The sequence below is a fragment of the Burkholderia pyrrocinia genome (genome assembly GCF_003330765.1).
Lineage (GTDB): Bacteria > Pseudomonadota > Gammaproteobacteria > Burkholderiales > Burkholderiaceae > Burkholderia > Burkholderia pyrrocinia_B.
Window position 1 is genome coordinate 747,537 of record NZ_CP024904.1, and the last position, 230,686, is coordinate 978,222.

Sequence of the window (230,686 nt, forward strand, 5' to 3'; positions counted from 1 at the left end):
GCGAAGCGCGCTAATTTTGGATGGCGATGGATTCTAAATATCAAAACAATAATTGATGCCATCGCGGCAATGAATCTGAGCCACATTGTACCCGCACCATCTCGGCCAACGTGGTGACCATCAACGAATGCCCTATAATAGAAAAATATTAAAATTACTGCAATCAGAGCCAAATCAATTAAGTCGCCGATAAATTTCTTCTTATTCATTTTCAATAAACCCCTTGCAAGCCGTTTTCCTGCAATTAAAATTAGATCTCGCGACGCGCCGATTTTGCGCCGACGATCGTTTTTCACCAGTGTTTAATTAATGCTCGCGACGGCATGAATTTTCGCGAACTTCTTCCGGATGGCCGTGGTATGAAAACGGATTGCCAGCGAAGAATGGTATGGCCGGGTAAAAATAGGTTTTCTATTCGACGGGTGATTTGTCGAAATTTATGGACAAGAGACCGAAAGATCGATCTTATATAAGAGTCGTCGCCCATTGCACTGCTTCCCCGAATTTCCGCTATTTTCTATAATATTCAGCACTTTCGTCAGTTAATGCAATGGGTGGTGACTTTTCAAGAAATCGTTAACCCCAGTTTAAATATAACCAATACAGATTGAAAGGTGGTAGTCAGATTTATATGGCTGCCCGGTCGGTCATACCTGCGTCTGACGAGAGGCCGCACCACGGGTGGGATAAAGGTTTGGGGAGTCGTGAAAAAAATATCTGACGCAAACGTTTTTGGGGGATTTAATTTTTTCGATGCCTATTCGGGTGTTCAGTCCCACCGGAGCGGCCGGGAAGTTATGTATGGCTGAATTAATTGCCGATTTAAATTGCGGAGAACTACCGCGGGCTGGAGTGGGGCTCAACCCGTGAGGTAGCGACGCCCGAGCACGTCAAGCCAGTTTACTTCAGGCCCCAAAAGGGGCTCGACGAGGAATCGGCACTCGACCATCAGGCTATCTGGCCATCTCCGGAACAGCTGGTCGGCTCACATCAGCAACCGGTAATCGAAACGCGTCGCCAAGTACAGCCTACCCCACGTCACGAACACTAAAAAGTAACGACTCGCAGAGGATTTCGACGGATGTCCGCGGACCACCATTTCCCCCAAAAACCCTTATCCGACGGGGCTTAGCCGGATTCCAACGCACCTCGCCGCACCACCCCGACAACCATCACAATTCATTTAACTTTCCGTGAGGACTTCGACACCGGCCGCTGCCTACGATAGGCGCATGTTTTCAGGACCTGCTTCCAGGAGCCCATCATGCCCACCCGCAGACATCTGCTGTTCGCCGGCGCCACCGGCCTCGCCGCGCTCGCGGCACTGTCGTCCGCCGGCCGCCGCGCGCTGGTCGGCCGCGCATTCGCCGCGCCGCCTGCCGGTCGTTTTGAAGTCACGTACAGCGACACCGAATGGCATCGCCGGCTCACGCCCGCCCAGTACACGGTCCTGCGCGAAGCCGGCACCGAGCGGCCGTACAGCAGCCCGCTGAACGACGAGCACCGGCACGGCACGTTCGCGTGCGTCGGCTGCGACCTCGCGCTGTTCTCGTCGGCCACCAAGTTCGACAGCCATACGGGCTGGCCGAGCTTCTGGAAGCCGCTCGACCACGCGGTCGGCACCGACGCCGACGCATCGTTCGGGATGGTCCGCACCGAAGTGCACTGCCGCCGCTGCGGCGGCCATCTCGGCCACGTGTTCGACGACGGCCCGCAACCGACCGGCCTGCGCTACTGCATGAACGGCCTCGCACTCGCCTTCCACCCGGGCACCGCCTGATCCGGCCCCACTCCCGACCGACTGGAGAACGCACCATGCTGCTCATCGTCCTTGCCTATCTCGGCGGCGTGCTCACGATCCTGAGCCCGTGCATCCTGCCCGTGCTGCCGTTCGTGTTCGCGCGCGCCGACCAGCCGTTCGTGCGCAGCGGCCTGCCGCTGCTCGCCGGCATGGCGCTCACGTTCGCCGTGGTCGCGACGCTCGCCGCCGTCGGCGGCGGCTGGGTCGCGCAGGCCAACCAGGCCGGTCGCTGGATCGCCATCGTGCTGCTCGCGGTGTTCGGCCTGACGCTGCTGATGCCGCGCTTCGCGGAACACCTGACGCGCCCGCTCGTCGCCGCCGGCAACCGGCTCACCGGGTTCGCGCAGCGCGACGGCCGCCCGGCCGGCCCCGCGTCGTCGCTGCTGCTCGGCGTCGCGACGGGCCTGCTGTGGGCGCCGTGCGCGGGCCCGATCCTCGGGCTCGTGCTGACCGGCGCCGCGCTGCGCGGTGCGAGCGTCGGCACGACGCTGCTGCTCGTCGCGTATGCGGCCGGCGCGGCGACGTCGCTCGGCGTCGCGCTCGTGATCGGCGGCAAGGTGTTCGCCGCGATGAAGCGCTCGCTCGGCGCCGGCGAATGGATCAAGCGCGGGATCGGCGCGGCGCTGCTGGCCGGCGTCGGCGCAATCGCGCTCGGCCTCGATACGGGTGCGCTCGCACAACTGTCGACCGTCACGACGGGCGGGCTCGAGACGAAGCTCGTCGACCGGCTCGGCGGGCGTTCGAACGGCGCACCTGCAGCGACGGCCTCTACGGGCAACGCGGCGGGCAACGCAACCGGCGGCGCGATGATGGCCGCGACTGCCGACGTCGGTGCACCGGCCGGCAGCGCGATGATGCGCGCGGCCGACGCGACACCGGCCGCGCTGCCCGTCGAAGGCACGCTGCCGTCGCTCGACGGCGCCGTGCAGTGGCTGAACTCGCCGCCGCTGACGGCAGCCGGCCTGCGCGGCAAGGTCGTGCTGGTCGATTTCTGGACGTATTCGTGCATCAACTGCCTGCGCACGCTGCCGTACACGAACGCGTGGGCGCGCAAGTACGCGCCGTACGGGCTCGTCGTGATCGGTGTGCACGCACCGGAGTTCGCGTTCGAGCGCGACATCGGCAACGTGAAGAAGGCCGTGCACGACCTCGGCATCGACTACCCGGTCGCGATCGACAACGGCTATTCGATCTGGCGCGCGTTCGGCAATGAATACTGGCCCGCGCACTACTTCATCGACGCGCAAGGACGCATCCGTCATCACCACTTCGGCGAAGGCGAATACGCGCAGTCGGAGCGCGCGATTCAGTCGCTGCTCGCCGAAGCCGGCCATCCGGAAGCGCTGAAGGTGCCGCTCGGGCTCGCCGGTGCGCCCGCGAAGGGCGCGCTCGCGGCGGCCGACAGCGCGGACGTCCACTCGCCCGAAACCTACGTCGGCTATGCACGCGCGGAGGACTTCACGTCGCCGGGCGGCGTCGTGCGCGATGCGGCGCACCGCTACGACGCGCCGGCACATCCCGATCTCAACGACTGGGGCCTCGCCGGCACGTGGCAGGTCGGCGCCGAGCGCGCGTCGCTCGCCGCACCGGCCGGCCGGATCGTCTACCGCTTCCACGCGCGCGACCTGCACCTCGTGCTCGGCCCGGGCGCGAACGGCCAGCCCGTGCGCTTTCGCGTGACGCTCGACGGCGCGGCGCCCGGTGCCGCGCACGGCGCCGACGTCGACGCGCAGGGCTACGGCACCGTCACCGGGCAGCGCCTGTACCAGCTTGTCCGGCAGCCCGGCGCGATCGCCGACCGCACGTTCGCGATCGAGTTTCTCGATCCTGGCGTCGATGCGTACGCATTCACTTTCGGTTGAGCGCGGGTGCCGCCGCAACCCGACCGCCGCCGTCCCCAACGCATTCCGAAGGAGCAAAACGATGAACCCGACACCCAACCACGATTCCGCACCGCGCCGGCGCGCAGCGATGCTGCGCCGCATCGGCGCCATCGCCGTCGCGGCCGCCGCCGTGTTCGGCTACCAGCGCATCGTCAATTCCGCCGAGCCGATGCGCACCGTGCCCGCACCGACGCTCGACGAAACGCCCGGCGCGGCGCACGACGAGACGGCCGTGCTCGCCGGCGGCTGCTTCTGGGGCGTGCAGGGCGTGTTCGAGCACGTGAAGGGCGTGAAGCAGGTCACGGCCGGCTATGCGGGCGGCGCGTCCGAAACCGCGCACTACGCGCTCGTCGGCTCGGGGCTGACGGGGCACGCGGAATCGGTCCGCATCGTCTACGACCCGACGCAGATCACGTACGGCCGGCTGCTGCAGGTGTTCTTCTCGGTCGCGCACGACCCGACCGAGCTCAACCGGCAGGGCCCCGACGAAGGGACGCAGTACCGGTCCGCGATCTTCCCGACCACCGCGCAGCAACGCGCGGTCGCGACCGCGTACATCGCGCAGCTCGGCACTGCGCACGTGTTTCCGGCGCCCGTCGTCACGCGCGTCGAGGCATACAAGGGGTTCTACCCGGCCGAGGCCTATCACCAGAACTACCTCGAACTGCATCCCGACGCGCCGTACATCGCGTTCAACGACCTGCCGAAGGTCGCCGGGCTGAAGCAGCACTTCCCGGCGCTGTACCGCATGGACGCCGTGCTGTGGCGCGATGCCGGCTCGTGACCGGTAACCGTCAACCGGCCGCATGACGGGGTGCCGCCCGCCGCGCGGCCGGTTGCCGCCGCACACCGCCTTCGGCCCGTTTTGCGCTGCATCAACGAAACCCCGGCCGCCGTGCCGAGGCAAACCCGCATCGCGTCCGCCGCACCGGGCAACTTCGCGTAGACTTCTCCAGATTCCCGCCGCATTTGCGGCGCCCGGACCACCCGCCCAGCCAGGAGGCGTCACGGATGCGCGCAGTGCCCATGCCTGACAGCAACACCCTCGAAGAACCGTCCACCGGCGCGGTCGTGCGCGACCTGCGCCGCGTACCTATTCATCCCGATCACTGGTACCCGCTCGCGTGGTCGCGCGAGCTGAAGCGCGGCAAGACGCTCGGCGTGCGCTTCGCCGGCGATCCGATCGTGCTCGTGCGCACCGAATCCGGCGCCGTGTATGCGCTCGAAGATCGTTGCGCGCACCGCCAGGTGCCGCTGCACGCGGGCGTCGTGAGCGGCGAAACCTTGCGCTGCTGCTATCACGGCTGGACCTACGCGTGCGACAGCGGCCGCTGCGTCGACGTGCCCTACCTCGGTCGCGAACGCTTGCCGAACGGCGTGCGCGCGTATCCGTGCCGCGAAGCGCACGGGCTGATCTTCGTGTTCCCGGGCGACGCGACGCTCGCCGACGAACGGCCGTTCCCGGCGCTCGAATCGGCGGACGACCGTGCGTACAAGACCCGCCGCTTCGGCCGCGAGGTCAAGTGCCACTACTCGTTCATGCACGAGAACCTGATGGACATGAATCATCAGTTCCTGCATCGCAAGCAGATGGGGCAGATGCGCGCGCGCTCGGTGGGCCGGCGTCGCGGCGACGACTGGGTCGAGGTCGACTACACGTTCGCGCGCATGGAAGGCAAGCAGCCGGTCGGCGAGGCGCTGGTGTTCGGCGCGAGCAAGAAGCCGGCCGACCAGGCCGACAAGAGCGTGATGACGGTGCGCACCGGCTACCCGTATCAGACGCTGCAGATCCGTTCGAGCGAAGGCACGCTCGTGATGGACCTGTGGATCGTCTACGTGCCGCTCGACGCGGAGCAGCGCACCAACCGCACGTTCGGACTGCTGTCGATCCACAAGCCCGGCATACCGTTCGCGCTCGATCTCGCGTGGCCGCTGCTGGTCTGGTTCACCGAACGCATCTTCCGCGAGGATCGCTGGATCGTCGAGCGCGAGCAGGAAGCACACGATCGCCAGGGCGCCGACTGGAACCACGAGGTGTTTCCGGTCATCAACGAACTGCGCGACCTGCTGCGCCAGTGCGGCGCGCGCACCGTGATCCCGATCCGCGAAGCGAACGAGCGCGGGTAACGCGGCGGCCGTCGACGTTGACGCGGCATTGTCCCGACACGATCACGACAATCGCTCAGCCTCGACTTCCGGGTCGAACATTGCAGCGTCCCCGTGCGTCTGGCGTTCGAAACGCCGCGCGAGCCGATCGAACGCCAGATAGACGACCGGCGTCGTGAACAGCGTGAGCAATTGCGACAGGATCAGCCCGCCGACGATCGCGATCCCGAGCGGCACCCGCAACTCGGCGCCCGCGCCGTGTCCGATCGCGAGCGGCAGTGCGCCGAACAGTGCGGCGAGCGTCGTCATCATGATCGGCCTGAAGCGCAGCACGCAGGCCTGGCGAATCGCCGCGACCGGCGCGAGACCCTGCTCCCGCTCGGCCACCAGCGCGAAGTCGATCATCATGATCGCGTTCTTCTTGACGATGCCGATCAGCAGGATGATGCCGATCATGCCCATGATCGACAGGTCCTGCCTGCAGAGCAGCAGCGCAAGCAACGCACCCACCCCCGCCGACGGCAGCGTCGAGATGATCGTGAGCGGATGGATCGGGTTCTCGTAGAGCATCCCGAGCACAAGGTATACGACGACGAGCGCAGCTAGAATCAGGTACGGCTCGCTCGCGAGCGATGCCTGGAATGCCTGTGCCGTGCCCTGGAAGGTGCCCGTGAGCGTGTCCGGCTTGGCCGCAGCCGCCTCGGCCGCGCGAATCGCCGTCACGGCATTGCCGAGCGATTGCCCCGGCGCGAGGTTGAACGAGATCGTGACCGACGGGAACAGCCCCTGGTGGTTCACCGAGATCGGCGACACGTTGTTCTCGATGCTGACCAGCACGTTCATCGGCACCAGCTCGCCGGTCAGCGGGGAACGCACGTACAGGTGCGCGAGCGCGTCGGTCGTCAGTTGAAATGCCGGATCGACCTCCTCCACCACGTGGTACTGGTTCAGCGACGTGAAGAGCGTCGCGATCTGGCGCTGGCCGAAGGCGTCATAGAGCGTGTCGTCGATCGCCTGCGCGGTGATGCCGAAGCGCGACGCGGTGTTGCGGTCGATCACGAGCGTCGCGCTCGTCGCCGACGCCTGCTGGTCGGACGTCACGTCGGTCAGCTGCGGCAGCGTCGCGAAGCGCTTCGTCAGCCGCTGCGCCCACAGGTTCAGTTCCTGGACGTCCGCGTCCTGCAACGTGTACTGGTATTGCGCGGCGCTGATCCGCCCGCCAACCTGGATGTCCTGCCGCACCTGCATCGACAGCGTGATGCCCATCACCTTCGCGACCTGCGGCCGCAATCGCGCGAGCACCTGCGCCGCGCTCGCCGTGCGCTGGCCGAACGGTTTCAGGTTGATCATCATGCGGCCCTGGCTCACGGTCGGGTTCGGGCCGATCCAGTAATACGCGTTGGCGACGGCGGGATCGGCCTCGACGAGGCGGCCGAGCTGCTGCATCTTCTGCGCCATCGCCGGCGGCGAGATGTCGGGCGCCGCCTGCGCGACGCCCATGATCAACCCCGAATCTGCCTGCGGGAAAAAGCCTTTCGGCATGTAGACGAACAGCGCGGCCGTGAGCGCAACGGTCCCAACGGTCACGGCGAGCATCGTCTTGCGATGCGCGAGCGCCCAGTCGAGGCCGCGCTCGTAACGGCTTTCGACCGCGACGAACGCGACTTCGAGCCAGCGTTCGAGCGTGCGCAGCCTGCCGCCGTCCGAGCCCGGCGGGCGGATCAGCCAGCCGCACAGCATCGGCGTCACGGTCAGCGACACCAGCGCCGACATCACGATCGCGACGCTGACCGTCACCGCGAACTCGCGGAACAGCCGGCCGACGATGCCGCCCATCATCAGGATCGGAATAAACACGGCGATCAGCGAGACCGTCATCGAGACGATCGTGAAGCGCACCTCGCGCGCGCCGAGCAGCGCGGCGCGCAGCTTCGGCACGCCTTCCTCGATGTGGCGCATCACGTTCTCGATCACGACGATCGCATCGTCGACGACGAAGCCGACCGCGATCGTGAGCCCCATCAGCGACAGGTTGTCGAGGCTGTAATCGAGCAGGTACATCACGCCGAACGTCGCGACCAGCGACAACGGGATGGTGAAGCTCGGTATCACCGTGGCCCAGACGTTGCGCAAGAACGCGAAGATCACCATCACGACGAGCGCGATGGTCAGCATCAGCGTGAATTGCACGTCGTGCACCGACGCGTCGATCGTCTGAGTCCGATCGCCGACGACGCGCACGTGCGCAGCCGCGGGCAGCGATGCTTCGAGCTGCGGCAGGCGCGAGGTGATGTTGCGGATCGTCGCGACGACGTTATAGCCGGGTTGCTTGTGCACGTCGATGATGATCGCGCGCTCGTGCTGCAGCCATGCCGCCTGCTGCGTGTCCTCCGCCGCCTCGATCACCGTGCCGAGATCGTCCAGCCTGACCGGTGCGCCGTTCTTGTAGGCGACGACGAGATTCCGGTAGCCCGCCGCCGACGTGAGCTGGTCAGTTGCATTGAGCACGACCGAGCGGTCCGGCCCGTTGAGGTTGCCCTTCGGCGCGTTGACGGTCTGCACGCCGACGATCGAGCGGACGTCCTCGAGCGTGAGCCCGCGCGCCGCGAGCTTGTCCGGGTCGATGCGAATCCGCACCGACGGCCGCTGCTGCCCATGGAAATCGACGAGACCGACGCCCGGCATCTGCGAGATCTGCTGCGCCAGGAAATTCTCCGCATAGCTGTCGAGCTGTGTGAGCGTCAGCGACGGCGAAGTCAGCGCGAGCGACAGCATCGTGAAGTCTGCCGGATTGACCTTTTCATAGGTCGGCGGATTCGGCAGGTTCTTCGGCAGCGTGCCGCCCGCCGCGTTGATCGCGGTCTGGACGTCCTGCGCCGCGCTGTTGATGTCGCGAGACAGGTCGAACTGGATCGCGATCGACGTCGTGCCGAGCGAGCTCGACGACGTCATCTGCGTGATGCCGGATATATTCGACAGCTGTCGTTCGAGCGGCGTCGCCACCGAGGTCGCCATCGTGTCCGCGCTCGCGCCCGGCAGCTTCGCGACGACCTGGATGGTCGGAAAATCGACCTGCGGCAGCGGCGCGACGGGCAGCATGAAGTACGCGACGAGCCCGACGAGCAGCACGGCGATCGCGAGGAACGACGTCGCGACGCGACGCCGGATGAACAGTTCGAGCAGGCTCATGACGATGCGTCCAGCGTCGCGGCCGGCGCGGGCGCAGCGGCCTCTTCGCGCGCGCCGACGAGCTTCGCCGCAACCGCCGTGCCTGGATTGAGGCGGCTCTGGCCTTCGAACACGATGAGGTCGCCGACGGCGACGCCGCCCCGGATCTCCGTCATCCCGTCGACCGCGACACCCGTTTGCACCGCGCGCAACCGCGCCTTGCCGGACGCGTCGATCGCATAGAGCTGCGGGCCGGCCTGCGTGTTGACGATCGCGCGGCTCGGCACCGCGACGCGCTGGCGGTCGGTGCGCAGCAGTACCCGCGCGTTCACGAGTTCGCCCGGCCACAACTTGCGGTCGGCATTGGCGAACGCGCCCTTCAGCTTGATCTGGCCGGTGGTCCGGTCCACCTGGCTGTCGATGAAGCTCAACGTGCCCTGCGCGAGCGGCTCGCCGCCCGCGCGTGCGGTGACGGTGACGGGCAACGGCGCCAGGCCCTGACCGGCCAGCAGGTCGGACAACACGTCCTGCGGCACCGAGAACTGCACGTCGATCGGCTCCATCTGCGTGACGGTCACGATGCCCGTCGCGTCGCCCGGATGGACGATCGCGCCGATGTCGGCCTCGCGCGCGCCGGCCCGCCCGGCGAACGGCGCGGCCAGCGTCGTGAAGCCGAGCTGCAGGCGATCGTTCTGCACGATCGCGGCATCGGCGGCGACCGTCGCCGTCAGCGCCTTGACCTGCGTGCGCGCCGTATCGACGCTTTGCGTCGTGGCCGCACCGATGCCGACCAGCTTCGAATAGCGCTCGAAATCGAGCTTCGCATTCTCGAGGCTGGCCTGGTCCTTGTTCTGCGTCGCCTCCGCCTGGCGCAGCTGCGCGGTGAGCGGCCCCTGGTCGAGTTGCGCGAGCACCTGCCCGGCCTTGACATCCTGCCCTTCGGCAAACAGCACACGCTGCAGCTGGCCGTCGACGCGCACCTTCACGTCGACGGTATTGCGCGCCTGCACGGTGCCGACCGCGACGGCCCGGATCGGGAAATCGGCCAGCACCGGATGCCCGGCGGTGACGGGCACGGCCGGCGTGGCGGCCGGCGCGACGTGCTTCGGCCATTGCCACCATGCGACCAGCGCGAGCGCAGCGGCGACGCCGACGACGAGCCGCGACGAGAAGCGGCGGCCGTGCTGCGGCGGCTGTCGCGGGGGAAGATCGGCGATGTGATTCATGGCGCGAGGGAAGACGATGGAGTGATGGGCGACGCGGCGGGAACGGCCGCGCTCGCCAGGGCGGGCGGGGCTTGCGTCGTGCCGAAACCGCCGCCGAACGCGCGGAACAGCCCGACGGACGCCTGCAACCGGGCCAGACGCGTCTGCACGAGCGCGTCTTCAGACTGATAGCGCGTGCGCTGCGTATCGAGCACCGTGAGGAAATCGACCGTGCCGCTGCGGAATTGCGCGTCGGCCAGCTGCGCGGCCTTGCGGGCCGCGTCGGCGGCCTCCTGATCGGCGGCCTCGACCTGCTGCTGCTGCGACGCAACCGTCAGCATGTCCTCGACATCCTGGAGTGCGGTGACGATCGTCTGGCGGTAATCGGCGACGCTCTTCGCGGACGCCGCCTGACTCGCATGCAACTGGCCACGCAACGCGCCGCCGTCGAAGATCGGCGCGGTCAGCGCGGCGGCCACGCTTGCGAACGGACTCGACAGGAAGTGAGACAGCGCGCTGCTGCTCAGCCCGCCGTCCGCCGTCAGCACGAGGTTCGGAAAGAAAGCGGCGCGCGCCGCACCGACGTCATAGTTGGCCGCCTGAAGCCGCGCTTCCGATGCGCGGATGTCGGGGCGCGTATCGAGCAGGCTGGCCGGCAGGTTCGGGTGCGGCTGCGGCACCGGGATGCCGGCCAGCGGCGCCGCCGTCACGTCGAAACCCTCCGGCGCCGAGCCGACGAGCGTCGCGAGCAAATGCAGGTTCTGATCGAGCTGCTGGCGCAGCGCCGGGATCGTCGCCTGAAAGGTCGCGAGCGCGTTGCGCTGCTGCTGCACCTGGAGCTCGGTCGCGACACCCGCCGCCTGCTGGGCCTGCAGCAGCGCGAGGATCCGCGCGGCGTTGGCCGAGATCGACTGCGCGAGCGCCACGCGTTGCCGCAAGCTCTGCACCTGGAAATACGTGTCGACGATCGACGCGGTCAGCGTCAGCGCGACGGTGTCGCGATCGAAGCCGGCGGCCTGCGCCAGTGTGTCCGCCGCGTTCGCGTTGGCGGCGTTGCGGCCCCAGAAATCGATCTCGTAGCTCGCCTCGGCGAACAGGCTCTGGCTGCGGCTCGAGCTGCCCGAGCTCGACGAGCCGCTGCTGCCGCTACGGTGATGGCTGCGATCGAACGTGCCGTTCAGGGTCAGTGACGGAAAGAGCGGCGCGCCGGCTTTCTCCGCATTGGCGCGCGCCTCGTCGACACTGGCGAGCGCCGACGCGAGCGAATAGTTGTGCTGCAGCCCGCGCTCGACGAGCGCGTCGAGCGCGGCGTCGCCATAGGCGCGCCACCAGCCGCTCGCGACCGGCACCGTGCCGGCGAGCGACGACTGCGCGGTGTCGTTCCATGCAACGGGCGCAGGCGGCGCCGGACGCTGGTAGGTCGGCACGAACGAACAGCCTGCCAACGAAGCCGCCAGCAACGTAACGGCAACCAGACCTTGAAATGGCACCTGCCATGGGGTGCGCCGGGGTGGCGGACCGTCCAACCGAAGCATCGATCGATTCCCTCGCAACTATTACGCGACGAGAATAGCGATGCGTACCTGTCCGGCCTTTCGCTCGAAGATTAAATAAATTTAATGGCTGGCGGCATGCGGCGTGAGCACGCTCAGGCATCACCTTGCAGCATGTAGCCAGCGCCGACGACGGTATGGATCAGCGGCTGCGCGAAATCGCGGTCGACCTTCCCGCGAAGCCGATGCACATGCATGTCGATCACGTTGCCGCGCGGCTCGAACTGGTAGTCCCAGGCCGCCTCGAGCAGCATGCTGCGCGTCACGATCTGCCCGGCGTGCCGCATCAGGCATTCGAGCAGCAGGTATTCGCGATGTTGCAGCTGCAGGTCGCGGCCGCCCCGGCTCGCCCGGCGCGTACGCCGGTCAAGCGACAGGTCGGCCACGCGCAGCGCGTCCTGCAGCCGCGTGCGGTCGGTGCGCCGTGCGAGCGCTTCGACACGCGCCAGCAACTCCGAGAACGCGTAGGGCTTGGCGAGGTAGTCGTCGCAGCCGGCGCGAATCCCGTCGACGCGGTCGCCCAGTCCCGCGATCGCGGACAGCATCAGCACCGGCGTCGCCCGATCCTGCTCGCGCAGGCACCGCACAAGCTCGACACCGTCGAGCCCGGGCAGCTTGCGATCGGTCACGATCACGTCGTAGATGCCTTCGCGCGCGAGCGCGAGCCCGAGCGCGCCATCGCCCGCGGTGTCCACGACGTGGCCGCTCTCCGTCAGGCCGCGCGCGATGAACTGCGCGCCGCGCGCGTCGTCTTCGACGATCAGGATCCGCATGCTGGAACGAATTAGGTTAAATTAATTTCATGTTGGCGCGAACCGGGTGTTGGACAAGCCGGCGCATACTGCCATCGCGTAGTGTACGCTTCGCGTCCGGCCGGCAGACCTTCGGCGGCCGGGCACACTTCCCTGGCGGATTCCTCATGTCAAACGTTCTGGTCGTCGAGGACGATCATCAGACCCTCGACGAAATCGTCTGCGCGCTCACCGATTACGGCTGGGTGGTCGAATCTGCCCGGACGGGGCGCGACGGCCTCATGCTCGCCGTCGCGAAACAGTACGACGCGATCGTGCTGGACCGGATGCTCGCCGGCGGACTCGAAGGTCTCGGCATGCTGGCGGCCATCCGGAGCGCCGGCGTGACGACGCCGGTGCTGATCCTGAGCGCGCTGTCCGCCGTCGACGAACGAGTGCGCGGCCTGCGCGCCGGCGGCGACGACTACCTGACCAAGCCGTTCGAGTTCATCGAACTGACGGCCCGCCTCGACGCGCTGATGCGCCGCCGCGACGGTCCCGTGAGCGCGGTGCAGGAATATCAGGTCGGGCCGCTCTCGCTCAACCTCCTGACCCGCGAAGTCGCGTGCGCCGGGCGGCCCGTCGCGCTGCTGCCGCGCGAATACCTGCTGCTCGAATTCCTGATGCGGCACGCCGACCAGACCGTGAGCCGCACGATGCTGTTCGAGGCCGTCTGGGGCTATCGCCTCGATGAGCGGACCAACGTGATCGACGTGCATGTGAGCCGCTTGCGCAAGAAGCTCGATCCGACCGGCAGGCTGTCGCTGATCCAGACCGTGCGCGGCTCGGGATATACGCTCCGTGCAGCTGACTGACCTCCACCGCACCACCAGCTTCCGGCTCGCGACGCTGTTCCTCGCGATGTTCGGCGTCGTCTCGGTCCTGCTGTTCGCCTACCTGTACATCGAGATCACCGGTTTCGAGACGGAGCGCGTCGACGACTGGCTGATCCGTGAACACGCCGCCACCGTACGCGACGACCACGCCGACCTGGCCGCGCGCTTCGCGCACCAGAGCCAGTTCGATCCCCGCCAGCAGCGGCCGTTCGGCCTGTTCGATGTGCAGGGCAAGCACCTCGCGGGCGGCTACGTGGGCGACCGGCCGCCGATCCCGGTATTCGACCAGCCGTTTCCGATGCGGCTGACCCTGGGCGGCGACCGCCACGCGCCGGGCCGCTGCATCGCCACGCAGTTGCCGGACGGCCGCACCGCGCTGCAATGCCAGAACACGCGCGACCTCGATCACTTCGACGAGGAGCTGCTGCACGTGCTGGTGACAGCCGGCCTGCTGATGCTGCTGACGGGGCTCGTCGGCGCCGCGATCGTCGGCGTCGGCGCGGTGCGGCGGCTCGACGCCGTCACGCACTCGATCGAGGAGATCGTGTCCGGCAACCTGAGCCGGCGCCTGCCCGTGCACACGAAACACGACGACGTCGGACGGCTCGTGCACGTCGTCAACGGCATGCTCGACGAGATCGAGCGGCTGATGCACGAGGTCAAGGGCGTATGCGACGCGATCGCGCACGACTTGCGCACGCCGCTCACTCGCCTGCTCGCGGGGCTCGAGCGCGCCCAGCGGCGCGCACGGTCCGAGGCCGACTATCGTGCGGCGATCGACGACACGATCGCCGAGACGGGCAGCATCCTGCACACCTTCAATGCGCTGCTGCGCATTTCCGAGATCGAGTCCCACGCGCGCCAGCAGAGTTTCGCCCGGGTGGATCTCGCCACGGTCACCAACGACGTCGTCGAATACTACGAACCCACCGCCGAAGACAAGCGCGTCACGCTCGACTACCGCCGGGTGCAGGACGGTCCGCTCGAACTGCAGGGCGACCGCAACCTCCTGTTCGAAGCGCTGGCCAATCTCGTCGACAACGCGATCAAGTTTGCCCCGGAAGGCGGGCATGTGTCGATCCAGCCGTTTCGCGACGCGACGGGCATCGGCATCACGATCGCCGACGACGGCCCCGGCATCCCGCCCGAGGAACGGCAGACGGTGCTACGGCGGTTCTATCGCGCGGAGGCGAGCCGCCATACCCCCGGCAGCGGTCTCGGGCTCAGCCTCGCCGCCGCCGTCGCGACGATGCATGGGATGGCGCTGCGCTTCAACGACGTCGCGGCCGGCTGCAGCGTCACGCTGCTGGTGCCGCGCGGGCGGAACGCAGTCTCTCGCCGGCCGGCGCCGCGCGAATGATGCGGTTCGCGTCGAAGGCGGCGTCGATCGACGCCTGTCGGACCTGAAACTTCCGGCATGACGTCATGGCTTCTGCCAACGCCGACATCGGGCGGCCGTGACGCGACGGAGACGATGCATCACCGGCCGCGGCCGCTCAGTGCAGCGTACGCAGCGCCTCGTCGACGAACGCATTGGTATAGGTCCGATCGACCTTCACCGACGCATAGGCCGGATTCGCCGCAGCGAGTACCTGCCACTCCTTCGTCGCGCCGTCGTCCGGCATGCGTCCATCGTTCGCGAACATCGGGATCTCCTCCTTCAGCACCTTCAGATACGCAGCACGGTCCTTGCCGCTGATCTCCGGCGGAATGACGGCCATGATCTGCTCGGGAGAATGCGAATTGATGTACTGCAGCGTGCGCACGAACGCGCCGGCCAGATGCCGCGCAATCTCCGGATGCGCCCGCACCCGTGCGCTCGACATATAGACCGTGCTCGACGGAAACAGCGAGCCCAGACTGCGGCGCGTGCCGTCGACCGACGTCAGGTCCGCGAACACCGTCGCCACGCCTTTCGATTCGTAGACATCCCCGTCGGGCGTCGGCGCGACGACGAAGTCGGCCGTGCCGTTACGCAGCGCGTCGACGTTCTTGTCCTTGCCGTCCGTCCCGAGCCGCGTGTAGTCGCCGATGCCGTGACCGCCCGCCAGCACGAGCGCATTCGCGACCGTGCTCTTCGACGAACCGGCGCCGCCCGCGATGAAGCGCGCGCCCTTGAGATCGGTCACGCCCGGGTATTTCTCCTTCGCCTGATTCGCGACGAGCACCTTCGCGCCCGGCGTCACGCCGAGCGTGACGACCGCCTCCGTATCGATGCCGTGCGCCTGGTTGACGACGTTGTGATGGTAATAGGCGACCACCGCGTCGACCCGACCGTCCTTCAGCATGTCGGCAGTCGATACGTCGTCGCGGATGTTCATCACGGTCACGGTCGCGTTGCCGTCGTTCAGGTAGCCGAGGCGCTCCGCGAGCACGACCGGGAAATTGCGGATGGCCTTGATCTCGTCGACGAGCAGGACAATGCGCTGCGGCGACGCATCGGTTGCGGGCGCGGCCGGTTCGGCGGCGCCTGCCTGCGCGCCGAGCAGGCAGGCGCAAACCACGGCGAGTGCGAGTTTTTTCATCGGATGCTCCTGTGAGCGGACGGGTTATTGATTCACGGCGACGGGATCGGCGATCACCACCTGTTCTTCGGCGCGGACATTCTTCTTGCTGTCGCTGATCGACTTCCATTCGGGGTTGTGCTTCAGGCGTTCGCGAACCTTGTCCACCACGGCCTCGCGCGCGCTGAGCGCCGCCTCGTCCTTGTACTGCAGGATCACCATCGCGCTCCACGGGCGGCCGGCCGGGAACTGGCTCGTGTAGAGCGCATAGCCCGACAGCACGCCCTCGTCCATCCATCCGTTGAACTGCGGAATCACGTAGGCGTCCGCGTACTTCTCGTAGTCGCCGGCCGAAACGAGCGTCTTGTACGGGATGACCACGTACACGGGATTCGGCGATTTCGCATCAAGCGCCGCCGCACGTTTGGTATCGACCGGCGTCGTACGAATCGAAGTCGTCACCGCGAGCGCCTTCCCGGACAGCGCAGCAGGCCGCGCCTGCTCGACCGTACGCCAGCGGTACAGGTCGTCCGGGGTCGCGAACGTCAGCAATGCCATCGCGTCCCAGTTGTCCGAATCGGCATAGCGGTTGAACAGCAGGCTGTATTGCCTGATCCGCCCGTCGTGCTTCCAGCGCGCGAGTTCAGGTGCGGTCGACTGCTCCAGTTCGTGGCGTAGCGCGGGCCGATTCGCAGGCGCGGTCTGGTAGGTGATGATCAACGACAGCGCGCCGTTGTCCGACGGTTGCGCCGCCCATGCGGCGCCAGCATGCGGCATGGCGGCCTGCACGACGACGACGATGGCGATGGCGAAGAGACGGCCGATGGCCCGAATCGAGAGGGGTTTCATGATGGCTCCGTCAAGGATGAGCAGGGTATGGCTTGTGCGTGGCGTCAGAAATCGATCTTCGCGACCGCCTTCACGCTGCGGTCCATCCCGGTGCCGAGCGTGCCCGTCTGCACGGAGTTCCAGTAGCGCTTGTTGAACAGGTTGTCGACGGCCAGCCTGAAATCGACGTGCTTGCCGGCGATCCGGGTCGTGTAGCTGGCGCCGAGCGAGTAGATGGTGTAGCCGGGGATGTATCCCTGGTTCTGCGGATTGACCGGGCGCTTGGTGATGAACGATGCCCGCACGGACAGCGACAGGCCGGGCAGCCAGAGCGGGCGGTGCGTCAGCGCAACGTTGCCGACCCACTTCGGCGTGTTTTCCGGCACGAGCCCCTTGATCGACATGTCGCTCACCGGGTTCTGCACCGCGTGCATGTACTGGATCGCCTCCGACAACGACCACTGGCGCGAAATCTCCTGCGTGAGCACCGCTTCCGCGCCCCGGTATTCGATCGTGCCGTCGTTGCTGAAGATCTGCGTGACCGAATTGGTCACCGCATTGGCGCGCTTGATGTCGAACACGGACGCGCTGAATTGCAGCCACCGGAAGTAGTGATCGCGCACGCCGATTTCGTACTGCGTCGACACGGCCGGCGCGAGGACCTGGTAAGCGTTCTTCGCGTTCGCGGGTGCGACGCCGCCATCCTCGAGGCCTTTCATGTAGCTGGCGAACAGCGTGGTGGTCGGCAGCACGTCGTAGAGGATCCCGAATGCCGGCGACGCGACCCAGGTCGACGACGACACGAAGCCGTCGTTCGCGGAAGACCGGCTCTCGCGAAACCCGATCAGGAACTTCCACTTCGGGCCGACGCCGACGACGTCGTAGGTATAGAGACCGGTATCCGCGTTGACTTGCTTCGGCAGCGACGTATTGGGCCGGGTCGGCACCGGCGCGGGCAACGGAACGGGATCGAAGATATTGACCCGGACCGGCAACACGATCGTGTTTTGTGCGGGCGTCTCCGCGATCCGCTCGCTGCGCGACACGCCGAACGTGATGTCGTGCGTGAGCGGGCCCGTGGAGAACTGACCGAGCAGTTCCACCCGCTTGTACTTGTTGAAGTAGACCTGCGTCACCTCGCTGACGGTCGGGATGCCGCCCGCCCCGGTGAACACGTTGTAGCCGCCGATCCGCGTCGTCAGGCGCGAGCGATCCGAATCCGACTGGCCGATTTCGGCGAGCACCTTCCAGCCCGGCGCGATGTCGTAGTCGACGCGCCCCTGGACGTTTGTCGTCTTCGCGGAGAATACCGCCCATGGGCCCGAGATCAGGTTCCTCGGATCCGGCACGCGCGGCAACGTAATGTGTCCTTTGACTGCTGTCGGCAGGCTGATGCTGCCCTGCTCGACGACCTCCTTCCGGTATGTCTCGACATCGAACTGGAAGTGCAGGCGGTTGGTGACCTGCCAGTCGGCGCCCACGCTGCCGAACCAGCCGCGTCCTTGCGCGCCATGCACGCCGTTCTCGAGATGCGTGTCCGACGCGTTCACGCGGATACCGAACTGTTTTTCGCTGCCGAACCGATGGCTCACGTCGGCCGCGACACCGATCTGCCCGAACGAGTTGCCAAGCAGCGCGAGCGATGCGACGTCCTTGTCCATCGGCGCGCGCTTCGTCACCATGTTGAGAATGCCCGCAGGGCTTGCGACGCCGAACATCAGCGCGTTCGCGCCCTTCAGCGTCTCCACGCGCTGCTTGTCCTCTGCCGGCACCGACATCACGTTCGCGGTCGGCAGTCCGCCGTTGAGCCGGTAGTTCGCGAACAGGTTGACCTTGATGCCACGAATGCTGGCTGCGTCGGCGGGGCTGCCCGACGAGTTGGTCGGCGCGACACCGGCCTGGTTCTTGACTGCGTCGGTCACCCCTTCCTGCGCGGTCTGCAGCGCGCCGGCGCCCGTCACCTCCTTGGTCATCGGCAGCGATTCCTTGTTGCCGAGCGCCTGCGCGTCGAGTCCCGCCGCAACGACCGACGTCGCCGGCTCGAGCTGCCTCGGTTCATAGAGCGCCGCCGCGTCGCGGATCCGTTCACGCAATTCGTCGCGGATCTTCTCGGCCTTCTTCACGAGCGACGCCTGATCATCGCCGGCGCGGTACGGCATCACGACGCCAAGCGCGCCGATCGTCCGGCCGCCGGCATCCAGCAACGGCAACTCCACTTCGAGACGATCGCCGTCGTGGCCGACCTCGAGATGAGGTTTGCCGGTCTCGATCACGCGCCGATCGTCCGCGTCGGCCGGTTTGCCGATTCGCCCGATGTTCGACGCGACGATCGGATAGTCGCCATCGCCGCCCGGACGCGCGGCGTGCAGCGCGAGCACCATCACGTCGCGGCGTTTGCGGACCACGTCGTCGACGAGCGTCTGCGCGTAGGGATTCGACGGAATGCCCGGGTGCGCGAGCACCGGATCGAACAGCTCGCTGCCGTAGCGGATCTGCCGGCCCAGCTCGTCGCGGATCAGCGCGCCCGCGCGGATCAGCGCTTCCTTGTCGAGCCCCGATCCGGGCGGATACGGGAACGTCACTTCGACCTCGCCGATCACCTTGCGCGTGACGTCAAGCAGCGGCAGATGCACCTCGACGTTCTGGTCGGCCAGCTTGTTCACCTCCACGAACGGCGTGCCGGTTCTGATCACGTCGAGATCGTCGGGATCCGATTTCATGCCGACCCGGTTCGCCGATTTCGCCGCGACGATCACGTTTTCCGTCCCGCCGGGAGGACGCATGTGAAGATCCAGCTCGACGAGTTCCGGGTGCAGCGCGACCGTGCGATCCACCAGCTGCTGGGCATAATCCTTCGCGGGGCCCTGCCCGGGCACCTGCGCATTCTCGCGCGGGCCGCTGTCGACCTGCGCGTACAGCGCCGGGGAAAACAATGCCAACACGGCCATTGCCACCATCGTTCTTCTGATCACGGTCTCCTCCAGGTTGCTTGCATTATCCGTCTTCGTTCCGGTCCGGCGGCGACGTCCTCGCCTGCCGTCCGGTCAGATATCCAGCACCAGCAGATCCCCCTTCGCGCGCGAACAGCAGGGCGTGAAATGCCCGTGCCGCTCCCGCTGCACAGCCGTCAGCACGCAGTCGAGATGTTCGACTTCGCCGGCAATCACCCGCGTGACGCAGGTGCCGCAGACACCCTGCTCGCACGACGTCGGGATCCTGACGCCGTGTTCGGCCAGTGACGCGGAAACGGACCGATGCTCAGGAATCCGGTACACCTTGCCCGTGCTGGCGAGCTGTACGTCGAACGCACGTGTCGTCGCAGGCTTTCGGGCATTCGACGCGAAGCGCTCGCAGTGCAGTTGCCGTTCGGGCCAGCCGCGGTTGCGCGCGGCGCACAACACCGCATCGATGAAGCCGGCCGGCCCGCACACGTACAGATGCGTGAGAGGCAACTGGCTGTCGAGCACGCGTTCGATATCGAAACGTTGCTCCGCGCGTCCGTCGCTGAAGTGGAACCTGGTCCGGCCAGCGAACGGCGCGCGTGCCAGCCGCTGCACGAATGCGGCACGCGACTGCGAGCGTGCGCAGTAGTGCAGCTCGAAATGGGCATGGCGCCGCGCGAGCCGCTCCGCCATGCCGAGGATCGGCGTGATGCCGATGCCGCCCGCGAGCAGGAGCGAACGCTTCGCGGTCTCGTCCAACGCAAAGCGATTGACCGGCGCCCCGATCTCGAGCAGATCGCCTTCGCGAACCCGCTCATGCATGGCCGTCGATCCGCCGCGCGAATGCTCGACGCGCAGCACGGCAATCAGGTAGCGGCGCCGTTCGCGCGGATCGCCGCAAAGCGAATACTGGCGCACGAGGCCATCGTCGAGATGCACGTCGATATGCGCGCCGGCCGTGAACGGCGGCAGCTTGCGCCCTGCCGGATCCGTCAGTTCGAACGCACACACGCCGTCGGCTTCGATGGTCTTCTTCGCGACGCGCACGGTCAGGCGCACATCGCTCGCGGCCGGACGCCGCATGCGTCGCAGAGCGTTCCGGATGCCCGTGTACGCGAGCACCGGTACCGCCAGCGCGCCGAACAGCAGGAGCAACTGCCCGAACATGCCGCCGATCGCGCCGGTGTGCCACGACAATGCCCAGAAATACAGCTTGTGTCCGACGCTGCTCCGCGCATACGGAACGAAGCGCAGCACCTTGCCCGTGTAGGCATCGATGAACAGCATCGTTCGCGCATTCGGATGCGGCGCGTCGCGATCGATCAGATACATCTCGACCGGGTCGCGCGGTTTCGCGGGGATATGCAGCAATGCATCCTGCGGATCGGGCGAAAGCGACTGCGCGGTGCGCCAGAAGCTTTCGAGCGCTTGCCGCTTCGCGCCGTGCGCGGGCACCTCCGACTTCGGCGGCCTGGCGGGCCGCGGTGATCCGACGACCCCGTAGATGCCCTGCGCGTACCAGTCGAACGCCCATGGCAATCCGGTCAGCACCATCGACAGCAGGATCGCGCCCGCATAGGCACCGGCCGTCCGATGCAGCCGATACGCAAACGCCTGTCCACGCGCACCGGCCCCGAACGCGAACGCGGCCCGCCAGCCGTGACGCGAGCGCGGCCACCAGAGCATGACGCCACCGCCGATCATCAGTATCCCGAACAGGATCGCGCTCGTGCCGGTAATCAGGCTTCCGTGCTTCATGAAACGAAACCGATGGATCTGCTCGATGGTGCCGAGCAGGCCGCCGTACCGCGCACGTTCGCCCAACACTGCGCCGGTGCAGGGATCGAGGTAGACGAAATGCTGGTCGGTGAAGCGAACCATCGCGGACGGCATGCGCGCTGCTCCGCGCTTGCCCGCGACGAGCCGGATGTAATCGAGCATCGCCGCAGGCCGTGACGCGGCGGCATTCGCGGCCAGCGTATCGAGCGGCACGCGCGCGGTGCAGGCCGGCACCGTCAGCAGATTGCGATCGAGCACCGGCTCGAGGTCGGGGCGGAATACGATCGATGCACCCGTGATCGCCATCACGAGAATCACGACGCCTACGGTCAGACCGCACCAGCGATGGACCTGCATGACGAGAGGACGGAAAGCGGGTTTCATGGCGTTGCCCGAGCGACGGCTGTTCATGTCCATCATCTTTGTAGGCCAACCTGAACGAAAGCTGAATTCAGGAAAATGTCGGGGTAAATCCCGACGCGAGCGTGCGTCACGTCGATGCGGAATTTCCTCGACACGCGCTTGCGCGCCGCCAACCTGAACCGGACATGAACGCTTCCTGAATTTTCGTTCAGGAAGATCAGGAAAACCCCCGCCAAGGCCACGCCTGGCTTGTCACGGCCATCCGCCTGCGCTAGCCTGAAACTACCCCCGGACAGGCAGTTCCATCATGAAGATCCTTATCGTTGAAGACCAGCGCAAGCTCGGCCTGTTTCTCAAGCAGGCGCTGAGCGAACGCACGTACACGGTGACGTGGGTCGAGAGTTGCGCCCAGGCGCGCGAAGCGCTGTGCGAGTCGAGCTACGACGTCATCGTGCTCGACCTCGGCTTGCCCGACGGCGACGGGCTCGACCTGCTGCGTGAATGGCGCAGCGCCGGCTTCAACGAGCCGGTGCTGATCCTGAGTGCGCGCGACGCCGTCGAGGATCGCGTCAAGGGGCTCGACGTGGGTGCCGACGACTACCTGCCCAAACCCTTCAGCCTGGAAGAACTGCTCGCGCGCATGCGCTCGCTGCTCCGCCGCCAGTCCTCGGTCAAGGAAACCGTCCTGCAGCACCAGGGCATCAAGCTCGACCTGCTGAGCCGCACGGTCCATCTGAACGGCAAGCCGATCGACCTGACGAGCCGCGAATTCGCGCTGCTGGAAATCTTCCTGCAGAATCCCGGTCGCATCCTGACGCGAACCCTCATCGCGGAGAAGATCTGGGAGTCCCATTACGACGTCGACACCAACCTGCTCGACGTCTACATGAGCCGGCTGCGCGGCAAATTCGAAGCGCCGCTAGGCAAGCCGCTGTTCAAGACGGTGCGCGGCGTCGGCTATCAACTTCTATGAAATCCATCGGCGCACGCCTCGCGATTTGCTACGTTCTCGCGTCGACGGTCACGTTCGCGTCGCTGTTCCTGGCCGGACGGTATTTCATCGAACATCACGCGATCCACGCGCTGGATCTGCTCAATCAATCGGAGTTCGAACAGATCCGCGCCGCAGGCGCCCCGCTCGGCGCGAAGCCGTCGGAGGCGGAGTTGCGCCAGCGCGTACAGGCGATGATGTCCGACAACCTGGAGCTGTTCTTTACCGAGATCTACGGGCCAGGCAGCACGGTCGTGTTTCGCTCGCCGGATCTTCGCGGCCGCGATATCGCGCCGTCGCCTCAGCGGCAGGCGTTCAATGCGAATGTCGAAGGGCTCGGCGAACTGCGCGCGGGCAAGTTCGCGCTCGGGCCGTATACGGTAGTGGTGGCGACGACAAAGGAGCACGTGCGCGTGGTGATGAGCGCGTACGAGCATACGTTCTACGGGCTGCTGCTCGTCATGATCGCGATCAGCAGCGTGATCGGCTACGGTTTCAGCCGCATGGCGCTGCGGCCGCTGCGGCTGATCCAGGATACGGCCGACCGCATCCGCTCGGACAACCTGAGCGAGCGCATTCCGGTATCCGGCGCGCGCGACGAAATATCGGACCTCGCACGCCTGCTCAACCAGATGTTCGATCGCCTCGAAGCGTCGTTCGACCAGATCCGGCGGTTTACCGCGGAGGCCTCCCACGAGCTCAAGACCCCGCTGACGCTGGTGCGTCTGCAGGCCGAGAAGCTGGTGGTCGACGGTCAGTTGACGTCGGCGCAGGAACACGCGGTGCAGATCCAGATCAGGGAAGTGGCCCAGCTCAACCGCATCATCGAGGACCTGCTGTTCCTGTCGCGCGCCGACGCGCGCGCGATTACGCTCGATCTGCGGCCGCAGGACCCGGAACCGTTCCTGCACAGCTTTGCGGAAGACGCACACGTGCTCGCCGAACACCGGGAGCAGCGCTTCTTCCTGACCCATCACGGCGGCGGGCGGGTCGCGATCGAGCCGAAGTGGATCCGGCAGGTGCTCCTGAACCTGCTCAGCAACGCGCTCGCCGCGTCGCCGCCGGGAAGCCGCGTCACGTTGCGCTCCACCCTGATGAACCAGTGCTGGCAAGTCCGCCTGGAGGACGAAGGCCCCGGCGTGGCGCCGGAGCAGCGCGAACGCATCTTCGAACGGTTCGTGCGCTTCCATCGTCCGGGCAGCGAGGACAAGGGCAGCGGCCTGGGGCTCGCCATCTGCCGCAGTCTCGTGGAACTGCACGGCGGCCGCATCTTCGCCGAGGCCGGGTCGGGCGGCCGCGGGTTGTCGATGGTGTTCGAGATTCCCGCCACCACGCCGGCCGACGGCGCCGGCGATGCGCCGCTCAACGCCCCGTTCCATTCGACCGATGCCGCGTGAGCGCACCGGGCGCGCCCGTCACAGGTCGCGCTGATAGCCCACGTAATAGGAAAAACGGTTGGTGTCGCTCACGTTCGTCAGCCCCCGCCCGACGGAAAACAGGATCCGGTCGTGCTCCGTCAGCCCGTAGATGCCGCCGAGGTTGAAACCGGTCGCGGACGGATCGTCCCGGCTCGCCGCCCCGGTGTAGAAGACTTCGCCGCCTAGCTCGAGCTTTTCGCCGAACTTGCGCAAGACGGCCCAGCCGGCCGTCCAGTAGCCGTTCTGCCCCGCGTGACGGTTGACGACGTATCCGCCGCCGCCGAACGTCGTCCAGTCGCCGATCGTCTTCTGCATCCACAGCGGCAGCAGCACGCGAGCGTGCCCGTCGCCGAGGCCAAGGCGGTCGTTGCCGGTCGGCAGCGTAACGCCGGGTGCGAACGCAACCTGCGGCCGCCAGCCGGCGTCGTCCTCGGTGACGAAGCGGTACTTCGCACCGAGTTCGGTGTCGCCGAAGCCGTAATGGGTGCGATCCCCGGTTTCGTGCAGGAATGCCATGCCGACCGTCGCGCTGACCTGCAGGTTATTCAATAGTCCGTAGTTGATCTCGAGGCCCGGCAGCATGCCGCGGTGACTGCCGGCACGCAGCGTGCCCGACGCGGCGGCATCGATTTCGACATGTCCTCGTTCGACGGGCTCCGGATCGTCAGTCACGAACGGCGGGCCGGCAAGCGCGCCATGGCAAGCCAGGCAGGCGCCGACGGTGAGCACCGCGTTGACGAATCGGGCATGACGCCGCGCGCAGCGCCCGGCCGCCGCCGGATGACGGGTGAATGACATGAATCGGATTCTCCTGGTCGAGTGTCGGCCGGCGCTGCGTGCGAGCGCCCGACGCGAGTCACAAACGGGATAGGTGCGATGAACGACGAACGGGGCGGGAAGATGCGCGGCCGCGCGGGAAGCCACGCGAACCGCGGCTGCCGCGCCGGTGCGTCAGATGCGCGAACCGGCGCGGCGCGCGGGGGTCAGTGGCCCGCGTCGGAGAACTGCGGCGGGCGCCATTTCAGGAGCGTGTTCTCGAGCTGCGTGAGCACGAATTCCGCCCCCAGGGCGACGACGGCGAGCACGATCATCGCCGCGAACACGCCGGCCGCGTTGAACGCGCCTTGCGCGGTCGAGATCAACAGCCCGATGCCTTGCTTCGAGCCGAGAAACTCACCGACCACGGCACCGACGAGCGCGAATCCGAAGCTCACGTGCAGGCTTGCAAGAATCCAGCTCATCGCCGCCGGCAGCACGACCGTCAGTGTCACGTCGCGTTTCGACGCGCCGAGGATATGCGCGTTGGCGATCAGGTTGCGATCCGCTTCGCGCACCCCCTGGAATGCGTTCGCGAACACCACGAAGAACACCATCACGACCGCCAATGCCACCTTCGACGCCATGCCGAGACCCAGCGCGATGATGAACACGGATCCGAGCACCACGCGCGGGATCGAATTCGCGATCTTGATGTAAATGCTGAACACATCCGCGAGCAGCTTGTTGCGGCCCAACGCGATCCCGGCCAGTACCCCGCCCACGCCGCCGATCAGGAAACCGAGCCCGGTTTCCTCCAGCGTCACGAGCACCTGCACCCACAGAGGGCCTTGCGACGTCCCTTCGGTCAGCCACTGCCAGATCTGCGCGACGATCAGCGACGGCGTCGAGAAGAAAAACGGATCGATCCAGCCCACGCGTCCGGCGAGCTCCCATCCGCCCAGTGTCACGACCAGCACCGCGAGCCGCAATACATGCACGAGCGTCCGTCGCCGGCGCATGGTTGCGTGGGCCCGCGCTTCCACCTGCCGCAACTCGACCTCGTTCGCGGCGGCTCCTGCCATCGGGGTATTCATGCTTTTCCTCAATGCGCCCGGGGCGCTCAGATGTGGACCTCGTCGCGCAAATCGTTCCAGATCTGGCGCGACAGTTCGATAAAGCGCGGGGAATAGCGCGATTCCGCCACGTCGCGCGGGCGCGGCAGGTCGATTTCGTATGACGTCTTGACGGTCGCGGGACCCGAAGTCAGCACGAACACCTTGTCCGCAAGCGCGATGGCCTCCTCGATGTCATGCGTGACGAACACCACCGACGCGCCGTTCCCGCTCCACAGATGCAGCAGTTCGTCCTGCATCAGCGTGCGCGTCTGCACGTCGAGCGCCGAGAACGGCTCGTCCATCAGCAGGATCTCGGGTTCGTTGATGAAGGTCTGGGCCAGCGCCACGCGCTTGCGCATGCCGCCGGAGAGCTGGTGCGGATAGTGGCCCTCGAAGCGCGCCAGACCGACGCGGCGAATCCATTCCATCGCGCGCTCGTAGGCTTGCGCCTTGTTCTCGCCGCGGTACAGCGGGCCGGCCGCGACGTTGTCGAGCACGTTCTTCCAAGGGAACACCGCGTCGGACTGGAACACGAAACCGATGCGGCGGTCGATGCCGGTGACCGGGTTGCCGCAGATCCTGACCGTGCCGGCGCTCGGCGTCGCAAGGCCCGTGATCAGGCTGAGCGTGGTGGATTTGCCGCAGCCCGTCGGGCCGACGACGGCACAGAACTCGCCCTTGGCGACGCTCATGGTGAAATTCTGCAGCGCCATGATCGCCTTGCCTTCCGGACTGACGAAACGGCGGCTGACGCGGTCGAGCTCGATCGCCGGAACGTCATTCGATGCGACGGCGGGATGCTGCGCGATTGCCAGGGGAGCTGTCATTGGGTTGCCACCTATGGGACCAGGTTGAAATCAACAATGCGCCCGCGACGGCCCGCTGCCGGGCCATCGCGGCAGGCGCGACTACTTGATCTGCACCGCGCTGACGAATTCGGTGGTGTACGTCTTCGACAGGTCGATCTTGTGGCCCATCACGGCCCTGTCGAACGACCCGAGCACCTTGAGCACGGTCGGCGGGCCCGATTCCGGCATGCGGCCGTCGGGAATGAACGAGACCTTGCCGTTGGCGAGCGCCTTCACGTACATCGTGCGATCCCCCGCGTAGTAATCGGCGGGCATCTGCGCGGTGATCTCCTCCGCGCTATGCGTGTTGATGTAGCGCAGCGTCTTGACGAACGCGTTCGCGAGCTTCTGCACCGTCGACTTGTGCGACTGCACCCAGTCGTTCTGCATGTACAGGCTCGCGGCCGGATACATGCCGCCGAGCCACTTCTGCGTGCTCTCGGGCGAGCGCAGGTCGACCAGGACCTTCGCGACGCCGGTGTTGACGAGACGCGAGACCGTCGGTTCGGTCGTCATGCCGCCGTCGATCTTGCCCTGCGTGATCGCGGCGATGAACGTGTTGCCGGCACCGACGGGCAGCGACGTCATCTCCGACGTCTTCACGCCGTGCGACACGCCGAGGTACTGGGTGAGAAAGTTGGTCGACGAGCCGAGCCCGGTGACGCCCAGCGTCAGGCCGCGGAAGTCCGCGGGCGACTTGACCTTGTCGGCCAGCTTCGACGAGATCAGCTCGACTTCGCCGGGCGTGTGGCTGAACTGCACGACGGACTCGATGTACTTGCCTTTCGCCTGCAGGTCGATCGTGTGGTCGTAGAAGCCGACGACCCCTTGCACCGTGCCGGCGACCAGCTCGTTCTCGGCATCGACGCCCGCCGCCTCGTTGATGAGCTCGACGTCGAGGCCCTGCTCCTTGTAATAACCAAGCCGCTCGGCGAGCTTGGCCGGCAGGTAGATCTGCTTTTCCATGCCGCCGACCATGAGCGTGATCTTTTCGCCGGCATGCGCGGCCGGAACCAGGGTGCCGAACGCCAGCGCTCCAAGGGCGATGCAAAGGGCAGTGTGTTTCATGGGATGTTCTCCTCCTGTTGCGATATGTGTGGCGTGCCGCGAACCGCGTGGCGCTCGCACCGTGTTCCTGATCGGGACGCCCGGGTTCACGGAACGGTTTCAGTTATAAGCGGCGACCTTAAAATCAGGCTGAACGCAAAATGAATGTCTGTTCAGGGAGGTCCGGCAGCGCACGCGGCACGCGCCGGAACGCGGCCGCTCGACGCTATCGGAGCTTTGCCAGCTCCTCGCGCGCTTCCGCCGCGCTCAGCGGAAAGTACGCCGAATAACGCACCGGCTCCTGGCCGTCGCGGCTCAGGATGTAGCGCAGGAACGCCTTCACGGGCGCCGTCAGCGGACGGTTCAGGCGGATGTACATGTAGCGTGTGAGCGGGTATCTACCGCTCGCCGCATTCTCGGCGTCGAGCGTATAGAACGGCTCGCCGGCCCGTCGCGCCACGGTCAGTGTCTTCAACCCGGGGCCGCCCTCCTCGAGTCCGCCGAAGCCGATCGCGCCGGGATCGCGGGCAATCGCGCGCGCGGTGTCGTCGATCGATCCCTCGTGCACGGCGGGATTCCACGCGCCGCCCCCCAGCACCATGATCTGCATCGACATCGCGTTCGGCGCGACGTGCGGCGGCATGTAGATCCTGACAGGACGGTCGGCCCACTCGCCGGTCAGGCCGAGCTGGCCCCACCGCGTGACGCCCGGGTTTTGCCGGAGGATCGACGCGAGCTGCGGCAGCGTGATGCCGTTGAGCGGATTGTCTGGATGCACGAAGATCGCCTGCGCGGTGGTTCGCTGCGGCGTGTTGAAACCGCCGCGCGCGACGCGGATCTCGAGCGGCGACGCTTCGTGACGGATCTGCGCGTAGGCCGCCCGCTCGTCCGGCCACAGCTCGCGGCCCATCGGCGCCATGGCGGTGTCGCCGGCAAGCAGCGCATGAAACCCGTTCAACGTGCCGAGATGCTCCCACCGGTCGCCCTTGCGCGCGCCGGCCTGCGCGTGCGTGAAGCCGTCGATCCACGTGTCCATCAGCGATTTCATCCCGTCGCTGCCGACGCTGTCGATCGCGCCGTGCAGGCCCGCCACGGGACGATAAACGGCAAGCTGTGCATCGAGCGGAGGCAGGAAGCCATCGAGCGTCGCGCGTTGCTGCACGGCGTCCGCGGCGGCGAGCGGCGTAAAGCGCTGCTGCGCGGCGACGATCGCCTGGCCGTCGTCGCTCAGCGCAAACGTCAGGAAGGCCTTGACCTTGGGCGGCAGCGGCGCGCCGGGTCGCCGGTTCACGGCGAGATAGGCCGCGTGCCCGTCGAGATTCGCGACTCGCACGAGCAACGGCGACTTCATCATGTCGCCGGCGAACTGGTGCGCGTACGGTTGCAGCTCCGTCGGCAACGGCTCACGCGCGAGCGGGGCAATATCGGCATCGCCGAACATGAGCGCGCCGAATGCGGCCGCACTGCCGACGTGCCGCCAGTGCGGCCCGCGGCGGATGCCTGGCTGGCGTCGTTCGAACGCGACCAGCCAGGCGTCGAGCAGCGGCCCCATCGCGTCGTCCCCGACGCTGCTGAGCGTGCCGCTCAGGTTCGGGAGCGATCGGTAGGCCGGCAGGCCTGCGACGGCATCGGCCGCCCGGGCGCCGCATGGCGCCATGAGCGCGATGCAGGCGCAGGCGGCAAGGATGAGGCCGGCTCCCGCACGGCGCGCGCGCGGCAATGGCGAGCATGCCCCCTGCGAGCGCGAAGAATGGGGCGGATGCGACAGGCGCCGCATCGACGACGCTGCACGCCGCAATCGAAAATCGAAAACAGGCACGGTGGCCTCCTGCCGGATGGGGGGAATGGCGCGCAACGGCCCGGCTTCCGGTCGGGAACGCGGCCCCGCCGTCGCGCACGGAGAAGCTGGTCCAACGGTACGGGCGCACGCTGAAGCCAACCTGAACCGATGCTGAAAATTCGTTCATGCTCGGCAGCACGTTCCATGAACGGATTTTCAGGCTGCCTTCAGACTGCGTTCATCCGGCGACCCTATCGTTGGAAGCATGGCAAGGGCGCCGCGCCGCTCGCCGGCCGGCACGGTCACGGCGCGTCATCTTTTCGCGCCGACTGCCTCACAATGGCGCAGCAGCGGAATCACGCGCGCTTTGAATAAAGGAGGAGACATCTCGTGAACCGAAACGAACCCTGTGACGGGGCAAACCGACGCATGCCGCGTCGCCGCTTCCCTCGTCTGATCGTTGCCGCGACCGCCGCTTCGGCATGGGCAGCGGGCGCCGCGGGCGCCGACGCCCCGTCGATGCCGATGGTCGAGTGGGTGGTCCCCGCGCTCAAGACGGTGACGCCGCAAACCAAGGAGCAAGCCGACGAAGGGATGAAGGTCGGACGCGCGCTGGCCGAGCCGGAAATCCTGCAGCCGCGACTCGACGCTGCGCTGCCCGACTATCGGCCCCGCACCGGCCTCAAGCTCGCCGGCACGTTCAGGGGCGCGGCTTCCGACGTGCTGCCGTCGCTCGTCAACCGCTGGATCGAAGGTTTCAAGCGGTATTACCCGAACGTCGACATCCGCATTTCCCCGCCGTACGCAGGCAGCCTCGGCGCGAAGGAGCTGGTCAAGGAAAAGCTCGACTTCGTGTTCGTCTCGCGTGAGCTCAAGCCGGACGACGTCACCGACTTCAAGGCCAAGTTCGGCTACGGCCCGCTCAGCGTACCGATTTCCGGCGGCTCGTATCGGCATTTCGGCTTCCTGGACGCGATCGGCTTCTTCGTCAACAAGGACAACCCACTGGAAAAGCTGAGCTACGACCAGATCGACGCACTCTACTCGCGCACGCACCTGCGCGGCGGCAAGCCCGTCAAGACGTGGGGAGATCTCGGTCTCACCGGGGAATGGGCGGACAAGCCGGTGCACGTGTACGCGATCAAGCCGTGGAACGGGTTCGAGGAGTTCATCCGGCAACGCGTGCTGAGCGCCAACGGTCAACGCGGCGAATGGCGCGACGACATCCATTACGACAAGCTCGTGTTCCCGCTCGCGAAAGACGTCGCCGACGATCGCTACGGCATCGGATTCTCGGGTATCGCCTATATCGATGCGCCCGTGAAGATGCTGCCGCTTGCCGAATCGGACAACGGTCCGTACGTCGCGCCGACGTACGAGAACGTTGCGCTGGCGACCTATCCGCTGAGCCGGCTGATCTACTTCGACACCAACAAGGCACCCGGCAAGCCGCTCGATCCGGCCATCGCCGAGTTCCTTCGCTACGTGCTGAGCAAGCAGGGCCAGCAAGCGGTCATCGATCACGCGATGTACGTGCCGCTGCGCGCGCGGCAAGCGGACAGCTCGCGCGCGCTGCTGGCCAACTGACCGCCCGCCGCCCTCTCGCACAACCGGCGCCGCCTGCCCGTCCCTCGCGATTCCCCGGGCGGCGCCGACTCCAGGAGCACTCCACATGTACCGACCCATCCGGGCCGCCGGGGCGGCGCTTGCGCTCGCGTCGGCCGCGGCGGCATTCGCCGCCACGCTCGCCGCACCCTACGCGCAACAACTCGTCGACATCACGCTGGCCGCGCATCCCGAACTGACGATCCTCGCGCTGCACGTCACCCCGCCGACGGAACGCGACAACGTCATCATCGCGTCGAACATCGGCCGTATCGGCAAGCGGGCCGACGCCGACGATCTGGCCGTGCTCGACAGCGGCCGGCCCCGCGTCGAGGTGACGAAAACCGGGGATCTGTCGGTCGAGTTGCCGATGCACGACGCCCGTGGCAAGACGATCGGCGTCATCGGCTCGACGTTCCGCTACGCGCCGGGCACTGATCGCAACGTGATCGTGCGCCAGGCCGAGCAGGTACGCGACGAGCTGGCCGGACGCACGCCATCGCTGGCGGCGCTGTTTCAACCGACGCGCTGATTCGCATCGCCCGCCTGAAAATTCGTTAAGGAAACCTTCAGGTCGGGTTCAGCTTCATGGCCCAACATCGTGGCAAGGCCGACGCACCCCGATACGCAGCACGCGACGAATCGCCCCACCGAGGGCGAACCCACGAGTACATGTTCAAACAGGAGACACACATGAAACGGACACGGAAGATTGGCGGGTTGCGCAGGTCTGCGGCGGCATCGGCCGCGGCAATGATCGGCATGGCGGCACTGGGCGCGCTGACGGCGCCGCCGGCGTTCGCACTGAAGTACGCGGCCGTCGAGCATCACCTCAAGGTGGATCCGTCGATACCGAGCTGGCATCCGGGCGAAGTCGGGTCGGTACCGGAAGAAGACCTGCGTCTCGTCGGCGCCGACGTGATGGATGAAATCACGCTCGGATGGATCAAGCTCTACCGCAAGGCCTATCCGCGGCTGAGCGTGACGATGGAGGCGAAGGCATCGGGTGCCGGCGGGCCGGCGCTGACCAACGGCACCGGGGATCTGGCGCCGGTCGGGCGCGAACTGCTGCCGGCTGAGGAAAAAGCCTTCGTCGACAAGTTCGGCTACAAGCCGCTCGCGATTCGCGTCGCGACCGGCAGTGTCGGCTCGCTCGGCAAGACGGCGACGTCGGTCGTGCTGGTCGACAAGGACAACCCGATCAAGGGGCTGACGATGGCCCAGCTCGACGCGATCTACTCGAAAACGCGCAATCGCGGGCACGCCGACATCAGCACGTGGGGCGACCTCGGGCTCGGCGGCGAATGGGCCGACCGGCCGATCCATCTGTACGGCCTGAAACCGGTCAACGGCATCGAATACTTTCTCAAGCTGAACCTGCTGGAAGGCGGCGAATACAAGGACAACATCCAGTTCGTGAAGGGCAAGGGCTTCACGCATGCGTTCACGGTGGCCGCCGAGGACATGGCGACGCACCCGGGCGGCCTCACGTACGCACTGCTTGCCAACGTCACACCCAACGTGAAGGTCGTGCCGCTGGCGGCCAGCGAAGGCGGGCCGTACCTCGCGCCGACACTGCAGAACGTGTACACGCACAAGTATCCGCTCTCGCGCTACGTGTACATCTTCGTCAACAAGAAACCGGGCGAGCCGCTGCAGCCGAAGATCAAGGAGTTCCTGAAACTGGTGTTGAGCCGCCAAGGACAGGACGTGGTCGCGAAGGAAGGCGTCTATATCCCGTTGACCCCGGCCGTCGTCAAGGAAGAGCTGGCCAAGCTCGATCAGGCGGATTGACCATGCGACGCGCGGGCACACGGCTTCGGCATTCCGCTCGCGCGGCCGATCCCCATCGGCGACATGCAGGCGGCGCCGATTCACGGCATTCCGCCGGCCTCGATACGCACGGCATTTCGTTTTCATCCTTCGTCGGCGAGATGCCGATGAAGCGATCCGGGACAACCGGTCACCCCGACTGGGTCGGCCTCGGTCTGTGCGCGGCCGGCGTGCTGTCGTTGCTGATGGCGCTTTACTCCGCCTGTGCCGGCATTCGCTCAGACACGCAGCCGACACCGGTTGCCGTGCCGGCAGCAGTCGTTGCGCCGGCCTCATTCCAGGCTGAATTTGCTTTCAGATCGTGTTAACGCTCATTCAAGGTGCCGAGCCTACACTCGACTCGCACCTGCTTCCATGACGCCCATCGGGCAAAGAGAGGAGAGACATGAAGACCCTGACCAAGACCCTGCTCGTCGCGACGCTCGGCATCCTGTCGGCTACCGCGCTGCATGCGGCCGACGCCGCCACTGCCGCGCCCGAGCCGCACGCCAGGAACTGGACCCCGCCGAGCACGAAGATTTATGCACAGAAACTGTCCGAGCAGATCATGAAGCAGCATCCGGAGTTGCTCAGCGTGACCTTGCACGGCATTCCGCCAGGTATGCAGGATGCCTACACGATGTTCGCCGGATCGTACCTCGACCGCATCGGCAACGCCGACGATCCGGACGACATCGACATCTCGAAGAAAGGCATCACGATCGTTGATCCGCGCTGGCATCGCCCCAACGATACCGTCAAGAAGTTCGTGATGATGCTGCCGCTTCGCGACGCGAGCGGCCAGAACGTCGGCGAAATCGTGCTCGCTTACAAGAACGACGGCGGCAACGCAAAGGGCGAGACTGCCTTCTTCCTCGCGTCGACGCGCCTGCGTGACGCGCTGCAGAAGCAGATTCCGAGCTACGCGGCGTTGTTCGAGCCGGCGAAGTAACCGTCCGTACGGGCCGCCGCGTTCTTGCAACGCGTCTTCCCCGGGCGCCCGGGGAAGCCCCTTCTTCATCGAGCCATCCACATCCAGGAGTCTGAACATGCGTTTGCGAATTTCCGCGGCCGTCACGCTGACGACGTTCGCGATCGCGGCCCTGTGCGCGACGCTGCCGCACGCCGCCCGCGCGGCGACGCCCGTGGCCGATTCCGCTGGCTCCGCAGCCGCGCCGTTGCGGTTGATCGGCAGCACGGCATTGCCGGACTACAAAGGCGATTTCGACCACTTCGCCGCAGACATCGCCGGCGGTCGACTGTTCCTCGCCGGTGAAGACGGGGCCACGCTCGAAGTATTCGATCTCGGCAGCGGCAAGCATCTGCGCACGATCAAGGGCTTCGACCAGCCACACTCGATTCTGTATTTGCCCGACGTGAACCGTCTGATCGTCACTGACAGCGGCGCCGGCATGACGCGCATCGTCGACGGCGCGAGCTATCGCATCATCGGCTCGATTCCGCTCACCGTCGGCGCGGACTCGATGCGCTACGATCCGTCACGCCGACATATGTACATCGTCACGGGCGGCAAGAATGCCGTACCGAAAATGACGCAAACGATCGTTTCGGAAGTCGATCCGCGCACCGGCAGCCATATCGGCGACGTGAAATTCGATACCGACTTTACCGAGTCGATGGCGGCCGAACAGCATGGCCGTCGCCTCTTCGTCAACGTGACGGGCAAGAGCACGCTCGCCGTCGTCGACAAGGCAACACGCAGCGTCATTGCGAGCTGGCCGATCCATGGCGCAGCGCTGAATGCGCCGATGGCGTTCGACGAGCGGAATCAGCGTCTGTTCGTCGGCACGCGCAAGCCGTTCAAGCTGCTGGTGCTCGATGCCGCAAACGGCAACACGATCGCGTCGTTCGACGCGCCGCAGCGCACCAACGAAGTGATCTTCGATGAGGAGAACCAGCGCATTTACATGGCTGGCGACGACTATCTGGGCGTGATCCAGCAGAAGGATCGCGACCATTACGAAGAAATGGCGCGCGTGCCGACGGCCAAGGGCGCCAAGACGGCCATTCTGGTGCCTGCCCGCAAATGTCTTTATGTCGCGGTCTCGCCTGGCGATGCCGGAACCGGCGGCCGGCTGATGCGCTTCGACGTCCTGCCGATGACAGGCGCGAAGGCGTTGGCCAGCAGGTAACGGGCTGCGGCATCGCGCGCCACGGCGCGTTGTGAATCGGCCATCGACAGGCGCGACGAGCACGCAAGAAACGAAGGGGATGCGGCTGCCCGTGATCCTCTTCTGCGAGCCCGGAATACGCCCGCGGACCTGCGATCCGATCAGGTCCGCGAACTCGGGCAACAGCAGGCGAAGAACGCACGGTTGAAGAAGCCGCCCCCGGCGTTCAATCAGGTCGCGTCGAATCGCCCGGACAGGCGCTCACCCTTTGCGCTCGACAGGATGCGGCTCCTTGAGCCGGTTCGCGACGCGCACGGCCTCGTAGTAGGCTGAATTCGGCGGCCGCTTCAGATACCGCCCCGCGCCACGCACCGCGCGCAGCTCGTCGTCGGCCCACGCGAGCGCGCCGCGCGTGAGCGTGTGCGTCGCGACGCCCTGCACCGTCATCCCTTCGAACACGTTGAAGTCGACCTGCTGGTGATGGGTCTTCACCGAGATCGTCTTCGTCGCGGCCGGATCCCACACGACGAGGTCGGCATCGGCGCCCACCTGCACGGCGCCCTTGCGCGGATACAGGTTGAAGATCTGCGCGGCGTTCGTCGACGTGATCCGCACGAACTCGTTTGGCGTGATGCGGCCGTGATTCACACCGTGATGCCACAGCACCGACATGCGATCCTCGACACCGCCGCAGCCATTCGGAATCTTCGTGAAATCGTCGCGGCCCATCGCCTTCTGCGACGCGCAGAACACGCAGTGGTCGGTCGCCGTCGTCTGCAGCTGCCCCGACTGCAGCCCGCGCCACAGCGCCTCGCGATGCTCGGCCGAGCGGAACGGCGGGCTCATCACGTGCGCGGCCGCGCGCGTCCAGTCCGGGTCGCGATAGACGGCCTCGTCGATCACCAGGTGGCCCGGCAGCACTTCACCGAAGACGCGCAGCCCTTCGCTGCGCGCGCGCGTGATCGCATCGACCGCGTCCTTCGACGACACGTGCACGATATACACGGGCACGCCGAGCACCTGCGCGATGCGAATCGCGCGGTTCGCGGCCTCGCCTTCGACCTCCGGCGGCCGCGACAGCGGATGCGCCTCCGGCCCCGTCATCCCGCGCGCGAGCAGCGCCTGCTGCAGCCGGAACACGAGTTCGCCGTTTTCCGCATGCACGGTCGGCAACGCGCCGAGTTCGAGCGAACGCGAGAAGCTGTTCACGAGAATCTCGTCGTCGGCCATGATTGCATTCTTGTACGCCATGAAGTGCTTGAAGCTCGACACGCCGTGCTCGCGCACGAGCGTGCCCATGTCGCGATGCACCGATTCATCCCACCACGTGACGGCCACGTGAAAACCGTAATCGGCCGCCGACTTCTCGGCCCAGCCGCGCCATTCTCGGAATGCGTCCATCAGCGGCTGCTTCGGGCTCGGGATCACGAAGTCGATGATGCTCGTCGTGCCGCCCGACAGCCCGGCGGCCGTGCCCGAGTAGAAATCGTCGCTCGCCGTCGTGCCCATGAACGGCAGTTCCATGTGTGTGTGCGGATCGATGCCGCCCGGCATCACGTACTGGTCGTGCGCGTCGACGACGCTCGCGCCGGCCGGCGCATCGATCTTCTCGGCGATCTGCAGGATCGTGCCGCCGTCCTGCGGGTCTGCGCACAGGACGTCCGCGCGATAGGAGCGGTCCGCATCGACCACGGTGCCGCCGCGAATCAGGATTGCCATTGGGTTGCCTCCTCGTTGACTGTCGGGTGCCGCATGCGGCGCGTCATGCGCTCATGCGCTCGCGATCTGCGCGCGCTGTCCGGCGCGCCACTTCATCCAGGTGCCGTACACGCACGACGCCAGCACGAGGCCGACGAACCACGCGTACGTGTAAAGCGTGTTGAAGAACGCCGGCACGTTCGGGAACGACGCCGGAAATGCCGTGTGCAGGAAGCCGGGCAGGTTCGGCAGCACGCCGATCGCGAGCGCGGCCAGCGCGGCCGGGTTCCAGCCGCGCGCGTAGCTGAAGCCGCCGCGCTCGTCGAACAGCGCGCGCGTATCGAGCTGCGTGCCGCGAATCAGAAAGTAGTCGACCATCAGGATGCCCGCGACGGGCCCGAGCAGCGCCGAATAACCGACGAGCCAGGTGAAGATATAGCCGTCCGTCGTCGCGAGGATCTTCCACGGCATCATCAGGATCGCGATCGTCGCGGTGATCATCCCGCCCGCCTTGTACGAGATGCCCTTCGGCCACAGGCTCGAGAAATCGTAGGCCGGCCCGACGAGATTGGCGGCGAGGTTGCAGCACATCGTGTCGAGCGTGAGGATCACGAGCGCGACGCCCACGCCGATGCCCGTCATCCGGCTCGTCAGGTCGATCGGATCCCAGATCGCGTTGCCGTAGATCACGACGGTCGCGGACGTCACGACGACCGACACCACCGACAGCAGCGCCATCGGCAGCGGCAGCCCGATCGACTGCCCGATCATCTGGTCGCGCTGCGAATGCGCGAAGCGCGTGAAATCGGGAATGTTCAGCGCGAGCGTCGCCCAGAAGCCGACCATCGCGGTCAGGCCCGGCCAGAAGGTCGCCCAGAACAGTCCGGCCTTCTTGCCGCCCGCCGCGAACTGCGACGGCGCCGACAGCATCGAGCCGAAGCCGCCCGCCTTCGACGTCGCCCACCACACGAGCGCCACGCACATCACGACCTTGATCGGCGCGGACCAGCTCTCGAGCCAGCGGATCGAATCGGTGCCGTGCAGGATGAAGTACAGCTGCAGCGCCCAGAACACGAGAAAGCACGCGAGCTGCCCGACCGAGATACCGACGAGCGGCAGCGCCGCGCCGTGCAGTGCGTTGCCGGTCAGGATGTTCAGCAGCGTATAGATCGCACTGCCGCCGAGCCAGGTCTGGATGCCGTACCAGCCGCATGCGACGATCGCGCGCAACAGCGCCGGCAGCTTCGCGCCCTGCGTGCCGAACGACGCGCGCACCAGCACCGCGTACGGAATCCCGTGCTTCGCGCCCGCATGGCCGATCAGCAGCATCGGCACGAGCACGATCAGGTTGCCGAGCAGCACCGTCAGCACCGCCTGCCACGGCGACATGCCTTCCTGGATCAGCCCGGCCGCGAGCATGTACGACGCGATGTTCATCACCATCCCGACCCACAGCGCCGCGAAGTGATACCACTTCCACGTGCGCTGCGCCGGCGTCGTCGGCGCGAGGTCGTCGTTGTACAGGCTGCCGCCCGGCGCCGCGGCGCTGTCGGAATCGGCGGGATTCGCTGCGGGTTTCATCGATCGGACTCCACGTAAACGTCAGCGCCGGCATCGCGCGATGCCGGCCCAGGGGAACGAAAAACGGCGGTGCTGGAAATCCCGTACCGCCGGACGCCGGTCAGGCAGCCTTCGCGTGCTTCCCGGATTCCGCCGCCGGGCCCGCACTCGCATCCGCACTCGCCGGATTGTTCGGATGCGTGGTCCAGTTCGCGTAGTCGCCCGAATCGACGCGCTCCATCGTGATGCACTGCTCGACCGGACACACGTGCATGCAAAGATTGCACCCGACGCACTCGGAATCGATCACTTCGAAGTGCCGCACACCGTCCTTTTCGCGCGTGATCGCCTGATGCGACGTGTCCTCGCACGCAATATGGCACAGCCCGCACTGGATGCAGCGGTCCTGGTCGATGCGCGCCTTGATGTCGTACTTCAGGTTCAGGTATTTCCAGTCGGTCACGTTCGGCACCGCGCGGCCGCGCACGTCGTCGAGCGTCGCGTAGCCCTTCTCGTCCATCCAGTTCGACAGCCCGTCGGCCAGGTCCGACACGATCCGGAAGCCGTAATGCATCGCCGCGGTGCACACCTGCACGCTGCCGGCGCCGAGCACCATGAATTCGGCCGCGTCACGCCAGGTCGAGATGCCGCCGATGCCCGAGATCGGCAGGTTCGGCGTTTCCGGATCGCGCGCGATCTCGGCGACCATGTTCAACGCGATCGGCTTGACCGCCGGGCCGCAATAGCCGCCGTGCGTGCCCTTGCCGTCGACGGTCGGCATCGGCGCCATGTGGTCGAGATCGACCGCGACGATCGAATTGATCGTGTTGATCAGCGACACGCCGTCCGCGCCGCCCTTGTACGCGGCGCGCGACCCCGTCCGGATGTCGCTGATGTTCGGCGTGAGCTTCACGAGGCACGGCAGCTTCGTGCCTTCCTTGACCCAGCGCGTGACCATCTCGACGTATTCCGGCACTTGTCCGACGGCCGCGCCCATCCCGCGCTCGCTCATCCCGTGCGGGCAGCCGAAGTTGAGTTCGACCGCGTCGGCGCCCGTATCTTCGACGAGCGGCAAAATCCATTTCCAGTCGCGCTCGTTGCACGGCACCATCAGCGACACGATCAGCGCGCGGTCCGGCCAGTCGCGCTTCACCTGTGCGATCTCCCGCAGGTTCACGTCGAGCGGACGATCGGTGATCAGCTCGATGTTGTTCAACCCCGCGATCCGCTGGCCGTTCCACTGCACCGCGCCGTAGCGCGAACTGACGTTGACGACGTGCGGATCGAGCCCGAGCGTCTTCCATACGACACCGCCCCAGCCCGCCTCGAACGCGCGGTTGACGTTGTAGGCCTTGTCGGTCGGCGGCGCGGACGCGAGCCAGAAGGGATTCGGCGAAGTGATGCCCGCGATGGTGCAGCGAAGGTCGGCCATGTTCGGCTCCGTGAGAATGGGGTCGTTATCGTTGTGCTCGGGGTGCGTTGCGTGCGCCGTGCGCCGTGCGTTCAGGCAGCCTTCGCGTCGCGCTGCGCGAGCGCGGCGTCGATCGACGCAGCCGCGCGCTTGCCGTCCTGCACGGCCTGCACCGTCAGGTCGATGCCGTCGGTCGCCGCGCAGTCGCCGCCCGCCCACACGTCGGGCAACGCGGTGCGCCCGTCCGCGTCGACCGCGATGCGCGCGCCGTCCGTCGTCAGCAACGCCGCCGCGACGCCGTCCGGCACCAGCGTCTGGCCGATCGCCTTCAGCACCATGTCCGCGTCGACGGTGAAACGCTCGCCCGATGCGCCTTCGAATTCGACGCCCGTCACCTGTGTGCCATCGCCCGCCATGCGCACCGGCTTCGCGTGCGTGACGAGCGTAACGCCGCACTTCTGCGCGAACTCGCGCTCGGCCCACGTCGCACTCATCGCATCCACGCCGCGCCGGTAGACCATCGTCACGCGCTCGGCGCCGAGCTTGCGGCTCTGCACGGCCGCATCGATGGCCGTATTGCCGCCGCCGATCACGACCACGCGCCGCCCGACCGGCACGTTCTTCAGCGCGTCGGCCTGCCGCACCTGCTCGATGAAATCGACCGCGTTCATCACGCCGGCCAGTTGCTCGCCGTCGATCGCGAGCGCGCGCACGCCGCCGAAGCCCATCGCGAGAAACACCGCGTCGTGCTGCTCGCGCAGTTCGTCGAGCGTCATGTCGCGTCCGAGCGCGACGCCCGTTTTCACCGTGATGCCGCCGACCGACAGCAGCCACTCGACTTCGCGCTGCGCGAAATCGTCGACGGTCTTGTACGCGGCGATCCCGTATTCGTTGAGGCCGCCGGCCTTCGGGCGTGCGTCGAACAGCGTGACGCGGTGCCCGGCGAGCGCGAGCCGGTGGGCGCACGCGAGCCCGGCCGGCCCCGCACCGACCACCGCGACATGGCGGCCCGTATCGGGCGCGCGCGTGAAGCGCACCGCGCCGGTTTCCATCGCCCAGTCGGTCGCGTGCCGCTGCAGCGCGCCGATCGCGACGGGCTGCGCATCCTGGTGATTGCGCACGCATGCGCCTTCGCACAGGATCTCGGTCGGGCACACGCGCGCACACATCCCGCCGAGCGGATTCGCGGACAGGATGTCGGTCGCGGCGCCTTTCAGGTTACCGTTGCCGATCTTGCGGATGAAGCTCGGGATGTCAATCTGCGTCGGGCAGGCCTGCACGCACGGCGCGTCGTAGCAGTAGTGGCAGCGGCTCGCGGCGGCCGCAGCTGCAGTCGGATCGAGCAGCGGCGCGATATCGGCGAATTCGCACGAGAGTTGCGTGGACGACAGGCGATGCGCGGCGATATCGCCGGTTGGCTTGGTGGTCATACGCGTTCCTTCGACTGGGTGGAGACAAAGCCGTCCCCGCCGGCTGCGCGAGCGGAGCCGGAGAGCGGTTGTTCTTAGGAATGCCATCGACAGGCGGCCGTCCGCCTGCCTTGCTGCGTTATGGTCGATTCGTCATGAAGCCGGCTCGCAGGCGCGCGACAGCATCGCATGCAGCAGCACGTTCGCGCCGGCCTCGATCCACGCAGGCGTCGCGTCCTCGATCTCGTTGTGACTGATGCCATCGACGCACGGCACGAACACCATCGATGTCGGCGCGACTTGTGCGAGATAACACGCGTCGTGCCCCGCGCCCGACACGATGTCGCGATGCGAGTAGCCGAAACGCTCGGCCGCGCCACGCACGGCTGCCACGCACGCCGGATCGAACGCGACGGGCTTGTAGTAGAAAATCTGCTCGAGCTCCGTTTCGAGCCCGATGTCGGCCGCGATGCGCGCGACGCCGTCGCGCAGCGCGGCATCCATCTTCGCGAGCACGGCGTCGTCCGGATGACGGAAATCGACCGTGAAGAACACGCGGCCGGGAATCACGTTGCGCGAGTTCGGGTAGACCTGCATCATGCCGACGGTCGCGCAGCCGAACGGCGCATGATCGAGGCCGATCCGGTTGACGAGATCGACCACGCGCGACGCGCCGAGCAGCGCGTCACGGCGGCGCGGCATCGGCGTCGGCCCCGCGTGCGCTTCCTGCCCTGTGAACGTGATCTCGTACCAGCGCTGCCCCTGCGCGTCGGTCACGACGCCGATCGTCTTGCACTCCGCCTCGAGAATCGGCCCCTGCTCGATATGCAGTTCGAATGCCGCGTGCAGCTTGCGCCCGCCGCACGGCACGTCGCCCGCGTAACCGATGCGCGCCAGTTCCTCGCCGATCGTCTTGCCGTCGACGTCCTTGCGCGACAGCCCGTATTCGAGCGGGAACACGCCCGCGAACACGCCGGACGCGACCATCGCGGGCGCAAAGCGCGAGCCCTCCTCGTTGGTCCAGATCACGACCTCGACCGGATGCTCGGTCTCGATGCCGCGATCGTTGAGACTGCGAATGACTTCGAGGCCGCCGAGCACGCCGTAGATGCCGTCGAAGCGGCCGCCCGTCGGCTGCGAATCGGCGTGCGAGCCCGTGACGACCGGCGCCGCATCGGCCACGCGGCCCGCGCGTCGCATGAACACGTTGCCCATCGTATCGACCGTCACCGTGCAGCCGGCGGCCTTCGCCCAGCCGACGATCAGGTCGCGGCCGGCCTTGTCGAGATCGGTCAGCGCGAGGCGGCACACGCCGCCTTTCGGCGTTGCGCCGATCTTCGCGACCTCCATCAGGCTGTCCCACAACCGCTTGCCGTCGATCTTGATCGACGGGTCGAAGACTGGCCGCTTCACTGCTTCCGATACCGCGCTCATTCGTATCGCTCCTGTGGGGTCGGTGATGTCGTCAACCCGGTCTGTGCCGGTGCGTTCGATGCCTGTTTCGGGGTAAACCACGCCCATGCGCGGTGCATGTCCCTGTCGTTCGCGAAGTTCGTCCGACGAATCGGCGAGCGGGTTTACGTTGCCTTTCGCCGCTCGCCGAATCCTGTCCGATTGGACAGGTTTTAGACGATCAAAATGGCCAAGGCAATGTCTTTCTTGCGTGAATCGTTAGAGCGAGAAACGTGCCATCGCAACGCAGCATCGCTACTGACGAACGATGTCCACAGGTGTCCGCGCGCGTGCGTTCGACGCGAATGAGCAGCTAGAATGAAGCCCAACGCGGCATGCCTGCCGCGCGAGGGCAACGATGAGACATGACGAGCCGGCAGCCGACGCGACCGACAGCGACGAAACGCCTGCGCCTTTGCGGCGACGCAAGGCGCACATCCGCGAGTCCAACGAAGCGCATCTGCTCGCCTGTGCGGAGGCCGTGTTCGCGGAGCGCGGGCTCGACGGCGCGAGCACCGCGATGATCGCGGAACGCGCCGGCCTGCCGAAGGCGAACCTGCATTACTACTTCCCGACGAAGCTCGCGCTGTACCGCCGCGTGCTCGACGACCTGTTCGAGGACTGGCATCGCGCGGCCGGCTCGTTCGAGGCCAGCGACGATCCGGTGGAAGCGATCGGCGGCTACGTGCGCGCGAAGATGGCGCTGTCGCGGCGGCGCCCGCTCGGCTCGAAGGTCTGGGCCAACGAGATCATCCACGGCGCGGAGCACATGCAGGACATCCTGTCGCAACGCGTGAAGCCGTGGTTCGACACGCGCGTGAAGGTAATCGATGGCTGGATCGCGCGCGGCCTGCTCGCGCCGATCGACGCGCATGCGCTGATGTACCTGATCTGGGCGACCACGCAGCACTATGCGGATTTCGATGCGCAGATCCGCGCGCTGAGCGGCAAGCGCGCGTTCACGCAAAAAGCGTTCGGCGAGCAGACCGAACAGGTCGTGCAGCTCGTGATTCGCGCATGCGGCGCGGTGTCGCCGCACGCGAAGCCGTAGCGCGACAGCACGATCCGCCGAAAAATAACGGGCGACGGTCATCTCGCAGGGACTTCCTGCGCGATACCCGTCGCCCGTGTCGCAGCGTGCGTGCTATGCGTTACGCGATGCGCTCGATCGCAATCGCCGTCGCCTCGCCGCCGCCGATGCACAGCGATGCGACGCCGCGCTTCAGGCCATACGTTTCGAGCGCGGCCAGCAGCGTCACCATCACGCGCGCACCGGATGCGCCGATCGGATGCCCGAGTGCACACGCGCCGCCATGCACGTTGACCTTCTCGTGCGGCAGGTCGAGATCGCGCATCGCGGCCATTGGCACCACCGCGAACGCTTCGTTGATCTCGAACAGGTCGACGTCGCGCAGGTTCCAGCCGGTTTTGTCCGACAGCTTGCGCAGCGCGCCGACCGGTGCGGTCGCGAACAGGCCCGGCTTGTCCGCGTAGGTCGAATGCCCGACGATCACGGCCTTCGGCGTGAGGCCCAGGCGCTCGGCTTCCGAGCGGCGCATCATCACGAGCGCGGCCGCGCCGTCAGAAATCGACGACGCATTGGCCGCCGTCACCGTGCCGCCGTCGCGAAACGCCGCCTTCAGCGTCGGGATCTTGTCGAGTCGGGCCTTGCCCGGCTGTTCGTCGATCGACACGACCGCTTCGGTCTTGCCGGCCTTCACGGTCACGGGCGCGATCTCCGACACGAAGTGTCCTTCCGCGATCGCGCGTTGTGCGCGCGTCAGCGACGCGATCGCGAACGCATCCTGTGCCTCGCGCGTGAACTGATAGGCCTGCGCGCAATCCTCCGCGAACGTGCCCATCAGGCGGCCCTTGTCGTAAGCGTCCTCGAGCCCGTCGAGGAACATGTGGTCGAGCACCTGGCCGTGGCCCATCCGCATCCCCGCGCGCGCTTTCGGCAGCAGGTACGGCGCATTCGTCATGCTCTCCATCCCGCCCGCGACGGCCACGCCCGCCGAACCCGCAAGCAGCAGGTCGTGTGCGAACATCGCGGCCTTCATCCCGGAACCGCACATCTTGTTGACCGTGGTCGCACCCGCCGAGAGCGGCAGCCCGGCCTTCAGCGCGGCCTGCCGCGCCGGCGCCTGGCCCTGCCCGGCCGGCAGCACGCAGCCGAACACGATTTCGTCGATGCGCTCGGCCGGCACGTTCGCGCGCTCGAGCGCCGCGCGAATGGCGACCGCGCCGAGCTCGCTCGCGCTGGCCGCAGCCAGGTCACCCTGAAAACCACCCATCGGCGTACGCGCCGTGCCAACGATTACGATCGGATCCTGAGTCGTCATGATTCGCTTCCTCCAGTGTCAGCGCGGTGCCATGCGCAACGCGCCATCGAGACGGATGACTTCGCCGTTCAACATCGTGTTCTCGGCGATGTGGCGCACCAGCGCCGCAAATTCTTCCGGGCGGCCGAGCCGCGGCGGGAACGGCACGCTCTTGCCGAGCGCGTCCTGCACGTCCTGCGGCATGCCGGCCATCATCGGCGTCGCGAAAATGCCGGGCGCGATCGTCACGACACGAATGCCGAACCGCGCGAGTTCGCGCGCGATCGGCAGCGTCATGCCCACCACGCCGCTCTTCGACGCCGCATACGCGGCCTGCCCGATCTGCCCGTCGAACGCCGCGACCGACGCGGTGTTGACGATCACGCCGCGCTCGCCTTCCGCGTCGGCGTCCTGCTTCGACATCGCTTCGGCGGCCAGTCGAATCATGTTGAACGTGCCGACGAGATTGATCGACACTGCGCGCGCGAAGCGGTCGAGCGAGTGCGGACCGTCGCGGCCGACGACCTTCTCGCCCGGTGCGACGCCCGCGCAGTTGATAAGCGCGTCGATGCGGCCGAACGCGTCGCGCGCGGCGGCGACGGCTGCCTGCCCGTCGGCTTCGCTCGTCACGTCGGTCTTCACGAAGCGCGCGGCCGCGCCGAGTTCGTGCGCGAGGCTCGCACCGGCATCGTCATTGACGTCCAGCAGCACGGCCTTGCCGCCTTCCGCGACCACCATGCGCGCTACCGCGGCGCCAAGGCCCGAACCGGCGCCCGTAATCAGAAAAACGCGATCCTTGATATTCATTCGCAGTCCGTATTCAGGGTTGAGCGGCCTTCTCGGCTTCCATCTTGCGCAACACGAAGCGCTGGATCTTGCCGCTCGGGGTTTTCGGCAGCGCTTCGACGAAGTCGATCGCGCGAGGATAAGCATGAGCGGACAGCCGCCGCTTCACGTGCTGGCTCAGTTCCTCGGCCAGCGCGGGCGTGCCGTCAACGCCCTTCGACAGCACGACGAACGCCTTCACGATCTCCGTGCGCTCCGGATCGGGCACGCCGATGACGGCGGCCTCGCTGACGGCCGGATGCTCGATCAGCGCGCTTTCCACGTCGAACGGGCCGATCCGGTAGCCGGACGACGTGATCACGTCATCCGCGCGGCCGATGAAGCTCACGGTGCCGTCCGGCTCCAGTTCGACGTTGTCGCCGGTCCGGTAATAGCCGCCTGCGATCGCCGGCGTGTCCTGCTGCCAGTAGCCGTGGAACCACAGCAGCGGCGAGCGCGCGATGTCGATCGCGAGATTGCCGGGCTCGCCGGGGCCGAGCTCGCGGCCCGCGTCGTCGAGCACCGCGACGCGGTAGCCGGGCATCGCGAAGCCGGCCGAACCGGAGTGGACGACGTGCGCGAGGCCGTGATGGTTGTTCACGACCATCCCGAGTTCGGTCTGGCCGTAGTGATCGTAGATCGGTGCGCCGAGCGCCGCGTGGAACCAGCGCACGACTTCGGGATTCAGCGGTTCGCCGGCACTGCTGACCACGCGCAGCTGTCCTTTCAGCCGCGCAGCCGCTTCCTTGCCGGCCGCCATCAGCATCCGGTACGCGGTCGGCGAGCCGGCGAGGCTCGTGATGCCGAGTCGTTCAATCACGTCGTAGGTGCTGTCGACCGTGAAGCCGCCCTCGTACAGTGTCGTGGCATGACCGAGGAGCAGCGGGCCGGTGATCGCGTAATAGAGCCCGTACGCCCAGCCCGGATCGGCGATGTTCCAGAACCGGTCGCCGGCGCGCAGGTCGACAGCTTCGCGCATATACGCGCCGAACGCGAGCAACGCGTACAGCGGCACCGGCACGCCCTTCGGCAAACCCGTCGTGCCCGACGTCGACATCATCATGAACAGATCAGACCCCTTGCGCAGCACCGGCTCGAATGTATCGGACTGCGCGTCGAGCGCCGCGCGGAAATCGATGTCGCGTTCCGGCAGCGTATCGCCCGGTTCGCGCACCGTCGCGACCGGCGGGCAATCGGCGATCTCGTCGAGCTTGGCGCGATTCGCGACGTTGGTCACGACCAGGCGCGCATCGCTCATCCGCAGCCGGTGCTCGATCGCCTTCGGGCCGAACGCGGTGAACAGCGGCTGGTAGACGGCGCCCGCGCGCCACGTGCCGAGGATCGTCGCGACGAGTTCGGGCGTGCGCGGCAACAGGCCGGCCACCACGTCGCCCGGCTTCACGCCCTGCGCGACGAGCAGGTTCGCGACACGTGCCGACAACGCCTGCATCTGCGCAAACGTGAAGCGGCGGTGCTGCCCGCCAGCATCGATCCAGTCGAGCGCGATCGCGTCCGCCGATGCGTGCCGGTCGCAGCATTCGACACACGCGTTCAGGCCGCGCTCCAGGTCGCCGTGCAGCTGCGCCGCGGCGGTCTCGATACTGAACCGGGCCACAGCGTCGGCGTAGGCCGGCGCCGCCCGGGCGGTTGCTCCATCAGGCATGCGTGTCTCCTGTGCGTTATGACCGCCGGCGAGCCAGCGGCACGACGGGGATACATCGATGGTAGACAGCCGGCACATTGCAATCAATGACAAACAGAATCTAGAATCGTGATCGCTTTTGCCATGTCGGGAGGATTCAGAAAAATGGGGCCGCAGATGATTTCGCCGGATTTCGTCGACGACGCGCTCGCGAGCCTGCGTCGGCAGCGCATCCCGACCGCGCCCGTGCTGCGCGCCGCCGGCCTGCCGGCCGCCGTGCACGAGCCTGTCACGCCGCAGCAGTACGGCCGGCTGTGGCTCGCGATCGCCGGCACGATCGACGACGAATTCTTCGGGCTCGCCGCGCGCCCGATGCGGCAAGGCAGCTTTACGCTGCTGTGCCACGCGGTGCTGCACGCCGGCACGCTCGAGAAGGCGTTGCGGCGGGCGCTGCAATTCCTGCGCGTGGTGCTGGACGAGCCGCACGGCGAGCTCGTCGTGGCCGACGGGCAGGCGCAGATTGTGCTGACGCAGTCGGGTGCGCCGTACCCGGCATTTGCGTACCGGACCTTCTGGCTGATCCTGCTCGGCGTCGCGTGCTGGCTGATCGGCAGGCGCATCCCGCTGCAGCGCATCGATTTCGCGTGCCCGAGCCCCGACCAGCGCAGCGACTATCACCAGTTCTTCGGCGTGCCCGTGCATTTCGACCGGCCCGACAGCCGGCTCGCGTTCAATGCTGCGTACCTCGCGCTGCCGACGATCCGTTCCGGGCAGGCGCTGAAGACCTTCCTGCGCGGCGCGCCCGGCAACCTGCTCGTCCGCTACCGGCACGACACGGGCTGGGTCGCGAAGGCGCGCGCGCACCTGAAGTCGCTGCCGGCCGCCGAGTGGCCCGACTTCGACACGCTGGCCGTCCGCCTCGGCACGACGCCCGCGACGCTGCGGCGGCGTTTGCGCAGCGAAGGGCAAAGCTTCGCGGCGATCAAGGACGAGCTGCGCGGCGCGCTGGCCCAGTCGCTGCTGCGCGGGCACGCGCTGAGCGTCGCGGCGATCGCGGCCGAGCTCGGCTTCACCGAGCCGAGCGCGTTTCATCGCGCGTTCCGGAAATGGACGGGCACGAGCCCCGGCGCGTTCCGCAACGACGTGCATGCGGCGAAGCCGGAGCCTTGAATCGCGAGTGGACGATGCGGCCGGCAGTCATCGAGGCGAGTGCGCGGCGACACCCTGCAGCGGTCGCGAGTGTCGATCTGTCGCGGCCGCGTACGAAATCAGTCGATCGACGAACGCGTCGTGTATCGAGCACTGAACCCGTTCGCGACGCGCTTGCCCATGTCGAGCGAGTCGAGCAGCGCGAGCTCCGCGCCATGCGATGCGACGAGTTCGCCGAGCCGGCAAAGCACGCGCTTGCGTTCGACCGCATCGGCTTTCCGGTGCGATGCGACATGAAACCCGCTGCGACGCGTGGCCGGCACGACGTTGCGCCCCGGCCCGTCCGACCACATACTGGTCGGCCTGTACGAACGAGGTTGCGTCGATGGTGAGTGTCGATCAGGGTGCCGCTTCGATCTTTGGCGTGATCGGAACTGCCGTGTCTTTGCTGGCAGCGATTCCGTACGCGCTCGCGATCTACCGGCGCACCGTTCGGCCGCATCTGTTCACGTGGCTCGTGTGGTCGGTCGTCACGGCGATCGCGGCCGCCGGCCAGTTCGTTGCGGGTGCGGGGCCGTCCGCGTGGTGCACGGCGGCGATTGCCGTCACGTGCTTTCTGACGCTGGTGGCCAGCATTTTTCGCGGCGAACGCGGCTGGACAGGCATCGACTGGTTATTTCTGTGTGCAGCTCTTTCTACCATTCCGCTCTGGATGCTGACCGACGATCCGACGGTCTCGATCTGTCTGGTCACGCTGATCGAGCTTGCCGGCCTCGGCCCGACCGTCCGCAAGACGGTCCGCGATCCGTGGAGCGAGAGCCTCGCCTATTTCGCGCTGTGCGTGCTCAAGTACGCGCTGGCGTTGCTGGCACTGAGCACGTGGAGTATCGCGGTCGCGTTCTACCCGGCCGTCAACATCGTCGCGTCGATCGGTATCTGCCTGGTGATGCTGGTCCGGCGTCAATCGCTGTCGAACGCGCGGTAGGCTTTGTCAGTCGGCGCTGTGTCCGGAACCACAAACCTTCAGAGATGATGCGAGGCCCCGAAATGGATGCAATCCGTACAGCCATCGAACCTTACGAAGCCGCGCTGCGGGCTGCGATGCTGGTCAACGATGTCGAAGCGCTCGATGCGTTGCTGGACGACGATCTGGTGTTCACCGTCCCGACCGGCCAGGTCATCTCGAAGGCGGACGATCTCGCCGCGCATCGCGCGAAGCTTCTGCGTCTCGACAGACTCGATGTCCACGAAACGCACGCATGCGCGATCGACGACATGATCCTGACCACGACGAAAGCGAGGCTCGCCGGCCATTTCGATGGCGCAGCGTTCGACGGCACGTTTGCCTATACGCGCCTGTGGCGTCGATCGGGTGCCGGCTGGCATGTCGTCGCCGGGCATGCATCGCAGGTCATGTAGCCTGCGCCCGATTCCACTCGCCGCCGAAGGATCTGCTGCAGCGTCGGCATCCCGAGAACGTTTTGCGAAAGTGCCCCGGGGCGTGATCGTCGCGTATGCGGCGATCGATCGCATCGAGCACGATCGGCTCGGACGCAACGCAATGCGCCGCCTGCCCGCGCGGTGGGTAGACGTACCCAGCGTCGCCCCTCCTCAGGCGGGCTGCAACTTCAATGCACGGCGGTCCTCCAGCTTGAACTCGCCGACCGTCTGCGCGAGCTTGGCGGCCTGCTCGCGCAGCAACGTCGCGGCAGCCGCTGACTGCTCGACGAGCGCCGCGTTCTGCTGCGTCGCATTATCGAGATGCGACACCGCCTGATTCACCTGCTCGAGCCCCGTGCTCTGCTCCTTGGCGGCGACGGTAATTTCGGCAATCACGCTCGTGATACTGCGCACGCCCTCGACGATTTCGTCCATCGTCGCGCCGGCCGTCTGTACGAGCCCGGAGCCACCCTCGATCTTCTCGACCGACGAGTGAATCAACTGCTTGATCTCCTTGGCGGCCTGCGCGCTACGCTGCGCGAGCGCACGCACCTCGCCAGCGACGACCGCAAAGCCGCGGCCGTGCTCGTTCGCACGTGCAGCCTCGACGGCGGCGTTCAACGCGAGAATGTTGGTCTGGAACGCGATGCCGTCTATCACGCCGACGATGTTGGCGATCTCGCCCGACGCTTGCGTGATGTCGTTCATCGTCGAGACGACCTCGCTAACGACCGTGCCGCCGCGCACCGCGACGTCCGAGGCCGATTCCGCCAGACGGCTCACCTGGCTCGCAGCATCGGCCGAGTTGCGGGCCGTGCCGGCGATTTCCTCGAGCGCTGCGGCAGTTTCCTGCAAGCTCGATGCCGCATGTTCGGTCCGGCTGGACAGATCCTGGTTGCCCTGCGCGATCTCTGCGCTCGCGATGTTGACGGATTCGCTGAACTCGCGGATCTGCAGCAGGATCGTACTGATCTTTTGGGCGAACAGGTTGAACGCATGCGCGATCTGCGCGGCTTCGTCGACTCCGTCGGCAGGCAGCCGTTTCGTCAGGTCGCCGCTGCCGCTCGCGACATCCGTGAGCGCGTCGCGAACCAGCAAAATGCGCTTGAAGGCCGCGTTCGTCATCGCGCCGACGAGCGCGGCCGCGATAACGGCAACGACCAGGATCGCCGCCAGGGTCGTCATCGCGACCGCGCGCATGCCGGCCGTCACGTCTGCCTTGTCGAGCGCGAGCACAAGGGACCAATCGGTGCCGGCAATCGGCTGTGCACGCACCAGCTTGGTTGCCCCGTCGATGTCGACAGCGACGGGCGCGGACGTCGCCTGCAGCGCGCCGAGGTGGTCGGGGTCAAGCGCAGGCGAGAGACCGGTCGCCGGCTTCATGATCAGGTCGGTCTTTGCCGACGCGATCACGCGCCCGCTCTTGTCCACCAAAAACGCGAAGCTCGCTGGTGTCGGGTGGACCGCAGTCACGATAGAGCTCACGCTCTCCATGAACAGGCTGGCGGCCAGCACGCCCTTCACCGTGCCGTCGCGCACCACTGGCACCGCGAACGCAACAGCCGGCTTGCCGGTCGACGCATCACGGTAGAGTGCCGTCACGACCAGGCGGCCGGCGCTGACTGCCTGCTTGTACCACGGGCGTGCGGTTGGGTCGTAGCCAGGCGCGAGCGGGACGTTCGAGAACGCCGTCTTGTCCGGCAGGCCAAGCGTCAGCACCTCGAAGCCGCCCGACTTGCCGAGCAACTTCAGCGCCGGCAGAGGGTCGCCCTCGCCGATCGCGATCGTGTCTGCGAGCGCCTGGGTTTCCCGGCCTCTGCTGGCAACCCATTCGTTGATCGCGAGCGCGTGCCCTGCGAGGATCGACTTGTGATTCTGGTCGATTGCCTCGTCGTTGTGGTCCTTGACGACGTAATAGACCAGGCCGCCCGTAACGGCCAGCGCCGTGACCACAATGGCGACGCAGGTCGCGAGTATTCGAGCGCGAATCGAGGACAGCATGATGACTTCGATCTCCGTTACCGCGTTATATGAATTGGGTTGTCGAAAACAGGCAACGTCCTGTTTAACGACATCGGTTGCGGAAACTTAAGGCCTGACTGGCCAGACCAGGATGGGTGGCAAGTCGGCGGGAACTACGGAGTTGGGTGAGGACGGACTAATTCGGGGAAATCAGACTGTCGTGCTCAATGAAGCCGGCGGTTTTTCGCCGGAACGCGCCATTTATCGATCATTGTCGATGAACGTCGCTCATCATCATCCATCACAACGTCATCTTTGGACGCATCGACATTTGCCGGGCGCTGACGGGGCGGATTGATGTGGTGTGTAGAGGAAGGTGACTGAAGATTTCAGTGCTGCAGAACTGCGGATCGCTCGCGAACGGCAGGTGCCTGAATCGACGTCTTCAGCGCCCCGGATCCCGCCGCGCAGCCTCTCCACGCCCGGCTATCATTTCGACCGCTGAAATGCAAAAACCCCCGCCTTTCGGGCGGGGGTTTCTGGCTTAGGGAGCCTGACGATTACCTACTTTCACACGGGAACCCGCACTATCATCGGCGTAGAGTCGTTTCACGGTCCTGTTCGGGATGGGAAGGGGTGGGGCCGACTCGCTATGGTCATCAGGCAAAGAGGGTTGTCGCGTTGCTTCGCAGCGCGACCAATCTTGGAAGAAGCAGTAATTTTGGGTTGTGAGGTTGTATCTCACACGTACGCGGTACTTCAACCGTCGTACGTCGAGTGCCTTGCACTCGACGCTCGATATCCGTAAGCGCTGAAGCGCTAACGGCTATCGAGACAGACTTGTTATAGGATCAAGCCTTACGGGCAATTAGTATCAGTTAGCTGAACGCATTACTGCGCTTACACACCTGACCTATCAACGTCCTGGTCTCGAACGACCCTTCAAGGGGATCTAGTCCCCAGGGATATCTCATCTTAAGGCGAGTTTCCCGCTTAGATGCTTTCAGCGGTTATCTCTTCCGAACATAGCTACCCGGCGATGCCACTGGCGTGACAACCGGTACACCAGAGGTTCGTCCACTCCGGTCCTCTCGTACTAGGAGCAGCCCCCTTCAAATATCCAACGCCCACGGCAGATAGGGACCAAACTGTCTCACGACGTTTTAAACCCAGCTCACGTACCTCTTTAAATGGCGAACAGCCATACCCTTGGGACCGGCTACAGCCCCAGGATGAGATGAGCCGACATCGAGGTGCCAAACACCGCCGTCGATATGAACTCTTGGGCGGTATCAGCCTGTTATCCCCAGAGTACCTTTTATCCGTTGAGCGATGGCCCTTCCATACAGAACCACCGGATCACTATGACCTGCTTTCGCACCTGCTCGACTTGTCGGTCTCGCAGTTAAGCACGCTTATGCCATTGCACTATCAGCACGATTTCCGACCGTACCTAGCGTACCTTCGTACTCCTCCGTTACGCTTTGGGAGGAGACCGCCCCAGTCAAACTGCCTACCATGCACTGTCCCCGACCCGGATCACGGGCCAAGGTTAGAACCTCAAACAAACCAGGGTGGTATTTCAAGGACGGCTCCACCGAAACTAGCGTTCCGGTTTCATAGCCTCCCACCTATCCTACACAGATCGGTTCAAAGTCCAATGCAAAGCTACAGTAAAGGTTCATGGGGTCTTTCCGTCTAGCCGCGGGTAGATTGCATCATCACAAACACTTCAACTTCGCTGAGTCTCGGGAGGAGACAGTGTGGCCATCGTTACGCCATTCGTGCAGGTCGGAACTTACCCGACAAGGAATTTCGCTACCTTAGGACCGTTATAGTTACGGCCGCCGTTTACCGGGACTTCAATCAAGAGCTTGCACCCCATCATTTAATCTTCCGGCACCGGGCAGGCGTCACACCCTATACGTCCACTTTCGTGTTTGCAGAGTGCTGTGTTTTTATTAAACAGTCGCAGCCACCAGTTTATTGCAACCCCTTCACCCTCTGCCCGCAGGGGCATCAAGCTACAAGGGCGTACCTTATCCCGAAGTTACGGTACCAATTTGCCGAGTTCCTTCTCCCGAGTTCTCTCAAGCGCCTTAGAATACTCATCTCGCCCACCTGTGTCGGTTTGCGGTACGGTCATCGTTAGACTGAAGCTTAGAGGCTTTTCTTGGAACCACTTCCAATTGCTTCGCTCCCGAAGGAGCTCGCGCCACACCCTTGAATCCCGCGCCCGGATTTGCCTAAGCGCCTTCTCCAATGCAGCGACCGGGACTTCCAACACCCGGACAACCTTCCGCGATCCGTCCCCCCATCGCATCTAACAATGGTGCAGGAATATTGACCTGCTTCCCATCAGCTACGCATTTCTGCCTCGCCTTAGGGGCCGACTCACCCTACGCCGATGAACGTTGCGTAGGAAACCTTGGGCTTACGGCGAGGGGGCCTTTCACCCCCTTTATCGCTACTCATGTCAGCATTCGCACTTCCGATACCTCCAGCACGCTTTTCAACGCACCTTCGCAGGCTTACGGAACGCTCTCCTACCATGCGAGCATAGCTCGCATCCGCAGCTTCGGTATATAGCTTAGCCCCGTTACATCTTCCGCGCAGGACGACTCGATCAGTGAGCTATTACGCTTTCTTTAAAGGGTGGCTGCTTCTAAGCCAACCTCCTGACTGTTTTAGCCTTCCCACTTCGTTTCCCACTTAGCTATATTTGGGGACCTTAGCTGGCGGTCTGGGTTGTTTCCCTCTTGACACCGGACGTTAGCACCCGATGTCTGTCTCCCGTGATTGCACTCTTCGGTATTCGGAGTTTGCTATGGCGGGGTAATCCGCAATGGACCCCCCAACCATGACAGTGCTCTACCCCCGAAGGTGAGACACGAGGCACTACCTAAATAGTTTTCGGAGAGAACCAGCTATTTCCAAGTTTGTTTAGCCTTTCACCCCTATCCACAGCTCATCCCCTAACTTTTCAACGTTAGTGGGTTCGGACCTCCAGTACGTGTTACCGCACCTTCATCCTGGCCATGGATAGATCACTTGGTTTCGGGTCTACGCCCAGCAACTGAACGCCCTATTCGGACTCGCTTTCGCTACGCCTGCCCTATACGGTTAAGCTTGCTACTGAACGTAAGTCGCTGACCCATTATACAAAAGGTACGCCGTCACCCCTTGCGAGGCTCCGACTGTTTGTATGCATGCGGTTTCAGGATCTATTTCACTCCCCTCCCGGGGTTCTTTTCACCTTTCCCTCACGGTACTGGTTCACTATCGGTCGATCACGAGTATTTAGCCTTGGAGGATGGTCCCCCCATCTTCAGACAGGATTTCACGTGTCCCGCCCTACTTGTCGTACACTTAGTTCTTTCATACTGTTTTCGCCTACGGGGCTATCACCCGCTATGGCCGCACTTTCCAGAGCGTTCGGCTAACAATACAAATAAAGAGTACAAGGCTCATCCCATTTCGCTCGCCACTACTTTGGGAATCTCGGTTGATTTCTTTTCCTGCGGTTACTTAGATGTTTCAGTTCACCGCGTTCGCTTCACTAGACCTATGTATTCAGTCTAGGATGACCCAAAAGGGCCGGGTTTCCCCATTCGGACATCTACGGATCAAAGCTCGTTTGCCAGCTCCCCGTAGCTTTTCGCAGGCTACCGCGTCCTTCATCGCCTGTGATCGCCAAGGCATCCACCACATGCACTTGTTCGCTTGACCCTATAACGAGTCTGTCTCGTTACAGGTTGAGTTCTCGCATTTGTGCCGTATTCCAATTGAGCCGAACATGAAGTTCGAATCATCTTGAGATACATCGATACAATCACAACCCGGATAACTTCCACGTCCATCTCATAGACGCTTCCGCTATCCAAATTACTTACTTCTTCCAGATTGTTAAAGAACGACAGCCGATATGGTTTTCACTCATATCACTCTGACTGGCTCAATCGCCAATGCAAAATTCTCGGTTCAGTGTCTGAACCAAGCACTTAGCGTTGGTGATTGGTGGAGGCAGACGGGATCGAACCGACGACCCCCTGCTTGCAAAGCAGGTGCTCTCCCAGCTGAGCTATGCCCCCATATATACAGAGACCTCAGGTTTCTTACGCCAGACAACTTGGTGGGTCTGGTTGGATTCGAACCAACGACCCCCGCCTTATCAAGACGGTGCTCTAACCAACTGAGCTACAGACCCCTGAGTCTGTCCTAATTTACAGCCGATAAGCGTGAGCGCTCAACTTCGCGAGATAGCTCTAGAAAGGAGGTGATCCAGCCGCACCTTCCGATACGGCTACCTTGTTACGACTTCACCCCAGTCATGAATCCTACCGTGGTGACCGTCCTCCTTGCGGTTAGACTAGCCACTTCTGGTAAAACCCACTCCCATGGTGTGACGGGCGGTGTGTACAAGACCCGGGAACGTATTCACCGCGGCATGCTGATCCGCGATTACTAGCGATTCCAGCTTCACGCACTCGAGTTGCAGAGTGCGATCCGGACTACGATCGGTTTTCTGGGATTAGCTCCCCCTCGCGGGTTGGCAACCCTCTGTTCCGACCATTGTATGACGTGTGAAGCCCTACCCATAAGGGCCATGAGGACTTGACGTCATCCCCACCTTCCTCCGGTTTGTCACCGGCAGTCTCCTTAGAGTGCTCTTGCGTAGCAACTAAGGACAAGGGTTGCGCTCGTTGCGGGACTTAACCCAACATCTCACGACACGAGCTGACGACAGCCATGCAGCACCTGTGTATCGGTTCTCTTTCGAGCACTCCCACCTCTCAGCAGGATTCCGACCATGTCAAGGGTAGGTAAGGTTTTTCGCGTTGCATCGAATTAATCCACATCATCCACCGCTTGTGCGGGTCCCCGTCAATTCCTTTGAGTTTTAATCTTGCGACCGTACTCCCCAGGCGGTCAACTTCACGCGTTAGCTACGTTACTAAGGAAATGAATCCCCAACAACTAGTTGACATCGTTTAGGGCGTGGACTACCAGGGTATCTAATCCTGTTTGCTCCCCACGCTTTCGTGCATGAGCGTCAGTATTGGCCCAGGGGGCTGCCTTCGCCATCGGTATTCCTCCACATCTCTACGCATTTCACTGCTACACGTGGAATTCTACCCCCCTCTGCCATACTCTAGCTTGCCAGTCACCAATGCAGTTCCCAGGTTGAGCCCGGGGATTTCACATCGGTCTTAACAAACCGCCTGCGCACGCTTTACGCCCAGTAATTCCGATTAACGCTCGCACCCTACGTATTACCGCGGCTGCTGGCACGTAGTTAGCCGGTGCTTATTCTTCCGGTACCGTCATCCCCCCGCCGTATTAGGGCAGAGGTTTTCTTTCCGGACAAAAGTGCTTTACAACCCGAAGGCCTTCTTCACACACGCGGCATTGCTGGATCAGGCTTTCGCCCATTGTCCAAAATTCCCCACTGCTGCCTCCCGTAGGAGTCTGGGCCGTGTCTCAGTCCCAGTGTGGCTGGTCGTCCTCTCAGACCAGCTACTGATCGTCGCCTTGGTAGGCCTTTACCCCACCAACTAGCTAATCAGCCATCGGCCAACCCTATAGCGCGAGGCCCGAAGGTCCCCCGCTTTCATCCGTAGATCGTATGCGGTATTAATCCGGCTTTCGCCGGGCTATCCCCCACTACAGGACATGTTCCGATGTATTACTCACCCGTTCGCCACTCGCCACCAGGTGCAAGCACCCGTGCTGCCGTTCGACTTGCATGTGTAAGGCATGCCGCCAGCGTTCAATCTGAGCCAGGATCAAACTCTTCAGTTTAAACCTGTTACTGTTTTCGGTTCCGTTAAGAACCGGTCGCTCACTCAAAGCTGACAGGAACATGAATTGCTTCATGAACCTGACTTACTTTAGTGTGAGACTCTTGATACTTTCGCTATCTGATCCGAAGATCAGCTCGCTTCCATCAAGCGCCCACACTTATCGGCTGTTAATTTTTAAAGAGCATGTCTGCGAGAACCGTTTCGTTTCTCAGCAGCGCTGCGTTTTCAGCAGCAGAGAAGCGAGATTATGAACCGTGTTTCGCAGATCGTCAACAACTTTTTAACCACTTCGTTGCGACTGCGGGGTCCATCTTCCTGCGCCAGCCGCGTGCCTCAACCGCTGCACACCACCGACTTCGCTTTCCCTCTTCCGCGCCGCGTTTCCGTTAGCGCGAAAGAGGCGTGATTCTATGCAGCACGTGACATTCGCGCAAGCCCCTTTGTGAAATTAATTTGAAAAAGCCTCCGTGCGCTGACGCGCCCGGAGGCTTTGGGCGTGACGGGCTGCGCATCGCAACGCGAGCCGCCCGCTATAGATATGAGGGATACGAGGCGAACCTTTCTTTCCTCCTATATATAGGAGGTCGGCAGCGTCGTGTGCTCAACCGTGTCCCGGGTTCGCATCCCCCGCCAATCATCGGGCCGCCGAACGTGATGTCGAGCCTCCCAACTTCGACGGCGCGCGTTCGCGCCTGCAAGGGTCTCGCAACCTCAATCTGCGGAACGGACAAGGGGCCTCGCGCTGTCGAGTATCATGCCGCGACCGAACCACGCACTCACATCGACGATGGACAGCACCACTCAACCCGGCGACGCCGATCTTCGCGACGAATATGCAGCGCTGCGCGAGCGCGCCATCATGCTGGAAGAACAGGCCCCGCCGCTTCTGCAACACATCTCGGATGTATTGCCGCGGATCAGCGGCGAGTCCGAACTGGCGGACGAGCACCGCGAGCGGCTCGTCGGCGCGCGCAACGCGGCGATGGTCTCGATCGAAAACTATCAGCAGGCGATTCCATTCCTGCAGACGGCCGACTCGATCATCGAGCAGATGGACAAGACACCCGAGCGCGACGAAGACGCCGAGTGGCGTGAAGCGCTGCTGCAACGGCTCGACGAACTGATCGACGTCGCGGTCGTGATGATCGACGATGCAGAAGGCTACCTCGAGCAAGCACAAGCCTGCGATCTGTCCAGCGTGCCGAAATCCATCCTCGAGGATTGAGCAGCACCGCTCGGGATCACGCGGCGCGCCGACTTCATGTCGCGTGCGCCTGCAATCCCGATGCGTGCCGGCCGACCGTCGCTGCCTGACACCTTCGTCGTCAGGACGACCGCACAGCTCCCGCAAAAGCTCACCTTGTCGTAACGACCAGGCCGCGCGACGCAACTACAATGAGTCGAGGACGATCGTCCCGCTCACGATCGGCACACGGATATATCCGCCCTCCGTATCGCCATACGCATGCGCGTTCCCGTCGATGACGTATTGCGCCGTCAGCGCGCAAAGGGTCGCGTCTCGCGCATCGACGGAGCGCAGCATCGCCACGTCGATCCCCAGTCGCTCCAGCAGTTGCCGGCGCTGGTTGCGCTTCTGCTTCGCCGACGCAACCTCCTTGCCCAGCATCGCGCAGGTAATCGCGTAAGGATAGGTTTCGAAGCTCGTGCGACCGCCCGCATATCGCGCGGCGGTCAGCAACGGATAGGCGTCCGCGAGCGCGCGGTAGACGCGCTCCCCCATGAACATCCAGTCGAAGAAGCCCGACGTGCTCGCGACCGCCTGCTCCCGCGACGGCGTCGGAAAGCACGAGATCCGTTCGCGCGCGAGCGCCTGTTCGGCTGCCCGGCGCCCGCCGCCCGTCCACCACAGGCTCGGTGCGTCGATGCCGACGGCCACGACGTCATGGGCGAGACACAGCGCAGGCAACGCCTCGGGTGCGATCCGCTCTTCGCGACAGACGACCGTCGACCCGCGCAGGATCACGAGATCGCATTGCTTCCTTTCGCCGCCCACGTCGACACCCGCCACGGCGGGCGATTGCCGCGCGGCTGATGCGACGGGTCGGGCCGATCGCATGCGGGCGCCTCAGTCCGCCGGACGTGCAGCGTATGCAGTGTCGAAAATCGCCTCGAGACCGGGATGCACGCCGCGCATCGGGTCGACAACCGACTTCGCCCAGTCGAAGTACGCCTGCTTGCGATCGAGCGGCCAGTCCGCAGGCGGATGCCGCGCGATGTCGCGCAGGTTGCAGATCTTGTCGGCCAGCTTCACGAGCTTCGCGCGCCGGCTGATGGTCGCCGCATGTTCGACCTGCAGGCGCTTGCGCTCGTCCTTCGGCAACGACTTGTCGTCGGTGACCTCCATCACGATGTCCGCCACGTCCTTGCCGAACAGCCGCAGCAGTTCCTGCTCGGTCGTCTCCGTATCCTCGACCGTGTCGTGCAGCACGGCCGCGACGATCACGCGCTCGTCCTCGACGCCGGCCTCGTTGGCCAGCACGTCGGCGAGCGCGATCGGATGATTGATGTACGGCGACGCTTCTTCGTCCTTGCGCCGCTGATTGCGATGCTTGTCCGCCGCGAACGCGATGGCGGCTACCAGCTTTTTCATGTTCCCCCCTCGTGTGGCCAGTCCCGCGACCGGTGAACCGGCCGCGTGCTTTTCGGAACCGCACATACTACCTTGTACGCGATGACCTTTCCCGTGCGCCGGCATCCCTGCGCGCCCCGCATCACGCGCCGGCCGGCCCGCGCTGCAGTTCGACCACGTTGACCCGCGCGCCGAATACGTCCTTCACGAGCGGCAGCAGGTGATCGTGGTGTGTCAGGAACAGCACCTGGGTTCGCGTCGACAGATCGCGCAGCGCGTCGAGCCCGGCCTTCGCGCGCGTGTCGTCGAAGTTGATGAACAGGTCGTCGGCAACGAACGGCAGCGCGGTCCTGCTGCCGAGCTGCAACTCCAGCGCCGCGATCCGCAGCGCGAGGAACAACTGGTCGCGCGTCCCTTCGCTCAACCCGGCGACCTCGACCGACGTTCCCTTCGTGCGCCGTGCAGACAGCGCGGGCGGCGTCCGTTCGGTGTCGACGGTCAGCCTCGCGAATTCGCCCAGCGTGAGTCCGGCGAAGATCTCGCCCGCCCGCCTGAGCATCGGCCCCTGCTTCTGGTCGCGATAGCGATCCGTCGCCCACTTCAGCAACCGGCTCGCCGTGGCCGCCTCCAGATACTGCTCGGCTGCATCGCCCATCGCCGCCAGCGCTTCCTGCCGCTTCGACTCGGCAACGGCCGCGTTCGCCTGGCCGTCGATCGCGCCGAACGCCTGGTCGGCCACGACCTGCTGCTGCGCGAGCTCGTTCAGCCGCTTGCCGACATCGCCCAGCGACTGCTTCACCGCTTCGAGGCGCGCCGGCACGTCGACCATGTCCTGTTCCGCGACTTCAGCCTCGACGGCGGACCGGGAAAGACCGTCGCCATCGCGCACCAGCGCCTCTTGCGCGGCATCGACCGCCTGCCGAAGCTGGCGCTGGCGATCCGAGCGCTCGGCCAGCGGCAGCGCCGCGTCGATCGACGCCACGCCGGCCAGTTGAAGCAGCGGCTGGATGCGCGCATCGGCACCGGCCACCGCGGCGGCCGCATCCGCGACCTTGCCGTCGGCCTGCCGCATGGCCTCGTCGGCACGCTCGATCGCGCGCGCGATTTCCCTGGCGGCCGCGAGGCGCATCGTCAGCCGGCGCGCAACGTCCGGCCAGTCGCCGCTCGCCAGCCATTCCGGGGCAAGCGCTTCGGCAAGCCGCCGCGCGCCGGCCTCGAGCGCAGCCAGCTCCGCGCGGATCGCGGCGATCCGGTTGCGCGGCGCGTCGGCATCGGCCAGTTCGGCCGTCACCGCGTTCGCGAGCCCGAGCGCGCCTTCCGCCGCGGCCAGCGTCACCGCGCTCGCGGAAAGTTTCGCGTCGGCCAGCGCGTCGCGCCATTGTGCGTGCCACGCATCGTAGGCCGTCTGCGCGTGGCCAGCCCGCGACCGCGCCGTCGCGCATCCGCGTTCGGCTTCCCGCTCGCGATCTTCGAGGCTGTCCTTCTGCGCGATCGCTTTCTCGGCCGACTGCACGAAGGTCTCGGCAATCGCGACGAGCGCCGCCAGTCCGTCCGACTCGCCGCCTCGCGACACGTTATGCAGCGCCGAACGCAGCGCGGCTTCGGCACCGGCCCGCGCGGCGCGAATCGTGTCGAATTCGCGGCGCTGGCGGTCGAGATCGGCCTGCGCGGCGAACACCGTGTCGCGCTTCGCGAGCCAGTCGCCCATCGCCGCCAGCGACATGCCGGGCACCGCCGCCGTCGTCGCAAGCTCGGCCCATGCGTCGCGCTGCGCGGCCAGCTCGCGCTCGCGCTCGTCCGACGCAGCCTGCCTGCGTACCACGCCGGCACGCGCGGATTCGACCTGCTGACGCAGCGATTGCAGCGTCGCCGCCGCTTGTGTGGCACCGAGCTGCGCATCGACGAGTTCGTCGGCCAGGCGAATCGCATCGTCGACCGCCGGCGCGCCCGTGGCCAGATCGACGGCGCCGCTGCGGATGTCGCCCCATGCGCCGTCGCGCCGCGCGCGCGCCGCCAGCACGTCGGCGGTCGTGACGACCTTGTGGTTCTCCGCGAAATGCCTTTCCTGCAGTTCGAGCCGCTCGAGCTCTTCGAGCGCACCGTCCCTCGCGTCGCGCGCGGCAGCAGCCGCGCTCGCGCGTTCGCTGTCCTCCTTGAGCAGCGCGCCGAGCCGCGCCGCCGACGGCACGTCGAGCGCGCGCAGCGTGTCGACCGGCATGCGCCACTGGCCAAGTGCATCGAGCGCGCCGGACAGCGTGCGTTCGGCGGCAGCGATTTCATGCGCCAACGCCTGTTCGCGCTGGCCGCTGTTGCGAAAGCCTTGCGCATCGGCCAGCGCCGCGCGCAGCGCTTCCGGCACGTCGACGGTCGACAGGCGCGCCTGTTGCTCCTGCGCCTGCGCAAGCTCGCGCGTGCGTTCGTCGAGCGATTCGCGCGCGCCGGCGAGCGCCTGATGCAGTGCACCGTGTTCGCGCAACAGGTTCGCGACGGTCTTCAGCGACAGCGCCGTCGGCAGCGACGCGCGCAGCGACGCTTCGTCCGTCGGCCAGTCGAGTTGGGCGGCCGCCGAAAACGCGGCGGACAGGTGCCGCTCGACGTCCGCGCCGAGCAGCAGCAGATCCTGCGCGTGATTCATGCAGGCGCCGCGCAGCCGGTCGAGCGCTTCGATATCGGCTTCGAGCGCCAGCGTGTCGGCGTCGGCGTCGATCGCATCGCGCGCCTGCCGTTTCGCGAGCAGGTCGGCACGCCGTTCTTCGAGCACTTTCTGCTCGGCCGCGAGATCGCCCTGCGCCTTCAGCAGGTCCGCATACGCGGTCGGCGGCAACTCGACGACCGCGCCCAGTTCGGCCAGCGCCGCGTCCTTGACCGTCAGCTCCTTCAGATACGGCGCCAGCCGCCGCACGCGTTCGAGCTTCGAGCGCAGCGATTCGAGCTGGCGCTGTTCCGCGCGCGCCTGCTCGATCTGCTGTTCGACCGCTTCGCGCGCATCCTTGCGATCGACCCAGTCGCGCGTGCGCACCTGGACCGTCTTCAGTTCGGCCACGGCTTCGTTGAACGACGTTTCGGCCAGCGCAAACGCACTGCCGCTACGACGCGGCGCCCACAGCTCGACCGAACGCGCGTCGAGTTCCTCGCGCACCGGCCCGAGACTGCCGACACCGGCGGCCGATTCGAACAGCACCTGGCCGAGCTTGTCGGATGCGTCGAGAATGCTCCGGCCGCCGTCGACCAGCCGCCCGTGATCGAGCCCGAACATCTGCTCGAAGAATTCGCGTGTCGCGCCGTCGAGGATGGCAGCCAGATAGTCGTCGGGCAGTTTGTCGTCGGCAGGCGTGCGCAACGGACTGCGCCCGCGCGCGCGGTGGAACGCGAATTCGCCGGTGCCGTTCTCCAGCACACCGCCGATCCGCAGTTCGGGCGTGCTGTGCAGGAAATCGAGCGGCGTCTGCAGCTTCATCCCGAACAGCAGCTCCGACACGGCCGTGCGGATCGTCGACTTGCCGGCCTCGTTCGGCCCCACGATCACATGAAAATCCTCGCCGGCCGTCGGGAAGCGCAGCGTCTCGTCGGTGAACTTGCCGTACTTGATCAGATCGAGCTGGTTGATGCGCATTGCTTACTCCCCCCTTGCCAGCCGCGCGAGCAACGCGGGCCCAACCTGCTCGACCAGTGCCGTGAGTTCGCCCGCACGCGCCATCGTCAACAATGGCACTTCCTCCTTCACGTCGCTGCGCACCTTGCCGACGAACGGCTTCAGGTCGCGTTCGAGCAGCGCGAGGAAATCCGGATCTTGCGCGGCGTCGGCCAGGATCTGCTTCAGGTCCTCCAACGCTTCGAGTGGCTCGCTCTCGCCCTGTTGCTGATCGGCGGCGGACGTTGCGAGCCGGACCTTCTCGAGCCACAGCCGCTCGTTGCCGATGATGCCGATCTGGTTCAGCACCTCCGCGCGCAGTTGCGGCGCGCGGCCGAAAAAGAGGCCGTGCGCGGGCGTGCGCCCCGTGACCGTCACGCGCACCGCGCGCGGCACGTGGCCGTCGACAGTGAGCAGCGCCTCCAGCGACTGGCCGATCTTTCTCGACAGATCGGCGACCGTGAAGCAATCGGTCGCATCGACCGACACGGCTTCCCAGCGCAGCACGTCGAGATACAGGCGCTCGACCTGCGTGCGGCCTTGCTCGACCGTCACGAGCACCGCGCCGCGGCGGCCCGTCTCGCGGATATGGCGCCCCTGCAGGTTGCCGGGAAACACGACGGTGGACGGCCCCGACCATTGCTGGAATTCGTGCACGTGGCCGAGCGCCCAGTAGTCATAGCCTTTTGCGTGAAGCTCCGCCAGCGTGCACGGCGCATAGTTCGCATGCGCCGCATAGCCTTCGAGCGCCGTGTGCAGCACGCCGATGTTGTAGTACCCGGGCACCGGGTCCGGATAGCCGATGGCGAGATTGTCGACGACGGCCTTGTCCTTGAAGCTCTGCCCGTGCAGCGCGACATCGAATTCCGGCAGCGTGTGGGTTTCCGGCTTGCGGTGGCCGAACACGGTGACGTTGTCGGGCAGCGTCAGCTTCTTCGTCATCTCGCTTTCGGCATCGTGGTTGCCGCCGAGGACGAACGCGCGAATGCCGGCCTTGCGCAGGCGCCCCATCTGCTGGCCGAAGAAGATGCCGGTGTTGTGATCCTTCCAGTCGCCGTCGTACAGGTCGCCGGCGATGACGAGGAACGCGACCTCCTCTTCGATCGCGCGATCCACGAGTTGCCGCAGCGCCTCGCGCGACGCGTTGCGCAACTGCGCGGCCGGCGCGTCGGGATACGCGCTCAGGCCGTGCAACGGGCTGTCAAGGTGAATGTCTGCCGCGTGGATGAACTTCACGAAGATTCCTCTGTTTCATGACGATGGTGCGGGCTGGCGACCGCCGCGCGACGCCGCCAGCGCGACCATCAATCGCAATCCTGGTAGCCGCCGGTTTCGCCGCAATGGATGCAGCGAAACACGTACGCGGTCGGCGAGCCGTCCTTGTCGAGCGCGGCAAAAAAACGCTCCCACTCGGCGCCCTCGTCGAACCCGGTCGACGCGCGGATCGACGCGATGGCCTGCGGGCCGTGCGCCTTCAGTTCGTCGGCGCCCGCGCGGCCGATGAACTGCGCGCCATCACCGCAATGCGTCCACCACCGTTCCTGCTGCCAGCCCTGAAAGCCCGGCGTGCGATAGGCAATCTCGTCGACGACCGCTTCGGGCACCTCGTCCCATTCGCCGCCGCCGATGCCGTACGTGTCGGTAAAGCTTGCATCGAGCCGCACATGCGCGGAGCCGTCGGCGATGCACCACGGGCAGATGCACTGCTCATACTCGTCGACCGCATACACGGGGCCGGCGTAGACGTAGCCGCGCGCATCGCCGCAGCACACGCAGCGCGCGTCCGACCGGATCACGCTACCTGTTGCCAGCGGGTCGGGATGGTACCTGAAAGCGGGTAACGACATGGTGTTCTCCGTCGGTCCGGATGGTGGGGAAGCACGCGACGCGAATTCGAACGGCCATTGTGCCGTGGCGCGACCGTGTTACTGCGGAACCTCGACTTCGGCGAACGTGCCGTTCACGAAACGACAGACGCGATGCGTTGCGCCACGCGATCGCCAGATATGACGATCGCGTTCCGGCATCGGTTTCGAGCGAAACGGCGTCGAGACAGCGTTGAACGGGCCGCGAGAAACGCGGCGTCGCGCCAGCGCCGCAGCCTTCAACGCAACCGAAATCGTCGGTCTGTTCCGTGTCCGCATGGATCGCACAGGATTGTCGTGGGGTTCGTCGTATGCATGCGGCATGCCGTCCGGGCAGTACCGTTTCAGGATCGCACCGCGTGCGCCGCGCGTCGCGACGAACGCGGCCGATCCGCTACGTGCCGTCATTCACCGCGCGGCACGGGCGGCGGGGCAAAGCCGTTGTCGTTGCCGGGGAACGGATTCGCGTTGCGGCGCAACGCTTCCTCTTCGTTCTCCTTCTGCGCGAACAGCGCGACGCCGATCACGCCGACGTTCGCGGAATCGCCGTACTTCGAGTTCGCGACATAGCTGTCGGGCACCGCAGCGAAGCGGAACGCAGCGACTTCGTCGCGGCTCTTGCGGAAGCCCTCGATCGTCAGCGTGCGGCCCGGATACAGCACATAACCGCCGTTCGTATAGCTGCCCGGCCGCCCCGACAGCACATCGAGCCCGTCGACCGTCGACACGACTTCGAACGTGCGGCGCCCCTGGTTGCGCAGCACGATCACGTAGCGCGCCCCCTCGACGCCCGCCATGTGCCAACGGCCGTTGCTGCGCGCGAGACGCAGCGGCAAACCCTTTTCGTCCGTGAACGACAGCGCGATGTCGCCGTTCGCGAGCGCGACGCGGGTCGGCAACCGGCGAACCTGGGATGCGGGCGGATGTCCGGGCAGCGCGTCGTTGTAGTAGACCGACGCGAGATCCGTCGGCTTGGCCGGATCCGCGCGTTCGAATTCGACATTGCGGGTTTCGGATCGCACCGACTCGCCCCACGCGGTGCCGAGCCCGCTGCGTTCGCTGGCGTCCGGTGCGGCGGCTGACGCATTGGCACTGGCGGACGGCGGGGGCGGCGCTGCACAGGCGGCCAGCCAGAGCGCGCAGGCGAGCGCGAGAAGGCGGAACAGGATGGTCATGACGTGATGCCTCGGAATGTTATCGAACCGCGCCGGGCAGGCCGGAACGGCGTTTTGGTGTCGTCTGTCGTCACGATGTCGATCGGACATGCTTGCCCGTGTCGGCCGGCGCCGCCATCGCGGCGGCCCGGCAACCGGGGGCCCCGCTATTTAAGCATGGCGGGCGGGCAATGGGCAGGGGCCACGCGCGCCGCCCGTGGCGGGCCCGCACCCGGGGCATCCGGCTACGCGCCCATGCGCGTCGCACTGTCGGATTGACGGCACACGCAGACACATCACTGTGGAGATGAGCGACGAACGGCGCGCCGCGCGCGCCAAAAAGAAAACGGCCCGGCCCGCATCGAAGCGGGCCGGGCCGGGCCGTGACGGGGTGCGTGATGCTTACAGCGCGCCGCCTTGCGCCGACGCCGAACCCTTCAAGCCGACCGATGCGCCGCCCTGCACCGGGTTCGTCGCGCCTTCGAGCGCTTCGCCGGCCTTCGCCTTCGCGCCGCCCGCGACGTCGCCTGCCGTCGACATCGCACCTTGCGCGTGGCTCTTCGCCGTGCCTGCGACGTGCTTCACGTGCGACTTCGTCGCGTGCACGGCCGAGGCCGCGGCATTCTTCGCCGAGCCCGCTGCCGAACCCACCGCTTGCGTCGCGCCGCCGACCGCATTGCCGGCTGCCGAGCCGACGCCGCCGACCGTCTTGCCGACACCGTTCAGCGCGCCGCCGACGAGGTTGCCCGCGCCCGAACCCGAGCCTGCCGCGTTCGCGCCAGCGCCAGCCTGCACGCCCACGCCGCCGCCGAGCAGCGGCGTCTGAACCTGTGCGCCGACGCCTGCGGAACCCTCGGCGCCGGTCTGGGCCGTCTGGGCGAAAGCAGCCGAAGTCGTCATCGCCGTCAGTGCGGCACCCAGCAGAATCGTACGAATCTTGTTCATGGTCATTCTCCCCAAAAGACGTTGTTGCTGCGGGCCGCCTTCGTGCGGCTTGTCGCATGCCTTGCCGCGAAGTGCGGCAGGTGGAGCTAATGTAGCGGCGCCGACGTGCAAAACGATTGAATTGCGGGGACTGTTACTTCCGTTGCAAATGCTGACGATTGACTCACACTGTTTGACAATCGGGGCTTGCGGCGCGGGTCGCCCCGCGATGGCGATTCGCCCGATCGTCACGCATCGGGGAATCCGGCAGGTGAAACGGCCGGCAGGGAAACCGGCCATTTTTATAAGCATCCCGAAGGATTCGTGTTCGGCATCGCGACACCTTCACGATGCGCGGCCCCGACCGCCGATCGACAGATCGGGGCCGCGCGTTCCGCCCGATTACGGCCGGAACGTATCGCCCAGCACCACGCCTTCGCGACGCGGATCGGTGCCGCCCTGCAACGCGGGCGACTGGCCGACCGTCACGCGCATCACCGTGTTGACGCCGCTCGCCTGCGCGGACGTCGACACCTTGTGCCCGAGCGCGAGCAGCCCCGTGATCAGCGGATCGTTCGCACCGTTGTTCGCCGTATTGACGTTCGGATGTTCGCCGCCGATCGTGGTCGTCGGGCTATTGCTCGCGCCGAAATCGACAAGCCCCGCGGACTGCTGCGCATCGAGCCCCCAGTCAAGCGCACCGACCAGCGTCTTGACCACGTATTGCGGAATCGTGCCGCCACCCGGCGAGCCGGTCGCCATCACGAAATCGCCGCGCGAGCCGTCCGCGGCCTGCCCGAACACGATCGTCGGCGCCATCGAGCTGCGTGGCCGCTTGCCCGGCTGCAGGCGGTTGGCCACCGGATTGCCGGCGCTGTCGAGCGGATTCGCTGAGAAGTCGGTCAGCTGGTTGTTCAGCAGGAAGCCGTTGGTCATGTGGAACGAGCCCATGCTCGACTCGACCGTCGTGGTCGCGCTCAGCACGTTGCCGTCGCCGTCGACGATCGTGAACTGGTTCGTGCCGTGCTCGATCAGCGTCGTGTCGACGCCGAGCGGCACCGCGCCGAGATTGCCGGGCTGCGCGGTGCCCATGCTCCTGGTCGTATCGATCAGCGCCGCGCGCGATTTCAGGTACGGCTTGTTCAGCAACGTGTCCCACGTGCCGCCCGGCAGCGGCACGAAATCCGTATCGGCCACGTACTTGTCGCGGTCGGCATACGCGAGCCGCTCGGCCTCGGTGACGAGGTGCACGCCCGCGACGGTCGGCTTGCCGCCTTCGAGATCGATCGCCGTCGGCTTCAGCGATTTCAGGTCGAAATTCTCGAGAATGCCAAGCGCCGATGCGACCGCGATGCCGCCCGACGACGGCGGCGGCATCCCGCATACCCAGTAGCTGCGATAGGTCGTGCACACGGGTTCGCGGCGCTTCGCCTGATACGCGGCGAGATCCGCGACGGTCGTCTTGCCCGGCGTGAGCGTCGAACCGTCCGCGCCCTTCGTCGTGGCGATCTTCGCGACGATGTCCTGCGCGATCTGCCCCGTGTACAGCGCATTCGCGCCCGACTGCGCCATCAGCGTCAGCGTATGGGCGTAGGCGGGGTTCTTCAGTACGGTGCCGAGCGTCTTCGGCGACCCGTCGGCGTTCAGGAAATACGCGGCGGCCTCGGGGTCGCGCTTCAGGTTCGCGGCGTTCGATGCGATCGCGTCGGCGAGCCGGCCGCCGATCGGGAAGCCGTTGGTCGCGAGCGTGATCGCATCGCCGAACAGGTTCTGCCACGGCAACCGGCCGTGATCCTGCTGCAGCGCCTCGATGAGCCTCGGTACGCCGATCGTGCCGATCGAGCGGCCGCTGGCGCGCGCGTTCGGTTGCGGCGCCGACTGGTTGGTCGCATCGTCGACGTAGCGCAGATAGTTCTCCGTCGCCGCGGCCGGCGCGGTTTCCCGGCCGTCGTACGCCTGCAGCATCTTGCCGCGCGCGTCGTAGTAGAGCAGCACGCCGCCCGACCCGAGGCCCGTCGCCTCGGGCACCGTCAGGCCGAGCACGGCCTGCACCGCGACCGCCGCGTCGGCGGCCGTGCCGCCTTTCTTCAGCACCGCGCAGCCGGCCGCGCTCGCGTAGGCGTTCGACGTGGCCACCAGATAGGTCTTCGCATAGACGGGCTTCATCCCGGTGCGATAGCCCGACGACGCTTCCGGCAGCGACGGATCGCCCGGCTGGTTCGAGCCCACCACGACCGTCGCGCCGCTATTGTCGACCGCGAGGCAGCTCGCGTCGGTGGAAGGTGTCGGCGTGCGGCCTGCTTCGTTCTCGACGTCGCCGCCGCATGCCGTCAACAGGGCGGCCGCGAGCAACGCGGACGCATACGGAAAAATCGCTGTTCTATTCATTTGTCGATGTTCTTGTAGGTGGTTGCGATGGACGTCACGCTGCCTGCGACCCCCTCGGTGCGCGGGCAACGCGTACGATAGTCCCACGAACAAAATTTTTTCCGCAATAAGGCCGGCGCGATCCTGATCGTCATCGCACTGTTCGCGCCGCTCGCGCGGCTCGCGTATGCGATTCCGGCCGCCGTGGTCGGCGGTACCGCGCTGGTCGTGTTCGCGCCGGCCGCCCGGACATCGGAACGATTGCCGGCGCCATCGCGTTCCGGCTATAAATCGTGCATGGATACGAATCGCTGGATTCACGACCCCGTCGGCGCCTTTCGCGCATGGCAGGAAACGGCTGCGACCGGCGCCGGCCGCCGGCCGTTCGCGCCGCGTTCGGTCGTGCAGCACGTCGCGATGTTCGAACGGTTCCTGCGTCACCTGATCGCACACCGCGTGTCGCTGGCCACGTTCGGGCCCGACCATGTCGCGGCTTTTTTGACGGAACTCGAACGCACCTGTGCGCCCGGCACGTCGACGCGCGTGCGCTACGCGAAGCTGATCGACCGGCTGGGCCGGCATCTGGTCGAAGCCGGCGTGCGGACGATCCATCCGGCCGGCCGGACGACGCGCCATCTCGCCTGGCCGGACGGCGAGCCTGAGCCGTGCTACCTGCCGCCCGACGCCGACGCGGCGCTGCAGCGCCATGTACAGCCTCGACCGGACGACACGCCGGCCGACGGCCGGAATCGCGCGATCGTCGCGCTGCTGCTCGCGAGCGGCATCACGTCGGCCGAGATTCGCGCGACGGCGTATGACGCACCCGATCTCGACGCGCGGCCGCCGGTGCTGTCCGTGCCGCGCGATCGCGCGCGGCCGGCGCGCCGGATCGAACTCGCCGAGTTCGCGCTGGCACCGCTCGCCGCATGGCGCGCACGCTCGACCGACACACCGCCATCGGCACTGCTGTTTCCCGCGCCGCGCGGCGGTGGCGCGATGAACGACATGTTCCTGCTGCTCGTGGTGCGCGACGCGCTGACCTCGATCGGCTTCCACGCGGCGGACATGAGCCCGCGCGTGCTGCGCAACACGTATGCGCGCCGCCAGTTGCTTGCCGGCCACGCACATGCCGACGTCAGTGCCATGCTCGGTCTCGTCAGCACGCGAACGGTTACGCGCATCCGGCAGACCCTGCCGCCGGACGCGGCCGCGGATCGCGCCGCGCACGAGCGCTGATCCGGCTCCCGGCGCGGGCGCTGTGCCTTCTTGTGCCCGCTCTTGTTCCCTATTCGCCCGGCTTCGACTCGATCAGCCGCAGAATCCGAGTGTCGTACGGCGATTGCATGACTTCCGCGATACGGACCTCGGACGCGGCCGGATGCAGCGGATTCAGCAGGAAGTTGTGCGCGTGCGGCACGACGACGCTCGGTACGCGCAGCAGCGCGCTCGGCTGCGTGTGCAGCCACTCGGTGCCGGCGCTGCGGGTCCAGTCGACGTCCGTTTGCCAGTCATCCGGCGCGTCGCCTTCCGCGATTTCGGCAACGTCCACCGAATCGGTCACCTCGATGCGAAGCAACTGGTATCCGCTCGGCAATTGCGCGACGGTGGCAATTTCGAAATGAACGAGCGTCTCGAGCAGCGCGAGCGCCGGATGCTCGGCGAGATATACGACGGGCTGCCCGGCAAAATGCCAGCGCCCGCCGGCACGCAACCCGCCGATACCTTTCAGGTCGGCGTAATTGCTGATCCGCCACAGCGTCGTCAAGCGAAGTACCCCTCGTCGATCTGCGTAAGGACCTCTTCGACGAGCCGCGCGCCGTGCTCGGTACTCGCCATGTCGAGCGACGTGCGGCCGCCGAAGCGCTGGAGCCCGTTGCGCAGCCACGCCATCGCCTTGTCCTGGTCGCCGAACGTGGCCGTCGCCTGCGCGACGATGCGCGCGAGGCGGATCGCCTTGTCGGACTCCTCCGCCGACAGGCGTTCGTGCGCCTGGCGACGATGGCTGAGCGTGCGGCGCGGAATGATGAAGGCCAGTTCGTCCGATTTCAGCCCGCGCTCCGACAGCCGGTCGATCACCGAGACGTCGACGCGTGCGCTCGCCAGCTCGGCAAGATCGGCCCCCGATCGGACGCGGACCGCCAGCAGTTGCTCGAGAATCGTGAATTCGGCCTGACGCGGATGCGCGACGCCCGAAGGATGGAAAGCGATGGTGCTCATGAGCCCTCTCCGGCAATTTGCCCAATCATTATAGGCGTTTTGCCGGAAACTGCGTGGTGCGGGATTAGGCGAACGCCGGTGGACCGCCCGTCAAGGCGTCGGCAAGGGAGGCAGCGGATATGACCCACTTGTCTGGCGGCGGGTTGTAGCAGCCGCGAATCGAAGATTCGCCAAGACGAGACGGGGTAATTATTCAGTATATAAAGTCTGGAAAAACATCTTGCGATTGTCACGTAACAACTTTTTTACTGATTTAAGTCGCGCCTGCCTGCCACACCCTTCCTTCTCGAGGCGGCCGGGGAAGAACCGGACGCCGATTCAGATGCGACCCCGCAGGAAGTCGCTTCAGCCTGAGACGGTGCTCGCCATTCGTTCTCCGGCACACTTCGCAGACAAGGACGCGTCAGAACTTCTGCTGCAACCCGATCACGACCCCCAGCTGATTTGCGCCTGTTGCAACCGTTCCACCCGCCGCCACGGCGCTCGCGGCCTGCGTGCTGTTGAACATATAGCCCACCGATGCATAGACCATCGAGCGCTTCGAAAAAAGATAGTTTGCGCGCCCTATCAGCAACGTCGAACTGGCGTCCTTCGCCCCCTGTGTTCCGCGCTGAAGGAAACGCACACCTTGCGCGTCGAAGAAGATTGCCGGCGTGAGGAAGTAGGTTGCCCCGGCGAAAAAGATGTCGGTCTGCAAATGGGTGGCGGCCGCAAGGTTGTTTCTGATCCACCCCAGGCCGATCTTCGTCGCGCCGACACTCACATAGCCGTCGACGATGTTGTGCGTATCCGTGTAAGCACTGCTGTTGAGCGGAGCCGACGCGCCGGAACCGCCGCGCAGCACGTCATAAGACACCGCCACACCGAAGCTCGCCGAATCGTAAGCAAGCAGCGCCGTATATTGCCGGCACGCAAGCAGGTTCCCCGGTACCTGCCCTGGGCAGTTAGTCGCCGACGGACCGGCCGGGCCGGCGGCATCGCGACCCAGGCTGTACGTGCCGCCCGCCGTGAAGCCTGCGAATTTGCCGAGATATCCGACGGCATTGTCGCTGCGTGCGTTGGGCAGATACGAGTCGAAGACGCTCAGCGAGTGAACCGACGGGCCTATCACGTCCGCGTTCATCAGCGCATACATCGTCATGCCGAATTGCCTGCCCAACGTGAACGAGCCGTAGTCGCTGCTGATCCCGACGTTCGCCTGGATACCGAAAAGGCGCCCCCCGTAGTTCAATGAGCCGTTCCCGGGCTGAAACCCGTCCTCCAGTACGAAGAACGTCTTGAAACCTCCGCCGAGTTCCTCGATTCCCCTTACGCCCCAACGAGAGGGCAGCCGCCCTGTCAGCGAAGCCATGCCGATCGACGTCCCGCCGTTAGCCGTCGCATGGTTGTAGTACGACACGCCCGTGTCGACAATTCCGTAAAGGGTGACGCCGCTCTGACCGTGCGCAAGCCCCGTCGCCGCAATCAGCAGCGCAACACTCCACTTCATTTTCATGACGGTCCTATCTCCGGTGTTGAGGCGAAACTTCTTGTTATGAAAATCCGATGCAGGTTGCATCCATTTCTATTTCAATATGGATTACTGATTATTTTTAGGCCGCTTTCCGTCACATCACCCCTTTACTCAGCCCGCCAGCCGGAGAAGCCTGTCGAGCGAAAGCGGCTGCCGGATCACCGACGCATCAATTCCAGTGCATCAACCCGCCGCCGTCATCGGAGAACGCATTCCACCGCGGCAATTCCGCGCCGTTCGGATTTCCGGACTCCACGAAATTGAGGAAGTACGCCTGAATCCGTTTCGACAATTCCCGGCTGCGCTTCTCGTCGATTCCGTCGAGCATCGGCGCATCGATCCAGTTGCCGAAATTGTTGAAGAAGAACGGTAATTCGAAGCAATGGCAGGCCCCTACGTTGGGCTGCGGCGACGGGAAATCGAAACGATAGGCAAAAACGTTGCTCCCCGCCTCGGTCATTCCCTGCGCGAATCGACGCCCCGGACTCTCGAACAGCTTTTCGGAACTCAACGCCACCAGCGCGGCATAGGGCTTCCGGTCGAACCGATCATCGGCGACGCTTTCGTAGCGTGCTTCGCCCGCATCGCCGAACTCGAGGCGGAATTTGTTCAGGGCCTGTTCGTCGGTTGCCGTCAGTGCCTGCGGATTGCCGGCAAAGAAGCTGCCGGTCTCGTCGCGCGTCCATCCGATGAGCACCGGTTTTCCGCGAAAGTGCTGTTGGGCTGCCGCGCCGGGATCGGCCGGCACGCCGCCGGTTGCGACCGGCATGAAGGCAATCGGAATCTCGGCAAATTCCGCGGAAGCCATGACGGTTTCGAATTGCATCTGCAGAATCCGCTCGACGGGCAGCGTGGCCAACGCTTCGCCGGTGTGCACGAGACCCGCGCTTTCGCACATGCGCACGGCCAGCGCATGGGCTTTCGCCGGCTTCATCGGCTGGATGCCGGGATAGCTGAGCATGGCAATGCCGTTCAACAACGGATGCGTTGTCGGCATGGCCGCCAGCAACTGCGAATACCACGCGCCAGCGGACTGGCCTGCCGCCACGATCGACTCGGGATCCCCGCCGAACCTGGCGATGTTCGTCCTGACCCACCGCAATGCCAGTTCGAGATCCGAAACGCAGAGATTGCCCGGGGACACACCTTCCATGCAGAGATTACCCAACACGCCCAGGCGATAGTTCATCGTCACGACAACGGCGCGGCCGGTACGTGCAATCGATTCGCCGGAATAGCAACCCAGCGCCCCGCCGGTCATGAAGCCTCCGCCGTGAATCCAGAATATGACCGGGAGATTGCCCTCGAGGCCGGGCGTGTAAATGTTCAGCCTGAATGCATCCTCGGATTGCTCGACGCCTCGACTGGTCGGCCCCATCACGAAATCCAGCCGACTCGGCATCTGGGGAAAGACGACACCCGGACGCGTGCAGTCGCGCACGCCCGTCCAGCTCACGGATGCGCCAGCGGGCCTGAAGCGGCCGCTATCCGACGCGTAGGGAATATCGTAGAACGTGTGAACACGGTCAACGGTCACGCCTTCGAGTGATCCCTGATCACATTGGGCTAGTATGGTGCCCGTCATGCCAACCTCCTTCGGTTCGTGCAACCGCACACGGCGGTTGCTCGTGTTTCTGCGGGAAGAAAATGGAAATATCAGTCGAAAGAGACAGTCCGACGCGTGCCTCGTTCGGACGCACCCTTCATCCTTCGACCGGGACCAGATTACGGATCGCTGGCGGAAAGAAAATGGAAATATTCACCGCCCCCTCATGACAGAAACTCAACCCGGGCCGAATCATGAACGGACTGCATCAACGCCTGAAGCTTCGACACATCTCGGTCGTCGTGGAGATTGCCCGGCTGGGTAGCCTGCAGAAGGCAGCCGAATCGCAAAACGTCAGCCAGTCGGCCATCTCGAAGACACTGGCGGAGATCGAAACCATCGTCGGCGCCCAATTGTTCGAGCGTACGCCGAGTGGCATGCGCCCGACTGTTTATGGCGAAGCCCTGGTACGCCACGGCTACCTGATCGCCAGCGACGTACAGCGCGCCGAAGCCGAACTCGATGCATTGCTGAGCGGCGATGCCGGCAATCTGTCGATAGGCATCTTCGCGCCCCTTGCGTGGTGGGGCGCGCTGGCCGATTGCGTGAACGCTTTCCAGACCAAGTGGCCGCGAATGCGACTCGCGCTCCGCGAGGGGCCCATGGAAGGCTTGCTCGAATGGCTCGACCAGGACATCGTCGACGTCGCGATCGGTCGTACGGCGAGCGGATTCGGCAGCGAGTTGTACAAGCTGGACGTCCTGCGTCAGGACATGCCGGTCTTTCTCGCACGGCAAGCGCATCCGGCAACCCAAGCGCCCATGACACTTCAGGATCTGCTGGCGTTCCCGTGGGTACTGCCTCCCCAGCCGAATATCGTCAGGCAGCAACTCGAGTTCGCGGCACGCGACATGGGGCTGCGACTCCCGACGGAGATAGTGTCGTCACAAGTGTCGCCACTGGTCTTTCACATGGCGAGCCAGAGCGACACGCTCGTCCTGTCCTCCCAATGCATCGCGGAAGAACTCCGGGAGCGGTACGGCCTGCAGCCTGTGCAATGCGCGTTGCCGCTCCACCTCGGTCCGCTGGTCGCGATTACGCGTAATGACAAACCCCTGACTCAAGCCTCATCGGCGTTTCTGGGGGCGTTGAAACGTGTTCTCGATGGACAGCCGGTGGACAGCGCAGTCGGAGTTTGATCGATCGGGTTCGAAGTCGGGAGAGGCTCGTCAAGAGCCTCCATCCGTCAACCGCCCCCCTGCTTGGCGATTCACCGTCCGTCATGACGGAAACGCATCGCCGTGCCCTCACGCCGGATGCGTTCCCATATCGCGCGTTTCTCGTCGTCGTTCATGAACACCCAGTGCGAAACCTCGTCGGCCGTTCGGCCACATCCCTTGCAGACATCGTCGAACAGCGTCGAGCACACGCCGACACAGGGACTGTCGGGCACGTCGTGAAGCGTGGAAGCCATTGGAACACTCGTTTCGGTTGAAAATCCCGCATCGCGACGACCCGCCTCCCATGCGCGGGTACCTTGCCGCCGGGCGATGCGGCCGGTACCGCATCGCCCGGCCCGACCCGCCTACTTCGATGACGCCGCCAGCCGCGCCAGTGCCACCATGATGCCTGCCCCGTAAGCCGGATCGGCCTTCATGCAGTTGTCGATGTGCCGCTGCCGAATGTCCTTCGACACTCCGGCAATCTGTCGCGCGGTGTTGTCGAACAGCGTCTGCCGCTGACCGGCGTTCATCTTCCGGAACAGGTCGCCCGGCTGTTGATAGTGATCGTCGTCTACACGGTGATCCCAACGCGCGGCAGCGCCGTCGAGTTCGAGCGGCGGTTCGTTCAACTGCGGCTGATCCGTCCACACACCCTTGCTGTTGGGCCAGTACGACGGCGTGCCGCCGAGATTGCCGTCGGTACGCATCGTGCCGTCACGGTGATAGCTGTGGAACGGACACTTCGGCGCGTTCACCGGAATGTGATTGAAATTGACGCCGAGACGGTAGCGCTGCGCGTCGCCGTAGGAAAACAGGCGCGCCTGCAGCATCTTGTCCGGCGAGTAGCCGATCCCCGGCACGGCGCTCGCGGGCATGAACGCCGCCTGCTCGGTCTCGGCGAAGAAGTTGTCCGGATTGCGGTTGAGCTCGAAGTAGCCGACCTCGATCAACGGAAACTCGGCCTTCGGCCACACCTTGGTCAGGTCGAACGGATTGAAGCGAAACGCTTTCGCCTGTGCGTCCGTCATCGGCTGGATGAACAGCGTCCAGCGCGGAAAATCGCCGCGCTCGATGCGGTCGAAGAGATCGCGCCGATGCGTCTCGCGATCCTTCGCGATCCGTGCCTCGGCCTGCGCGTCGGTCAGGTTCTCGATCCCCTGCTGCGTGCGAAAGTGGAATTTCACCCAGGTTCGCTCGTTCTCCGCATTGAGCAGGCTGTACGTATGGCTGCCGAAACCGTGTATATGACGGAACGAGCGTGGAATGCCGCGTTCGCTTATCACGAGCGTCACCTGATGCAACGCCTCGGGCAGCAGCGACCAGAAATCCCAGTTGCTTTCGGCGCTGCGCATCCCCGTGCGCGGGTCACGATTGATCGCGTGGTTCAGATCGGGACAGCGCAGCGGATACATGATCGTTCTCCTGAATACTGCAGGAATCGTGATTCGCGTTGCGCGCACGATCCCGATCAGCGCCGGGGATCGCGCGCAATATCGATGACAATCAGCCGGCCCACGCGGACGACCGGATCACGCTGCAGAAATTGCCGGCGTGGAAATGCGGATCCTTGTCGGCGAGCACGTCGGCCTTCACGTTGCCGAACGTCGTGTCCGGCTTGTGCTTGATCCCGTCGTAGAACGCCTGGATGATGTCTTCCTTGAAGTGCGGCGTACGCGGATGCGCATGGACAATGGCCTCGCGCTCGACGTCGCTGTACTCCGGATACGTCAGGCCCAGCACGTCCATCTCGACGCCCGCGGTGACGAGCGCGATCACCGGATGCATGTGCTGCGGAATCCCCGGCGTGGTATGCAGCGCGATCGAGGTCCACACGACATCGATCTCCTGCTGCGAGATGCCCTTGCTCTTCAGGAAATCGCGGGCGGCGTTGGCACCGTCCACTTCGAAGCGCTCGCACGCGCTGCTGTGCTCGTGCGTGAGCCCCATGTCGTGAAACATGCAGCCGCAGTAGAGCAGCTCGGGATCGTATTTGAGCCCGCGCCGCTGGCCCGCCAGCGCCGCGAAATAGTAGACGCGGCTGGAATGATGGAACAGTAACGGAGACGCGGTATCGCGAACGAGTTCGGTGATCTCGCGCGTCAGTTGGCTATCGGGAATGGTGATGCCTGCAACGTTCTCAGTCATGATTGACCTCCATTGAAAACACCCTTGATTCTCCTGAGTCCGATAGCTGTCTTCAATAGACGTATTACGTCAAATTCTGCCATTTCGCGCGACGAACGGACACGGTGCCTGCGCGATGGAAAGATCGCCGGAAACACGCTTCGCCGCACCGCCCGATGCGCCACCGGCACCTCTATACTGCTACGCGTCACGTTCGATACAACACGCAACCGATCATGCCGAAGGTCGTGGGTATTTTCGCCGTTCCAGGCGTTCAACTGCTCGATGTCTCCGCACCGCTCGACGTCTTCGCGCAAGCGAACGCCGAATGCGGGAAGCCGTTCTATACGTTGCGGATCATCGCGAGCGAGTCCGGTCCGATCCGCAGTTCATCCGGTGCACAATTGCTGCCCGACTGGATCGTTCCCGACATCCCGGAGCGCATCGACACGCTGCTGGTCGCCGGTGCGCCGAGCGCCGGCCGGATCGCGCTGCGCACCGACGTCCTCGCGTGGCTGCGATCGGCGGCCGTACAAAGCAAGCGCTATGGCTCGATCTGCACCGGCGCGTTCCTCCTCGCGGCCACCGGCCTGCTGAAAGGGCGTCACCTGACCACGCACTGGGCCGCCGCCGACGCGCTTGCCGAAGCCTATCCGTCGCTCGCCGTCGATGCGGACGCGCTGTACGTGCGCGACGGCAAGCTGCGCACCGGCGCCGGCGTCACGGCCGGGCTCGATCTCGCGCTCGCGCTGGTCGAGGAAGATCTCGGCCGCGAGATCGCGCGGCGCGTCGCCGCGCAACTGGTCATGTTCTTCAAGCGCCCGGGCGGGCAACTCCAGTTCAGCCGCAAGGGCGAGGCGCGCCCGGCCGGGCGCTCGGTGCTGCAGGAGGTCCAGCGCTGGATCGCCGCGCATCCGGAACTCGGGCATTCGGTGGCGGAGCTGGCGAAGCATGCGGGCATGAGCCCGCGCCACTTCGCGCGGTTGTTCCGCGCGGAAGTCGGCATGACGCCGGCCGCGTGGGTCGAGGCGACCCGCATCTCGGCGGCCCGCCACTTGCTCGAGAACGGCCACGACACGCCGAAACAGGTCGCCGCGAAATGCGGCTTCGCGAATGTAGATACGCTCAGGCGAACGTTCACCCGGCACGTCGGAATCACGCCCGCCGAATACCGGAAGCGGCAGGCGGTCCTGGCCGAATGACGCGGCAGTGCGCCAGCGGTGCGGCGTGAGCCATGCCGCCGACCTTGTTCAAACACTTCGGTATCCGATTCAATCGATCGTCACGCGGCCGCCGGCCGGGCGACGACATCGAGACCGCGCATGACGGCGCCCGACGCCCCCATGCGGCGCGAGCCGACAGCTCGCCAATAATCAGACAAAACCGCCCGTCCATGTGGATCGTTTACCCAGTCGCAATAATGATTCGCTGGAACGCCTATTTCCGACCGGTAACGCGATCGCTACGATGCAATCAACCGCTGAACGCAACAAGCGAAGCGCGAAATCAACGAAACCGGAGGTCATCATGAAGTCGTTCATCTACGCTGTCGTCGCCGCAACCGCCCTGTCCGCCTCGTACGGCGCATTCGCTCAGTCGAACCCGTCGGGCCAGCTGACGCGTGCCCAGGTGCGCGCGGAACTCGTCCAGCTCGAACAGGCCGGCTACAAGCCCGAAGTCTCCGATCAGTATTACCCGCGCGCGCTGCAGACGGCACAGGCTCGCGTGACGAACGCCGATGAAACCGGTTACGGCGCGCAAGCCGCCGCCGGCGTGCGCGCCGGCCGCGTGATCGCAGTCAAGCAGAACGGCCGCGACTCCGTGTATTTCGGCCAGTAAGCCGGACGCACACGCGCGGCGCACATCCCGCTCCGCGCGCGGCAAACGAAACACCCCGCTCCCGTTCATCGGGGCGGGGTGTTTGTTTTTCGGTCATCCGCTCCGGGAACGGAAGGCGACCTTCGATCGACCTGATAGCGCGGATCGCGTGCCGCGCGGCGCCGTTCACGCAGGCAGCCGGTGTTTGCGCATAGAATGGCCGCGTGGTCGGCGTCGGCCGAAACGAACGCGAGCGGCACCACGACGGCCGGCATGCCCGATCGTCGCCGCGCCCGCTGGCCGGCCCGATGCCGCACTCATCGCATTTTTCGACAAGGAGCGGTTTCATGTCTCAAACATCCGGTTCCATGATCACGTTTCGCCGCCCGGACGGCCAGGAACTGCAGGGCTATCTCGCCACGCCGGCACGGACCGAAGGCGCGCCCGCGGTCGTCGTCATCCAGGAATGGTGGGGGCTGAACGACCAGATCCGCGGCGTCGCGGATCGCCTCGCGCGCTGCGGCTACTTCGCGCTCGTGCCCGACCTGTATCGCGGCAAGTCGACGGTCGAGGAGGAAGAAGCACACCACCTGATGACCGGGCTCGATTTCGGCGACGCCGCCTCGCAGGACATTCCCGGCGCCGTGACCTATCTGAAGACGCTGGCTTCGCGTGTCGCGGTGACGGGTTTCTGCATGGGCGGCGCACTCACGCTGCTGTCGCTGCAGTTCGCCGATGCGGACGCGGGCGTCACGTGGTACGGCCTCCCGCCGCTCGACTACATCGATCCGGCAAAGCTCAAGGTGCCGCTGATGGGCCACTGGGGCACGCAGGATGCATTCTTTGCGATCGACCAGGTCGACGCGCTCGAGAAGAAGCTGACCGATGCGAAGGTCGGTTTGGAGTTCCATCGCTATCTCGCGCATCATGCGTTCGCGAACGAAACGGCCGTCGGCCCCGGCCGCATCGCCGGCACGCAGTTCGATCCGGTGTGGTCTGAAATCGCATGGGATCGTACGCTCACGTTCTTCGGCCGCACGCTTTGGGCAAAGCAGGGGTAACGTAGTAGCGCTTCCGACGTCGGCGGCTGCCCCCAAAAAACGCCACGGACTTTCGTCCGTGGCGTTTTCGTTTCCGCGTATAGCCGGTTCGGCGAACAGGAGCGGTTGCCCGCCCCTGCCCTGCTTCGCGCTTACCCGTTCGGCGCCGCTGCCGACGCAGGCGCCGGGGCCGCCGCCTTGTCGCAGTCGACCGGCTCGTCCGGCACGCGCGACGTCTGCTCGGCATCACGTCCGGGCGACGCGTCAGCCGGTCCGACGACAACCCTGCGCCGTCGCATGGATTCGCGACCACTACCTCGATCCTATGACGGCGATGACGGTCGACTCGCGCGCGCGACAGGTGGACATGAGCCCGTCGACCTTCCATCACCACTTCCGTGCGGTTACGTCGATGAACCCGTTACAGTGCCAGAAGATGCTGCGGGTGCAGGAGGCGCGCCGCCTGATGTGCCTGTCGGCGATGGACGCGCGGCAGGCGTGCCGCAGCGTCGGCTATATGAGCGCGTCGCAGTTCAGCCGCGAATACGCGAGGCTGCGCGCCATAGGCCGCCCGCCTCACGCGCGCCGCGCACGCGAGCGTGCGCCGCCCTTCGTCCGGCCGGCATTCGCACGTTCTGCCTGCACGGCTTCGTCAATGCAGCGCACGAAGTATTCGGCCGACGACGTGTGTACCGCACTGTCGCGGAACAGCAGATACAGGTTGCGCGCGGGCGGCTGCCCGACGAGATCGAGCGTCTTCAGCGTATCGGATGCATCCCCGCGCAGCGCAAGCTGCGTCCAGGCCGTCACCACGTCGCTGTTGACGGCCAGCGCGTAGAACAGCGTCTGCGATGCGCAGCGCGTCACGCGGCGCGGCACCGGCAAACCGGCCTGCCCGAACAGCTCCGCGAGATACGCGCGAAACTCGGCGGACGGCCCCGTATGCAGCCACTCCGCGTCCTGCAGGTCGGCAAGCGACGTCGCGCCCGCGAGCTTGCCCTTGCTGCTCACCGCGAACCACATCGGAAACGTGTCGAGATGCTCGCAGCGCACAGACGTGAAGTCCTGCGCATCCGCGCCCGAGCCCAGTGCGAAATCGAGCGCGCCGTTCTTCAACTGCTCGACGAGCTGAGACGGGCTGCCCTCGACGAATTCAAGCTGCACGTCGGGCATCGCGCGGCGAAAGCGGTTGTACGCGGCCGGCAGCACCGTGATGCCCGCAAGCGGCGTCATCCCGATCGCGAGCCGGCCCTGCCGGTTCTCGCGCAACTGCGCCATCTCCTCCTCGGTGCGCGCGACCTCGTTGACGACCAGTTCGGCCCGCCGCAGCATCGCGCGCCCTGCATCGGTCAGCGTCACGCCCGATGAACTGCGCGCGACCAGCATCAGCCCGAGCTCGTCCTCGAGATCGCGCAGCGAGCGCGTGACGGCCGGCTGCGTCAGGTGCAGGGTGCGTGCGGCTTCATGGATGCTGCCCGAGCGGGCGACGGCCACGAGCGCGCGGAGCTGGTGAAGTTTCATGCGACGAATGGAAGGGAGCAACCGCTGTGCATCGAGGGATAAACGGATGTTATCAGGATAAAAATTTGCGCGTATCGCGATGTTTTACCCGGTCTTAACATGCGTCCAGCTCTCGCAGGATGCCTGACGATCCATGCGGCGCTCACGATACCGATACCCATGGAGACACTCCCGATGCAAGACGCCGCCACGCCGCTCGTCGACGCGCCGCCTGCCCCGCGCCGACGCTCGGCGCAGACCCGGACGATCATCGCCACCTCGGCCGGCAACGCGCTCGAGATGTTCGACTTCACCGTGTTCAGCTACTTCGCCGCGCTGATCGGCAAGACCTTCTTTCCGGTCGATTCGGGCGCCGGCCCGCTGCTGCTCGCGATGGCGACGTTCGGCGTCGGCTTCGTGATGCGCCCGCTCGGCGGCGTGCTGATCGGCAACTACGCCGATCGCGCGGGCCGGCGCGCGGCGCTGACACTGACGATCCAGCTGATGATCGCAGGCACCGCGCTGATCGCGCTGACCCCATCCTATGCGCGCATCGGCGTCGTCGCGCCCGTGCTGGTCGTGATCGGCCGGTTGCTGCAGGGCCTGTCGGCCGGTGGCGAAATCGGTGCGTCGACAACCTTCCTGATGGAATCGGGCCCGCTGTCCGGCCGCGGCTTCATGGTGAGCTGGCAAATGATCAGCCAGGGCGTCGCGGCGCTGCTCGGCGCCCTCAGCGGCGCGCTGCTGTCGGCCGTGCTGTCGGCCGACGCGCTCGAAAGCTGGGGCTGGCGCGTGCCGTTCCTGCTCGGCCTGCTGCTCGGCCCGGTCGGCTTCTACATCCGCCGGCATCTCGACGAAACGCATGTGCCGACGCACGACGCAGGCGGCAGCGCGGTTCGCGAAGTCTTCGCACGCTACCTCGGCCGCGTCGTGCTCGGCACGCTGATGATCATCGGCGGTACGTCGACGCTGTACATCTTCGTGTTCTACATGCCCGCCTATGCGGTGCGCACGCTCCACCTGCCGATGGCGACGTCGCTGCTCGCCGGCTGCGCGTCGGGGCTCGCGATGATCGTCGCCGCGCTCGTATCGGGGCTGTGGATCATCGATCGCCTGCCGCGCCGCAAGCCGATGATCGCCGTCACGTGGCTGTTGTCGCTCGCGTGCGTGTATCCGGCGTTCCGGCTGTTGATCGCCGCGCCGTCGGTCGGGCTGATGGTCGCGATCGTCACCGTCGTGATGGCCTTCGCCACCGCGGGCAGTTCCGCGTTCCTGCTGCTGATCATGGAGGCATTCCCGCCGCGCGTGCGCGCCACCGCGCTCGCGACGATCTACAGCTTCGGCGTGACGATCTTCGGCGGCTTCGCGCAGTTCAACGTCACGTGGCTGCTGCATCGCACCGGCGACCCGATGTCGCCCGCGTGGTACGTGCTCGCTTGCGGCGCCGTCAGCATGATCGCGCTGTGGCGCTTCCGCGAACGCCCGGCCGACACGCACGACGACGGCGGCTGAACGGCGCGCCGCTTCATTCCCGGCGACGCCCGGCCCGCCTGTCCGGCACCGGCCCCGCCACTCCATATCCGACAAGGCCTGCTCCGGCAGGCCGGCAGATTCCGCGACGTCGACGCGTGCGCGGGCGGGCCATTGCACGCCTGCGATTCGCGCGCCGACGATCGCGACACCACGAGACAAACGTGCGCAATTCAACCCTGATGGCCGCGTGCTGCGCGGCAACCTGCATGTGGGCCGCACCGGCCCGCGCCAACCTACAGATCTACGGCGCGCTCGACAGCTTCCTGCAATACGCGCGCATCGGCAGCCAGACGAGCGTCGGCCTGATGAGCGGCGGCGCATCGACGTCGCGTTTCGGCTTCATCGGCAGCGAGGATCTCGGCGGCGGCCTGCGCGCGAGTTTCCGCCTCGAAAGCGGCTTCGACCTGATGTCGGGCCGCCCGCAAAGCGCCGCGTCGTTCTACAACCGCGAAGCCAACGTCGCGATCGGCTCGGCGGACTGGGGGACGATCAAGCTCGGCAAGCAGTATCCGGCAATCGTGCCCGAAGCGGCCGATCCGTTCTACCTCGTCGGTCAGTTGTCGCCGTTCGCGAGCACCGCACTGATCGGCAGCGACCTCGGGCGTGGCGCCGCGTCGCTGCCCGGGCGCATCGAGAACGCGATCAGCTACAAGACGCCGACCTACGGCGGGCTCGACGTCACCGTGCTCTATGCGTTCCGCAACGCGGCGGGCGCGAGCCCGATCGCGAGCAACGCAGGCGCCGTCGCCAATTTCGCGCGCGGCCCGGTGATGCTGAGCGGCGCGTACAACGCGATCTGGGCCGCCACGTCGTCGATACCGGGCGGCGCCCCCAACGGCCCGCGCACCGATTCGGTGATGGCCAGCGCGTCGTATGCGTTCGGCCCGACGCTCGCATCCTTCGCGTACACGCTGATGCGCCCCACCGCGCCCGGCACGCTCGTCGCACAGGTCTATTCGCTGGGCGCGATCTGGCAGCGCGGCCCGCACGCGATCCGCGCCGATCTCGCGTACCGCACGATCGCCGGCCAGGCAAGCCACGCGCTCGGCGCGCTGCTCGGCTACGACTACCAGTTCTCGAAGCTCACCGGCGTGTACGTGCGGATCGGCGGCTTCAAGAACACCGGGCAGTCGGCGCTGTCGTTCGGCTCCGCGCCGATGTCCGCGCCCGGCATGAGCAGCACCGTCTTCGCCCTTGGCCTCCGGCAGAAATTCTGACCGTGCCAGCCTCTTCACAGGAGCAATTCATGACTTCACTCGCCCTCGATTTCATCGACAGCCAGCGTACGCAATTCGCCGAACTGTCCGACCGGATCTGGAATCTCGCCGAACTGCGCTACGAGGAATTCGCGTCGACCGACCTGCATATCCGGATGCTGGAACAAGCCGGCTTTCGCGTGACGCGCGGTGTGGCCGACATCCCGACCGCATTCGTCGCCGAGGCCGGCCACGGCGGCCCCGTGATCGGCATCCTCGGCGAATACGATGCACTGTCGGGACTCAGCCAGGAAGCGGGCGCACTCGCGTGCCAGCCGTCGGGCGAGATCTCGAACGGCAACGGCCACGGCTGCGGCCACCACCTGCTCGGCACGGCCGCGCATCTCGCCGCGGCAGCGGTGAAGGCGCATCTCGAACGCACGGGCCAGCCCGGCACCGTGCGCTTCTACGGTTGCCCGGCCGAGGAAGGCGGCTCCGGCAAGACCTTCATGGCGCGCGCGGGCGTGTTCGACGATCTCGACGCCGCACTGTCGTGGCACCCGCACGTGTACACGGGCATCTTTCCGGCCGGCTCGCTCGCCAACATCCAGGCGTACTTCCGCTTCACGGGCAAGGCATCGCACGCCGCCGCGTCGCCCCATCTCGGCCGCAGCGCGCTGGATGCCGTCGAGCTGATGAACGTGGGCGTCAACTACCTGCGCGAGCACATGCTGCCCGAAGCGCGCGTGCACTACGCGGTGACGAACACGGGCGGCCTGTCGCCGAACGTCGTGCAGGCGAACGCGGAAGTGCTGTACCTCGTGCGCGCGGCACGCAACGATCAGGCTGCCGAACTGTTCGAGCGCGTGAAGAACGTCGCGCGCGGCGCGGCGCTGATGACCGATTGCCGGCTCGAGATCGTATTCGACAAGGCGTGCTCGAACCTGCTGGAAAACGCCGTGCTGAACCAGGTCATGTACCGCCATCTGCAGGCGATCGGCACCGGCTGCTTCGACGCGGACGACGCGGCGCTCGCCGACACGTACCAGCGCCAGACGCTGACCGCTCAGGATATCGAAACGTCGTCGCGCTCGTTGAACCAGGCGTGGCGCGATCCGAAGGCGCTGTTCGACGGGATCGATCCGTACGAGCCGGGCAAGGGCCGCCCGATCTGCGGCTCGACTGACGTCGGCGACGTGAGCTGGGTCACGCCGACCGCACAATGTCACACGAGCTGCTACGCGTTCGGTACGCCGCCGCACTCGTGGCAATGGGTCGCGCAAGGCAAGACGCCGCTCGCGCACAAGGGGATGCTGCTCGCGGCGAAGACGATGGCTGCGACCGCGATCGACCTGCTCGGCGCGCCCGACACGCTCGCGCAAGCGAAGGCGGAACTGCTCGAGCGGCGCGGCGGCCGGCCTTACGTGTGCCCGATTCCGGACGACGTCGCGCTGCCGTTCCGCCGTTGAGCGCGTGCCGGGCCGGCGACGCCGTCACGCGAGTGCGGGCGGTGCGGCCTGGCTGACGTCGACGCGTTTCGGCAGGATGCCGGCCTGGTAGAACACGTCCGCGATGCGCTGCTGATACGCGAGCGTGTCGCGCGTGACGGGCTCGACGCCGAAGCGCGCGCGGCGAAACGCGAGCGCCACGGCCGGCTCCGGGATCCCCCAGAGCTTCGAGAACTCGGCCGCGCCCTGCGCGCGGTTTGCGTCGAGCCAGCGCTGAACCGCCGCCAATTCCGCCACGGTCGCGTCCAGCACGTCGGCATTGTGCTGCGCATACGTGCGCGACGCGAAGTAGTAGCTGCGATTCTCGACGAGCCCCGTGCCGTCCGCGACGATGCGCGCGCCGAACGCCTGCTGGACCACCGCGAGAAACGGATCCCAGATGATCCACGCATCGACCGAGCGGTTTTCGAACGCGGCACGCGCATCGGATGGTGACAGCCAGACCGGCGTGACGTCCGCATAGTCGAGCTTCGCGGCCTGCAGCAGCCGAACCAGCAGGAAATGCGTGTTCGATCCCTTCACCAGCGCGATGCGCTTGCCGCGCAGGTCCGCAAAGGTCCTGACCGGCGAATCCTTCGCGACGACCACGGCCTCGGTCGCGGGGCCAGCCGGCGTCTGTGCGTAGTAGACGAGCGGCGCGCCGGCCGCGAGCGCGAAGATCGGCGGTGCCTCGCCGACATCGCCGAAGTCGATCGATCCCGCGTTCAGCGCCTCGAGCTGCGGCGGCCCCGACGGAAACTCGGTCCACGTGACGTTCGCGCCGAGCGTCGCGAGCTTGCGTTGCAGCGTGCCGCGTGCCTTCAGCAAACTGAGCGGTCCTTTCTGATAGCCGATGCGCAACGTACGCGTGCCGGCCGCGCTCGCCAGCGCGAAGCCCGGTTGCGCGACGGCGCCCGCCGCGATCGCCAGGCCGGCTTGAAGAAGCCGGCGGCGGGTTCTGGATAGTCGGTCTGCCATGTCGTTTCGGGTTCGATGAAGAGGGCGCGGATTTGCGCACGCCTGCGGTGAAGCAGGTCGAACCGATTCTAGGAGGTTGGCGCCGCGCCTCGAACCAACGATGTTCGATATCGAAAGCAAGCGTTTTCATAAGGGCGCGCCGGTTGCACGCGCATCGTTGCCCGGCCCGGTCGCGAACCCATCGTCGACGCGCGCTTTAAACGAAGGACTACCGATTATTTTATTTTCCGGGCAAAGCGCCGCACTCATATAGCAGCAGCTGACTCAGGAATTGCAGGACGCGTTCAGCGCGGCCTCGTCGGCGGCCAGTATTTCGGGCACGCATTCGCGCAGGAAATCGACGAACGTGCGGATCTTCGCATCGAGATACTGGCGCGACGCGTACAGCGTGTAGACCGTCAGCTTCTGCAACCGGTAGTCGGGCAGCACGCGCACCAGCGCGCCGCTCGCCAGCGCGGGCAGTGCGGACGACATCGGCAGCGCGCCGATCCCGAGGCCGGCGCGCAGTGCGGCACCCAGCGCATCGGCGATGTTCACCTGGAAATCCGGCAACGGCAGGTCGAACGTTTCGCGGCCGTCGGGGCCGTCGAGATGCCAGCGATCGCGCGGGAACACCGGTGTGACGATCTGCAGGCACGCATGACCGTCGAGCTCACGCACCGTGCGCGGCGTGCCGCGCTCCTTCAGATACGCGGGCGACGCGCACAGCACGCTGTGCACCTCGCCGAGCCGCTGCGACACCAGACCCGAATCAGGCAGCTCCGTCGTGCTCAACTGCAGCGACACGTCGTAGCCTTCGTCGATGATGTCGGGCACGTGCTGCGACAGCGTCAGCTCGACAGCGACCGACGGATAGCGCTGCCGGTAGCGCACGACCGCGGGCACCACGTAAGCCTGGCCGAAACTCGTCGTCGCGTGAACGTGCAGCCGCCCCGACGGCTTCACCTGTGCGTCCGCCGCCTCGGCTTCCGCTTCGTCGATATAGCCGAGGATGCGCTGGCAGCGGTCGAGATAGCGCTGCCCGGCATCGGTCAGCGCGATGCGGCGCGTGCTGCGGTTGAGCAGGCGCGTGCGCAGATGCGTTTCGAGCTGCGCGACCGAACGCGATGCGTATGCCGTCGTGATGTCCAGGCGCTGGGCCGCGCTCGTGAAGCTGCCCTCCTCCGCGACCCGGACGAAAATGCGCATCATCTGTAACGTGTCCATCGACCTGTCCCCGCGATTGAGATCACGTCGCGCCACCGTGCGGCCATGGTGCCGGCGGCTCCGGCGCAGGCCGGTCTGGCGCGAATTGTGCGGAACAGTACAGCAGCGCTGCAGGCGTGTCCAGTTTGCCGTACGCGGCGTGATCCGGACGCCGAATCGTGTCGCGGAGCAGCCCTGCGCGCAGCGTCCGGGCCGGTCGCGTACGCGACCGAACCCGCCGGCACGCCAACAGCATCGGATCGGCAAAAACTACCCGGCGACCACGATGCCGACCCGCGATTTATGGCATGTATGACACGTTACGCGGCGGCGGCCACATCGAACGGGTTGCGCAACACGATCGTGTCGTCGCGCTCCGCGCCGGTCGTGATCATCGATACCGGCGCGCCCGCAACCGCTTCGATGCGCGCGATGAAATCCTGCGCGGCGCGCGGCAGCGCCGCACGCTCGCGCACGCCCTTCACGGTGCCGCGCCAGCCGTCGAATCGCTCGTACACGGGTTGCGCGCGCGACTGTGCATCGAGACTCGCGGGCAGATGGTCGACCCGCGCGCCATCGAGTTCGTAGCCGACGCACAGCTCGATCGACTCGAAGCCGTCGAGCACGTCGAGCTTGGTGAGCGCCAGCGAATCGATGCCCGAGATCCTGACGGCCTGGCGCAACTGCGCGGCATCGAGCCATCCGCAGCGTCGCGGCCGGCCGGTGTTGACGCCGAATTCCTGCCCGCGCGCGCGCAGCGTTTCGCCGGTTGCGTCGGTCAGCTCGGTGAGGAACGGGCCACCGCCAACACGCGTCGCATACGCCTTGGTCACGCCCAGCACGTGGCCGAGCTTCGACGCGCCGAGGCCCGTGCCGGCCGCCGCCGCCGATGCAACGGTGCCCGACGACGTCACGAACGGGTACGTGCCCCAGTCGATGTCCAGCATCACGGCCTGGGAACCCTCGAACAGGATGCGCTCGCCGCGATCGATCGCGTCGTTGAGGTCGGCCCAGACGGGGCGCACGAACGGCAGGATCTTCGGTGCGAGCTCGACCAGCGTCGCCAGCATCGCGTCGCGGGAATACTCGTCGAGCCCCAGGCCACGGAACCACGCGTTGTGATGGTCGACGAGCACGTCGAGCTTGCCGGCGAGCCGGCCGGGTTCCGCGAGATCGCCGACGCGTAGCCCGCGACGCCCGACCTTGTCCTCGTAGGCCGGCCCGATCCCGCGCAGCGTGGTGCCGATGGGCTCGCGGCGCAGACGCTCCTGCGCCTGATCGATCGCACGGTGAATCGGCAGCACCAGCGTCGCGTTCTCGGCGATCGACAGATTGTCCGGCGTCACCGACAGCCCGAGCTCGGCCATCCGCCCGATTTCCGCGAGCAGCGCTTCCGGATCGAGCGCCACGCCGTTGCCGATCACGCCGCGCTTGCCGCGCACGACGCCGCTCGGCAGCAGCGCGAGCTTGTACGTCTTGCCGCCGACGACCAGCGTATGGCCCGCGTTGTGGCCGCCGTTGTAGCGCGCGACGAGATCGGCCTGCGCCGCCAGCCAGTCCACGACGCGCCCCTTGCCTTCGTCGCCCCATTGGGCGCCCACTACCACCACGTTCGGCATGCTCCGCACTCCATGTGAGAAATTCAGACACTCGTTCGGCCGAGCCGGCCGTTTGTGTGCCATATTGGCGGAGCTGTATCAACCGATCAAACGATTAAACCTGAGGTGTCGCGTGAGAAAATTTCACGCGAATCAATGCAATGACCCGACGACTCCCTCCGTTGAATTCGCTACGCGCGTTCGAAGCAGCCGCGCGGCGCGGCAGCTTCACGCTTGCCGCCGACGAGCTGTGCGTGACGCACGGCGCGATCAGCCGGCACGTGCAGCAACTGGAGGCGTGGCTCGGGCGGCCGCTGTTCGAACGCCACAACCGGCGGGTCGAACTAACCGACGCCGGCCGCGCGTATCTCGCCGAGGTCGGCGCATCGTTCGACCGAATCGCGCTCGCCACCGCGCAGCACTTCGGCCACGCGCAGCAGCGCGTGCTGCGCGTCAGCGCACCCGCGACGTTTTCGTTGCGCTGGCTCGTGCCGAAGCTGTCGTCGTTCCAGGTTGCCCACCCGACCATCGAGGTGCGGCTGTCGACATCGAACGACCCGATCGAGAAGCTGCGCGACAAGGTCGACCTGATCGTTCGCGGCGGCCCGCAGGCCATCGACGGTTACGTCGCGGAGGAATTCCTGTCCGAAGTCCGGCTGCCGGTGTGTGCGCCGAAGCTGCTGGAGGGCCGGCCGCTGGATACGCCCGCCGATCTCGCCGGCTTCACGCTGCTGCACGCGGCAACCTATCCCGGCATGTGGCCCGAATGGCTCTCTGCGGCCGGGCATGCGAATCTCGTGCCGCGACACTCGCTCACGCTCGAGCATTTCTACCTGACGCTGCAAGGCGCACTCGACGGGCTCGGCGTCGCGATGGGACCGATCGCGCTCGTCGCGGACGACATCGCCGAAGGCCGGCTCGTGCAGCCGTTCAGCGAACCGGCGCTGCCGCCGTGGCGCTACTTCACGTACGTGGCATCCGCGCGCGCGAACGACGATGCCGTGTGCGCGTTCAAGGACTGGCTGAAGGTGACGGGGAATGCAGCCGCGTCGGGCGGGCGACACTGACCGTATGGAGCGACTGGTCATGCCCGTCATTAAATGCAGGATTCCGAATCAAATGATGAAAACGTGTGGAACGGCTTTGCGATCGTTCATGCGGGGAATTCTGCTTGTCGCGTGCATCGCGTGACCGCGACAAGCCGCGGATCGAACCGTGGCTTGCCGCGTGAAGGACGCTTACTGGCTTGCGCCGGCGCCGGCCTTTTTCTCTGCGTTCTGCAGGTTCTGCGGATAGTTCGGGTCATTGGCCGCCGGCTTGTAACCGGCGTCTTCGAGTTTCTTCAGCTCGGCGGTGTTCTTCGCACGGGCAGCCTTGTGCTCTGCTTTGCGTTGGGCCCTGGCCGCCTTGCGTGCCTGGCTCTTCGCTGCCTTGGCGTCCTGTGCAGCGGGCGCGCTGGCGTCGGTCTGGGCAAACGCCGGAACTGCCGAGCCGAACAGGAACGCTGCTGCGGTAGCAGCCAGCGTGAGTTTTCTGATCTGGATTCGCATCGTTGAACTCTCTTTTCTGATTTATCACGGATTGAAAGACCATCGAGATACCGCCCCTGCCCGACCGGTCGTCATGTCGCGATCGGGACCTGTGCATCATAACCGCGTCGCAAAAAATGTGGCGCCAACGTGATGACGGAATTGGGATACACGTATGGGAGAAAACGTGGACTTCGCCCTAGTGTCGTCTGGCAGAGTCAGGAACGGTGTATCGCGTTTCGGCGCACGTGCAGATCGTGCTGTTGCGGCAAGCGGAAACATCCGATGTACGGAACGCTTTGGTGAAGAGAATGAGTCACGCAGCGCGATGCGAGCGACCCATGACTGTTTCATGGGTGGTGTTGCCAACACGCGCATGCTCGACGTGATCGCCATCGCACGCAGCACGATCACCGCAGCAGCAGTCGACCTGTGTGTCACGTTGTCGTTCGACGCGGCTCGAGCGACGGTTCCTCCCATAAACGACCACGATTCGGTTCGTCCGGCGATCAACGCGATCGCATTGCCTCACCGCGGGATGCGCTCACCAATCGGGCAACGATCGCTGCACTGTGATGGAGATGGTTACCTGGGTCAGTGAAACTTGTCGCCGTCTGGCCCGTATGACGAAAAAAGTAGACGCCAGCCATGAGGGAGGTGAGGACGTTGATCGGAATCGTCTCACGAGTGTGCCGAGAGTAGCGCGCGAACGAGTGGTGCTCGCCTGGCGAACATTGCTTGGCGTTGAAGTCGCGACAAGACTTGTCGGTTCGCGCGGTTGCGCTTGCTGACACATCAGGCACCGCACATGCGTCCCACAGGTTTTTCATTTGAGTGCTTCGGCGGTCCGGCATCCATACGACGCCCCAGACTGGACAGCTTGCAGAGACCCGCAGCTCCGCCGTATCGGTGAGCTTTTACGGGATTCAGAAGCTTATGAGGGTGAGAATGTTCGGGATCCTTGCCCGGATTCGAATGCGGTGAGCTTTGTCGTCGACGGTATCTTCACGTTGGCTCGCAGCGATCTCGAGATCGGCCCAGGAGCCGGCCGCGTGTGCAGATGGCACCAGGGGGGACACGACATGCGCTCCCGGGCAGCGTGCAGACCTCTCCTCGCGAACCAAGGGCACAGCGTTGTTCTTCGGTTGATCCAAAGGTAGAAAGTTGGAAGACCACGGGGTGGCGAAGCGAACCGCGCCGATTTCCTCTGCGTACAGTCCACAGGCTAAATGTGACGAGGAGCGTCGATAGGCGATCGGAAAAAACTTGTCCGCAAGCGGGGAAGCACGAGTGCAAAAAACCACGCGCATGCAGTCCGGGATGATTTCGAACTGCCGTGGGTAAGACTGAAGATCTCCGAACCTTCGGTCGCTGATTCGTTTTGCCGGTCAATCACAGGAGGCAGGGTGGTCACGACGCCGGTTTTTCGGTCCCATAGACGGGAACCTGTACGGGAAACGGAGGCTTTCTTCCGGTTTTTCTCCCATAGGTTTCTACGTTTCGGCGTTTGTGAGTAGGCACTCACCTCCTCCGTAAGCCTTGTCGCGCCTGGGGCCTTGGTGGAACGAGGCGTCAGGCCATTGCTCGGGAAGCCTTAATCGAAGCAACGAGGCGCTTGCCGTACCACAGACGGCTCCCATTGGTAGCGGTTTATGGGGCCTGTTTTTCTGTGCTGGCACACGTGTGTTTACATTTTTGGTAAACCACGTTTACTTCTTTAACTACTTTTAGCCGGCTCACAGCCTTATCCGACAAGGGTTTGAACGGTGTTCGGTACCCATTTATGGGAGCACAGGTGGAAGGGTCTGGGGTTTCAGGTCTGTGGATTTGGGGTTTTGGGTACCGGGTTGTGGGGAATCCGGGTTGTGGATATGGGGCGAGCGTACCCGGTTATGGGTAATCGGCCTGGAAACGCATTGGGTAGTCGTCTATGGGAGCGCATGAAGGTAGCCTTTTATGGGGCGTTTTTATTGATCCGTGAAGGCCTGGGCGCACAGCGATTTTCTTTGGGTAGCGGTTTATGGGGAATTTCATAGGTACCCTGTTATGGGTAGCGATTGGGACCGGTCGATTGCATTTCACCAAGGTGATTTGTGGACTGTTCCCATAGACAGGATCGATGCAGCGGACAGGTAACCTTTTATGGGGAAAACGGATGGTTGCCGTTTATGGGAGCGATTTCTACCTTCGAGACCGAAAGTAATGCAACCGAAGAAGCCGAAGCCTGTCGACAGGTACCCACCTATGGGAATCGATAAAGGTAGCAAGTTATGGGAGAAAAATGCGGCTGTGCTGCAGGGCACCACGAATCCGGCCGGCGATCGCGATTTCGCTCGTTTGCTTCCCATGGATGGGTACCTTCACTGGGGCAAATCTCGTGCCGGGTTTCCGTGACCGGACGCGAAAGGTAGCGGCTTCTGGGAGGCTTTTTGGCCAAAAGGTAGATGGATATGGGGCTTCGTGCAGATCGGTTAATCAGGAATTTCCCTTTTGCATCTGAAGCTTAGCCGCGATAGTGCAAGTGATGCAGGAGCAAGGACGTTGCCCCGTTGCGTGAAAAGGTATAAAGTCTGCCATCAACAAGGTCACCTTATCCGGACATCACGATGCCGCGCAAGCCCGCAAGCAAAGGCTCAGACAAACAGGTTTCGTTGTTTCAGACACCAGAGCCTCCCGATTTGCTGCGCAAGGCGGTCCAGGCGATTCATATCGCGCCCAAGTCGGGAAAGATCGGTCTGCAGCAGCGCAAGATGTTCAGCTCGCTGATCAAGAACGCGCTTCGGCAGGAGGCGTTCGAGCCAGGCCGGACGAGCTTCTCGATCTCGATCGCTTCGCTTTCGCACGAGAGCGGGTTGAACAGCAACAACACCAAGTACGTGAAGGACACGGTCAACTCGCTGATCAGTACCGTCGTCAATTGGGACTACCTGGCCGCGGACCGTTCGACGGTCTGGAAAGCGTCGGGCTTGCTCGCCGGCGCGGAGCTCGAGCAATCGGTGCTGAAGTACAGCTTCTCCGACCAGATTCGCAGCGAGCTGCTCAACCCCGAAATCTACGCGCTGATCGATATGCGGATCGCCCGCGAGTTCCGGCGGTCGCACTCGCTCGCGCTGTGGGAAAACACGGTGCGCTACGAGGGGATCGGCATCACCGCGAAGATCCCGCTGCCGAAATTTCGTGACCTCATTCTCGGCCAGGACAAGGCGTCGCAGTCGTACAAGGAATACAAGCTGTTCAAGAGCAAGGTCCTGGTGCCGTGCATTCAGGAGGTGAACGAAGTTTCGGATCACACGCTCGAGTTGATCGAACACAAGTCCGGCCGGAGCGTGGAAGCCGTTCAGTTCAAGGTGACGCGCAAGCAGAGCGCCGATACGGTCGAAGACGGCGACGTCAAGAACGAAGCGCTGGTCGAGGAGGTCGCCAAGTTCGGCATTCCGCGTTCGGAAGCGCGCCGGCTGATCACGCAGTACGGCGTGCAACGTATCAAGGCGGCGATTGCCTATACGCTGAATCGGACTACGAAGAAGAATGCGGCGCCGGTCGACAACGTGGCTGCGTATTTCCGCAAGGCGCTGACGCACGGCTATACGCTGGCCGACGGGCAGGGAACCGAGACGGCCGCACCGGCGAAGGAATCCGCGCAGAGCAAGCAGGAGCAGATTCGCGACAAATATCTGGCGGCGAAGGTCGAGGAAGCCGGCGCGTATTTCCGCGAGCTGGAAATCGACGACCAGACCAAGCTGATCGAGCGTTACAACGAGACGGTGGCCGGCTCGAAGGACCTGACGCTGTCGCCGAAGAAGAAGGCGAGCAAGCTCGCGCAGACCAGCTTCTTCCGATGGCTGGCGCTGGATACCTGGGGCGAACCGACCTCGGACGACCTGCTGGAATTCCTGCTCAAAAGCAGTCTCGCAGGCAACTGAACGAGGCCTCGCAGCCGGGCGTGCGTCATGTGCCGGACGTTGTCGTCCGGCTTCGCGGCGCAACGCGGATGCGAGGCCTTTAGCTTTTGGCCCGCTACTTTTGCGTGGCCGTCGCCAGCTCGGCGACGTAGGCGTCGATGACGGTCTTGAGCTTGTCGGCGAGCGCTTCCTGGTGGGACGCGTCGACGCCCTTGAGTTGCAGATCCAGACGTCCGTCCGGATAGGTTTTCAACTGGCCGACCGCTCGCGATTCGAGCGCGAAGTCGTGACGAACGCTGTAACGCGTGCGTCCGGCTTTCTTGTTGCCGTCGCTCTGCGCACGCAGGAAATTCTCGAGATCGCGGACCGATTTTTTCCGGTCGATCACTGCCGTAAGCAGCCGGTCGGCCGTCGGCTCGCCCAGGCGTTCGAAGATCAGCTTCAGGAAGTACGCGGCCTGCAGGCCGACCACGTCGTTCGCGCTGGCCATCCGCTCCAGGAGCGTGTTCGGCAGTGCGTTGAGCGACAGCGTCTTGCTGATCGATGCCTTGTCCTTGCCGATCTTTTCCGCCAGCGTGTTCTGGTCGGAAAACACCTTCTCGTCGAGGAGACGCTTCCACGCGACCGCATCGTCGAAGATCGTCTGGCGTTCGTGGTCGTGGTTCGCCCGATACGCGATCGTATAGAGCTGCTCGGGCGTGTGGTCGGTGCGGAACGTGGCGTTGATGGTTTCGTCGCCGTTGATGCTCGTCGCGCGCAGCCGGCGTTGCCCGTCGATCACGACGAGCTTGCCGGGAAACTCCGGGAGCCGCGTGACCTTGATCGGCTCGATCTGCCCTTCCCGTTTCAACGTCAGTGCGAGCTCGTGCAGGCTCGACTCCGAGTAGAACACGCGCGGGTTGAACGGGTTCGGGATGCAATCCTTGACCAGTACCTTCTGCGGCGCGCCAAGATCAGCCGTACCGGCGGGCGTGGCTGCGGCCGGGACGCCGGCGGGCGTCGCTTCGACGGCGACATTCGGTGCGGCCGCTGGTTCGGGCAGCCGCGTTTCGAGTGCCGCATTTTCCTGCGCGAGTCCGCGCAACAGGCCGGCCGCGAGATGCAGGTTGCCGGTCGGCTTCTTCTCTTTCGATGTGTCCTTAGCCATGGGCGGCTCCGGTAGCGCGCGTCGACGCGATGTATTGGGCCATTTCCGTGACCAGCTTTTCGACTTCCGCGCGGGCTTCTTTCAGGCCCTTCAGGTATCGATTGTGATGATGGATCGTGGTGCCGAGCGCGAACGTCTGACGGTAGACCTCGCGTTGCGCGATCTGGCTGTCGAGCAGATGTTCCCCTATTTCTTCAGCTCTTAGAATTTTTAAAATTTCTTCACGCATTTTAGTTTTTCCATTGACACTATTCAGCATCAATGCGGAAGAAAGATTCGGGTTACGAACGGCTCGCATCGACTCGATCATGCGAATCATCGCGACGGTGCTGTACAGGTCGGCCGGCGACGGCGACAGCGGCACGAGGCAGAAGTCGGCAACTTCAAGGACGGACGCGATGCGCGGATCTTCGAGGTTGCCGGGACAGTCGACGACGATCACATCGAAGTTCGCGTCCTGTTTCTTGATTTCGCCGCCAATGCCGCGGCCGGCGGGGGCCAGCGAAAGGACCGTCATCGGCAGCGTGTTCTCGCCGCTTGTCACCCATCGGACGGAAGTGCCTTGAGGGTCGGCATCGATCAAGGCGACCTTGTTGCCGCCGGCCTCGAACGCAGCCGCGATATTGACGGAGATGGTTGTCTTTCCAGTCCCACCTTTTTGATTACTGACCGCGATCTTGAAAGCCATTAAATTCCTCCAAGGAGTTTTACGTAATATATGCAGTTGTTATCGAAATGTCCAGAAAAGCGTTCGACACGATGCATATCTTGATGCTCGATGTGGTTGTCACGTGACAAGTGGGCCGAATGGCTAACGAGTCATTCGTGATTAGTGATCGAGTAAAAATAAAATTGTCGATTACGTTCATAAAGACTTGGAGTGAACTCGATTGTCTTTAACGTCGATGGCGAAGTTGGATCGCAGAGACTAGGCCGCTTAGCCATGTCTTTGTTTCTGGTAGAACTCGTTGCGACTCCGATGAGTCAATTTCGCGGATGTCGTCGAGATACGCAGTTGTCACGTGACAAGTCGCAAGGAATTGGTCCTTGTCGGCGCTGCCCATCGCCAGGAAGCCCGTAATCCGATCGCGGTTCCGATCGTAGCGACATCGCTTCAATGTTCGATATCCGGTCTTTGGCCTAGGGCCTGTTCACGCTAATAACGGGCTTGCGCTGGCCGCCAGAAGGGCCGAGCGCAAGGATTGCGACGAAGCGAACACTCAACGTATTCGCAAGGAGCATGACGCGGCGATCGGCCCTTCTGGTGGCCAGCCCCACGAATGAATTTTTTCCAAACAGGGGAACGTGCCTTGCCGGCCGCATTGCGGCGTCGCGCGTCGCTTGTCCCCCAAGGGGACTTCCTTCGGGGCGTTTGGCTCGGCCAAACGGCGCTCCTCACTCCTTGCCTGCGCCCCGCAGGAAGTCCCCTTGGGGGACGACCAGCAAGGCACGTTCGCAAGCCCGTTATTAGCGTGAACAGGCCCTAGCCTGACTACTTGGAAGCGAGGTGAGTTGTCACGTGACAATCGACTCAGAATGCGAGTCGGCGTCAGCGTTGCAACGCTTCTCACGCGCCGCTGCGATCGAATAATACTGATGGCATGCGAGTAGATCGGAAAGGAAGGAATTTATGGGTGAGAGCTTGTCGGTAAGCGAAGTTGGTCGTGCGGGCGGTTGGCGAGTTGTCACGTGACAACAGGAACGCCGGACCTGGGAACCCGAGAGACGAAGCGACTCGAAACACTCGACTGGCCGCCGTGGGCACGCGCCTATTCCGAAGAGCTCAAGGCATCAATCGATCTGCTGGTCCGGGTCTTTCGTCATTGTCCCGTCGAATTCTCGTGTCGGCCTAATGTCACCGGGTGTTTGCCAAACCGCATTCAGATCAGCGTGCCATGGGCGTTAATGATACGACCCCATTTATTTGAGATCCCTAAATCTAGTTTCGTCGCATGCCTTGGTCGGGAGGGGAGGGGCGTGGCTTCGTTATGCGTATCCAGCACGACGGCCAGTGCAATTCGGCATCTACCTGCGACCATGGCACTTACGGGCCCCGATTGGCGGCAAATTCATGTGTTGAAGGCCATGTGACAACACAAACGGGCCGGATCGTGAAACATTTTCGAGAAATCGCATGTTCTCGGAAATCCTTGTCTGGCAATGGGTTGCGCCATATTCTTCATGTTGTTTCACGCAAAATGAGCGAGATCGCTTCCGAAAATGGGGGCGCATGGTTTTTCGCGTGCTGCTATCGCCGTTTGATTTGCGAATAGGAAGAAATGTATTGTGTGATATGTAATTCGTGGTTTTTGAAATGATTTGTGTTCGGCCTTGTGCTGAAGGGCAATCGACTTGCCGCTGGTCCAGTGCATGACAGGCACCCTGTCGAGTCTTTGATCCGACGCGTAGCATTGGTATTCAACTCGAGTTGTCACGTGACAACGCCATTGCGTCAGCCTCACGAGAAACTGACTACCAGCACCGTCCCCCGCGATCAATAACCTGCCGTGATCGGCAGAACGGCATCCGTCCCGCCCCGCAGGCTATCGATATCTATCCGCGGCGAATTGCCGAACAGCCGGCTGTATTCGCGGGTGAACTGAGTCGGGCTCGCATAACCGACCCTGAACGAAGCCGACGCGGCGTCGAGCCGCTCGGACAGCATCAGCCGACGTGCCTCATTGAGCCGTATCCATTTCGGATACGGCAGCGGGTTCAGCCCGTGAGCTGGCGGAAGTGGTGATGGAAGGTCGAGCTGCTCATCTGAGCCTGCGCTGCGAGATCATCGACTCGCAACGATTCGTCATCGTCATCGTGGGTCCGTAACGACTGGATCGCGCGCGACACACGGTTGCCCTGGCTGCAGGAGGACGCGATCTGGCGCAGGCGGGCGCCCAGATCACTCGTCAGCAGGCGGTAGTAGATTTCCCGCTCGACGTGCGGTGTGAGAACGGCAATGGCGTTCGGGTCATCCAGCAACGCCAGCAACCGGTTCAGTGCGTCGTACAGCGGTTCGGTCATGTCGCCGACGACGAGGCCGCGGCCTGACGGGACCTCGTCGTGATCCGGTGCGACCTGCACCATCAATTCGGCCATCCCGCGAAAATCGAGTCCGAGAAACGGCCTTTCGCGGCTGGCCTCGATGACCTGCGTCGGACCGGGCAAATCGAGCGACGTGATCAGAAAGCGGTTGGCGTCATAGATATAGGCATCGCCACTCTGAATGACCCGCTTCGCGCCCTGACGACGAGACCGAAGCTCGGCTCGACCATGCAGTCCATCGGTTGCGTCGGCGCCTCCCTTCGATGGAAGCCCAGGTCCTGAATGGCCGTGGTGAGGTGGTCGACGCCTTCGGCCCATCTCGCGACGCGCTCTGCGAGCGTGTGCCGCAGGTCGTTTTCGCGGCGGGTCGTTCGGTGGCTTGCATGGTTGAATGCAGCGATTGCGGCGTCGTCGTCCCCTTGGCCGGGTGTGTATCGGGCGGGAGCCGGATGTATGACTTCTCTATTCAGGTAATCGGCTCTACAGGCAGGCTGTCGACGTGCTGGCGCTCAGGCAACGCGCCTTCCGGAATCGCGGCATTGCCGCGCTCCCGGACGGCGCGCGCAGCGACTGGCAGATCTACTTCGTCGCCTGCGACGGGCAAAGCTGCCTGCGGCGCGATTTCGTTGCCGGCGCCGTCGCGCGCTCGTCTACCGTGCGCCACCACCGCTCGCCGCGATGCGGCGCGTCGAGATCGAGGTGCTCGCCCATCCTGGGCGTCGACAACTCGACGCCGCGCACGATCGCCAGCGCCGTGACGCGCTCGAACGGCTCCTGCCAGCGATGCATCGCGAGATCGAACGTGCCGTTGTGGATCGGGACCAGCCAGCGTCCGCGCAAATCGATGTGCGCCTGCACGGTTTCTTCCGGCTGCATGTGCACGTACGGCCATTGCGGATCATATGCGCCCGTTTCGATCAGCGTCACGTCGAACGGACCGAGGCGCTCGCCGATCGTCCGGAACCCGTCAAAGTAGCCCGTGTCGCCGCTGAAGAACACGCGCAGGTCGTCGTCGACGATCACCCACGACGCCCACAGCGTGCTGTTGCCGTCGAACAGGCTGCGCCCGGAGAAGTGCTGTGCAGGTGTCGCGGTCAGCGTCAGGCCGGCCACGTCGACACTCTGCCACCAGTCGAGCTGACGGACCTTCTTCGCGTCGATGCCCCATTCGATCAGGCGGTCGCCGACGCCCAGCGTTGTCACGAACACGTCGGTGGTTGCCGCGAGTGCGAGCACCGTGTCTCGGTCGAGGTGATCGTAGTGGTCGTGCGACAGGATCACGCCGCGCAGCGGCGGAAGATCTTCAAGCGCGATCGGCGGCGCATGGAAACGCTTGGGGCCGACACGACGAAACGGCGACGCGCGTTCGGCAAACACGGGATCGGTCAGCCAGAATTCGCCGCGCAGCTTGAACAGCAGCGTCGAATGGCCAAGCCGGTACAGGCTGCGATCGGGCGCCGCGTCGAGTTCCGCGCGGGTCAGCGAATCGACCGGCAGCGCGCCTGCGGGCACGGTATTGCGCGGCTTGTTGACCAGCATGTTCCAGGCGATCCCGAGCGTCTTGCCGAACCCTTCGACGGGACGCGGCGCGACATTGTTGAAGCGCTCGCCATTGTGCTGCGGCGAACCGCCGGACAGCGTGCGGCCGCGCCGCGCGGCCGCAAAACCCAGAATGCGGTGAATCAAAACGAGAGGCGATGCCATGTCGGTTCGTCCGGAGAATAAAGTACACTAAACAGTGTAGTTTATTTTTGGGATAAGTAAACTGCCCGGTGTAAAATTTCCGTATGGATACCAGCACTCCCCCTCAGCGCCTGACCGATCGAAAGCGCGCGGCCATCGTCGATGCAGCCATCGAGGAATTTCTCGCGGCGGGCTACGACGCGACCAGCATGGATCGCATCGCCGCGCGCGCGGACGTGTCGAAGCGCACGGTCTACAACCACTTTCCCGGCAAGGAAACGTTGTTCGCCGCGATCCTGCACAAGCTGTGGGATGCGACCCTGACCGGGAACTCGCCGACCTATCGCGCCGACGTACCGCTGCGAGAGCAACTGCTCGCGTTACTGGATCGCAAATTGCGCCTGTTGAACGACGAGGCATTTCTCGCGCTCGCGCGCGTGGCGATCGGTGCGGCCATCCATTCGCCGGAACGTGCGCGCGATATGGTCGAACGTCTCGGCGAGCGCGAGGAAGACATGACGGTCTGGGTGCGTGCGGCCGCGGCGGCCGGCCGCTTGTCGGTCACCGATCCGGTGTTCGCCGCGCATCAACTGCATGGTGTCGTGAAGGCATTTGCGTTCTGGCCGCAGATCACGATGGGCCAGCCGCCGCTCACGGCGCCGGAGCAACAGAAAGTCGCGGAATCGGCTGCCGACATGTTTCTCTCGTACTACGCGCGGCCGGATGACAGCGACGCATCGCACACCACGCCGGACTGACCATGTATCCGGAAGGTCATGCGCGAATCGAAGCCGGTGCCATGCGCACGATCGATGCGCGCATGGCACCGATGAGCCGGCAAACCGGCTGATCCGCAAAAGCGAACGCAGAATCGCCCCACACGGGATGGCTGGCCATCCAACGGAAACCGGCGATGCCGCCGGCGCACCTGAAGCCGAACGCGAGCGACGACGAATGAAGACCCTGCTGATCGTCTATCACACGATGACCGGAGGCACGCAACAGATGGCCGAAGCGGCCGCCGCCGCGGCGCGCGAGCAGCCCGGCGTCGATGTCAGGCTGCAGCGCGCGGACGCGACGAGCGCAGACGACGTGCTGGCCGCCGACGCATACCTGTTTGCGACGCCCGAAAATCTCGCGGCGATGTCCGGGCTGATGAAGGACTTCTTCGATCGTTGCTACTACGCGGCGCTCGATCGCGTGAACGGCCGCCCGTATGCGGCGATGATCTGCGCGGGAAGCGACGGGCAGAACGCGTTGCGCCAGATCGACCGGATCGCGACCGGATGGCGGCTGAAGAACGTGGCGCCCGGCCTGATCGTCTGTACTCACGCGCAGACGCCGGAGCGCATCCTCGCGGCGAAGACGATCGGCGACGATGATCGCGCGCGCTGCGCCGAACTCGGCGCAGGCCTTGCAGCAGGACTCGCGCTGGGTGTTTTCTGATACCCGTGTGGCGGCAGCGGCGACCTCGCGAAGCCGAGGCAGGGGCCGCGACGGTCCGACCAGACAACGCTCGCATCCTTGCCTGCTGACGCCGAACCGGCTGACTGCCGAGACCCTAGCTGCCTTTTGCCGTCGCCGAAGGCCGGTGATATTCGGGCCAAAGACGTTTCACGAGATCGCGCGATGCGCCATACGCGTGGCAACTGTCGATCTTGAGCGGCTTTCCTTCGCTGTCGCGGGCGTCAAGCGACGACTGCCGCATGCCGACCATCGTCTGATAGGCCGTGGTTGCGATCGGGCCGAGCAATTCCTTCAGGTGCGTGCACGTATCGCAGGACGGCAGGCGCTTGCGGACCTCGCTGTTCCAGCCGGCACCGATGCTCAGCCCGACGAGCGCTTGCAGCGAGTCGCCGCCGCCCGGACACTGCGCATACGGATGCGAACGAATGAACGTGGAGACGGCGCGGACGACCATGTCGGCGTCGAAGACCAGCGTCACGCCGAGGTCGTGGATCGGCGACAGCGCCGCGACCGTCCGCGTGCCGCCCGGCGGCGTGAAATCGCGGGTCTTGCGGTCCGCGAGGCAGGCCGTTACTTCGAACAGGCCGTCGCTGCGCCGATAGCCGCGCATGTCGATCTGCCGATGGTGAATCTCCTCGCGCGTGATGCCGTCGTGCGGGATGTCGTGTGGGGGAACCATGTATCCGCTCCGTTTCGTACAACCGGTTCTTTTAGCAGGCAAGAGGGATGTCGCCGGCTGACCGGGCGCGCAGCGAAACGGGCCGAGGTATGCTGCCGACGATGTTGATCCGGCCATACTACGCACTTTCCGGTATCTTCGTACGCGACGCGATCGATGCGGACGCAACGAGTCGTGTGCGGGTACCAGTGCAATCGAAGGGTGTACAGGTATGTCGCGCGACGTTGCGTCGAGCCATCGCCGCACTCGAGCGACACGCGCATTTTCGACGCCGTCAGGCGGAATACCGCCCGTCGGGCGTCGGCAAGCGCCGACGCCGGGCCGATCGTGTCGCGCGAGACTGGCCCGATTTCCGATGACAGCCGTGAACGGCGTGACTTCCTGGAACGTATCCATATAATGCGCAACACGACCGCGCGGACGCATTTCCGGCCCCCGGATCGGGCAAATGCAGACCGGCGAGTCAACCGGCCGCCGCGCGTACCGGTATACTTCCACTCCTGCCTTGTCCGGCATCTTGGCCGGGTGCCTGAAAACAGAGTGGCGTGCGCGATGCGGCCCCGCAGTGTTCCGCATTGGCGGCAGACGGGTCGCATGCATGGCGGCGAAGCTTTTGCGCCGCGCGGAATGGTCGCACGAACCACACCTTATATTTCTGGTGGATTGAATTTATGGGTTTTGAACAACTTGCCGAATTGCGGGCGCAGCTCGCAGCGAAGGCCAAGCAGGAGCGCAACGCAAAGCGGCCGGCGACGCCTACGGACGCCGGCACGAAACCGAAGTCCGGCGACCAGCCGCCCCGTGGCGCCAAACCGGGTGCCGGCGCGAAAGCGCCGCATCGCGCGAAGCCCGCTTCGGCGAAGCCGTCGGCGCCGGTCGATCCGGTCATCGTTGCGATCGGCAAACTGCAGCGGAAGTTTCCGCGGGCGTTCCCGAAGAATCCGGCCCCCAAAGTGCCGCTCAAGGTCGGCATCTGGGACGATCTCGCACGCGAGGCGCAGGCCGTCGGTCTCAACGAAGCCGAACTGCGCGAAGCGATGTCGACGTGGTGCCGCGGCAACCGCTACTGGTCGTGCCTCGTCGAAGACGCGGTGCGGGTCGACCTGCAGGGCAACGAAGCAGGGCGCGTGACGCATGACGACGCAGCGCGGGCGCGCCGGCTGAAGGCTCGCCGCCCCGGCAAGGGTGCGGCGCAATCGGCCAAGGGCGCGCAGCAGCCGCCGAAGGCCGAGCAGCAGGCCGAGGCCGCCGCTGCGCCGGAACCGGCGAATGCGGAAGCGCAGACCGACGCCGCGTCGCATCCGGCGAGTGCGGAAGCGCAGACCGACGTCGTGCCGCAGGCCGAGCAGCAAACGGCCGGAAACGAGTAACGCACACCGCGCCGCCGCCGACTGCACGGCGCTTCGCCGCATGCACGTCGCATGCGGCAAATGACACGACAGACTGACCTGCCTCGACAGAGGCAGGTCAGGACTGCTCCCACCAGCGCTTGACCCGCTGGCACGCACTCATCCAACCTCGGACAGGCAACGCGACCGGACGAAGAAAGCGCGTCAATCGGCGCTGCACGCGTGATGCTTCGACTCAGCCGTTAGTACGTATGCCTGAATGCGGCAACGCTCCAGTCAACTAATTCGGTTTCCTAAAATAATGATACCGGGATCGTCACTTGGCGTGCGAGCGATCCCGCCCGGTCATCGTGACATGATGACGCGCGATAATCTCGACTGGATCGTCAGGCCACGGGAAAGCTGACCCGCGCGATGCAGCTTGCATTTCGAAAGGCAAGCGCCCGAAGCCACATCCCCCTTTTTCAACGTCAATTCAACCCCGATCATGAACCCGAGACATTCCGCGATTCTCGTCGCGCTCACCGCTGCCGCGCTGTTCGGCGCCGCGACACCGCTCGCCAAGGCGCTGATCGGCGCGATGTCGCCGTTCATGGTCGCCGGCCTGTTCTATCTCGGCAGCGGCGTCGGGCTCGGCATCGGGATCCTGCTTCGCGGGTTGTACAACCGTCGCGCACCGGCCGCGGAGGCCGCGCCGCTGCAGCGTGCCGACCTGCCGTGGCTGGCCGGCGCGATCGTGGCAGGCGGCGTGGCCGGCCCGGCGTTGCTGATGCTCGGGCTGTCGAGCACGCCGGCGGCGACGAGCGCGTTGCTGCTCAATCTCGAAGGCGTGCTGACGGCCGTCATCGCGTGGGTCGTGTTTCGCGAGAACGTGGATTCGCAGATATTCCTCGGGATGGTCGCGATCGTCGCCGGCGGCACGCTGCTGTCGTGGACGCCGGGCCGGGCCGGCGTGCCGGTCGGCGCGCTGCTGATCGTCGGCGCGTGCCTGTGCTGGGCGATCGACAACAACCTGACCCGCAAGGTCGCCGCGAACGACGCGATGGTCATCGCATGCGTGAAAGGGCTGATCGCCGGGCCCGTGAACATCGGCATCGCGCTGGCGACCGGGGCGACGCTGCCCGCCTTACCGGTCACGGCCGCCGCGATGCTGACGGGGCTCGGCGGCTACGGGATCAGCCTCGTGCTGTTCGTCGTCGCGTTGCGTCATCTCGGCAGCGCGCGCACGGGTGCGTATTTCTCGATCGCGCCGCTGTTCGGCGTCGTACTGTCGCTGCTGATCTGGCCCGCGCTGCCGCCCGAGACGTTCTGGATTGCTGCCGCGCTGATGGCGCTCGGCATCTGGCTGCACGTGCGCGAACGGCACGAACACACGCATGCGCACGAGCGGCTCGAGCACACGCACCGGCATCGGCACGACGAACATCACCAGCATGCGCACGACTTTGCGTATGACGGAAACGAACCGCACACGCATCCGCACGTGCATCTGCCGATCACGCACAGTCATGCGCATTTTCCGGACATTCATCACCGGCATCGACATTGACTGCGTCATGACCAGCGAGCGATGCGCATCGCAAGGTAACCGTTTATGGGGCGTGCGTCGAATCGCGCGCTCGCGCATTTCCACCGCCGCTCGATCGCGGCAGCGATAGGGGCGAGCCTAGTCTTCCGTCTGGATCAACCGGATCAGCGAACCGTCCGGGTCGATCAGCGCGCCGACCGTGCCGCCCCACGCTTCGCGTGTCGGCCGGTGCGCGCGCGGCCAGCCGGTCGCTTGCTCCGGAATGCCGGCTGCGAGCATGTCGTCGAAGAACGCATCGACATCCGCGAGCCGGAAGCAGCAACTGAACCAGCTTGTGGCCGGATCGAGCTCGGGGTGCGGAAAGAATTCCAGCAACAGGTCGCCGCGTTTGAGGATCATCCAGCCGTCGTCGCGCCAGGTTTCGACGAAGCCCAGTTTTTCGTAGAAGCGGGACGTGGCCTCGAAATCGCGCGACGGCAGGTTGGGGCTCGCAATGTCGGTCAAGGCGGTTGCTCCGGTTGGCGATGCGATGAAACGAATGGGCCGCGCGGGCCGCCGCGGTGGCTATCGCGCGTGGGGAAAGCAGAAGCCGAAATCCTCGCAGCCCGGGCATCCGGGTGCGGGCCCCGGCGGCACGCCGAGCGATGCGGCCACTTCCTGTGCGAGGAATTTCTTCCAGCGCAGATGAGCGACGTTGCGCGCGGCGAGCGCGGGGAAATAGCGATCGAGCATCGCCGATACCGCGTCGCGTCCGTCGAGCCCGAGATCGCGCCACAGATGGTCGGGGCGCAGGCATGCATGCGCGATGATCGACGCGAGACAGTCGGCGTCGTCGCGGGTGGCGGCGGGATTCGCGTCGTCCATCAGCCGCGCGTGCAGCGTCGCGACGAAGGCCGAGTGGGCGGGCGGCAACAGCGGCATCGCGACTGCCGGTGCGAGCGCATCGGCATCGCCGACCGCCCGATGCGGAAATTGCCGGGTGAGCAGGCCCGTGAGCTGCGAGCGGGAAAGGCCGAGCAGCCCGAGTTCGTTGCGGCACGCGCGTGCCGCAACGAGGGTGCTGAAGAGGAGGACATCGGGCGAGCGGGCGTCGGCTGCGCAGGACAGCAGTCGTTGCACCGCCAGTGCGTGCGCCCGGCCGAGCTCGTGCGAATCGGGGGCGGGGCGACCGGATGCGGACGTCATCGCGTCCGCCCGCCTGTCTGCCGGCCGGTGCGCTTTGCACGCATGCGCAGCGGAACCCGGCTCGCCGCCACGATCATCACTCGACGCCGACGATCACGCTCGATGCCTTGAAGATCGCGGACGCGGCGTTGCCGCTCGCGAGGCCGAGACGAGCGACGCTGTCGTTGGTGACGATCGCGACGATCTCGGCGCCGCCTGTGGCCTTGATCACGACTTCCGAATTGACCGCGCCCTTCGCGACCGACGATACGGTGCCCGCGACGCAGTTGCGGGCCGATACCTTGCTGCTGTCGACGTCGACCATCACGATGACCGACGACGCCTTGACGAGCGCGAATGCCTTCGTGCCGGCTGCGAGGCCCAGCGAAGCCGCGCTGCCATGCGTGATCACGGCGACGATGTCGAGGCCGTCCTGCGTGCGCAGCGTGATTTCGTCGTTGACGGCACCGGGTTTGACGGCGCTGACCTGACCGGCGAAGTGATTACGGGCGCTGGTTCGCATGATGACTCTCCGCAGTGGATGCCGCTGCCGGACCGGCAGCGAAAGATGAATGGAATGCACCGGCGAGTTTAGCGCCAATGCGGGCGTCCGTCGCCCTCCGGATGCTATGGCGCGAATCAGGAAAAACCGTTTGCGCACGGCGTTTCGCGTAGCCGGCGTTATATACCGAAGGCCATGACGCGCGGGCGATTACTCGTTCGCTGCGGGCGTCGAAGCGGTGCGCGCGGCGTCGGGCCGGGCATCCTGAGCGGTCGTCGCGTGGTCGCCATCCCATCCGCCGCCGAGTGCGAGGAAGAGCCGCACCTGGTCGGCCGCGACCTGCCCTTCGGCCGCCGCGACCTGTGCTTGCACGCTGGTCAGCGTGCGGGTCGCGTCGAGATCGGAGAGGAACGATTCGCGGCCGGCCGCATAGAGACGATGCGTTTCGTCGGCGGAATTGCGCGCCGATTCGTAGGCCGTGCGCAGCGCGTCCGTGCGCTGCACGTCGGCGGCATAGGTCGCGAGGCTCGACTGCGTTTCGCGCAGCGCGTTCAGCACGACGCCGTCGAAGTGCGCGAGCGCGCCGCCCGTCGCGGCTTCGGCTTCGCGCACGCGCGCACGCTGGCCGTTGACGGGGAATGACCAGCTGATCAGCGGTCCGAACGACCAGCGATTCGTCGTGGACGAGAACAGGTCGGCGGCCACGCCGACCGAGCCGGCCGACGCGCCGATGCTGACCGACGGGTACAGCGCGGCGGTTGCCACGCCGATTCGCGCGGTGGCGGCGGCAAGCTGCCGCTCGGCTTCGCGCACATCGGGGCGGCGGCGCAGCAGCGCGGCGCCGTCGCCGATCGGAATCGGCTGGCGCAGCTTCGGCAGGCGCTCGCATTCGGCGGCGGCCTTCGGCAGGTCGGCTGGCGTTCGCGCGAGCAACGCGGCGAGCTGGTATTGCGCGACCTTGCGGCGGCCTTCGAAGCGCGGGATGTCGGCGGCGAGCGTGCGCACCTGCGTGACGCCGCGCGTCACGTCGGTCTGGTTGCCGCGCCCGGCATCGCGCAGCCGCTGCGACAGCGCGACGCGCTGCTTCTGCAGCGCGAGCGACTGCTTCGCGATCGCCAGCTCGTCGCCGGCCGAGCACGATTCGACGTACGCGCGCACGACGTCGGCGACGACCGTGATGCGCGCCAGGTCGCCGGCCGCCCTGACGGCCTCGCTGTCCGCGCGCGCGGCTTCGACGCCGCGCCGCAGCTTGCCGAACAGGTCGATCTCGTACGACACGTTGATGCCGACCGTGCCTTCGTTGACGACCGGCAGCTTGTTTTCGAGCAGGAATTGTTCAGCCGACTCCTGCGCGCGCTGCACAGCCGCTTCCGCACCGCCGGAGAATCCGCCTTGTTGGTTCGCGACTTCCAGCGCCGCGCGCGAGCGCGCGAGGTTGGCTGCGGCGACGCGCAGGTCGGTGTTCGACTTCAGTGCACCGCGCACGAGCTCGTCGAGCACGGGATCGTCGTACAGTTGCCACCAGTTGCCGGGCACGGCGTCGCGCGATACGAGCGTGCCGTTCGCGTCGTCGAGCGCATGGTTCGCGAGCGGCGCATTCACGTACGCGTGCTGCGGCAGCGTGTAATCGGGGCCGACGGACTTGCACGCGCCGAGTGCGAGCGCAAGCGGCGCGAGCGCCGCCGCGAGGCGCAGACCGTGCCGTTTCATTGCGATGCTCCCGCCGCGCTGGCGGCCGCACCGGAGGCCGTCGATACCGGCGTGACTGCCGCCGGCGCACCGGCAGCCGGCTTTGCGTTGTCGTTGCGGCGCGTGTCGGATGCGCGCATCGAGACGGTCGCGGTGCGGCCCGCGATCATCCGGAAGTCGTCGGGCACTTCGTCGAGCACCACGCGCACCGGTACGCGCTGCGCAAGCCGCACCCAGCTGAAGGCCGGGTTCACGTTCGGCAGCAGGTTCGCGCCCTGCGTGCGGTCGCGATCCTCGATCGCGGCGACGATGCTCTGCACGTGGCCGCGCAGCGTATGCGGCTCGCCCATCACGATGATGTCGACCGGCTGGCCGATGTGGATGCCGCGCAGCTTGGTTTCCTCGAAGTAGCCGTCGACGCGGAACGAATTGCGGTCGACGACCGACAGCACCGCGCGACCGGCCGGCACGTATTCGCCGACGCGCGGCGCGCGGTCGTTCAGGTAGCCGTCGACCGGGCTGACGATCGTCGTGCGCTGCAGGTTCAGCTTCGCGGTGTCGAGCGAGACCTGCGCATCGGCGGCGGCGGCTTCGCCTTGCTCGACGCGCGTGCGGCTTTCCTCGACCTGTTCGCTTGCGACCAGGTTGCCGAGCTGCAGGTTGCGCGCGTATTCGCGCTTCGCCTGTGCGAGCGTCGCGCGGCGCTGCGCGAGCGTCGCTTCGGCGAGCCGCTCCGCGAGCGTGTAGCGCGCCTGGTCGATCACGAACAGCACCTGGCCGTGCTTGACCTCCTGGTTGTCGGCGATCTGCACCGACGTGATGAGGCCCGACACGTCCGGCGCGACCTGGATCACGTCGGCGCGCACATGCCCGTCGCGCGTCCACGGCGAGAACATGTAGTAGTTGATGATCCGCCACAGCACGAGGCCGGCCACGACGACGACGATCAGGGTGAGCAGGATTTGCCCTGCCGAGAGCCAGGATTTTTTCACGTTAGGTAGCCACGAGATGGTGGGAAACGATCACGACGGCGGCCAGCACGAATACGTAGATGCCGAGGTCGAAGATCGAACGGTGCCAGACGAGGCGGTAGAAGCCGACGCGCTCGAGCACTGCGCGCACGACGATGTTGATCAGGTATGCGATCAGCATCAGCACGAGCGGAGCTGGCACGAACACGCCGAAGATGTCGATTTCGCCGATCATGGTCGCGGTCGGAAGGACAGGTTGGAAAGCCGGATCATGCGCGCGCTCCGTCCGGCGCCTGCGGCGCTTGTGCGGCGGCGGCCGGATACAGCGACAGGCGCAGGCCGACGAGCGCGTGCAGCGTGTCGCGCAGCCGGCGATGCGTCGCGGGCGTGGCCGGCGCCGCAGGCGCCGTGCTGCCGTCGGCCGGCGCGGCGCCCGGCAGGTTGCGGCCGGCCACGCGGTGCAGCGCGTCGTCGATCGATGCGAGCAGCGCCGGCGGCGCCGGCTGGCGCGCGTTCGCGGCCGCGCAGCGCGCGTAGTGGTCGGTGACGCCGGCCAGCACGCGATCGATCGCGTCGGGCACGTCGCCCGACAGCCGGCGGCGCGAGCGGCGCAGGTCGAGCGCGTTCAGCGCGATGCGCAGGTCGCGGAAGCTTTCGATCGACGGGTGGCGGTGGTCGTCGGACGCGCCGAGGCGCGGCAGCAGTTGCGTGACGCGATCGAGCATCCGCGATGCATGGTTGCGCTGGTCGTCGAGCGGCTGCGTCGACGCGGAGCGCGCGACGTCCTCCCAGCCCGAGCGCAGCAGGCGCCGCACCGCGAGTTCCGCGCCGAACGGCCGCGTCGCACGCGTCCATACATAGGCGAACAGCAGCCCGGCGACACCGGCGAGGTTGCTGTTCAGGAACACGAAGAAATCGGCCTCGTACGCGCTCTGGATGCTGATGAAGGTGGCCGTGTTCACCGCGACGAGCATCGTCACCATGTTGAACTGCGGGCGCGGCAGCAGCGTGCCGATCAGGATGAACGGGCCCGCGAACATCAGCACGAGCATCGCGAAGTCGTGTACGTGCGGCAGTACGACGAACAGGTACAGGCCCGCGAACACGACGCTCGCGGTCGTCGACAGGAAGAACTTGAACACCAGCGGCGCGGGCTCGTCGAGCGCGGCGAAGAAGCTGCACGACACGGCGACGAGCGTGACGGCGGCCGCGCCGTCGTGCCAGCCGGACGAGATCCACAGCCAGCACGCGAACACGATCGCGACGACGACGGTCAGCGTCGAGAACAGCATCATCCCGCGATCGAAGAAGCGTTCGGTACCGCCGAGCCGCCAGTGCCGGTAGCGCGGCTGCCAGACGCCCGCCTCGTTCGCGATCAGCGCGCGCAGCGAGCGGCAGTCCTGCCAGATGTCGATGACCTGGCGCAGCCGCCACAGCGCGTTCGACAGCAGTGCGCCGTCCCAGCTCGTCAGCGCGCTGTCGGCGGGCTGCAGCGCGGCGATACGCTCGCGCAGGTGATCCGCAACCGGATCGTGGGCCATGTCGCCGTCGCTGCCGGACTTCACGGCCGGCAGCGGCGCGTCGAACCATTTCGCGGCGTCGGCCAGCAGCGCGTCGAGCGCGGGCGGGCGCACGTGCAGGTCGCGCATCAGCGCGATCAGCGGATCGGCGAGCGACGACATCAGCGGCAGGAACAACTGCATCCGGCCCGCGAGCGCCTGCGCGCGTGCGAGGATGTGCGGATGCGCATGGTCGTAGCTCAACTGGCTCAGCAGGAATTCGAGGCCGGTGATCGTTGCCGCGAGGCGCTGCCGGCACGCGGACAGCGCCTTGCCGGCGAGGTGCCCGGACAGCGTCTCGCGGCCGTAGAACGCGGCGTCCTTGAACCACGCGTCGGTGCGCTCGATCAGCGTCGGCGCGAGCCGGTTCGGAAATATGGCGCTGCCGACCACGCTCGCGCACACGATGCCGAGCACGATTTCCTCGGTGCGCGCGATCGCGACGTCGAACACCGTGGACGGATCGGTCACGGTCGGCAGCGCGATCAGCGGCATCGTATAGCCGGCGAGCATGAACACGTAGCTGCGCGCGGTGCGATCGGAGATCGCGAGATAGAGCAGCGTGCCGCACCATGTCGCGACGATGATGCCGAACAGGAGCGGCGTCTCGACGAACGGCGGCACGAAGAAGATCGCGGCGGCCGCGCCGAGCGCGGTGCCGAGCGCGCGATACAGCGCCTTCGAGCGCGTCGCGCCGACGAACGGGTTCGACACGATATAGACGCTCGCCATCGCCCAGTACGGGCGCGGCAGCTGGAAATACAGGCCGAGGTACAGCGCCAGCATCGACGCGGCGAACGTCTTGCCCGAGAACAGCCAGTCGCGAAGGCTCGGATAGGTCATGACGCGGCGTGACCGGCGTGCGGCGGGCGCGCTGCGGGAGAGTGCGATTCGGACGCATTGAACGCGTCGAGCACGCGCAGCGTCGCTTCGAGATCGGCACGCGTGACGCCCTTGAGCACCTGCGCGCGCAGCATGCGCAGGTCTTCCTCCATCTTCGCGGTGACCGTGCGGCCGGCGGCTGTCAGCGAGATCGTTTTCGCGCGACGGTCGTGCGGATCCTCGTCGCGGCGCGCGAGGCCGGCCGCGCATAGCTGGTCGAGCAGGCGTACGAGCGACGGACCTTCGATGCCGACGTGTTCGGCGAGCGTGCCTTGCCGCACGCCTTCGCCGAGGCGGCCGGCGATCAGGAGCGGCGTCGCGCAGGCCTCGGACACGTTGTACGCGGTCAGCACGCCGTCACTGGTGCGGCGCCACTTGCGCGCGGACAGCACGAGCAGGCTGCTGACGGCGAGGCGGAGGTCGTGCAGATTGGTCATGGGCGAGATGATAGGGCAAAAACATTCGATAGCAAACTATCGTTTTTTGTCACCCGGATGACATGTCGCACGTGGTGTGGCCGACCCGTCTGAAGCAATTTAGGCGGCGTGCCGGACATGGTCAAGCTGTAAGGTTGGTGTCCGGGAACAGCGTGCGGCAGGCGCGGCGACTATATTGAATGGTCAGACGAGATCCGTCAGGCAGGGCAGCGCCGCGCGCGTCAAGCAAATCCGAAGCCCCGGTTCGGCAAAGCCGACTTCGCGAAACGGCGCGCGGCGTGCATATTAGGGCCATTGCAAATGCACCGGAGACTTCGCACGTGTCGACCTCATCCTCGCAGCCCACCGCCCCGGCGTCGATCGACGCGTGGCTCGGCAAGACCGAAACGCTCGGCGACGACATCACCGCGTTCCCGCTGAACGCGCTGGCCGCCACGCTCGACCGCCCGTCGCCCGGCGACATCGTGCCGCCGATGTGGCACTGGCTCTACTTCCTGCCGGTCGCGCTGCTGGCCGAAGTCGGCCCCGACGGCCACCCGAAGCGCGGCGGCTTCCTGCCGCCCGTGCCGCTGCCGCGCCGCATGTGGGCCGGCGGACGCCTGACGTTCCATGCGCCGCTGCGCGCGGGGCGCCGCGCGACGCGCGAATCGACGATTGCGAACATCGAGGACAAGACGGGCCGCAGCGGCCGGCTCGTGTTCGTGACGGTGCAGCACCGGATCGAGTGTGACGGGGTGCTGTGCGTCGAGGAAGAGCACGACATCGTTTATCGCGACGCGCCGCAGCCGGGCGCGAGCGCGCCGAAGCCGGTCGCGGCGCCGGCAGGCGAGACGTGGTCGCGCACCGTCACCGCCGACGCCGTGATGCTGTTCCGCTATTCGGCGCTGACCTTCAACGGTCACCGCATCCACTACGACCGCAGCTATGTGACGCAGGAGGAAGGCTATCCGGGGCTCGTCGTGCACGGCCCGCTGATCGCGACGCTGCTCGTCGATCTCGTGCACCGCGAACGGCCCGACGCGACGCTCGCGAGCTTCGCGTTCCGCGCGATGCGTCCGACCTTCGACGGGCAGCCGTTCACGCTGTGCGGCAAGCCGTCGGACGACGGCGGCACGATCGAGCTGTGGGCGAAGGATCGCGACGGCTGGCTGACGATGCAGGCCACCGCGACCCTGGCGTAACGCGCGTCCTCCGGCCGTCGGCGATCCGGACGCGAACCGGCGCATCGAATTCCGACACGACCCTCTCCGGGCTCGCTGCGCTCCGGGCACGCCGATTGCGCCGCCCGGTTCGACCCGTAACGTCCTGCTTTCGCGCGCGATTGCCCTAGGACAATATTTTCAGGGTGTCTTTCTGAGCGACCATGCGGAAGCCAAGACGGAGACATCGAGATGGGACGGACCGAGGTATCGGCAGGCTGGCGCGACGCGCTCGGCGCGGTGCACGGCATCGAGTCGAAATACAAGCGGCTCGTGAAGGCGATCGCCACCGACATCGAGAACGGCGCGCTCGCGCCGGGCACGCGGCTCGCGCCGCAGCGCGACGTCGCGTCGAGCCTCGGCGTCAGCGTGCAGACCGTCACCAACGCGTACAAGGAACTGGAGAGACAGGGGCTGATCCGTTGCGAAGTCGGCCGCGGCAGCTTCGTGGCGGCACGCGTGACCGAATCGATGTCGAACTACATGCTCGACACGGCCGAGCGCGAACTCGTCGACTTCTCGATCGCGCGCATCGTCCATACGCCGGAGCACGATGCCGCGTGGCGGGCCGTCTGCGCGGCGCTGGCCGGCACCGACGACCAGCCGTGGATCCGCTCGTTCCGGCCGATCGCGGGCCTCGACGCGCATCGCGAGGCCGGTGCCGCGTGGCTTGCGTCGTTGAACATGCCGGTGCATCCCGAAGCGCTGCTGGTCACGAACGGCGCGGCGCACGGCATCTTCCTTGCGCTTGCATCGATCGTCGGGCCGGGCGACACCGTGCTGTGCGAGAGCCTGACCGATCACGGCGTGATCGGCTCCGCGAACGTGCTCGGGTTTACGCTGAAGGGGCTCGAGATGGACGAGCACGGCATGCGTCCCGAACATTTCGAGGAGATGTGCGACGGCGAGCGGATCACCGCGCTCGTCTGCACGCCGACCCTCAATAACCCGACCGTGTCGCTGATGACGGATTCGCGGCGGCGGTCAATCGCGCGCATCGCGACACGCTACGGCGTGTACGTGATCGAGGACGACGTGTACGGCCCGCTGCCCGAGAAGACGGGCACCCCGATCGCGAGCCTGATTCCGGAGCTCGGCTTCTACTGCACGAGCATGACGAAATCGGTGCTGACGGGGTTGCGCACCGGCTATCTCGCGATGCCGAGGCGGCTCGCGCTGCGCGTCGAGAGCGTGCTGCGCGTGAGCAGCTGGATGGCGACGTCGCCGATCGCGGAGATCGCGACGCGCTGGATCGCCGACGGCACTGCGCGCCGCCTCGTCGAACTGCAGCGCCAGCGGCTCGCCGCGCGCCAGGAGATGGTGAAGGCCGCGCTTGGGCCCTACGTGCTCGGCGCGCATCCGAATGCGCTGTCCGCATGGCTGCGCGTGCCTGACTACTGGCAGGCCGACCGGCTCGTGCGCGAATTGCGCACGCGCAAGATTGCGGTGACGTCGCCCGATCCGTTCCTCGTCGGCGGCACGGAGCGGCCGAACGCGGTGCGCGTGTGCATCGGCGCCGAGACGACGGATGCCGCGTGCAACGCGGCGCTCGAGACGATCGCGGGCGTGTTCGAGCAGTATCCGCACCTGAACGATTTCCACTGAACCGACGGCGTCGGCACGCACGCCGCGCGCAATGTATCAGGACATTCGAAAGCGCGATTTGGAACATTAGACTGGATCGCATCACATCCATCGTGAGGCGTGCGTTCCATGTCCTTCCTGTCGCTGTCCGACGTCTACCGTGCGCGCCGTCGTCTCGCCGGGCAGGCGGCCGGCACGCCGCTCGTCGCGTCCGCCGCGCTGTCCGCGCGCGTCGGGGTGCCTGTCTACCTGAAACTCGAAACGCTGCAGCCGACCGGCAGCTTCAAGCTGCGCGGCGCCACCCATGCGCTCGCGGAACTCGCGGCGCAGCGCGTGACGCGCGTCGTCACCGCGTCGACCGGCAATCACGGCCGCGCGCTTGCGCATGCGGCGCGCGCGCTCGGCATCGAGGCGACCGTCTGCATGTCGTCGCTGGTGCCGGCCAACAAGGTCGACGCGGTGACGGCGCTCGGCGCGCGTGTCGTGATCGTCGGCGACAGCCAGGACGACGCGCAGGTCGAGGCGCGACGCCTCGTGTGCGACGAAGGCTATGCGTACGTGCCGCCGTTCGACGATCCGCGCATCATCGCGGGCCAGGCGACGATCGGCGTCGAGATTCTCGAAGCGCTGCCCGACGCGGCGACGCTCGTCGTACCGCTGTCGGGCGGCGGCCTCTTCAGCGGCGTCGCGTTTGCCGCGAAGGCAATCCGGCCGCCGGTCGAGATGATCGGCGTATCGATGGCGCGCGGTGCCGCGATGCACGCGAGCCTCGCGGCCGGCCACCCGGTCGACATCGACGAGCAGCCGACGCTTGCCGATTCGCTCGGCGGCGGCATCGGCCTCGACAACCGCTACACGTTCGAGATGACGCGCGCGCTGGCCGACGACGTCGTGCTGCTCGACGAGCCGTCGATCGCGCGCGGCATCGCGTATGCGTATCGCGAGGAGCGGCTGGTCGTCGAAGGGGCCGGCGCGGTCGGCATCGCCGCGTTGCTCGACGAGCGGATCGTGCGCCGCGATCGCGGCGGCCAGATCGTGGTCGTCGTGAGCGGCGCGAACATCGACATGGCCGTGCATCGCCGGCTCGTTTCGGAGAACTGACATGGCCCATCCCGTCACCTTGCTCGGGCAGGCGCAACTGCGTGCGCTGGTACCGCTCGATCTTGCCGCGATCGACCAGGTCGAGGCCGCGTTCGCGTCGCTTGCGACCGACGCCGTCGCGATGCCGCCGATCCTGAATCTCGCGCTGCCGGAACGCCACGGCGAAGTGGACGTGAAGACGGCCTGGCTGCCGCGCTTCGACAGCTTTGCGATCAAGGTCAGCCCCGGCTTTTTCGACAACCCGTCGCTCGGGCTGCCGAGCCTGAACGGCTTGATGCTCGTGCTGTCCGCGCGCACCGGCCTCACCGAAGCCGTGCTGCTCGACAACGGCTACCTGACGGCCGTGCGCACCGCGGCGGCCGGCGCGGTGGCCGCGCGCCGGCTCGCGCGCGCCGATGCGCGCCGCGCGGCGATCGTCGGCGCGGGCGAACAGGCGCGGCTGCAGCTCGCTGCGCTGATGCTCGTGCGCGACATCACGCACGTGACGGTATGGGCGCGCGATACCGCGCGGGCCGCGCAGTTCGCCGCCGACGTGCGCGCGGCGCAGGGCATCGATGCGATCGTTGCGCGGTCGGTGCATGCGGCGCTCGCCGACGCAGACGTCGCGGTGACGACGACGCCGAGCCGCGAGCCGCTGGTGCACGCGGAAGACCTGCATCCGGGGCTGCACGTGACGGCGATGGGTTCCGACGCCGACTACAAGACCGAACTCGCGCCGTCGGTGTTCGGCGCTGCGCGCTACTTCTGCGATCGCCTGCAGCAGACCCGCGTGGCCGGCGAACTCGCGCACGCAATCGCGGCCGGTGCGGTCGCGGCCGACGCCGTTTTTCCCGAACTCGGCGAAGTGATCGTCGGCCGTCGCGACGGGCGCACGCACCGTGACGACATCACGATTTGCGACCTGACCGGTACCGGCGCGCAGGACACCGCGATTGCCGTGCTCGCGCTGCAGCGCGCCAGCGCAGCGGCGGTGGGCACGATTTTTCACAACGACCTCACGACCTGAGAGGAGACAGATGTCCGCAGTCATCGAAACCTACCCAGCCGCGCCGCGTCTTGCGTTCGCGCGCAGCGAATACGCCGCGCGCCTCGCGAAGACGCGCGCGGCGATGCAGCGGGCCGGCATCGACCTGCTGATCGTCACCGACCCGACGAACATGGGCTGGCTGACCGGCTATGACGGCTGGTCGTTCTACGTGCACCAGTGCGTGCTGCTGCCGATGGACGGCGAGCCCGTGTGGTTCGGCCGCGGCCAGGACGCGAACGGCGCGAAGCGCACGGCCTTCATGGCGCACGATAACATCGTCGGTTATCCCGATCACTACGTGCAGTCGACGGCGCGCCATCCGATGGACTACCTGTCGACCGAGGTGATCGCGGCGCGCGGCTGGAGCACGCTGCGCATCGGCGTCGAGCTCGACAACTACTACTTCAGCGCGGCCGCCTATGCGTCGCTGCAGCAGCACCTGCCGGCCGCGCGCTGGGTCGATGCGACCGCGCTCGTCAACTGGCAGCGCGCGGTGAAGTCGCCGCGCGAGATCGAGTACATGCGCGTGGCCGCGCGCATCGTCGAGCGGATGCACGCGCACATCGTCGAGACGATCGAGCCGGGCATGAAGAAAAACGACCTGGTCGCGCAGATCTACGCGACCGGAATCGGAGGCGCGGACGGCTTCGGCGGCGACTATCCGGCGATCGTCCCGCTCTTGCCGACGGGCGCCGACGCGGCCGCGCCGCACCTGACCTGGGACGACACGGCGTTCGCGCGCGGCGCCGGCACGTTCTTCGAGATCGCGGGCTGCTACCGCCGCTATCACTGCCCGCTGTCGCGCACCGTCTATCTCGGCAAGCCGCCCGCGCACTTCATCGAAGCCGAGCGCGCAGTGGTAGAAGGCATCGAGGCCGGGCTCGCCGCCGCGAAGCCCGGCAACGTGTGCGAGGACATCGCGAACGCGTTCTTCGCGGTCCTGCGCCGTGCGGGCATCGAGAAGGACAGCCGCTGCGGCTACCCGATCGGCGCGAGCTATCCGCCCGACTGGGGCGAGCGCACGATGAGCCTGCGCCCGGGCGACCGCACGGTGCTCGAACCCGGCATGACGTTCCATTTCATGCCGGGGCTGTGGCTCGACGACTGGGGGCTGGAGATCACCGAAAGCATCCTGATCACCGACACCGGCGTCGAGACGTTCTGCAACACGCCGCGCAAGCTGTTCGTGAAGGAGTAGGACGATGCGTGTTTCCCCGATCACGCCGACCGTCGATTTCGACGCGGACGGCGAACAGCACGGCTTCCTGAAGCTGCCTTACTCGCGCGATGACTCCGCGTGGGGCGCGATCATGATTCCGGTGACCGTCGTGAAGCGCGGCGACGGGCCGACGGTGTTGCTGACCGGCGGCAATCACGGTGACGAATACGAAGGGCCGGTCGCGCTGTCGAAGCTCGCCGGTTCGCTGAAGGCAGCCGACGTGACCGGCCGCGTGATCGTCGTGCCATTCATGAACTACCCGGCATTCCGCGCCGGGTGCCGCACGTCGCCGATCGACGCGGGCAACCTGAACCGCAGCTTCCCGGGGCGGCCCGACGGCACCGTGACCGAGAAGATCGCCGACTACTTCCAGCGCCACCTGCTGCCGCTCGCGACGCACGTGCTCGACATCCACGCGGGCGGGCGCACGCTCGACTTCGTGCCGTTCGCGGCGATCCACGTGCTGGAAGACCGCGACCAGCAAGCGCGTTGCGAGCGTGCGATGCGCGCGTTCGGCGCACCGTATTCGATGCGCATGCTGGAACTCGACAGCGTCGGGCTCTACGACAGCGCGGCCGAGGAAGCCGGCAAGGTGTTCGTGTCGACCGAGCTGGGCGGCGGCGGCACGTCGACGGCGGCGAGCGTCGCGATCGCCGAGCGCGGCGTGCGCGGCTTTCTCGCGCATGCCGGCGTGCTCGCGCCGCGCGGCAACGATCGCGGCGGCGCGCGCACGACGACGCTGCTCGACATGCCGGACGGCTCGTGCTTCACGACCAGCGAGCATCGCGGGCTGCTCGAGATGTGCGGCGATCTCGGCAGCGAGGTCGAGGCCGGAGACGTGCTCGCGCGCGTGCACGACATCGACCGTACGGGCGTCGCGCCGGTCGAGTACGTCGCGCGGCGGCGCGGGCTGCTCGCCGCGCGGCACTTTCCGGGCATCGTGCAGGCCGGCGACACGATCGCGGTGGTCGCCGACATCGTCGAACGCCATATCCCGGTGGCCGCATAGGGTGACGCATAAGGTGATCAAGCTCGACCGATACGACCTCGCGATCCTGCGCATCCTCGAGCGCGACGGGCGCATCACGAAGTCGAAGCTGGCCGAGGCCGTGAACCTGTCGATCTCGCCGGCCTGGGAGCGCGTGCGCAAGCTCGAGGAAAGCGGCGTGATCCGCGGCTATCGCGCGGACGTCGACTGGATCGGCGCGTGCTCCGGCAGCCGCATCGTCGTCGAGGTGACGCTGTCGCGGCACACCGCGCCCGACATGCGGCGCTTCGAGGATCGCGTGGGCGCGGCGCCCGAAGTCGCGCAGTGCTACGCGACGGGCGGCGGCGTCGACTACGTGCTGCAGGTGGTCGCGCGCGACATCGACCACTACCAGCGCTTCATCGATGCGTTGCTGATGGAAGACCTCGGCATCGAACGCTATTTCACATACATCGTGACGAAGGTCGTGAAGTGCGAATCCGGCGGCGCGCCGGACTGGCTGTAAAAGTTCGCGCCGGCGCGCGGCAATACGGAAAAAACCGCAAGCGCCGGCCGCGGAAACCGAAAATCTCGCATGCGACGGCACGGCAGAATGAAGCTCGTACCCACCACGAGGAGACGCAGCATGCTGCCCGGACACCCCGTTCTGTTCAAGTCGACGTGCTACGTCGACGGTCGCTGGATCCACAGCGACAGCGCCGCGACGGTCGCCGTCGTGAACCCGGCCGATCAGGCCGTGATCGGGCACGTGCCGATGCTCGAACGCGCACAGATCGTCGCGGCCGTCGACGCCGCGCAGCGCGCGTACGCAACCTGGCGCTGGACGCCGCAGGCCGTGCGCAGCGCGGCCTTGCTGCGCTGGCATGCGCTGATCCTGCGCCATCTCGACGATCTGGCTGCACTGCTGTCGCTGGAGCAGGGCAAACCGCTCGCCGAAGCATGCGGCGAGATCCGCTATGCGGCGAGCTTCGTCGAGTGGTTCGCGAACGAGGCGAAACGCTTCGCAGGCCGCACGATCCCGACGCATATCGACGGCGCGCATCTCGGCACAGTGATGGAGCCGGTCGGCGTCGCGGCGCTGATCACGCCGTGGAATTTTCCGGCCGCGATGATCGCGCGCAAGGCTGCCGCCGCGATCGCGGCGGGCTGCACGACCGTCGTGAAACCCGCGCACGAGACGCCGTTCTCGGCGCTCGCGCTGGCGCAGCTCGCCGACGAGGCCGGTTTGCCGGCCGGGGTGTTCAACGTCGTGCTCGGCGAGCCGCAGATGGCGATGGAAACGCTGGTCGGCGATGCGCGGGTGCGCGCGGTGAGCTTCACCGGATCGACGCGCGTCGGGCGGCTCGTGACCGAGACCGCCGCGCGGGCCGGCATCCGGAAGATCGCGCTCGAGCTGGGCGGCAATGCGCCGTTGATCGTGACCGAGGATGCGGAAGTCGATCAAGCCGTCCGGATCGCCGTCGGCGCGAAGTTCCAGACCTCCGGGCAGGACTGCTGCGCGGCGAACCGGATCCTCGTTGCGCGACCGCTCTACGACACGTTCGTCAGTCGTTACGCGAGCGCGGTGCGTGAGCTGAAGACGGGGCCGGCGTTCGAGCCGGGCGTCGAGGTCGGTCCGCTGATGCACCAGGCCGCGTTCGACGCGACGGCGGCGCGCGTCGAGGATGCGCGTGCGCGCGGCGCGCGCATCGTCGCGGGCGGCCGGCCGCATGCGCTCGGCGGCTGGTTCTACGAGCCGACCGTGATCGCGGATGCCGCGCCCGGCATGCGCGTGTACGACGAGGAAAACTTCGCGCCGATCTCGGCGGTCAGCGCGTTCGACACGCTCGACGAAGCCGTGGAGCGGGCGAACGACACCGAGTACGGCCTCGCCGCGTACGTGTGCGCGACGCGCATCGACACGATCTTCCAGCTCGTGCGGCGGCTCGATTTCGCGATGGTGTCGGTCAATGGCGTGAAATTCACCGGCGCGCCGATCCCATTCGGCGGGATGAAGGCGTCGGGCCTCGGGCGCGAAAGCGGCGCCGAAGGTTTCGAGCCGTTCACCGAAACCAAGTACTTCTGCCTCGGCAATCTCGGCCTGCCCATTGCGGCGACGGCCTGACCCATTCAAAGGAGCTCATCATGAAACCATCGATCGACGCACTGCTGCGCGAGGACCGCGCCCATTTCATGCACCCGTCGACGCACGCGTACGACCACGAGACCGGTGCGCTGCCCGGCAAGATCGTGCGCGGCGGCGACGGCATCCGCATCGAGGACCATCAGGGCAAGCGCTATATCGATGCGTTCGCCGGCCTCTACTGCGTGAACATCGGCTACGGACGCACGGAAGTCGCCGAAGCGATGTACGAACAGGCGAAGCAGCTCGCGTATTACCACACGTATGTCGGCCACTCGTCGGACGCGATCATCGAGCTGTCGTCGCGCATCATCGACTGGGCGCCGGCGGGAATGAAGAAGGTCTATTACGGAATGTCGGGTTCCGATGCGAACGAGACGCAGGTCAAGATCGTCTGGTACTACAACAACGTGCTCGGCCGCCCGAACAAGAAGAAGATCGTCTCGCGCGAGCGCGGCTATCACGGCTCGGGCATCGTGACGGGCAGCCTCACGGGCCTGCCGAGTTTCCACCAGCATTTCGACCTGCCGATCGACCGCGTGAAGCATACGGTGTGCCCGCACTGGTATCGCAACGCACCGGCCGGCATGAGCGAAGCGCAGTTCGTCGCGTATTGCGTGGACGAACTCGAGAAGCTGATCGCGCGCGAAGGCGCAGACACGATCGCGGCGTTCATCGCGGAACCGGTGATGGGCACGGGCGGCATCATCGAAGCGCCGACCGGCTACTGGCCCGCGATCCAGGCCGTGCTGCGCAAGCACGACATCCTGCTGATTTCGGACGAGGTCGTGTGCGGGTTCGGACGTCTCGGCTCGAAGATGGGTGCGCAGCACTTCGGGATCGAACCCGACCTGATCACGGTCGCGAAGGGGCTGACGAGCGCGTATGCGCCGCTGTCGGGCGTGATCGTCGGCGAGAAGGTGTGGGACGTGATCGCGCGCGGCTCGCAGGAGCACGGGCCGATGGGGCACGGCTGGACCTATTCGGGCCATCCGGTGTGTGCGGCCGCCGCGCTGGCGAACCTCGCGATCCTGGAGCGCGAGAACCTCGTCGGCAACGCAGGTGAAGTGGGCGCCTATTTCGGCACGAAGCTGCGCGACGCGTTCGGCGCGCATCCGCTCGTCGGCGAGGTGCGCAGCGTCGGGATGCTGGCCGCGCTGGAGTTCATGGCCGACAAGGATGCGCGCAAGCCGTTCGATCCCGCGCTGAAGATCGGCACGCAGGTGTCGGCCGCGGCGCTGCAGCGCGGCGTGATCGCGCGCGCGATGCCGCACGGCGACATTCTCGGTTTTGCGCCGCCGCTGGTGATGACGCGCGCGGAGGCCGACGAGATCGTCGCGATCGTGCGGGAAGCGGTCGATGAGGTCGCGGAGCGGAATTTGTCGGTCGCGGGGTAAGCGCTGTTTGGTGGTGATGCGCGCGTTCGGCGCGCGAGAAGACGCCGTCGCACGGGAGTGCGGCGGCATTTTTCATGATGGACTCGGGTTCGAGATGCGCGATTCGCCATCTCGACGCCGCAGCGACGTCTGCCGAAATGTCTTCACGTGTCCCGGGGCGCGACGCTTGAATCGGATGCTCGGATTTCCGCAGGTGTCGCTTGCCGACACGAAGTGGTCCGTCATGATGTCGAACGCTCAGCGACGCTTTGCGAAGCGGACCGACGACACCTGACTCAGGTCGACCCGTTGCCGTCCGTCGTCTTTCCACAAAAAATCGTTCAGCAAGCATTCTCCAGCCCGTAGAAACGGTAAAACTGCGTAATCGGGGCGTCGACCGCGAGCGCTTGCAGGGGGAAGCTGCGAGCCAGTGCGTGGAAATCCGTCGCACCCGACAGCCGTTGCATGAACTCCTCGGCCATAGCGACTTTGACAGCACCGTAGCGGTCCAGAAACTGTCCCCAAAGAGACATGTTGCCAAAACGAAATTCGGCTACTTTAGCGCTCGCTACGTAGTTCGCCGGGAAACATCGCTGATAAGCACGGACGTTATAAAGCCAGGAAGTTCCTGCGACACGAACGACCGCTCGCTCGGTTCGCCGAACGTGGTCGAACAGCGAACGGAGTTCTGCCAGTCTCGCGGCCAGGCATGGCGTGCTTAGAGGGGAAACCGCGGACGGCTCCCTATTGTGGAAGTGGATGCGGACGCACTCTGCGTCCTGCCTGGCGTACGAGAAACAGCCGAATGTCGCGACGAGTAACGGTGGCTGGAGATCTTTCGGTCGTCCGGCAAAGAAACGATACGTCCAGTCGCAGATGTCGGCTGCTTCGCTCAAACCGTCAATGTAACGACGCCAAATCGGATGATCCTGGTTAAAAGCACGCCCTAGTCCAAATCGGACGTAGAGATTCGTGTATTCCAGCAACGCTCGTTCCAAAGGCACATCGATCACGCGTGCAACGGTTTGTGCAAAGCGGATTTGCAGATCGAAGAATCCTTTGCTGTATTGCATGGCGGCGCGCTCCTCCAGGAAAGGTTGTCACCGATTGAGCCTTCAGGCATCCCGCTGGAATCGACTGGTGACGGCCTGTCGACGCAGCGTGACATGTTTGGCTGCTTTCCGGTGAGGCGGCGCCGACACTTCCGCCCCGAAACGCACATCGCCCGCCGTCCGTTGCCGGACGGCGGGCGATGCAATGGATGCCGTTTATGGGAAGCCGGGAACCGCCGCGTCGCGTGTCAGCCCGGTTGACCGGGAACGGTCTCCCCGCGCAGCGAGCACCCGCGTGTCTCGATCACCGCGGACAGCGCGACCAGCCCGACCGCGCAGGCCGCCATCATGTAGTACGCGGGGATCAGCGCGTTGCCGGTCTTGCCGATCAGCCAGTCGTTGACGATCGGCGCGGTGCCGCCGAACAGCGACGTCGACACGTTGTACGCAATCGCCATGCCCGCATACCGGACGTGGGTCGGGAACATCGCCGGGAACATCGCGGAAATGGTCGCGAGCTGCGGCACGTAGAGCACGCCGAGCACCGCGAAGCCGATGAATGCGCCGAGCGTGCCGTGCGTCATCAGCGTGAACATCGGCACGGCCGCGACGAACAGCCCGACCAGCGAGATCCACCACATCGTCTTGCGGCCGACGCGGTCGGACAGCCAGCCGGCGAACGGCAGCAGCACCATCATCGCGAGCATGCCGATCAGCGGGATCAGCAGCGACATGTTCTCGCCGACGCCGAGCTCCTTGTGCATGTAGGTCGGCATGTACGCGAGCAGCACGTAGTTGACGACATTCAGCGCAACGACGAGCCCGCCGAGCAGCAGCAGCGGCTTCGCATAGCGCACCAGCAGCAGCTTGACCGGCATCGCGGCCATCGCGCGCTTTTCGCGGCGCTGCGCCTGTTCCTCGAGCTCGCGGAACACCGGCGTTTCCTCGAGGCGCGAGCGCAGGTAGAAGCCGATCAGGCCGAGCGGCGCCGCGACGAGGAACGGCAGGCGCCAGCCCCATCCATGCATCGCGGTGTCGCCGAGCAGCAGTGCGAAGCCGAGCATCAGGAACGCGCCGAGCGAGAAGCCGGCGAGCGTCGCGAATTCGAGGAAACTGCCGCACAGGCCGCGCCGCGAATCCGGCGCGTATTCGGCGATGAAGGTCGCGGCGCCGCCGTATTCGCCGCCGGTCGAGAAGCCCTGCACCATGCGCAGCACGATCAGCGCGGCGGGTGCGAGCCAGCCGGCCGTCGCATAGGTCGGCAGCAGGCCGACGAGCAGCGTCGCGCCCGACATCGTCAGGACGGTCAGCGCGAGCACGCGCTTGCGGCCGAGCCGGTCGCCGAGCGGCCCCCAGAACAGGCCGCCGAGCGGACGGATCAGGAACGAGATCGCGAACGTGCCGAGCGCGAACAGCGTCGCGCTCGTAGTGTTGCCGGGAAACAGCGCGGCGGAAATGTATGCGAGTCCGTACGCGTAAATGCCGTAATCGAACCATTCGGTCGCATTGCCGAGGGCAGCGGCCGCGATCGCGACCCGCGGCAGGCTGTGCGGCTCGTCGCCGCGCTGGGAAGCCGTTTCGTCGGGAACGGACGAGGCGGCGGAAACGGAAGTCCACGATGGCACGTATCGCATGAGGGATCCTCGCTATCAGCATGCGCCCGGGCGGGCGCCGACGAGGATCAAAGTAATCCCGCCAATTGGCGATGCCCGATGTCATAGGACGATGTGGAGATCGGGGTTTTCCCGTGCAGGGGATGGCGGTTTGCGCAGGGGGCGGCCCGGACGGCCGGTGCGCGGTTTGGTTCGTGCTCCGGCTAGGTTTGCGCGGGCGACGGGATTGTCCCGTACCGGTTTTGGCGGACCAGACTTGTTACTGGATTCGGCCGCACGCGATCAGGCATCCGAATGGAAACCTTCGTTCCGCGCCTGTGGTGCATTGCAACGTCAGCCATGTCGGGACGCCGCCGCACGGCTGCCAGGCAGGTTGATGCGGGCGGCGCGGCCGGCCCGCCTCGCGCGCGCCGCCGCCTATCGCACGTGCTGCTGCAACGCGCGCAGCCAGTACGACACCGCCACCGCGCCGCCATCCGGCGTGCCGATCGCGCGCTCGCCGAGATAGCTCGCGCGTCCCGCGCGCGGCGTCATGCGCGCCGTTTCCTGTGCGCCATGCTCGGCCGCCTCGACGGCCGCCGCCCACGCGCTCGCGGGATCGCGATCATGGTCGAGCGCATGGTCGAACGTATCGGCGGCCGGCACCAGCGCATCGAGCATCGTCCGGTCGCCGGCATGGGCACCGCCCAGTTCGCTGATCGAATCCGCCGCCGCGCGGAACGCCGCTGCCCAGTCGCGCGCCGACGGCTCGGCGATATCGGCCAGCCGGCGCGACGCGCGCAGCAGCGCGGTCGCATAGAACGGTCCCGAACTGCCGGCGATCGCGCGGCGCAAGGCGGCGCCGAGCGCCGCGAGCGCACCCGCCGGCGTGCCGTACGCGGTTTCGGGCAGTTCGAGGATCGCCTGCGCGGCGCGCAGCATGCTTGCGCCGAGATCGCCGTCGCCGGCCGCCGCATCGAGGTCCGTCAGCGTCTGTTCGTGGTCGATCAGCGTCCGTGCGACCGCGTGCAGCGCCGGCTGCAGGCGTGCGGCCCACGCGCGGCCGGCCGCGTCGAGCGGCGGCAGCGCTGCGTCGCGCGAGTCGGCCGCGGCCACGCGGATTCGCTCATTCACGGCGCCGCCGCCCGGCCATGCGCGCGCCTGCGTCGGCGCGTCGAGCAGCGCCGCGCGTTCGTCGTTCAGCCGCAGCACCGAGATCGAGCAGCCGGGCATGTTCAGCGCCGACAGGAACGTGCCGGCCCACGCACGCGTGACGACGATGCCGCGCCGGCTCAGGTTGTCGTACGCGGCGCGCAGCACGATCGCGAGTTCCATGTCCGGCGTCGCGCCGAGGCCGTTGACGAACAGCGCGACGCGTTCGCCGCTGTCGAGCACGAGATCGGCGACGATGCTCGACAGCAGCGTGTCGACCAGTGCGTCGGCCGGCAGCGGCGCGCGGCGTTCGACGCCTTTCTCGCCGTGGATGCCGAGGCCGAGCTCGATCTCGTGATCGGCGAGGCTGAAGCCCGACTTGTCGGCGCCCGGGATCGTGCAGCCGTCGAGCGCGACGCCCATCGTGCCGAGTTCGGCCGCCGCGTCGCGCGCGATCGCGGCGACGCGGGCGAGCGGCAGCCCGCGCGCGGCGGCCGCGCCGGCGAGCTTGTGGATCAGCACGGTGCCGGCGATCCCGCGCCGCTGGCCGCGCTCGACGCGGCCGCGCAGCGACACGTCGTCGGCGACGATGACCGTCTCGACCGGAATGCCTTCCGCCCGCGCAAGCTCGGCGGCGAGCCCGAAATTGAGCCGGTCGCCGGTGTAGTTCTTCACGATCAGGAGCGCGCCGTTGGGGCCGGCGCTCGCGCGGATCGCAGCGAGCACGGCGTCGGTGGACGGCGACGTGAAAACTTCGCCGCAGACGGCCGCGCTCAGCATCCCTTCGCCGACGTAGCCGCCGTGCGCGGGCTCGTGGCCGCTGCCGCCGCCGGAGAGGATCGCGACGGACCGCTGCGCCGGCTCGGGCAGCGGCTGGCGGACGAGCACGTGCTCGTCGCCGAGGATCGCGAGATGCGGCGATTGCCGCGCGATGCCTTCCAGCATTTCTCGCACGACATCGGACGGGCGGTTCACAAGCTTTTTCACGGCGACGATTCCTGACGGGTGAACGGTGCTCGGTCGGGCCCGCACGGGCGCCGGACGGCTTTCGTGTTGCGGATGATCGTGCAGGCGCGCTGTCGCAGGCAGGGTCGGCATCGCCGGCCGCATGCGGCGACGGGCGCGCGCTTCGCGCCACGATACATCAGGTCGGGACGTCGTTGCACGGATCGCGGGCGCGATCGTGCCGTGCCGGAAGCGCCTACTTCACCGCCGCAATCTCCTTCGCGCGAATCAGCCGCGCACGCAGTACGTTGCGGCTGATGCCGAGCAACCGGGCGGCGCGGATCTGGTTGCGATGGCTGAATTCGAACGCGACGCGCATCACGGTGTCCTCGATGCGTTCGAACAGGTTGCCGTGTCCGTCGTCGAACAGGGCGCGCAGCGCGCGTTCGAGCGCTTCCTGCGCGCCGGCGGACGATTCCGGCCCGCGTGCGCCGGCCGCCGGCATGCACGGCGGCGCGATGGGCAGGTCGGTGTCCTGCAGCGCATCATGGCGGCTCACGAGCAGCGCGTGATGGATCACGTTCTCCAGCTCGCGGATATTGCCGGGCCAGCTGTGCGCCGCGAGCCTGCGCTCGGCGCGCGGGTCGATGCCGCGCGGCCCGTCGCCGAGACGGCTGCGGTAGTCGTCGAAGAAGTGGCGCGCGAGCGGCAGGATGTCGCCCGGCCGCTCGCGCAGCGCCGGCACCGCGAGCTGCACGACGTTGAGCCGGTAGTACAGGTCGCCGCGAAAACGTCCGGCCGACACCGCATGCTGCAGGTCGACATTGGTCGCCGCGACCACGCGCACGTTGACCGGAATGCCCGTGCGCGAACCGAGCCGCACGACCTCGCGCTCCTGCAGCACGCGCAGCAGCTTGACCTGCATCGACAGCGGCAGGTCGCCGATCTCGTCGAGAAACAGCGTGCCGCCGTGCGCGGCTTCGAACCAGCCGGGCTTCGCGTTGAACGCGCCCGTAAACGCCCCTTTCTCATGGCCGAACAGTTCGCTGTCGACGAGCGTTTCGGAGAACGCGCCACAGTTCACCGCGACGAACGGCCCGTCGCTGCGATTGCCGAGATCGTGCACATGGCGCGCGATCAGTTCCTTGCCGGTGCCCGTCTCGCCGACGATCAGCACGTTCGCATCGCTCGGCGCGACGCGGCGAACCTGTTCGAGCAGCGCGAGCGAACGCGGATCGACGAACACCTGCGCGGGCGCACGGACCGGTGCGTCGCGCCCGGGCAGCGTCAAGACTGACGCGATGCGCTCCGCCGCCGGCCGGTCGGCCGGATCGCGCGGTTCGGGTTCGTTGCGGGGTGCGGTGACGACACGCAGGTTGAGCGGACGCGGCGAAGCGTAAATGGATGTCATGGCGGTGAACCGTTGGATGGCCGGACGGGGCGGACCGGTGCCGACGGGCGCCACGGTCCGGTTGCTGCGTGGTCAGCAAAGTGTTCAACGTTTCGCGGCGCGCGAAAAGCATCGATTTCTGATAACCAAAGCGCGATTGCTGCGCAGCGTGCAACGGTGCGGGAGAGCGGCGTGGGCGTGACGCTGAGGCAGCGGATTCGGCGTCATCGCGTGCGACGCGCTGCTGCCTGCGCAGCAGCGAATCAGCAGCGCCGCTTCATCCGGTTCATCGCGCGGCGGAATATCGATGTGATGCGTTCGCCGGAACGCTTGCCACAGCCGGTCATTTGGTGCGAGCGGCCCGCCCGGCGGGCGATTGAGAAAAAGCTTCGCGATGCAGATGATCCGGTCGTGACGCAGCGGAGCAAATGGCACGCTCCTTGCTGATCCGAAACGGTATCGCCGCGGCAACGCGCGGCTCGACAACGGGAACGCATCGCATGAGCAACACCCTCAACGTGGTCGCAATATCGGGCGGCCTGCAGCGGCCGTCGCGCACGCTGGCGCTGACCGGCGCGATCGTCGCGGCGCTCGGCGCCGCGGTGCCGATCGACACGCGGCTGATCGAACTCGGTGAAATCGGCAGCCGGCTGGCCGGCGCGCTGACGCGCGCGCAGGTGCCGGCCGACCTCGAAGCGCTGATCCGCGCGATCGAGACGGCCGATGCGCTCGTCGTCGCGAGCCCCGTGTATCGCGCGTCGTACACGGGCCTCTTCAAGCACCTGTTCGACCTCGTGCATCACGACGCGCTGGTCGATGTGCCCGTGCTGCTCGCGGCTACGGGCGGCAGCGAGCGTCATGCACTCGTGATCGACCATCAGCTCCGCCCGCTGTTCAGCTTCTTCCACGCGCGCACGCTGCCGGTCGGCGTGTACGCATCCGAAAGCGATTTCGACCGCTACGAGATCGCGAGCCCGGCGCTGCGTGCGCGCATCGCGCTCGCCGTCGACCGCGCGGCGCCGCAACTGCGCGCGCGTGCACTTCCCGCCGCGGCCGCGTAGGCCGTCACCGCTTTTCCCCACGACCAGGACACACTCATGAGCCTTACCGACCCTTCCGCCGACGGCGTCAAGTTCGCCTACTGGGTGCCGAACGTCAGCGGCGGCCTCGTCGTCAGTACGATCGAGCAGCGTACCGACTGGAGCCTCGAATACAACCAGCAGCTCGCGCGCACGGCCGAGGCGGCCGGCTTCGACTACGCGCTGAGCCAGATCCGCTTCACGGCCGGCTACGGCGCCGAATACCAGCATGAGTCGGTGTCGTTCAGCCAGGCGCTGCTGCATGCGACGACGAAGCTCAAGGTGCTCGCCGCGATCCTGCCGGGGCCGTGGCATCCGGCCGTGGTCGCGAAGCAGCTCGCGACGATCGACCATATTTCGAACGGGCGCATCGCGATCAACGTGGTGAGCGGCTGGTTCAAGGGCGAATTCACCGCGATCGGCGAGCCGTGGCTCGAGCACGACGAACGCTATCGGCGCTCGAAGGAATTCATCCAGGCGCTGAAGGGCATCTGGACGCAGGACAACTTCACGTTCAAGGGCGACTTCTACCGCTTCAACGACTACACGCTGAGCCCGAAGCCGGTGCAGAAACCGCATCCGGAAATCTTCCAGGGCGGCAGCTCGCGCGCGGCACGCGACAACGCGGCGAGCGTGTCGGACTGGTATTTCACGAACGGCAATACACAGGAGAACCTGAAGGCGCAGATCGACGACATCCGCGCGAAAGCGGCCGCGAACAACCATCGCGTGCGCATCGGCGTCAACGCGTTCGTGATCGCGCGCGACACCGAGGAAGAGGCGCGGGCGGTGCTCGACGACATCATCCGGCACGCGCACGTCGAGGCCGTGCATGCGTTCGGCGATGCGGTGAAAGAGGCCGGCAGCGCGTCGCCGGAACGCGAGGGCAACTGGGCGAAATCGACGTTCGAGGATCTGGTGCAGTACAACGACGGCTTCCGCACGAACCTGATCGGCACGCCGCAACAGATTGCCGAGCGGATCGTCGCGCTGAAGGCGATCGGCGTCGATCTCGTGCTGGCCGGGTTCCTGCATTTCATCGAGGAGGTCGAGTATTTCGGCCAGCGCGTGCTGCCGCTCGTGCGCGAACTCGAGGCGCAGCGGCAGGCGGTGGCCGCGTGATGCGTGCCGGTTGGGGCGCAGCGTGCGATTGCGTGAGCGCGCGCCGCGCGAGACTCACGCTACGCCCGCCAGCTTCGATGCATCGACAACCATCTGCACGCCGAGGCTGCCGAGGATAAGGCCCATCGCCCAGCGCTGCGCGAGCAGCAGCGTCGGGCGCCCGTGCAGGAACTTCGCGATGCTGCTCGAGCAGATCGCCACCAGCCCGTTTGCCGACGCGAACGCGGCGATCAGCAGCGAACCGAGAAACAGCGATTGCCCGAGCACGCTGCCGTTCCGGTAGTCGATGAACTGCGGCAGCAGCGACAGGAACAGCATCGCGAGCTTCGGGTTCAGCACGCTGGTCGTCGCGCCCATCGCGAGCAGGCGCAGCGGCTGTTCGCTCGGCAGTGCCTGCACCTCGAACGGCGAGCGCCCGCCCGGCCTGACCGCCTGCCATGCCAGGTACAGCAGGTAGGCCGCGCCTACCGCGCCCAGCACGCTGCCCGCATAGGGCACGCTCATGAACAGCGTCGTGATGCCGAACGCCGCGCCGAACATGTAGAACAGGTAACCGATCATCACGCCGGCCAGCGAAATGAGCCCGGCCGTGCGTCCTTGCGCGATCGAGCGCGACATCACGTAGACCATGTTCGGCCCCGGCGTGACCGCGAGCATGCCGCCGATGACGAGAAATCCGTAGAGCGATCCGGACGTATGCATGTTTTCCGCTTCCTGCAACGAGTGCTGACCGGATTCATTGTCCGACCGTGGAGGGGAACAGTAAAACGGGATAAACTGAATCGATTGATCAGATTTTCTGAATGAAATGAAAAAGCTCGACCTCGATGTGCTGGCGATGGTGGTGGCCGTGGCGGAATCCGGATCGTTCGCGCAGGGCGCGCAGGCCGTGCACCGGTCGCCGTCGGCGGTGAGCATGCAGATCAAGGCGCTGGAGGACGCGCTCGGCAAGCCGCTCTTCATCCGCGACACGCGCAACGTGACGGCCACCGACGACGGCACGATGCTCGCCGAATACGGCCGCCGGATGCTGGCGATGCGCGACGAGGCCTGGGCGTCGGTCGTGCGCCCGGAAATCCGCGGCCGCGTGACGATCGGCGTGCCCGACGATTACATTTCGTCGCTGTTGCCGCAGGTGCTCGGCAAATTCGCCGCGATGCATCCGCGCGTGGAAGTGCGGGTGATCGGCCAGCCGAGCAGCGCGCTCGTGCCGATGCTGAAGGACAACACGGTCGATCTCGCCTGTCTCACGCGGATCAAGGGCGTGACCGGCGAACTGATCCGGCTCGAACCGCTTGTCTGGACCGGGTCGCCGAAACGGAACGTGTGGGAAGAGCGGCCGCTGCCGGTGGCCTTTTTCACGCACGGCGGCAGCATGGCGCGCGATCATGCGATCAAGGCGCTGAACCGGCAGAACATCCCGTTCCGGATGTCGTACGAAAGCCCGAGCTTCCTCGGGCTGCTCAGCATGGTGGAGGCCGGGCTCGCCGTCGCGCCGCTGGCGCGCTGCTGCATTCCCGAGCACCTCGTCCAGCTTTCCGAGAGTCACGGGCTGCCGTCGCTGGGTGAACTCGAGGTCGTACTCGCGCGCAGCGCGCAGTCCGCGCGTGCGCCGTGCGACTACCTCGCCGAGCAGATTCTCGACGAATGGCGCGCGTGACCGGCACGTTGCCGGCGGCGTGTCAGCACGATTTCAGCAACCATTCGCGGAACGCGACGAGCGACGGCAGCGTTTCGTTCCCCGGCGGGTAGACGAGGTAGTAGCTGCGCTGGCTGGTAATCGCGTCGCCGATCGACACGAGTTCCTTGCGGCTCAGTTCGTCCTCCACCAGCACCTTCGGCACCAGCCCGATCCCCATCCCGGCCCGGACGGCCTGGATCAGATGCGACGTCAGCTCGAAGCTCGGGCCGACGCGCATCTGGCGATGGTCGAGCCGATAGTGCGAGAACCATTCGGCCCACGCCTGCTGGTTGCTCGTCACGCCCAGCAGCGTCTGCTTCGCGGCCCAGGCCGGCGTGTGCGCGCCAGCCTTGCGGTTGCCGCCATCGGGGCTCGCGATCGCGATCAGGAACTCGTTGTACAGCCGATGCGCATGCAGGCCGGGCCAGTCGCCCACGCCGACGGTAATGGCCGCGTCGAGGTCGTCGTTGAGGAAATCGATCGCGCCGATCCGCGAATGAAGGTGCACGGTCACGCCCGGATGCGCGGCGTAGAAGTCGTGCAGGTGCGGCAGCAGCCATTTCGAGCCGAACGTCGGCAAGGTCGCGAGCCGCAGCGTGCCGGCGCCCGCCTGGTGGGACATCGCCTGCAGCGTCGCGCCGCGGATGCGGCCCAGTGCGCCGCTCAGCTCGACGAAGTAGCGGCGTCCGACTTCCGTCAGCTTCACGGAGCGGCCCTCGCGCCGGAACAGCGACACGCCGAGCTGATCCTCGAGCGTCTGGACCTGCCGGCTGATCGCGCTCTGGCTCAGCGACAGCTCCTCGGCCGCGCGCGTGTAGCTTTCGTGCCGCGCGGCTGCCTCGAACACGAGCAGCAGCGACATGGACGGGGTGAGGCGACGGTAATTCATGAGTTTTATGCAAGCTTTTCCGGGGGAGAATTCGTTTGTTTCTCGCGTAGATTCGCAAGATACTGGATTTCCGGGTTGCGTGGAACCTTGCTCAAAGCTCATGTTTTTGACCGAGGCAGCGCCCCGATTCCGTTCACCTCGCGCCTTTGCCCCATGTCCATCGCTCCGTTGCCCCGTCCCGCCAGCCCGCCCGCGAACGCGTACCGCGACTTTCTCGCCGCGTTGCAGGCCGCCGGATTCGCCGGGGAAATCCGCGCGGACCATGCGAACCGGACGGTCCAGTCCACCGACAATTCGATCTACCAGCGCCTGCCGCAAGCGGTGATCTGCCCCGCCCATGCCGACGACGTCCGGCTGCTGGCCCGGCTGCTCGCCGAGCCCGCGCATCGCGACGTCGCGGTGGCCGCGCGCGGCGGCGGCACCGGCACCAACGGGCAGTCGCTGACCGACGGCGTGGTCGTCGACTTGTCGCGGAACATGAACCGGATCCTGGAAATCAACGTCGAGCAGCGCTGGGCGCGGGTGCAGGCGGGCGTCGTCAAGGATCAGCTCAATGCCGCGCTGAAGCCGCACGGGCTGTTTTTCGCGCCGGAGCTGTCGACGTCGAACCGCGCGACCGTCGGCGGGATGATCAACACCGACGCGAGCGGGCAGGGCAGCTGCACGTACGGCAAGACGCGCGATCACGTGCTCGAGCTGGATTTCGTGCTGATGGGCGGCGAGCAGCTGCACAGCGACGCGCTCGCGGACGACGAGCTGGCGCGCCGCTGTGCGCGACAGGACCGCATCGGCAAGGTCTACCGCACCGCACGGCGCATCAGCGACGACAAGGCGGCGCTGATCGAAGCGAAGTTTCCGAAGCTCAACCGCTGCCTGACCGGCTATGACCTCGCGCACCTGCGCGAACCCGACGGCCGCTTCAACCTGAACAGCGTGCTGTGCGGCGCTGAAGGCTCGCTCGGCTTCGTCGTCGAAGCGAAGCTCAACGTGCTGCCGATCCCGAAGTATTCGGTGCTGGTCAACGTGCGTTACGCCGGCTTCATGGACGCGCTGCGCGACGCGCGCGCGCTGATCGAGCACAAGCCGCTGTCGATCGAGACGGTCGACTCGAAGGTGCTGATGCTGGCGATAAAGGACTTCGTGTGGAGCAGCGTGGCCGAGTATTTTCCGCAGGATGACCCGCGCCCGACGCTCGGCATCAACCTGATCGAATTCAGCGGCGACGACGCGGATGACGTCGACGCGCGCGTACGCGCCTTCGTCGACCATCTGCGCACCGATACGAGCGTGGAGCGGCTGGGCCATACGCTCGCGGCCGGCGACGATGCGGTGAAGCGCGTGTATGCGATGCGCAAGCGCGCGGTCGGCCTGCTCGGCAACGTGCAGGGCGAGGCGCGTCCGCAACCGTTCGTCGAGGACACCGCGGTGCCGCCCGAGAACCTGGCTGCGTACATCGCCGAATTCCGCGCGCTGCTCGATAGCCACGGGTTGCAGTACGGGATGTTCGGCCATGTCGACGCGGGCGTGCTGCATGTGCGCCCGGCGCTCGACATGAAGGACCCGCGGCAGGCCGCGCTGGTGCGGCCCGTGTCGGACGCGGTGGCCGAGCTCACGCAGCGTCATGGCGGCCTGCTGTGGGGCGAGCACGGCAAGGGCGTGCGCTCCGAATATGCGCCGGCGTTTTTCGGCGAGCTGTATCCGTCGCTGCAGCAACTGAAGGCGGCGTTCGATCCGCACAACCAGTTCAACCCGGGCAAGATCGCGACGCCGCCGGACCACACGATGCGGCTGCTGAAGATCGACGAAGTGCCGACGCGCGGCGACCACGACCGGCAGATCGACGAGCGCGTGTGGCAGAGCTACGGCACCGCGATGCACTGCAACGGCAACGGCGCGTGCTACAACTTCGATCCGGACGACGCGATGTGCCCGTCGTGGAAGGCGACGCGCGAGCGCGTGCACTCGCCGAAGGGGCGTGCTTCGCTGATGCGCGAATGGTTGCGCCTGCAAGGGCAGGCCGGCGTCGACGTGGTAGCGGCGGCGCGTGCGCGGCAGCCGTTCCTGCGCGGTCTGGCTGCCCGCTGGCGCAACAGCCGCGCCGCGCGCGACGGCGAGGCCGACTTCTCGCACGAGGTGTACGACGCGATGGCCGGGTGCCTCGCCTGCAAGTCGTGCGCGGGGCAGTGCCCGGTCAAGGTCAACGTGCCCGAGTTTCGTTCGCGCTTTCTCGAGCTGTATCACCAGCGCTATCTGCGGCCGCTGCGCGACTACCTGATCGGCTCGCTCGAATTCACGATGCCGTGGATGGCGCGGGTGTCCGCGCTGTACAACGGGCTGATGCGAGCGGAATGGGTGCGCACGCTGCTGGAGCGGCAGGTTGGCATGGTCGACAGCCCGCTGCTGAGCCGCTTCGATCTCGCGGCCGTCATCCGGCAATGGCGCGTGAAGCCGGCCGAGCCGCACGCACTCGCGGCGCTGAGCGACGCGCAACGCGCGCGCAGCGTTGTCATCGTGCAGGACACGTTCACGCGCTATTTCGATACCGAGCAACTGGCGACGCTGATCGAGCTGGCGGCGCGCCTGGGTTTTCAGGTGTGGCTCGCACCGCTCGCGCCGAACGGCAAGGCGCTGCACGTGCAGGGCTTCCTTCAGGCGTTCGAGAAGGCGGCGATCCGCAATGCCGGGCAACTGGCCGCGCTGGCGCGCTCGGGCGTCGCGCTGGTCGGCCTCGACCCGGCGATGACGCTCACGTATCGGCAGGAATACCTGAAGGTGACGGGGCTCGCCGACGTGCCGGAGGTTGCGCTGCCGCAGGAATGGCTGCTGCAGACGCTGCCGGAAGCCGGCGCGGGCGGGGTGTCCGGTGCATACCGGTTGCTGCCGCACTGTACCGAGAAGACCAATGCGCCCGACAGCGGCAAGCAATGGGCGCAGGTGTTCGCGCGGCGCGGGCTGCGCTTGCAGGTTCAGGCAACCGGGTGCTGCGGGATGTCCGGCACCTATGGGCACGAGGCGCGCAATCTCGAGACGTCGAAGACGATCTATTCGCAGTCCTGGGCGACGCATGTCGATGCGCCGAGCGATGAAGGCGAGGCGCTGGCAACCGGGTATTCATGTCGCAGCCAGGTGAAGCGCATGTCCGCGCGGGAGTTGCGCCATCCGCTGCAGGCGCTGCTCGATCACGTTCGTGCGGCGGGGTGAAGATCGGGCGTCGCGCGTCGCGTTGCCCGTGAGATGACTTCGAGCGTCGAGTGGCAATCCATGCCGCTATCGACACACGCTGCGGCTCAGGCGCCGGCTTTCGCAGCTTTCCGTGAACGCGGCTTGTCGGCCGCAGGAAACGCACCGACGCCGCGCGGCCGTTTCGGCTCGATTCGCATCTGCCGGATCACGCGCCGGAAGTCGATCTCGTGCGCGGCCAGCGTGCCGATCAGTTTCGCGATGACCGCGAGGTGGGAAGGGACGGTGCCCTTGCTGGAATAGTTCGTGATCGAGCTTTCGTTCATCCGGATCAGTCGGGCAAACTCTCGCGCAGTCAGCTGCGCCTTTCTCAACTCCTGCTGAAATTCGGTATACGCCATTGCACACATGATGCTTCGTCTCCGTAAAACCTGAATCGGCCGGCGCGACGCCGGCGCCGACGGGTGGCGTTCCCGTCGTGCCGGCGTCGCGGCGGGTTACATCTTGACCTGATCGAGGAAGGACTTCTTGCCGCCCTTGTAGCCGTAGATCGAGATGATCCCGTGCGTCAGGTCGCCCTTCGCATCGAACGTCGTCGTGCCGATCACGCCGTCGTACTTCGTCGCCGGCATCGCCGCGAGGATCTTCGCCGGGTCGGTCGAGTTCGCGCGCTTCATCGCGTCGACGGCGATGTAGACCGCGTCGTACGCGAACGGCGCATCGAACTTGATGCCCTGGTTGAAGCGCTTCTCGTACTTCGCGACGAATGCCGCGCCGCCCGGCATCTTCTCGAGCGCCGCGCCGGCTTGCGAGCACAGCACGTTGTCGGCCGCCGGGCCGGCCAGTTCGGCCAGCGAGTCGGTGCACACGCCGTCGCCGGACAGGATCCGCGCGCGCAGGCCGAGTTGCTTCGCCTGCTTCGCGAGCGGGCCGCCGGTGGCGTCCATGCCGCCGTACATGATTGCGTCCGGGTTCTCGCCCTTGATCTTCGTGAGAATCGCGCGGAAGTCGACCGCCTTGTCGTTGGTCGCGTCGTGCGACAGCACCTTCAGGCCGAGCGCCTTCGCCTTCTTCTCGAACTCGTTCGCGAGGCCCTGGCCGTAAGCGGTCGAATCGTCGATCACCGCCACGCTCTTCACGCCCTTCGACTGCGCGTAGCTCGCGAGCGCCGGGCCTTGCTGCGCGTCGGTCGCGACGACGCGGTAAGTCGTCTTGAAGCCTTGCTGCGTGTAGGTCGGGTTGGTGGCCGACGGCGAGATCTGCACGATGCCCGCGTCGCTGTAGATCTTCGACGCCGGGATCGACGTGCCCGAGTTCAGGTGGCCAATGACGGCGACGACCTTGTCGTCGACCAGCTTCTGCGCAACCTGCGTGGCCTGGCGCGGGTCGGCGGCGTCGTCCTGCGCATCGAGTTGCAGCGTGACCTTCTTGCCGCCGATCGTGAGCCCCTTCGCATTGATTTCCTCGACCGCGAGGCGCGCGCCGTTCTCGTTGTCCTTGCCGAGGTGCGAGATGCCGCCCGTCGTCGGTTCAACGCTGCCGATCTTGACGACCTGATCGGCCATCGCGGTCGATGCGGCCGCAAACGCGGCGGCAGCCAGTGCGACGGTGATCAGGGGTTTGCAGCGCATGCCGACCGTGCTTCGTTCCATCTGCCATCTCCGAATTGAATGATCTTTCTATTGACGTCTCGACCGGCCGACGGCGAGGCCGGGGCGATCGGACGAGTCTCCATAGCCATCATGGGCTTCACTTGCATGGCGTCCGGCTGTGTGTCGTGCCACTCGGGTGAGCGGGTGGACCAACGCGTGACCCCATGCAATTCGTATGAATATATATGAAGCCGATTTTGCGCGCTGCGGCGAATCCCGTAGCGGGGCGGCGCGGCACGGTTCGGCGCCCGGATTTCGAGGGCTCTGGATGCCGGAAATCGTGCGCCGCGGCAGGCCACCGGCTAGTGTTTCGCTGTCGATGGCCTTACGGCCGCATCCATTATTCGGCCGGTCGCAGGGGCGAAGCCATGCACACTGATGCGCGGTCAATCGGGAACTGTTCGGTCGATTTGTCTGCACAGTTTGGTACCCTCACCCTCGCGCACCCGGCTCCACGGTAATGCTTCATCGAGGTCGGCGCCCCTATCATGCAACTAACGGTCAAGTCCGGCGACGTCGACGAATTGATGCGGGTCGACTGTCCGGACAATGCATTCGGCTCCGCAGATGCCGGAGTTCACCCGGACCGTCCCGCTTCCTGAACGTCGGCCGGTTTTGCTATTCGATGCAACCGCGATCCCGCGAACGTCCGCGCAATGCCGCGACACCACGCCTGCCATCGCCAGCAGACCGCGGCACGCCGTCTCGATTACGCAGGGTCGCCGGGGGCGAAGAAAGCGGCGCGCGATTCACGGCGCTGGGCGTGGGCCGCCGGATCGACGACAATGCGACCGTGGAAAACGAAGAGATCACAGAGATGAACCGGAATCGAGAATTTTTGCAGCCGTTCGGCGGCAGAGGAAGTAAGTAATGAATAGACCAGACAAGTCGTCGAAGGCGCGTGCGGCGCTTGACCAATTGTTCTCGGGCGTAGCGCCCGCGGACGCGAAGAGCGCGTCACGTCCGGGAAATCCGTTCGAGGCGGAGGGAGACGATGTGTCCGCTGTTCGCGACGCTCACGGCCGCGTCGAAGTCACGCTGTCGACCAGAATCCAGCTGCGCGGCTATCCGGGGGCGGATGCATTCATGGCGCGCATGGCCGAAGCCTGGGGCCTGGAGTGGGGGACGTACGACAGCGTTCAGGCCATCGCGAAGCTGCCGGTCGGGTGGCGATCGCGCCGGCTTCCGGAAGTCACGCAGATCGTCGACGGACACGATGTACTGCGAGCGGAGAGCAGCCTGCAGGGCGGCGAGATGTCGTATCTGAAAGTGAATCCCCGGTACTACATCGACGCACGCAAGGGGTTTGGCTGGGGCAAGTCATCGAAGGCATCCGACGATCCGGATCTGGACGGCCCCGACTGGAACTGTTTCGTGATCGATCGGGAAAAGTCCATCGAAGTGCACGAAATGACGACTTCGTCGTTGAAAGCCGATATGGACAATGCCCGGGCGACGTTGTTGAAATGGCTTGACGAGCACTACCCGAATCATCGCGATCCTTTTGCGTACTGGACGGACTGCGAACGCGCGTCGTAACGTAATTTTGCACGTCGGTTCAGTGCATTCGCGGGTCGCCACGGTGGACGACAATTGAAACGAGCCAGTCTGGTCCCGATTCTCTGGGCAGCATTTGGCGCGGCGCTCGGATCGACTCTCATCGAACTGCCGCTCTGGTGGCTCGCCGGCGATGACGCCATTCGGAACCTGTTTCGCGACGCGCGTCTTACGGCAGCCATCGTGATGGGGCGACGCGTGCTCGGCGCGTCCGCCGGCTTCGACCCGCTGGTCATGGGGGGCGCGACACTCGTGCATTTTGCGCTCTCGCTTGCCTATGCGGCCGTGCTGGCGAAGGTGGTCCGCGGCATGTCGCTCGGGGCCGCGCTGCTCGCAGGCGGCGCGTTCGGTCTCATCCTGTACGGCGTCAACCTGTACGCATTCACGGCGATCTTCCCGTGGTTCATTCCGGTTCGCGGCGCGATCACGCTGGTGGCCCATCTGGGATTCGGGATCACGGCAGCGGCGATCTGCCACCTCGTCAGACGCTAACCGCGGCAACGATTGTCGAGGGTTCCCGCCTCGGACATTTGCACCCAGACCCCTGGAATAACCCGGCGTGCTGCATCGTTTAGCCGTCAGGAGACCCGATACGAAGCGGCGAGCCGTTACCGCCGCGTGATGAATCTTGCGCAAGCAAACCGGTGTGCCGGGCGTCGCCAGCGACGCCACAGGTCAAGTGGTCGGGGCAACAATGCAGGAGCCGATCATGTGCAACTTGTTTCGATCCGGGATAGGCATCGTCTGTCTCGGTTTTTCCGCGTCTGTCTTCGCGCAAATGGTTGACGATCTACCGGACTATGGCGGAACCTGCCGTGCGGTCGTCGCGCAAGCGGAAATCGACGGCACGGAGCAGCAAATCGTGGGGCGTGCGTGTCTGCAAAGCGATGGCACATGGCAGATCGTGCAAAGCCCTGACGGCAGCGTCCAGTGGTACCCGGTGACGGCCTATCCGTACGCCGACCCGTGGTATTGGGGGCCGCCGCTTTTCATCGGCGCGGGGGTGAGCTTCATCTTCGTCGATCGTTTCCATCATTTCCGTCGCTTCGATCACATCGATCACTTCAATCATATGGATCATCGCCGCTTCGGCGTGCCAATGGGCGCGGGCTTTCACCGTGGCCCATTCCCCGTCGGTGCGGGTCACGGGTTCGGCGGAATGCATCGATTCGGCGGCATGAGCGGGGCTGGTGGAATGCGGCGACATTAGGGTGGTGTTTTCGGTTCGAGCGCGCGTCGTCTCGCGTATGCGTCGGGAACGCTTGCCTTTACAGGATCGACGCCAACCTTGGCAGTCGAAGCAAGAGGCCGGCAATCAGATAGCACGCCACGCAAGCGACGCAGCCGGTCACGGCGAACTTCAGGAAAGGGGCCGCCTGCACGTTTCTCCACGCGAGTGCGACAGCCACCAGCACGGGCGGATGGATGATGTAGATGGCGTACGCGCGTCGTGACAGCGGCTGCCACACACCCGTCAATCGATCGAAGCGTCGCTGAAAATGTCTTGTGAGAAACAGTATCGTTCCCCATGCGACAAGCGGTTCCCAAAACGCGTAGACCACCGCAAGCGGACGGCCACGCAATTCGGGAAAGTGCTTCGCGAGAAGGTAGGCGAGCGGCAAGACGGGTAACGCCAGCAGCGCGACGCGCCACCACCGGCCGACCTGCCGTGCCGGAAGATGCTCGATCCAGTGCACGCGGGCTGTCCGGCTACCGGCTGCGAACAGCACGACATAGCTGGCGAAGTACCCGAACTGAAGCCCCCATACGTTTATACCTACCGGCCATCGGGACCGCAAAGCCAGTGCCGCGATACCCGTCAGCACTGCCGCGGCGGCCAGTGTCGTGTCGGACGGGAAGGGTTGCCGAACGGTTGGCTCCGTCTCGCGATCCGCGGTGCGCGGGAATGCAGTGCTCCAGAGCGCCGCAGCCGCACTGAACATCAGCAAGGCCTCGGCGAACCACATGGGACCGTTCTCGAACGTGCCTTTCCGCCACAGGCGGGCCAGCGTATCCGCAAACGAGTGGCTCGTGCCCGACTGTGCCAGCGCGATCGTCGCGGGGCCGATCAGAAAGCCGTAGACCAGCAAGGGCAGGCCGAGCCTGAGCAACCGGTCCGCCAGGAAACGGGCGGCCCCCTTGCGATCGATGGACCCCGACGTGTAGTGGCCCGCCAGGAAAAAGAACAGGCCCATGAAGAACGCCTGGTTGATCGCGCAGAAGAGCGTCAGCAGCGCGGATTCCACGGATGTGTCCGCTGCCACCTCGTGGTAGTACCAGCCGCCGATCGCGCCGTACGTGATGGCGCAATGATGAAATACCACCAGCAGCGTCAGGCAGGCCCGCAACGCGTCCAGACCGGCGTTTCGACCTACGACAACCGCGTTGCGCGGCTCGAACGCGAAGTCGGCCGGGACGTCTTGAGCGCTCATCGCACTGCCTGTGTGGTTGGTCAGCCATGACCCGTACCGCGACGGGAATCGTCGCGACGATGCGTGCGCATCCGGCGGGCGTACAGGTCGGCAAATTACACCGTTGTTCTTACAACCTTCCAACAAGCACGGGAACGCGGACAGCGTAAACGGCGCAGGCGCGCACCGCGGTGCGCGCCTGCCGGGCTGCATCGTGCGATGACGCACTCAGAACTTGTGGCGAATCCCGACGATCGCGAGTTCCTGCGTATCGGTGCCGGAGTTCACACCGTACGAACCGACCGACGCGGCGGCCTTCACGGTCGCGCCGCTCGCGTTGAGCGTATTGCCGCTCGCCTTCTGGTAGCCAAACAGCGCGTACAGGTCGGTGCGCTTCGACAGCGCGTAATCCGCGCCGAGGTTGACCTGGTTGTAGTGCGCGGAAGCCGGGCCCGTCAGCGACGTGTAGTTGTAGCCGACGCCCGCGCGCAGCGCCGGCGAGAACTGCCAGTTGAAGAACGCCGAGCCGTTATTGAACTTCGCGTTCTGGCTGAAGGCCGACAGCGTGTCCGCGCCGTACTGCGTGTTCGAATACGCGAGGCCGAAGGTCGCCGGCCCGGCCACGTACTGGCCGGCCACGCGCACGATCTGGATCGACTTCGCGCTCGAGAAGCCCTGGTTGATCACGGTGTTGAACAGCGTGTCGGAACTGCTCGACCACGTGCGCACGCCATTCGCAACCGTCGAGCCGCCATTCGCGTAGAAGAAGCCGGCGCCGAGCGACAGCGGGCCGTTGGCGTAGCTCGCGCCGACGCTGTACGTGCGGCCGTTGCCGGTGGCGCCCGCGACGCCGCCGAAGCCGTACAGCGCCGCGAACTGGAAGCCCGAGATCAGCGGGCTCGTGTATTTCACCGAGTTGCTGACGCGCAGGCTGTTGTCGTAGTTGTCGAGGTCGCCTGGCGTCGCGAATACGCCGCCGAAGTAGTTGTCCTGCGTGAGGCCCTGCACCAGATCGACGACCGGATCGTACTGGCGGCCGAGCGTCACGGTGCCGTACGTGCTGCTCGCAAGGCCGACGACGGCCTTGCGGCCGAATTCGCGCTGGCCCTGGCCGAGCGCGCCCGTGCCGATGTTGAAGCCGTTCTCGAGCTGGAACAGCGCGGACAGGCCGCTGCCGAGATCCTCGATGCCGCGCAGCCCCCAACGGCTGCCGGACAGGTTGCCGCTGCTGAACCTGACGAGGCTCGACGCGTTGCCGCCGCTCGCGTTCTGCGCGTTGTGCACGTACGCGATGCCCGCGTCGGCGATGCCGTACAGCGTGACGCTGCTTTGTGCGTGGGCACCGGCGGCGTAGAGCGCGGCCGGCAGCGCGAGCAGTACGAATGACAGTATTCGTTTCATTGTTGGATTCCCCCGTTGGTCGATAGGCTGACGAGTCGGTGAACGATACGGACAGCGCATCGTCGAGGGAACCAATAAATTTTCGGATCGTTATGAGGTGGTGCGGTGATGGGTGCGCGCGCAACTAACCGGCGCCGGCGGAGCCTACATGTCGTGCCGCCGCGACGCGTTTCTCAGCACGAGTGTCATCAGCTGCCTGCGCGAATCGACGCCGAGCTTCGCGAATGCGCGCTTCGCGTACGTGTCGATGGTGGACGTCTTGAGCCCCATCGATTGCGCGATCGCGGCCGACGTCATGCCCTGGATGAACGACGCGCACACGTGCATTTCGCGTGCGGTCAGTCGTTCCTGCCATTCCGGCAGCCATTGCGCGACGCGGTCGAGATCGAGCTCGTCGCGTTGGCCTTCGTCCGCGCAGACCGCGCCGAGCAGGCGCTTGTGCGCGGACGCCATCGGCAGCACGACCTGCGAAAGCTGCTTCAACAGGCTCAGCTCCTTCAGCAAAAACGGCGGCAGCCGCCGCGAACGCGCGATCGAGATCGAGTAGCGCGTGCCGCCCGTCATGCCCGCGATCACGCATTCGTCGTGAATGTCGCCGGCGTCGAAGAACAGATGCCGGAGCTCGCTTGCCACGCGCTGCGACGACACCTGCAGCAACTGCACGTCGCTTTCGGTTTCGATCGCCGCATACGTTGCGTCATCGCTCGCGTAGCTGCGGTAGTAGTGGCGCATCACTTGCGCAACCAGCTCGGGCTCGCGGCCGAAGCTGCCGATCCAGCCAATGCTGCGCCGGCCCGGCGCCGCGCCGCGTTCGTAGTCGAGATGCACGGCGTCGAAGTCGACGTAGCGCACGAGGGTGTCGTAGACGGCGCGCATGAACTGCGGCGTCCCGACGGCTTGCGCGATGTCGCCAAGCGATTCCGTCACGAAGGCGACGTGGCTCAGCGGGAGATCGGGGGCGGGAAGCGCAGCGCTCATGACGTGGTGTTTCGAAGATTCGAGTGGCGCTACAGGTATCACGAATATTTTCGACTGCCTACGCGGGAATCTACCCAAACGGCCCTGATCGACGTCGCCGTTTGTCCCGGTTTGCGGGACTGACGGTGCGGGCCGCGATCTCTACATTGCCCCTTGTGCTGAACACCGCTTGACGGCGTTGACGCGAGTCCGGACCCGGACCGGGCGCAACGGCCGATCCCCATCACAAGGAGAATCCCCATGCGTATCCGTATCCGTCGTCACCCGGCCTTCCGCGCCGCGCTCGTCACGTCGGCGGGGCTGGCCCTCGCGGCCAGCCTGTCCGCCCAGGCGGGCGACGCCAACCTGAACGTGTACAACTGGTCGGAGTATGTCGCGAAGGACACGGTGCCCAGCTTCGAGAAGCAGTCGGGCATCAAGGTCCGCTACGACAGCTACGACAGCGACGATACGCTGCAGACCAAGCTGCTCGCGGGCAGCTCGGGCTACGACATCGTCGTGCCGACGTCGAACTATCTCGCGCAGCAGATCCAGACCGGCGTGTACCAGAAGCTCGACAAGTCGAAGCTGCCGAACCTCGCGAATCTCGACCCGGTGCTGATGAAGATGATCGCGAAGGCCGACCCGGGCAACCAGTACGGCGTGCCGTGGGCGTGGGGCACGACGGGCATCGGCTACAACGTCGAGGCGATCAGGAAGCGGCTCGGCGACAACGCGCCGACCGACAGCTGGGCATTGCTGTTCGACCCGGCGAATGCGGCGAAGCTGAAAGGCTGCGGTATCTCGATGCTCGACGCGCCGGACGCCGCGTTCGCGGCGGCGCTGCAGTACATGGGCAAGGATCCGAACAGCAAGAACCCGACCGATTATCAGGCGGCCTACGACGTGCTGAAGAAGATCCGCCCGTACGTGACGCAGTTCAGCTCGGCCGGCTATGCGGACGACCTCGCGAACAACGATGTCTGCGTCGTGCTCGGCTGGTCGGGCGACGTCAGCATCGCGCGGCGGCGCACGCTGGACGCGAAGCGGTCGTATGAAATCCGCTATGTGAATCCGAAGGAAGGCGGCCTGCTGTGGTTCGACGTGATGGCGATTCCGAAGGATGCGCCGCACCCGGAAGCCGCGCTGAAGTGGATCAACTATATCGAGGAGCCGAAGACCAACGCGGCAATCACGAACGAGATCTTCTATCCGAGCGCCAACAAGGCCGCACGCGCGTTCGTGACGCCGGCGGTCGTGCAGGACCCGAGCGTCTACCTGCCTGACAGCACGATTGCGAAGACGTCGCTCGCGATGCCGAGAAGCGCCGATATTGCGCGGATGCAGAACCGTCTGTGGCTGCAACTGAAGTCAGGCGGTTGAGGGAGACGACGATGATCCATACGCTACCCGCTGCGCCGGCCGCGGCCGCCGCACGCCCCGACGCGTTCGTGCGCATCGAAAACGTCGTGAAGAAATTTGGCGACAGCCCGGCCGTCGACAACGTGAACCTGACGATCGCGAAGAACGAATTGTTCGCGCTGCTCGGCAGCTCGGGCTGCGGCAAGTCGACGCTGTTGCGCATGCTCGCCGGGCTGGAAACGGCCACCTCCGGCAAGATCTTCGTCGACGGCGAAGACCTCGCGTCGCTGCCGCCGTACCGCCGCCCGGTGAACATGATGTTCCAGTCGTACGCGCTGTTCCCGCACATGTCGGTCGAATCGAACGTCGCGTTCGGCCTGAAGCAGGAAGGCACGCCGAAGCACGAGATCAAGGCGCGCGTGGCCGACGCGCTCGCGCTGGTGCAGATGAGCAAGTATGCGCAGCGCAAGCCGCACCAGCTCTCCGGCGGCCAGCAGCAGCGCGTCGCGCTGGCCCGCTCGCTGGTCAAGCGCCCGAAGCTGCTGCTGCTCGACGAGCCGATGTCCGCGCTCGACAAGAAGATCCGCCAGAAAACCCAGCTCGAACTGGTGAACATCATCGAGAAGGTCGACGTGACCTGCGTGATGGTCACGCACGACCAGGAAGAGGCGATGACGATGGCCAGCCGCCTCGCGGTGATGAGCGAGGGCAAGATCGTGCAGATCGGCGCGCCCGGCGAAGTGTACGAGTTCCCGAACAGCCGCTTCTCGGCCGAATTCATCGGCTCGACCAACCTGTTCGAAGGGCGCGTGGTCGAGGACGAACCCGATCACATCTTCGTCGAAAGCGACGACCTCGAAACGCGCATGTACGTGAGCCACGGCGTGACGGGCCCGCTCGGGATGCCGGTCGGCATCTCGGTGCGCCCGGAACGCGTGCACGTGTCGCGCGAGAAGCCGGGTTCGAAACACAACTGGGCGCGCGGCGTGGTGACCGACATCGCGTACATGGGCAGCTACTCGCTGTATCACGTGCGCCTGCCGAGCGGCAAGACGGTCGTGTCGAACCTGTCGAGCTCGCACCTGCTGCACGACAGTGCGCCGGCCTGGAACGACGACGTGTTCGTGTCGTGGTCGCCGGCGAGCGGCGTCGTGCTGACGCAGTGAGGACGACACGATGAGAACCTCCGCTTCCACTCCGTCCGCGCCGGTGTCGTCCGGCGCCGCGAGCACCGGCGCAGGCCGGGCCCGCCCGAGCCGCTTCGCCGCGCTGTCGCGTTTCCTGCCGTCGGGCCGCAGCGTCGCGATCGGCGTGCCGTTCCTGTGGCTCGCAGTCTTCTTCGCGCTGCCGTTCGTGCTGGTGCTGAAGATCAGCTTCGCCGACGCAATGCTCGGTATCCCGCCGTACACCGCGCTCGCACGGCTGGAGGCCGGCACGGTGCAGGTCGCGCTGTCGCTGAAGCATTACGCGCTGCTGCTGCAGGACGAGCTGTATCTGAACACCTATGTCAGCTCGCTGAAGATGGCCGCCGCGTCGACGCTGATGTGCCTGCTGGCCGGCTACCCGATCGCATATTGCATCGCGCGTGCGGCGCCGGCCCGCCGCAACCTGCTGATGATGGCCGTGATGCTGCCGTTCTGGACGTCGTTCCTGATCCGCGTATATGCGTGGGTGGGGATCATGAAGGACGACGGGCTGCTGAATCACGCGCTGGCGGCACTCGGCGTGATCGCGACGCCGCTGCGCCTGTATCACACCGACGCGGGCGTCTACATCGGGATGGTCTATTCGTACCTGCCGTTCATGGTGATGCCGCTGTACGCGCACCTGGTGAAGATGGATCTCACGCTGCTCGAGGCCGCGCACGATCTCGGCGCAACGCCATGGTCCGCGTTCTGGCGCATCACGCTGCCGCTGTCGCGCAACGGCATCGTCGCGGGCAGCCTGCTGGTGTTCATTCCGGCGGTCGGCGAATACGTGATCCCCGAGTTGCTCGGCGGCGCGAACACGCTGATGCTCGGCCGCGTGATGTGGGACGAGTTCTTCAACAACATGGACTGGCCGATGGCGTCTGCCGTGACGGTGACGATGGTGCTGCTGCTGCTCGTGCCGATGGCGCTGCTCCATTACAACCAGGCCGAAGGGGAGGCGCAGCAATGACCCGCGCGAATCGCATCCTGTCTGCCTGCGTGCTGGGCGCGGGTTTCCTGTTCCTGTACGTGCCGATCGTCAGCCTCGTCGTCTATTCGTTCAACGCGTCGAAGCTCGTGACGGTGTGGTCGGGTTTCTCGCTGAAGTGGTACGGCGCGCTGCTGCACGACGGCGAACTGCTCGCGGCCGCGTGGCTGTCGCTGAAGATCGCGCTGCTGACGGCGACCGCGTCGGTCGCGATCGGTACGTGGGCCGGCTTCGTGCTGGCCCGCATGGGGCGCTTTCGCGGCTTCACGCTTTATGCCGCGATGATCAACGCGCCGCTCGTGATTCCCGAAGTGATCCAGGGCATCTCGCTGCTGCTGCTGTTCGTCGCGATGCAGCAGACGTTCGGATGGCCGGCCGGGCGCGGCTGGCTGACGATCTGGATCGGTCACGTGATGCTATGCCTGTCGTTCGTCGCGGTGATCGTGCAGTCGCGCGTGAAGGAACTCGATCGCTCGATCGAGGAAGCCGCGCTCGATCTCGGCGCCCGGCCGTGGAAGGTGTTCTTCGTGATCACGCTGCCGCTGATCGCGCAGGCGCTGGTGTCCGGCTGGCTACTCGCGTTCACGGTATCGATCGACGACGTGATCCTGTCCGCGTTCCTGTCGGGCCCCGGCTCGACGACGCTGCCGCTCGTCGTGTTCTCGCGTGTGCGGCTCGGCCTGAATCCGGAGATGAATGCGCTCGCCACGGTGTTCATCACGGTCGTGACGATCGGCGTCGTGGTCGTGAACCGCGCGATGCTGGCCCGCGAGCGGCGGCAGGCGCGTGACGCACGTGCGTGGCACGCGGCATCCGCGCCCGATGTGCCAGACGTGTCCGCGTCGCCGTCAACCGTGCCGCCCGCGCGCCCACCGGCCGCGCCCCCGCTGCACGACCGCGTACCGCATCCCACGAAGTGACGAACGACAAGGAGACTTTTCATGAAAAAGAAGTATCTCTGCGCGCTGATCGCCGGTGCGCTGCCGGGGCTGGCCGCTGCGAATTCGACCGGCGACCAGATCCGGACGCTGCAGCAGCAGCTCGCCGTGCTGCAGCGGCAGATGAGCGCGCTGCAATCGCAACTCGCCGCGAAGCCGGCGGCCGCACCGGCTTCGACGAATGCGGCGACCGCCGCGGCGGCGGCCGACCCGTCCACGCCCGGCTACGGGCAGGCGCCGGCCGTGCTGTCCAACGACGACGTGTCGGAAATCCGGCAGCAGGTCGCGAACCAGCAACTGAAGGTCGATTCGCTGACCGATGCCGCACGCACGGGCCCGATCGCGGGGCTGTCGGTGACCGGCTATCTCGACCCGACCTACGTGTACAACCGTGGCGCCGGCACGTCGTCGTTCCAGTTCGCGAACCATGAGAACGCGTACACCTACTACAACAGCACGTTCGGCGACGTGTTCCTCGACATCAAGAAGACGTTCGGTGTCGGTCCGACCGCACCGTCCGCGGAAATCACGCTGATGCCGAACCGTGGCGCGGGCCTGTCGATGATGACGGGCAGCGGCGCGAGCGGCCTCGACATCGTGAACTCGGCGGTCGTCACGGTGCCGCTGTCGGGCACGACATCGTTCGTCGGCGGGTTGGTGCTCGGCTTCGGCGGCTACGAGTACCAGCAGTCGAGCCAGATGCTCACGCTCACGCACAACCTGTTGTACGACTTCTCCGATCCGGGCTCGTCGATCGGCGCGGGCATCAACTACCAGAGCGCGGACGGCCACTGGGCGTGGAAGTTCTTCGTCGGCAACGAGCAGTTCCGCAGCGCGGGCGCGGTCACGCAGATTGGCGTGAACGCATTCGGTGATCCGGTCACGACCAGCAACAAGGTGCCAACCTTCACCGCGCGCGTCGACTACCTGCACGGCAGCGCGCTCGACATCGGCGGCTCGATCAACATCGGCCGCCAGACGTTGCCGAGCGCGTTCGATCCGGCGACGGGCAACGTGCGGTACGGCGTCGGCGGCAACGCGCCGAGCGCATATGGCGCGTTCTTCTTCGGCGAAGCCGATGCGACCTACACGCTCGCCGATGCGCAGTACAACGCCGAACTCGACTACGGTCAGCAGCAGCACGGCGCATTCAACGGCGGGCTGGCGCAATGGTTCGGGCTGTCGCTGCTCGCGCACCGCAAGTTCAACCTGCCGGTGGTCGGCCGCATGGGCGCGACGCTGCGCTACGACCTGCTCGTCAACCGGAAGAACGGCGGCGGTGGATCGTCGTTCGCACTGAACGGCAACGGGATGGATCCGTACAACGGCTTCGGCATCGACGCGGACTGCCTGGCGATGTCGAAGGCGAACGGCGGCGTCGGCTTCGAATGCAAGGGCGCGACGCGGCAGGCCGCCGCGTTCGACCTGCTGTTCTACCCGACCCAGCAGGTGACGGTGAAGGTCGAATACCGGCACGACTGGGCGAGCAACAAGGTCTTCCTGCGTCACGACGGGTCGTATGCGAAGTCGAACGACCTGCTCGCGACCCAACTCATCTACGCGTTCTGACGCGACGCCGTTCGCGAGTCTTACTCATGCTCAAGTTCGAAAACCAGCAACATGTTCAGTCATACTATGCAGCGACGGCCAGCGACCGGGCCCGTCACCCGCCGCTTGAAGAAGCCGTTTCCGCCGATGTCTGCGTGATCGGCGGCGGGCTCACCGGCCTGTCCGCGGCGCTCGATCTCGCCGAGCGCGGCCATTCAGTCGTGCTCGTCGAGGCGTCGCGGATCGGCTGGGGCGCCAGCGGCCGCAACGGCGGCCAGCTGATCGCCGGGTACGCGTGCGACATCGATACGTTCTCGGCCTATCTGCCGGATGACGACGTGCGGCGCGTATGGGCGATGGGGCTGGAGTCGGTCGATATCGTCAGGCAGCGGGTCGAGCGGCACGGCATCGACTGCGACCTGACCTTCGGCTACCTGACCGCCGCAAACAAGCCGCGCCACCTCGACGCGCTGCGCGCGTGGCGCGATACCGCGATGACCCGCTTCGGCTATCGCGGCTACGAGTTCGTCGAGCGCGCCGACATGCAGCGCTTCGTCGCATCGGACCGCTATCTCGGCGGCCTCCGTCACGAAGCCAGCGGCCATCTGCATCCGTTGAACTACACGCTCGGTCTCGCGCGGGCAGCGCGCGACGCCGGCGTGACGATTCACGAGGATACGGTAGCTCTTGCACTCAATCGGACGGCGCAGCATCACCGCGTCACGTGCGCGCGCGGGCACGTCGACGCCCGTTACGTCGTGCTGGCCTGCAACGCGTACCTGGGGCAGCTTGCGCCGGCGCTCGCGCGCAAGATCATCCCGGTGGCGACCTACCTGATCGCGACGGAGCCGCTCGGCGACGCGCGCGCGGCCGAGACGATGCCGGCCGATGCGGCGATCTGCGATAGCAATTCGGCGCTCGACTACTTCCGGCTGACGCGCGACCGTCGGTTGCTGTGGGGCGGCAAGGCCAGCAGCTCGACATGCACGCCGCGCGACCTCGCGGGCGCGATGCGGCGCGACATGCTGAAGACGTTCCCGCAGCTTGCCGATGTGCGGATCGACTATGCGTGGGGCGGCCTGATCGACGCGACGATGAATCGCGCGCCGCATTTCGGCCGGCTCGAACCGACCGTGTATTTCGCGCAGGGCTTTTCCGGGCACGGCGTCAACGTGACCGGCCTCGCGGGGCGGCTGATCGCGGAAGCGATCGATGCGCAGGCCGCGCGCTTCGACCTGTTCGGCCGGATTCGCCATCGCGACTTCCCGGGCGGACGCCTGTTGCGCACGCCGATGCTGGCGCTCGCGATGGCGTGGCACCGGATGACGGACCTGCTTTGACACGCGTGGGCCGGCTCGCCCGGCCGCGCGGTACCAAAGCGTTTCGAACCACTCAAACCCTGGAGGCATTCATGACCAACATCACGAATCTTGTCGACCTGATGCGGGCGCCGGCGAAGCTCACGCAGAGCCGCGTGCCGAGCGGGCTGCTGCTCGACGGCAACCCGATGCAGACGCTGTCGCATCACTACATTAGCCCGTGCGGGCAGTTCAGCTGCGGCATCTGGGAATGCACGCCCGGCCGCTGGACGATCGAGTACGACGAGTCGGAGTATTGCGAGATGCTGAGCGGCGTCGCGATCGTGCGCGATGCGGACGGCCGCGAACGCGTGTTGCGCGCCGGCGACCGGTTCGTGATCCCGCCGGGCTTTCGCGGCACGTGGGAAGTCGCCGAAACCTGCCGCAAGATCTACGCGTCGCACGCACCGCAAGCCGGGCCGTTGCGTGCGTAGTGCGCGGCCGAGTCAACCCAACCATCGAGATCAACGAGGAGCAACCCATGACCCAGGAATTGTGGCGTCTCAGTGCGGCCGAGATGGCCGCTCACGTCGCGCGGCGCGACGTGTCGGCGACGGAACTCACGCGCAGCTGCCTGCAGCGGCTTGAACAGGTGAACCCCGTCATCAACGCGATCGTCGACGTCATGGCCGACAGCGCGTTGCAGGCCGCGTCCGATGCCGATGCCGCGATTGCGCGCGGCGCGCCGGTCGGCCCGCTGCACGGCGTGCCGGTGACCGTGAAGATCAACGTCGACACGGCCGGATACGCGACGACCAATGGCGTTCGCGCGTTCGCCGGCCTGGTCGCGCAGGAGGACAGCCCGGTGACCGCGAACCTGCGCAAGGCCGGCGCGATCGTGATCGGGCGCAGCAATGCACCGGCGTTTTCGTACCGCTGGTTCACCGACAACGAACTGCACGGCCGCACGTCGAATCCGTGGGATCCGACGCTGACGCCCGGCGGTTCCAGCGGCGGCGCGGCCGCGGCCGTGGCCGCCGGCATCGGCGCGATCGCGCACGGCAACGACCTGGGCGGCTCGATCCGCTACCCGGCCTACGCGTGCGGCGTCGCCGGGCTGAGGCCGAGCACCGGGCGCGTCCCCGCGTACAACCCGACGCAGTCGAAGGACCGCACGCTCGCCGTGCAGCTCGCGTCGGTGCAGGGGCCGCTCGCGCGCACGGTCGGCGACCTGCGCATCGCGCTCGACGCGATGGCGGCCGGCGACGCGCGTGACGCGTGGTGGATGCCGGTCGCGCCAGCCGCGCGCGATGCCGTGTTCCCCGCGCGCGTGGCCGTGTGCCCGGCGCTGCCGGGCGTGCCGTCGGATCCGGTGGTCGTCGACGCGATCCGGCAGGCCGCGCGCTGGCTCGAAGACGCCGGCTGCATCGTCGAGGAGGCCGAGCCGCCGAGATTCGGCGAGGCATGCGCGCTGTGGCTGGATCTCGTGACCAACGAAGCGCTCGGCGGGCTCGGCGACGTGATCATGCAGCACGGCGACGCGGCGATCCGCACCGCGTTCGACAGCCAGCGCCGCCTCGCGGCGCCGCTGGATCTGCCCGGCTACATGAACGGCCTCGCGCGGCGTACCGCGCTGCTGCGCGACTGGCAGCAGTTCTTCGTTCGTTATCCGCTGCTGCTGATGCCCGTGTCGTGCGCGCGGCCGTTCGCGATCGACGCGGACCAGCACGGCGACGATGCGGTGCGGCGCATTCTCGACATGCAGGGGCCGCTGCTGGCGACCGCGCTGCTCGGGCTGCCGGGGCTGTCCGTGCCGACCGGCGTACACGACGGCGTGCCGACCGGCGTGCAGCTCGTCGCCGGACGCTTCCAGGAAGCGCTGTGTCTCGCCGCGGGCGAGGCGATCGAGGCGCGCGCGGGCACGTTCACGCCGATCGATCCGGTCGCCGGCGCATGACGCGCGGCCTTTCAGGAGAAAACAATTGAATCAACGGACATTCGAAGACTGGCAGGCCCGGGCGACTGCGCTGGAGATCGAAGGGCGCGCATTCATCGACGGCGCGCTGCGCGACGCGCGATCCGGCGCGACCTTCGCGTGCGTGAGCCCGATCGACGGCCGCGTACTCGCCGGCGTTGCCGACTGCGGCGCGGACGACGTCGATGCGGCCGTGGCGGCGGCCCGCCGCGCGTTCGACGCGCGGGTCTGGGCGGGGCAGAATCCGCGCGCCCGCAAGGCCGTGCTGCAGCGCTGGGCCGCGCTGATGCGCGAGCACCTCGACGAGCTGGCGTTGCTCGAAACGCTCGATACCGGCAAGCCGATCGCCGACACGACGGCCATCGACGTGCCGGCCGCCGCGCACTGCGTCGAATGGTATGCGGAAGCGATCGACAAGGTGGGCGGGGAGGTCGCGCCGGCCGATCATCATCTGCTCGGGCTCGTCACGCGCGAGCCGGTCGGCGTCGTCGCGGCTGTCGTGCCGTGGAATTTCCCGCTGCTGATGGCCGCGTGGAAGTTCGCGCCGGCGCTCGCGGCCGGCAACAGCGTGGTGCTCAAGCCGTCGGAGAAGTCGCCGCTGACCGCGATCCGCGTCGCGCAACTGGCGTGCGACGCCGGCGTGCCGCCCGGCGTGTTCAGCGTCGTGCCAGGCAGCGCGGCGCCGGGACAGGCGCTGGCGCTGCATCGCGACGTCGACTGCATCGCGTTCACGGGATCGACCCGCACCGGGCAGCAGATCATGACCTGCGCCGCGCAGTCGAACCTGAAGCGCGTGTGGCTCGAACTGGGCGGCAAGTCGCCGAACATCGTGTTGCCCGATTGCCCCGATCTCGACCGCGCCGCGCAGGCGGCGGCCGACGCGATCTTCTTCAACATGGGAGAGGTGTGCACGGCGGGCTCGCGGCTGCTCGTGCACCGCGACATCAAGGACGCGTTCGTCGCGAAGCTGGTCGAGGCCGCGCGACGCTTCGCGCCCGGGCATCCGCTCGATCCCGCGACGACGATGGGTGCGATCGTCGATCGCGCGCAGCTCGACCGCGTGATGCGATATATCGATCTCGGGCGCGACGAGGGCCGCCTCGTGACGGGCGGCGCGAGGGTGCGGGAAGAGACGGGAGGGCTCTACGTCGAGCCGACCGTGTTCGAAGTGACGCCGGACGCGACGATCGCGCGCGAGGAGATCTTCGGGCCGGTCTTGTCGGTGATCGAATTCGACGATGTCGATGCGGCCGTGCGGATCGCCAACGACACCGAGTACGGGTTGGCCGCGGCCGTCTGGTCGGCCGATCTCTCGACCGCGCATGCGGTCGCGCGGCGCCTGCGTGCGGGCACCGTGTGGGTCAACTGCTACGGCGACGGCAGCGACGACCTGAACTTCCCGTTCGGCGGCTACAAGCAGTCGGGCAATGGTCGCGACAAGTCGCTGCACGCGCTCGACAAATACACCGAGCTGAAATCGACCATCGTCCGGCTTTAGCGTCCGGCGCGACGCGCAGCCTTCGCAACGAGGCCGCGCGTCGCCTGCATCCTGCGCGGCTTACTGCTCCGCGCCCGCCGTGTCCGCCGTTTCGCCGAGGAACCCGCCGCTCTGGTGCGCCCACAGCGCCGCATAGATGCCGCCGGCCTGCAGCAATTGCTGATGCGTGCCTTCCTCGACGATGCGCCCTTCGTCGAGCACGATCAGCCGGTCCATCGCCGCGATCGTCGACAGCCGGTGCGCGATCGCGATCACCGTCTTGCCGCTCATCAGGCTGTCGAGGCTGCGCTGGATCGCGACTTCGACCTCGGAATCGAGCGCGCTGGTCGCTTCGTCGAGCACGAGGATCGGTGCGTCCTTGAGCATCACGCGCGCGATCGCGACGCGCTGCCGCTGGCCGCCCGACAGCTTCACGCCGCGCTCGCCGACCTCGACGTCGTAGCCGCTGCGGCCGTGGCGGTCGCGCAGCCGGTCGATGAACTCGGACGCTTCCGCGCGCACGGCCGCGTCGTGCATCTCGCGCTCGGTCGCGTCGGGTCGCCCGTACAGCAGGTTCTCGCGCATCGTCCGGTGCAGCAGCGACGTATCCTGCGTGACCATCCCGATCGCGCTGCGCAGGCTGTCCTGCGTCACGTGCGCGATGTCCTGCCCGTCGATCCGGATCGTGCCGCCCCCCACGTCGTAGAAACGCAACAGCAGGTTCACGAGCGTCGACTTGCCGGCGCCCGAGCGGCCGATCAGGCCGATCCGCTCGCCCGGCCGGATCGTCAGGTTCAGCCCGTCGAACACCGCGCGGTCGTTGTCTTCGTGTGCGAACTGCACGTTGTCGAACACGATCCCGCCGCGCTGCACGGCGAGCGGCTTCGCATCCGGTGCGTCGACCACGCTGTGCACCTTCGTCAACGTGTTGATGCCGTCCTGGATCGTGCCGACGTTTTCGAACAGCTCGGTCATCTCCCACATGATCCAGTGCGAATAGCTCGACAGGCGCAGCGCCATCGCGATCACGGCCGCGACGACGCCCGCGCTCACCTCGCCGTGCATCCACAGAGTCAGAGCAAGACCGGTGGAGCCGACCAGCAGCAGCGTCGACAGCAGGTGGTTGACGATCTCGAACGCGCTGACGAGACGCATCTGCGCGTCGCCGGTCGTCTTGAACGCTTCCATCGCGCGCCGCGCGTGATCGGCTTCCCGCCGCGTGTGCGAGAACAGCTTGACGGTCGTGATGTTCGAATACGCGTCGGTGATGCGGCCCGTCATCAGCGCTCGCGCGTCGGCCTGCCGGCTGCCGACCGCACCCAGGCGCGGCACGAAATACGCGCACGCCACGCCGTAGCCGAGCGCCCACAGCACGAGCGGGATCATCAGCCGCCAGTCGAAGCTGGCCGCGAGCACGAGGATGCCGATCAGGTACGCGGCGACGCCGATCACGACGTCGACCGACATGAACAGCGCGTCGCGCACGGCGAGCGCGGTCTGCATGATCTTGGTCGTCACGCGGCCCGCGAATTCGTTTGCGTAGAACGACAGGCTCTGGTCGAGCATCAGCCGGTGAAACAGCCAGCGCAGCCGCATCGGGAAGTTGATCGCGAGCACCTGGTGCTTGACCATCGTATGCAGCGCGATCAGCAACGCGCTGCATACGAGGATCGCCGCGAAACCGGCGAGCGTGCCGAAGTGCCGGCCGCCGAACTCCGCCGGCGCCGCCGACGACAGCCAGTCGACCACGCGCCCCATCATCGCGAACAGCGCGGCTTCGTACGCGGCCAGCGCGGCCGATGTCAGCGCGATCAGCAGGAGCCAGCTGCGAGCGCCTTTCGTGCACGCCCAGACGAACGAGAAGAATCCCGTCGGCGGCGTGACGGGATCTTCGAGCGGGAAAGTCGGCAGGCGCCGTTCAAACCACGAATACATTGACTGTTCTCCTTGTTCGGTCCGACGAAAGCGGGTGGGCCGGTGATGCTTGTGCCGGATGCGATGCGGTGCGATGTCGGGGCGCTGGCGCGCACGTCCGCCCGATCGAAGATTGCATCGTTGTCGCGTCGCCGGGCGGCCAGTGTCGCATCGATTCGATCCGGCTGCAGGCCGGTTGCCTGGTGCTGCTGTCAGCGGCTGTTGCGACTGCGGTGAGCGTGATGGCGCTGGCAGTCACGAAAGATTTTCTTTTTCTTCGCCCAAGAATATCGCGGTTGAGAAACCGGCCGCTCCTGTCAAGAATTCCATTCACCTGGACGTATCCCGTGCAGGGGCCAATGCGAAATTTCTAGAGGAGTGGTGCATGAGCAAGGTACGAGTCGTCCCGTGGCAAGACGGGGAGCCGGTCCCGCAGGCGTTGCTGGCCGGCATGCGCGCCCGCAGGCCGAACGGTGAGCTGATCGGAATCGATCGGGTGCTGCTCAGGAGTGTTCCGCTCGCGACGGGCTGGAACGAATTGCTGCGGAGAGTCCGTACGGAATTCAGCCTGGCACTGCAGTACCGTGAGTTGATCATGCTGCGCGTGGCCGTGCTGAACGAAGCCGGATTCGAATGGGACGTGCACTATCCGGCCTATCTCGATGCGGGCGGTACCGACGAGAAAGCCGGCGCGCTCAAGGCAGCGAGGCCGGACGAGACGCTGTTCGACGAGCGCGAGTGCGCGTTGATCCGGCTGGCCGATCAGTCCACCCGGCAAGTAGCCGTCGACGCCGACATCATCGACGGGCTGAAGGCATTTTTCGGGGAGCAGCAAACCGTGGAGGCGGTGGCCACGGTCGCCGCATACAACATGGTTTCCCGCTTCCTCGTGGCGCTGGCGATCTGAAACGCACGAGCCGGCGATGCCGCGCGGCCATCCATGAGCTGGGCTCACTGTTTCATGAAAAGATACCATTGTTGCCCGGAATTTCGCGCTGCTACTCTAATCGCAATACGAAGCCACGCCGTCGGCGTGCCGTCTGATAGCGAATGGAAGTGAGCATGCAGGCATATCTGGAATGGCCGGGTCGTGGTGCAACGACCGGCAACGCCGAATCGATCTTTGACGAAATCGTCGACCGCAAGCATGCGAATTCCCTGAAATGGGCCTTCGGCGAGCGGCTTCTCGCCGCCGACGAACAGGCGGCAGATCCATTGCCGATGTGGGTCGCGGACATGGATTTCCGTGCGCCGCGCCCCGTCATCGATGCGCTTCACGACGCGGTCGAGTATGGCGTGTTCGGCTATTCGTGCGGCGCGACCGACAGCTATGTGCGCGCAGTCGTCGGCTGGCAGGCGAGGCGGTTCGGCTGGGACGTGAACCCGGAATGGATACTGCAGTCGAGCGGCATCATCACGGCGCTGAAGACAGCGATCCAGGCGTTTTCGGCACCGGGCGATACCGTGCTGATTCAACCGCCCGTCTATGCGCATTTTCATGACGACGTGCTGCTGAACGGGCGCCGGCTGACGTTCGCGCCGCTCGAGCGGGCCGGCACGGCTTACCGCTTCGACGAGAAGACATTCGAGGCGGCCATTCGCGACGACACGCGGTTGTTCATCCTGAGCAATCCGCACAACCCGACCGGAAACGTGTGGACCGAGGGCGAGCTGCGCGCGATGGGTGAAATCTGCGCGCGGCGCGGCGTGCTCGTGATCTCGGACGAGATTCACCAGGACCTGATCATCAATCCGCTGAAACGGCACGTGCCGTTCGCGTCGCTCGGCGATGCGTTCGCGCGCAACAGCATTACCTGCACGGCGCCGAGCAAGACGTTCAATGTGCCCGGGCTGCAAAGCGCGAATCTGTTCGTGCCGGATCGCCGCGTGCGCGACGCGCTGCGCCGGCAGTTCGACAGGAACATGTACCAGTCGGTGAATACGCTCGGCATGGTGGCGGCGGAGGCCGCCTATACGCACGGCGAGCCATGGCTCGAAGCACTGTTGCCGTACCTCCGCGACAACCACGCGCATTTCCGCAATGCAGTCCACGGCATGACGTCGAAGATCGAAGTCCTGCCTGCGGACTCGCTTTACCTGTCCTGGATGGACTGTCGCGGGCTCGGCATGGACGCCGATGTGCTCAACCGGTTCATGCTGACCCAGGCCCGGATCTGGCTGGACAAAGGCCAGAAGTTCGGCGCCGAGGGGCATGGCTACATGCGCGCGAATCTCGGTTGTCCGCGCGCTGTCGTCGACGACGCGATCGATCGTCTGGCCGGTGCGCTGGCCGGACTTTGAGCCGCGCAGCGCCCGGAGGCGGCGGCCGGACCCATCCGCAAGCGCGGATGATCCGGAACAGAACGCCCGGCGCAACGTTGCCGGGCATGGAACTGCGTTGACGGCCATTCCGTCGGTGTGACCTGCCTGACGGAGCCATGTTCGGGTCGGAACCGGACCAGCCTATTACATTAGGAATACGAATAATAAAAAGATCGGATGCGCGATGCAAAGATCGGACTGCGTGTCGGCAGACGCGGTGTGGCGCGCGCCGGTGCATGAAAGATGCGGTCCTGAAGGCCATCGAAAAGAAAACCACGACTACTTTAATGGAGGCGACATGAAGCAAGACGATCAGACACCGGCATACGAGAGAGAGGACCTGAAACGCGATCTGTCGAACCGGCACATCCAGATGATTGCCATCGGCGGCGCAATCGGTACCGGCTTGTTCTACGGTTCGTCGTGGGCGATCCGCACGGCCGGGCCGGCGATCCTGCTGGTTTACGCGATTGCGGCGATCGCGATCTATTTCGTGATGCGGGCGCTCGGCGAAATGGCCGTGGAAGAGCCGGTATCGGGCTCGTACGTGTCGTATTCGAACCGCTACATTCACCGGTTCGCCGGGTTCCTGAACGGCTGGAACGCGTTCATCTTCCTGCTTGCCACCAGTGCCGCCGACCTGAATGCGCTGGGGAACTACGTGCACTTCTGGTTCCCTGGCATTCCGATCTGGGTGACGGCGGGCGCGGCCGTCTCGGTGATGTTTTTCGTCAATATCGTCGGCGTGAAGATCTACGGCGAGGCGGAGTTCTGGTTCGCGCTGGTGAAGGTGGTGGCGATCGTCGCGATGATCCTGTTCGGCGTGGGCATGATCGTCTTCGGGATCGGCAACAACGGCGTGCCGATCGGTTATCACAACCTCGTCGCGCACGGCGGCTTCTTCGCGAAGGGCGTGGGCGGCACGTTCCTGGCGATCGTGATGGTCGCGTTCTCGTTCGGCGGGGTCGAGAACCTCGGGCTGGCGGCCGGCGAAGCGAAGGATGTCAAGACGACGATGCCGAAGGCCGTCAATTCGACGTTCTGGCGCCTGCTGATTTTCTATGTCGGCGCGATCGCGGTGCTGCTGATGGTGTTTCCGTGGACGTCGCTGACCACCAAGGGCAGCCCGTTCGTCGAAGTGTTCACGAAGATGGGCATTCCGGCGGCCGCGGGCTTCATGAACCTCGTCGTGATCATGGCCGTGCTGTCCGCCGTGAACGCGAGCGTGTTCACGAACAGCCGCACGTTCTACAACCTGTCGCTGCAGAAGAATGCGCCGGCGTTCCTCGGTGTGGTCAACAACCGCAAGGTGCCGCATCACGCGATCCTGATGGTGTTCGCGACGATGTTCGCCGGCGTGCTGCTGAACTACCTCATGCCGGAGCAGGCGTTCGAGCTCTTCTCGTCGGTGACGGTGTTTGCGCTGGTGTGCGCATGGGGTTCCATCGTGATCAGCCATCTGAAGTTTCGCAAGATCCGGATGCTGAACGGCGACGCGGACCGGCTCTCGTACAAGATGCCGTTCTATCCGTACGGCAACTACTTTGCACTGCTGTTCGTCGCCGCGGTGATGGTCTGCATCGCGATCCTGCCGGACATGCGGATGTCGCTGATCGTGTCGGCGGTCTGGGTCGGCGTGGTGTTCATCGCGTACAAGATTTATACGCGGCATGAAACCGCGCGCGACGGATTGCGCGATGCGCCGCGCGATCCGGAGGACGTGCCGGTGTAAGACGCGTGGCTGCCCGCCGCGACGGACGGGCAGCCACGAATCGCACCGCGGTCGCCCGCTTTATCGCGCCCGCGTATCGAACCACGTATCGAACCACGTATCGGGCCACGTATCGCGCCATTGCGCGTGCGCTTCGAGCACGCGTGCCGGCAGGTCAGTTGCGCCCGGCCATCACACCGCCGTCGACGTCCCAGATCGCGCCGGTGACCCAGCTCGCCTTGTCCGACAGCAGGAACGCGACCACCTCGGCGACGTCCCGCGGCGTGCCGACCCGGCCGATCGGATGGAAGCCGTTGAAGCCTTGCAGCGCGGCGTGCACGTCGGCCTTCGGGATGAAGCCTTCGTAGATCGGCGTCTGCACGACCGCCGGCGACACCGCGTTGACGCGGATGTGCTTCGGCGCCAGCTCCATCGCAAGGTGCTGCGTCAGCGAATGAAGGCCGGCCTTGGCCATCGAGTACGCGGACGACGGCGTGGCGGCGATCGCCTGCTTCGCCCACATCGAACCGATATTGACGATCGCGCCCGGGCGACCCTTCGCCACCAGGTTGGCCGCGACCTTTTGCGTGATGAAGAAGGTCGCCCGGTTCAGCTTCATGTACTGGTCGTAGTCGGCTTCCTGATGCTCGAGGAACGGCTTCGGGAAGAACACGCCTGCCGCGTTGACCAGCAGGTCGACGTCGGCATGCTGCGCGTCGATCTGCGCGAGCAGCGCGGCCAGGCCGGCGTCGTCGGACAGGTCCGCCGTCAGCGCGTGAACCTCGCCGAGCGTGGCCAGTTCCTTGCGCGCTTCCTCGGTCTTGGCCGGGCGATGGCCGACAATCACCGCGCGGCCGCCTTCGTCCAGCACCGTCCGCGCCGTCTGCAGGCCCATGCCGCTGGTGCCGCCGACGACCAGCAGCTTCTTGCCGTTGAATGAGTTGCCCATGATGAAAATCTCCTTGCTCGCCTGTCGATCGACAGGGGCCGGTTGAAGAAAGGCGGCACGCAACGAGGTTGTTCGCCGGTCGCGCCACGATGGGTGATCGGAGGGTGAGGCCTGATAGAAAATCCATCGGTGCGAATAGCACGCGATATTCGTTGCCGGTCGCGCCTGGATAGCATTAACCTTCGATCTGATTCGAATTTTTCGTCGATTCAGGTTTCGCGACAAACGAGATAAAGTGTTCGACAACGAAAGAAAATCTTTATTGTGATGAAATCACCCGTTCATCTGAACGCGTTGCGCGCATTCGAGGCGAGCGCCCGTCACCAGAGTTTTTCCGCCGCCGCGGCGGAGCTTCATGTCACGCCGGCGGCAGTCGGCCAGCTCGTGCGCACGCTGGAGGAATGGCTCGGCACGCCGCTGTTTCATCGCGGCACCAGCGGGCGCGTCCGGCTCGTTCCGACCGAGGCGGCCGAACGCGCGCTGCCGCACATCCGGACAGGCTTCGACACGCTTGCGCTGGGGCTTGAACTGCTGAGGGAGGGCTCGGCGAGCGGCGTGCTGACGGTGGCCGTCAGTCCGGCCTTTGCGGCCAAGTGGCTGTTGCCGCGCATCGAGAGCTTCCAGGCCGCGTGGCCCGATACCGACGTGCGGCTCGACACCAATCTCAAGCCGGTCGATTTTGTCGCGCAGCGGATCGACATCGGCGTGCGCTACGGGACGGGACATTGGCCGGGGCTGACGGCCGACAAGCTGATGGACGAGGAGGTCTATCCGGTGTGCTCGCCGAGGCTCGCGGGCGAGCGTCGGCGGTTGCAGCGACCGGCGGACCTCGCGCGGGAAACGCTGATCCACGACCTGTCGATGGACAGCCAGACCGGCTTTCCCGCATGGGATACGTGGCTGCAGCGGGCGGGCGTCGACGATGTCGCCGTATCGCGCGGCATGCAGATCAACAATTCGGCGGCCGTGCTGCAGGCGGCGATCGACGGGCATGGCGTCGCGCTCGCGCGCAGCGTGATGGCGCGCGACGATCTCGCGGCGGGGCGCCTCGTGCGGCTGTTTCCGAAGATCAGTTTCGCGTCGCCGCTCGCGTATTACGTCGTGTACCGCCCCGAGTGCGCCGGCATGGCGAAGCTCGCGGCTTTCCGCGGCTGGCTGCTGGCGCAGGCGGCGAAATAGCTGCGCGGGTGCGGCGTACGCGCGGCGTGCGTCGGCACCTTATCCGTGGCCGGGCGTGCTGCCGCTTTCCGTCGACAGCAGCGGCCCGTACGGGCCGGATTCTTCCGCGCGTCCGTGCATGTAGGCCTGCGGGCTGCTGCCCATCTCGACGCGAAATGCATAGACGAAAGCGGATGTGGACCCGTATCCGAGCTCCATCGCAGTGCGCGTGACACCGAGGCCGCCACCCAGCAACTCGATCGCGCGAAAGAGCCGCATGCGACGGCGCCAGGTGCGCAGGCTCATGCCCGTTTCGGCTACGAAGCGGCGCGCCAGCGTTCGGGCCGACATACCGAGCATCCTGCCCCATTCCTCGGGCCCGCGCGGGTCGGCGGGGTCCGTATAGAGCGCCTCGCACAGCGTGGCGAGTGCGCCGCCCGGCGGCCACGGCAACGCCGCCGCGAGCGTGCGGGCACGGCGAAGCTGGTCGACGATCAGATGGGTGATGCGGCCCGCATAGCCGTCGCGATCGGCCTGGCCGTCGATGTCGGTGGCCTCGATGACGAGCGCCTTCAGCAGCGGGGACACGGCGAACACGGTCGGGTTCGCGGTCGGCAGCGCATGCCCGATGTCTTCCGCGATCCACAGGCTGCGGAATTCGGCGCCGAGCAGCGAACCGACGCGATGGCGCAGGCCGCTCGGCAGCCATACGGCCTGCTCCGGCGAAATGACGAACGACTTGCCTTCGACGATAACCGTCAGCGCGCCGGAAATCGCATAGACCATCTGGTGCCAGCAATGCGCATGCTCGGGAAAGCGGTGCCGCGGCGGGATGGCCTGCGCGCGCACCTTCAGCGGCGAAGGGGGCGCAACGCCCGCCGGCGGCTCGATTGTCTCCCACGTCATGATCATTCTCCGATATGGCAGATATTCTATATACGTTGGCAATCAATCGAAATACAGACAACCGGAAAATTGGTCTAATGACCGTGGTTCATCTCCCGTCGCGCGGGTTTGGCGACAACGCATCGCCGCAGCCCGGCGCCCACGATTTCCACCGGAGTACTCTGCTTCATGGCCCGTCACGACCGCTACAGCCTGCCACTTTCGACGACATCCGACCTCGCGGCCGAGCGCTATCGTGCGGGTATCGATCTGCTGCTGTCGCTGTGGCCGGGCGCCGCGGAAACGCTGGACGAAGCAATCGCGGCCGATCCCGGCTTCGCGCTCGCCCATGCGGCACGCGCGCGGCTGCATGCGATTCGCGCGGAAGCGACGGACGCGCGCGCGAAGATCGCCACGGCGCTGGAACGGGTCGCGCGCAACGGTACGGAGCGCGAGCGCAGCCATGTCGACGTGCTGTCGCTTGCGATCAACGGCCAGTCGGCGAAGGCGCTCACCGGTGCGCTCGCGCACGCGGACCGGTGGCCGCGCGACATCGTGATCCTGTCGCTGCCGCTCGGCGCGTTCGGCCTGTTCGCGTTCTCCGGGATGGCCGGTCATGACCAGGCACGCGTGGATCTCTGCGAACGTCATGCCCGCCATTTCGATGCGGACGACTGGTGGTTTCTCACCTACCGCGGCTGGGCGCACGGCGAGAACGGCGATGTCGCGCGCGGCCGCGCGCTGACCGAGCGCGCGCTCGAGTTGCGCCGCCACAACGTGAATGCCGCGCACGCGGTCGCGCACGTGCTGTACGAAGCCGGCGCGAACGACGATGCGGACGCGATGATCGCCGGCTGGCTGCCCGAATACGACCGCAGCGGCGTGCTGCACAGCCACATTGCATGGCATGCCGCGCTGATCGCGCTGGAGCGCGGCGACACAGACCGTGCGCTCGCGATCTACACCGCGCATGTCGCGCCGTCGGCGTCGCTGGGCGTGCCGATCAACGTGGTCAGCGATACGGCATCGTTCCTGTGGCGCGTGCAGGCATACGGCCACGCCGTGCCCGACGGCATGTGGGACGACGCGGCGCAGTACGCATCGGGCTATTTCACGCAGGCCGGCTTTCCGTTCGCGGATGTGCACATGGCGCTCATTGCCGCGGCCACCGGTGACCGCGCGGCGCTCGACCAGCGTGTAGACGCGCTGGCGCGGCTCGTCGACGCCGGGAAACTGCCGGCCGGCCCGGTCGTTCCGGCGATCTGTCGCGCGGCGCTCGCGTTTGCCGACGACCAGCCCGCGCGCTGCGCGGAGATACTCGAGCCCGTCGCGCACGATGTCGTGCGCATCGGCGGCAGCGGCGCGCAGCGTGAGATCGTCCAGGACACGCTCGTGGTCGCATGGATGAGAAGCGGCAACGTGACGAAGGCGCGCGCGCTGCTCGACGCGCGGTTGCATCGCCGCCCGTCGCCGCGGGACGCGCGCTGGCTCGGCCAGTTGCGCGGCGCGTAACGTCTTCGCCGGCGGTCTTCGCCGGCGCACGCCGGCAAGGCCTGCGCTGCCGGACGCAAGCGGGATGGCAGGCCACGGTGGCACCGGTCGACGCCGGTTCCGGTCAATTAAATAGTCATACTGATCAACTGGGCAGCGATGCACTGATGCTGAAGGTACGGGCGGCAGGGTCAATGCATGCCGTTGCGTACCGCCCGGGTGCGCGGTCGAGGAAGTCGAATGGATTCTGGTGGCATGGTGAAGCGCGTTGCGCAGCGGCGGCGGTTCGTCGACCGGATCGGACCGGTTGCCGCGATCTCGATCGCGCAGCTGTTCGGTACGGCCCTCTGGTTCAGCGCGAACAGCGCGGCTGCGGACCTGATCCGCGTATGGCATGCGAGCGCGTCCGACATCGGCTGGCTGACCAATGCGGTGCAGCTCGGCTTCATTCTCGGCACGCTGACGCTCGCGCTGAGCGGCGCGGCCGATCGTTTTCCGGCGAGCCGGATCTTCGTGTGGAGCGCCATCCTGGGCGCCGCGTTCAACGTCGGCTTCGCCTGGCTGTCCGGCGGCCTGGTCTCGGGCGCCGCCTTTCGATTCGGCGTCGGCGTATGCCTCGCGGGCATCTATCCGATGGGCATGAAGCTGATCGTCGGCTGGGTGCCGGATCGGGCCGGGCAGGCGCTCGCGCAACTGGTTGCGATGCTCACGCTCGGAACGGCGCTGCCGCATGCGATGCGCGTCGTCGGCACCGGCTTGCCGTGGCAATGGGTGATCACCGCGTCGTCCGTTCTCGCACTGGTCGGCGCGGGCGTGATCGCGATGCTCGGCGACGGGCCGCACGCGCGGACGCGGGTGCCGTCCACGAACGGGCGCACGGCATCGGAACCGGCGCGGCCGTCGGTCGTGCATGCGTTTCGAATCCGCGCGTTTCGCGCCGCGACGTTCGGCTACTTCGGCCACATGTGGGAACTCTACACATTCTGGACCGTCGTGCCGCTGCTCGTTGCGCGCACGTCGATCGCGGCGCACTTCGCGCACGCGAATGTGTCCGGCATCGCGTTCGGCGTGATCGGCGTCGGCGCGCTCGGCTCGCTGATCGGCGGCAGCCTGTCCCGGCGGATCGGCAGCGCGAAGGTTGCCGTCGGTGCGCTGGCCGTGTCGGGGCTCTGCGCGGTGACGTTCGCGACGACGTGGCGTTTTCTCCCGCCCGTGGCGATGGCGATCCTGCTGATCGTCTGGGGCGCGTCGGTGATCGCGGATTCGCCGCAATTCTCGGCGCTCGCGGCGAATGCGTGTCCGCCGGTGCTGGTCGGCAGCGCGCTTGCCATCCAGAATTCGATCGGGTTCTCGATCACGGTCGTGTCGATCGCCGCGACGACGATGCTGTTCGAGCACGTCGGGCTCGACGCGACCTGGCTCCTGGTGCCGGGGCCGCTGGCCGGGCTCGCGTCGTTCGCGTTGGCGTCGCGATCCGTGCGGGCCGCGCGGCCTGCGGCATGACGCCACCGCGCGCGACGAACGGAGACCGTGCATGCTAGACCTCCAGTACCTGTCGATCCTGATGGAAGTCGAGCGTCTCGGCAGCGTGACGGCCGCGGCGGAGCGGCTGAACGTGACGCAATCGGCGCTGTCGCATATGGTCCGCAAGTTCGAGGAGCGGCATGGCGTCAAGCTGTGGACCAAGAACGGGCGCGGCTTGCGGTTCACGCAGGCCGGCGAATACCTGCTGTCGCTGGCCGAACGTGTGCTGCCGCAGATCGAGCATGCCGAACGGACGCTCGTCGATTTCGCCGAAGGGCGCCGCGGCGCGCTGCGCGTCGGGATGGAATGCCATCCGTGCCGGAAATGGCTGACGCGATTGACGTCGCAGTACCTGGCCGCATGGCCGGATGTCGACTACGACGTGCGGACGGCATTCCGTTTCGACGGCGTGGCCGCGCTCCTCGGGTTCGAGATCGACCTGCTTGTCACGCCCGATCCGGTCGACCTGCCGGAGCTCGCATTCGTGCCGATCATCGACTACGAACTGGTCCTTGTCGTGCACGACGCGCATCCGCTGGCGGCGCGCGAGTTTGCATTGCCGCGCGACCTGCTTGCCGAAGAACTCATCACGGTACCGGTGAGCCACGAGCGGCTCGACATCTACACGCGATTTCTCGTGCCCGGGCACTGCCGGCCGAAGTTTCACCGGACCGCCGAGCAGACCGACCTGATGCTGCAACTCGTCGCCGCGCGGCGCGGCGTGGCCGTCCTGCCGGACTGGCTGGTCGTGGAAGAGGGGGCGGGATTTCCGGTGCGCACGGTGCGGCTCGGCGAGGCGGGCATCCGCAAGCACATCAATCTCGGGGTCCGGCGTGGCGAGGAGGACGTCGCCTACATTGCCGGCTTTCTCGCGCTCGCCCGCCAGATGGGTATCGGGGCCGCTCAGGGCGCCGGCTGATGCGGCGCCCCGTCGGCCGGTCAAGCAGCCCGGCTTTCGGTACGCGCGATGGAAAGCACCATGCGGAACCTGACATCGCCCGAGCGCATTCGTTGATACGCGTCGTTCGCCCGTTCGAGCGGCATCGTTTCGATGAGCGGACGCGCGCCGGACAGCACGCTGAATCCCAGCACCTTCTCGCTTTCGTAAGGCGTTCCGGTGAGCGACCCCGTTACGCTGCGCTCGCCGCCGACCAGATGTCCGGTCGACACCGCCAGCGGATCCTTGCCTGCGCCCAGCAGCACGAGGCGGCCCTGCGGCGCCAGTCCGGCCAGCAGGCGCGACACGGTGTCGGCATGGGCGACGGTGGAAACGATCGCGCGGGCCCCACCCATGCGCCGAAGCCGTTCGGCGGCGTCCTCTTCGTCGTTGTCGAGATAGACGTGGGCGCCGAGCGACATCGCATCGTGGGCGATGTCGCTGCCGCGACCGACGGCAACGACCTTGAATCCCATGCGGCGCGCGTATTGCACGGCCATGTGTCCCAGTCCGCCGATGCCGAGGATCGCGACGACGTCGCCCGGCTCGGCGCCGCACTTCCGGAGGGCGTTGAACGTGGCGATGCCGGCGCAGAGGATCGGCGCCGCTTCTTCCGCGCCCAGCTCGTCGGGAATCGAGACGAGGCCGGTGCTGCGCGCGAGCATCATTTCCGCGTAGCCGCCATCGCAGGTTGCGCCGACGACCGGCTGGTTCTCGCACAGCTGGAAGTTGCCCTGGCGACACTGCGGACACGCGTTGCAATGGCCACCGAGCCGGCCCACGCCGACTCGTTGACCGACGGCCCAGATCGGCGGGACGTCGGGGCCGATGGCGGCGATGCGCCCGACGACTTCATGGCCCGGTACGCGCGACCCGCAAGCGGCCGGATCGACGTGCTCGATGTCGCGCGTGTCCGCGCCGCAGATGCCGCATGCATCGACGGCAATCAGCACGTGCCCCGGGCCCGGGGCAGGGACGTCGCGTTCGACCAGCTCGAGGACGCCGGGTCGGGTGATCTGCATCGCGCGGTAGCGTGTTTGTTTCATGGTCTGTCGTCCAGGTGGGTGATGACGGGGAGAAGCGGTGCGTCGTGCCGCCGGGCATCCGGCGGGGTGTGCGATTACGCGCCGCCTCGGGAACCGGCTGCGTTGTCGGGATCCGGGGCCTGCCGGCGGATCGAATCCAGCAACCGGATACCGTGCGCTGCGGCGTCGACGGCGCCGGCGATGTAGCCCGGAAACGATCGGGACCATTCGCTCGCGATGCCGGTCAGGCGCTGACTCCACGGGCCGGCCGGCACGCCGCACGATGCGGGCACCGGGTGTCCCGCGTTGCCGTCCCGGTCGTCGAGCGTCGCGGTATGGGCGTCGCGCGACCAGTCCTTGATGAAGTCGGCTTCCGGCTGCGCGGCCGGTGAACCGAACAGGCGGGCCAGTTGCGTGCGGCAATGCGCGCGCAGCACGTCGTCCGGCACGCGTGCGCGAACGCTTGCCGGCATGCCGAAAAAGCCGAACAGCGCGGCGCTGCCGCCTTCCATCGACGCATCGTGGATCTCGCCCAGCGGGCCGCACGCGCTGCGCGCTTCGCCGGAAAGACCCTGCTCGCGCCAGAACGGCGTGCGGTAGAGCGCGACATATTTCGCATGCGGCGCCATCCACGTCGCGGTGTGCCGCCATTGCCGCGCAACGGGCGCGGGCAGCGCCGGCGCGAAGCCGATGCGTTCTTCGGCCAGGCGCGGCGGCACGGCCAGCAGCACCTGCGCGACGACCGTCGTCATCGCCCGGCCGGTGGCGTCCTCGCTGTCCACCTCGACCCCGGCCGCCGTGCAACGCAGGCGGCGTACCGTTTCGCCGGTCAGGATGCGCGTCGCATCGAGCCGGCTGCGCAGCGCATCGGTCAGCGCAGACATGCCGCCGACGAGCCGCATCGACACCGGGGAGCTGGCGTAGCCGCGCATCCGGATCGGCGCATCATGGCGCGATCGCTCGACCATCATGTCGCCCGCCGATGGTTGCTCGAACAACGGAATGCCGAGCTCGCGGACGAGCGTGTCCAGTTGCGGCTGAACGTCGGGCCAGATCCACGTCGCGCCGAGATCGAACCGGTCGACGGGATTGTCCCGGCCTGGCGTGCCGTGGCTCGATGGTGCGGGCGCGGCAACGGACGCAATGCGTCCGCCGAGCGTCTCGCGTGCTTCGAAGAGCAGGGTGTCGCGCATGCCGCGCTGTTCCAGCAGGAACGCGGCGTACAGTCCGCTCAGCCCTGCGCCGACGATGGCGATGCGTGGTGCCGGCATGGCGACGCTCCCGGTTCGAGGTGGGTCAGGTGGCCCGTTTTCAGGTAGACGGTCGCGCCGGATTCGCCGGCGACGATGTCCGGATACGCGCCGGCCGGAAGCCGCATCCACGCGCCGCGCGCATGAACGCGCCGGTTCGTTGCGAGCGTGCCGGTCAGCACGAACAGTTCGGCGCCGTTCACGCCGCCGCCGAACAGCGGTTCGCCAGGAGCCACGCGCTGCAGCGTGACCGTTTCATGGGCGCTTTCGAACAGCGGGCATACGTGTCGACGGTGCGTGCGATGCCATGTCGACGGTGCGCGCGTGTCCACGCGGGTCGGCTCGCTTTCGCACGACGCCATCTGCCGAAGCTTGACGAACAGGATGGCGCCGTCGGCGCTCGACGGCCGATGGGATGAACCCGGCGGATTGCGCAGGTACCAACCAGCCGGATAGTGATGGCCGTCTTCCGAAAAGACGCCCGACAGGACCAGGATTTCCTCGCCGCCGGGATGCACGTGATGTGGAAAGAACGCGCCGCGCGCATAGCGCACGACGCTCGTCGCACGCGCCTGTTCCCCGCCGGTCCGGTCGAGCATCACACGTTCGACGCCCGCCTGCGGGGACGCGATCCACCGGTATTCGTCGGCGCACATGGCGACGCGGCGCGAAAAATCTGCGTTGACTATCATGCTTGGGTCGCGCGCCGCGAGCGCGTGTTCCGGCTGGCCGGCATCGGTCACGGCGGCGCGTCAGGTTCGTTGCGTCGCGTTATGCGGCTTGATAAACGCGCACGTCGGGCGCGGCGTCGAGCAGCGGCTTGAGCGCGCCGACCACGTCCGTTTCGAACAGGTCGCTCGACAGATAGGCGAGCGCATTGGCCTCGCTGTCGAACCCGTGCAGGACTTGCACGTCTTCGTCGCGCACCAGCAGTTCCTTCGACCGGGCGCCCGCAATCGTGTTGAGGAACGGTGCCTTGTACGCCTGATAAACGCGCGCGGCGGCCGCCCGGTTGGTCGTCGCGACCTTGAGCGTGATTTGCAGATAGACCATTTGAATCTCCTTGTTCGGCGAGCGGGCCCGCGATCGCCGACATGGCATAAATCGCGGCTCCGGCGTCGGTTCGTCACGTGCGGCGATGCCGCAACGTGGATGCCATTTTTCGGCACGACGCAGCGGCCCGACAAGCGAGATTAAGTGTCCCCTGCGCAAAGAAAATGTTTGTCGCGGCGAGTTGACGCATGCGACTCGGGGGGCGATCGTTGCCGCATCGAGCATGTGGCACGCGCGGCAGGTCTGCTCGCTGGCCGACGTTGCGGCGCGGCCGGGCAGCGCGACTGCCGCGAGCGTGAGCGCGTTCACGCGCCGGGACGGTGACGCGCCGTGCATGCGGGGATGTCTCCCAGCGATGTCCGATCGCGCGTGAAGTTGGTACGATCGCGCGTATCGTTCACGCTGGCGCCGCACGCCGCCGGCTTATCGGCCGCGCGGCATCGCGGTCATGTTCGGGAGAAGCGCTTCATGCTGCAGGCGTTCGCGGTCTTGCTGACTTTCCAGTGTCTCGGGGAAGGCGTGTCCTACCTGTTCGGCCTGCCGGTGCCGGGCCCCGTGATCGGCATGCTGCTGCTGTTCGGCTTCGTGATGCTGCGCCCGCAGGTGGCCGACGCGATCGAGCCGACCGCGCTCGAACTGCTGCGCCACCTGTCGCTGCTGTTCGTGCCGGCCGGCGTCGGCATCATGGTGTCGGCCGACCGCGTGCGCGGCGACGCGGTCGCGGTCGTCGTCGCGCTGGCCGTGAGCACCACGCTCGCGATCGCCGTGACGGCGCTCGTCACGCGCGCGCTGCTGCGCCGCCAGCGGCGTGCCGGCGGCACGGCCGAGGGCACGCAATGACGGCCTTTCCGAAACTCGGCGCGATCTGGGTCTATCTCGCCGCGAGCCCGTTGCTGGGCCTGACCATCACGCTGGTCGCGTATCTGTTCGCGCAGGCCGTTTATGCGCGGGCGCGCTTCAATCCGCTCGCGAATCCCGTGCTGATCGCGGTCGCGGTGATCGTCGTGCTGCTGACGATCACGCATACGCCGTATCCGACCTATTTCGAAGGTGCGCAGTTCGTCCACTTCCTGCTTGGCCCCGCGACCGTCGCGCTGGCGTTGCCGCTGTACCGCCAGTGGTCGAAGCTGCGGCGCACCGCGCTGCCGCTGCTCGTCGGGCTGCTCGCCGGCTCGCTGACCGCGATCGTGTCGGCGGTCGGCATCGCCGCGCTGTTCGGCGCGTCGCACCAGACGATCGCGTCGCTCGCGCCGAAATCCGCGACGACGCCGATCGCGATGGCCGTCGCCGCCGAGATCGGCGGCATTCCGTCGCTCACCGCCGTGCTCGTGATCTCGACCGGGATCTTCGGCGCCGTGTGCGCGCGCGGGATCCTCAACGTGCTGCGTGTCGAGGAACCGGCCGTGCGCGGGTTCGCGCTCGGCGTCGCGTCGCACGGGATCGGCACCGCGCGCGCGTTCCAGGTCAGCGAGGAGGCCGGCGCGTTCGCCGGGCTCGGGATGGGGCTGAACGGCGTGCTGACCGCATTCGTCGTGCCGATCCTGCTGCCGATGCTGTCGCGCTGGGTCTGAGCGCCGGCCGGCCCGGGGTTATCGGTTTCCCTGATGGCGCGGACGATGTGCCGAAATGACGGCACGCCCGGTGCGAACGTATGGCTGCCGTTATCGGGAGAATTCAGGAACGCACAGGGACATTTGCACAATGATCGGCTAACGTTGCATCGGCGCCGTTGTCGCAAGCCGTCGCGTGTGCACCGGTGTCCGACCCACAACCAACAATCGACAAGGAGATCCGGCCATGAAGAAGTCTCGCGTGGTTTCGGTGGCAGTAGCAGTAACGGCGTCGTTCGGTCTGCTGTTGACCGCCGCGCCGGCGGCCTATGCGCAGGATCCGGCGTCCATGCCGAGTCAGAAGCAGGTCGACAAGGCGCAGAAGAAGGCGGCGCGCAAGGCGGCCCGGGCGCGGCACGCGTCGGACCTGAAGGCGATCGGCACCGGCAGCGGCTACCGGCTGACCAACGACCAGAGCAACTATCCGCAGAACGCCACGCAGAAGGCGCCCGCGACGAAGGCGGCGCCCGCCGCGCCGGCTTCCGGGCAGTAACGGCCGGCGCCCGTGCACAGGGCAAACGGCGCCGGATCGACCGGCGCCGTTTGCTCGTGTGCCGGGCCGCGAAGCCGACGCGTTACGACGCGAGCTTGCGCGCGAGTTCCGCGACGTGCTTGCCCTGGTAGCGGGCGATCTCGAGCTCGTTCGCGCTCGGCTGGCGGCTGCCGTCCGCGCCCGCGAGCGTGGTCGCGCCGTACGGCGTGCCGCCGGTGATTTCGTTCATGTTGACGAGCCCGCTGCACGCATACGGCACACCCACGATCACCATCCCCTGGTGCAGCAGCGTCGTGTGGAACGACGTGATCGTCGTTTCCTGGCCGCCGTGCTGCGTGCCGGTCGATGCGAACACGCTGCCGATCTTGCCGACCAGCGCGCCCTTCATCCACAGGGCGCCCGTCTGGTCGAGGAACGTGCGCATCTGGCCGGCCATGTTGCCGAAGCGGGTCGGCGTGCCGAAGATGATCGCATCGTAGTCGGCGAGTTCGTCCACCGTGGCGACCGGCGCGGCCTGGTCGACCTTCACGCCGATCGCTTTGGCCTGGTCGACGGGAATCGTTTCCGGCACGCGCTTGAGCGTGACCTCGACGCCGGGCACTGATTTCGCGCCTTCCGCGATGTGCTGCGCCATCGTTTCGACGTGCCCGTAGGACGAGTAGTAAAGGACGAGTACCTTGGCCATGTTGCGAATCTCCGATTAAAAGGGCCCCGCCTTTGGCGGGGCCCGGTTTCCCGAGTGGGCGTTATGCCCACTCGGCCGTCACTTCGACCGGACGCAGGTCGAACACCAGCACTTCGGCATCCTTGCCGTCGGCGAACGTCAGCGCCTGTTCGTCGCGGATGCGCACGCCGTCGCCTTCGCCGAGCGTCACGCCGTTGACCGTCACGCTGCCGCGTGCAACGTGCACGTACGCAAAGCGGCCCGGCGCCAGTTCCAGCGTCGCGCGTTCATCGCCGTCGAACAGGCCGGCGTAGATCCGCGTGTCCTGCCGGATCTTCAGCGAACCGGCGTCGCCGTTCGGCGACACGACGAGCGTGAGCTTGCCGCGCTTGTCGCCGGCCGCGACATTCGTTTGCTGATAGCGCGGCTCGGCACCCTTTTCGGCCGGCCCGACCCAGATCTGCAGGAAGTGGACCGGCGTTTCCGGCGAGTGGTTGAACTCGCTGTGGCGCACGCCCGTGCCCGCGCTCATCAGTTGCACATCGCCCGGCACGATCACCGACCCGGTGCCCATCGAATCCTTGTGTTCCAGCGCGCCGTCGAGCACGTACGACAGGATTTCCATGTCGCGGTGCGGGTGCGTGCCGAAGCCGCGGCCCGGTGCGACGCGGTCGTCGTTGATCACGAGCAGGTCGGAGAAGCCGACCTGCTTCGGATCGTGGTAATTCGCGAACGAAAACGTATGACGGGAGCTGAGCCAGCCATGCTCCGCACGGCCACGTTGGTTTGCTGCACGGATTTCGATCATGATTTTTGTCCTTGATGTCGCCGGACCTCGAAAGTGGGCCCGGCCGTTCGTTGAGATGAATCTTAGGTCAATCGATTTGACAAATAAATGGCTGCAGCGATAATGACTGTCGCTATGGAGTGGACAATATGGAACTCAACGATCTGAGGATCTTCGTCGCGACGGTCGACGCGGGCAGCTTCACGGCGGCGGCCGACCAGCTGATGCTGTCCAAGCAGTTCGTCAGCCGGCGCACGATGGCGCTGGAGGCGTCGCTCGGCGTGCGGCTTCTGCACCGCAACACGCGCAATCTCGCGGTGACCGAATCGGGGCAGGAGTTTTATGCGCGGGCGCAGCGGATCCTCGCCGAGATCGCCGACGCCGAGCAGGCGATGTCGGTGCGCAGCACCGAGTTGCACGGGTCGCTGAAGATCAGCGCGCCGCTGTCCTTCGGGATCACGCATGTGTCGCCGCTGATCGCCGCATTCCTGTCCGCGCACCCGGCCGTGCGGCTGAACCTGGACCTGACCGACCGTCGCGTCGACTTGATCGGCGAGGGTTTCGATCTGGTGCTGCGGATCGGCTCGCTCGAGGATTCGACGCTGATCGCGCGCCCGCTCGGCGCATGGCGGATGATCGCGTGCGCGAGCCCCGCCTATCTGAAGCGGCAGGGCACACCCGACACGCCGGCCGATCTCGCCGGCCACACGTGCCTGCTGTACGGGCGCGAGCGGCGCGTCGGCTGGGAATTCCGCGTCGATGGCGCGGCGCGCACGTTCGACGTGCAAGGGCCGCTCGTCGCGAACAACGGCGAAGTCGTGCGCGACGCGGCGATCGCGGGGCTCGGCATCGCGCTGCTGCCGCATTTCATCGTCGGCGCGGCGCTCGACAGCGGCGCGCTCGTGCCGGTGCTCGATGCGTATGCGCCGTCGCCGATCACGCTCAATGCGGTGTTTCCGCAGCACCGGGAAGGGTTCGTCACGCTGCGCACGTTCATCGGGTTTCTCGCGGAGCGGCTCGGGGAGGCTGCGCCGACGGGGAAGAGCGGGGCGGGCAGGCGGCGCTAGCGGGCGGGTGTGCGGTGAATAGGGGCGACATTCTCCGCAAATTTTGCGGAGAATATTGGGCCGTGCGGAGAATAGATGGGATAATCTCCGCATCATGAGCGGAGATTACACCTTCATCTGGGAGTCGGCCGACTGGCCTGCATGGCGTTTCGACCTCCCGGCACTCGCCACGTCACTCGCCGACGTCAGCCGTGCGCAAGGCAGGCTGGTCGGGCGATTGGCGGATATCGGCCTTGCGTTGCGCGATGAGGCCAGCCTCGCCGCGTTGACGGAGGACGTCGTGAAGACCAGCGCCATCGAGGGCGAAAACCTCAACGTCGCATCGGTCCGATCGTCGATTGCGCGCCGGCTCGGGGTCGATATCGGCGCGCTGGCGCCGGTCGATCGTCACGTCGAGGGCGTGGTCGAAATGGTGCTGGACGCGACGACCCATTCGCCGGCACCGGTGACCGAAGCCCGTCTGTTCGGGTGGCATGCAGCCCTTTTTCCGACCGGGTATTCGGGGATGTCGCGGATCACGGTCGGCGAATGGCGGTCGGATGCGAGCGGGCCGATGCAGGTCGTATCCGGGCCGATTGGCCGGCAGCGTGTGCATTTCGAAGCACCGCCCGCCGCGCGCCTGCCCGACGAGACCGGGCGCTTTCTTGCGTGGTTCAATGCCACGCCGGTTGAGCCTTTGCTGATCCGGGCCGGCCTGGCCCACCTCTGGTTCGTCACGCTTCACCCGTTCGACGACGGTAACGGCCGTATCGCGCGGGCGCTCGGGGATCTCGTCCTGGCACGCGCCGATCAGAGCCCGCAGCGCTTCTATAGCCTGTCGGCGCAAATCCAGCGTGAGCGCAACGCGTATTACGACGTGCTGGAGCGGACGCAGCGCGGGTCGCTCGACGTCACGGAATGGCTCGCGTGGTTTCTGAACGCACTGGACAGAGCCATCGATCACGCGCACACGACGCTCGATGCGGTCCTGGTCAAGGCGCGCTTCTGGCAGCGATTTGCCGGCTTCGCAATGAACGAACGGCAGGTCAAGGTCATGAATCGCTTGCTCGACGGCTTCGAAGGGAAGCTGACGACCACCAAGTGGGCGGCCCTCGCGAAGTGCTCGCAAGACACGGCGCTGCGTGACATCACGGAACTCGTCACGCATGGTGTGCTGCGTCGCTCGGTGTCGGGCGGCCGGAGCACGAGTTACGAACGGGTGCCGTTCGACGGCTGACGCCTGCGCGCGCTATAACCGGCTTGCGCCGACCGCGACGGATTCCCGTCGTGGCTTCTCGTCGATCGCCCCCGCTCCGCCTCGGCCGCGCGCCGCTGGCCCAAGCGATTGCCCGCGTCTGGCACTATCCCGCGTCTTTTTGGCTTCGAATACTGGGTTCGACGCTTTCGCGCGACGTGTTGCCGCCGCGCTTCTGCACCGCCGTTCCGCACGAACCCGCTTTCGAGGAGACACGCATGCTCAGGTACCTGATCGGCATCGGTATTCCCTATTTCGGCGTGCTGGGCCTGCTGCCGTGGGTGGCCGCGCAAGACCGCTTCGTGCTGGGCGTGCCGTTCGTCTTCATGTGGATCTTCGCGTGGTTCGTGCTGACTTCCGGCTGCCTGCTCGCCTGCTGGATGCTGTTCGACCGCCGCGCGAGCGGCGCGTAGCCGGCGCTGCCCCGCGGACCGCCGGCCGCGCAGGTTCCGGCGAACCTTTCGTTACCGTCCTTCCGCAGAGGTGCGCATGTCAACGGTCGTCTTCGCCGCGCTGATCGCGCTGTCGCTGTACCTCGCCATCCGCTCGCGTCGCGGGCACGGCAAGCAGAGCGTGCATGATTTCTTCGTCGCGTCGGGCCAGTTCGGCACCGCGCTGCTGTTCTTCCTGACCGCCGGCGAGATCTACAGCATCGGCACGATGGTCGGCTTCCCCGGCGGCATCTACGCGAAAGGCCCGACCTACGGCATCTGGTTTCTCGGCTACATCCTGCTCGCCTATCCGATCGGGTATTTCATCGGCCCGAAGATCTGGGAAGCCGGCCGCCGCCATCGCGCGATCACGCTCGCCGACCTGTTCAAGGGACACTACGGCAGCCGCGGGCTCGAGCTCGTCGTCGCGTTTGCGTCGATCGTGTTCCTGATCCCGTGGGGGCAGATGCAGTTCACGGGCCTGGCCTCCGCGCTCAAGGGGCTCGGCTGGCACGTCGAGCCGCTCTACCTGATCCTCATGTGCGCGGCGCTCGCGTTCACCTACATCGCGATCTCCGGCGTGCGCGCATCCGCTTACATCGCCATCCTGAAGGACATCCTGATGCTGCTCGCGATCGTCGTGACGGGCGTTGCCGTCGCGTGGAAGGTCGGCGGCGTGCATCCGGTGTTCGCGGCGGCGAGCCAGCAGGTCAGCAACACGATGACCGCGACGCAGTTGCGCTTTTCGATGAGCACGATGTTTTACCAGTCGCTCGGCTTCTACATCATGCCGTTCGCCGTGCAGGGCTTCTTTACCGCGCGCGGGCCGAACACGATCCGCCGCACGCAGATTGCGATGCCGATCTACATGCTGATGTATCCGTTCCTCGTGATCGCGTCGTACTACGCGATCAGCGCGAACCTGAAGCTCGCGTCGCCGAACGATGCGTTCTTTGCCGCCGTCGTGCACCTGCTTCCCGGCTGGCTGATCGGCCTGGTCGCGGCCGGCGCCGCGCTGTCGGGGCTGCTCGTGCTCGCGGGCATCTGCCTCGCGATCGGGCCGATCGTCACGCGCAACCTGATGCCGAACCTGCCCGAGACGCGCCAGAAACGCGCGGCGAAATACGTGATCGTCGGCTACCTGCTGCTGTCGATCACGACCACGATGCTGGCGCCGAACCTGATGCTGACGCTGATCAACACGACGTTCTACGGCGTCACGCAGTTCCTGCCCGGCGTGCTGATCCTGCTCGCGCAGCGCCGCGTGCGGCCTGTCGCGGTGGCGGCGGGGATGCTGTGCGGGCAGGTGCTCGCGATGCTGTTCTATCTGCTGCACGTCGATTTCGGCGGGATCAATCTCGGCCTCGTGTGTCTCGTCATCAACGTGCTCGTCGTCGCGGTCGTGCACGGCATGCTGCGCGGGCGCCCGGTCAAGCACTATGCCGTCTCGTGATGCATCGGCGAGGCGCAGCACGGAGGGAATCCAGTCATGCAATCCGCGTCGGCGGCTTCGGCCGCACCCGTGACGATTTTCGCGGCACGCCGCGTCCTGACGATGAACCCGGCGCAGCCGTCGGCCACGCACGTCGCCGTGCGCGACAGCCGCATCCTCGCGGTCGGCGACGCCGCCGACGCAGCGGCGTGGCCCGCGCGATTCGGCGCGTGCATGCGTGACGACACGCTGCGCGACAAGGTGCTGATGCCCGGGCTCGTCGAAGGGCATTGCCACCTGATGGAAGGCGCGATGTGGGATGCCGTGTACGTCGGCTACTACGACCGGCGTGGCCCCGACGGCACGTTGTGGCCGGGCCTGCGCTCGCTCGACGCGGTGCTCGAGCGGCTCGCCGATGCCGAGCGCGCGATGACCGACGACGGCCCGCTGCTCGCGTGGGGCTTCGATCCGATCTTCTTCGGCACGGCGCGGCTGACAGTGCGCGAGCTCGACCGCGTGTCGGCACGCCGGCCGATCGCGATCCTGCATGCGAGCGTGCACCTGATGAACGTGAACGGCGCGATGCTTGCGCGCGCGAGCATCGACGAGGATACCGACATCGACGGCGTGTCGCGCGATGCCGACGGCCGCCCGACCGGCGAGCTGCAGGAGTTCGCGGCGATGCTGCCGGTCTATCAGACGATCGGCGGCAAACTGGCGATTTCCGCGAGCGAGAAGCCGCATGCGATCTGGAATTTCGGGCGCGTCGCGCAGCTCGCGGGCGTGACGACGGCCACCGATCTCGTCAACGACTTGTCGCCGGACGGCAACCGCACGCTGCACGAGGTCACCGCCGACGCCGACTATCCGGTGCGGATCGTGCCGGCCTTCGCGCCGCAGCGCAATCCGGCACGCTCGGCCGACAGCGTGCTCGCGGCGATCGGGCGCAATACCGGCAAGCTGCATTTCGGGCCCGTGAAATTCATCGTCGATGGGTCGATCCAGGGCTTCACCGCGCGCGTGCGCTGGCCCGGCTACGCGGGCGGGCAGCCGAACGGGCTGTGGCTGATTCCGCCGTCGCAACTCGTCGACGTGTTCGAGCCGTACCATCGCGCGGGGCTGCAGCTGCACGTGCATACCAACGGCGACGAAGCGACCGACGTCGTGCTCGACGCGATGACGACGCTGCTCGCGCGTCATCCGCGCCCCGATCACCGCCATACGCTGCAGCACTGCCAGATGGCGGACGCCGCGCAGCTCCGGCGCGTTCGCGCGCTCGGGATGTGCGTGAACTTCTTCGCGAATCATCTGTACTACTGGGGAGATGCGCATTACAGCCAGACCGTCGGCCCCGATCGTGCGAACCGGATGAATGCGGCCGGCTCCGCGCGGCGGCTCGGCATTCCATTCGCGCTGCACTCGGATGCGCCGATCACGCCGCTGAATCCGCTGTTCACCGCGTGGTGCGCGGTGCAGCGCGAGACGGCGTCCGGGCGCGTGCTCGGCGCAGGCGAGCGGCTTGCGGTCGACGATGCGCTGCATGCGATCACGCTCGGCGCGGCGTATACGTTGCGGATGGATCATCTCGTCGGCAGCATCGAGGTCGGCAAGTTCGCGGATTTCGCGGTGCTCGACGACGATCCGTCGGCTTGCGCGCCCGCGCGCCTGAAAGAACTGGCCGTGTGGGGCACCGTGCTCGGCGGACGCGTGTTCCGGTCGCCGCGATGAGTGCGCATGCCGCGGCCACTGCGACTGCGATCGCACCGATCGACCTCGCGGTGGTCGGTGGCTATCTCGGTGCGGGCAAGACGACGCTCGTCAACGCGATCCTGCAGGCGCCGCATGGCCGGCGCATCGCGGTGCTCGTCAACGATTTCGGCGCGGTGAACATCGATGCGCGCCTCGTGCGCGCGCGCGGCGACGACGTAATCGAACTCGACAACGGTTGCATCTGCTGCACGATCGGCGGCGCGCTCGTCGATGCACTGTCGCGCGTCGCGACGCGCGACGTGCGACCCGAACTGCTGCTCGTCGAAGCGAGCGGCGTGGCCGATCCCGCGAAGATCGCGCAGATCGGACTGCTGAACGGTGCCTTCCGGTTGACGTCGGTGCTTGTCGTCGCCGATGCACTGGCGTGGCGCGACACGCTGGCCGATCCGCTCGTCGGCGCGATGGCGCAGCGCCAGCTCGACGGCGCGGGCGCGATCGTCGTGACCAAGCTCGACCGGCTTGCGCCGGCGCAGCGCGACGCGGTGCTCGACGACGTGCGCACGTGTGCGCCGACCGATATCGTTGTCGCGGCACGGCATGGCGAGATTCCGCTCGCGCTGCTGTTCGACGCGGCGGTGCCCGATCGCCGAAACAGGTCGGATCTCGCGCGCATGCGCCGGCCGATCGGTCGTGACGCGATGCCGGCGTTCGCGAGCGTCACCGTCGCCGTGCCGGAGGTGCTCGACAAGGCGCGCTTGCGTGCGTGGCTGAAGGCGTTGCCGCGCACGATCCTGCGCGCGAAAGGCATCGTGCGCATGGCCGATGCGGATGGTGCGGTCGGCACGCGCGTCTGTCAGGTCGCCGCGCGGCGCATCCGGTTCTCGTCGATGGAAGACGAAGGCCTGGCCGCGCACGAAGGGGACGGCGTCATGGTGTTCATCGGGATCATCGATGCTGCTACGGAAGCCGGGTTGCGCGACGGCATCGTGCAATGCAGCGTGGCCGCCGGGACGGTTGCGATGACATCGAACGTCGATTGATCGGCGTCGCGCATTCGGGTTACGCTTCGGCGGGCGACGGCATGCGCCGCATGCCGGGCCGGGCATTTTTACCTCGAACGTCGCGGGCACGTAGCTTCTACAGGCCCGCGACCCAGCGACGATCCAAGCCGATGACCATCCAGAACCGATCGAATGCTCGCGCCGACGAGCGAGGGCAGGCCGCGATTCCCGCACGCGGCGCGCGGCGCACGAACCTGCGCTCCGTCGCGGCGGCCGCGCTGCTGACGTTATTGCCGATCGCCGCGCACGCGGCCGGCTTCGACTGCGCGAAGGCCGCTTCGCCGACCGAGAAGACGATCTGCGCGGACGCCGCAGTGTCGAAGCTCGACGGCGACTTGGCGACGGCGTGGAAGAAGGCGCTTGCGAAAGGCGGCGATACGGCCGCGCTGAAGGCCGCGCAGTTGAAATGGCTGAAGCAGCGTGACCAGTGCGGTAGCGACGCGCCGTGCCTGGGCGACCGCTACCGCGAACGGCTCGCGAGCCTGAGCGGCACACCGCTTGCCGCCGACCGCTGGCAGCAAACGTGGTACCTGACGAGCGACAACCCGTCGTTCGGCGGCGTGCTGACGTTCACCGGTACGGCGCCGCGCCTTCATTTCGAGCTGGGCGGCAACAACGGCGCGAATACTGGCGGGCTCGACGGCGACGTCGTGTTGCACGGCGACAGCGGCACCTACCGCCAGGACAAATGCCGGCTCGATTTCGACCGGAAAGGCGGACGCATCCGCGTCACGCAACAGGGCGCGGATGTCGATTGCGGCGCCGGCGCGGGCGTCGTCTATGCGGGCAACTACGTGACCGCGTCGCAGTTACAGGCCAAACCGCCGGCCGATCTGCTGAGCCTCAAGGTCGTGACCGACGCGACGCAGAACGCGATCGCGCACAAGTTGCTCGGCACCGACTATCCGGTGCTCGTCGACATGGTCAACTACAGCGCCGACGAAAAGGATCTCGACGGGTTGAACGCGCGCGTGAAATCGTATTGGGTGCGCGGCATCGCGACGACGAACGCGGCGATCGTGATGAGCCGCGGCGCCGATCTGTGGATCGGGCTGCTCGTGTTCGACGCGCAGGACAAGGTCCGGATGCGCTATTACTCGAACGCGCAGGCGTGGAAAAAGACCGTGCCGAAGACCCTCCGCGCATGGCACGACAATCTCGACAAGACACTGCCGATCGACGTGATGCAGTGAGCGGGCGGGGCGGCCGGCAGCCGCCCGGCGCGCGTTCATTGTTTGCGCGATGCGCGCGCCTGCGCCGGTGGTGCGGCCGATTCCCGCGTGCGCAACTCGGGCAGCACGGCACAACCGGGCCCCGTTGCGCCGTTTTCGAGCGCGTCGAGCAACGCATGCGCGGCCTGGCGTCCGATCGCATCGGTGTCGACCCACATCGTCGTCAGCGGCGGGCGAATCTCGCGCGCGAGCGCGATGTCGTCGAACCCGGTGATCGACAATTGCGCGGGCACGTCGATGCCGAGCGCCTGCGCCTCGAGCAATGCGCCGAGCGCGAGCGCGTCGTTGCCGCAGATCACGGCCGTCGGCCGCGTCGCCGCGTCGCTGTCGGCGATGGCGCGCAGGCTCGCCCGCCCGAACGCGATCGTGGCCGCGCCTTCGTGCTGATGCACGGGGCGCACCGCGAGCCCGTGCGCGGCAAGCGTGTCGTGAATGCCGCGCAGGCGGGCCTGGACGCGGTCGTTGTCGGCCGACGGCTGCATGATGATCGCGAAATCGCGGTGGCCGAGGTCGAGCAGGTGGGTGGTGAGCCGCGCGAACGCCGCGCGGTTGTCGAAGCCGATGCAGCAGTGCGGGCTGTCGTCGCGATACGCATACGTGACGACGTACGGCACGCGATGCATCGCAAGCAGTTCGAACAGTTCCGGCGGATACGCTTCGCCGACCAGCGACACGGCTTCCACGCCGCGTGACAGCATCGCGCGCACCTGGGCCAGCGCCTGCGCGGGATCGTAGTTCGAGCAGCCCAGAAACAGCGTGATGCCGTGCTCCGCCATGACCGCCTGCATGCCCGCGACCTGCGACGCGAACACCTGGTCGTCGAGCGTCGGAATGATCGCGCCCGTGATGTGGGTGCGCGTGGACGCGAGCGCGCGGCCGGCCGCATTCGGAATCCAGTTCAGTGCGCGCGCCGCGTCGCGCACGCGCTGCTGCACGTCGGCCGACACCTTGCCGGGATCGTTGTAGACGCGCGAGACGGTCGCGGTCGACACGCCGGCCAGCTTCGCGACATCGCCGAGCACCGAGCGGCCGCTGCCGCGGCGCGCACGCGACGCGCCGCCGCGGGACGGGGGCGTGCTCATCGGCGGTCTCCCGGCGCGGCGGCCCCGCCGGAGCCGCGCGTTGTCAAAAGCGTCATTGTTTACCCTCGATTCTTGATGGTCCCGCTTGCATTCCCGTTCGAGCCTGTGAGAATGTAAGCGCTATCTTGATGCTGTTCCGTATTATGTCAGACACATATCCCATCCACATTGCAAAGTTTTCATCGACGACGGCCTTCCTGGCCATTTTGTCCGGCTCAAATGTAAGCGGTTACATTCGGAAATGAACGACGCCCATTCACCGCGTATCGCTGTCGTCGGCAGCGTGAACATCGACCTCGTCACCCACGCGCCGCGCCTGCCGGTGCCGGGCGAAACGCTGCTCGGCACCGATTTCCAGACCGTTCACGGCGGCAAGGGTGCGAACCAGGCGGTTGCCGCCGCGCGCCTGGGCGTGTCGGTCGCGATGATCGGCTGCGTCGGCGACGACGCGTTCGGTGCGCGCCTGCACGGCGCGCTGGCGGCGGAGCGCATCGACGTGACGCATCTGCATCGCGTCGGCGGCACGGCGACCGGGGTTGCCGCGATCACGGTCGACGACAGCGGCGCGAACAGCATCGTCGTCGTGCCCGGCGCGAATGCGTGCCTCGATGCCGACCGGATCGACGCGGCGCGCGAAACGATCGCCGGGGCGGCGCTGCTCGTCTGCCAGTTGGAAGTGCCGCTCGCCACCGTTGCGCGCGCAATTGCCTGCGCGACCGCGCATCACACGCCGGTGCTGCTCAATCCCGCACCCGCGCAGCCGCTGCTAGATGCGTTGCTGGCGCGGATCGACTACCTCGTTGTCAACGAAACCGAAGCCGAGTCGCTGACCGGCATCGCCGTGGGCGACGATGCGTCGGCCGTGCGCGCCGCCGATGCGCTGTGCGCAAAGGGCGTCGGCAACGTGCTGGTCACGCTCGGCGCGCGCGGCGTCTGCTGGCGCGGCAGCGCAGGGAACGGCCGGCATCGTGCGATGACGGTGGTCGCCGTCGATACGACCGCGGCCGGCGACACGTTCGTCGGCGGGTTCGCGGCCGCCCGCGCAGGCGGCGCGTCGATGGACGACGCGATCGGCTTCGGCCAGCGTGCGGCCGCAATCAGCGTCACGCGCTACGGCGCGCAGACCTCGATCCCGACGCGCGAAGAAGTGGCACGTATGAACGCCTAGATTCCGCAAGCGACGGAACGGCCGGACCCGGCCGATACCAGTGACATGGAGACAATCGTAATGAGCGAAAACCAAACTGTTCCGCACGCGCCGCCGCGTATCCGGCGCGGGCAACGCATCGCGCTCGCGCTGTTGATGGCGAGCGGGATCGTCAACTATCTCGATCGCGGCACGCTGGCCGTCGCGAGCTCGGCGATCCGGGGCGATCTCGGGTTGTCGCTCGCGCAGATGGGGCTGCTGCTGTCGGCGTTCTCGTGGAGCTATGCGTTGTGCCAGTTTCCCGTCGGCGGGCTCGTCGATCGCATCGGTCCGCGCTGGCTGCTCGGCATCGGGCTGATCGTCTGGTCGTTCGCGCAAGCGGCGGGCGGCATCGTGTCCACCTTCGGCTGGTTCATCGTCGCGCGCATCGCGCTCGGCATCGGCGAGGCGCCGCAGTTCCCGTCGGCCGCGCGGGTCGTGAGCAACTGGTTTCCGCTGCGCGCGCGCGGCACGCCGACCGGGATCTTCAATGCCGCGTCGCCGCTCGGCACCGCGCTCGCGCCGTTGCTGCTGGCGATCCTCGTTGCGTCGTTCGACTGGCGCTGGGCGTTCGTTGCGACGGGCGCACTCGGGCTCGTCGTCGCCGTCGTATGGTTTGCGCTGTACCGCGATCCGGTGCGTGCGGAATTGACCGCGGCCGAGCGTGGTTATCTCGATGCCGATGCACAGACCGCGGTTGCGGCGCCGAAACTGACCTTCGCCGAATGGCGCAGCCTGTTCTCGCACGGCACGACCTGGGGGATGCTGATCGGCTTTTTCGGGTCCGTGTACCTGAACTGGGTCTACCTGACCTGGCTGCCCGGGTACCTGACGATGGAGCGCCACATGAGCCTGATCCGGACCGGGTTTGCCGCATCGGTGCCGTTCCTGTGCGGGTTCGTCGGCTCGCTGGTCGCCGGCTGGCTGTCGGATCTGGTCACGCGTCGCAGCCGTTCGCCGGTCGTGAGCCGGCGCAACGCAGTGGTGGTCGCGATGCTCGGCATGGTCGCGTTCACGATCCCGGCCGCGCTCGTGCAGAGCAACGCAGTTGCGCTCGCATGCATTTCGGTCGTGATCTTTCTCGCCAACGCGGCGTCGGCCTGCTCGTGGGCGCTCGCGACGGCGGCCGCGCCGCCGAGCCGTATCGCGTCGCTCGGCGCGATCCAGAATTTCGGCGGTTTCATCGGCGGTGCGCTTGCGCCTATCCTGACGGGCGTCATTGCGCAGAAGTGGTCGTTCGTGCCGGCGCTGCTGACCGCCGCGGCGATCGCGTTCGCCGGCGCGATGGCCTACTTGCTGCTGGTGCGCAAGCCGATTCCCGAGCAGGCCGCGAACGCCACGTCGGGACCGTTGCCGGCCTGAGCACGCTGCTGGCACCACGCATTCATTGAAGGAAGGAGAAACAGATGCAACACCAGCAGCAATCGAGCGTAACCATCGAGGGGATCGTGCCGGTCATGCTGACGCCGTTCGACGACGCCGGCGCGATCGACTACGCGGGGCTCGAGCGGCTCATCGAATGGTATCTGGCGCACGGTTCGGATGCGTTGTTCGCGGTGGCGCAATCGAGCGAGATGCAGTTCCTGAGTCTTGCCGAACGCGCGGAACTGGCGCGCTTCGTGGTCGAGCGGGTGGCCGGGCGCGTGCCCGTGGTCGCGTCCGGGCACATCAGCGACGATCTCGACGCGCAGGTCGCCGAGCTGTGCGCGGCGGCCGAATCGGGCGCGCAGGGTGTCGTGCTCGTGACCAACCGCCTCGATCCGCAGCGCAAGGGCAGCGCCGCGTTGCTCGACCATCTTCACCGGCTGCTCGCGCGATTGCCGTCGGATCTGCCGCTCGGCCTGTATGAGTGTCCGGCGCCTTACCGGCGGCTCCTGTCCGATGACGAATTGCGCGCGTGCATCGACACGGGCCGGTTCGTGATGCTCAAGGACGTGAGCTGCGACCTGGAGACGGTGAAGCGGCGTGTCGCGCTCGCCGCGGGATCGCCGCTGAAGATCCTGAACGCGAACGCCGCGATTGCGTGGGACGCGATGAAGGCGGGTTCCGCCGGCTTCAACGGCGTGTTCACCAACTTCCACCCGGATCTCTACCGGTGGTTGCGCACGCAAGGAGACACGAATCCGGCGCTGGCCGACGAGCTCTCGACGTTCCTGGTGGTCTCGGCGGTGTCGGAGGCGCTGGGCTACCCGGCGCTCGCGAAGCTCTACCATCAGCGGATCGGCACCTTCGGGTCGATCCGTTGCCGCGCGATCGACTACGACGTGCGCGAACGATTCTGGGCGCTCGACGCGGTGCTCGACAAGATCGTGGCCGGAACCGAGCATTTCCGCCGGCGGATCGCTGCGCAGTAGCGGGCGCGGCCGCGCGGTGTCGACGGCGCGCCGGCATCGCCCTGGATGGCTCGAACCCGGCGCCGCGTTCGGGCCGCGTGCGCAACCCGACGAAACCGCCGGGATCTCCGGTAGCGTCGACGGCGGCAAAGCCGCCTGCCGCGGGCGTGCCGCCACGCGAGCCGTGAAGCTCCGCATCAGCCTTGTTGTTTTCGATTGTCCACTTTTTCGAGACAGCGAATCATGTTTTGACGGATTGATGATTTGCCGCGAGACAGTAGACTGCACCCGTGCTTCGCCAGAACCGATCCGGAGCGCGCCACGAAGGCGCGCCCGGACGGATTCTTCGGCGGCGGGCCAGACGGCTTGCCGACCGATTGCGCGAGGAGTGGTTCGTTGCCGACCTGATTCGCCGATTCGGCGCGCATCGGCAGCGGATGCATCAAACCGTCAATTCAAGGGTGATTGCTATGCGTTACGTTTCGCTGGAGTCGAAGAAGGACGAGCTGCTGCTGGCGGCTCGCGTGCTGATGATGATCCTGTTCGTGCTGTTCGGCTGGCAGAAGCTGAACGGTTTTTCGGGCACGGTCGCGTACATGGCGTCGACGGGGAACCCGGCGCCCGAACTGGCGGCCGCGATCGCGGTGGCGGTCGAACTGGCCGGCGGCGTGCTGATCGCGATCGGCTTCTATACGCGTCCGCTCGCACTGGTGTTCGCCGCCTATACGCTCGCGACCGCGCTGATCGGCCATCGCTACTGGGCGCTGCAGGGGATGGACCAGTACATGGCGATGATCAACTTCTACAAGAACGTGAGCATCATCGGCGGATTGCTGTTGCTCGCGCTGAGCGGGCCGGGGCGGTATTCGTTCGACCGGAAGTAAAGCAGAGCGAAATTTCTGTTCGGTGTGACAGGCCCGGTGCGCGGATGTGCACCGGGCTTTGTTTATCTGGGGCGATGGATGTGTCGTCTGCAGTTCCGGAAATCGTGATCGTGACAGGGTGCGGATGCACCGGTTGTGACGAACTCTCCGGGCGGGCGATCGTCGTCGTTCCGTAATCGTTTTGCATTAAAATCGCACGCAAATCAGTGACAGGCAGCGGTCCGGTTCGCCATTTCACGGAAATCGAGAGGGCACATGTCCAGGGTCATCGCGGGCGTTGTGATCGGGATTGTATTTCTCGTCATTGCCGCATTTACTGCAATGTCGCCCCATCCCCAGATCGAATTCATGACCAAGACGGGTGACAGGGTCGCCTATCCGCAGGGCGGGATGAGCTACGGCATGAAGGTCGGGGGCAAGATGACCGTCCTCTATCAGGCGGAGGCGCCTTCCCGCACGGCTTCCGCACAAATCGCACTCAATGACAGCAACTGATTCATCGACTCCTCCCGCAACTGTCCTGCTGATCGGTGCATCCGGTCTCCTCGGCAGGGCCGTTGCCGCATCGCTGGCCCGCGAATCATCCATCGGCCTGGTGGCCACGGTGAGAAATCCGAAGACCGCCGGCGCCGCGCTCCTCGCACTGCCACCAGAAAACCTCGCGCTCGTCGACGTGCTTGACCACACAGTGCTTGAGCGTCTGTTCGAGTCAAAGAAGCCCGCCGCCGTCATCCTCTGCGCAGCGGAACGCCGCCCCGACGTCTGCGAACGCGACCCTGCCGCCGCACGCGCGATCAACGTCACCGCACCGGCCCGCATCGGCGCGCTCGCCGCGCGATATGGCGCATGGACGCTCGGCATCTCCACCGACTACGTATTCGACGGCAAGTCCGCCCCGTACCGTGAAGACGCCACCCCGAACCCGCTGAACATCTACGGCCGCACCAAACTGGAAGGCGAGGCGGCACTCCTCGCCGCGTCGCCGCTGTCCTGCGTGCTGCGCCTGCCATTGCTCTACGGCCCGATCACCGACTGGAGCGAATCGGCCGTCACGAGCCTCGTCCCGGCGATCGTCGCTTCCGCGCGCCCGGGTGCCGACGCGGTCGGCATGGACGCATGGGCGATCCGTTACCCGACCTACACGCCGGATGTCGCGCAGGTGATCCGCGACCTGACGCTGCGTCATCTCGCGGGCTCGCCCGTCACGGGCATCCGTCACTGGTCGGGCAAGGAGCCGATGACGAAGTACGACATCGCGCAGCGGATCGCGGCCGCACTCGGCATCGCGGCATCGCTCACGCCGATCGACCAGCCGACCGACGCGACGCCGCGTCCGTACGATTGCCATCTGGATGCATCGCGCGTGCGCGAACTCGGGATCGATTACGCGACGCCGTTCGATACCGCGTTGCGTGCCGTGCTGCGCGATGCGCCGCGGGCGTTGTAGGATCCGGCGCGCAGTGGCGGCGCCGGCCCGCCGCCATGTTTGACACACCGCGTCCGCGGCCATTAAAGTCGCGACGCGGGCCGGTGGGTCAAGCACACGCCCGGAACAGGCAGCCGATGTTCCAGGACTACGGGGCTACCCCGTGGATGAGATCGACACCCCGATGCGTCGCAAGAGCGCGGGTTGCGCGTCGCGCAACGACTGCTCTCGCAGCACCAGTCACGTTGACTCATCGTCCCGCCCATCAATTTCCATGTACGCGCCCCTGTTCGACACCACCCGCACGATTGCCGAAGCGATGCTGGCCGGTTCGCCCGAACGCGGCAGCATCGTCGCCCGGATGGCGGCCGTGCTCGGCGCTGCGCCGGCCTGGGCGCACGAAGTCGCGGATGCCGCGCTCGCCCGCTTCGGCGCGCACTGGGCCGAAGCCGACCTCGACGCGCTTGCAGCGGACCTGGCCGAGGCGCCCGGATTCGTCAGCGCATGGTATGGCGACCATCGGCCGACCGTGATCCGCGTCGTGCGGCGGCCGCCGGTCCAGCGGCCGTTGCCGGCGCCGCTCGCCGGCTGCGACGTGCCGCAATGGGCGACGCCGGGCGATCTCGCCGGCTGGCTCGGCATGCGCGTGCCGGAACTCGACTGGCTGTCCGACCACTGGCGCGTCGACGCGCGCAGCAGCGCAACGCCGCTGCATCACTACACCTACGTTGCGGTCGACAAGCGAAGCGGCGGGTGCCGCCTGATCGAGATTCCGAAGGGACGGCTACGCGAAGCGCAGCGCCGCATCCTGCACGGGCTGCTCGATTGCATTGCGCCGCACGGCGCGGCCCACGGTTTTCGCAAGGGGCACGGGATCGTGTCGTTTGCGGCGCCGCATGCGGATCGCGATGTCGTGGTCCGCTTCGATCTCGCGGATTTCTTCGTGTCGGTGCGCGCCGCACGGGTCCATGCGCTGTTCGTCACGCTCGGGTATCCGGCCGAAGTCGCGCGCACGCTCACCGGGCTGTGCACCAATCGCGTGCCGTCGGCGCGGCTGCTCGCGCCGGACCTGCGCGACCGGTTCGACTGGATCGGCCGCCAGCGCTATCGCGAACGGCATCTGCCGCAGGGCGCGCCGACGTCGCCGGCGCTGGCGAACCTGAGCGCCTTCCGGTTCGACCTGCGGCTCGCCGCGCTCGCGCGTTCGCTCGATGCGACCTACACGCGCTATGCCGACGATCTCGCGTTTTCGGGTGGCCGCGCGCTCGCGCGCGACGTCGAGCGGCTGCAGGTCAGGGTCGCCGCGATCGCGCTCGAGGAAGGCTTTGCGCTGCAACTGCGCAAGACGCGCGTGATGCGGCGCGGCGCGCGGCAGCAACTGGCCGGCGTGGTCGTCAATCGTCATCCGAATCTGGCGCGCGATGAGTTCGATCTCCTGAAGGCCATCCTGACCAATTGCATCCGGCGCGGGCCGGCCTCGCAGAATCGCGACGCGCATCCGGATTTCCGCGCGCATCTCGCCGGACGCGTCGCGCATGCGGCCGCGCTGAACGCGGCGCGCGGCGCGAAGCTGTGCGCGCTGTTCGACCGGATCGCGTGGCATACCCCCGATGCAGACCGGTAAACCGCCGGGCCCGCATCGACTCCGGCCGGCAACTCGTGCAACACAAAGCCGTGCACTGCTATCATTCGCGCCATGCCGCGCCAGTGCCATGGTGCGGTTCAGAACTTGCCGCAGCCGTTCGCCGTGCCTTCGTGCGCGGCGTGCCGCGCGTTGCCGGCCCGGCCCTGTCTGTCATTGACGCGCGACGTCGTTTAGTGCGCGTCGCGCAAACCGTGCCGGTTCAGGCAAACGATTCACCTATTTGACAGCACCGATCGGCGGAACTTCATGGTAGGTTCGCCCATCGGAGCTTTTTGCAAAAACATGCCCAAAGAGGATGAATACATGACCCAGGCCCTGCAGGAACTCGAAGCACAACTTCGGGACCTGAACATCAAGCTGTCGGATGCGAAGCAGAAGGAGAAGCAGGCCGCACTCGCGGCATTCAAGGAACAGGTCGAGCTTTTGGGAATCTCGCAGCAGGAAGTGCTGAGCGCGCTCGGCTATATCGTCCAGCGAAAGCGCAAGGCGCCGGCCAAGTACTACGATCCGACGACCGGCCGTTCGTGGTCGGGCCGCGGCCCGAGACCGAAATGGCTCGAAGGCAAGGATCTCGACACGCTCGCCGTCGACCGCGGGGCCAAGGCCTGGTGGCCCGGGGACGATCAGGGCTGAAGCCGGCCGCGCCGCAAGGCCGCCCGGCGCCGTCCGGTTCGCGCGAGCGGGCCTGCCGGCAACGCCGCAGCACACTGTCTTTCATCCGGTGTCCGGCCTGACCGCGACATCGCCGGCTTCGCCGCCGACACCGGATCGCCGCTTTCCCGTTCATTGCCCGCAGATGCCCGCTTGCCGTCCCGGAAGCGGGCGCTGAAGCGCGCCCCCGCGCCAGCCCCCGTTCACCGGCCCGTCATCCGCGGGCACAGGCCGTAGAATGTCGCCGGACATTCGTGGCAGGACACCATGGCAGCAAACATGAAATCTTCCACGCTCGGCGGCCCGTCGGCCCCGCGCGTGGAGCAGGTCGGGTCGTACGCGTGGAAAGCGCTGGCCGGGTCGGCGATCGGCTATGCGATGGACGGCTTCGACCTGCTGATCCTCGGCTTCATGCTGCCGGCGATCACGGCGGCGCTGCAGCTGACGCCCGGGCAGGGCGGCGCGCTGGTCACGTGGACGCTGATCGGCGCGGTCGCGGGCGGCATCGTGTTCGGCGCGCTGAGCGACCGCTACGGGCGCGTGCGCGTGCTGACCTGGACGATCCTGCTGTTCGCGATCTTCACCGGCCTGTGCGCGTTCGCGCGCGGCTTCTGGGATCTGCTCGTCTACCGCACCATCGCGGGCATCGGCCTGGGCGGCGAGTTCGGGATCGGCATGGCGCTCGCGGCGGAAGCGTGGCCGGCCAGCAAGCGTGCGCGCGTGTCGTGCTACGTCGCGCTCGGCTGGCAGGCCGGCGTGCTGCTGGCCGCGCTGCTGACGCCGTTCCTGCTGCTCCACATCGGCTGGCGCGGCATGTTCCTGGTCGGCGTGCTGCCCGCGCTGCTCGCGTGGGCGATGCGCAACAAGCTGCACGAGCCGGAAGCGTTCGTGCAGCGCGCGGCGCAGCCGAAGTCCAACGCGTTCCGCATGCTCGTCGCGGACGGCCGCACCGCGCGCACGAGCCTCGGCATCGTGATCCTCTGTTCGGTCCAGAACTTCGGCTACTACGGGATCATGATCTGGCTGCCGACCTTCCTGTCGAAACAGATGGGCTTCTCGCTGACGAAGTCGGGGCTATGGACGGCAGCGACCGTCGTCGGGATGATGATCGGCGTCTGGGTGTTCGGGCAACTGGCCGACCGCATCGGGCGCAAGCCGACGTTCCTGCTGTACCAGCTCGGCTCGGTCGCGACGGTCATCGCGTATGCGCGGCTGTCGGACCCGACGGCGATGCTGTGGGCCGGCGCGCTGATGGGCATGTTCGTCAACGGCATGGTCGGCGGCTACGGGGCGCTGATGTCCGAAGGCTATCCGACGGCCGCGCGCGCGACCGCGCAGAACGTGCTGTGGAACATCGGCCGCGCTGTGGGCGGCTTCGGTCCGGTCGCGGTCGGCGCGCTCGCCGCGCACTACTCGTTCCAGACGGCCATCACGCTGCTCGCCGGCCTCTACGTGCTCGACATGGTCGCGACGTTGTTCCTGATTCCCGAGCTCAAGGGCGTCGAGCTCGAATGAGCGCGGCGAGCCGGGGTTCGCTCGCGGCCGGAACCCGACGCGGGCGCACGCACCGCAACGATTTCACCGGAATTCACGATGCACCAGAAGAACAGGACGATCGGCGTGATGGGCTCGGGCAAGGAACCGTGGCTGGCGTTTTCTGAACCGCTCGGCGCGTGGCTCGCGCAGGCCGGCTTCAACCTGCTGACGGGCGGCGGGCAGGGCGTGATGCTGGCGGTCGCGCGCGCATTTGCCGGCGTGCCCGGGCGGGCCGGACGATCGATCGGCATCCTGCCGACGCAGGCCGATCCGCTCGCGGGTTTCGTGCCGCTCGACGGTTATCCGCATCCGTTCGTCGACATCCCGATCCTCACGCCGCTGCCGCGCCGCGAACCGGGCGCCGATCCGCAGACGATCAACCGCAACTACGTGAACGTGCTGAGCAGCGACCTGATCGTCGCGCTGCCGGGCGGGCACGGCACGGCCGAGGAGATTGCGCTCGCGCAGCGCTGGTGCAAGCCGCTCGTCTGCTTCGGGCCGGACGGCGCGTTCCGCGAGCTTGCCGCAGGGGCCGTGTGCACGTCGTCGCTCGACGACGTGATCCGGTTCGTGGAAGACGCGTTTTCGGCGGAGCAGGTGCAGGCGCTGCGATAGTTCACGCGATCGGCTTCGATCGCATGCGTTGCGACGTCCGCACACCATGGCCGGTTCTTACTGCTGCCGGCCGTCCAGCAGGTCGAGTACCTGCGCCCAGTCGAACGGCAGCAGCGCTTCGTAGTCGAGCCCGCGTGCGGCCATCCTGTCGACGAAACGATCCTGCACGCGCGCGCACGCGTCGCTCATGTCCGGCGCGATGCCGCCTTCGCGCAGCGTTTCGCTCACTTCGCGCATTTCCGCCGCGCGCCGGCGGCCGTGTTCGGCCACGCGGCTGATCAGGTAGCCGGGCAGGTCGGGCGACGTCGCGAACGGGTCGAAGGTCTGCCGCAATGACGCGAGCACGAGCGCATCGGCCCCGTACGCGCGGGCGGCGCCCAGGCACTCGACGGTCAACGCTTCGATGCCCTTGATCATCACGCTGCGGCACATCTTCGCCGCCGACGCGACGCCGACACGGGTCGACACGGCCCGCGCATTGAAGCCGAGCGCCTTCAGCTCGCACGCGAGCGCTTCGGCCTGCGGGCCGCCCAGCAGCATCGGCACGGCGAGCCCGAAAGGCGGCACGGGTGCCATCACGGCCGATTCGACATAGCGGCCGCCGGCGGCTTCGATCAGCCGCTGGCCGTGCTGCTTCATCGCGGGCGACACCGAGTTGATGTCGATGTAAGTCTGGCCCGGGCGGATGCAGGCCGCCGCGGCTTCGACGACGTCGGTGTCGGACGACGCCGTGACGGCGGAGACGATCCACCGCGCATCGCGGATCGCATCGGCGAGGGTCGGCGCGGCCTGCACGTTCAGGCGCGCGGCCTTGTCGCGCATCGCCGGCGCGGCGCGTGCGTCGTCGAGCTGCCGGTCGTACATCGTCACGCGCACGTTGCGCGCGGCCAGCGCACCGCCGAGCAGGCCGCCGGCTTCGCCGAATCCGATGAACGCGAGCGTCGATTCGTTCACGTGTGTCGCTCCTTCAGAACGTGAGTCGGCCAGAGGCCGTGACGCGCATCGCGCGAAGCGGCGGCGCGCCGGGAACAGCGGTATCCCGGTCGTTTATGGCGATACGGCGGCTCGATGCCGGGCTGATCGGCCTGCGTGGGAAATTGTCGGCCGCCGGCTGCCGCACATGCAATGCGAACCCGGCGCGACAGCCATGCGCTCTCTTTATCGCGTGACGGCGGCATGCGGCGAGCGCGCAACTTCGGTCGCGACGACGCGGATCGCGTCGATCAGCGCGCGCGCGGCCGGCGACGGCGGGCTGCCGGTGCGCGTCATCAGGCCGATGTCGCGCGTCGTCTCGCGCATCGGCGGGACGTCGAGGACGGCCAGCAGCCCCGCATCGCACTCGTAGCGCAGCTGCTGCGCGGACAGCACCGCGAGCATGTCGGTGTGCAGCAGCAGGCCGCGGATCACGGCAAGGTCGGCCGATTCAACCGTCGGCATCGGCGGCTTCAGCTTCAAGCGGCGGAACAGCGCGTCGAACAGGCCGCGCGCGGGCGCATGGCTGCGCGGCAGGATCCATTGCGCCCCGGCGAGGCTCTTGATGCCGAGGTTGCGCGCGCCGGCGAGCGGATGATCGCGCCGCGCGAGTACGACGAGGTTCTCCGACATCAAACGTTCGTTCTCGAGATCGCTCGTCGGGTCGCCGGCACGCAGCGCGCCGAGGATGAAGTCGATGTCGCCCGCGCGCACGCCGGCGACGAGCGCTTCGTACGCGCTTTCGTCGGTGATCACGCGCACCTTCGGGAAGCGCGTGACGACGCGCGCGACGGCTTCGGGCAGCATCAGCGTGCGGCCGAGCGGCAGCGCGCCGACGGTCACGACGCCCTGGATGCTGCCGTGCAGCGCCGCGACGTCGTCGGCGACGTGCCGCAATTCGTTCAGCGCGCGCCGCACGTGCAGCAGGAACGTCTCGCCGTCGGTCGTCAGCAGCAGGCCGCGCGGATGGCGATGGAACAGCGCGAATCCCGCGCCGCTCTCGAGAATCCGGATCGCGCTGCTGACGGCCGGCTGCGTGACGCCGAGCGTGCGCGCCGCGCTCGGCATGTGCCGGTGCCGCGCGAGCGTCGAGAACGACTGAAGCCGCCGCGTGTTGAGCAGGTACGCCGGCAGCCCGCCTTCGGCCGTCGCGCGTCGGCGCGACTGGCGTAGCGCGCACCAGTTCGCCAGCGCGCCGAGTTCGGCGAACACGCGCTCGCCGCGCTTCAGCACCGCGCGCCCGACCGGCGTCGCGAGCATGCCCGACGGTTTCCGGTCGAACAGCGGCTCGCCGAGCGCCGTTTCGATTTCCTGCACGGCGCGCGTAACGGCCGACTGCGCGCGAAACAGCGTCGCGGCCGCGCGGCTCACGCTGCCGGCGTCGGCGACGCGCTGCACCGCGTACAGGCAGGCGAGATTCGGGAGTTCGGTGATGTCCATGGGTCGGTTGGGCACGGACAGAGGCCGCATTGGGTGCCGGCCGGTGTGCAGCGCGCCGGGCAGGTGTCGACCGACTTTACCGGAACGGCGGCGCCGCAGCTTGCGTCGTGCTTATCAGTCTATCTGCTTTGTTTATCGGTATCGAATCGTCCGGATCGGCGGTGGCGCCGGCGGACCGAAGTACGGTCGGGCGCGAGCGCCATATCCGGCGGGCTTTCCGGCTATCTGTCAGGTGAATGACTTCTCTAGAAAACGCTTGGCGGTCATGTCATTTCGACGGAATCAAAGGGTTTACCCTGGCTATTTGGTCCGGCCACCGAATGAGTAATTTCGATCCCGGCAGCCGCATCAGCGCAGTTGCCGGCGTATCGGGCCGCCATCTGATTCATTGTTTGTCCGATCACCCCGGGCGTCCCGCCGAGCGAGGCGCCCCTCTGACGAGCGAGGCAGCGCAATGGGACGACAGCACACGTTGGGAGCCGGAAAACCGGCGGGCGGCATGCAGGCCGACGCATCGCCGGGCCGAGCCGCTTTTGCGGAAACGGTGCGGGCGGGCATTCGCGGGGGCCTGACGGGGGCTGTGCTGATCTGGGTCTACGAGGCGCTCGTGTGGGTCGGCGCGCAGCACCTGATGCCGCTCGCCGGCATCCCGCGCAACGCGACGGGGCTCGTGTTCGGCAAGGCCGTGCAGGACGCGCTCGGCATCGGGTCGTACTTCATCGGCACCGCGATTCATTTCGCGTTCGCGCTGTCGTGGGGCATCGTGTTCGCGGCGATCTGGCCGTGGTTCCGCCGGCGCGGCTTTGAAGCGACGTTCGTCGCGCTGTTCTTCGCGATCGTCGCGTGGATCGTGATGCACGCGCTGATCATGATCGCGTCGAGCAACCACCCGAACTACTTCGACCCGAACGTGATCATCGGCGGGTTCATGTCGCACTTTGTCTTTGCCGTCCCGCTCGCGCTGGTCGTCAAGCGCAGCCTCGCGCCGCAGCCATACGGCCGCGCATAGATAGCGCATAGGCAGCGGGCGCGGCGCACACGCATTCATTCTGTCACGGACGGCCGGGCGGGCCGGACCGCATTCGAGCATCACGAAGGAGCATTGGCATGGCACGGATTATCGGAGGCATCGCGGCCTCCCACACGCCCACGATCGGGTTCGCGTTCGACAAGAACAAGCGCGACGACCCGGTATGGGCGCCGATCTTCGAGAACTTCGCGCCGCTAGCCGCGTGGCTCGCCGACAAGCGCCCCGACGTGCTGCTGTTCATCTACAACGACCATGTCACGTCGTTCTTCTTCGATCACTACTCGGCGTTCGCGCTTGGCGTCGGGCCGCAGTGGCATCCGGCCGACGAGGGCGGCGGCGCGCGCGACTTGCCGCCGATCGCCGGTCATCCGGCGTTCGCCGCGCATGTCGGCCAGTCGCTGATGGCCGACGAGTTCGACATGTCGTTCTTCCAGAACAAGCCGCTCGATCACGGCTGCTTCTCGCCGTTGTCGGTGCTGTGCCCGCACCGGCCCGACTGGCCGGTCCGGCTCGTGCCGCTGCAGATGGGCGTGCTGCAGTTGCCGGTGCCGTCCGCGCGCCGTTTCTACCGGCTCGGGCAGGCGCTGCGCCGCGCGATCGAAAGCTACCCGGAGGATTTGCGCGTCGCGATCGTCGCGACGGGCGGGTTGTCGCACCAGGTGCACGGCGAGCGCTCGGGCTTCAACCACCCCGAATGGGACGAACGCTTTCTCGACCTGCTCGAACGCGATCCCGAACGCCTTGCCGGCATGCCGCTCGCCGAATATGCGACGCTCGGCGGCTATGAAGGAGCCGAGGTCGTGATGTGGCTCACGATGCGCGGCGCCTTGCCGGCCGGCGTCGTCTGCCGGCATCGCAGCTACTATCTGCCGTCGATGACGGGCATCGCGACGGCCGTGTACGAGCCGGCCGACATCGACATCGACACGGCGGCGGCCGAACGGCACCGGCAGCGGATGGCGGCCGAGCTTGCCGGCGTCGAGCAGTTGCCGGGCACCTATCCGTTCACGATCGCGAAGGCCGTCGACGCGTACCGGATCAACGACTATCTGCACCGGATGATCGAACCCGCGCATCGCGCGCAGTTCCTGAGCGATCCGGAAGCGAGTTTCGACGCGGCCGGCCTCGGCGAGCAGGAGCGCGACCTGATCCGCCGGCGCGACTGGCTGGGCCTGCTGCGCTACGGCGTGATTTTCTTCCTGCTGGAAAAGCTCGGCGCGGTGACAGGCGTATCGAACCTGCACATCTACGCGGCGATGCGCGGCGAATCGCTGGAGGAGTTCCAGCGGACGAGAAACGCGCCCGGCGCGCTGTATTCCGTCGCGGGCAAGAGCGCGGGGCCGCTTGGCTGGGATGGTGCGGAGAAGAAAGAAAACACCTGAAGGATGACGATCGCGCGAACGGCATCGCGCGCGGTCATACCCGCCGGTTCAGCGGGATATCAAACCATATAAATAGGATGACGAATCGATGTGAAGGTTCGTCGCCGTGGAGACTGGAGATAGACGATGGGAAGCGGAAAGACAATCGACATCAAGTCGTTCATCGACGACCGGCCGGTGACGCGCTACCAGTGGCTGCTGGTCGTACTGTGCTGCCTCGTCGTGATCGCCGACGGGATGGACGTCGCGATCATGGGTTTCGTCGCGCCGTCGATCATCCATGACTGGGCGATCTCGCGGCCCGAGTTCGGCCTCGTGATGAGCGCGGCGCCGATCGGCCTCGTGATCGGCGCGCTGGTGGCCGGCCCGAGCGCGGACCGGTTCGGGCGCAAGCGCGTGCTGATCGCGTCGGTATTCCTGTTCGGCGTGTTCACGATCGTGACCGCCCAGGCGCACTCGCCGTTCGAGATGGCGATGCTGCGGCTGCTGACGGGCATCGGCCTCGGCGCGGCGATGCCGAACACGACAACGCTGCTGTCGGAATACGCGCCGAAGCGGAAGCGCGCGCTGATGATCACCGTGATGTTCACGGGCTTCAACCTCGGTTCGGCGCTGATCGGCTTCGTCGCCGGTTGGCTGATTCCGGTGCACGGCTGGCGCGCGGTGCTGCTGTTCGGCGGCGCGTTGCCGCTGCTGCTGATTCCGCTGCAGCTGTGGCTGCTGCCCGAATCGGCACGGCTGCTGGCCGTGCGCGGCGCACCGTCGCAGCGCATCGCCGCGTTGCTGAACCGCGTGTGCGGCGGGCAGTTCAGCGGCAACGAGACGTTCGTGTCGAACGAGCCGCCGCTGCCGACGCGCAAGCCGATCGGCGTGCTGTTCTCGCAAGGCTACGGGTTCGTCACCGCGTCGCTGTGGATCACGTATTTCATGGGCCTGCTCGTGATCTACCTGCTGACGGGCTGGCTGCCGACGCTGATCAAGGACGCGGGCCTGTCGGTCAGCACGGCCGCGAATGTAACCGCGATGTTCCAGATCGGCGGCACGATCGGCGCGATCGGCGTCGGCTGGTTGATGGACAAGGTGCGGCCGGCGCCCGTGATCGGCGTCGCGTATCTGGGCGGCGGGCTGTGCGTGGCCGTGCTCGCGTGGGCCGGTGCGCTGTCGTCGTCGCTCGCGCTGCTGGTGTTCGCGGCCGGCTTCTGCATGAGCGGTGCGCAGACGGGGCTGAACGCGTATGCGCCGGGACGCTACCCGACCGTCGCGCGGGCGACCGGCGTGAGCTGGATGCTCGGAATGGGGCGCTTCGGCAGCATCTTCGGCTCGGCGATCGGCGGCGCGCTGCTCGGGCTCGGCTGGAAGTTCGACGCGATCCTGTCGATGCTCGCGGTGCCGGCCACGCTGGCCGCGATCGCGATCATGACGTCGCAGCGCGCGCCCGCACCCGAACCGCAGGAACTGGAAAGCCCGGCGCACTGACCGGGCCGCGCAGAAGCAGCGCGGCTTTCGGCAGGCGGCCGGACACGTCATCACACGCAGGAGCATGCATGATCATCGATATTCACGGCCACTACACCACCGCGCCGAAGGCGCTGGAAGCGTGGCGCAATCGCCAGGTCGCGGCGATCAACAGCCCGTCGGAGCGGCCGAAGGTCTCCGAGCTGAACATCGGCGACGACGAACTGCGCGAATCGATCGAGCTCAACCAGCTCCGGCTGATGCGCGAGCGCGGCCTCGACCTGACGATCTTCAGCCCGCGCGCGAGCTTCATGGCGCATCACATCGGCGATTTCGCGGTGTCGAGCACGTGGGCGGCCGTGTGCAACGAGCTGTGCTATCGGGTTCACCGGCTGTTTCCCGATCACTTCGTGCCGGCCGCGATGCTGCCGCAAAGCCCGGGCGTCGATATCGAGACCTGCATTCCGGAGCTCGTCCGGTGCGTCGAGGAATACGGCAACGTCGCACTCAACCTGAATCTCGATCCGTCCGGCGGCCACTGGACGAGCCCGCCGCTGTCGGACCGCTATTGGTATCCGGTCTACGAGAAGATGGTCGAGTACGACATTCCCGCGATGATCCACGTGAGCACGAGTTGCAACGCGTGCTTCCATACGACGGGCGCGCACTACCTGAACGCCGATACGACGGCCTTCATGCAGTGCCTGACTTCCGACCTGTTTCGTGACTTCCCGACGCTGCGCTTCGTGATTCCGCACGGCGGCGGCGCGGTGCCGTATCACTGGGGACGTTTTCGCGGGCTCGCGCAGGAGCTGAAGAAGCCGTTGCTGAAGGACCATCTGCTGAACAACGTGTTCTTCGATACGTGCGTGTATCACCAGCCCGGCATCGACCTGCTGACCGAGGTGATCCCGGTCGACAACATCCTGTTTGCGAGCGAGATGATCGGCGCGGTGCGCGGGATCGATCCCGAGACCGGCTACTACTACGACGACACGAAGCGCTATATCGAAGCGTCGTCGCTCGATGCGCACGCGCGGCACAAGATCTACGAAGGCAATGCGCGACGCGTGTATCCGCGTCTGGACGCGCAACTGAAAGCGAAGGGGCAGTGATCATGAATGAACTCGGCGTGGTTTACCGCACGATCCGCCGCGCGGACCCGGACGTCGCGGCGCGGCTCGGTGCGCTCGGCTCGGCGACGGTGCACGAGGCGATGGGCCGCACGGGCCTGCTCAAGCCGTACATGCGGCCGATCTATCCGCGCGCGTTGGCGTCCGGCACGGCCGTCACCGTGCTGCTGCATCCAGGCGACAACTGGATGATGCACGTCGCGGCCGAGCAGATCCGGCCGGGCGACGTGGTCGTCGCGGCGATTACCGCGGACTGTACCGACGGCTATTTCGGCGATCTGCTCGCGACGAGCTTCAAGGCGCGCGGCGCGCATGCACTGATCATCGATGCGGGCGTGCGCGACGTCGCGGTGCTCGATGCGATGCAGTTCCCGGTCTGGAGCAAGGCGATCTCGGCGAAAGGCACGATCAAGGCGACGCTCGGCTCGGTGAACGTGCCGGTCGTGTGCGCGGGCGCGCTCGTCAATCCCGGCGACGTGATCGTCGCGGACGACGACGGCGTGGTCGCGGTGCCGGCCGCGCGCGCGGCCGACGTGCTCGACAAGGCGATCGCGCGCGAAACGAACGAAGCCGCGAAGCGCGCGAAGCTCGCGTCGGGCGTGCTGGGTCTCGACATGTACGACATGCGCGAGCCGCTGCGCCAGGCTGGCCTGCGCTACATCGACTGATGCGGGGGGCGACGATGGTGCAGACCATCCACGCGGCGGCTGCCGTTACCGGAATTTCGTCGATGGCGACGCGGCCGGTGCTGGCACGACTGGCCGCTGCGTATGCGGACGAAACGGGATGTCGCGTATCGGTCACGTCGGTCGGCGGTGTCGACGCGGCGCGGCGTGTGCAGGCCGGCGAGCCGTTCGATTTCGTGGTGCTCGCGTCGGATGCGATCGAGCGGCTCGCGGCCGATGGCCATGTCGACGGGGGCAGCCGCGTGGCGGTCGCGTGCTCGGGTATGGCGGTCGCGGTGGCGGCGGGCGCGGCGCGGCCGGATATCGGCACCGAAACCGCTCTTCGCGACGCGATCCTGCAGGCAGGGCGGATCGGCTATTCGACGGGGCCGAGCGGTACGCACCTGCATCGCCTGTTCGCGTACTGGGGCATCGCGGACGCGATCGCGCCGCATGTTGTCCAGGCGCCGCCGGGCGTGCCGGTCGGTACGCTGATCGCCTCCGGCGAGGTCGATCTCGGTTTTCAGCAGTTGAGCGAGCTGATGCATGTGCCGGGCATCGAAGTCGTCGGTGTGCTGCCTGAGGCGGTTCAGGCCGTCACGGTGTTCGCCGCCGCGGTGTGCCGTACGGCGCACGATCGCGCTGCCGCCGCGTCGTTTCTCGCATATCTGGCGTCGCCGCAGGCCGATCGCGTCAAGCGCGACTGCGGGATGGAACCGGCGTAAGGCCGGATGACAGGGTAGCCGCAGTGTCGCACCGGAATCGATAAACGAATCAGATAGGAATCGGCATTCTTCGCAACGCTTGCATGAAATGAGCTTAGTTATGCTGAGTAAGAAGTGGAGAAAGGGACGATGTCATTTTCTCGATGTATCGCAGGATCTTCGTGAAGTCGCCGCCGCTTCTCTTAAGGAAGATGCGGCATGCCAACCAGAACGACAGGAGACAGAAATGCAGACGAACTGCAGGGCAGGGTGGAGCGTGCGCGTATGGCATTGCGCGGCAGGTGTCAGGCGCGATGCGCTGATCCGGATGCTGGCGATTGGCGTTGCGTGGTTGTGTATGGCAATGGCCGGCTGGCCGGGCACGGCGAGTGCCGCGACTGCAACCGGCGGCCTCGCGAACCTTCCGGCGGTGATGCCCGCGATGTCGTGCCCGGCTGTCGCGGCGCTCGACCTGAGCGGCGTGACCGACGGCACCGTCACGATCACGTCGGCGGTGCTGCTGCCCGCCGGCACGGTCGTCGGCAACAACACGCTGCCGGCGCCCATGTGCGACGTGAAAGGCACGATCGGCCCCGGCGCGTCGCTGTTCGAACTGCAACTGCCGACCCAGGGCTGGACGCAACGCTATCTGCAAACGGGCTGCGGCGGACTGTGCGGCAACCTGTCGGTCAATGCACCGATGGCGTCGACCTGCGTGCCGGTGACGAACGGGACGATCGCAATGGCCGCGACCGACATGGGCCACGAAGGCGGCAACGACGGCGCGTGGGCGCTCGACCCGAAGGCGAAGCTCGACTTCGCGTATCGCGCCGAGCATGTCACCGCGCAGGTGGCCAAGGCGATCATCGGCAAGTTCTATGCGCGGCCCGCGCGCTATGCGTACTTCGATGGCTGCTCGGACGGCGGCCGCGAAGCGCTGATGGAAGCGCAGCGCTTCCCCGACGATTTCGACGGCATCGCGGCCGGCGCGCCCGCGAACGACCTGATCGTGCAGAACACGTTCCATCACGCATGGCCGGCCGCGGTCAACACGGATCCGAAGACGGGCAACGCGATCCTGCTCGCCGGCAAGCTGCCGATGCTGCATGCAGCAGTGCTGAAGGCGTGCGACAGGCTCGATGGCGTCGTGGACGGCGTGATCGACAACCCGCGCGCCTGCCGGTTCGACCCCGCGACGCTGGTGTGCGCGGCAGGGCAATCGACCGCGACGTGCCTGACGCCGCAGGAAGCCGACGTCGTGCGTCGGATTCACGACGGTGCGACAGCCGCGAACGGCATGCGTCTCGAACCGCTCGTGTCGCGCGAATGGGGCTCGGAGCTGAACTGGAGCCTGTTCGTGCCGGCGACCGCCACGACGCCGAGCGGCACGATCAGCTTCGTGCTGCCGTTCCTGCGCTATCTCGACTACTACAACGCGTCGTATCCGTCCGCGACGATCGGCGACCTGAAGTTCACGCTCGACGCGTTCGTGAAGACCGTGCCGGTGTCGAACTACCTGGCCGCGACCGATCCGGACCTCGGCCGCTTCGCCGGCCGCGGCAGCAAGCTGCTGATGTGGCACGGGCTGGAGGATCAGCACATCTCGCCGCGTTCGAGCATCGCGTATTACGAAGCGATGAAGAAGACCATGGGCGACGCGCAGGTCGACCGCTTCGCGCGTTTCTATCTGTTCCCGGGCGTCGCGCACTGCGGCGGCGGGCAGGGGCCGAACGTGTTCGACATCCTCACGCCGCTGATGGCATGGACCGAGACCGGCGCGACGCCCGGCCGGATCGTCGCATCGATCGTCGATGCGAACGGCAACACGACACGCACGCGCCCGGTGTTTCCGTACCCGGCCACCGCGCGCTACACGGGCAGCGGCAGCACCGACGACGCGGCCAGTTTCGTTGCCGATATGCCGAAGGCCGACCCGTATGTCGACCTGCACTGGGCCGGTGAATGGCTGTACTCGCCGGGCTACGAGGCGCAGTGCCAGGTCAAGGGCTCGCAACTCGTCTGCACGGGCGGCAACGGCTGGCGTGCGTATCGCCCCTGACCGGACGGCAAACCGCCATCACAACAACCCACGACTTAACCAGGCAAGGAAGGAGACGGATCGATGAAGAAGCAGGCATGGCGGGTGGTGCTGACATCCGGCGTCGCGATGGCGGTGGTCGCACCGGTGTTCGCGCAGAGCAGCGTCACGCTGTACGGCATCGTCGACAACGGCATCGGCTACCAGAGCAACGCGACGACGGTCGGCTCGACGAGCGGCGGGAAGTCGGTCGTCAGGATGAACCAGGGCGTCTGGGCCGGCAGCCGTTTCGGGCTGAAGGGCAGCGAGGATCTCGGCGGCGGCACGAAGGCGATTTTCACGCTCGAGTCGGGCTTCAATTCGGCGACCGGCGCCGCGCAGTACACCGATGCGATCTTCGGGCGGCAGGCATGGGTCGGGCTGACGCATGCCACCTACGGCACGCTGACCGCGGGCCGGCAATATGCGTCGTACTACCAGACGATGTCGCCGTTCAGCCCGACCACGTGGATCACCGGCTACTACGGTGCGCACCCGGGCGACGTCGACGGGCTCGACACGATCTACCGTGCAAACAACACGATCGAGTACACGTCGCCGAAATGGTACGGCGTGACGCTGAGCGGGTCCTACTCGCTCGGCGGCGTGGCCGGCAGCACGAACGCAGGTTCGACGTGGGCGACCGGCATCCAGTACGCGGCCGGCCCGCTCGGTGTCGGCGTCGCGTTCGAGCGCGTGAACAACGCGAATACGGCCGGCGGTGCATGGGGCGCGAATTCGACGACGTCGAACGGAGGCGCGCAGATTGGCGTATCGGCGGTTACGAACGGCTACCAGACCGCGAAGGCGCAGCAGCGGTTCGCGGTGGGTCTCGGCTACCGGTTCAGCGATGCCTGGGACGCGACGGCCACGTACACCAACACCGAATACATTCCGGGTGCGGCGTCGAAGTTCTTCAATACGGCAACCTTCAACACGGCCGGCGCCGTGCTGCACTGGAAGCCGTCGGCAGTCTGGGATTTCGGCGCGGGCTATGCGTACACGCGTGCGACGGAGTCGAACGGCATCACCGACAGCGCGCAGTATCACCAGTTCAACCTGTCGCAGTACTACTCGTTGTCGAAGCGCACGGGACTATACCTGCTCGAAGCGTATCAGCATGCGAAGGGAAAGACGCTCGGCACGAGCGGCGCGGGCAGCATCGTCGACGCGACCGCGACGCTGGGCGACGGGTTCAACACGGTGCCGTCGTCGACCGGCAACCAGTTCGCATTCGGCGCCGGGATCATTCACCGGTTCTGATGCGGGCGTGACCGGGCATGCGCCTCCGGCCTGGACAGCCGGAGGCGCGGCGTTGCGGTTCGGCGCGTCCTTCGGGATCGCCATCATGTCGAACCGCAGCGTCGAAGCCGTATGGCAGGCGCGCCCGGGGAGGCGGCGTTGAAGCGGATCAAGGGGTCCGTACAAGCCGGCAGGGTTGGGGCGCGACAGGTGCCGGAGCGGATGGCCGGGCGCCGTGAAGTGGAAGATACTTGGCCTATCCGGCCGACCCGCGAGTTGGGGTGTCGGCCGATCATCGACCCGGCTGCACGATCGCGGGCCATCAGCCGACGTGATGCCGCGGGTCCGATCCGCGGCCGCGGAAAACGGAGATCACCATGCACAAGCTGTTGCCGATGACGATTGCATTACTTGCCGGATGCGGCATCAGTGCGGGATCGCTCCACGCTGCCGGTAGCATGGATGCGCTGCCCTGCAGCGCGGCGAATACGGCGAACGCGGTGGATCAGGGCGGGAACGCCGCGATGCCGGGCACGTCGGTCCGCAGCTTTTCGACCGGCGGTTGCTCGGGCGCGGTGCTGCAGGGCGAACGGGCCACGGCGACGGTCAACGGCGACAAGGTCGAACTGCGGGACGGCACCGTCTATGTGAACGGCCGGTCGTACGGCGCCGTCACGCCCGCGCAGACGGTCGAATATGAGGCCGCGCATGACAGGCGCACGTTGAAAGTTGACGGAAAGGTTCGCGAGCCGCTGCGCTGAGCGCCGGTTCCGGCTCCCGTCAGCCGCGACGCGTCACGTCGTTTTCGGGTAACTGACTCCATCCCTGCGCGAACATCCTGCTGGATGCCGTACTGCGCGAACGGGTAGCGCAGCCCGTTCCGCGACAGCGCCTCCATCCCGGCAATGGCCTGTTCCAGTGCATCCGGCGCCAGCGCCATCAGCATCTCGTCATCCAGCACGCCGCCGTAGCGGCGCTCCGCATAGCACGGAATCGACAGGCTCGGCTGCCCGGTCGCCAGCGCGCGCCCCCACGAATCCGCGCACGCCGATTCGCCGACCACGCTCCAGTCGAAGCGCTTGTACCCCGACCATTGCAGCCCGTTGATGAAGTACATCATCGCGCCGGGCGTCGCGTAGAACAGCGCGATGTCGGGCTCGATGCGGCCGGCTGCGAGCGGCGACACGACGAGCGCTTCGTACTTGCCGTCCGGCACGCAGTGCATCGCGGCCTGATGGGCGCGCGAGTCTTCCTGCGTCGCATACCAGACACCCGCCATCTGCTGGCCGGACGCCCACTCGGCATCCTTCGCGTGGCCGAGCCCGATGACCGACCGGCATTGCGCGCCGACCAGGTCGTCGGCCGTGATGCCGAGCGTGAAGCCCAGTCGCGCGGTTTGCCCGACGATCTGGTCCAGCGAGTGGATCGCCTTCGGGCGGCGAATGCGCGGGACGGCTTCCATGTCCTCGCACCGTTCGAACAGCTTCATCCCGAACGGGATGCTTCGCAGCTTGAGCAGCCGTTCGAGGTCCGCCGACAGTTTTGCGAGCGCTTCTTTCATGTGGGGTTCTCCGGAATTCGCTGGCCCAGTGTAGCGATCCGCGCCAGCCCCTTCAACTCGCCGGGGGGGCGCCGCGAGCACGCCCGGCGCGATGCCCGGGACGGATCAGTGCGTGGCGGCGGCCGCCGTGACCGTCTCGGCGGGACTGCCGGGCGGCTGGCCCGTTTGCCGGCGCGATCGGCCCGAACTCAGGTAGGCGGCGATCGAGTCTTGCGTGATCTCGCCGATCCACGCGCCGTCGGGGTCGAGCACCGGCATCCACGACGCACTGTACTGGTACATCTTCGAGAGCACGATGCGCAGGTTGTCGTCCGCCGAGACGCCGGCCGGGAAGGGCGTCACGCGTTCGCCGCACACGCCGCCGTCGGTGCGTGCCGCGCGGCGCGTCACGTAGCCGAGCGCACGGCCCGCGTCGTCGAGCACGGTCAGATAGCGGCAGTCGGTTTCGTCCATCACTGCGAATGCGTGCGCGAGCGGCGTATCGACCCGCGCCGTTTCGGGTTGCGTGGCGGCGTCGCCGGCCTTCACGAGCAGGAGGCGCTTGAGCGTGCTGTCCTGGCCCACGAACTGCGCGACGAATTCGTCGCGCGGGCGCGCGAGCAGCGTATCGGGGTGATCGTATTGAACGAGCCGGCCCTGGCGGAACACAGCGATACGATCGCCCAGCTTGATCGCTTCGTCGATATCGTGGCTCACCATGATCACGGTTTTATTCAGTTGCCGCTGCATCTGGAAAAACTCGTTCTGGATCGATTCGCGATTGATCGGATCGACCGCGCCGAACGGCTCGTCCATCAGCAGTACGGGTGGATCGGCGGCCAGCGCGCGAATCACGCCGATACGCTGCTGCTGTCCGCCCGAGAGCTCGCGCGGATAGCGTTTCAGGTACAGCTTCGGGTCGAGTGCGACCATGGCCATGAGGTCCCGCGCGCGTTCGGCGCAGCGCTTCTTGTCCCAGCCCAGGAGGCGCGGCACGACGGTGATGTTCTCTTCGATCGTCATGTTCGGGAACAGCCCGACCTGCTGGATCACGTAGCCGATGTGGCGCCGCAGGTCGACTTCGTCGAGCTGCGACGTATCCTCGCCGTTGATGAGCACGCGGCCCGAGGTGGGGGCGATGAGCCGGTTGATCATCTTGAGCGTGGTGGTCTTGCCGCAGCCCGACGGGCCGAGGAACACGCAGATTTCCCCCTCGGCCACCGACAGGCTCACGGCGTCGACGGCACGCACGGCCTGGCCGTCTTTTCGCGTGAAGGTCTTGGTCAGCTTGTCGAGTTCGATCATGTCTTCTGCACTCCTTTCGGTGTCAATGCACGCTGCAGCATCTGCAGGAGCCGGTCGGCGACGATCGCGAGCAGGCTCACGAGCACGGCGCCCACCAGCAGTTTCATCATGCTGCTCTGCCCGATGGCGCGCAGGATCAGCGTACCGAGCCCGCCTGCGCCGATCACGGCGGCGATCGTCATCACGCCAATGTTCATCACGACCGCGGTGCGCACGCCCGCGAGAATCACGGGCACCGCCAGCGGCAAATCGACGAGACGCAGGCGCTGCCACGCGGTCATGCCGATGCCGGTGCCGGCTTCCTTGATTCCGGCGTCCACGTTGCGCAGCGCGAGGTAGGTGTTGCGCATGATCGGCAGCAGCGAGTAGAGGAACACGGCCGTGATCGCCGGCGCGGCGCCGATGCCCTGGCCAAAGCGCGAGAAGAACGGGATCATCAGGCCGAACAGCGCGATGGACGGCAGCGTGAGCACGATGGTGGCGACCCCGAGCAGCGGCCCGGCGAGCCATTCGTGGCGGTTGATGAGGATGCCGAGCGGCACGCCCGCGACGATCGCGCAGCCCACGGCGACGGCGACCAGCCATACGTGCTGCAGCGTGAGCTGCAGCAGCTCGGGCCAGCTTGAAGCGAGATAGTCGAATACGTTCATCGGTGCTCCTTCACGGTAGCTGATGGGTGCGCAGGAATGCGTCGGCGACTTCGCGCGGCGATCGGCCGTCGAGGTCGACCGCCTTGGCCATCGCCTGCATCACGTCGTTGTCGAGCGCGGCCGACAGCGCGTTGAGCTGCGTCGCGAGCTTCGGATTGTGTTCGAGCGTGCCCTTGCGCACCACGGGCGTGGCGTTGTAGGGCGGGAAGAAATGCTTGTCGTCCTCGAGCGGCACGATGCCGAAGCCCTTCACGCGCCCGTCGGTCGTGTAGACGAGGCCGATCTTCAGCTGGTTGTTGTGCAGCGCCGTGTAGACGAGCCCCGGATCCATCTGTTTGATCTGCGCGCGGCTGAACTGCATGCTGTACGCAGCGAGCAGCGGCTTCAGGCCGTCGGGGCGATTCGCGAATTCCGCGTCCATGCCGAACACGTAGTGCTTCGCGGCCGGATCGCTCTTCAGGTGCTCGGCGAGTTGCGAGATTGTCTTGATGCCGGTGGCTTGCGCGACCGGGCTGGGCAAGCCGATCGCATAGGTGTCGTTGAGCGGCGACGCGTCGAGCCATACGAGCCCGCGCGGGACATCGAGCGCCTTGACGCGCCGGTACATTTCGTCGGGCGAGAGCTTGTCGTGGATCTTGTTGTAGACCAGCGCCGCCGTTCCCGTGTAATCCCACATGAGATCGAACTGGCCGTTCTCCAGCGCGCTGCGCGCGAGCGTACTGCCGAGGCCGGAGCGGACTTCCACGTCATAGCCGCGCGAACGCAGGTATTGCGCGGTGACTTCCGCCAGCACGTATTGCTCGGTGAAATTCTTCGCGCCCAGCACGAGCTTCGCGGCGAGCGCCGGCGTGCTGGCCGCCATGCACAACGCGCCGGCGACGCACAGGCGCGCGATCGATCGAATGGTGCGGTGAAGCGTCATGCCATTCCCCCCTGGCGGGCGAGCCAGTGGCGGCTGCCGGCCGCGACGATGCCGTCGAGCAGGAGCGCCAGTATCGCGGTGAGTGACGCACCGAGCAGCAGCAGCGGCTGGTTGTCGAGATAGATGCCCGGGAAGATCAGCGAGCCGAGGCTGTCTGCGCCGATCAGGTAGGCGAGCGGCGCCGTCCCGACGTTGATCGCGAGCGCGGTGCGCACGCCGCCGACGATGATCGGCAGCGCATGGGGCAACTCGACGCGCACAAGCGATTGCCAGCCCGTCATGCCGATGCCTTTGGCGGCTTCGCGCAGCGCAGCCGGCACGTTCTTCATGCCTTCATAGGCGTTGCGCGTGATGGGCAGCAACGACGCGAGGAACAGTGCGACGATGGCGGGCACGTTGCCGATGCCGAAAATGCCGAGCGCGATGGCCAGCACGGCGAGTGACGGGATCGTGTTGCCGATGTTGAACACCTGCATGAAGCGCTCGGCCTGATGCTGGAACCGCGGCCGGCTCAGCAGCACGCCGGCGGGCACGCCCGCGACGATGGCGAGCGTCATCGAATAGACGACCAGCAGCATGTGCTGGCCCGCGTAGTAGGCGAGATCGTCTGCGTGCTGGCTGAACGTCTCGGCGCCGATGCCGCGCGCCAATGCCCATCCGACGACGATGATCGCCACCAGGCTGCCCACCAGTTGGACAGTGCGTCGAGTCATGAAGATACGCCTCCTCAATCCCGGTGCGGCACGCGCGCAGGCGCGCGCCGCGATGACGCCGGATGGCGTCGCGATGGAAGTTCGTGATCCCGGCATGGCCGCGATTGAACTGACGGAAACAGTGCTGCCGGCCGCAACGATGTGTGGCTGGCGGTCGAGTGAACGCAACGATGCGTTCGTCTGATTGTCATGTTCAGCCCGGCGGCGCCGTAACGGCGAGGCGCGTTCGAGCAGGGCACCGTCCTGCAAAGACGGCATGGATGCGGGTGGCTCGGAGCCGACCGCTGGGGCCGGTGGCCCCTTTGACGTGGCGAAACGGATGCATGCGCAACGAAGTGCGAAATGGCATCACGTTGCGCACGAGATCATGCATTTTGTGATGAAGTTGGGCCGAGTATAGAGCAATCGATTGATCGCGTCTACCTTGGGGGGGGCTGCGATCATGCACCGTCGATCGTGCGGCGACGGCGAAGAGGGCAAATCTGGCGGTTGCCTAGAAAAATGATTCGAATTCCGAATCAGTCGTCGAGGCCGTCATTTCGAAGCGGATTTCCTGAGCGGTTTCGCAGCATGCGTCGTCGAAGCACCGGCATCCGGATCGGCGCGCGGCGTCTTGCCGGTCCAGCGCCGATACGCGTGACGGAAGCTGCGCGGCTCGCTGTAGCCGAGACGTTCGGCGATCGCCGCGACCGTCAGCGTGTGGTCGTCGAGCATCCGCACCGCTTCGTCGTGGCGCACCTCATCGAGCAACGACTGAAACGTGATGCCGTCCTTGTCGAGCCGCCTGCGCAGCGTGCGCTCCGTCAGGTGCAGCGCGTTCGCGAGCGACGTCATCGACTTGAAGCGCGCGAGGTCGCGCGCCATCAGCTCCTTCGCGCGATCGGCGAAGCGCGTGCCGACCGACGCGGCCCACTGCCGTTCGAGTGCCTCGCACTGGCCGTGCAGCGCGTTGAAGCTGACTTCGTTCGCGAGGCGCGGCGTCTCCATGCCAGTCACGGACGTGAACACGAGACGGTTGTCGCCCGCATTGAACGCGACCGTGCAGCCGAAGTGGCGCGCGTAGTCGGCTGCGTTGCGCGGCGTGCGGCGCGCGAGATGCAACTGCTCGGGCCAGACCGGTTTGCCGACGAGATCGGACACGATCAGGCGCAGGCTGGACAAGCACATGTCGACTTGAAACCCCTCGAGATCGGGCTCGCCGTTGTAGCGGCCGATGGTCACGCTCATGCCGCCCGCGTGCGCGTCGACGCGCACGTCGAAATACAGCCCCATGAACAGCGGAAACTGGCTCATGCACCGGAATGCCTGCATCACGGAGCCGCTGATCAACATTGCGTAGCCGGCGAGGCCGAGCGTCGACACGTGCAGCCGCGCGCCGATCGACAGCCCGATCGACGGCACGCCGCTGCAGCACAGCAGGTTGCGGAAACAGCGCTGCTCCTGGCCGCGGTTCACGTGCAGGTTCGGCGAAGCGACTTCGTCCGCGCCGAGCCCCGTGCCTTCGAGCAGCGCGGCGCCGTCGATGTGCCGCACGCGGCACTCGTCCAGCGCGACCGCGATCGCGTGGACGGTGGCGGGAATGTCTTCCTGGCGTCCGGCCGGACGCGCGAGGCCGAGCGACGAACGCAGGCTGTGCTCGGCCCTGCTCTGGTTTCGATGAGACCTGCTGTCCATGGTGCCGATGCGGAGACGGGTTCGCGTAGAACATAGCCGGAATGTCCGCAAAACGCCAGTGCGGCACAGCAGCATTCACGACCGGCCGGCGCGACGCGCGGCGACGCGTCCGGAAATATCCCCCGATTACGTCCGCTTTTCTCATTCGTCCTCGATTTTTTGGCGCACCACACTTTCTTCCAGTCGTGCCACGCCGGCAGTGCCGGGCGAACGAGTGTTGAAGTCATGGACGCCACCCACGTGAGGACCGCATGAACAACGACAGGCCGGGTCGATCCGCATCAGCCGCTGCGACACATGACGCCGGGACGTGCACGCATCGCGGCGACGCGGACAGACGCTGCAAGCCGCACCTGCTCGGACTCTCGACGCTGGTGATCTTCGGCCTCGCGTACATGCTGCCGATGACGGTGTTCACAACCTACGGGCTCGTCACGAGCGAGACGAACGGGCATCTGACGGCCGCCTACGCGGTCACGCTGGTCGCGATGCTGTTCACCGCGCGCAGCTATGGCCACATGGCGCGGCTGATGCCGAGCGCCGGGTCGGCCTATACGTTCGCGAGCCGCAACTTCGGCACGTCGGCCGGCTTCATGGTCGGTTGGGCGTTGCTGATGGACTACCTGTTCATCCCGATGATCAGCTACCTCGCGATCGGCATCTACATGAAGCAACTATTCCCGGCAGTGCCGGCCAGCGTGTGGATCGTCGCGAGCATCGCGCTGATCACCGGGCTGAACATCGTCGGCATCCGGCTCGTCAATCGCGTGAACCTGATCCTGATCGCGAGCCAGCTCGTGTTCATCGCGATCTTCGTCGTCGCATCGACACGGGTCGCAGCCGGCGAAGGTTTGTCGATGGCCGTCGCGTTGCCGTCGTCGGGCGATGCGCGTGCGATCTTCGCCGGGTCCGCGATCCTGTGCCTGTCGTTCCTCGGTTTCGATGCCGTCACCACGCTGTCGGAGGAAACGCGCGAGCCGCGGCGCACGGTCCCGCGCGCGATCCTGCTCTGCACGCTGGCGAGCGGCCTGCTGTTCATGCTGATCGCGTATGTCGGGCAAGTGGTGTTTCCCGACTGGCACGCGTTCAAGGATCTCGATTCGGCGAGCCTCGAACTGATGCGGCGCATCGGCGGCGGCACGCTGTCGGCGTTCTTCGTCGCGGTGTACGTGGCCGGCTGCTTCGCGAGCGCGATGGCCGGGCAGGCAAGCGTGACGCGCGTGCTGTTCGCGATGGGCCGCGACCAGGTGCTGCCCGAACGCGTGTTCGGGCACCTGCATGCGCGGCTGCGCACGCCGGTGCGCGCGACGCTCGTGGTCGGCGTCGTGTCGCTGTCCGCGCTGTTCATCACGCTCGATCTCGCGTCGACGATGATCAGCTTCGGCGCACTCGTCGCGTTCGCGATCGTGAACCTGTGCGTGATGCGCAGCTATCTGTGCCGGCCCGAGAACCGCCATGTCGCGGGCTGGATCACGTTCGGCCTGATGCCGGCGATCGGCTTCGCGATGAACGTATGGCTCTGGTCGGGACTGTCGCGCCAGACGTTCTACGTCGGCATCGGCTGGCTCGTGCTCGGACTCTGCCAGCTCGTGTGGCTGACGCGCGGCTTCACGCGCCCGGCGCCGACGCTGTCGATGAATTGAATGACCGGTTGCGCCATGCCGGTTTTGAAACCCTGAAGGAGGAGTGATCCATGAACGCCGTTGACGTCAATCTCGATGCGGACCTGCAGGCGCTCGGCAAGCGCCACCTGCTGATGCACTTCACGCACGCCGATGCGTATCGCGACAACGCGCTGACCGTGTTCGACCGCGGCGAAGGCTGCTGGCTCGTCGACCACAACGGCAAGCGCTACTTCGACGCGCTGGCCGGGCTGTACTGCGTGCAGGTCGGCTACAGCCATGGCGCGGAGATCGGCGACGCGATCCGCGAGCAGATGGTCCGGCTGCCATTCGCGACCAACTGGGGCTATGGACACGAACCGGCGATCCGGCTCGCGCACCGGCTCGCGGCGCTCGCGCCGGATGGCCTGAACCGCGTGTTCTTCACGTCGAGCGGCTCGGAGTCGAACGAATCGGCGATCAAGCTGGTGCGCCAGTATCACCAGTCGCGCGGCGAGCCGCAGCGGCGCAAGTTCATCGCGCGGCGCGTCGCGTATCACGGCACGTCGTTCGGTGCGCTCGCGCTGAACGGGATGACGAACTTCCGCAAGCATTTCGAGCCGCTGATGTCGGGCGTGCGGCATGTGAGCAACACGAAGCGTTACGGCCGCCCGGCGGGCGAGACGGAAGCGCAGTTCACGCGCCACCTGCTCGACGAGATCGAATCGCTGATCGTGCAGGAAGGGCCGGATACCGTCGCCGCGATCGTCGTCGAGCCGCTGCAGAACGCAGGCGGCAGCCTGACGCCGCCGGTCGGCTACGCGGCCGGGCTGCGCGACATCTGCGACCGGCACGGCGTGCTGCTCGTCGCGGACGAGGTGATCTGCGGGTTCGGCCGGCTCGGCGAATATTTCGGGTCGGCGCGCTACGGGCTGAAGCCGGACATCATCACGTTCGCGAAAGGCATCGCGTCGGGCTACGTGCCGCTCGGCGGCGTGATCGCGAGCGATACGATCGTCGATACGGTGCTCGACGGGCCGCAGCAGATGTTCCTGCACGGCGCAACGTACGGCGGCCATCCGGTCGCGTGCACGGCCGCGCTCGCGAACCTCGCGATCATGGAGCGCGAAGGCGTGCTCGCGAACGTCCGCGACAACGAAGCGGTGTTCCGCCAGACGCTCGACGGCCTGCTCGAATTGCCGTGCGTGGGCGACGTGCGCGGCGACGGCTACCACTACTCGCTCGAACTCGTGACCGACAAGGCCGCGCGCCGCTGGGCGGCCGGCATCAGCGCGCAGGCGTTCGTGTCGACGCTGCTCGCGCCCGCGATCTTCGACGCGGGGCTGCTGTGCCGCGCGGGCGTCGATCACGAGGGTACGCCGATCGTGCAGTTCTCGCCGCCGCTCGTGATGTCGCGCGACGAGATCGTGTGGTTCGTCGCGCAGATCCGCGACATCCTCGTCGACACCTATGCGCGCGCGATGCGCTGAGCGCGCCGCCGGCATCTGTCACAACAGGAGCATTCGATGCGAACCTCACAACAGTCCTATATCGACGGGCAGTGGCTCGATCCGGCCGGAGCGCCGGCGATCGACGTGATCGATCCGGCCACCGCGAGGCCGTACGCGCAGCTCAGGATCGGCGGCGCGGCCGATGCAGACCGCGCGGTCGGCGCGGCGAAGCAGGCCTTCGCTACGTACGCGCGCTGGCCGGTCGACGAGCGCGTCGCGCTGCTGCGGCGCGTGCTCGAGATCTACCAGCGCCGCTACGAAGAGGTCGCGCAAACGATCAGCCAGGAGATGGGTGCGCCGATCGCATTCGCGCGCGCGATGCAGGCCGCGGTCGGCAGCGCGCACCTCGAACAGACGATCCGCGCGCTGCAGTCGTTCCGCTTCAGCACGCAGACCGATTCGCTGCTGGTGTCGCACGAGCCGATCGGCGTGTGCGCGCTGATCACGCCGTGGAACTGGCCGATCAACCAGATCGTGTGCAAGGTCGCGCCGGCGCTTGCGGCCGGCTGCACGATGGTGCTCAAGCCAAGCGAGATCGCGCCGTTCAGCGCGATCCTGTTCGCGGAGATCCTGCACGAGGCCGGCGTGCCGCCCGGCGTGTTCAACCTCGTGCACGGATACGGGCATGAAGTGGGCGATGCGCTGTCGCGGCACCCGGATGTCGACATGGTGTCGTTCACGGGCTCGACGCGCGCGGGCGTCGAGGTCGCAAAAGCCGCCGCCGATACCGTGAAGCGCGTGCATCAGGAACTCGGCAGCAAGAGCCCGAACCTGATCCTACCCGACGCCGACATCGAGGATGCGGTTACGCGCGGCGTGCGCAGTTGCTTCAGCAACAGCGGCCAGTCGTGCAATGCGCCGACCCGCATGCTCGTGCATGCCGATCACTTGGCGCTGGCCGAGCACGCCGCGCGCCGGGAGGCGGAACGCACCGCCGTCGGCGATCCTCGTTCGCCGGAAACCGGCATCGGGCCGGTGGTCAGCCGCACGCAGTTCGACCGCATCCAGCACTTCATCCGGCTGGGGATCGACGAAGGCGCGACGCTGGTCGCCGGCGGCCCCGGGCGGCCGGACGGGCTCGGCGACGGGTTCTACGTGCGGCCGACGGTGTTTTCGAACGTCACGCCGGACATGACGATTGCGCGCGAGGAAATCTTCGGGCCGGTGCTGTCGATCATGACCTACCGGACCGACGACGAGGCCGTCGCGCTTGCGAACGATTCGGTCTACGGGCTCGCGGCCTACGTGCAGTCGAAGGATCTCGAGCGCGCACGCAGGATCGCGGCACGGTTGCGTGCCGGCAATGTGCACATCAACTACCCGCCGTGGAATCCGGCCGCGCCGTTCGGCGGCTACAAGCGCTCGGGCAACGGGCGCGAGTATGCAGAGTTCGGCCTCGTCGAGTATCTGGAGACGAAGGGCACGACGGGGTACGCTTGAGCGACGCGCGGATGCGCCAACCGGGCGCCGTGCCCTTTCATCGATTACGAGGAGTTCGACGATGCAGGTTCTGGATATGACCGGAGGCATGCGCTGCGCGGCCGCGCTTGCAGAGGGCCGCGCGCGATGAAGATCCTGATCGCCCGGATGAACCACGAGACCAACACGTTCTCGCCGGTGCCGACGCCGCTCGCGGCGTTCGGCCGCAACGGCCCCGACTGGGGCGACGACGCGTATCGCGCGAACCACGGGATGCGCACCGCGATGGCCGCGTTCCTCGACGCGGCCGCGCGCGAAGGCGCCGATATCGTGACGCCCGTATCGGCGGCCGCGAATCCGAGCGGGCCGGTCGCGGCCGACGCATATGCGGCGATCTGCGATGCGATCGTCGCAGCTGCGCCCGGCTGCGACGCGGTGATGCTCGACCTGCATGGCGCGATGGTCGCCGAGCAGAGCGCGGACGGCGAGGGCGATCTGCTCGCGCGCGTGCGCGCGGCGCTGCCCGGCGCGCCGATCGCGGTCGCGCTCGACCTGCACGCGAACGTCACGCAGAAGATGATCGATCACGCGGACGTGATCGTCAGTTTCAAGACCTATCCGCACATCGACATGGTTGAGACGGGCGAGCATGCGGCGCGCGTGCTGCTCGACCGGCTCCACGGTCGCGCGCGGCCCGTGCTCGCGTGGCGGCAGCCGCCACTGATGACGTCGACGTTGCGCAGCGCGAGTGCCGAAGGCGCGATGCGGCGCGCGGTGGAAGCGGCGCGCGCGGCCGAGGCCGACGGAATGCTCGCGGTATCGGTGTTGCCCGGCTTTTCGCTTGCGGACATTCCCGCGCCATGTATCAGCGTCGTCGTGGTCGCCGACGGCGACCGGGCCGCAGCCGACGCTGTGGCCGAGCGCATCGCGCAGCAGATCTGGGACGCGCGCGACGAATTCGTGTACCGCAGCGCGCCGCTCGCGGAGTCGGTCGCGCAGGCAGCGGCGCTCGCGCGCGGCGCGGACCGCCCCGTGCTGATGCTTGACCACGGCGACAACTGCATGTCGGGTGGCCCGTGCGACACGATGGACCTGCTCGAAGCGGCGCTCGCGCAGGGGCTCGACGGCATTGTCAGTGGGCCGCTGTGCGACCCGCAGGCGGTGGCGCAACTGATCGACGCGGGCGTCGGCGCGACCGTCACGGTGCCGATCGGCAACCGACTGCCGTCGCTCGGCGGCGTGCGGCGCGAACCGTTTCGCGCGACGGGTGTCGTGCGCGCGCTGACCGACGGCGAGTACGTGATCACGGGGCCGACGTATACGGGCCAGCGTGCGTACATGGGCCGCACGGCCGTGCTCGACATCGGCGCGGCGACGCTCGTCGTCACCGAGCGCACGCAGGAGCCGTGGGATCTCGGCGTGTTCGAGAGCGTTGGCGTCGATCCGCGCCGCGCGCGCTTCCTGCTGCTGAAGTCGCGGATGTATTGCCGGCCCGTGTTCGTGCCGATCGCGGCCGCGCTGGTCGAATGCGACAGCCGCGGTGTGACGGGCTCGGACTACGGGCTGTTTCGCTACGAGCGGCTCGCGCGGCCCATGTATCCGCTCGATGACATCGATCGGTGGGCGCCAGGCGCGCGCAGCACGGCCTGACGGAAACGGGCGCGAGACGCCGGATCTGCACGCTTTCGGGCATCATGCGATGGCATCGGCCCGTCGAGCAGCAGGGTCGTGCAATCCATTGCGTCCGCAACCGATCCGGAGAACCGACCGCCATGCATTCGAATCCTTTCCGCCTGCGCAGCGCGCGCCTGCTCGCCGCGCTGACCCTCGTCACGACGGCCGTCGCCACGCACGCCGCCGACTGGATCGTGTCCGGCAACGACGGCAAGTACCAGCGCGTCGAGGGCCGCGACACCTTCCTGGCTTCGCCGCCCGCCGATACGCTGACGCTGCTCGACGCCAGCATGTTCCCGCCGAAAGTCGCGCTGCAGGTCGACGTCGAGAACGGCATCCAGGGTCCGCCGCAGGCCGTCGCGATCACGCCCGACGCGAAGCTCGCGCTCGTCGGCGCGCCGACGCGTTACGACACGGCCGCGAAGCAGCTCGTGTACGACACGTTCCTGCAGGTCGTGAATCTCGACGCCGCGCCGCCCGCGATCACGCGCATCGAGCTCGGCACGCATCCGCAAGGGATCGCGATCGACCGCTCGGGCCGGCTTGCGCTCGTCGCCAATGTCGACGGCAGCGTATCGATCCTGCGCATCGACGGCACGCATGTGACGCTCGACGGCAACCTGAAGATCGGCAAGAAGCGGCTGGCGGGGATCAGCTTCACGCACGACGGCAAGCATGCGCTCGTGTCGCTGCGCGACGAGCAGGGTGTCGCGGTGCTGAACGTCGACGACGGCAAGGTGACCGACAGCGGCACGCGCCTGAGCACGGGCGTGGCGCCTTACACGATCGACGTGTCGAGCGACAACCGCTGGGCCGTCGTCAGCAACGTCGGGCTCGCGGGGCTGCCGGGCTATACGGGCACGCTCGCAGGCGACGCCGATTCGGTCGCGCTGATCGACGTGTCGCGCGTGCCGTTCCGGACGGTCCAGTACCTGACGGTGCCGTCGCTGCCGGAAGGCGTCGCGATCGCGCCGAACGGCAAGTGGATCGCCGTGCAGGCGATGGACGGCTCGAACCTGACGCCAGACAACCCGGGCCGCCACAAGCTCGGCAAGGTGCTGCTGTTCGAGATCCGCAACGGGCAGGCCGTGAAGACCAGCGAGTTGCCCGGCGGTGAAGCCGCGCAGGGCATCGTGTTTACCGCCGACAGCCGGCACGTGATCGTGCAGTTCAACGTCGAACGGCAGCTTGCGCTTTATGCGGTGGAGGGCGGCAAACTGCGCGATACGGGCAAGCGCATTGCGCTGACGGGCGGGCCGTCTTCGTTGAGGACCTTGCCGCGCTGACAGGCGCCGCATCGCGTCGTTCATTCGTTCGTATCCCATGAGTTCATGTGGCGCCCGGGTTCGCCGGGCGCCTGTCGATGTCCGCCCGTCTCCCGCGCCGCTGCAACGCAACAATGACGGCAATATGTGCTAGAAGTTACTTAACTTCATTTTGTTTAGTTAAACAAACTGAAAATTCGGGAAACTTCTTGTGGTGAATAAACAGTCGTTGCGGCACTGTAAGCCCCTGGGAAGCAGGTGACATTCCCGGAGGCAGGAGGAGGGCGGCAACGGTCGTTGCCGGATGATTCGTTTTAATTAACACGACTAAACGAAAAATGAAAAATCCACGACTCTTGATCGTCGCTGCACTGACCTGTGCAGCGCTTGCGGCGTGTGGCGGCGACGATATGAACAGTGCGTCGACGGCCTCCATTGAAGCGGGAGGCGCACCGTCGACCTTGCCGCTACCGACTTCCGGGCCGTCGCAGCCCTCCCGGCCGGATCAACCGGCCGCGCCCAAGCGCGTCGACATGAAGCTGACGCAGTTCGTCAACCCGCTCATCGGCACGCAGGTCAATTCGGATTCCGGCTACGCGGGCAACGTGAGCCCGGGCGCGACGGTGCCGTTCGGCATGGTGAACTTCGGGCCGAACACGCCGCGCTACAACTTCAATGGCTCGGGCGGCTACCTGTCATCGGGCGGGTCGAGCGGCACGATCGACTTCTTCAGCGTGACGCACCTGAGCGGTGTCGGCTGCCCGGGGCAGGGCGCGGTCGCGATGCTGCCGGGCGATGCGGCGACGGCGGTCGCGTCGGGCGGCCGGCCGATCGGCATCGGGTACAACTATGCGGATGAAACGGCCGAACCCGGGTACTACAAGGTCCGCCTCGCGAACGGCATCGTGACCGAGCTGAGCGCGACGGCGCGCGCCGGAATCGCGCGTTTCACGTACACGAACAAGGACAAGGGTTTCTTCTCGATCGATGCGAAGCTGAACGGCAACAGCGATTCGGGCAGCACGAAGGTCACTGCCAACAATGTCGCGCTGGCGCTCGCGAGCGACGGCAAGTCGATGAGCGGGCAGGCCGTGGCCCCGGCGTTCTGCACGCCTTACGGCACGGTGTGGAATGCGCCCGTGTATTTCTACGCGACCTTCGACAAGCCGCTGCGCAAGCAGGCGGGCACGTCGGCGGTGAATACCGTCAGCAACGGCGCGGCGACGCTGCAGTTCGACCTGAACGACGCGGACAGGACGGTGACCGTGAAGGTTGCGGTGTCCTCGGTGAGCGTCGAGAACGCGCGGCGCAACCTGCGCGACGAGGGCGAAAAACTGGCGTTCGACGATGCGCGCACGAAAGCGTCAGGCTTGTGGAACGACCGGCTCAACACGATCCAGATCGACCAGGCCGCGAATCCCGGCTCGTTGAACGCGACGCAGAAGGCGAACCTCACGAAGTTCTACACCGCGCTCTATCACGTGTTCGGCACGCCGACGCTCTACAGCGACACGAACGGCGAATTCCGCAGCATGCGCCAGCCCAGGAACGCGGACGGCAGCTATCCGAAGTCGGTCGACCAGACCGGAACCATTCCGCCGCGCGCGACCGCCAGGGTCCGCGACTACGCGTTCCGGCGCGCCGACGGTTCGCGGGGTGGCGCAGGCAATCACTACACGGGCTTCTCGCTGTGGGACACGTACCGGTCGCAGGCGCAGCTGCTGGCGCTGCTCGCGCCGAAGGAATCGAGCGACATGATGCAGTCGCTCGTCGTCGACGCGTTGCAGTGCGGCGCATTCCCGCACTGGGTCGACGGCAGCGACGACTCGACGCCGATGGCGGGCGACAACGCGCTGAACGTGATGGCAGGCGCCTACAAGTTCGGCGCGACCGATTTCGATCTGGTGTCGGCCGCACGCCTGACGAAGCAGTCCGTGTTCGATCCGTCGAGCGCATGCAACGACCGTCCGAGCGCACCGGGGCTCGCCAATTTCCTGACCGCCCACTACCTGTCGCAGAGCGACGACGGTCACTCGTCGTCCGCGACGATCGAGCGCGTGCTGAGCGACCGCTCGGCGGCCGCGTTCCTGCAGGCGCTGCCCGCCAGCGTACTGAACGCGCCGTCGGTCGGCGTCACGCCGGACACCATCGACACGCTGTACACGCGGGCATCGTGGTGGCGCAACATCTTCGACTATACGAACAAGGTGATCGCCGCACGCAATGCGCCGCCGGCCGGTTCGGCACCCGGCACACTGGGCACGCTGGTGCAGGGTTCGTTCCATGAGTCGACGGAGCCGAACTACTTCTGGACCTTCGCGCAGGACTGGACCGCGTTGATCGACGCGATCGGCGGCAAGCAGGCGGCCGTCACGCGGCTGAACAACCTGTTCGCGATCACGACGCCGTTCTCGACCGTGCCGACCTCCGGCAACCTGAACGGCGGCCAATCGTCCACCAACCTGTATATCGGCAACGAACCGTCGTTCCAGTCGCCGTGGGGGTACAACTGGGCCGGGCAGCCGAGCGGCGCTCAATACGTTCTCCCGATCATCATGTCAAGAGCATTCACGACCGCCCGCGACGGGCTGCCGGGCAACGACGACATGGGCGCGACGTCGAGCTGGTACGTGTGGGCGGCACTCGGCATGTTCCCGGTCATTCCGTCGGAAGCGGGGCTGGCGTTGTCCACGCCGCAATTCAGCGGGATCACCGTCTGGTTCGGCAACGGCAAGACGCTGCGGCTCGAAAGCGACAAGCAGGTCGCGATGGACGACTCGGGTCACCCTTCGTTTGCGTATATCCAGTCGCTGAAGGTCAACGGCGCGGACTATGCGGGTTCGTGGCTGCCGCTGGGCACCATCGCCAACGGCGGAACGATGCGCTACGCGCTGTCCGCGACGCCGACGCAATGGGCGGCCGCCGACAACCTGACGCCGCCGTCCGGGCCGAGCGCGGACTACACGCGCATGACGGCCGGCGTGTCGCCGGCGGCGATGCGGATGGGCCAGGCCGGCGCGCGCTGACGACGCAATCAGGGAGGAAAACAACGTGAAATCGAAAGAACGCCGGAAATTCCTGTCCTACAGCGCCGCCCTGGTCGGCACGAGCTGGCTCGCCGGCTGCAATGGCGACATCGATTCAATGTCGGGCGTATCCGGCTCAACCGCGAGATGGCGAAGACAGTCATCGCCAGACTCGACGACGCGATGTTGATCGCGAAAGCTGGCGTTGCGGACGCGTCTCGAGATACTCGAGCCCATGCGCGCGGTCGTCGCGATGCGCGTTACGGACGCAGCAGATCGAACCCGCCGAATACGACGACACCGCTGAGCGCGATCATTGCGACGGAATGCTGGCCGAAGTAGAGAATCGCGGCGGCAAGCCACGTCGTGATGCAGAAGGCGCCGATGCGGGCCATCATGTGTTCCTCGAATGCGTGATGAAGTGAGCGCGCCGCACGGCGTTCGCCGCTCGAACCGGCGAGCGGGGCACGAAGGCGGACGGAAACGGCGATCCGCGAAGCCGCGACGGCGGCATCGGCACGCGTTGCGTACCACGCCCGAAAGGGCGGGAGTCGGAACCGGCGATGTTGCGCGATCGTGCCCGGAGGCGGTCGAAGCGCGAATCCGGCAGGCGAAGCTGCAAGTTTACCAGCGTCGCTTCGCCGCCATTCTGGCCCTTTCGTGACGAAACCGATGCGATCTTCCGGTAAATCAATCAGGCCCCGATACTCAAGTTTCGTGTGACGAATGCCGTAAACGAGTTGGAAGGCGTTTCCCTTTCACCGTCACGATTCGTTGACCGACACACGGACCGACACGATGCAGATCGATTTCTCCACGACCACGCGATCCCCGCTGGCGGACGGCAGCCTGAGCACGAATACGTCGCCGGGTGCCGCGACGGCAACGTCGGCCACCGACGGCGCAACGGATACCGCGGGCACGACCGGCACCACCGGCACGAAGGGTTCGACCGGCGGCGCCGGCGAAACGCTCGGTGCATCGGGCGCGTCGTCGGAGAGCCCGGCGGTCGGTCAGTTGAAGGCGCTGATCGAGCGGCTGCAGAAGCAGTTCGCGACGCTGGAGCGGCTGATGGCGAGCGCGGCCCAGCGCGCGAAGGACGACCCGGCCGCGGCGGTCGAACAGCAGTCGCTGAGCGCGGAGGCCAGCGCGATTTCGGCGGCGCTCGCGACGGCGATCTCGCAGCTCGCGCAGGCGATCGAGAAGTCGGGCGGCTCGTCGGCGGGCGGGCTGGTGTCGACGCAGGCCTGACGGTTTCCCGCCGTGCCGCGGCCCGGTCACGGCTGCGTCGACCGCACGCATTACAATCGCAAGCTTGTCTCCCTCGACAGGACGGCAGAACGATGCATGCGGAACTCGACGACGACGAACTCGTCCGCTTCGACGCGCACGGCAGCACGCCGCTGCCCGCGGCCGACACCGAAGGATGGCTGGACCACGACGGCGCGCGCATCTGGCACGCGTCGTTCGGCCAGGGGCCGCCGGTCGTGCTGCTGCACGGCGGTCTCGGCCACGGCGGCAACTGGGGCAACCAGGTGCCGGCGCTGCTCGCGGCCGGCTACCGCGCGATCGTGATCGACAGCCGCGGCCACGGCCGCAGTACGCGCGACGACCAACCCTATTCCTACGAACGCATGGCGTCGGACGTGCTCGCCGTCCTGGACGTGCTGCACGTCGACCGCGCGCGCTTCGTCGGCTGGAGCGACGGCGCTTGCATCGCGCTCGTGCTGGCCGCCCGCGCGCCGGAACGCGCGGCCGGCGTGTTTTTCTTCGCGTGCAACATGGACCCGGGCGGTACCAAGGAGATGGTGCCGAGCCCGTTGATCGATCGCTGCTTCGCGCGGCACCGGAAGGACTACGCGCAACTGTCCGCGACGCCGGACCAGTTCGACGCATTCGTCGCGGCCGTCAGCGAAATGATGCGGACGCAACCGGATTACCGCGCGCAGGATCTCGCGGCGATCGCCGTGCCGGTGACGATCGTGCTGGGCGAGCACGACGAATTCATCCGGCCCGACCATGCGGCGTATCTGGCGCGCACGATTCCGGGCGCGACGCTGACGATCCTGCCCGGCGTGAGCCATTTCGCGCCGCTGCAGCGGCCCGCGCGGTTCAACGCGGCGTTGCTGGCTTTCCTCGACCGGCTGCCGGGCTGACGCGCGGCCCGCCGGCGGGCGCGTTCGTTGCTCATGCGGCGTGTCGGTGTTGGCGGATCTGACAAGACTTATCTCTTTTTCATCGATTCTCGATGCAGCGCCATTCGGCCGCCGGATTGGATGCGGTTAAAACCGACAGGTTTTTCCGGCAAGTCGGTGAACGGCCCGCGATCGCAGCAGTGCGATCCGGCGTTTCGCATATCTCATAAGTTTTTCTTTCGGCTCGCGCAACATATCGTCGATTGTTGGCGGCCGGCCGGCAGTGGATAGTCCTGCTTCGACAGGCCGGCCGCCGCGATCGCCGCGCGGCGCATGCGGATCTGTTGCCCATGCAACCACCCCACATCGAAGGAACCGCAACCATGCGATTCAACGCGACACGTTTTGCCGCGACCCTGTTCGTCGCCGCGTGCGCCACCGCCACGGCCGGGCGCGCGGCAGCCGTCACGCAGGACGACATCCACGACACCGTGACCCGCCACGTCGCGCCGCTGATGAAGCAGTACGCCATTCCCGGCATGGCGATCGGCATCGTCGCCGACGGCAAGCCCTACGTGTTCGACTACGGCGTGATGTCGACGCAAACCGGCAAGCCCGTCACCGGCGACACGCTGTTCGAAATCGGCTCCGTCAGCAAGACGCTGACCGCGACGCTCGCGTCCGACGCGCAGGAAGGCGGCGAGCTGTCGCTTGCGGACCCGGCCGGCAAGTACCTGCCCGCGCTGCAGGGCAAGCCGTTCGGCGGCGTGACGCTGCTCCAGCTCGGCACGCACACGCCCGGCGGGACGCCGCTGCAGGTGCCGGACGACATCCGCGACGACGCCGGCCTGATCCGCTATCTCGACGCGTGGCGACCCGCGTATGCGCCGGGCACGCACCGCAAGTATTCGAACGTCGCGATCGGGATGCTCGGGTGGCTCACCGCGAAGGCGATGCACAAGGATTTCGCGACGCTGATGGAACAGCGGCTCTTTCCCGCGCTCGGGATGACGCACACGTACATCGACGTGCCCGACGCACGCATGGCCGACTATGCGCAAGGCTATACGAAGGACGGCAAGGCGGTCCGGATGACGGAAGGCATGCTGTGGCAGCAGGCATACGGCGTGCGGACCACGGCGGCCGACCTGTTGCGTTTCGTGCAGGCGAACATGGGGCTGATCGATACCGCGCCGCGACTGCAGCGCGCGATCGAACGCACGCACACGGGCTATTTCCGCGCGGGGCCGCTGACGCAGGACTTGATCTGGGAACAGTATCCGTATCCGGTCGCGCTGCCGACGCTGCTCGAAGGGAACGCGCCGAAGATGCTGTTCAATGCGACACCGGCCAGCGCGATCAAGCCGCCGCTGGCGCCGAGCCCGGACACGTGGATCAACAAGACGGGCTCGACCAACGGCTTCAGCACGTATGTCGCGTTCG

191 protein-coding genes, 2 tRNA genes, 3 rRNA genes and 4 pseudogenes (2 of these 200 only partly in view) are annotated in these 230,686 nt (G+C 66.4%); 106 read left to right on the forward strand and 94 right to left on the reverse strand.

The features are described 5' to 3' along the window. Positions 1-209, reverse strand: partial view of a hypothetical protein gene (locus CUJ89_RS37945; RefSeq protein WP_152036705.1) — the 5' portion only. It extends 130 nt beyond the left edge of the window; the window shows 209 of its 339 coding nt (coding positions 1-209); it begins with the start codon at positions 207-209; its stop codon lies off the left edge, out of view. 1,055 nt (positions 210-1,264) lie between these two features. Between CUJ89_RS37945 and msrB the strand changes: the two genes are divergently transcribed. The 4 genes from msrB to CUJ89_RS36480 all read left to right on the forward strand — a co-directional run bounded on the left by msrB (position 1,265) and on the right by CUJ89_RS36480 (position 5,811). Next, positions 1,265-1,780, forward strand: a complete 516-nt coding sequence (msrB, locus tag CUJ89_RS36465) for a peptide-methionine (R)-S-oxide reductase MsrB (protein WP_114182262.1) — start codon at positions 1,265-1,267, stop codon at positions 1,778-1,780. Positions 1,781-1,815: 35 nt separating this feature from the next. Next, positions 1,816-3,663 (forward strand): cytochrome c biogenesis protein DipZ, encoded by a 1,848-nt coding sequence (locus CUJ89_RS36470; protein ID WP_114182263.1) that lies wholly within the window; start codon positions 1,816-1,818, stop codon positions 3,661-3,663. A 61-nt stretch (positions 3,664-3,724) separates the two neighbouring features. Continuing rightward, positions 3,725-4,468, forward strand: a complete 744-nt coding sequence (gene msrA, locus CUJ89_RS36475; RefSeq protein ID WP_114182264.1) for a peptide-methionine (S)-S-oxide reductase MsrA — start codon at positions 3,725-3,727, stop codon at positions 4,466-4,468. 227 nt (positions 4,469-4,695) lie between these two features. Further along, positions 4,696-5,811 (forward strand): aromatic ring-hydroxylating oxygenase subunit alpha, encoded by a 1,116-nt coding sequence (locus CUJ89_RS36480; protein WP_114182265.1) that lies wholly within the window; start codon positions 4,696-4,698, stop codon positions 5,809-5,811. A gap of 42 nt (positions 5,812-5,853) precedes the next feature. Here the strand turns inward: CUJ89_RS36480 and CUJ89_RS36485 are convergent, their stop codons facing one another. The 4 genes from CUJ89_RS36485 to CUJ89_RS36500 all read right to left on the reverse strand — a co-directional run bounded on the left by CUJ89_RS36485 (position 5,854) and on the right by CUJ89_RS36500 (position 12,489). After that, complete coding sequence (locus CUJ89_RS36485) at positions 5,854-8,979, reverse strand: efflux RND transporter permease subunit (RefSeq protein ID WP_114182266.1); 3,126 nt, start codon at positions 8,977-8,979, stop codon at positions 5,854-5,856. Next, positions 8,976-10,184, reverse strand: coding sequence for an efflux RND transporter periplasmic adaptor subunit (locus tag CUJ89_RS36490; RefSeq protein WP_114182267.1), 1,209 nt, complete (start codon positions 10,182-10,184; stop codon positions 8,976-8,978). Before CUJ89_RS36490 ends, CUJ89_RS36485 begins: the two co-directional genes overlap by 4 nt. Further along, positions 10,181-11,698: an efflux transporter outer membrane subunit gene (locus tag CUJ89_RS36495; protein ID WP_114182268.1), complete on the reverse strand. Its 1,518-nt coding sequence runs from the start codon at positions 11,696-11,698 to the stop codon at positions 10,181-10,183. The genes CUJ89_RS36490 and CUJ89_RS36495 overlap by 4 nt, the downstream gene beginning before the upstream one ends. Before the next feature lie 113 nt (positions 11,699-11,811). Further along, positions 11,812-12,489, reverse strand: a complete 678-nt coding sequence (locus CUJ89_RS36500) for a response regulator transcription factor (RefSeq protein WP_114182269.1) — start codon at positions 12,487-12,489, stop codon at positions 11,812-11,814. A gap of 146 nt (positions 12,490-12,635) precedes the next feature. On the opposite strand from CUJ89_RS36500, the gene CUJ89_RS36505 reads away from it, so the two are divergent. Further along, positions 12,636-13,322: a response regulator transcription factor gene (locus CUJ89_RS36505; RefSeq protein ID WP_114182270.1), complete on the forward strand. Its 687-nt coding sequence runs from the start codon at positions 12,636-12,638 to the stop codon at positions 13,320-13,322. Then, positions 13,309-14,703 (forward strand): sensor histidine kinase, encoded by a 1,395-nt coding sequence (locus CUJ89_RS36510; protein ID WP_114182271.1) that lies wholly within the window; start codon positions 13,309-13,311, stop codon positions 14,701-14,703. Before CUJ89_RS36505 ends, CUJ89_RS36510 begins: the two co-directional genes overlap by 14 nt. Positions 14,704-14,839: 136 nt before the next feature. Here CUJ89_RS36510 and CUJ89_RS36515 read toward each other — a convergent pair whose 3' ends face one another. From CUJ89_RS36515 to CUJ89_RS39005, 4 genes are all read right to left on the reverse strand, one after another. Beyond that, entirely contained in the window at positions 14,840-15,868 is a 1,029-nt protein-coding gene (locus tag CUJ89_RS36515; protein WP_114182272.1) for an ABC transporter substrate-binding protein, read from the reverse strand. A 24-nt stretch (positions 15,869-15,892) separates the two neighbouring features. Beyond that, positions 15,893-16,696, reverse strand: a complete 804-nt coding sequence (locus tag CUJ89_RS36520; RefSeq protein ID WP_114182273.1) for a hypothetical protein — start codon at positions 16,694-16,696, stop codon at positions 15,893-15,895. A gap of 44 nt (positions 16,697-16,740) precedes the next feature. Further along, on the reverse strand, positions 16,741-19,647 hold the full coding sequence (locus CUJ89_RS36525) for a TonB-dependent siderophore receptor (protein WP_236655112.1): 2,907 nt from the start codon (positions 19,645-19,647) through the stop codon (positions 16,741-16,743). A 72-nt stretch (positions 19,648-19,719) separates the two neighbouring features. Continuing rightward, complete coding sequence (locus CUJ89_RS39005; protein WP_114182498.1) at positions 19,720-21,780, reverse strand: PepSY domain-containing protein; 2,061 nt, start codon at positions 21,778-21,780, stop codon at positions 19,720-19,722. A 286-nt stretch (positions 21,781-22,066) separates the two neighbouring features. On the opposite strand from CUJ89_RS39005, the gene CUJ89_RS36535 reads away from it, so the two are divergent. Continuing rightward, positions 22,067-22,732, forward strand: coding sequence for a response regulator transcription factor (locus CUJ89_RS36535; protein ID WP_114182275.1), 666 nt, complete (start codon positions 22,067-22,069; stop codon positions 22,730-22,732). Then, positions 22,729-24,147: an ATP-binding protein gene (locus CUJ89_RS36540; RefSeq protein WP_114182276.1), complete on the forward strand. Its 1,419-nt coding sequence runs from the start codon at positions 22,729-22,731 to the stop codon at positions 24,145-24,147. The genes CUJ89_RS36535 and CUJ89_RS36540 overlap by 4 nt, the downstream gene beginning before the upstream one ends. Before the next feature lie 18 nt (positions 24,148-24,165). On the opposite strand, the gene CUJ89_RS36545 is transcribed toward CUJ89_RS36540, so the two are convergent. The 5 genes from CUJ89_RS36545 to CUJ89_RS36565 form a co-directional block, all read right to left on the reverse strand. Next, positions 24,166-24,966 (reverse strand): hypothetical protein, encoded by an 801-nt coding sequence (locus CUJ89_RS36545; RefSeq protein ID WP_114182277.1) that lies wholly within the window; start codon positions 24,964-24,966, stop codon positions 24,166-24,168. A 185-nt stretch (positions 24,967-25,151) separates the two neighbouring features. Next, on the reverse strand, positions 25,152-26,021 hold the full coding sequence (locus CUJ89_RS36550) for an ABC transporter permease (RefSeq protein ID WP_114182278.1): 870 nt from the start codon (positions 26,019-26,021) through the stop codon (positions 25,152-25,154). A gap of 26 nt (positions 26,022-26,047) precedes the next feature. Further along, positions 26,048-26,869, reverse strand: a complete 822-nt coding sequence (locus tag CUJ89_RS36555) for an ABC transporter ATP-binding protein (RefSeq protein ID WP_114182279.1) — start codon at positions 26,867-26,869, stop codon at positions 26,048-26,050. Positions 26,870-26,950: 81 nt separating this feature from the next. Further along, positions 26,951-27,958: an ABC transporter substrate-binding protein gene (locus tag CUJ89_RS36560; RefSeq protein ID WP_114182280.1), complete on the reverse strand. Its 1,008-nt coding sequence runs from the start codon at positions 27,956-27,958 to the stop codon at positions 26,951-26,953. A gap of 205 nt (positions 27,959-28,163) precedes the next feature. Next, positions 28,164-29,594: a substrate-binding domain-containing protein gene (locus CUJ89_RS36565; protein ID WP_114182281.1), complete on the reverse strand. Its 1,431-nt coding sequence runs from the start codon at positions 29,592-29,594 to the stop codon at positions 28,164-28,166. Between the two features lie 552 nt (positions 29,595-30,146). On the opposite strand from CUJ89_RS36565, the gene CUJ89_RS36570 reads away from it, so the two are divergent. The 5 genes from CUJ89_RS36570 (at position 30,147) to CUJ89_RS36590 (ending at position 35,287) form a co-directional block, all read left to right on the forward strand. Then, positions 30,147-31,304, forward strand: coding sequence for a PstS family phosphate ABC transporter substrate-binding protein (locus tag CUJ89_RS36570; protein ID WP_114182282.1), 1,158 nt, complete (start codon positions 30,147-30,149; stop codon positions 31,302-31,304). Positions 31,305-31,389: 85 nt separating this feature from the next. Continuing rightward, on the forward strand, positions 31,390-31,854 hold the full coding sequence (locus CUJ89_RS36575) for a hypothetical protein (RefSeq protein WP_114182283.1): 465 nt from the start codon (positions 31,390-31,392) through the stop codon (positions 31,852-31,854). Between the two features lie 161 nt (positions 31,855-32,015). Further along, positions 32,016-33,116 (forward strand): PstS family phosphate ABC transporter substrate-binding protein, encoded by a 1,101-nt coding sequence (locus CUJ89_RS36580; protein WP_114182499.1) that lies wholly within the window; start codon positions 32,016-32,018, stop codon positions 33,114-33,116. A gap of 424 nt (positions 33,117-33,540) precedes the next feature. Beyond that, positions 33,541-34,086 (forward strand): hypothetical protein, encoded by a 546-nt coding sequence (locus CUJ89_RS36585; protein ID WP_114182284.1) that lies wholly within the window; start codon positions 33,541-33,543, stop codon positions 34,084-34,086. A 97-nt stretch (positions 34,087-34,183) separates the two neighbouring features. Continuing rightward, a complete protein-coding gene (locus tag CUJ89_RS36590) occupies positions 34,184-35,287 on the forward strand; it encodes a YncE family protein (RefSeq protein ID WP_114182285.1) in 1,104 nt (367 codons plus the stop codon). Between the two features lie 240 nt (positions 35,288-35,527). Here CUJ89_RS36590 and hydA read toward each other — a convergent pair whose 3' ends face one another. From hydA to CUJ89_RS36615, 5 genes are all read right to left on the reverse strand, one after another. Further along, entirely contained in the window at positions 35,528-36,985 is a 1,458-nt protein-coding gene (gene hydA, locus CUJ89_RS36595) for a dihydropyrimidinase (protein ID WP_114182286.1), read from the reverse strand. 51 nt (positions 36,986-37,036) lie between these two features. Then, a complete protein-coding gene (locus CUJ89_RS36600; RefSeq protein ID WP_114182287.1) occupies positions 37,037-38,545 on the reverse strand; it encodes an NCS1 family nucleobase:cation symporter-1 in 1,509 nt (502 codons plus the stop codon). Positions 38,546-38,645: 100 nt separating this feature from the next. Further along, complete coding sequence (gene preA, locus CUJ89_RS36605) at positions 38,646-39,956, reverse strand: NAD-dependent dihydropyrimidine dehydrogenase subunit PreA (RefSeq protein WP_114182288.1); 1,311 nt, start codon at positions 39,954-39,956, stop codon at positions 38,646-38,648. 71 nt (positions 39,957-40,027) lie between these two features. Then, positions 40,028-41,365, reverse strand: a complete 1,338-nt coding sequence (locus CUJ89_RS36610) for an NAD(P)-dependent oxidoreductase (protein ID WP_114182289.1) — start codon at positions 41,363-41,365, stop codon at positions 40,028-40,030. Positions 41,366-41,497: 132 nt separating this feature from the next. Beyond that, positions 41,498-42,778 carry a Zn-dependent hydrolase gene (locus CUJ89_RS36615; protein WP_114182290.1) on the reverse strand — a complete coding sequence of 427 codons (1,281 nt, stop codon included), beginning with the start codon at positions 42,776-42,778 and terminating at the stop codon, positions 41,498-41,500. A 376-nt stretch (positions 42,779-43,154) separates the two neighbouring features. Here CUJ89_RS36615 and CUJ89_RS36620 point away from each other — a divergent pair, with 376 nt between their 5' ends. Continuing rightward, complete coding sequence (locus tag CUJ89_RS36620) at positions 43,155-43,847, forward strand: TetR/AcrR family transcriptional regulator (protein WP_114182291.1); 693 nt, start codon at positions 43,155-43,157, stop codon at positions 43,845-43,847. 100 nt (positions 43,848-43,947) lie between these two features. Here CUJ89_RS36620 and CUJ89_RS36625 read toward each other — a convergent pair whose 3' ends face one another. The 3 genes from CUJ89_RS36625 to CUJ89_RS36635 are packed head-to-tail and all read right to left on the reverse strand — an operon-like array spanning position 43,948 to position 47,605. Beyond that, positions 43,948-45,138 (reverse strand): acetyl-CoA C-acyltransferase, encoded by a 1,191-nt coding sequence (locus CUJ89_RS36625; RefSeq protein ID WP_114182292.1) that lies wholly within the window; start codon positions 45,136-45,138, stop codon positions 43,948-43,950. Positions 45,139-45,156: 18 nt separating this feature from the next. Beyond that, the gene (locus CUJ89_RS36630; RefSeq protein WP_114182293.1) at positions 45,157-45,924 is read right to left on the reverse strand and encodes a 3-hydroxyacyl-CoA dehydrogenase; all 768 of its coding nucleotides are present in this window, start codon (positions 45,922-45,924) and stop codon (positions 45,157-45,159) included. A 13-nt stretch (positions 45,925-45,937) separates the two neighbouring features. After that, positions 45,938-47,605 carry an acyl-CoA synthetase gene (locus CUJ89_RS36635; RefSeq protein ID WP_114182500.1) on the reverse strand — a complete coding sequence of 556 codons (1,668 nt, stop codon included), beginning with the start codon at positions 47,603-47,605 and terminating at the stop codon, positions 45,938-45,940. Between the two features lie 144 nt (positions 47,606-47,749). Between CUJ89_RS36635 and CUJ89_RS36645 the strand changes: the two genes are divergently transcribed. Beyond that, positions 47,750-48,754: an AraC family transcriptional regulator gene (locus CUJ89_RS36645; protein ID WP_114182294.1), complete on the forward strand. Its 1,005-nt coding sequence runs from the start codon at positions 47,750-47,752 to the stop codon at positions 48,752-48,754. Positions 48,755-48,852: 98 nt separating this feature from the next. Here CUJ89_RS36645 and CUJ89_RS36650 read toward each other — a convergent pair whose 3' ends face one another. Then, positions 48,853-49,086 carry a hypothetical protein gene (locus CUJ89_RS36650; RefSeq protein ID WP_114182295.1) on the reverse strand — a complete coding sequence of 78 codons (234 nt, stop codon included), beginning with the start codon at positions 49,084-49,086 and terminating at the stop codon, positions 48,853-48,855. A gap of 32 nt (positions 49,087-49,118) precedes the next feature. On the opposite strand from CUJ89_RS36650, the gene CUJ89_RS36655 reads away from it, so the two are divergent. From CUJ89_RS36655 to CUJ89_RS39010, 3 genes and pseudogenes are all read left to right on the forward strand, one after another. Next, on the forward strand, positions 49,119-49,718 hold the full coding sequence (locus tag CUJ89_RS36655; RefSeq protein WP_114182296.1) for a hypothetical protein: 600 nt from the start codon (positions 49,119-49,121) through the stop codon (positions 49,716-49,718). A gap of 62 nt (positions 49,719-49,780) precedes the next feature. Further along, a complete protein-coding gene (locus CUJ89_RS36660; RefSeq protein ID WP_114182297.1) occupies positions 49,781-50,152 on the forward strand; it encodes a nuclear transport factor 2 family protein in 372 nt (123 codons plus the stop codon). 17 nt (positions 50,153-50,169) lie between these two features. Beyond that, positions 50,170-50,288 (forward strand): annotated as a pseudogene (locus tag CUJ89_RS39010) (DNA-binding response regulator); the annotation flags it as partial. Between the two features lie 56 nt (positions 50,289-50,344). Here the strand turns inward: CUJ89_RS39010 and CUJ89_RS36670 are convergent. The 6 genes from CUJ89_RS36670 to CUJ89_RS36700 form a co-directional block, all read right to left on the reverse strand. Further along, entirely contained in the window at positions 50,345-52,174 is a 1,830-nt protein-coding gene (locus tag CUJ89_RS36670; RefSeq protein ID WP_114182298.1) for a methyl-accepting chemotaxis protein, read from the reverse strand. Between the two features lie 512 nt (positions 52,175-52,686). Further along, positions 52,687-52,799, reverse strand: a 5S ribosomal RNA gene (gene rrf, locus CUJ89_RS36675). Positions 52,800-52,982: 183 nt separating this feature from the next. Then, a 23S ribosomal RNA gene (locus tag CUJ89_RS36685) occupies positions 52,983-55,864 on the reverse strand. Between the two features lie 286 nt (positions 55,865-56,150). Next, positions 56,151-56,226, reverse strand: a tRNA-Ala gene (locus tag CUJ89_RS36690). 39 nt (positions 56,227-56,265) lie between these two features. Next, positions 56,266-56,342 (reverse strand) — tRNA-Ile (locus CUJ89_RS36695). A gap of 62 nt (positions 56,343-56,404) precedes the next feature. Then, positions 56,405-57,937, reverse strand: a 16S ribosomal RNA gene (locus tag CUJ89_RS36700). The 16S, 23S and 5S rRNA genes sit together here with 2 tRNA genes alongside, the layout of an rRNA operon. Positions 57,938-58,726: 789 nt before the next feature. On the opposite strand from CUJ89_RS36700, the gene CUJ89_RS36710 reads away from it, so the two are divergent. Continuing rightward, positions 58,727-59,164 carry an ATPase gene (locus tag CUJ89_RS36710; RefSeq protein WP_236655113.1) on the forward strand — a complete coding sequence of 146 codons (438 nt, stop codon included), beginning with the start codon at positions 58,727-58,729 and terminating at the stop codon, positions 59,162-59,164. Between the two features lie 165 nt (positions 59,165-59,329). On the opposite strand, the gene CUJ89_RS36715 is transcribed toward CUJ89_RS36710, so the two are convergent. The 8 genes from CUJ89_RS36715 to CUJ89_RS36755 all read right to left on the reverse strand — a co-directional run bounded on the left by CUJ89_RS36715 (position 59,330) and on the right by CUJ89_RS36755 (position 70,491). Next, a complete protein-coding gene (locus tag CUJ89_RS36715) occupies positions 59,330-60,016 on the reverse strand; it encodes a DUF429 domain-containing protein (protein ID WP_114182300.1) in 687 nt (228 codons plus the stop codon). 9 nt (positions 60,017-60,025) lie between these two features. Then, positions 60,026-60,550 (reverse strand): HD domain-containing protein, encoded by a 525-nt coding sequence (locus CUJ89_RS36720; protein WP_114182301.1) that lies wholly within the window; start codon positions 60,548-60,550, stop codon positions 60,026-60,028. Positions 60,551-60,671: 121 nt separating this feature from the next. Further along, entirely contained in the window at positions 60,672-64,142 is a 3,471-nt protein-coding gene (locus tag CUJ89_RS36725; RefSeq protein WP_114182302.1) for an ATP-binding protein, read from the reverse strand. 3 nt (positions 64,143-64,145) lie between these two features. Beyond that, a complete protein-coding gene (locus tag CUJ89_RS36730; protein WP_114182303.1) occupies positions 64,146-65,396 on the reverse strand; it encodes a metallophosphoesterase family protein in 1,251 nt (416 codons plus the stop codon). Between the two features lie 68 nt (positions 65,397-65,464). Next, positions 65,465-66,007 carry a CbrC family protein gene (locus CUJ89_RS36735; protein ID WP_114182304.1) on the reverse strand — a complete coding sequence of 181 codons (543 nt, stop codon included), beginning with the start codon at positions 66,005-66,007 and terminating at the stop codon, positions 65,465-65,467. A gap of 422 nt (positions 66,008-66,429) precedes the next feature. After that, a complete protein-coding gene (locus CUJ89_RS36745; RefSeq protein ID WP_114182306.1) occupies positions 66,430-67,200 on the reverse strand; it encodes a hypothetical protein in 771 nt (256 codons plus the stop codon). A gap of 381 nt (positions 67,201-67,581) precedes the next feature. Beyond that, on the reverse strand, positions 67,582-68,124 hold the full coding sequence (locus CUJ89_RS36750; protein ID WP_114182307.1) for a hypothetical protein: 543 nt from the start codon (positions 68,122-68,124) through the stop codon (positions 67,582-67,584). A gap of 381 nt (positions 68,125-68,505) precedes the next feature. Beyond that, positions 68,506-70,491: a gamma-glutamyltransferase family protein gene (locus CUJ89_RS36755; RefSeq protein WP_114182308.1), complete on the reverse strand. Its 1,986-nt coding sequence runs from the start codon at positions 70,489-70,491 to the stop codon at positions 68,506-68,508. A 276-nt stretch (positions 70,492-70,767) separates the two neighbouring features. Between CUJ89_RS36755 and CUJ89_RS36760 the strand changes: the two genes are divergently transcribed. After that, on the forward strand, positions 70,768-71,706 hold the full coding sequence (locus tag CUJ89_RS36760) for a tyrosine-type recombinase/integrase (RefSeq protein WP_114182502.1): 939 nt from the start codon (positions 70,768-70,770) through the stop codon (positions 71,704-71,706). A 49-nt stretch (positions 71,707-71,755) separates the two neighbouring features. Here CUJ89_RS36760 and CUJ89_RS36765 read toward each other — a convergent pair whose 3' ends face one another. The 4 genes from CUJ89_RS36765 to CUJ89_RS36780 form a co-directional block, all read right to left on the reverse strand. Next, complete coding sequence (locus tag CUJ89_RS36765) at positions 71,756-72,235, reverse strand: RES family NAD+ phosphorylase (RefSeq protein ID WP_114182309.1); 480 nt, start codon at positions 72,233-72,235, stop codon at positions 71,756-71,758. Continuing rightward, a complete protein-coding gene (locus tag CUJ89_RS36770) occupies positions 72,232-72,687 on the reverse strand; it encodes an antitoxin Xre/MbcA/ParS toxin-binding domain-containing protein (protein WP_114182310.1) in 456 nt (151 codons plus the stop codon). The genes CUJ89_RS36765 and CUJ89_RS36770 overlap by 4 nt, the downstream gene beginning before the upstream one ends. Before the next feature lie 403 nt (positions 72,688-73,090). Then, positions 73,091-74,182 carry a porin gene (locus tag CUJ89_RS36775; protein WP_114182503.1) on the reverse strand — a complete coding sequence of 364 codons (1,092 nt, stop codon included), beginning with the start codon at positions 74,180-74,182 and terminating at the stop codon, positions 73,091-73,093. Positions 74,183-74,369: 187 nt separating this feature from the next. After that, entirely contained in the window at positions 74,370-75,785 is a 1,416-nt protein-coding gene (locus CUJ89_RS36780) for a carboxylesterase/lipase family protein (protein WP_152036706.1), read from the reverse strand. Between the two features lie 215 nt (positions 75,786-76,000). On the opposite strand from CUJ89_RS36780, the gene CUJ89_RS36785 reads away from it, so the two are divergent. Beyond that, positions 76,001-76,945: a LysR family transcriptional regulator gene (locus CUJ89_RS36785; protein WP_114182312.1), complete on the forward strand. Its 945-nt coding sequence runs from the start codon at positions 76,001-76,003 to the stop codon at positions 76,943-76,945. 71 nt (positions 76,946-77,016) lie between these two features. Here CUJ89_RS36785 and CUJ89_RS36790 read toward each other — a convergent pair whose 3' ends face one another. The 3 genes and pseudogenes from CUJ89_RS36790 to CUJ89_RS36800 form a co-directional block, all read right to left on the reverse strand. Continuing rightward, positions 77,017-77,220, reverse strand: a complete 204-nt coding sequence (locus CUJ89_RS36790; protein WP_114182313.1) for a DUF1289 domain-containing protein — start codon at positions 77,218-77,220, stop codon at positions 77,017-77,019. A gap of 111 nt (positions 77,221-77,331) precedes the next feature. Continuing rightward, positions 77,332-78,375: pseudogene (locus tag CUJ89_RS36795) on the reverse strand (catalase); the annotation flags it as partial. A gap of 97 nt (positions 78,376-78,472) precedes the next feature. Next, positions 78,473-79,114, reverse strand: a complete 642-nt coding sequence (locus CUJ89_RS36800; protein WP_114182314.1) for an HD domain-containing protein — start codon at positions 79,112-79,114, stop codon at positions 78,473-78,475. A 215-nt stretch (positions 79,115-79,329) separates the two neighbouring features. Between CUJ89_RS36800 and CUJ89_RS36805 the strand changes: the two genes are divergently transcribed. From CUJ89_RS36805 to CUJ89_RS36820, 4 genes and pseudogenes are all read left to right on the forward strand, one after another. Next, complete coding sequence (locus CUJ89_RS36805; RefSeq protein ID WP_114182315.1) at positions 79,330-80,295, forward strand: GlxA family transcriptional regulator; 966 nt, start codon at positions 79,330-79,332, stop codon at positions 80,293-80,295. Positions 80,296-80,620: 325 nt separating this feature from the next. After that, positions 80,621-80,932, forward strand: coding sequence for a DUF4148 domain-containing protein (locus CUJ89_RS36810; protein ID WP_114182316.1), 312 nt, complete (start codon positions 80,621-80,623; stop codon positions 80,930-80,932). 326 nt (positions 80,933-81,258) lie between these two features. Then, entirely contained in the window at positions 81,259-81,972 is a 714-nt protein-coding gene (locus tag CUJ89_RS36815) for a dienelactone hydrolase family protein (protein WP_114182504.1), read from the forward strand. Between the two features lie 313 nt (positions 81,973-82,285). Then, positions 82,286-82,495: pseudogene (locus tag CUJ89_RS36820) on the forward strand (helix-turn-helix domain-containing protein); the annotation flags it as partial. Between the two features lie 32 nt (positions 82,496-82,527). Here the strand turns inward: CUJ89_RS36820 and CUJ89_RS36825 are convergent. Further along, positions 82,528-83,472, reverse strand: a complete 945-nt coding sequence (locus CUJ89_RS36825) for a LysR family transcriptional regulator (RefSeq protein WP_114182317.1) — start codon at positions 83,470-83,472, stop codon at positions 82,528-82,530. A gap of 174 nt (positions 83,473-83,646) precedes the next feature. On the opposite strand from CUJ89_RS36825, the gene CUJ89_RS36830 reads away from it, so the two are divergent. The 3 genes from CUJ89_RS36830 to CUJ89_RS36840 all read left to right on the forward strand — a co-directional run bounded on the left by CUJ89_RS36830 (position 83,647) and on the right by CUJ89_RS36840 (position 87,649). Beyond that, positions 83,647-84,963, forward strand: a complete 1,317-nt coding sequence (locus tag CUJ89_RS36830; protein WP_236655114.1) for an MFS transporter — start codon at positions 83,647-83,649, stop codon at positions 84,961-84,963. A gap of 182 nt (positions 84,964-85,145) precedes the next feature. Continuing rightward, the gene (locus CUJ89_RS36835) at positions 85,146-86,201 is read left to right on the forward strand and encodes a porin (protein WP_152036707.1); all 1,056 of its coding nucleotides are present in this window, start codon (positions 85,146-85,148) and stop codon (positions 86,199-86,201) included. Between the two features lie 29 nt (positions 86,202-86,230). Then, the gene (locus tag CUJ89_RS36840) at positions 86,231-87,649 is read left to right on the forward strand and encodes a M20 family metallopeptidase (protein WP_114182320.1); all 1,419 of its coding nucleotides are present in this window, start codon (positions 86,231-86,233) and stop codon (positions 87,647-87,649) included. A gap of 24 nt (positions 87,650-87,673) precedes the next feature. Here the strand turns inward: CUJ89_RS36840 and CUJ89_RS36845 are convergent, their stop codons facing one another. After that, positions 87,674-88,645 carry an aliphatic sulfonate ABC transporter substrate-binding protein gene (locus CUJ89_RS36845; protein WP_114182321.1) on the reverse strand — a complete coding sequence of 324 codons (972 nt, stop codon included), beginning with the start codon at positions 88,643-88,645 and terminating at the stop codon, positions 87,674-87,676. A 100-nt stretch (positions 88,646-88,745) separates the two neighbouring features. Between CUJ89_RS36845 and CUJ89_RS38790 the strand changes: the two genes are divergently transcribed. Next, the gene (locus tag CUJ89_RS38790) at positions 88,746-88,898 is read left to right on the forward strand and encodes a hypothetical protein (protein WP_236655115.1); all 153 of its coding nucleotides are present in this window, start codon (positions 88,746-88,748) and stop codon (positions 88,896-88,898) included. 11 nt (positions 88,899-88,909) lie between these two features. On the opposite strand, the gene CUJ89_RS36850 is transcribed toward CUJ89_RS38790, so the two are convergent. Together CUJ89_RS36850 and CUJ89_RS36860 are read right to left on the reverse strand one after the other, a co-directional pair. After that, complete coding sequence (locus CUJ89_RS36850) at positions 88,910-89,851, reverse strand: LysR family transcriptional regulator (protein ID WP_114182322.1); 942 nt, start codon at positions 89,849-89,851, stop codon at positions 88,910-88,912. A 299-nt stretch (positions 89,852-90,150) separates the two neighbouring features. After that, a complete protein-coding gene (locus CUJ89_RS36860; RefSeq protein WP_114182324.1) occupies positions 90,151-91,449 on the reverse strand; it encodes an adenylosuccinate synthase in 1,299 nt (432 codons plus the stop codon). A 140-nt stretch (positions 91,450-91,589) separates the two neighbouring features. Here CUJ89_RS36860 and gcvA (CUJ89_RS36865) point away from each other — a divergent pair, with 140 nt between their 5' ends. After that, the gene (gene gcvA, locus CUJ89_RS36865; protein ID WP_114182325.1) at positions 91,590-92,495 is read left to right on the forward strand and encodes a transcriptional regulator GcvA; all 906 of its coding nucleotides are present in this window, start codon (positions 91,590-91,592) and stop codon (positions 92,493-92,495) included. Positions 92,496-92,666: 171 nt separating this feature from the next. On the opposite strand, the gene CUJ89_RS36870 is transcribed toward gcvA (CUJ89_RS36865), so the two are convergent. Continuing rightward, positions 92,667-92,978, reverse strand: a complete 312-nt coding sequence (locus CUJ89_RS36870; RefSeq protein WP_114182326.1) for a DUF4148 domain-containing protein — start codon at positions 92,976-92,978, stop codon at positions 92,667-92,669. A gap of 154 nt (positions 92,979-93,132) precedes the next feature. Between CUJ89_RS36870 and CUJ89_RS38155 the strand changes: the two genes are divergently transcribed. After that, on the forward strand, positions 93,133-93,558 hold the full coding sequence (locus tag CUJ89_RS38155; protein ID WP_161556595.1) for a hypothetical protein: 426 nt from the start codon (positions 93,133-93,135) through the stop codon (positions 93,556-93,558). 2,005 nt (positions 93,559-95,563) lie between these two features. Next, positions 95,564-96,880, forward strand: a complete 1,317-nt coding sequence (locus tag CUJ89_RS36880; protein ID WP_085042972.1) for a replication initiation protein — start codon at positions 95,564-95,566, stop codon at positions 96,878-96,880. Between the two features lie 94 nt (positions 96,881-96,974). On the opposite strand, the gene CUJ89_RS36885 is transcribed toward CUJ89_RS36880, so the two are convergent. From CUJ89_RS36885 to CUJ89_RS36900, 4 genes and pseudogenes are all read right to left on the reverse strand, one after another. Then, positions 96,975-98,006 carry a ParB/RepB/Spo0J family partition protein gene (locus tag CUJ89_RS36885; RefSeq protein ID WP_114182327.1) on the reverse strand — a complete coding sequence of 344 codons (1,032 nt, stop codon included), beginning with the start codon at positions 98,004-98,006 and terminating at the stop codon, positions 96,975-96,977. Then, positions 97,999-98,694: a ParA family protein gene (locus tag CUJ89_RS36890; RefSeq protein WP_114182328.1), complete on the reverse strand. Its 696-nt coding sequence runs from the start codon at positions 98,692-98,694 to the stop codon at positions 97,999-98,001. Before CUJ89_RS36890 ends, CUJ89_RS36885 begins: the two co-directional genes overlap by 8 nt. 1,806 nt (positions 98,695-100,500) lie before the next feature. Continuing rightward, positions 100,501-101,503 (reverse strand): annotated as a pseudogene (locus tag CUJ89_RS39120) (AraC family transcriptional regulator). A gap of 124 nt (positions 101,504-101,627) precedes the next feature. Beyond that, positions 101,628-102,752 carry an MBL fold metallo-hydrolase gene (locus tag CUJ89_RS36900; protein ID WP_114182329.1) on the reverse strand — a complete coding sequence of 375 codons (1,125 nt, stop codon included), beginning with the start codon at positions 102,750-102,752 and terminating at the stop codon, positions 101,628-101,630. Between the two features lie 83 nt (positions 102,753-102,835). Here CUJ89_RS36900 and CUJ89_RS36905 point away from each other — a divergent pair, with 83 nt between their 5' ends. Together CUJ89_RS36905 and CUJ89_RS36910 are read left to right on the forward strand one after the other, a co-directional pair. Then, positions 102,836-103,489, forward strand: a complete 654-nt coding sequence (locus CUJ89_RS36905; RefSeq protein WP_114182330.1) for a TetR/AcrR family transcriptional regulator — start codon at positions 102,836-102,838, stop codon at positions 103,487-103,489. 196 nt (positions 103,490-103,685) lie between these two features. Continuing rightward, positions 103,686-104,177 (forward strand): flavodoxin family protein, encoded by a 492-nt coding sequence (locus tag CUJ89_RS36910; RefSeq protein ID WP_114182331.1) that lies wholly within the window; start codon positions 103,686-103,688, stop codon positions 104,175-104,177. Between the two features lie 115 nt (positions 104,178-104,292). On the opposite strand, the gene CUJ89_RS36915 is transcribed toward CUJ89_RS36910, so the two are convergent. Then, positions 104,293-104,877 (reverse strand): DUF2889 domain-containing protein, encoded by a 585-nt coding sequence (locus CUJ89_RS36915; RefSeq protein WP_114182332.1) that lies wholly within the window; start codon positions 104,875-104,877, stop codon positions 104,293-104,295. Positions 104,878-105,548: 671 nt separating this feature from the next. On the opposite strand from CUJ89_RS36915, the gene CUJ89_RS36920 reads away from it, so the two are divergent. Beyond that, positions 105,549-106,247 (forward strand): ProQ/FinO family protein, encoded by a 699-nt coding sequence (locus tag CUJ89_RS36920; RefSeq protein WP_114182333.1) that lies wholly within the window; start codon positions 105,549-105,551, stop codon positions 106,245-106,247. A gap of 466 nt (positions 106,248-106,713) precedes the next feature. Next, positions 106,714-107,775 carry a DMT family transporter gene (locus CUJ89_RS36925; RefSeq protein ID WP_114182334.1) on the forward strand — a complete coding sequence of 354 codons (1,062 nt, stop codon included), beginning with the start codon at positions 106,714-106,716 and terminating at the stop codon, positions 107,773-107,775. Positions 107,776-107,892: 117 nt separating this feature from the next. On the opposite strand, the gene CUJ89_RS36930 is transcribed toward CUJ89_RS36925, so the two are convergent. From CUJ89_RS36930 to CUJ89_RS36965, 8 genes are all read right to left on the reverse strand, one after another. Further along, entirely contained in the window at positions 107,893-108,258 is a 366-nt protein-coding gene (locus CUJ89_RS36930; RefSeq protein WP_114182335.1) for a bleomycin resistance protein, read from the reverse strand. Positions 108,259-108,318: 60 nt separating this feature from the next. Beyond that, positions 108,319-108,939, reverse strand: coding sequence for a nitrogen fixation protein NifQ (locus tag CUJ89_RS36935; RefSeq protein WP_114182336.1), 621 nt, complete (start codon positions 108,937-108,939; stop codon positions 108,319-108,321). A 76-nt stretch (positions 108,940-109,015) separates the two neighbouring features. Further along, complete coding sequence (locus CUJ89_RS36940) at positions 109,016-109,441, reverse strand: TOBE domain-containing protein (RefSeq protein WP_114182337.1); 426 nt, start codon at positions 109,439-109,441, stop codon at positions 109,016-109,018. A 189-nt stretch (positions 109,442-109,630) separates the two neighbouring features. Further along, positions 109,631-111,130 carry an efflux transporter outer membrane subunit gene (locus CUJ89_RS36945; RefSeq protein ID WP_114182338.1) on the reverse strand — a complete coding sequence of 500 codons (1,500 nt, stop codon included), beginning with the start codon at positions 111,128-111,130 and terminating at the stop codon, positions 109,631-109,633. Then, on the reverse strand, positions 111,127-112,101 hold the full coding sequence (locus CUJ89_RS36950) for an HlyD family secretion protein (RefSeq protein ID WP_114182339.1): 975 nt from the start codon (positions 112,099-112,101) through the stop codon (positions 111,127-111,129). The genes CUJ89_RS36945 and CUJ89_RS36950 overlap by 4 nt, the downstream gene beginning before the upstream one ends. A 1-nt stretch (position 112,102) precedes the next feature. Continuing rightward, positions 112,103-112,315 carry a DUF1656 domain-containing protein gene (locus CUJ89_RS36955; RefSeq protein ID WP_039369242.1) on the reverse strand — a complete coding sequence of 71 codons (213 nt, stop codon included), beginning with the start codon at positions 112,313-112,315 and terminating at the stop codon, positions 112,103-112,105. Between the two features lie 34 nt (positions 112,316-112,349). Beyond that, complete coding sequence (locus CUJ89_RS36960) at positions 112,350-114,482, reverse strand: FUSC family protein (protein ID WP_114182340.1); 2,133 nt, start codon at positions 114,480-114,482, stop codon at positions 112,350-112,352. After that, positions 114,479-114,958, reverse strand: coding sequence for a MarR family winged helix-turn-helix transcriptional regulator (locus CUJ89_RS36965; RefSeq protein WP_114182341.1), 480 nt, complete (start codon positions 114,956-114,958; stop codon positions 114,479-114,481). Before CUJ89_RS36965 ends, CUJ89_RS36960 begins: the two co-directional genes overlap by 4 nt. A 320-nt stretch (positions 114,959-115,278) precedes the next feature. On the opposite strand from CUJ89_RS36965, the gene CUJ89_RS36970 reads away from it, so the two are divergent. The 9 genes from CUJ89_RS36970 to CUJ89_RS37015 all read left to right on the forward strand — a co-directional run bounded on the left by CUJ89_RS36970 (position 115,279) and on the right by CUJ89_RS37015 (position 125,595). After that, positions 115,279-116,139 carry an FAS1-like dehydratase domain-containing protein gene (locus CUJ89_RS36970; protein ID WP_114182342.1) on the forward strand — a complete coding sequence of 287 codons (861 nt, stop codon included), beginning with the start codon at positions 115,279-115,281 and terminating at the stop codon, positions 116,137-116,139. Between the two features lie 210 nt (positions 116,140-116,349). Beyond that, entirely contained in the window at positions 116,350-117,762 is a 1,413-nt protein-coding gene (locus CUJ89_RS36980; RefSeq protein ID WP_114182343.1) for a PLP-dependent aminotransferase family protein, read from the forward strand. 108 nt (positions 117,763-117,870) lie between these two features. Continuing rightward, positions 117,871-118,842: a hydroxyectoine utilization dehydratase EutB gene (eutB, locus tag CUJ89_RS36985; protein WP_114182344.1), complete on the forward strand. Its 972-nt coding sequence runs from the start codon at positions 117,871-117,873 to the stop codon at positions 118,840-118,842. 1 nt (position 118,843) lies between these two features. After that, positions 118,844-119,848 carry a cyclodeaminase gene (locus tag CUJ89_RS36990; RefSeq protein ID WP_114182345.1) on the forward strand — a complete coding sequence of 335 codons (1,005 nt, stop codon included), beginning with the start codon at positions 118,844-118,846 and terminating at the stop codon, positions 119,846-119,848. A 10-nt stretch (positions 119,849-119,858) separates the two neighbouring features. Next, the gene (doeA, locus tag CUJ89_RS36995) at positions 119,859-121,067 is read left to right on the forward strand and encodes an ectoine hydrolase DoeA (protein ID WP_114182346.1); all 1,209 of its coding nucleotides are present in this window, start codon (positions 119,859-119,861) and stop codon (positions 121,065-121,067) included. 4 nt (positions 121,068-121,071) lie between these two features. Next, positions 121,072-122,097, forward strand: a complete 1,026-nt coding sequence (gene doeB, locus CUJ89_RS37000) for a N(2)-acetyl-L-2,4-diaminobutanoate deacetylase DoeB (RefSeq protein WP_114182347.1) — start codon at positions 121,072-121,074, stop codon at positions 122,095-122,097. Between the two features lie 13 nt (positions 122,098-122,110). Beyond that, positions 122,111-122,581, forward strand: a complete 471-nt coding sequence (locus CUJ89_RS37005; RefSeq protein WP_114182505.1) for an Lrp/AsnC family transcriptional regulator — start codon at positions 122,111-122,113, stop codon at positions 122,579-122,581. Positions 122,582-122,701: 120 nt separating this feature from the next. Next, entirely contained in the window at positions 122,702-124,180 is a 1,479-nt protein-coding gene (locus tag CUJ89_RS37010; protein WP_114182348.1) for an NAD-dependent succinate-semialdehyde dehydrogenase, read from the forward strand. Between the two features lie 20 nt (positions 124,181-124,200). Next, positions 124,201-125,595 (forward strand): aspartate aminotransferase family protein, encoded by a 1,395-nt coding sequence (locus tag CUJ89_RS37015; RefSeq protein WP_114182349.1) that lies wholly within the window; start codon positions 124,201-124,203, stop codon positions 125,593-125,595. Between the two features lie 320 nt (positions 125,596-125,915). Here CUJ89_RS37015 and CUJ89_RS37020 read toward each other — a convergent pair whose 3' ends face one another. From CUJ89_RS37020 to CUJ89_RS38160, 5 genes are all read right to left on the reverse strand, one after another. Then, on the reverse strand, positions 125,916-126,647 hold the full coding sequence (locus tag CUJ89_RS37020) for a hypothetical protein (protein WP_114182350.1): 732 nt from the start codon (positions 126,645-126,647) through the stop codon (positions 125,916-125,918). A gap of 227 nt (positions 126,648-126,874) precedes the next feature. Then, complete coding sequence (locus CUJ89_RS37025; protein ID WP_114182351.1) at positions 126,875-128,260, reverse strand: MFS transporter; 1,386 nt, start codon at positions 128,258-128,260, stop codon at positions 126,875-126,877. Positions 128,261-128,656: 396 nt separating this feature from the next. Then, complete coding sequence (locus CUJ89_RS37030) at positions 128,657-130,357, reverse strand: dihydroxyacetone kinase family protein (protein WP_114182506.1); 1,701 nt, start codon at positions 130,355-130,357, stop codon at positions 128,657-128,659. 214 nt (positions 130,358-130,571) lie between these two features. Next, positions 130,572-131,726: a sigma-54 interaction domain-containing protein gene (locus tag CUJ89_RS37035; protein ID WP_114182352.1), complete on the reverse strand. Its 1,155-nt coding sequence runs from the start codon at positions 131,724-131,726 to the stop codon at positions 130,572-130,574. 84 nt (positions 131,727-131,810) lie between these two features. Next, positions 131,811-132,140 (reverse strand): hypothetical protein, encoded by a 330-nt coding sequence (locus CUJ89_RS38160; RefSeq protein ID WP_161556596.1) that lies wholly within the window; start codon positions 132,138-132,140, stop codon positions 131,811-131,813. Between the two features lie 65 nt (positions 132,141-132,205). Here CUJ89_RS38160 and msuE point away from each other — a divergent pair, with 65 nt between their 5' ends. Next, positions 132,206-132,766 carry an FMN reductase gene (msuE, locus tag CUJ89_RS37045; protein ID WP_114182353.1) on the forward strand — a complete coding sequence of 187 codons (561 nt, stop codon included), beginning with the start codon at positions 132,206-132,208 and terminating at the stop codon, positions 132,764-132,766. A 36-nt stretch (positions 132,767-132,802) separates the two neighbouring features. Next, the gene (sfnG, locus tag CUJ89_RS37050) at positions 132,803-133,906 is read left to right on the forward strand and encodes a dimethylsulfone monooxygenase SfnG (RefSeq protein ID WP_114182354.1); all 1,104 of its coding nucleotides are present in this window, start codon (positions 132,803-132,805) and stop codon (positions 133,904-133,906) included. Between the two features lie 54 nt (positions 133,907-133,960). Here sfnG and CUJ89_RS37055 read toward each other — a convergent pair whose 3' ends face one another. Next, the gene (locus tag CUJ89_RS37055) at positions 133,961-134,608 is read right to left on the reverse strand and encodes a LysE family translocator (protein ID WP_114182507.1); all 648 of its coding nucleotides are present in this window, start codon (positions 134,606-134,608) and stop codon (positions 133,961-133,963) included. A gap of 106 nt (positions 134,609-134,714) precedes the next feature. On the opposite strand from CUJ89_RS37055, the gene CUJ89_RS37060 reads away from it, so the two are divergent. Continuing rightward, on the forward strand, positions 134,715-135,566 hold the full coding sequence (locus CUJ89_RS37060) for a LysR substrate-binding domain-containing protein (RefSeq protein WP_114182355.1): 852 nt from the start codon (positions 134,715-134,717) through the stop codon (positions 135,564-135,566). 22 nt (positions 135,567-135,588) lie between these two features. Here CUJ89_RS37060 and CUJ89_RS37065 read toward each other — a convergent pair whose 3' ends face one another. After that, positions 135,589-136,476 carry a LysR substrate-binding domain-containing protein gene (locus CUJ89_RS37065; protein ID WP_114182356.1) on the reverse strand — a complete coding sequence of 296 codons (888 nt, stop codon included), beginning with the start codon at positions 136,474-136,476 and terminating at the stop codon, positions 135,589-135,591. A 153-nt stretch (positions 136,477-136,629) separates the two neighbouring features. Here CUJ89_RS37065 and CUJ89_RS37070 point away from each other — a divergent pair, with 153 nt between their 5' ends. Continuing rightward, a complete protein-coding gene (locus CUJ89_RS37070; RefSeq protein WP_114182357.1) occupies positions 136,630-139,677 on the forward strand; it encodes an FAD-binding and (Fe-S)-binding domain-containing protein in 3,048 nt (1,015 codons plus the stop codon). Between the two features lie 86 nt (positions 139,678-139,763). Here CUJ89_RS37070 and CUJ89_RS37075 read toward each other — a convergent pair whose 3' ends face one another. Both CUJ89_RS37075 and CUJ89_RS37080 read right to left on the reverse strand, forming a co-directional pair. After that, positions 139,764-140,066 carry an XRE family transcriptional regulator gene (locus CUJ89_RS37075; protein WP_114182358.1) on the reverse strand — a complete coding sequence of 101 codons (303 nt, stop codon included), beginning with the start codon at positions 140,064-140,066 and terminating at the stop codon, positions 139,764-139,766. 87 nt (positions 140,067-140,153) lie between these two features. After that, a complete protein-coding gene (locus CUJ89_RS37080) occupies positions 140,154-141,308 on the reverse strand; it encodes a branched-chain amino acid ABC transporter substrate-binding protein (protein ID WP_114182359.1) in 1,155 nt (384 codons plus the stop codon). A gap of 870 nt (positions 141,309-142,178) precedes the next feature. On the opposite strand from CUJ89_RS37080, the gene CUJ89_RS37085 reads away from it, so the two are divergent. The 3 genes from CUJ89_RS37085 to CUJ89_RS37095 all read left to right on the forward strand — a co-directional run bounded on the left by CUJ89_RS37085 (position 142,179) and on the right by CUJ89_RS37095 (position 144,075). Continuing rightward, positions 142,179-142,847 (forward strand): nitroreductase, encoded by a 669-nt coding sequence (locus CUJ89_RS37085; RefSeq protein ID WP_114182360.1) that lies wholly within the window; start codon positions 142,179-142,181, stop codon positions 142,845-142,847. 54 nt (positions 142,848-142,901) lie between these two features. Then, positions 142,902-143,357 carry a sodium:proline symporter gene (locus CUJ89_RS37090; protein ID WP_114182361.1) on the forward strand — a complete coding sequence of 152 codons (456 nt, stop codon included), beginning with the start codon at positions 142,902-142,904 and terminating at the stop codon, positions 143,355-143,357. Between the two features lie 217 nt (positions 143,358-143,574). Next, positions 143,575-144,075 (forward strand): hypothetical protein, encoded by a 501-nt coding sequence (locus tag CUJ89_RS37095; RefSeq protein WP_114182508.1) that lies wholly within the window; start codon positions 143,575-143,577, stop codon positions 144,073-144,075. Between the two features lie 58 nt (positions 144,076-144,133). Here CUJ89_RS37095 and CUJ89_RS37100 read toward each other — a convergent pair whose 3' ends face one another. The 3 genes from CUJ89_RS37100 to CUJ89_RS37110 all read right to left on the reverse strand — a co-directional run bounded on the left by CUJ89_RS37100 (position 144,134) and on the right by CUJ89_RS37110 (position 147,655). Continuing rightward, a complete protein-coding gene (locus tag CUJ89_RS37100) occupies positions 144,134-145,297 on the reverse strand; it encodes an acyltransferase family protein (protein ID WP_114182362.1) in 1,164 nt (387 codons plus the stop codon). A 207-nt stretch (positions 145,298-145,504) separates the two neighbouring features. Further along, positions 145,505-146,677 carry a porin gene (locus CUJ89_RS37105; protein WP_114182363.1) on the reverse strand — a complete coding sequence of 391 codons (1,173 nt, stop codon included), beginning with the start codon at positions 146,675-146,677 and terminating at the stop codon, positions 145,505-145,507. 144 nt (positions 146,678-146,821) lie between these two features. Next, the gene (locus CUJ89_RS37110) at positions 146,822-147,655 is read right to left on the reverse strand and encodes a helix-turn-helix transcriptional regulator (RefSeq protein ID WP_114182364.1); all 834 of its coding nucleotides are present in this window, start codon (positions 147,653-147,655) and stop codon (positions 146,822-146,824) included. A gap of 240 nt (positions 147,656-147,895) precedes the next feature. On the opposite strand from CUJ89_RS37110, the gene CUJ89_RS37115 reads away from it, so the two are divergent. The 9 genes from CUJ89_RS37115 (at position 147,896) to CUJ89_RS37155 (ending at position 158,431) form a co-directional block, all read left to right on the forward strand. Further along, on the forward strand, positions 147,896-149,017 hold the full coding sequence (locus CUJ89_RS37115; protein WP_114182365.1) for a polyamine ABC transporter substrate-binding protein: 1,122 nt from the start codon (positions 147,896-147,898) through the stop codon (positions 149,015-149,017). An 11-nt stretch (positions 149,018-149,028) separates the two neighbouring features. After that, positions 149,029-150,162 carry an ABC transporter ATP-binding protein gene (locus tag CUJ89_RS37120; protein ID WP_114182366.1) on the forward strand — a complete coding sequence of 378 codons (1,134 nt, stop codon included), beginning with the start codon at positions 149,029-149,031 and terminating at the stop codon, positions 150,160-150,162. A 10-nt stretch (positions 150,163-150,172) separates the two neighbouring features. Beyond that, positions 150,173-151,156, forward strand: a complete 984-nt coding sequence (locus CUJ89_RS37125) for an ABC transporter permease subunit (RefSeq protein WP_114182367.1) — start codon at positions 150,173-150,175, stop codon at positions 151,154-151,156. Further along, positions 151,153-152,094, forward strand: a complete 942-nt coding sequence (locus tag CUJ89_RS37130; RefSeq protein WP_114182368.1) for an ABC transporter permease subunit — start codon at positions 151,153-151,155, stop codon at positions 152,092-152,094. The genes CUJ89_RS37125 and CUJ89_RS37130 overlap by 4 nt, the downstream gene beginning before the upstream one ends. Before the next feature lie 21 nt (positions 152,095-152,115). Beyond that, entirely contained in the window at positions 152,116-153,681 is a 1,566-nt protein-coding gene (locus CUJ89_RS37135; RefSeq protein ID WP_114182369.1) for a DUF3138 family protein, read from the forward strand. A 26-nt stretch (positions 153,682-153,707) separates the two neighbouring features. After that, on the forward strand, positions 153,708-155,000 hold the full coding sequence (locus CUJ89_RS37140; RefSeq protein WP_114182370.1) for an NAD(P)/FAD-dependent oxidoreductase: 1,293 nt from the start codon (positions 153,708-153,710) through the stop codon (positions 154,998-155,000). 71 nt (positions 155,001-155,071) lie between these two features. Next, a complete protein-coding gene (locus tag CUJ89_RS37145; RefSeq protein WP_114182371.1) occupies positions 155,072-155,452 on the forward strand; it encodes a cupin domain-containing protein in 381 nt (126 codons plus the stop codon). Between the two features lie 47 nt (positions 155,453-155,499). After that, the gene (locus tag CUJ89_RS37150; protein WP_114182372.1) at positions 155,500-156,915 is read left to right on the forward strand and encodes an amidase family protein; all 1,416 of its coding nucleotides are present in this window, start codon (positions 155,500-155,502) and stop codon (positions 156,913-156,915) included. A gap of 25 nt (positions 156,916-156,940) precedes the next feature. Further along, positions 156,941-158,431, forward strand: a complete 1,491-nt coding sequence (locus tag CUJ89_RS37155) for an aldehyde dehydrogenase (RefSeq protein WP_114182373.1) — start codon at positions 156,941-156,943, stop codon at positions 158,429-158,431. A gap of 60 nt (positions 158,432-158,491) precedes the next feature. Here CUJ89_RS37155 and CUJ89_RS37160 read toward each other — a convergent pair whose 3' ends face one another. Then, positions 158,492-160,345 (reverse strand): ABC transporter ATP-binding protein, encoded by a 1,854-nt coding sequence (locus tag CUJ89_RS37160; RefSeq protein WP_114182509.1) that lies wholly within the window; start codon positions 160,343-160,345, stop codon positions 158,492-158,494. A 364-nt stretch (positions 160,346-160,709) separates the two neighbouring features. Here CUJ89_RS37160 and CUJ89_RS37170 point away from each other — a divergent pair, with 364 nt between their 5' ends. The 3 genes from CUJ89_RS37170 to CUJ89_RS37180 all read left to right on the forward strand — a co-directional run bounded on the left by CUJ89_RS37170 (position 160,710) and on the right by CUJ89_RS37180 (position 164,378). Then, positions 160,710-161,231, forward strand: a complete 522-nt coding sequence (locus CUJ89_RS37170) for a carboxymuconolactone decarboxylase family protein (protein ID WP_114182374.1) — start codon at positions 160,710-160,712, stop codon at positions 161,229-161,231. A gap of 155 nt (positions 161,232-161,386) precedes the next feature. Next, positions 161,387-162,625 (forward strand): MalY/PatB family protein, encoded by a 1,239-nt coding sequence (locus tag CUJ89_RS37175; protein ID WP_236655118.1) that lies wholly within the window; start codon positions 161,387-161,389, stop codon positions 162,623-162,625. A 319-nt stretch (positions 162,626-162,944) separates the two neighbouring features. After that, on the forward strand, positions 162,945-164,378 hold the full coding sequence (locus CUJ89_RS37180) for an amino acid permease (RefSeq protein WP_114182376.1): 1,434 nt from the start codon (positions 162,945-162,947) through the stop codon (positions 164,376-164,378). 154 nt (positions 164,379-164,532) lie between these two features. On the opposite strand, the gene CUJ89_RS37185 is transcribed toward CUJ89_RS37180, so the two are convergent. Next, on the reverse strand, positions 164,533-165,306 hold the full coding sequence (locus tag CUJ89_RS37185) for an SDR family NAD(P)-dependent oxidoreductase (protein WP_114182377.1): 774 nt from the start codon (positions 165,304-165,306) through the stop codon (positions 164,533-164,535). Between the two features lie 267 nt (positions 165,307-165,573). Between CUJ89_RS37185 and gcvA (CUJ89_RS37190) the strand changes: the two genes are divergently transcribed. Then, positions 165,574-166,485: a transcriptional regulator GcvA gene (gene gcvA, locus CUJ89_RS37190; protein ID WP_114182378.1), complete on the forward strand. Its 912-nt coding sequence runs from the start codon at positions 165,574-165,576 to the stop codon at positions 166,483-166,485. A 39-nt stretch (positions 166,486-166,524) separates the two neighbouring features. On the opposite strand, the gene CUJ89_RS37195 is transcribed toward gcvA (CUJ89_RS37190), so the two are convergent. Further along, positions 166,525-167,370, reverse strand: coding sequence for an AraC family transcriptional regulator (locus CUJ89_RS37195; RefSeq protein ID WP_114182510.1), 846 nt, complete (start codon positions 167,368-167,370; stop codon positions 166,525-166,527). A 168-nt stretch (positions 167,371-167,538) separates the two neighbouring features. On the opposite strand from CUJ89_RS37195, the gene CUJ89_RS37200 reads away from it, so the two are divergent. The 3 genes from CUJ89_RS37200 to CUJ89_RS37210 all read left to right on the forward strand — a co-directional run bounded on the left by CUJ89_RS37200 (position 167,539) and on the right by CUJ89_RS37210 (position 171,283). Beyond that, a complete protein-coding gene (locus CUJ89_RS37200; RefSeq protein ID WP_114182379.1) occupies positions 167,539-168,861 on the forward strand; it encodes a tetratricopeptide repeat protein in 1,323 nt (440 codons plus the stop codon). 219 nt (positions 168,862-169,080) lie between these two features. Further along, complete coding sequence (locus CUJ89_RS37205) at positions 169,081-170,343, forward strand: MFS transporter (protein WP_114182380.1); 1,263 nt, start codon at positions 169,081-169,083, stop codon at positions 170,341-170,343. 31 nt (positions 170,344-170,374) lie between these two features. Continuing rightward, on the forward strand, positions 170,375-171,283 hold the full coding sequence (locus CUJ89_RS37210; RefSeq protein WP_114182381.1) for a LysR family transcriptional regulator: 909 nt from the start codon (positions 170,375-170,377) through the stop codon (positions 171,281-171,283). Positions 171,284-171,303: 20 nt separating this feature from the next. Here the strand turns inward: CUJ89_RS37210 and CUJ89_RS37215 are convergent, their stop codons facing one another. From CUJ89_RS37215 to CUJ89_RS37230, 4 genes are all read right to left on the reverse strand, one after another. Continuing rightward, a complete protein-coding gene (locus CUJ89_RS37215) occupies positions 171,304-172,347 on the reverse strand; it encodes an alcohol dehydrogenase (RefSeq protein ID WP_114182382.1) in 1,044 nt (347 codons plus the stop codon). A 74-nt stretch (positions 172,348-172,421) separates the two neighbouring features. Next, positions 172,422-173,597 carry a flavin monoamine oxidase family protein gene (locus CUJ89_RS37220; protein WP_114182383.1) on the reverse strand — a complete coding sequence of 392 codons (1,176 nt, stop codon included), beginning with the start codon at positions 173,595-173,597 and terminating at the stop codon, positions 172,422-172,424. Then, positions 173,558-174,268: a cupin domain-containing protein gene (locus CUJ89_RS37225; protein ID WP_114182511.1), complete on the reverse strand. Its 711-nt coding sequence runs from the start codon at positions 174,266-174,268 to the stop codon at positions 173,558-173,560. Before CUJ89_RS37225 ends, CUJ89_RS37220 begins: the two co-directional genes overlap by 40 nt. 79 nt (positions 174,269-174,347) lie before the next feature. Continuing rightward, positions 174,348-174,629, reverse strand: coding sequence for a hypothetical protein (locus CUJ89_RS37230; RefSeq protein WP_114182384.1), 282 nt, complete (start codon positions 174,627-174,629; stop codon positions 174,348-174,350). A 468-nt stretch (positions 174,630-175,097) separates the two neighbouring features. Here CUJ89_RS37230 and CUJ89_RS37235 point away from each other — a divergent pair, with 468 nt between their 5' ends. From CUJ89_RS37235 to CUJ89_RS37245, 3 genes are all read left to right on the forward strand, one after another. Continuing rightward, entirely contained in the window at positions 175,098-175,469 is a 372-nt protein-coding gene (locus tag CUJ89_RS37235; protein WP_114182512.1) for a CidA/LrgA family protein, read from the forward strand. Further along, positions 175,466-176,200 (forward strand): LrgB family protein, encoded by a 735-nt coding sequence (locus CUJ89_RS37240; protein WP_114182385.1) that lies wholly within the window; start codon positions 175,466-175,468, stop codon positions 176,198-176,200. The genes CUJ89_RS37235 and CUJ89_RS37240 overlap by 4 nt, the downstream gene beginning before the upstream one ends. A 226-nt stretch (positions 176,201-176,426) precedes the next feature. Continuing rightward, positions 176,427-176,732 carry a hypothetical protein gene (locus tag CUJ89_RS37245; protein WP_114182386.1) on the forward strand — a complete coding sequence of 102 codons (306 nt, stop codon included), beginning with the start codon at positions 176,427-176,429 and terminating at the stop codon, positions 176,730-176,732. Between the two features lie 82 nt (positions 176,733-176,814). On the opposite strand, the gene wrbA is transcribed toward CUJ89_RS37245, so the two are convergent. Both wrbA and CUJ89_RS37255 read right to left on the reverse strand, forming a co-directional pair. Continuing rightward, positions 176,815-177,417, reverse strand: a complete 603-nt coding sequence (gene wrbA / locus CUJ89_RS37250) for an NAD(P)H:quinone oxidoreductase (protein ID WP_114182387.1) — start codon at positions 177,415-177,417, stop codon at positions 176,815-176,817. Positions 177,418-177,478: 61 nt separating this feature from the next. Next, positions 177,479-178,204, reverse strand: a complete 726-nt coding sequence (locus CUJ89_RS37255; RefSeq protein ID WP_114182388.1) for a pirin family protein — start codon at positions 178,202-178,204, stop codon at positions 177,479-177,481. A 128-nt stretch (positions 178,205-178,332) separates the two neighbouring features. Between CUJ89_RS37255 and CUJ89_RS37260 the strand changes: the two genes are divergently transcribed. From CUJ89_RS37260 to CUJ89_RS37290, 7 genes are all read left to right on the forward strand, one after another. After that, the gene (locus CUJ89_RS37260) at positions 178,333-179,250 is read left to right on the forward strand and encodes a LysR family transcriptional regulator (RefSeq protein ID WP_114182389.1); all 918 of its coding nucleotides are present in this window, start codon (positions 178,333-178,335) and stop codon (positions 179,248-179,250) included. Between the two features lie 94 nt (positions 179,251-179,344). Further along, on the forward strand, positions 179,345-180,466 hold the full coding sequence (locus tag CUJ89_RS37265; protein ID WP_201752454.1) for a Fic family protein: 1,122 nt from the start codon (positions 179,345-179,347) through the stop codon (positions 180,464-180,466). A 236-nt stretch (positions 180,467-180,702) separates the two neighbouring features. Further along, positions 180,703-180,897, forward strand: coding sequence for a DUF3311 domain-containing protein (locus CUJ89_RS37270; protein WP_114182514.1), 195 nt, complete (start codon positions 180,703-180,705; stop codon positions 180,895-180,897). Positions 180,898-180,973: 76 nt separating this feature from the next. Further along, positions 180,974-182,368, forward strand: coding sequence for a sodium:solute symporter family protein (locus CUJ89_RS37275; protein WP_114182390.1), 1,395 nt, complete (start codon positions 180,974-180,976; stop codon positions 182,366-182,368). A 36-nt stretch (positions 182,369-182,404) separates the two neighbouring features. After that, the gene (locus CUJ89_RS37280; RefSeq protein WP_114182391.1) at positions 182,405-184,075 is read left to right on the forward strand and encodes an amidohydrolase; all 1,671 of its coding nucleotides are present in this window, start codon (positions 182,405-182,407) and stop codon (positions 184,073-184,075) included. Beyond that, on the forward strand, positions 184,072-185,097 hold the full coding sequence (locus CUJ89_RS37285) for a CobW family GTP-binding protein (protein WP_114182392.1): 1,026 nt from the start codon (positions 184,072-184,074) through the stop codon (positions 185,095-185,097). The genes CUJ89_RS37280 and CUJ89_RS37285 overlap by 4 nt, the downstream gene beginning before the upstream one ends. A gap of 131 nt (positions 185,098-185,228) precedes the next feature. Continuing rightward, the gene (locus tag CUJ89_RS37290) at positions 185,229-186,311 is read left to right on the forward strand and encodes a lysozyme inhibitor LprI family protein (RefSeq protein WP_201752436.1); all 1,083 of its coding nucleotides are present in this window, start codon (positions 185,229-185,231) and stop codon (positions 186,309-186,311) included. A 35-nt stretch (positions 186,312-186,346) separates the two neighbouring features. Here CUJ89_RS37290 and CUJ89_RS37295 read toward each other — a convergent pair whose 3' ends face one another. Next, positions 186,347-187,432: a LacI family DNA-binding transcriptional regulator gene (locus CUJ89_RS37295; RefSeq protein ID WP_114182393.1), complete on the reverse strand. Its 1,086-nt coding sequence runs from the start codon at positions 187,430-187,432 to the stop codon at positions 186,347-186,349. 241 nt (positions 187,433-187,673) lie between these two features. Between CUJ89_RS37295 and rbsK the strand changes: the two genes are divergently transcribed. The 3 genes from rbsK to CUJ89_RS37310 are packed head-to-tail and all read left to right on the forward strand — an operon-like array spanning position 187,674 to position 190,972. Further along, positions 187,674-188,600 (forward strand): ribokinase, encoded by a 927-nt coding sequence (gene rbsK, locus CUJ89_RS37300; RefSeq protein WP_114182394.1) that lies wholly within the window; start codon positions 187,674-187,676, stop codon positions 188,598-188,600. Between the two features lie 60 nt (positions 188,601-188,660). Then, complete coding sequence (locus tag CUJ89_RS37305; protein WP_114182395.1) at positions 188,661-189,980, forward strand: MFS transporter; 1,320 nt, start codon at positions 188,661-188,663, stop codon at positions 189,978-189,980. 44 nt (positions 189,981-190,024) lie between these two features. Next, on the forward strand, positions 190,025-190,972 hold the full coding sequence (locus CUJ89_RS37310) for a dihydrodipicolinate synthase family protein (protein ID WP_114182396.1): 948 nt from the start codon (positions 190,025-190,027) through the stop codon (positions 190,970-190,972). 176 nt (positions 190,973-191,148) lie between these two features. Here the strand turns inward: CUJ89_RS37310 and CUJ89_RS37950 are convergent, their stop codons facing one another. Then, positions 191,149-191,397, reverse strand: coding sequence for a hypothetical protein (locus CUJ89_RS37950; protein WP_152036708.1), 249 nt, complete (start codon positions 191,395-191,397; stop codon positions 191,149-191,151). A gap of 24 nt (positions 191,398-191,421) precedes the next feature. On the opposite strand from CUJ89_RS37950, the gene CUJ89_RS37315 reads away from it, so the two are divergent. From CUJ89_RS37315 to CUJ89_RS37350, 7 genes are all read left to right on the forward strand, one after another. Then, positions 191,422-191,835 (forward strand): DoxX family protein, encoded by a 414-nt coding sequence (locus CUJ89_RS37315; protein WP_114182397.1) that lies wholly within the window; start codon positions 191,422-191,424, stop codon positions 191,833-191,835. 255 nt (positions 191,836-192,090) lie between these two features. Beyond that, a complete protein-coding gene (locus tag CUJ89_RS37320; protein WP_236655119.1) occupies positions 192,091-192,330 on the forward strand; it encodes a DUF3592 domain-containing protein in 240 nt (79 codons plus the stop codon). After that, positions 192,317-193,282 carry a dTDP-4-dehydrorhamnose reductase family protein gene (locus CUJ89_RS37325; RefSeq protein WP_114182398.1) on the forward strand — a complete coding sequence of 322 codons (966 nt, stop codon included), beginning with the start codon at positions 192,317-192,319 and terminating at the stop codon, positions 193,280-193,282. Before CUJ89_RS37320 ends, CUJ89_RS37325 begins: the two co-directional genes overlap by 14 nt. A gap of 253 nt (positions 193,283-193,535) precedes the next feature. Further along, entirely contained in the window at positions 193,536-194,885 is a 1,350-nt protein-coding gene (locus CUJ89_RS37330; protein ID WP_114182399.1) for a reverse transcriptase family protein, read from the forward strand. A 324-nt stretch (positions 194,886-195,209) separates the two neighbouring features. Continuing rightward, the gene (locus CUJ89_RS37340) at positions 195,210-195,539 is read left to right on the forward strand and encodes an H-NS family nucleoid-associated regulatory protein (RefSeq protein WP_114182400.1); all 330 of its coding nucleotides are present in this window, start codon (positions 195,210-195,212) and stop codon (positions 195,537-195,539) included. 285 nt (positions 195,540-195,824) lie between these two features. Further along, the gene (locus tag CUJ89_RS37345) at positions 195,825-197,072 is read left to right on the forward strand and encodes an MFS transporter (RefSeq protein WP_114182401.1); all 1,248 of its coding nucleotides are present in this window, start codon (positions 195,825-195,827) and stop codon (positions 197,070-197,072) included. Between the two features lie 78 nt (positions 197,073-197,150). After that, entirely contained in the window at positions 197,151-197,708 is a 558-nt protein-coding gene (locus CUJ89_RS37350; RefSeq protein ID WP_114182402.1) for a DNA-binding protein, read from the forward strand. Positions 197,709-197,765: 57 nt separating this feature from the next. On the opposite strand, the gene CUJ89_RS37355 is transcribed toward CUJ89_RS37350, so the two are convergent. Then, positions 197,766-198,662 (reverse strand): NAD(P)-dependent oxidoreductase, encoded by an 897-nt coding sequence (locus CUJ89_RS37355; protein ID WP_114182403.1) that lies wholly within the window; start codon positions 198,660-198,662, stop codon positions 197,766-197,768. A gap of 204 nt (positions 198,663-198,866) precedes the next feature. Beyond that, positions 198,867-200,120 (reverse strand): LysR family transcriptional regulator, encoded by a 1,254-nt coding sequence (locus CUJ89_RS37360; RefSeq protein WP_114182404.1) that lies wholly within the window; start codon positions 200,118-200,120, stop codon positions 198,867-198,869. Positions 200,121-200,619: 499 nt separating this feature from the next. On the opposite strand from CUJ89_RS37360, the gene CUJ89_RS37365 reads away from it, so the two are divergent. The 9 genes from CUJ89_RS37365 to CUJ89_RS37405 all read left to right on the forward strand — a co-directional run bounded on the left by CUJ89_RS37365 (position 200,620) and on the right by CUJ89_RS37405 (position 210,569). After that, a complete protein-coding gene (locus CUJ89_RS37365) occupies positions 200,620-201,129 on the forward strand; it encodes a hypothetical protein (protein ID WP_236655146.1) in 510 nt (169 codons plus the stop codon). A 98-nt stretch (positions 201,130-201,227) separates the two neighbouring features. Beyond that, positions 201,228-202,532 (forward strand): gallate dioxygenase, encoded by a 1,305-nt coding sequence (locus CUJ89_RS37370; protein ID WP_114182406.1) that lies wholly within the window; start codon positions 201,228-201,230, stop codon positions 202,530-202,532. Between the two features lie 126 nt (positions 202,533-202,658). Continuing rightward, complete coding sequence (locus tag CUJ89_RS37375) at positions 202,659-204,008, forward strand: MFS transporter (protein ID WP_114182407.1); 1,350 nt, start codon at positions 202,659-202,661, stop codon at positions 204,006-204,008. A 68-nt stretch (positions 204,009-204,076) separates the two neighbouring features. After that, positions 204,077-205,102, forward strand: coding sequence for an amidohydrolase family protein (locus CUJ89_RS37380; protein ID WP_114182408.1), 1,026 nt, complete (start codon positions 204,077-204,079; stop codon positions 205,100-205,102). Positions 205,103-205,104: 2 nt separating this feature from the next. Further along, the gene (ligK, locus tag CUJ89_RS37385) at positions 205,105-205,788 is read left to right on the forward strand and encodes a 4-carboxy-4-hydroxy-2-oxoadipate aldolase/oxaloacetate decarboxylase (RefSeq protein WP_114182516.1); all 684 of its coding nucleotides are present in this window, start codon (positions 205,105-205,107) and stop codon (positions 205,786-205,788) included. A 14-nt stretch (positions 205,789-205,802) separates the two neighbouring features. Next, positions 205,803-206,510, forward strand: coding sequence for a substrate-binding domain-containing protein (locus CUJ89_RS37390; RefSeq protein WP_114182409.1), 708 nt, complete (start codon positions 205,803-205,805; stop codon positions 206,508-206,510). A gap of 226 nt (positions 206,511-206,736) precedes the next feature. Next, positions 206,737-208,548, forward strand: a complete 1,812-nt coding sequence (locus CUJ89_RS37395) for a tannase/feruloyl esterase family alpha/beta hydrolase (protein ID WP_114182410.1) — start codon at positions 206,737-206,739, stop codon at positions 208,546-208,548. A gap of 63 nt (positions 208,549-208,611) precedes the next feature. Further along, a complete protein-coding gene (locus CUJ89_RS37400; protein ID WP_114182411.1) occupies positions 208,612-209,829 on the forward strand; it encodes a porin in 1,218 nt (405 codons plus the stop codon). 356 nt (positions 209,830-210,185) lie between these two features. Next, positions 210,186-210,569 carry a sugar ABC transporter ATPase gene (locus CUJ89_RS37405; RefSeq protein ID WP_114182412.1) on the forward strand — a complete coding sequence of 128 codons (384 nt, stop codon included), beginning with the start codon at positions 210,186-210,188 and terminating at the stop codon, positions 210,567-210,569. Here the strand turns inward: CUJ89_RS37405 and CUJ89_RS37410 are convergent. From CUJ89_RS37410 to CUJ89_RS37445, 6 genes are all read right to left on the reverse strand, one after another. Then, positions 210,452-211,369, reverse strand: coding sequence for a DUF169 domain-containing protein (locus tag CUJ89_RS37410; protein WP_152036709.1), 918 nt, complete (start codon positions 211,367-211,369; stop codon positions 210,452-210,454). The genes CUJ89_RS37405 and CUJ89_RS37410 overlap by 118 nt on opposite strands. Positions 211,370-211,474: 105 nt before the next feature. Further along, positions 211,475-212,653: an ABC transporter ATP-binding protein gene (locus CUJ89_RS37415; RefSeq protein ID WP_114182413.1), complete on the reverse strand. Its 1,179-nt coding sequence runs from the start codon at positions 212,651-212,653 to the stop codon at positions 211,475-211,477. Continuing rightward, positions 212,650-213,303 (reverse strand): ABC transporter permease, encoded by a 654-nt coding sequence (locus tag CUJ89_RS37420; RefSeq protein WP_114182414.1) that lies wholly within the window; start codon positions 213,301-213,303, stop codon positions 212,650-212,652. The genes CUJ89_RS37415 and CUJ89_RS37420 overlap by 4 nt, the downstream gene beginning before the upstream one ends. Before the next feature lie 10 nt (positions 213,304-213,313). Beyond that, positions 213,314-214,225 carry a glycine betaine ABC transporter substrate-binding protein gene (locus CUJ89_RS37425; protein WP_114182415.1) on the reverse strand — a complete coding sequence of 304 codons (912 nt, stop codon included), beginning with the start codon at positions 214,223-214,225 and terminating at the stop codon, positions 213,314-213,316. Next, positions 214,222-214,938 (reverse strand): ABC transporter permease, encoded by a 717-nt coding sequence (locus tag CUJ89_RS37430; protein ID WP_114182416.1) that lies wholly within the window; start codon positions 214,936-214,938, stop codon positions 214,222-214,224. The genes CUJ89_RS37425 and CUJ89_RS37430 overlap by 4 nt, the downstream gene beginning before the upstream one ends. Positions 214,939-215,472: 534 nt before the next feature. Next, entirely contained in the window at positions 215,473-216,612 is a 1,140-nt protein-coding gene (locus CUJ89_RS37445) for an AraC family transcriptional regulator (protein WP_114182418.1), read from the reverse strand. 251 nt (positions 216,613-216,863) lie between these two features. Between CUJ89_RS37445 and CUJ89_RS37450 the strand changes: the two genes are divergently transcribed. The 6 genes from CUJ89_RS37450 to CUJ89_RS37475 all read left to right on the forward strand — a co-directional run bounded on the left by CUJ89_RS37450 (position 216,864) and on the right by CUJ89_RS37475 (position 227,108). Further along, positions 216,864-218,255 (forward strand): APC family permease, encoded by a 1,392-nt coding sequence (locus tag CUJ89_RS37450; RefSeq protein WP_114182419.1) that lies wholly within the window; start codon positions 216,864-216,866, stop codon positions 218,253-218,255. Positions 218,256-218,305: 50 nt separating this feature from the next. Then, on the forward strand, positions 218,306-219,703 hold the full coding sequence (locus CUJ89_RS37455) for an aspartate aminotransferase family protein (RefSeq protein ID WP_114182420.1): 1,398 nt from the start codon (positions 218,306-218,308) through the stop codon (positions 219,701-219,703). 36 nt (positions 219,704-219,739) lie between these two features. Continuing rightward, positions 219,740-221,164 carry an aldehyde dehydrogenase family protein gene (locus CUJ89_RS37460; RefSeq protein ID WP_114182421.1) on the forward strand — a complete coding sequence of 475 codons (1,425 nt, stop codon included), beginning with the start codon at positions 219,740-219,742 and terminating at the stop codon, positions 221,162-221,164. Between the two features lie 126 nt (positions 221,165-221,290). Beyond that, on the forward strand, positions 221,291-222,793 hold the full coding sequence (locus CUJ89_RS37465; protein ID WP_114182422.1) for a M81 family metallopeptidase: 1,503 nt from the start codon (positions 221,291-221,293) through the stop codon (positions 222,791-222,793). Between the two features lie 122 nt (positions 222,794-222,915). After that, complete coding sequence (locus CUJ89_RS37470) at positions 222,916-224,103, forward strand: YncE family protein (protein ID WP_114182517.1); 1,188 nt, start codon at positions 222,916-222,918, stop codon at positions 224,101-224,103. A gap of 512 nt (positions 224,104-224,615) precedes the next feature. Further along, positions 224,616-227,108, forward strand: coding sequence for a glycoside hydrolase domain-containing protein (locus tag CUJ89_RS37475; protein ID WP_201752438.1), 2,493 nt, complete (start codon positions 224,616-224,618; stop codon positions 227,106-227,108). 260 nt (positions 227,109-227,368) lie between these two features. On the opposite strand, the gene CUJ89_RS37485 is transcribed toward CUJ89_RS37475, so the two are convergent. Next, positions 227,369-227,506, reverse strand: a complete 138-nt coding sequence (locus CUJ89_RS37485) for a hypothetical protein (RefSeq protein ID WP_201752455.1) — start codon at positions 227,504-227,506, stop codon at positions 227,369-227,371. Between the two features lie 400 nt (positions 227,507-227,906). On the opposite strand from CUJ89_RS37485, the gene CUJ89_RS37495 reads away from it, so the two are divergent. The 3 genes from CUJ89_RS37495 to ampC form a co-directional block, all read left to right on the forward strand. Next, positions 227,907-228,359: a hypothetical protein gene (locus tag CUJ89_RS37495; protein WP_114182518.1), complete on the forward strand. Its 453-nt coding sequence runs from the start codon at positions 227,907-227,909 to the stop codon at positions 228,357-228,359. A gap of 92 nt (positions 228,360-228,451) precedes the next feature. After that, positions 228,452-229,264, forward strand: a complete 813-nt coding sequence (locus CUJ89_RS37500) for an alpha/beta fold hydrolase (RefSeq protein ID WP_114182426.1) — start codon at positions 228,452-228,454, stop codon at positions 229,262-229,264. A gap of 362 nt (positions 229,265-229,626) precedes the next feature. Then, positions 229,627-230,686, forward strand: the 5' portion of a protein-coding gene (gene ampC / locus CUJ89_RS37505) for a class C beta-lactamase (protein ID WP_114182427.1). 110 nt of this gene lie beyond the right edge of the window; the window shows 1,060 of its 1,170 coding nt (coding positions 1-1,060); the start codon lies at positions 229,627-229,629; the stop codon falls past the right edge of the window.

Bases quoted from the DNA above. Each gene is read 5' to 3' on its own strand.
- CUJ89_RS37215 (WP_114182382.1), bottom strand. From the start codon at position 172,347: ATGAAACAAACACGCTACCGCGCGATGCAGATCACCCGACCCGGCGTC.
- CUJ89_RS36935 (WP_114182336.1), bottom strand. From the start codon at position 108,939: ATGACGTCCGCATCCGGTCGCCCCGCCCCCGATTCGCACGAGCTCGGC.
- CUJ89_RS37130 (WP_114182368.1), top strand. From the start codon at position 151,153: ATGACCCGCGCGAATCGCATCCTGTCTGCCTGCGTGCTGGGCGCGGGT.
- CUJ89_RS37330 (WP_114182399.1), top strand. From the start codon at position 193,536: ATGTACGCGCCCCTGTTCGACACCACCCGCACGATTGCCGAAGCGATG.
- CUJ89_RS36625 (WP_114182292.1), bottom strand. From the start codon at position 45,138: ATGACGACTCAGGATCCGATCGTAATCGTTGGCACGGCGCGTACGCCG.
- CUJ89_RS37340 (WP_114182400.1), top strand. From the start codon at position 195,210: ATGACCCAGGCCCTGCAGGAACTCGAAGCACAACTTCGGGACCTGAAC.
- CUJ89_RS36645 (WP_114182294.1), top strand. From the start codon at position 47,750: ATGGGGCCGCAGATGATTTCGCCGGATTTCGTCGACGACGCGCTCGCG.
- CUJ89_RS36470 (WP_114182263.1), top strand. From the start codon at position 1,816: ATGCTGCTCATCGTCCTTGCCTATCTCGGCGGCGTGCTCACGATCCTG.
- CUJ89_RS37310 (WP_114182396.1), top strand. From the start codon at position 190,025: ATGCAACACCAGCAGCAATCGAGCGTAACCATCGAGGGGATCGTGCCG.
- doeB (WP_114182347.1), top strand. From the start codon at position 121,072: ATGCGTGTTTCCCCGATCACGCCGACCGTCGATTTCGACGCGGACGGC.
- CUJ89_RS36810 (WP_114182316.1), top strand. From the start codon at position 80,621: ATGAAGTCGTTCATCTACGCTGTCGTCGCCGCAACCGCCCTGTCCGCC.
- CUJ89_RS37485 (WP_201752455.1), bottom strand. From the start codon at position 227,506: ATGATGGCCCGCATCGGCGCCTTCTGCATCACGACGTGGCTTGCCGCC.
- CUJ89_RS36905 (WP_114182330.1), top strand. From the start codon at position 102,836: ATGGATACCAGCACTCCCCCTCAGCGCCTGACCGATCGAAAGCGCGCG.
- CUJ89_RS37210 (WP_114182381.1), top strand. From the start codon at position 170,375: ATGCTAGACCTCCAGTACCTGTCGATCCTGATGGAAGTCGAGCGTCTC.
- CUJ89_RS36800 (WP_114182314.1), bottom strand. From the start codon at position 79,114: ATGACTGAGAACGTTGCAGGCATCACCATTCCCGATAGCCAACTGACG.
- CUJ89_RS37290 (WP_201752436.1), top strand. From the start codon at position 185,229: ATGACCATCCAGAACCGATCGAATGCTCGCGCCGACGAGCGAGGGCAG.
- CUJ89_RS36575 (WP_114182283.1), top strand. From the start codon at position 31,390: ATGTACCGACCCATCCGGGCCGCCGGGGCGGCGCTTGCGCTCGCGTCG.
- CUJ89_RS36720 (WP_114182301.1), bottom strand. From the start codon at position 60,550: ATGAAAAAGCTGGTAGCCGCCATCGCGTTCGCGGCGGACAAGCATCGC.
- CUJ89_RS37135 (WP_114182369.1), top strand. From the start codon at position 152,116: ATGAAAAAGAAGTATCTCTGCGCGCTGATCGCCGGTGCGCTGCCGGGG.
- CUJ89_RS36860 (WP_114182324.1), bottom strand. From the start codon at position 91,449: ATGCCGAACGTGGTGGTAGTGGGCGCCCAATGGGGCGACGAAGGCAAG.
- CUJ89_RS37495 (WP_114182518.1), top strand. From the start codon at position 227,907: ATGCAGATCGATTTCTCCACGACCACGCGATCCCCGCTGGCGGACGGC.
- CUJ89_RS36715 (WP_114182300.1), bottom strand. From the start codon at position 60,016: ATGCGATCGGCCCGACCCGTCGCATCAGCCGCGCGGCAATCGCCCGCC.
- gcvA (WP_114182325.1), top strand. From the start codon at position 91,590: ATGACCCGACGACTCCCTCCGTTGAATTCGCTACGCGCGTTCGAAGCA.
- CUJ89_RS37060 (WP_114182355.1), top strand. From the start codon at position 134,715: ATGAAAAAGCTCGACCTCGATGTGCTGGCGATGGTGGTGGCCGTGGCG.
- CUJ89_RS36745 (WP_114182306.1), bottom strand. From the start codon at position 67,200: ATGACCATCCTGTTCCGCCTTCTCGCGCTCGCCTGCGCGCTCTGGCTG.
- CUJ89_RS36960 (WP_114182340.1), bottom strand. From the start codon at position 114,482: ATGACCTATCCGAGCCTTCGCGACTGGCTGTTCTCGGGCAAGACGTTC.
- CUJ89_RS36620 (WP_114182291.1), top strand. From the start codon at position 43,155: ATGAGACATGACGAGCCGGCAGCCGACGCGACCGACAGCGACGAAACG.
- msuE (WP_114182353.1), top strand. From the start codon at position 132,206: ATGAGCAACACCCTCAACGTGGTCGCAATATCGGGCGGCCTGCAGCGG.
- CUJ89_RS37430 (WP_114182416.1), bottom strand. From the start codon at position 214,938: ATGACTCGACGCACTGTCCAACTGGTGGGCAGCCTGGTGGCGATCATC.
- CUJ89_RS37390 (WP_114182409.1), top strand. From the start codon at position 205,803: ATGGTGCAGACCATCCACGCGGCGGCTGCCGTTACCGGAATTTCGTCG.
- CUJ89_RS36570 (WP_114182282.1), top strand. From the start codon at position 30,147: ATGCCGCGTCGCCGCTTCCCTCGTCTGATCGTTGCCGCGACCGCCGCT.
- CUJ89_RS37035 (WP_114182352.1), bottom strand. From the start codon at position 131,726: ATGACATCCATTTACGCTTCGCCGCGTCCGCTCAACCTGCGTGTCGTC.
- CUJ89_RS36650 (WP_114182295.1), bottom strand. From the start codon at position 49,086: ATGTGGTCGGACGGGCCGGGGCGCAACGTCGTGCCGGCCACGCGTCGC.
- CUJ89_RS39005 (WP_114182498.1), bottom strand. From the start codon at position 21,780: ATGAAACCCGCTTTCCGTCCTCTCGTCATGCAGGTCCATCGCTGGTGC.
- CUJ89_RS37175 (WP_236655118.1), top strand. From the start codon at position 161,387: ATGCAGGCATATCTGGAATGGCCGGGTCGTGGTGCAACGACCGGCAAC.
- CUJ89_RS38155 (WP_161556595.1), top strand. From the start codon at position 93,133: ATGGGAGAAAACGTGGACTTCGCCCTAGTGTCGTCTGGCAGAGTCAGG.
- CUJ89_RS36600 (WP_114182287.1), bottom strand. From the start codon at position 38,545: ATGAAACCCGCAGCGAATCCCGCCGATTCCGACAGCGCCGCGGCGCCG.
- CUJ89_RS36805 (WP_114182315.1), top strand. From the start codon at position 79,330: ATGCCGAAGGTCGTGGGTATTTTCGCCGTTCCAGGCGTTCAACTGCTC.
- CUJ89_RS37380 (WP_114182408.1), top strand. From the start codon at position 204,077: ATGATCATCGATATTCACGGCCACTACACCACCGCGCCGAAGGCGCTG.
- preA (WP_114182288.1), bottom strand. From the start codon at position 39,956: ATGGCCGACCTTCGCTGCACCATCGCGGGCATCACTTCGCCGAATCCC.
- CUJ89_RS36850 (WP_114182322.1), bottom strand. From the start codon at position 89,851: ATGGACACGTTACAGATGATGCGCATTTTCGTCCGGGTCGCGGAGGAG.
- CUJ89_RS37275 (WP_114182390.1), top strand. From the start codon at position 180,974: ATGTCAACGGTCGTCTTCGCCGCGCTGATCGCGCTGTCGCTGTACCTC.
- CUJ89_RS36555 (WP_114182279.1), bottom strand. From the start codon at position 26,869: ATGACAGCTCCCCTGGCAATCGCGCAGCATCCCGCCGTCGCATCGAAT.
- CUJ89_RS37085 (WP_114182360.1), top strand. From the start codon at position 142,179: ATGAATAGACCAGACAAGTCGTCGAAGGCGCGTGCGGCGCTTGACCAA.
- CUJ89_RS37115 (WP_114182365.1), top strand. From the start codon at position 147,896: ATGCGTATCCGTATCCGTCGTCACCCGGCCTTCCGCGCCGCGCTCGTC.
- CUJ89_RS37070 (WP_114182357.1), top strand. From the start codon at position 136,630: ATGTCCATCGCTCCGTTGCCCCGTCCCGCCAGCCCGCCCGCGAACGCG.
- CUJ89_RS36630 (WP_114182293.1), bottom strand. From the start codon at position 45,924: ATGAATATCAAGGATCGCGTTTTTCTGATTACGGGCGCCGGTTCGGGC.
- CUJ89_RS37445 (WP_114182418.1), bottom strand. From the start codon at position 216,612: ATGGACAGCAGGTCTCATCGAAACCAGAGCAGGGCCGAGCACAGCCTG.
- CUJ89_RS36830 (WP_236655114.1), top strand. From the start codon at position 83,647: ATGCAAGACGCCGCCACGCCGCTCGTCGACGCGCCGCCTGCCCCGCGC.
- CUJ89_RS37325 (WP_114182398.1), top strand. From the start codon at position 192,317: ATGACAGCAACTGATTCATCGACTCCTCCCGCAACTGTCCTGCTGATC.
- CUJ89_RS36825 (WP_114182317.1), bottom strand. From the start codon at position 83,472: ATGAAACTTCACCAGCTCCGCGCGCTCGTGGCCGTCGCCCGCTCGGGC.
- CUJ89_RS37360 (WP_114182404.1), bottom strand. From the start codon at position 200,120: ATGGACATCACCGAACTCCCGAATCTCGCCTGCCTGTACGCGGTGCAG.
- CUJ89_RS37280 (WP_114182391.1), top strand. From the start codon at position 182,405: ATGCAATCCGCGTCGGCGGCTTCGGCCGCACCCGTGACGATTTTCGCG.
- CUJ89_RS37220 (WP_114182383.1), bottom strand. From the start codon at position 173,597: ATGCCGGCACCACGCATCGCCATCGTCGGCGCAGGGCTGAGCGGACTG.
- CUJ89_RS38790 (WP_236655115.1), top strand. From the start codon at position 88,746: ATGTTCGATATCGAAAGCAAGCGTTTTCATAAGGGCGCGCCGGTTGCA.
- CUJ89_RS36540 (WP_114182276.1), top strand. From the start codon at position 22,729: ATGAAATCCATCGGCGCACGCCTCGCGATTTGCTACGTTCTCGCGTCG.
- CUJ89_RS37080 (WP_114182359.1), bottom strand. From the start codon at position 141,308: ATGGAACGAAGCACGGTCGGCATGCGCTGCAAACCCCTGATCACCGTC.
- ligK (WP_114182516.1), top strand. From the start codon at position 205,105: ATGAATGAACTCGGCGTGGTTTACCGCACGATCCGCCGCGCGGACCCG.
- rbsK (WP_114182394.1), top strand. From the start codon at position 187,674: ATGAACGACGCCCATTCACCGCGTATCGCTGTCGTCGGCAGCGTGAAC.
- CUJ89_RS37395 (WP_114182410.1), top strand. From the start codon at position 206,737: ATGCAGACGAACTGCAGGGCAGGGTGGAGCGTGCGCGTATGGCATTGC.
- CUJ89_RS36535 (WP_114182275.1), top strand. From the start codon at position 22,067: ATGAAGATCCTTATCGTTGAAGACCAGCGCAAGCTCGGCCTGTTTCTC.
- CUJ89_RS36770 (WP_114182310.1), bottom strand. From the start codon at position 72,687: ATGAGCACCATCGCTTTCCATCCTTCGGGCGTCGCGCATCCGCGTCAG.
- CUJ89_RS36490 (WP_114182267.1), bottom strand. From the start codon at position 10,184: ATGAATCACATCGCCGATCTTCCCCCGCGACAGCCGCCGCAGCACGGC.
- CUJ89_RS37235 (WP_114182512.1), top strand. From the start codon at position 175,098: ATGCTGCAGGCGTTCGCGGTCTTGCTGACTTTCCAGTGTCTCGGGGAA.
- CUJ89_RS37460 (WP_114182421.1), top strand. From the start codon at position 219,740: ATGCGAACCTCACAACAGTCCTATATCGACGGGCAGTGGCTCGATCCG.
- CUJ89_RS37400 (WP_114182411.1), top strand. From the start codon at position 208,612: ATGAAGAAGCAGGCATGGCGGGTGGTGCTGACATCCGGCGTCGCGATG.
- CUJ89_RS36725 (WP_114182302.1), bottom strand. From the start codon at position 64,142: ATGCGCATCAACCAGCTCGATCTGATCAAGTACGGCAAGTTCACCGAC.
- wrbA (WP_114182387.1), bottom strand. From the start codon at position 177,417: ATGGCCAAGGTACTCGTCCTTTACTACTCGTCCTACGGGCACGTCGAA.
- CUJ89_RS36615 (WP_114182290.1), bottom strand. From the start codon at position 42,778: ATGAGCGCGGTATCGGAAGCAGTGAAGCGGCCAGTCTTCGACCCGTCG.
- CUJ89_RS36790 (WP_114182313.1), bottom strand. From the start codon at position 77,220: ATGGCTTCCACGCTTCACGACGTGCCCGACAGTCCCTGTGTCGGCGTG.
- CUJ89_RS36885 (WP_114182327.1), bottom strand. From the start codon at position 98,006: ATGGCTAAGGACACATCGAAAGAGAAGAAGCCGACCGGCAACCTGCAT.
- CUJ89_RS37255 (WP_114182388.1), bottom strand. From the start codon at position 178,204: ATGATCGAAATCCGTGCAGCAAACCAACGTGGCCGTGCGGAGCATGGC.
- CUJ89_RS37455 (WP_114182420.1), top strand. From the start codon at position 218,306: ATGAACGCCGTTGACGTCAATCTCGATGCGGACCTGCAGGCGCTCGGC.
- CUJ89_RS36655 (WP_114182296.1), top strand. From the start codon at position 49,119: ATGGTGAGTGTCGATCAGGGTGCCGCTTCGATCTTTGGCGTGATCGGA.
- CUJ89_RS37265 (WP_201752454.1), top strand. From the start codon at position 179,345: ATGAGCGGAGATTACACCTTCATCTGGGAGTCGGCCGACTGGCCTGCA.
- CUJ89_RS37475 (WP_201752438.1), top strand. From the start codon at position 224,616: ATGAAGCTGACGCAGTTCGTCAACCCGCTCATCGGCACGCAGGTCAAT.
- CUJ89_RS36755 (WP_114182308.1), bottom strand. From the start codon at position 70,491: ATGAATAGAACAGCGATTTTTCCGTATGCGTCCGCGTTGCTCGCGGCC.
- CUJ89_RS37160 (WP_114182509.1), bottom strand. From the start codon at position 160,345: ATGTATTCGTGGTTTGAACGGCGCCTGCCGACTTTCCCGCTCGAAGAT.
- CUJ89_RS36910 (WP_114182331.1), top strand. From the start codon at position 103,686: ATGAAGACCCTGCTGATCGTCTATCACACGATGACCGGAGGCACGCAA.
- msrA (WP_114182264.1), top strand. From the start codon at position 3,725: ATGAACCCGACACCCAACCACGATTCCGCACCGCGCCGGCGCGCAGCG.
- CUJ89_RS36955 (WP_039369242.1), bottom strand. From the start codon at position 112,315: ATGATCGGCGAAATCGACATCTTCGGCGTGTTCGTGCCAGCTCCGCTC.
- CUJ89_RS37225 (WP_114182511.1), bottom strand. From the start codon at position 174,268: ATGATAGTCAACGCAGATTTTTCGCGCCGCGTCGCCATGTGCGCCGAC.
- CUJ89_RS36670 (WP_114182298.1), bottom strand. From the start codon at position 52,174: ATGCTGTCCTCGATTCGCGCTCGAATACTCGCGACCTGCGTCGCCATT.
- CUJ89_RS37470 (WP_114182517.1), top strand. From the start codon at position 222,916: ATGCATTCGAATCCTTTCCGCCTGCGCAGCGCGCGCCTGCTCGCCGCG.
- CUJ89_RS37320 (WP_236655119.1), top strand. From the start codon at position 192,091: ATGTCCAGGGTCATCGCGGGCGTTGTGATCGGGATTGTATTTCTCGTC.
- CUJ89_RS37350 (WP_114182402.1), top strand. From the start codon at position 197,151: ATGCACCAGAAGAACAGGACGATCGGCGTGATGGGCTCGGGCAAGGAA.
- CUJ89_RS37140 (WP_114182370.1), top strand. From the start codon at position 153,708: ATGCTCAAGTTCGAAAACCAGCAACATGTTCAGTCATACTATGCAGCG.
- CUJ89_RS36900 (WP_114182329.1), bottom strand. From the start codon at position 102,752: ATGGCATCGCCTCTCGTTTTGATTCACCGCATTCTGGGTTTTGCGGCC.
- CUJ89_RS37415 (WP_114182413.1), bottom strand. From the start codon at position 212,653: ATGATCGAACTCGACAAGCTGACCAAGACCTTCACGCGAAAAGACGGC.
- CUJ89_RS36660 (WP_114182297.1), top strand. From the start codon at position 49,781: ATGGATGCAATCCGTACAGCCATCGAACCTTACGAAGCCGCGCTGCGG.
- CUJ89_RS37110 (WP_114182364.1), bottom strand. From the start codon at position 147,655: ATGAGCGCTGCGCTTCCCGCCCCCGATCTCCCGCTGAGCCACGTCGCC.
- CUJ89_RS36940 (WP_114182337.1), bottom strand. From the start codon at position 109,441: ATGCGAACCAGCGCCCGTAATCACTTCGCCGGTCAGGTCAGCGCCGTC.
- CUJ89_RS37145 (WP_114182371.1), top strand. From the start codon at position 155,072: ATGACCAACATCACGAATCTTGTCGACCTGATGCGGGCGCCGGCGAAG.
- CUJ89_RS37500 (WP_114182426.1), top strand. From the start codon at position 228,452: ATGCATGCGGAACTCGACGACGACGAACTCGTCCGCTTCGACGCGCAC.
- CUJ89_RS36780 (WP_152036706.1), bottom strand. From the start codon at position 75,785: ATGACGGGCACCATACTAGCCCAATGTGATCAGGGATCACTCGAAGGC.
- CUJ89_RS36560 (WP_114182280.1), bottom strand. From the start codon at position 27,958: ATGAAACACACTGCCCTTTGCATCGCCCTTGGAGCGCTGGCGTTCGGC.
- CUJ89_RS36815 (WP_114182504.1), top strand. From the start codon at position 81,259: ATGTCTCAAACATCCGGTTCCATGATCACGTTTCGCCGCCCGGACGGC.
- CUJ89_RS36925 (WP_114182334.1), top strand. From the start codon at position 106,714: ATGAACCCGAGACATTCCGCGATTCTCGTCGCGCTCACCGCTGCCGCG.
- CUJ89_RS36915 (WP_114182332.1), bottom strand. From the start codon at position 104,877: ATGGTTCCCCCACACGACATCCCGCACGACGGCATCACGCGCGAGGAG.
- CUJ89_RS37170 (WP_114182374.1), top strand. From the start codon at position 160,710: ATGAGCAAGGTACGAGTCGTCCCGTGGCAAGACGGGGAGCCGGTCCCG.
- CUJ89_RS36590 (WP_114182285.1), top strand. From the start codon at position 34,184: ATGCGTTTGCGAATTTCCGCGGCCGTCACGCTGACGACGTTCGCGATC.
- CUJ89_RS37120 (WP_114182366.1), top strand. From the start codon at position 149,029: ATGATCCATACGCTACCCGCTGCGCCGGCCGCGGCCGCCGCACGCCCC.
- CUJ89_RS36785 (WP_114182312.1), top strand. From the start codon at position 76,001: ATGAACGGACTGCATCAACGCCTGAAGCTTCGACACATCTCGGTCGTC.
- CUJ89_RS37260 (WP_114182389.1), top strand. From the start codon at position 178,333: ATGGAACTCAACGATCTGAGGATCTTCGTCGCGACGGTCGACGCGGGC.
- CUJ89_RS36710 (WP_236655113.1), top strand. From the start codon at position 58,727: ATGGACAGCACCACTCAACCCGGCGACGCCGATCTTCGCGACGAATAT.
- CUJ89_RS36945 (WP_114182338.1), bottom strand. From the start codon at position 111,130: ATGAAACGGCACGGTCTGCGCCTCGCGGCGGCGCTCGCGCCGCTTGCG.
- doeA (WP_114182346.1), top strand. From the start codon at position 119,859: ATGTCCGCAGTCATCGAAACCTACCCAGCCGCGCCGCGTCTTGCGTTC.
- CUJ89_RS36585 (WP_114182284.1), top strand. From the start codon at position 33,541: ATGAAGACCCTGACCAAGACCCTGCTCGTCGCGACGCTCGGCATCCTG.
- CUJ89_RS37285 (WP_114182392.1), top strand. From the start codon at position 184,072: ATGAGTGCGCATGCCGCGGCCACTGCGACTGCGATCGCACCGATCGAC.
- CUJ89_RS36990 (WP_114182345.1), top strand. From the start codon at position 118,844: ATGGCCCATCCCGTCACCTTGCTCGGGCAGGCGCAACTGCGTGCGCTG.
- CUJ89_RS37230 (WP_114182384.1), bottom strand. From the start codon at position 174,629: ATGGTCTATCTGCAAATCACGCTCAAGGTCGCGACGACCAACCGGGCG.
- sfnG (WP_114182354.1), top strand. From the start codon at position 132,803: ATGAGCCTTACCGACCCTTCCGCCGACGGCGTCAAGTTCGCCTACTGG.
- CUJ89_RS37365 (WP_236655146.1), top strand. From the start codon at position 200,620: ATGCAGGCCGACGCATCGCCGGGCCGAGCCGCTTTTGCGGAAACGGTG.
- CUJ89_RS36965 (WP_114182341.1), bottom strand. From the start codon at position 114,958: ATGACCAATCTGCACGACCTCCGCCTCGCCGTCAGCAGCCTGCTCGTG.
- CUJ89_RS36880 (WP_085042972.1), top strand. From the start codon at position 95,564: ATGCCGCGCAAGCCCGCAAGCAAAGGCTCAGACAAACAGGTTTCGTTG.
- msrB (WP_114182262.1), top strand. From the start codon at position 1,265: ATGCCCACCCGCAGACATCTGCTGTTCGCCGGCGCCACCGGCCTCGCC.
- CUJ89_RS37295 (WP_114182393.1), bottom strand. From the start codon at position 187,432: ATGAGCACGCCCCCGTCCCGCGGCGGCGCGTCGCGTGCGCGCCGCGGC.
- CUJ89_RS36750 (WP_114182307.1), bottom strand. From the start codon at position 68,124: ATGAACAAGATTCGTACGATTCTGCTGGGTGCCGCACTGACGGCGATG.
- CUJ89_RS36635 (WP_114182500.1), bottom strand. From the start codon at position 47,605: ATGCCTGATGGAGCAACCGCCCGGGCGGCGCCGGCCTACGCCGACGCT.
- CUJ89_RS36840 (WP_114182320.1), top strand. From the start codon at position 86,231: ATGACTTCACTCGCCCTCGATTTCATCGACAGCCAGCGTACGCAATTC.
- CUJ89_RS37305 (WP_114182395.1), top strand. From the start codon at position 188,661: ATGAGCGAAAACCAAACTGTTCCGCACGCGCCGCCGCGTATCCGGCGC.
- CUJ89_RS36870 (WP_114182326.1), bottom strand. From the start codon at position 92,978: ATGCGAATCCAGATCAGAAAACTCACGCTGGCTGCTACCGCAGCAGCG.
- CUJ89_RS36520 (WP_114182273.1), bottom strand. From the start codon at position 16,696: ATGAAACCCCTCTCGATTCGGGCCATCGGCCGTCTCTTCGCCATCGCC.
- CUJ89_RS37270 (WP_114182514.1), top strand. From the start codon at position 180,703: ATGCTCAGGTACCTGATCGGCATCGGTATTCCCTATTTCGGCGTGCTG.
- CUJ89_RS37450 (WP_114182419.1), top strand. From the start codon at position 216,864: ATGAACAACGACAGGCCGGGTCGATCCGCATCAGCCGCTGCGACACAT.
- CUJ89_RS37055 (WP_114182507.1), bottom strand. From the start codon at position 134,608: ATGCATACGTCCGGATCGCTCTACGGATTTCTCGTCATCGGCGGCATG.
- CUJ89_RS36845 (WP_114182321.1), bottom strand. From the start codon at position 88,645: ATGGCAGACCGACTATCCAGAACCCGCCGCCGGCTTCTTCAAGCCGGC.
- CUJ89_RS36495 (WP_114182268.1), bottom strand. From the start codon at position 11,698: ATGCTTCGGTTGGACGGTCCGCCACCCCGGCGCACCCCATGGCAGGTG.
- CUJ89_RS37465 (WP_114182422.1), top strand. From the start codon at position 221,291: ATGAAGATCCTGATCGCCCGGATGAACCACGAGACCAACACGTTCTCG.
- eutB (WP_114182344.1), top strand. From the start codon at position 117,871: ATGTCCTTCCTGTCGCTGTCCGACGTCTACCGTGCGCGCCGTCGTCTC.
- CUJ89_RS36500 (WP_114182269.1), bottom strand. From the start codon at position 12,489: ATGCGGATCCTGATCGTCGAAGACGACGCGCGCGGCGCGCAGTTCATC.
- CUJ89_RS37315 (WP_114182397.1), top strand. From the start codon at position 191,422: ATGCGTTACGTTTCGCTGGAGTCGAAGAAGGACGAGCTGCTGCTGGCG.
- CUJ89_RS36890 (WP_114182328.1), bottom strand. From the start codon at position 98,694: ATGGCTTTCAAGATCGCGGTCAGTAATCAAAAAGGTGGGACTGGAAAG.
- CUJ89_RS37010 (WP_114182348.1), top strand. From the start codon at position 122,702: ATGCTGCCCGGACACCCCGTTCTGTTCAAGTCGACGTGCTACGTCGAC.
- CUJ89_RS37095 (WP_114182508.1), top strand. From the start codon at position 143,575: ATGTGCAACTTGTTTCGATCCGGGATAGGCATCGTCTGTCTCGGTTTT.
- CUJ89_RS36480 (WP_114182265.1), top strand. From the start codon at position 4,696: ATGCGCGCAGTGCCCATGCCTGACAGCAACACCCTCGAAGAACCGTCC.
- CUJ89_RS37185 (WP_114182377.1), bottom strand. From the start codon at position 165,306: ATGGGCAACTCATTCAACGGCAAGAAGCTGCTGGTCGTCGGCGGCACC.
- CUJ89_RS37410 (WP_152036709.1), bottom strand. From the start codon at position 211,369: ATGAAAGAAGCGCTCGCAAAACTGTCGGCGGACCTCGAACGGCTGCTC.
- CUJ89_RS37105 (WP_114182363.1), bottom strand. From the start codon at position 146,677: ATGAAACGAATACTGTCATTCGTACTGCTCGCGCTGCCGGCCGCGCTC.
- CUJ89_RS37025 (WP_114182351.1), bottom strand. From the start codon at position 128,260: ATGCGATACGTGCCATCGTGGACTTCCGTTTCCGCCGCCTCGTCCGTT.
- CUJ89_RS36485 (WP_114182266.1), bottom strand. From the start codon at position 8,979: ATGAGCCTGCTCGAACTGTTCATCCGGCGTCGCGTCGCGACGTCGTTC.
- gcvA (WP_114182378.1), top strand. From the start codon at position 165,574: ATGAAATCACCCGTTCATCTGAACGCGTTGCGCGCATTCGAGGCGAGC.
- CUJ89_RS37425 (WP_114182415.1), bottom strand. From the start codon at position 214,225: ATGACGCTTCACCGCACCATTCGATCGATCGCGCGCCTGTGCGTCGCC.
- CUJ89_RS37405 (WP_114182412.1), top strand. From the start codon at position 210,186: ATGCACAAGCTGTTGCCGATGACGATTGCATTACTTGCCGGATGCGGC.
- CUJ89_RS37015 (WP_114182349.1), top strand. From the start codon at position 124,201: ATGAAACCATCGATCGACGCACTGCTGCGCGAGGACCGCGCCCATTTC.
- CUJ89_RS36760 (WP_114182502.1), top strand. From the start codon at position 70,768: ATGGATACGAATCGCTGGATTCACGACCCCGTCGGCGCCTTTCGCGCA.
- CUJ89_RS36550 (WP_114182278.1), bottom strand. From the start codon at position 26,021: ATGAATACCCCGATGGCAGGAGCCGCCGCGAACGAGGTCGAGTTGCGG.
- CUJ89_RS37125 (WP_114182367.1), top strand. From the start codon at position 150,173: ATGAGAACCTCCGCTTCCACTCCGTCCGCGCCGGTGTCGTCCGGCGCC.
- CUJ89_RS36580 (WP_114182499.1), top strand. From the start codon at position 32,016: ATGAAACGGACACGGAAGATTGGCGGGTTGCGCAGGTCTGCGGCGGCA.
- CUJ89_RS37370 (WP_114182406.1), top strand. From the start codon at position 201,228: ATGGCACGGATTATCGGAGGCATCGCGGCCTCCCACACGCCCACGATC.
- CUJ89_RS37240 (WP_114182385.1), top strand. From the start codon at position 175,466: ATGACGGCCTTTCCGAAACTCGGCGCGATCTGGGTCTATCTCGCCGCG.
- CUJ89_RS37100 (WP_114182362.1), bottom strand. From the start codon at position 145,297: ATGAGCGCTCAAGACGTCCCGGCCGACTTCGCGTTCGAGCCGCGCAAC.
- CUJ89_RS36610 (WP_114182289.1), bottom strand. From the start codon at position 41,365: ATGACCACCAAGCCAACCGGCGATATCGCCGCGCATCGCCTGTCGTCC.
- CUJ89_RS37200 (WP_114182379.1), top strand. From the start codon at position 167,539: ATGGCCCGTCACGACCGCTACAGCCTGCCACTTTCGACGACATCCGAC.
- CUJ89_RS36545 (WP_114182277.1), bottom strand. From the start codon at position 24,966: ATGTCATTCACCCGTCATCCGGCGGCGGCCGGGCGCTGCGCGCGGCGT.
- CUJ89_RS37375 (WP_114182407.1), top strand. From the start codon at position 202,659: ATGGGAAGCGGAAAGACAATCGACATCAAGTCGTTCATCGACGACCGG.
- CUJ89_RS36775 (WP_114182503.1), bottom strand. From the start codon at position 74,182: ATGAAAATGAAGTGGAGTGTTGCGCTGCTGATTGCGGCGACGGGGCTT.
- CUJ89_RS36505 (WP_114182270.1), top strand. From the start codon at position 12,636: ATGTCAAACGTTCTGGTCGTCGAGGACGATCATCAGACCCTCGACGAA.
- CUJ89_RS37420 (WP_114182414.1), bottom strand. From the start codon at position 213,303: ATGAACGTATTCGACTATCTCGCTTCAAGCTGGCCCGAGCTGCTGCAG.
- CUJ89_RS37020 (WP_114182350.1), bottom strand. From the start codon at position 126,647: ATGCAATACAGCAAAGGATTCTTCGATCTGCAAATCCGCTTTGCACAA.
- CUJ89_RS36920 (WP_114182333.1), top strand. From the start codon at position 105,549: ATGGGTTTTGAACAACTTGCCGAATTGCGGGCGCAGCTCGCAGCGAAG.
- CUJ89_RS37345 (WP_114182401.1), top strand. From the start codon at position 195,825: ATGGCAGCAAACATGAAATCTTCCACGCTCGGCGGCCCGTCGGCCCCG.
- CUJ89_RS36515 (WP_114182272.1), bottom strand. From the start codon at position 15,868: ATGAAAAAACTCGCACTCGCCGTGGTTTGCGCCTGCCTGCTCGGCGCG.
- CUJ89_RS37180 (WP_114182376.1), top strand. From the start codon at position 162,945: ATGAAGCAAGACGATCAGACACCGGCATACGAGAGAGAGGACCTGAAA.
- CUJ89_RS36980 (WP_114182343.1), top strand. From the start codon at position 116,350: ATGGGACGGACCGAGGTATCGGCAGGCTGGCGCGACGCGCTCGGCGCG.
- CUJ89_RS37150 (WP_114182372.1), top strand. From the start codon at position 155,500: ATGACCCAGGAATTGTGGCGTCTCAGTGCGGCCGAGATGGCCGCTCAC.
- CUJ89_RS36565 (WP_114182281.1), bottom strand. From the start codon at position 29,594: ATGGCGCCATGCGGCGCCCGGGCGGCCGATGCCGTCGCAGGCCTGCCG.
- CUJ89_RS37075 (WP_114182358.1), bottom strand. From the start codon at position 140,066: ATGTGTGCAATGGCGTATACCGAATTTCAGCAGGAGTTGAGAAAGGCG.
- CUJ89_RS37195 (WP_114182510.1), bottom strand. From the start codon at position 167,370: ATGACGTGGGAGACAATCGAGCCGCCGGCGGGCGTTGCGCCCCCTTCG.
- CUJ89_RS37065 (WP_114182356.1), bottom strand. From the start codon at position 136,476: ATGAATTACCGTCGCCTCACCCCGTCCATGTCGCTGCTGCTCGTGTTC.
- CUJ89_RS37205 (WP_114182380.1), top strand. From the start codon at position 169,081: ATGGATTCTGGTGGCATGGTGAAGCGCGTTGCGCAGCGGCGGCGGTTC.
- CUJ89_RS37245 (WP_114182386.1), top strand. From the start codon at position 176,427: ATGAAGAAGTCTCGCGTGGTTTCGGTGGCAGTAGCAGTAACGGCGTCG.
- CUJ89_RS36735 (WP_114182304.1), bottom strand. From the start codon at position 66,007: ATGTCGTTACCCGCTTTCAGGTACCATCCCGACCCGCTGGCAACAGGT.
- hydA (WP_114182286.1), bottom strand. From the start codon at position 36,985: ATGGCAATCCTGATTCGCGGCGGCACCGTGGTCGATGCGGACCGCTCC.